Origin of the sequence: Enterobacter sp. ODB01 (assembly GCF_001623605.1) — a bacterium.
Lineage (GTDB): Bacteria > Pseudomonadota > Gammaproteobacteria > Enterobacterales > Enterobacteriaceae > Enterobacter > Enterobacter kobei.
The window spans coordinates 519,045-749,730 of sequence record NZ_CP015227.1; the positions used below are offsets into that span (position 1 = coordinate 519,045).

At 55.6% G+C, this 230,686-nt stretch carries 201 protein-coding genes, 5 tRNA genes, 1 other RNA gene and 3 pseudogenes (1 of these 210 running past the window's edge); 86 read left to right on the forward strand and 124 right to left on the reverse strand.

Going from position 1 to position 230,686, the window contains the following annotated elements; all coding sequences use genetic code 11:
• Positions 1-315 carry the 5' end (the start) of an N-acetylmannosamine-6-phosphate 2-epimerase gene (locus A4308_RS02510; RefSeq protein ID WP_023331196.1) on the reverse strand. The gene continues 393 nt to the left of window position 1, outside the view, so 315 of the gene's 708 nt are visible here — the first part of the coding sequence; it begins with the start codon at positions 313-315; its stop codon lies beyond the left edge, outside the window.
• Positions 315-1,874, reverse strand: coding sequence for a maltose/glucose-specific PTS transporter subunit IIC (locus A4308_RS02515; RefSeq protein WP_014885042.1), 1,560 nt, complete (start codon positions 1,872-1,874; stop codon positions 315-317). The genes A4308_RS02510 and A4308_RS02515 overlap by 1 nt, the downstream gene beginning before the upstream one ends.
• A gap of 165 nt (positions 1,875-2,039) precedes the next feature.
• On the opposite strand from A4308_RS02515, the gene A4308_RS02520 reads away from it, so the two are divergent.
• Positions 2,040-2,864 carry a MurR/RpiR family transcriptional regulator gene (locus A4308_RS02520; protein WP_045281980.1) on the forward strand — a complete coding sequence of 275 codons (825 nt, stop codon included), beginning with the start codon at positions 2,040-2,042 and terminating at the stop codon, positions 2,862-2,864.
• A gap of 358 nt (positions 2,865-3,222) precedes the next feature.
• Positions 3,223-4,332 (forward strand): SDR family oxidoreductase, encoded by a 1,110-nt coding sequence (locus A4308_RS02525; RefSeq protein ID WP_023331198.1) that lies wholly within the window; start codon positions 3,223-3,225, stop codon positions 4,330-4,332.
• Between the two features lie 52 nt (positions 4,333-4,384).
• On the opposite strand, the gene eno is transcribed toward A4308_RS02525, so the two are convergent.
• From eno to rlmD, 5 genes are all read right to left on the reverse strand, one after another.
• A complete protein-coding gene (gene eno / locus A4308_RS02530) occupies positions 4,385-5,683 on the reverse strand; it encodes a phosphopyruvate hydratase (protein WP_014885045.1) in 1,299 nt (432 codons plus the stop codon).
• An 82-nt stretch (positions 5,684-5,765) separates the two neighbouring features.
• The gene (pyrG, locus tag A4308_RS02535) at positions 5,766-7,403 is read right to left on the reverse strand and encodes a glutamine hydrolyzing CTP synthase (protein ID WP_014885046.1); all 1,638 of its coding nucleotides are present in this window, start codon (positions 7,401-7,403) and stop codon (positions 5,766-5,768) included.
• A gap of 223 nt (positions 7,404-7,626) precedes the next feature.
• Positions 7,627-8,418 carry a nucleoside triphosphate pyrophosphohydrolase gene (gene mazG, locus A4308_RS02540; protein ID WP_045281982.1) on the reverse strand — a complete coding sequence of 264 codons (792 nt, stop codon included), beginning with the start codon at positions 8,416-8,418 and terminating at the stop codon, positions 7,627-7,629.
• Positions 8,419-8,484: 66 nt separating this feature from the next.
• Entirely contained in the window at positions 8,485-10,716 is a 2,232-nt protein-coding gene (relA, locus tag A4308_RS02545; protein WP_014885048.1) for a GTP diphosphokinase, read from the reverse strand.
• A 51-nt stretch (positions 10,717-10,767) separates the two neighbouring features.
• Positions 10,768-12,066, reverse strand: a complete 1,299-nt coding sequence (gene rlmD / locus A4308_RS02550; RefSeq protein ID WP_063308466.1) for a 23S rRNA (uracil(1939)-C(5))-methyltransferase RlmD — start codon at positions 12,064-12,066, stop codon at positions 10,768-10,770.
• A 57-nt stretch (positions 12,067-12,123) separates the two neighbouring features.
• On the opposite strand from rlmD, the gene barA reads away from it, so the two are divergent.
• The gene (gene barA / locus A4308_RS02555; protein ID WP_045134132.1) at positions 12,124-14,883 is read left to right on the forward strand and encodes a two-component sensor histidine kinase BarA; all 2,760 of its coding nucleotides are present in this window, start codon (positions 12,124-12,126) and stop codon (positions 14,881-14,883) included.
• A 96-nt stretch (positions 14,884-14,979) separates the two neighbouring features.
• On the opposite strand, the gene A4308_RS02560 is transcribed toward barA, so the two are convergent.
• The 8 genes from A4308_RS02560 to syd all read right to left on the reverse strand — a co-directional run bounded on the left by A4308_RS02560 (position 14,980) and on the right by syd (position 23,291).
• Positions 14,980-16,119, reverse strand: coding sequence for a glycerate kinase (locus tag A4308_RS02560; protein WP_014885051.1), 1,140 nt, complete (start codon positions 16,117-16,119; stop codon positions 14,980-14,982).
• Between the two features lie 77 nt (positions 16,120-16,196).
• Positions 16,197-17,534: a glucarate dehydratase gene (gudD, locus tag A4308_RS02565; protein ID WP_045281984.1), complete on the reverse strand. Its 1,338-nt coding sequence runs from the start codon at positions 17,532-17,534 to the stop codon at positions 16,197-16,199.
• A 15-nt stretch (positions 17,535-17,549) separates the two neighbouring features.
• Positions 17,550-18,890 (reverse strand): enolase C-terminal domain-like protein, encoded by a 1,341-nt coding sequence (locus A4308_RS02570; protein WP_045281985.1) that lies wholly within the window; start codon positions 18,888-18,890, stop codon positions 17,550-17,552.
• The gene (locus A4308_RS02575; RefSeq protein ID WP_023331203.1) at positions 18,890-20,245 is read right to left on the reverse strand and encodes an MFS transporter; all 1,356 of its coding nucleotides are present in this window, start codon (positions 20,243-20,245) and stop codon (positions 18,890-18,892) included. The genes A4308_RS02570 and A4308_RS02575 overlap by 1 nt, the downstream gene beginning before the upstream one ends.
• 294 nt (positions 20,246-20,539) lie before the next feature.
• Positions 20,540-20,989: a flavodoxin gene (locus A4308_RS02580; RefSeq protein ID WP_023337703.1), complete on the reverse strand. Its 450-nt coding sequence runs from the start codon at positions 20,987-20,989 to the stop codon at positions 20,540-20,542.
• Positions 20,990-21,012: 23 nt separating this feature from the next.
• The gene (truC, locus tag A4308_RS02585; RefSeq protein WP_023331205.1) at positions 21,013-21,789 is read right to left on the reverse strand and encodes a tRNA pseudouridine(65) synthase TruC; all 777 of its coding nucleotides are present in this window, start codon (positions 21,787-21,789) and stop codon (positions 21,013-21,015) included.
• A complete protein-coding gene (locus tag A4308_RS02590) occupies positions 21,786-22,115 on the reverse strand; it encodes a YqcC family protein (RefSeq protein WP_014885057.1) in 330 nt (109 codons plus the stop codon). Before A4308_RS02590 ends, truC begins: the two co-directional genes overlap by 4 nt.
• A gap of 630 nt (positions 22,116-22,745) precedes the next feature.
• Complete coding sequence (gene syd, locus A4308_RS02595) at positions 22,746-23,291, reverse strand: SecY-interacting protein (RefSeq protein ID WP_063308467.1); 546 nt, start codon at positions 23,289-23,291, stop codon at positions 22,746-22,748.
• Between the two features lie 69 nt (positions 23,292-23,360).
• On the opposite strand from syd, the gene queF reads away from it, so the two are divergent.
• The 5 genes from queF (at position 23,361) to xni (ending at position 29,794) form a co-directional block, all read left to right on the forward strand.
• On the forward strand, positions 23,361-24,203 hold the full coding sequence (gene queF, locus A4308_RS02600; protein ID WP_014885059.1) for an NADPH-dependent 7-cyano-7-deazaguanine reductase QueF: 843 nt from the start codon (positions 23,361-23,363) through the stop codon (positions 24,201-24,203).
• A 115-nt stretch (positions 24,204-24,318) separates the two neighbouring features.
• Positions 24,319-25,683, forward strand: coding sequence for a nucleotide 5'-monophosphate nucleosidase PpnN (ppnN, locus tag A4308_RS02605; protein WP_014885060.1), 1,365 nt, complete (start codon positions 24,319-24,321; stop codon positions 25,681-25,683).
• Between the two features lie 514 nt (positions 25,684-26,197).
• Positions 26,198-27,493, forward strand: a complete 1,296-nt coding sequence (locus A4308_RS02610) for an HAAAP family serine/threonine permease (protein WP_014885061.1) — start codon at positions 26,198-26,200, stop codon at positions 27,491-27,493.
• Positions 27,494-27,558: 65 nt separating this feature from the next.
• Positions 27,559-28,926, forward strand: a complete 1,368-nt coding sequence (gene sdaB, locus A4308_RS02615; protein ID WP_014885062.1) for an L-serine ammonia-lyase II — start codon at positions 27,559-27,561, stop codon at positions 28,924-28,926.
• A gap of 112 nt (positions 28,927-29,038) precedes the next feature.
• Entirely contained in the window at positions 29,039-29,794 is a 756-nt protein-coding gene (gene xni, locus A4308_RS02620) for a flap endonuclease Xni (RefSeq protein WP_023337708.1), read from the forward strand.
• Positions 29,795-29,854: 60 nt separating this feature from the next.
• Here the strand turns inward: xni and rlmM are convergent, their stop codons facing one another.
• The 4 genes from rlmM to A4308_RS02640 form a co-directional block, all read right to left on the reverse strand.
• Positions 29,855-30,955 (reverse strand): 23S rRNA (cytidine(2498)-2'-O)-methyltransferase RlmM, encoded by a 1,101-nt coding sequence (gene rlmM / locus A4308_RS02625; protein WP_014885064.1) that lies wholly within the window; start codon positions 30,953-30,955, stop codon positions 29,855-29,857.
• Positions 30,948-31,343, reverse strand: a complete 396-nt coding sequence (locus A4308_RS02630) for a DUF423 domain-containing protein (protein ID WP_014885065.1) — start codon at positions 31,341-31,343, stop codon at positions 30,948-30,950. Before A4308_RS02630 ends, rlmM begins: the two co-directional genes overlap by 8 nt.
• Positions 31,344-31,382: 39 nt before the next feature.
• Complete coding sequence (gcvA, locus tag A4308_RS02635; RefSeq protein WP_014885066.1) at positions 31,383-32,300, reverse strand: glycine cleavage system transcriptional regulator GcvA; 918 nt, start codon at positions 32,298-32,300, stop codon at positions 31,383-31,385.
• Positions 32,301-32,649: 349 nt separating this feature from the next.
• Entirely contained in the window at positions 32,650-32,877 is a 228-nt protein-coding gene (locus tag A4308_RS02640; RefSeq protein ID WP_008499648.1) for a YgdI/YgdR family lipoprotein, read from the reverse strand.
• A 192-nt stretch (positions 32,878-33,069) separates the two neighbouring features.
• Here A4308_RS02640 and csdA point away from each other — a divergent pair, with 192 nt between their 5' ends.
• Positions 33,070-34,275, forward strand: a complete 1,206-nt coding sequence (gene csdA / locus A4308_RS02645; RefSeq protein WP_045281986.1) for a cysteine desulfurase CsdA — start codon at positions 33,070-33,072, stop codon at positions 34,273-34,275.
• On the forward strand, positions 34,275-34,721 hold the full coding sequence (csdE, locus tag A4308_RS02650) for a cysteine desulfurase sulfur acceptor subunit CsdE (RefSeq protein WP_014885068.1): 447 nt from the start codon (positions 34,275-34,277) through the stop codon (positions 34,719-34,721). The genes csdA and csdE overlap by 1 nt, the downstream gene beginning before the upstream one ends.
• Here csdE and tcdA read toward each other — a convergent pair.
• Both tcdA and mltA read right to left on the reverse strand, forming a co-directional pair.
• The gene (gene tcdA, locus A4308_RS02655; protein ID WP_006811804.1) at positions 34,712-35,518 is read right to left on the reverse strand and encodes a tRNA cyclic N6-threonylcarbamoyladenosine(37) synthase TcdA; all 807 of its coding nucleotides are present in this window, start codon (positions 35,516-35,518) and stop codon (positions 34,712-34,714) included. The two genes, csdE and tcdA, sit on opposite strands and share 10 nt — an antisense overlap.
• 77 nt (positions 35,519-35,595) lie before the next feature.
• Positions 35,596-36,693 carry a murein transglycosylase A gene (gene mltA, locus A4308_RS02660; protein ID WP_045269137.1) on the reverse strand — a complete coding sequence of 366 codons (1,098 nt, stop codon included), beginning with the start codon at positions 36,691-36,693 and terminating at the stop codon, positions 35,596-35,598.
• Positions 36,694-36,901: 208 nt separating this feature from the next.
• On the opposite strand from mltA, the gene A4308_RS02665 reads away from it, so the two are divergent.
• From A4308_RS02665 to A4308_RS02675, 3 genes are all read left to right on the forward strand, one after another.
• Positions 36,902-36,978, forward strand: a tRNA-Met gene (locus A4308_RS02665).
• 44 nt (positions 36,979-37,022) lie between these two features.
• Positions 37,023-37,099, forward strand: a tRNA-Met gene (locus A4308_RS02670).
• Positions 37,100-37,132: 33 nt separating this feature from the next.
• A tRNA-Met gene (locus A4308_RS02675) sits at positions 37,133-37,209 on the forward strand.
• A gap of 89 nt (positions 37,210-37,298) precedes the next feature.
• Here the strand turns inward: A4308_RS02675 and amiC are convergent.
• Entirely contained in the window at positions 37,299-38,552 is a 1,254-nt protein-coding gene (amiC, locus tag A4308_RS02680) for an N-acetylmuramoyl-L-alanine amidase AmiC (protein ID WP_014885071.1), read from the reverse strand.
• Between the two features lie 226 nt (positions 38,553-38,778).
• Here amiC and argA point away from each other — a divergent pair, with 226 nt between their 5' ends.
• Positions 38,779-40,110: an amino-acid N-acetyltransferase gene (gene argA, locus A4308_RS02685; RefSeq protein WP_014885072.1), complete on the forward strand. Its 1,332-nt coding sequence runs from the start codon at positions 38,779-38,781 to the stop codon at positions 40,108-40,110.
• A gap of 54 nt (positions 40,111-40,164) precedes the next feature.
• Here argA and recD read toward each other — a convergent pair whose 3' ends face one another.
• The 12 genes from recD to rppH form a co-directional block, all read right to left on the reverse strand.
• Entirely contained in the window at positions 40,165-41,985 is a 1,821-nt protein-coding gene (recD, locus tag A4308_RS02690; RefSeq protein WP_014885073.1) for an exodeoxyribonuclease V subunit alpha, read from the reverse strand.
• Entirely contained in the window at positions 41,982-45,524 is a 3,543-nt protein-coding gene (gene recB / locus A4308_RS02695; protein WP_045281953.1) for an exodeoxyribonuclease V subunit beta, read from the reverse strand. The genes recD and recB overlap by 4 nt, the downstream gene beginning before the upstream one ends.
• Positions 45,521-48,403 carry a pitrilysin gene (gene ptrA, locus A4308_RS02700; RefSeq protein WP_045281954.1) on the reverse strand — a complete coding sequence of 961 codons (2,883 nt, stop codon included), beginning with the start codon at positions 48,401-48,403 and terminating at the stop codon, positions 45,521-45,523. Before ptrA ends, recB begins: the two co-directional genes overlap by 4 nt.
• A 265-nt stretch (positions 48,404-48,668) precedes the next feature.
• Positions 48,669-52,043 (reverse strand): exodeoxyribonuclease V subunit gamma, encoded by a 3,375-nt coding sequence (gene recC / locus A4308_RS02705; RefSeq protein ID WP_045281955.1) that lies wholly within the window; start codon positions 52,041-52,043, stop codon positions 48,669-48,671.
• 12 nt (positions 52,044-52,055) lie between these two features.
• The gene (locus A4308_RS02710; protein ID WP_063308468.1) at positions 52,056-52,379 is read right to left on the reverse strand and encodes a prepilin-type N-terminal cleavage/methylation domain-containing protein; all 324 of its coding nucleotides are present in this window, start codon (positions 52,377-52,379) and stop codon (positions 52,056-52,058) included.
• Entirely contained in the window at positions 52,364-52,765 is a 402-nt protein-coding gene (locus A4308_RS02715; protein ID WP_032629471.1) for a DUF2509 family protein, read from the reverse strand. Before A4308_RS02715 ends, A4308_RS02710 begins: the two co-directional genes overlap by 16 nt.
• Positions 52,762-53,322 carry a prepilin peptidase-dependent protein gene (locus tag A4308_RS02720; protein ID WP_023331218.1) on the reverse strand — a complete coding sequence of 187 codons (561 nt, stop codon included), beginning with the start codon at positions 53,320-53,322 and terminating at the stop codon, positions 52,762-52,764. The genes A4308_RS02715 and A4308_RS02720 overlap by 4 nt, the downstream gene beginning before the upstream one ends.
• Entirely contained in the window at positions 53,316-53,777 is a 462-nt protein-coding gene (locus tag A4308_RS02725; RefSeq protein WP_023331219.1) for a prepilin peptidase-dependent protein, read from the reverse strand. Before A4308_RS02725 ends, A4308_RS02720 begins: the two co-directional genes overlap by 7 nt.
• A 184-nt stretch (positions 53,778-53,961) precedes the next feature.
• Positions 53,962-54,756: a thymidylate synthase gene (gene thyA, locus A4308_RS02730; protein WP_014885081.1), complete on the reverse strand. Its 795-nt coding sequence runs from the start codon at positions 54,754-54,756 to the stop codon at positions 53,962-53,964.
• A gap of 6 nt (positions 54,757-54,762) precedes the next feature.
• Positions 54,763-55,638, reverse strand: a complete 876-nt coding sequence (gene lgt, locus A4308_RS02735; RefSeq protein WP_014885082.1) for a prolipoprotein diacylglyceryl transferase — start codon at positions 55,636-55,638, stop codon at positions 54,763-54,765.
• A gap of 194 nt (positions 55,639-55,832) precedes the next feature.
• Positions 55,833-58,079, reverse strand: coding sequence for a phosphoenolpyruvate--protein phosphotransferase (gene ptsP / locus A4308_RS02740; protein ID WP_014885083.1), 2,247 nt, complete (start codon positions 58,077-58,079; stop codon positions 55,833-55,835).
• Positions 58,080-58,091: 12 nt separating this feature from the next.
• Complete coding sequence (gene rppH / locus A4308_RS02745) at positions 58,092-58,622, reverse strand: RNA pyrophosphohydrolase (RefSeq protein ID WP_013098553.1); 531 nt, start codon at positions 58,620-58,622, stop codon at positions 58,092-58,094.
• 463 nt (positions 58,623-59,085) lie between these two features.
• Between rppH and A4308_RS22695 the strand changes: the two are divergent.
• The 4 genes and pseudogenes from A4308_RS22695 to A4308_RS02760 form a co-directional block, all read left to right on the forward strand.
• Positions 59,086-59,151, forward strand: a pseudogene (locus A4308_RS22695) (hypothetical protein); the annotation flags it as partial.
• A gap of 154 nt (positions 59,152-59,305) precedes the next feature.
• Positions 59,306-59,998 carry a DNA mismatch repair endonuclease MutH gene (gene mutH, locus A4308_RS02750; protein ID WP_014885084.1) on the forward strand — a complete coding sequence of 231 codons (693 nt, stop codon included), beginning with the start codon at positions 59,306-59,308 and terminating at the stop codon, positions 59,996-59,998.
• A gap of 128 nt (positions 59,999-60,126) precedes the next feature.
• Positions 60,127-60,345, forward strand: a complete 219-nt coding sequence (locus tag A4308_RS02755) for a YgdI/YgdR family lipoprotein (RefSeq protein WP_014885085.1) — start codon at positions 60,127-60,129, stop codon at positions 60,343-60,345.
• Between the two features lie 131 nt (positions 60,346-60,476).
• On the forward strand, positions 60,477-61,517 hold the full coding sequence (locus tag A4308_RS02760) for an NADP(H)-dependent aldo-keto reductase (protein WP_045281956.1): 1,041 nt from the start codon (positions 60,477-60,479) through the stop codon (positions 61,515-61,517).
• Positions 61,518-61,609: 92 nt separating this feature from the next.
• Here A4308_RS02760 and lplT read toward each other — a convergent pair whose 3' ends face one another.
• Both lplT and aas read right to left on the reverse strand, forming a co-directional pair.
• The gene (gene lplT / locus A4308_RS02765) at positions 61,610-62,803 is read right to left on the reverse strand and encodes a lysophospholipid transporter LplT (RefSeq protein ID WP_023331222.1); all 1,194 of its coding nucleotides are present in this window, start codon (positions 62,801-62,803) and stop codon (positions 61,610-61,612) included.
• Positions 62,796-64,955 (reverse strand): bifunctional acyl-ACP--phospholipid O-acyltransferase/long-chain-fatty-acid--ACP ligase, encoded by a 2,160-nt coding sequence (gene aas, locus A4308_RS02770; protein WP_023331223.1) that lies wholly within the window; start codon positions 64,953-64,955, stop codon positions 62,796-62,798. The genes lplT and aas overlap by 8 nt, the downstream gene beginning before the upstream one ends.
• Positions 64,956-65,578: 623 nt before the next feature.
• Here aas and galR point away from each other — a divergent pair.
• Complete coding sequence (gene galR / locus A4308_RS02775; RefSeq protein ID WP_014885089.1) at positions 65,579-66,595, forward strand: HTH-type transcriptional regulator GalR; 1,017 nt, start codon at positions 65,579-65,581, stop codon at positions 66,593-66,595.
• On the opposite strand, the gene A4308_RS02780 is transcribed toward galR, so the two are convergent.
• A complete protein-coding gene (locus A4308_RS02780; protein ID WP_014885090.1) occupies positions 66,556-67,041 on the reverse strand; it encodes a GNAT family N-acetyltransferase in 486 nt (161 codons plus the stop codon). The genes galR and A4308_RS02780 overlap by 40 nt on opposite strands.
• Before the next feature lie 221 nt (positions 67,042-67,262).
• Here A4308_RS02780 and A4308_RS02785 point away from each other — a divergent pair, with 221 nt between their 5' ends.
• On the forward strand, positions 67,263-68,300 hold the full coding sequence (locus A4308_RS02785; RefSeq protein WP_014885091.1) for a LacI family DNA-binding transcriptional regulator: 1,038 nt from the start codon (positions 67,263-67,265) through the stop codon (positions 68,298-68,300).
• Here A4308_RS02785 and lysA read toward each other — a convergent pair.
• Positions 68,270-69,532: a diaminopimelate decarboxylase gene (lysA, locus tag A4308_RS02790; RefSeq protein ID WP_014885092.1), complete on the reverse strand. Its 1,263-nt coding sequence runs from the start codon at positions 69,530-69,532 to the stop codon at positions 68,270-68,272. The genes A4308_RS02785 and lysA overlap by 31 nt on opposite strands.
• Before the next feature lie 122 nt (positions 69,533-69,654).
• On the opposite strand from lysA, the gene A4308_RS02795 reads away from it, so the two are divergent.
• Complete coding sequence (locus A4308_RS02795; protein ID WP_023331224.1) at positions 69,655-70,581, forward strand: LysR family transcriptional regulator; 927 nt, start codon at positions 69,655-69,657, stop codon at positions 70,579-70,581.
• On the opposite strand, the gene A4308_RS02800 is transcribed toward A4308_RS02795, so the two are convergent.
• The 7 genes from A4308_RS02800 to A4308_RS02830 form a co-directional block, all read right to left on the reverse strand.
• Positions 70,576-71,268 (reverse strand): aspartate/glutamate racemase, encoded by a 693-nt coding sequence (locus tag A4308_RS02800; protein WP_023331225.1) that lies wholly within the window; start codon positions 71,266-71,268, stop codon positions 70,576-70,578. The genes A4308_RS02795 and A4308_RS02800 overlap by 6 nt on opposite strands.
• Positions 71,269-71,356: 88 nt before the next feature.
• A complete protein-coding gene (gene wzz(fepE), locus A4308_RS02805; RefSeq protein ID WP_023331226.1) occupies positions 71,357-72,481 on the reverse strand; it encodes an LPS O-antigen length regulator Wzz(fepE) in 1,125 nt (374 codons plus the stop codon).
• A 249-nt stretch (positions 72,482-72,730) separates the two neighbouring features.
• Complete coding sequence (araE, locus tag A4308_RS02810; protein ID WP_045281957.1) at positions 72,731-74,146, reverse strand: arabinose-proton symporter AraE; 1,416 nt, start codon at positions 74,144-74,146, stop codon at positions 72,731-72,733.
• Between the two features lie 312 nt (positions 74,147-74,458).
• Positions 74,459-75,220: a 2-dehydro-3-deoxy-D-gluconate 5-dehydrogenase KduD gene (gene kduD / locus A4308_RS02815; RefSeq protein WP_014885097.1), complete on the reverse strand. Its 762-nt coding sequence runs from the start codon at positions 75,218-75,220 to the stop codon at positions 74,459-74,461.
• A 62-nt stretch (positions 75,221-75,282) separates the two neighbouring features.
• The gene (kduI, locus tag A4308_RS02820; protein ID WP_014885098.1) at positions 75,283-76,119 is read right to left on the reverse strand and encodes a 5-dehydro-4-deoxy-D-glucuronate isomerase; all 837 of its coding nucleotides are present in this window, start codon (positions 76,117-76,119) and stop codon (positions 75,283-75,285) included.
• A gap of 235 nt (positions 76,120-76,354) precedes the next feature.
• Positions 76,355-77,533, reverse strand: coding sequence for an acetyl-CoA C-acetyltransferase (locus tag A4308_RS02825; RefSeq protein ID WP_014885099.1), 1,179 nt, complete (start codon positions 77,531-77,533; stop codon positions 76,355-76,357).
• Between the two features lie 93 nt (positions 77,534-77,626).
• Positions 77,627-78,493, reverse strand: coding sequence for a LysR family transcriptional regulator (locus A4308_RS02830; RefSeq protein WP_045281958.1), 867 nt, complete (start codon positions 78,491-78,493; stop codon positions 77,627-77,629).
• A 104-nt stretch (positions 78,494-78,597) separates the two neighbouring features.
• Between A4308_RS02830 and A4308_RS02835 the strand changes: the two genes are divergently transcribed.
• Together A4308_RS02835 and A4308_RS02840 are read left to right on the forward strand one after the other, a co-directional pair.
• Positions 78,598-79,059 (forward strand): multidrug/biocide efflux PACE transporter, encoded by a 462-nt coding sequence (locus tag A4308_RS02835; RefSeq protein ID WP_023331229.1) that lies wholly within the window; start codon positions 78,598-78,600, stop codon positions 79,057-79,059.
• 119 nt (positions 79,060-79,178) lie between these two features.
• Positions 79,179-80,408, forward strand: coding sequence for an amino acid permease (locus A4308_RS02840; RefSeq protein ID WP_045281959.1), 1,230 nt, complete (start codon positions 79,179-79,181; stop codon positions 80,406-80,408).
• Positions 80,409-80,471: 63 nt separating this feature from the next.
• Here A4308_RS02840 and A4308_RS02845 read toward each other — a convergent pair whose 3' ends face one another.
• Positions 80,472-80,744, reverse strand: coding sequence for a GNAT family N-acetyltransferase (locus tag A4308_RS02845; RefSeq protein ID WP_014071634.1), 273 nt, complete (start codon positions 80,742-80,744; stop codon positions 80,472-80,474).
• Positions 80,745-80,754: 10 nt separating this feature from the next.
• Positions 80,755-80,985 (reverse strand): 4Fe-4S mono-cluster protein YjdI, encoded by a 231-nt coding sequence (gene yjdI / locus A4308_RS02850; protein WP_008499689.1) that lies wholly within the window; start codon positions 80,983-80,985, stop codon positions 80,755-80,757.
• 177 nt (positions 80,986-81,162) lie between these two features.
• Between yjdI and A4308_RS02855 the strand changes: the two genes are divergently transcribed.
• The 5 genes from A4308_RS02855 (at position 81,163) to A4308_RS02875 (ending at position 87,658) form a co-directional block, all read left to right on the forward strand.
• Complete coding sequence (locus A4308_RS02855) at positions 81,163-82,803, forward strand: ATP-binding protein (protein ID WP_045281960.1); 1,641 nt, start codon at positions 81,163-81,165, stop codon at positions 82,801-82,803.
• Positions 82,787-83,482: a response regulator gene (locus tag A4308_RS02860; RefSeq protein WP_045281961.1), complete on the forward strand. Its 696-nt coding sequence runs from the start codon at positions 82,787-82,789 to the stop codon at positions 83,480-83,482. The genes A4308_RS02855 and A4308_RS02860 overlap by 17 nt, the downstream gene beginning before the upstream one ends.
• A 168-nt stretch (positions 83,483-83,650) precedes the next feature.
• Positions 83,651-84,739, forward strand: a complete 1,089-nt coding sequence (locus A4308_RS02865; RefSeq protein ID WP_063308469.1) for an ABC transporter substrate-binding protein — start codon at positions 83,651-83,653, stop codon at positions 84,737-84,739.
• A gap of 86 nt (positions 84,740-84,825) precedes the next feature.
• Positions 84,826-86,595 (forward strand): ABC transporter permease, encoded by a 1,770-nt coding sequence (locus tag A4308_RS02870; RefSeq protein ID WP_023331232.1) that lies wholly within the window; start codon positions 84,826-84,828, stop codon positions 86,593-86,595.
• Positions 86,588-87,658, forward strand: a complete 1,071-nt coding sequence (locus A4308_RS02875; protein WP_045134115.1) for an ABC transporter ATP-binding protein — start codon at positions 86,588-86,590, stop codon at positions 87,656-87,658. The genes A4308_RS02870 and A4308_RS02875 overlap by 8 nt, the downstream gene beginning before the upstream one ends.
• Before the next feature lie 75 nt (positions 87,659-87,733).
• On the opposite strand, the gene arsC is transcribed toward A4308_RS02875, so the two are convergent.
• The 7 genes and pseudogenes from arsC to actS all read right to left on the reverse strand — a co-directional run bounded on the left by arsC (position 87,734) and on the right by actS (position 93,671).
• Positions 87,734-88,159: a glutaredoxin-dependent arsenate reductase gene (arsC, locus tag A4308_RS02880; RefSeq protein WP_014885108.1), complete on the reverse strand. Its 426-nt coding sequence runs from the start codon at positions 88,157-88,159 to the stop codon at positions 87,734-87,736.
• Between the two features lie 12 nt (positions 88,160-88,171).
• A complete protein-coding gene (arsB, locus tag A4308_RS02885; protein WP_045134114.1) occupies positions 88,172-89,461 on the reverse strand; it encodes an arsenite efflux transporter membrane subunit ArsB in 1,290 nt (429 codons plus the stop codon).
• A 47-nt stretch (positions 89,462-89,508) separates the two neighbouring features.
• A complete protein-coding gene (gene arsA, locus A4308_RS02890; protein WP_045134113.1) occupies positions 89,509-91,260 on the reverse strand; it encodes an arsenite efflux transporter ATPase subunit ArsA in 1,752 nt (583 codons plus the stop codon).
• A gap of 17 nt (positions 91,261-91,277) precedes the next feature.
• Positions 91,278-91,640, reverse strand: a pseudogene (arsD, locus tag A4308_RS02895) (arsenite efflux transporter metallochaperone ArsD).
• A gap of 49 nt (positions 91,641-91,689) precedes the next feature.
• On the reverse strand, positions 91,690-92,040 hold the full coding sequence (gene arsR, locus A4308_RS02900) for an As(III)-sensing metalloregulatory transcriptional repressor ArsR (protein WP_014885112.1): 351 nt from the start codon (positions 92,038-92,040) through the stop codon (positions 91,690-91,692).
• Between the two features lie 733 nt (positions 92,041-92,773).
• Positions 92,774-92,847 (reverse strand) — tRNA-Gly (locus A4308_RS02905).
• Between the two features lie 80 nt (positions 92,848-92,927).
• Positions 92,928-93,671, reverse strand: a complete 744-nt coding sequence (gene actS, locus A4308_RS02910) for an amidase activator ActS (RefSeq protein WP_041163068.1) — start codon at positions 93,669-93,671, stop codon at positions 92,928-92,930.
• 164 nt (positions 93,672-93,835) lie between these two features.
• On the opposite strand from actS, the gene idi reads away from it, so the two are divergent.
• Entirely contained in the window at positions 93,836-94,378 is a 543-nt protein-coding gene (gene idi, locus A4308_RS02915; RefSeq protein WP_014885129.1) for an isopentenyl-diphosphate Delta-isomerase, read from the forward strand.
• 38 nt (positions 94,379-94,416) lie between these two features.
• Here the strand turns inward: idi and lysS are convergent, their stop codons facing one another.
• The 5 genes from lysS to xerD all read right to left on the reverse strand — a co-directional run bounded on the left by lysS (position 94,417) and on the right by xerD (position 100,510).
• Entirely contained in the window at positions 94,417-95,934 is a 1,518-nt protein-coding gene (gene lysS / locus A4308_RS02920; protein ID WP_014885130.1) for a lysine--tRNA ligase, read from the reverse strand.
• A gap of 9 nt (positions 95,935-95,943) precedes the next feature.
• Positions 95,944-97,042, reverse strand: a protein-coding gene (prfB, locus tag A4308_RS02925; protein ID WP_096059326.1) for a peptide chain release factor 2 whose coding sequence is annotated in 2 segments (ribosomal slippage) — positions 95,944-96,966 and positions 96,968-97,042 — 1,098 coding nt in all. Because the reading frame shifts where the segments join, the coding sequence is not laid out codon by codon here.
• 90 nt (positions 97,043-97,132) lie between these two features.
• Positions 97,133-98,866: a single-stranded-DNA-specific exonuclease RecJ gene (gene recJ, locus A4308_RS02930; protein ID WP_032635612.1), complete on the reverse strand. Its 1,734-nt coding sequence runs from the start codon at positions 98,864-98,866 to the stop codon at positions 97,133-97,135.
• 5 nt (positions 98,867-98,871) lie between these two features.
• Positions 98,872-99,585 (reverse strand): bifunctional protein-disulfide isomerase/oxidoreductase DsbC, encoded by a 714-nt coding sequence (gene dsbC, locus A4308_RS02935; RefSeq protein WP_045134112.1) that lies wholly within the window; start codon positions 99,583-99,585, stop codon positions 98,872-98,874.
• A gap of 28 nt (positions 99,586-99,613) precedes the next feature.
• Positions 99,614-100,510 carry a site-specific tyrosine recombinase XerD gene (xerD, locus tag A4308_RS02940; RefSeq protein WP_014885134.1) on the reverse strand — a complete coding sequence of 299 codons (897 nt, stop codon included), beginning with the start codon at positions 100,508-100,510 and terminating at the stop codon, positions 99,614-99,616.
• 101 nt (positions 100,511-100,611) lie between these two features.
• On the opposite strand from xerD, the gene fldB reads away from it, so the two are divergent.
• The gene (gene fldB, locus A4308_RS02945) at positions 100,612-101,133 is read left to right on the forward strand and encodes a flavodoxin FldB (protein WP_014885135.1); all 522 of its coding nucleotides are present in this window, start codon (positions 100,612-100,614) and stop codon (positions 101,131-101,133) included.
• Between the two features lie 5 nt (positions 101,134-101,138).
• Here fldB and A4308_RS02950 read toward each other — a convergent pair whose 3' ends face one another.
• Both A4308_RS02950 and sdhE read right to left on the reverse strand, forming a co-directional pair.
• Entirely contained in the window at positions 101,139-101,549 is a 411-nt protein-coding gene (locus A4308_RS02950; protein WP_014885136.1) for a protein YgfX, read from the reverse strand.
• Positions 101,530-101,796 carry an FAD assembly factor SdhE gene (gene sdhE, locus A4308_RS02955; RefSeq protein WP_010435322.1) on the reverse strand — a complete coding sequence of 89 codons (267 nt, stop codon included), beginning with the start codon at positions 101,794-101,796 and terminating at the stop codon, positions 101,530-101,532. The genes A4308_RS02950 and sdhE overlap by 20 nt, the downstream gene beginning before the upstream one ends.
• Before the next feature lie 294 nt (positions 101,797-102,090).
• On the opposite strand from sdhE, the gene ygfZ reads away from it, so the two are divergent.
• Entirely contained in the window at positions 102,091-103,071 is a 981-nt protein-coding gene (gene ygfZ / locus A4308_RS02960; protein WP_014885137.1) for a tRNA-modifying protein YgfZ, read from the forward strand.
• Between the two features lie 84 nt (positions 103,072-103,155).
• On the opposite strand, the gene trhA is transcribed toward ygfZ, so the two are convergent.
• Positions 103,156-103,815, reverse strand: a complete 660-nt coding sequence (gene trhA, locus A4308_RS02965) for a PAQR family membrane homeostasis protein TrhA (RefSeq protein ID WP_023331242.1) — start codon at positions 103,813-103,815, stop codon at positions 103,156-103,158.
• 265 nt (positions 103,816-104,080) lie between these two features.
• On the opposite strand from trhA, the gene A4308_RS02970 reads away from it, so the two are divergent.
• Both A4308_RS02970 and bglA read left to right on the forward strand, forming a co-directional pair.
• Positions 104,081-104,812, forward strand: coding sequence for a MurR/RpiR family transcriptional regulator (locus A4308_RS02970; RefSeq protein WP_014885139.1), 732 nt, complete (start codon positions 104,081-104,083; stop codon positions 104,810-104,812).
• Positions 104,813-104,928: 116 nt separating this feature from the next.
• Positions 104,929-106,362, forward strand: a complete 1,434-nt coding sequence (bglA, locus tag A4308_RS02975) for a 6-phospho-beta-glucosidase BglA (RefSeq protein ID WP_014885140.1) — start codon at positions 104,929-104,931, stop codon at positions 106,360-106,362.
• Positions 106,363-106,450: 88 nt separating this feature from the next.
• On the opposite strand, the gene A4308_RS02980 is transcribed toward bglA, so the two are convergent.
• The 8 genes from A4308_RS02980 to A4308_RS03015 all read right to left on the reverse strand — a co-directional run bounded on the left by A4308_RS02980 (position 106,451) and on the right by A4308_RS03015 (position 116,484).
• On the reverse strand, positions 106,451-107,194 hold the full coding sequence (locus tag A4308_RS02980) for an SDR family oxidoreductase (RefSeq protein ID WP_014885141.1): 744 nt from the start codon (positions 107,192-107,194) through the stop codon (positions 106,451-106,453).
• Between the two features lie 70 nt (positions 107,195-107,264).
• The gene (gene gcvP, locus A4308_RS02985) at positions 107,265-110,138 is read right to left on the reverse strand and encodes an aminomethyl-transferring glycine dehydrogenase (RefSeq protein ID WP_032635606.1); all 2,874 of its coding nucleotides are present in this window, start codon (positions 110,136-110,138) and stop codon (positions 107,265-107,267) included.
• A gap of 127 nt (positions 110,139-110,265) precedes the next feature.
• Complete coding sequence (gene gcvH, locus A4308_RS02990) at positions 110,266-110,655, reverse strand: glycine cleavage system protein GcvH (RefSeq protein WP_014885143.1); 390 nt, start codon at positions 110,653-110,655, stop codon at positions 110,266-110,268.
• Between the two features lie 23 nt (positions 110,656-110,678).
• Positions 110,679-111,773 (reverse strand): glycine cleavage system aminomethyltransferase GcvT, encoded by a 1,095-nt coding sequence (gcvT, locus tag A4308_RS02995; protein ID WP_045281995.1) that lies wholly within the window; start codon positions 111,771-111,773, stop codon positions 110,679-110,681.
• 397 nt (positions 111,774-112,170) lie between these two features.
• Positions 112,171-113,373 carry an FAD-dependent 2-octaprenylphenol hydroxylase gene (gene ubiI, locus A4308_RS03000; protein ID WP_045281994.1) on the reverse strand — a complete coding sequence of 401 codons (1,203 nt, stop codon included), beginning with the start codon at positions 113,371-113,373 and terminating at the stop codon, positions 112,171-112,173.
• A gap of 12 nt (positions 113,374-113,385) precedes the next feature.
• Positions 113,386-114,564, reverse strand: a complete 1,179-nt coding sequence (gene ubiH / locus A4308_RS03005; protein WP_045134107.1) for a 2-octaprenyl-6-methoxyphenyl hydroxylase — start codon at positions 114,562-114,564, stop codon at positions 113,386-113,388.
• A complete protein-coding gene (pepP, locus tag A4308_RS03010) occupies positions 114,561-115,874 on the reverse strand; it encodes a Xaa-Pro aminopeptidase (RefSeq protein WP_086527817.1) in 1,314 nt (437 codons plus the stop codon). Before pepP ends, ubiH begins: the two co-directional genes overlap by 4 nt.
• 31 nt (positions 115,875-115,905) lie before the next feature.
• A complete protein-coding gene (locus A4308_RS03015) occupies positions 115,906-116,484 on the reverse strand; it encodes a YecA/YgfB family protein (protein ID WP_014885148.1) in 579 nt (192 codons plus the stop codon).
• Positions 116,485-116,651: 167 nt separating this feature from the next.
• Between A4308_RS03015 and zapA the strand changes: the two genes are divergently transcribed.
• The 3 genes from zapA (at position 116,652) to A4308_RS03030 (ending at position 117,827) form a co-directional block, all read left to right on the forward strand.
• Positions 116,652-116,981, forward strand: coding sequence for a cell division protein ZapA (zapA, locus tag A4308_RS03020; protein WP_006811891.1), 330 nt, complete (start codon positions 116,652-116,654; stop codon positions 116,979-116,981).
• A gap of 41 nt (positions 116,982-117,022) precedes the next feature.
• Positions 117,023-117,206: non-coding RNA, 6S RNA (gene ssrS, locus A4308_RS03025), on the forward strand.
• Positions 117,207-117,230: 24 nt separating this feature from the next.
• Positions 117,231-117,827 (forward strand): 5-formyltetrahydrofolate cyclo-ligase, encoded by a 597-nt coding sequence (locus A4308_RS03030; protein WP_014885149.1) that lies wholly within the window; start codon positions 117,231-117,233, stop codon positions 117,825-117,827.
• 115 nt (positions 117,828-117,942) lie between these two features.
• On the opposite strand, the gene serA is transcribed toward A4308_RS03030, so the two are convergent.
• A complete protein-coding gene (gene serA, locus A4308_RS03035) occupies positions 117,943-119,175 on the reverse strand; it encodes a phosphoglycerate dehydrogenase (RefSeq protein WP_014885150.1) in 1,233 nt (410 codons plus the stop codon).
• Positions 119,176-119,442: 267 nt separating this feature from the next.
• Positions 119,443-120,102 carry a ribose-5-phosphate isomerase RpiA gene (gene rpiA, locus A4308_RS03040; RefSeq protein ID WP_014885151.1) on the reverse strand — a complete coding sequence of 220 codons (660 nt, stop codon included), beginning with the start codon at positions 120,100-120,102 and terminating at the stop codon, positions 119,443-119,445.
• 127 nt (positions 120,103-120,229) lie between these two features.
• Here rpiA and argP point away from each other — a divergent pair, with 127 nt between their 5' ends.
• Positions 120,230-121,123 (forward strand): DNA-binding transcriptional regulator ArgP, encoded by an 894-nt coding sequence (argP, locus tag A4308_RS03045; protein WP_008499727.1) that lies wholly within the window; start codon positions 120,230-120,232, stop codon positions 121,121-121,123.
• Between the two features lie 44 nt (positions 121,124-121,167).
• On the opposite strand, the gene A4308_RS03050 is transcribed toward argP, so the two are convergent.
• From A4308_RS03050 to tkt, 7 genes are all read right to left on the reverse strand, one after another.
• Positions 121,168-121,899, reverse strand: coding sequence for an oxidative stress defense protein (locus A4308_RS03050; protein WP_014885152.1), 732 nt, complete (start codon positions 121,897-121,899; stop codon positions 121,168-121,170).
• Positions 121,900-121,991: 92 nt separating this feature from the next.
• Positions 121,992-122,627: an arginine exporter ArgO gene (gene argO, locus A4308_RS03055; RefSeq protein ID WP_023338768.1), complete on the reverse strand. Its 636-nt coding sequence runs from the start codon at positions 122,625-122,627 to the stop codon at positions 121,992-121,994.
• A 145-nt stretch (positions 122,628-122,772) separates the two neighbouring features.
• Positions 122,773-123,627: a small-conductance mechanosensitive channel MscS gene (gene mscS / locus A4308_RS03060; protein WP_023331254.1), complete on the reverse strand. Its 855-nt coding sequence runs from the start codon at positions 123,625-123,627 to the stop codon at positions 122,773-122,775.
• A gap of 186 nt (positions 123,628-123,813) precedes the next feature.
• Positions 123,814-124,893, reverse strand: a complete 1,080-nt coding sequence (fbaA, locus tag A4308_RS03065; protein ID WP_014885155.1) for a class II fructose-bisphosphate aldolase — start codon at positions 124,891-124,893, stop codon at positions 123,814-123,816.
• Between the two features lie 92 nt (positions 124,894-124,985).
• Positions 124,986-126,149: a phosphoglycerate kinase gene (pgk, locus tag A4308_RS03070; RefSeq protein ID WP_014885156.1), complete on the reverse strand. Its 1,164-nt coding sequence runs from the start codon at positions 126,147-126,149 to the stop codon at positions 124,986-124,988.
• Positions 126,150-126,198: 49 nt separating this feature from the next.
• Positions 126,199-127,218 (reverse strand): erythrose-4-phosphate dehydrogenase, encoded by a 1,020-nt coding sequence (gene epd, locus A4308_RS03075; RefSeq protein ID WP_014885157.1) that lies wholly within the window; start codon positions 127,216-127,218, stop codon positions 126,199-126,201.
• A gap of 340 nt (positions 127,219-127,558) precedes the next feature.
• The gene (gene tkt, locus A4308_RS03080; RefSeq protein WP_014885158.1) at positions 127,559-129,550 is read right to left on the reverse strand and encodes a transketolase; all 1,992 of its coding nucleotides are present in this window, start codon (positions 129,548-129,550) and stop codon (positions 127,559-127,561) included.
• A 272-nt stretch (positions 129,551-129,822) separates the two neighbouring features.
• Between tkt and A4308_RS03085 the strand changes: the two genes are divergently transcribed.
• Together A4308_RS03085 and A4308_RS03090 are read left to right on the forward strand one after the other, a co-directional pair.
• Positions 129,823-130,581 carry a M48 family metallopeptidase gene (locus A4308_RS03085; protein WP_023331256.1) on the forward strand — a complete coding sequence of 253 codons (759 nt, stop codon included), beginning with the start codon at positions 129,823-129,825 and terminating at the stop codon, positions 130,579-130,581.
• 210 nt (positions 130,582-130,791) lie between these two features.
• A complete protein-coding gene (locus A4308_RS03090; RefSeq protein ID WP_014885160.1) occupies positions 130,792-132,060 on the forward strand; it encodes an OprD family outer membrane porin in 1,269 nt (422 codons plus the stop codon).
• A gap of 113 nt (positions 132,061-132,173) precedes the next feature.
• Here the strand turns inward: A4308_RS03090 and A4308_RS03095 are convergent, their stop codons facing one another.
• The 14 genes from A4308_RS03095 to A4308_RS03160 all read right to left on the reverse strand — a co-directional run bounded on the left by A4308_RS03095 (position 132,174) and on the right by A4308_RS03160 (position 144,868).
• On the reverse strand, positions 132,174-133,814 hold the full coding sequence (locus A4308_RS03095; RefSeq protein WP_045281992.1) for a thiamine pyrophosphate-binding protein: 1,641 nt from the start codon (positions 133,812-133,814) through the stop codon (positions 132,174-132,176).
• Between the two features lie 13 nt (positions 133,815-133,827).
• Positions 133,828-135,297 carry an aldehyde dehydrogenase gene (locus tag A4308_RS03100; RefSeq protein ID WP_045269623.1) on the reverse strand — a complete coding sequence of 490 codons (1,470 nt, stop codon included), beginning with the start codon at positions 135,295-135,297 and terminating at the stop codon, positions 133,828-133,830.
• 9 nt (positions 135,298-135,306) lie between these two features.
• Positions 135,307-136,077, reverse strand: coding sequence for an aspartate dehydrogenase (locus A4308_RS03105; RefSeq protein WP_023331260.1), 771 nt, complete (start codon positions 136,075-136,077; stop codon positions 135,307-135,309).
• A 9-nt stretch (positions 136,078-136,086) separates the two neighbouring features.
• On the reverse strand, positions 136,087-136,881 hold the full coding sequence (locus A4308_RS03110) for an SDR family oxidoreductase (protein WP_045134098.1): 795 nt from the start codon (positions 136,879-136,881) through the stop codon (positions 136,087-136,089).
• A complete protein-coding gene (locus A4308_RS03115; RefSeq protein WP_023337743.1) occupies positions 136,865-137,635 on the reverse strand; it encodes an alpha/beta fold hydrolase in 771 nt (256 codons plus the stop codon). The genes A4308_RS03110 and A4308_RS03115 overlap by 17 nt, the downstream gene beginning before the upstream one ends.
• Positions 137,636-137,644: 9 nt before the next feature.
• Positions 137,645-138,175 (reverse strand): cupin domain-containing protein, encoded by a 531-nt coding sequence (locus A4308_RS03120; RefSeq protein ID WP_014885166.1) that lies wholly within the window; start codon positions 138,173-138,175, stop codon positions 137,645-137,647.
• Between the two features lie 10 nt (positions 138,176-138,185).
• Positions 138,186-139,442, reverse strand: coding sequence for an MFS transporter (locus A4308_RS03125; RefSeq protein WP_023338769.1), 1,257 nt, complete (start codon positions 139,440-139,442; stop codon positions 138,186-138,188).
• 25 nt (positions 139,443-139,467) lie between these two features.
• On the reverse strand, positions 139,468-140,655 hold the full coding sequence (locus A4308_RS03130; RefSeq protein ID WP_045281990.1) for an NAD(P)/FAD-dependent oxidoreductase: 1,188 nt from the start codon (positions 140,653-140,655) through the stop codon (positions 139,468-139,470).
• Complete coding sequence (locus A4308_RS03135; protein WP_014885169.1) at positions 140,652-141,578, reverse strand: VOC family protein; 927 nt, start codon at positions 141,576-141,578, stop codon at positions 140,652-140,654. Before A4308_RS03135 ends, A4308_RS03130 begins: the two co-directional genes overlap by 4 nt.
• A 78-nt stretch (positions 141,579-141,656) precedes the next feature.
• Positions 141,657-142,445: an IclR family transcriptional regulator gene (locus A4308_RS03140; protein WP_014885170.1), complete on the reverse strand. Its 789-nt coding sequence runs from the start codon at positions 142,443-142,445 to the stop codon at positions 141,657-141,659.
• Positions 142,446-142,457: 12 nt separating this feature from the next.
• Positions 142,458-143,207 carry an SDR family oxidoreductase gene (locus tag A4308_RS03145; protein WP_045281989.1) on the reverse strand — a complete coding sequence of 250 codons (750 nt, stop codon included), beginning with the start codon at positions 143,205-143,207 and terminating at the stop codon, positions 142,458-142,460.
• Positions 143,207-144,229 (reverse strand): aromatic ring-hydroxylating oxygenase subunit alpha, encoded by a 1,023-nt coding sequence (locus tag A4308_RS03150; RefSeq protein WP_014885172.1) that lies wholly within the window; start codon positions 144,227-144,229, stop codon positions 143,207-143,209. Before A4308_RS03150 ends, A4308_RS03145 begins: the two co-directional genes overlap by 1 nt.
• 10 nt (positions 144,230-144,239) lie before the next feature.
• Positions 144,240-144,548 carry a recombinase-like helix-turn-helix domain-containing protein gene (locus tag A4308_RS03155; RefSeq protein WP_014885173.1) on the reverse strand — a complete coding sequence of 103 codons (309 nt, stop codon included), beginning with the start codon at positions 144,546-144,548 and terminating at the stop codon, positions 144,240-144,242.
• A complete protein-coding gene (locus A4308_RS03160) occupies positions 144,545-144,868 on the reverse strand; it encodes a Rieske (2Fe-2S) protein (protein ID WP_014885174.1) in 324 nt (107 codons plus the stop codon). Before A4308_RS03160 ends, A4308_RS03155 begins: the two co-directional genes overlap by 4 nt.
• A 415-nt stretch (positions 144,869-145,283) precedes the next feature.
• Between A4308_RS03160 and A4308_RS03165 the strand changes: the two genes are divergently transcribed.
• Positions 145,284-146,495, forward strand: coding sequence for an MFS transporter (locus A4308_RS03165; RefSeq protein ID WP_023337748.1), 1,212 nt, complete (start codon positions 145,284-145,286; stop codon positions 146,493-146,495).
• A 3-nt stretch (positions 146,496-146,498) separates the two neighbouring features.
• On the opposite strand, the gene speB is transcribed toward A4308_RS03165, so the two are convergent.
• A complete protein-coding gene (gene speB / locus A4308_RS03170) occupies positions 146,499-147,419 on the reverse strand; it encodes an agmatinase (protein WP_002434404.1) in 921 nt (306 codons plus the stop codon).
• A 412-nt stretch (positions 147,420-147,831) separates the two neighbouring features.
• Between speB and A4308_RS03175 the strand changes: the two genes are divergently transcribed.
• Genes A4308_RS03175 through A4308_RS22700 form a run of 7 tightly spaced genes read left to right on the forward strand, consistent with a single transcriptional unit; the run spans position 147,832 to position 163,449 of the window.
• Positions 147,832-148,398 (forward strand): fimbrial protein, encoded by a 567-nt coding sequence (locus A4308_RS03175; RefSeq protein WP_228371844.1) that lies wholly within the window; start codon positions 147,832-147,834, stop codon positions 148,396-148,398.
• 54 nt (positions 148,399-148,452) lie between these two features.
• Entirely contained in the window at positions 148,453-149,190 is a 738-nt protein-coding gene (locus A4308_RS03180; RefSeq protein WP_045281988.1) for a fimbrial biogenesis chaperone, read from the forward strand.
• Between the two features lie 29 nt (positions 149,191-149,219).
• The gene (locus A4308_RS03185; RefSeq protein WP_023337752.1) at positions 149,220-151,793 is read left to right on the forward strand and encodes a fimbria/pilus outer membrane usher protein; all 2,574 of its coding nucleotides are present in this window, start codon (positions 149,220-149,222) and stop codon (positions 151,791-151,793) included.
• The gene (locus tag A4308_RS03190; RefSeq protein WP_014885179.1) at positions 151,790-152,785 is read left to right on the forward strand and encodes a fimbrial protein; all 996 of its coding nucleotides are present in this window, start codon (positions 151,790-151,792) and stop codon (positions 152,783-152,785) included. Before A4308_RS03185 ends, A4308_RS03190 begins: the two co-directional genes overlap by 4 nt.
• A gap of 17 nt (positions 152,786-152,802) precedes the next feature.
• Positions 152,803-154,536: a ShlB/FhaC/HecB family hemolysin secretion/activation protein gene (locus A4308_RS03195; protein WP_023337753.1), complete on the forward strand. Its 1,734-nt coding sequence runs from the start codon at positions 152,803-152,805 to the stop codon at positions 154,534-154,536.
• Between the two features lie 14 nt (positions 154,537-154,550).
• On the forward strand, positions 154,551-162,101 hold the full coding sequence (locus A4308_RS03200) for a two-partner secretion domain-containing protein (RefSeq protein ID WP_231867150.1): 7,551 nt from the start codon (positions 154,551-154,553) through the stop codon (positions 162,099-162,101).
• The gene (locus A4308_RS22700; protein WP_231867151.1) at positions 162,064-163,449 is read left to right on the forward strand and encodes a hypothetical protein; all 1,386 of its coding nucleotides are present in this window, start codon (positions 162,064-162,066) and stop codon (positions 163,447-163,449) included. Before A4308_RS03200 ends, A4308_RS22700 begins: the two co-directional genes overlap by 38 nt.
• Before the next feature lie 98 nt (positions 163,450-163,547).
• Here A4308_RS22700 and speA read toward each other — a convergent pair whose 3' ends face one another.
• The 4 genes from speA to A4308_RS03210 form a co-directional block, all read right to left on the reverse strand.
• Complete coding sequence (gene speA / locus A4308_RS03205) at positions 163,548-165,524, reverse strand: biosynthetic arginine decarboxylase (RefSeq protein WP_014885182.1); 1,977 nt, start codon at positions 165,522-165,524, stop codon at positions 163,548-163,550.
• An 8-nt stretch (positions 165,525-165,532) separates the two neighbouring features.
• On the reverse strand, positions 165,533-165,664 hold the full coding sequence (yqgB, locus tag A4308_RS21580) for an acid stress response protein YqgB (RefSeq protein ID WP_127312443.1): 132 nt from the start codon (positions 165,662-165,664) through the stop codon (positions 165,533-165,535).
• Between the two features lie 94 nt (positions 165,665-165,758).
• Entirely contained in the window at positions 165,759-165,902 is a 144-nt protein-coding gene (locus A4308_RS22940) for a hypothetical protein (RefSeq protein ID WP_418251728.1), read from the reverse strand.
• A 68-nt stretch (positions 165,903-165,970) separates the two neighbouring features.
• Complete coding sequence (locus tag A4308_RS03210; RefSeq protein WP_014885183.1) at positions 165,971-166,189, reverse strand: hypothetical protein; 219 nt, start codon at positions 166,187-166,189, stop codon at positions 165,971-165,973.
• 138 nt (positions 166,190-166,327) lie between these two features.
• Here A4308_RS03210 and metK point away from each other — a divergent pair, with 138 nt between their 5' ends.
• The 8 genes from metK (at position 166,328) to ruvX (ending at position 173,457) form a co-directional block, all read left to right on the forward strand.
• Positions 166,328-167,482 (forward strand): methionine adenosyltransferase, encoded by a 1,155-nt coding sequence (gene metK / locus A4308_RS03215; protein WP_014885184.1) that lies wholly within the window; start codon positions 166,328-166,330, stop codon positions 167,480-167,482.
• A 418-nt stretch (positions 167,483-167,900) separates the two neighbouring features.
• Positions 167,901-169,298: a galactose/proton symporter gene (gene galP / locus A4308_RS03220; RefSeq protein WP_014885185.1), complete on the forward strand. Its 1,398-nt coding sequence runs from the start codon at positions 167,901-167,903 to the stop codon at positions 169,296-169,298.
• Between the two features lie 58 nt (positions 169,299-169,356).
• Complete coding sequence (locus tag A4308_RS03225; RefSeq protein WP_014885186.1) at positions 169,357-169,854, forward strand: SprT family zinc-dependent metalloprotease; 498 nt, start codon at positions 169,357-169,359, stop codon at positions 169,852-169,854.
• Between the two features lie 94 nt (positions 169,855-169,948).
• Positions 169,949-170,656, forward strand: a complete 708-nt coding sequence (gene endA, locus A4308_RS03230; protein ID WP_045134810.1) for a deoxyribonuclease I — start codon at positions 169,949-169,951, stop codon at positions 170,654-170,656.
• Between the two features lie 51 nt (positions 170,657-170,707).
• Positions 170,708-171,439 (forward strand): 16S rRNA (uracil(1498)-N(3))-methyltransferase, encoded by a 732-nt coding sequence (gene rsmE, locus A4308_RS03235; protein ID WP_023337758.1) that lies wholly within the window; start codon positions 170,708-170,710, stop codon positions 171,437-171,439.
• A gap of 19 nt (positions 171,440-171,458) precedes the next feature.
• Positions 171,459-172,406, forward strand: coding sequence for a glutathione synthase (gene gshB / locus A4308_RS03240; protein ID WP_023331278.1), 948 nt, complete (start codon positions 171,459-171,461; stop codon positions 172,404-172,406).
• A gap of 74 nt (positions 172,407-172,480) precedes the next feature.
• On the forward strand, positions 172,481-173,041 hold the full coding sequence (locus A4308_RS03245; RefSeq protein ID WP_008499752.1) for a YqgE/AlgH family protein: 561 nt from the start codon (positions 172,481-172,483) through the stop codon (positions 173,039-173,041).
• Complete coding sequence (gene ruvX / locus A4308_RS03250) at positions 173,041-173,457, forward strand: Holliday junction resolvase RuvX (protein ID WP_006811925.1); 417 nt, start codon at positions 173,041-173,043, stop codon at positions 173,455-173,457. Before A4308_RS03245 ends, ruvX begins: the two co-directional genes overlap by 1 nt.
• 10 nt (positions 173,458-173,467) lie before the next feature.
• Here the strand turns inward: ruvX and A4308_RS03255 are convergent, their stop codons facing one another.
• Positions 173,468-174,448, reverse strand: a complete 981-nt coding sequence (locus tag A4308_RS03255) for a type IV pilus twitching motility protein PilT (protein WP_045281449.1) — start codon at positions 174,446-174,448, stop codon at positions 173,468-173,470.
• 17 nt (positions 174,449-174,465) lie between these two features.
• Here A4308_RS03255 and A4308_RS03260 point away from each other — a divergent pair, with 17 nt between their 5' ends.
• The 6 genes from A4308_RS03260 (at position 174,466) to A4308_RS03285 (ending at position 178,182) form a co-directional block, all read left to right on the forward strand.
• Positions 174,466-175,167, forward strand: coding sequence for a YggS family pyridoxal phosphate-dependent enzyme (locus A4308_RS03260; protein WP_014885191.1), 702 nt, complete (start codon positions 174,466-174,468; stop codon positions 175,165-175,167).
• A 21-nt stretch (positions 175,168-175,188) separates the two neighbouring features.
• Complete coding sequence (locus A4308_RS03265) at positions 175,189-175,755, forward strand: YggT family protein (protein WP_014885192.1); 567 nt, start codon at positions 175,189-175,191, stop codon at positions 175,753-175,755.
• Complete coding sequence (gene yggU / locus A4308_RS03270; RefSeq protein WP_014885193.1) at positions 175,752-176,048, forward strand: DUF167 family protein YggU; 297 nt, start codon at positions 175,752-175,754, stop codon at positions 176,046-176,048. Before A4308_RS03265 ends, yggU begins: the two co-directional genes overlap by 4 nt.
• A gap of 3 nt (positions 176,049-176,051) precedes the next feature.
• A complete protein-coding gene (locus tag A4308_RS03275) occupies positions 176,052-176,645 on the forward strand; it encodes an XTP/dITP diphosphatase (protein ID WP_023331280.1) in 594 nt (197 codons plus the stop codon).
• The gene (hemW, locus tag A4308_RS03280) at positions 176,638-177,780 is read left to right on the forward strand and encodes a radical SAM family heme chaperone HemW (protein ID WP_045281448.1); all 1,143 of its coding nucleotides are present in this window, start codon (positions 176,638-176,640) and stop codon (positions 177,778-177,780) included. Before A4308_RS03275 ends, hemW begins: the two co-directional genes overlap by 8 nt.
• Before the next feature lie 63 nt (positions 177,781-177,843).
• Positions 177,844-178,182, forward strand: coding sequence for an endonuclease domain-containing protein (locus A4308_RS03285; RefSeq protein ID WP_023331282.1), 339 nt, complete (start codon positions 177,844-177,846; stop codon positions 178,180-178,182).
• A gap of 81 nt (positions 178,183-178,263) precedes the next feature.
• Here A4308_RS03285 and A4308_RS03290 read toward each other — a convergent pair whose 3' ends face one another.
• Genes A4308_RS03290 through trmB form a run of 3 tightly spaced genes read right to left on the reverse strand, consistent with a single transcriptional unit; the run spans position 178,264 to position 180,083 of the window.
• Positions 178,264-178,980 (reverse strand): DUF2884 domain-containing protein, encoded by a 717-nt coding sequence (locus tag A4308_RS03290; RefSeq protein WP_014885197.1) that lies wholly within the window; start codon positions 178,978-178,980, stop codon positions 178,264-178,266.
• 57 nt (positions 178,981-179,037) lie between these two features.
• Positions 179,038-179,364: a YggL family protein gene (locus tag A4308_RS03295; protein WP_014885198.1), complete on the reverse strand. Its 327-nt coding sequence runs from the start codon at positions 179,362-179,364 to the stop codon at positions 179,038-179,040.
• The gene (trmB, locus tag A4308_RS03300; protein WP_014885199.1) at positions 179,364-180,083 is read right to left on the reverse strand and encodes a tRNA (guanosine(46)-N7)-methyltransferase TrmB; all 720 of its coding nucleotides are present in this window, start codon (positions 180,081-180,083) and stop codon (positions 179,364-179,366) included. Before trmB ends, A4308_RS03295 begins: the two co-directional genes overlap by 1 nt.
• 144 nt (positions 180,084-180,227) lie before the next feature.
• On the opposite strand from trmB, the gene mutY reads away from it, so the two are divergent.
• The 4 genes from mutY to A4308_RS03320 all read left to right on the forward strand — a co-directional run bounded on the left by mutY (position 180,228) and on the right by A4308_RS03320 (position 184,307).
• Positions 180,228-181,280: an A/G-specific adenine glycosylase gene (gene mutY, locus A4308_RS03305; RefSeq protein WP_014885200.1), complete on the forward strand. Its 1,053-nt coding sequence runs from the start codon at positions 180,228-180,230 to the stop codon at positions 181,278-181,280.
• 26 nt (positions 181,281-181,306) lie between these two features.
• Positions 181,307-181,579 (forward strand): oxidative damage protection protein, encoded by a 273-nt coding sequence (locus tag A4308_RS03310; protein WP_003862425.1) that lies wholly within the window; start codon positions 181,307-181,309, stop codon positions 181,577-181,579.
• 124 nt (positions 181,580-181,703) lie between these two features.
• Positions 181,704-182,780 carry a membrane-bound lytic murein transglycosylase MltC gene (gene mltC, locus A4308_RS03315; protein WP_014885201.1) on the forward strand — a complete coding sequence of 359 codons (1,077 nt, stop codon included), beginning with the start codon at positions 181,704-181,706 and terminating at the stop codon, positions 182,778-182,780.
• A 270-nt stretch (positions 182,781-183,050) separates the two neighbouring features.
• Positions 183,051-184,307 (forward strand): nucleoside permease, encoded by a 1,257-nt coding sequence (locus A4308_RS03320; RefSeq protein WP_014885202.1) that lies wholly within the window; start codon positions 183,051-183,053, stop codon positions 184,305-184,307.
• Between the two features lie 88 nt (positions 184,308-184,395).
• Here the strand turns inward: A4308_RS03320 and citG are convergent, their stop codons facing one another.
• Genes citG through A4308_RS03360 form a run of 8 tightly spaced genes read right to left on the reverse strand, consistent with a single transcriptional unit; the run spans position 184,396 to position 191,704 of the window.
• Positions 184,396-185,199 carry a triphosphoribosyl-dephospho-CoA synthase CitG gene (gene citG, locus A4308_RS03325; protein ID WP_032635576.1) on the reverse strand — a complete coding sequence of 268 codons (804 nt, stop codon included), beginning with the start codon at positions 185,197-185,199 and terminating at the stop codon, positions 184,396-184,398.
• Entirely contained in the window at positions 185,177-185,716 is a 540-nt protein-coding gene (citX, locus tag A4308_RS03330; protein ID WP_032635574.1) for a citrate lyase holo-[acyl-carrier protein] synthase, read from the reverse strand. Before citX ends, citG begins: the two co-directional genes overlap by 23 nt.
• A 2-nt stretch (positions 185,717-185,718) precedes the next feature.
• The gene (gene citF / locus A4308_RS03335) at positions 185,719-187,236 is read right to left on the reverse strand and encodes a citrate lyase subunit alpha (RefSeq protein WP_023331286.1); all 1,518 of its coding nucleotides are present in this window, start codon (positions 187,234-187,236) and stop codon (positions 185,719-185,721) included.
• Between the two features lie 10 nt (positions 187,237-187,246).
• Positions 187,247-188,122, reverse strand: coding sequence for a citrate (pro-3S)-lyase subunit beta (gene citE / locus A4308_RS03340; RefSeq protein WP_014885206.1), 876 nt, complete (start codon positions 188,120-188,122; stop codon positions 187,247-187,249).
• The gene (citD, locus tag A4308_RS03345; protein ID WP_014885207.1) at positions 188,119-188,412 is read right to left on the reverse strand and encodes a citrate lyase acyl carrier protein; all 294 of its coding nucleotides are present in this window, start codon (positions 188,410-188,412) and stop codon (positions 188,119-188,121) included. The genes citE and citD overlap by 4 nt, the downstream gene beginning before the upstream one ends.
• Positions 188,413-188,428: 16 nt before the next feature.
• Positions 188,429-189,451 carry a [citrate (pro-3S)-lyase] ligase gene (gene citC, locus A4308_RS03350; protein ID WP_045281447.1) on the reverse strand — a complete coding sequence of 341 codons (1,023 nt, stop codon included), beginning with the start codon at positions 189,449-189,451 and terminating at the stop codon, positions 188,429-188,431.
• Positions 189,452-189,461: 10 nt separating this feature from the next.
• On the reverse strand, positions 189,462-190,325 hold the full coding sequence (locus tag A4308_RS03355) for a fumarylacetoacetate hydrolase family protein (RefSeq protein WP_014885209.1): 864 nt from the start codon (positions 190,323-190,325) through the stop codon (positions 189,462-189,464).
• 17 nt (positions 190,326-190,342) lie between these two features.
• Positions 190,343-191,704: a 2-hydroxycarboxylate transporter family protein gene (locus tag A4308_RS03360; protein ID WP_014885210.1), complete on the reverse strand. Its 1,362-nt coding sequence runs from the start codon at positions 191,702-191,704 to the stop codon at positions 190,343-190,345.
• 347 nt (positions 191,705-192,051) lie between these two features.
• Between A4308_RS03360 and A4308_RS03365 the strand changes: the two genes are divergently transcribed.
• Together A4308_RS03365 and A4308_RS03370 are read left to right on the forward strand one after the other, a co-directional pair.
• A complete protein-coding gene (locus A4308_RS03365; protein ID WP_014885211.1) occupies positions 192,052-193,677 on the forward strand; it encodes an ATP-binding protein in 1,626 nt (541 codons plus the stop codon).
• Positions 193,667-194,359, forward strand: coding sequence for a response regulator (locus A4308_RS03370; protein ID WP_014885212.1), 693 nt, complete (start codon positions 193,667-193,669; stop codon positions 194,357-194,359). Before A4308_RS03365 ends, A4308_RS03370 begins: the two co-directional genes overlap by 11 nt.
• 54 nt (positions 194,360-194,413) lie before the next feature.
• On the opposite strand, the gene A4308_RS03375 is transcribed toward A4308_RS03370, so the two are convergent.
• Positions 194,414-196,549, reverse strand: coding sequence for an ornithine decarboxylase (locus tag A4308_RS03375; RefSeq protein ID WP_045281446.1), 2,136 nt, complete (start codon positions 196,547-196,549; stop codon positions 194,414-194,416).
• 182 nt (positions 196,550-196,731) lie between these two features.
• Here A4308_RS03375 and A4308_RS03380 point away from each other — a divergent pair, with 182 nt between their 5' ends.
• Entirely contained in the window at positions 196,732-197,445 is a 714-nt protein-coding gene (locus A4308_RS03380; protein ID WP_023331294.1) for a DUF554 domain-containing protein, read from the forward strand.
• 95 nt (positions 197,446-197,540) lie between these two features.
• Positions 197,541-197,616 (forward strand) — tRNA-Phe (locus A4308_RS03385).
• A gap of 140 nt (positions 197,617-197,756) precedes the next feature.
• Here the strand turns inward: A4308_RS03385 and A4308_RS03390 are convergent.
• The gene (locus tag A4308_RS03390) at positions 197,757-198,179 is read right to left on the reverse strand and encodes a hypothetical protein (protein WP_230278702.1); all 423 of its coding nucleotides are present in this window, start codon (positions 198,177-198,179) and stop codon (positions 197,757-197,759) included.
• Positions 198,180-198,405: 226 nt separating this feature from the next.
• Here A4308_RS03390 and A4308_RS21585 point away from each other — a divergent pair, with 226 nt between their 5' ends.
• Positions 198,406-198,579: a DUF523 domain-containing protein gene (locus tag A4308_RS21585; RefSeq protein ID WP_157843661.1), complete on the forward strand. Its 174-nt coding sequence runs from the start codon at positions 198,406-198,408 to the stop codon at positions 198,577-198,579.
• Between the two features lie 112 nt (positions 198,580-198,691).
• On the opposite strand, the gene A4308_RS03400 is transcribed toward A4308_RS21585, so the two are convergent.
• Complete coding sequence (locus tag A4308_RS03400) at positions 198,692-199,219, reverse strand: helix-turn-helix domain-containing protein (protein ID WP_045134821.1); 528 nt, start codon at positions 199,217-199,219, stop codon at positions 198,692-198,694.
• 672 nt (positions 199,220-199,891) lie between these two features.
• Between A4308_RS03400 and pgaA the strand changes: the two genes are divergently transcribed.
• The 4 genes from pgaA to pgaD are packed head-to-tail and all read left to right on the forward strand — an operon-like array spanning position 199,892 to position 206,040.
• Positions 199,892-202,330: a poly-beta-1,6 N-acetyl-D-glucosamine export porin PgaA gene (pgaA, locus tag A4308_RS03405; RefSeq protein WP_063308470.1), complete on the forward strand. Its 2,439-nt coding sequence runs from the start codon at positions 199,892-199,894 to the stop codon at positions 202,328-202,330.
• A gap of 8 nt (positions 202,331-202,338) precedes the next feature.
• On the forward strand, positions 202,339-204,288 hold the full coding sequence (pgaB, locus tag A4308_RS03410) for a poly-beta-1,6-N-acetyl-D-glucosamine N-deacetylase PgaB (protein WP_045281444.1): 1,950 nt from the start codon (positions 202,339-202,341) through the stop codon (positions 204,286-204,288).
• Positions 204,281-205,612: a poly-beta-1,6-N-acetyl-D-glucosamine synthase gene (gene pgaC / locus A4308_RS03415; protein WP_023331300.1), complete on the forward strand. Its 1,332-nt coding sequence runs from the start codon at positions 204,281-204,283 to the stop codon at positions 205,610-205,612. The genes pgaB and pgaC overlap by 8 nt, the downstream gene beginning before the upstream one ends.
• On the forward strand, positions 205,609-206,040 hold the full coding sequence (gene pgaD / locus A4308_RS03420) for a poly-beta-1,6-N-acetyl-D-glucosamine biosynthesis protein PgaD (RefSeq protein WP_014885222.1): 432 nt from the start codon (positions 205,609-205,611) through the stop codon (positions 206,038-206,040). Before pgaC ends, pgaD begins: the two co-directional genes overlap by 4 nt.
• Positions 206,041-206,092: 52 nt before the next feature.
• Here pgaD and gss read toward each other — a convergent pair whose 3' ends face one another.
• Positions 206,093-207,955 carry a bifunctional glutathionylspermidine amidase/synthase gene (gene gss, locus A4308_RS03425; RefSeq protein WP_023331301.1) on the reverse strand — a complete coding sequence of 621 codons (1,863 nt, stop codon included), beginning with the start codon at positions 207,953-207,955 and terminating at the stop codon, positions 206,093-206,095.
• Positions 207,956-208,138: 183 nt separating this feature from the next.
• Here gss and yghU point away from each other — a divergent pair, with 183 nt between their 5' ends.
• The 4 genes and pseudogenes from yghU (at position 208,139) to A4308_RS03440 (ending at position 210,383) form a co-directional block, all read left to right on the forward strand.
• On the forward strand, positions 208,139-209,008 hold the full coding sequence (gene yghU / locus A4308_RS03430) for a glutathione-dependent disulfide-bond oxidoreductase (RefSeq protein WP_014885224.1): 870 nt from the start codon (positions 208,139-208,141) through the stop codon (positions 209,006-209,008).
• Positions 209,009-209,166: 158 nt separating this feature from the next.
• A complete protein-coding gene (locus A4308_RS03435; RefSeq protein ID WP_014885225.1) occupies positions 209,167-209,499 on the forward strand; it encodes a YMGG-like glycine zipper-containing protein in 333 nt (110 codons plus the stop codon).
• Between the two features lie 191 nt (positions 209,500-209,690).
• Positions 209,691-210,023 (forward strand): annotated as a pseudogene (locus tag A4308_RS22705) (type II toxin-antitoxin system RelE/ParE family toxin).
• Between the two features lie 12 nt (positions 210,024-210,035).
• Entirely contained in the window at positions 210,036-210,383 is a 348-nt protein-coding gene (locus A4308_RS03440; protein ID WP_014885227.1) for a helix-turn-helix domain-containing transcriptional regulator, read from the forward strand.
• 7 nt (positions 210,384-210,390) lie between these two features.
• Here A4308_RS03440 and A4308_RS03445 read toward each other — a convergent pair whose 3' ends face one another.
• Complete coding sequence (locus A4308_RS03445; protein ID WP_014885228.1) at positions 210,391-211,938, reverse strand: methyl-accepting chemotaxis protein; 1,548 nt, start codon at positions 211,936-211,938, stop codon at positions 210,391-210,393.
• Positions 211,939-212,195: 257 nt separating this feature from the next.
• On the opposite strand from A4308_RS03445, the gene A4308_RS03450 reads away from it, so the two are divergent.
• Positions 212,196-213,236, forward strand: a complete 1,041-nt coding sequence (locus tag A4308_RS03450; protein WP_045268659.1) for an aldo/keto reductase — start codon at positions 212,196-212,198, stop codon at positions 213,234-213,236.
• Positions 213,237-213,280: 44 nt separating this feature from the next.
• Here A4308_RS03450 and A4308_RS03455 read toward each other — a convergent pair whose 3' ends face one another.
• Both A4308_RS03455 and A4308_RS03460 read right to left on the reverse strand, forming a co-directional pair.
• On the reverse strand, positions 213,281-213,769 hold the full coding sequence (locus tag A4308_RS03455; RefSeq protein ID WP_014171606.1) for a TIGR00645 family protein: 489 nt from the start codon (positions 213,767-213,769) through the stop codon (positions 213,281-213,283).
• Between the two features lie 81 nt (positions 213,770-213,850).
• On the reverse strand, positions 213,851-214,354 hold the full coding sequence (locus A4308_RS03460; protein ID WP_008499806.1) for an ESA_00282 family adhesion-associated protein: 504 nt from the start codon (positions 214,352-214,354) through the stop codon (positions 213,851-213,853).
• 104 nt (positions 214,355-214,458) lie between these two features.
• Between A4308_RS03460 and A4308_RS03465 the strand changes: the two genes are divergently transcribed.
• On the forward strand, positions 214,459-214,863 hold the full coding sequence (locus A4308_RS03465; protein WP_014885230.1) for a hypothetical protein: 405 nt from the start codon (positions 214,459-214,461) through the stop codon (positions 214,861-214,863).
• Position 214,864: 1 nt separating this feature from the next.
• Positions 214,865-215,314 (forward strand): hypothetical protein, encoded by a 450-nt coding sequence (locus A4308_RS03470; protein WP_014885231.1) that lies wholly within the window; start codon positions 214,865-214,867, stop codon positions 215,312-215,314.
• 42 nt (positions 215,315-215,356) lie between these two features.
• On the opposite strand, the gene exbD is transcribed toward A4308_RS03470, so the two are convergent.
• Both exbD and exbB read right to left on the reverse strand, forming a co-directional pair.
• Positions 215,357-215,782, reverse strand: coding sequence for a TonB system transport protein ExbD (exbD, locus tag A4308_RS03475; protein ID WP_014885232.1), 426 nt, complete (start codon positions 215,780-215,782; stop codon positions 215,357-215,359).
• A gap of 4 nt (positions 215,783-215,786) precedes the next feature.
• A complete protein-coding gene (gene exbB / locus A4308_RS03480; protein ID WP_014885233.1) occupies positions 215,787-216,518 on the reverse strand; it encodes a tol-pal system-associated acyl-CoA thioesterase in 732 nt (243 codons plus the stop codon).
• A gap of 251 nt (positions 216,519-216,769) precedes the next feature.
• Here exbB and metC point away from each other — a divergent pair, with 251 nt between their 5' ends.
• Positions 216,770-217,957, forward strand: a complete 1,188-nt coding sequence (metC, locus tag A4308_RS03485) for a cystathionine beta-lyase (protein ID WP_014885234.1) — start codon at positions 216,770-216,772, stop codon at positions 217,955-217,957.
• Between the two features lie 143 nt (positions 217,958-218,100).
• On the forward strand, positions 218,101-218,760 hold the full coding sequence (gene yghB, locus A4308_RS03490; protein ID WP_023338787.1) for a DedA family general envelope maintenance protein YghB: 660 nt from the start codon (positions 218,101-218,103) through the stop codon (positions 218,758-218,760).
• 46 nt (positions 218,761-218,806) lie between these two features.
• Here yghB and A4308_RS03495 read toward each other — a convergent pair whose 3' ends face one another.
• Entirely contained in the window at positions 218,807-219,706 is a 900-nt protein-coding gene (locus A4308_RS03495) for an AraC family transcriptional regulator (protein WP_014885236.1), read from the reverse strand.
• 195 nt (positions 219,707-219,901) lie between these two features.
• On the opposite strand from A4308_RS03495, the gene yqhD reads away from it, so the two are divergent.
• Both yqhD and dkgA read left to right on the forward strand, forming a co-directional pair.
• A complete protein-coding gene (gene yqhD, locus A4308_RS03505; protein WP_045268657.1) occupies positions 219,902-221,065 on the forward strand; it encodes an alcohol dehydrogenase in 1,164 nt (387 codons plus the stop codon).
• Positions 221,066-221,170: 105 nt separating this feature from the next.
• Positions 221,171-221,998, forward strand: coding sequence for a 2,5-didehydrogluconate reductase DkgA (dkgA, locus tag A4308_RS03510; RefSeq protein WP_063308471.1), 828 nt, complete (start codon positions 221,171-221,173; stop codon positions 221,996-221,998).
• 77 nt (positions 221,999-222,075) lie between these two features.
• On the opposite strand, the gene A4308_RS03515 is transcribed toward dkgA, so the two are convergent.
• A complete protein-coding gene (locus A4308_RS03515) occupies positions 222,076-224,247 on the reverse strand; it encodes a YgiQ family radical SAM protein (protein ID WP_023338788.1) in 2,172 nt (723 codons plus the stop codon).
• 200 nt (positions 224,248-224,447) lie between these two features.
• On the opposite strand from A4308_RS03515, the gene A4308_RS03520 reads away from it, so the two are divergent.
• A complete protein-coding gene (locus A4308_RS03520; RefSeq protein ID WP_014885240.1) occupies positions 224,448-225,923 on the forward strand; it encodes a TrkH family potassium uptake protein in 1,476 nt (491 codons plus the stop codon).
• A gap of 32 nt (positions 225,924-225,955) precedes the next feature.
• Here A4308_RS03520 and ftsP read toward each other — a convergent pair whose 3' ends face one another.
• The 3 genes from ftsP to parC form a co-directional block, all read right to left on the reverse strand.
• Positions 225,956-227,368, reverse strand: a complete 1,413-nt coding sequence (ftsP, locus tag A4308_RS03525) for a cell division protein FtsP (protein WP_023331309.1) — start codon at positions 227,366-227,368, stop codon at positions 225,956-225,958.
• 58 nt (positions 227,369-227,426) lie between these two features.
• Positions 227,427-228,164 carry a 1-acylglycerol-3-phosphate O-acyltransferase gene (gene plsC / locus A4308_RS03530; protein WP_014885242.1) on the reverse strand — a complete coding sequence of 246 codons (738 nt, stop codon included), beginning with the start codon at positions 228,162-228,164 and terminating at the stop codon, positions 227,427-227,429.
• 163 nt (positions 228,165-228,327) lie between these two features.
• Complete coding sequence (gene parC / locus A4308_RS03535; protein ID WP_014885243.1) at positions 228,328-230,586, reverse strand: DNA topoisomerase IV subunit A; 2,259 nt, start codon at positions 230,584-230,586, stop codon at positions 228,328-228,330.
• Between the last annotated feature and the right edge of the window lie 100 nt (positions 230,587-230,686).

Consider the following 230,686-nt stretch of genomic DNA (forward strand, 5'->3'; position numbering starts at 1 on the left):
CTCCCTGGCCGTGGCATCAAGGGCTATGATTTCCGGAGAGACGGCCATGAGCTCATCCACCTCTTTCATCGTGGCGGTGATAAACACTTCGCTTTCCGGGTAATCCCGTTTGATGATGCCGATGACAGGCAAAGAGACCTGCTGCTTAATGGCCTCGATATCCACCACGCTGTTGGCACGAATGGCAGCGGCCCCGCCCTGCGCCGCCGCCAGCGCCATCCGCGACATAATAAACGGGCTATGCAGCGGTTCATTCTCCAGCGCCTGACAGGAGACGACCAGTTTTCCCTTCAGGTTATCCAGTACAGTTTTCATTACGATAAAATCTCTTCCACTTCGTTTTTGATAATGGTGACGTGCGGGCCATAAATGACCTGAACCCCGTTACCGCGCACGATAACGCCGCGCGCGCCGGTCGCTTTCAGCGCCGCGTCATCCACCTTGCTGCCGTCTTTGACCGTGACGCGAAGGCGCGTGGCGCAGCAGTCCACCTCGTCCAGATTGTCTTTTCCACCTAATCCGGCGATCACCGCCGCAGCACGCTCGCTTTGCGGCAGACTCACTTCATCAACCATCGCCGTCTTTTCACGGCCCGGCGTGGCGAAATCAAAACGGTTAATCAGGTAGCGGAAGGTGAAGTAGTAAAGGAAGAACCACGGCACGCCGACCAGCGGAACGAACATCCAGTTGGTTTTGGCCTCCCCCTGCAAAATACCGAACAGCACGAAGTCGATAAAACCGCCGGAGAAGGTTTGCCCGATGGTGATATGCAGCATGTGTGCAAGCATGAACGCCAGCCCGTCAAACAGCGCATGGATGACGTAAAGCACCGGCGCAATAAACAGGAAGGAGAACTCGATGGGCTCGGTAATGCCCGTCAGGAAAGAGGTTAACGCCGCAGAGAGCAGCAGCCCGGCAACGCGCTTTTTGTTCTCGGGTTTTGCCGTGTGGTACATCGCCAGACACGCGCCGAGCAGGCCAAACATCATCGTAATAAAGCGCCCAGACATGAAGCGCGACGTACCTTCATAAAACTGACGCGTCGTCGGGTCAGCCAGCTGGGCGAAAAAGATACGCTGCGTACCCTCCACCAGATGACCATTGACGATCTCGCTGCCGCCAAGGGCCGTGGTCCAGAACGGAAGATAGAAGATGTGGTGCAACCCGAACGGGCCCAGCATGCGTAAAATGAAGCCGTACAGCAGGGTGCCCAAATAACCTGTGGCGTCTACCAGCCCGCCCAGACCAAAGATCAGTTTCTGGAAATGCGGCCAGACCACGGTCATCAGCGCGCCGACGAGTATCGCCGCCAGCGAGCTGATAATCGGGACAAAGCGCGAGCCGCCAAAGAAGCCCAGGAACTGCGGAAGGGCAATTTTATTAAACCGGTGATGCAACGCGCAGGTCACGAGACCAATCACTACGCCGCCAAATACACCCGTTTCCAGCGTCTGAATCCCCAGCGTCATCCCCTGCCCCACGGCCCCCGGGTTTTCCTGCGCCAGTTTGCCGGTGAGGATCAGCAGCGCGTTGATGGTGGCGTTCATCACCAGAAACGCCAGTAACGCCGCCAGCCCTGCCGTGCCTTTATCACTTTTTGCCAGCCCAACGGCCACCCCAACCGCAAACAGCACAGAGAGGTTCGCAAATACGATGGAACCTGCACTGCTCATGATGGTGAAAACCGCCTGCAGCCAGCCCACATCTAAAAACGGATAGGCCGTCAGCGTATTGGGATTCGACAACGCGCCGCCTATCCCAAGCAGCAGACCCGCCGCAGGCAACACGGCGATGGGCAACATAAACGATTTGCCGAAGCGCTGCGCTTTTTCAAACCATCCCCCCGAAGAGGCTCCACTGAACATTTGCATCATTTTTTCATCCCCTCATTTATTGATGAAAATTTTTACCATATAAATATTTAATAGTGAAAATTATCATCAAAAACCAGGAGACCGATCATACTTTTTCAAAATGACTGGCATCTTTCCCCCGCTTTCCGTCACACTAGTCACAGAGAAACGCATTAAGGACCTGGCATGTCGGACCATGAAAATCTGCTGCTGAAGCTCCGCCAGGAGGCTTCCGGGTACAGCCCAACACAACAAAAACTCGGCGAGTTTGTCCTCAGCGATCCCGCCCGAGTGCTCTACCTGACGATCACGGAACTGGCGCGCGAGAGTCACACCAGCGAGGCCAGCGTGACGCGTCTTTGCCGGACGCTGGGCTGCAAGGGCTATAACGAATTCAAAATGGCGCTGGCGCTGGATATTCAGCAGGGTCAGCCCGCGCGAGAGGCCGGGGATGAAATTGATAACGTGGTGGATGAGTCAATCCTGGCTCTGCAGGATACCGCCAGGCTCCTGGACCGGGCGCTGCTTGAAAAAGCCGCACTGGCACTGCATCAGGCGCAATCCGTGCAGATCTATGGCGTCGCGGCCAGCGCAATCCTCGGTGAGTATCTGCATTACAAGTTATTAAGGCTGGGTAAACCCGCACAGTTATTTAGCGACATGCACCGCGCAGCCATGAATGCGGCAACGCTCTCGGCTGAAACGCTGGTCGTGGCTATCTCCAGTTCCGGTTCTACGCGGGATTTACTTCATGTGGTGAAACTGGCCCGCAAGCGCGGCGTAAAGGTTCTGGCGCTCAGCAACACGCCACGTAGCCCGCTGGCTTCCCTGAGTGATATGCAACTGGTAGCCGCCAAGCCAGAAGGCCCGCTTAGCGCTGGCGCGCTCAATGCAAAGGTGGGTGTCATGCTGCTGGTCGAATTGCTGACCACCACTCTTATTACGCTGGACAACCATTACGCGGATGTTAGCCAGCAAACAGCCAGCGCTACGCTTCCTTTGCTGCTCTGAAAATATTACGCAGGCTACATAAACTAGCCTGCTTTTTACGTTACTCAATTTCCCTTAAGCAAAATTTAATTTATTTTCCAGATAAATGTTTGGTGTAACAAAATATTTTATTTATTACATTTTCAATGCTGTAACCACCCTAATCCTGAATCATAAAAATACATACAAATCATAAAGTTGAAATATAATTATTTATAAATTGAATTTTTCACCTTTCCGCAATGTCCAATATCTCCACCTGATTTCCTTTCCTTAAAATAAGCTTAAGACGCTGCCTGTTTCGGCGATTTATTATTTAAATGCCGTTTACTTTTGCGCGCCTACAATTCGCCTCATCAATCATAATGAGACGGTATTAATGAAGATGTTATTGATTACAGGCGTGACCGGTTTCCTGGGCGGTGCAGTACTTGAAAAAATTCTGACGAGCGATCAATCCGTGAAACTCCTTTTGCTTGCCCGCGCCGGCGATCCGCAAAGCGGGCTGGAGCGCGTGCAGGAGAACATGCGTAAGTTCAACGTTTCTGAGGAGAAACTGGCTTCCCTGAGCGTGGAGAATATTCTCATTGGCGACCTCAGTCAGCCGGAGGCCTTTCTGAACGATCCGCGACTGAACCAGGTCACGCATGTGGTTAACTGCGCGGCTGTCGCCTCATTTGGAAACAACCCGCTTATCTGGAAGGTAAACGTCGACGGTACCCTTGCGCTGGCACGCCGCATGGAACAGGTCACTGGACTGCAGCGTTTCCTGCACGTAGGCACAGCAATGTCATGCACCCCGGAGCAGGATTCACTGGTCGCGGAAAGTGCTGAATTCAGAGAAAATGCTGAACATCTGGTGGAATACACTTATTCGAAGTCAACCATTGAAAAGCTGATGCGTCAGGAGTGCCCGGACCTGCCGCTGCTTATCGCCCGCCCCTCCATCGTCGTCGGCCATACCCGTCACGGCTGCACGCCGTCGAGCAGCATCTTCTGGGTCTTCAGTATGGGCCTGATGCTGCAAAAGTTTATGTGTTCAATGGAAGACCGGATCGACGTAGTGCCGGTGGATTATTGCGCCGACGCGCTGTTAATGCTGCTCGGCAGCAACGCGCGTCCGGGTGAGGTGGTGCATATTTCTGCCGGGGAAGAAAACAGCGTTCGCTTTGCAGACATCGATCAGGCTATGGCGCAGGCGCTGGAGAAAGCGCCCGTCGGTGATAAATATGCGCAGGTCAGCTACGAAACGCTGGTCAGAATGCGCCGCGAGCTGAAAACGATTTTTGGTCCATGCAACGAACGCCTGATGCTGAGAGCGATGCGCTTATACGGCGCCTTTGCCACGCTGAACGTGCGCTTCAGCAACGATAAGCTGCTCAGCATGGGAATGCCGAAACCCCCGCGTTTTACGGATTATATCGCCCGCTGCGTCCAGACCACCCGGGGATTGACCATCCCGGAGCAAATGGCGGTCGATTTTAAATAGCCAAAAAAAATGCCAGTCTTTCGACTGGCATTTTCATTTAAGGCTTAAGCAATTATGCCTGGCCTTTGATCTCTTTACGACCGTTGTATGGTGCTTTTTCGCCCAGTGCTTCTTCGATACGAATCAGCTGGTTGTATTTAGCAACACGGTCAGAACGGCTCATAGAACCGGTTTTGATCTGGCCTGCAGCGGTACCCACTGCCAGGTCAGCAATGGTTGCATCTTCAGTTTCACCAGAACGGTGAGAGATGACAGCGGTGTAGCCAGCGTCTTTCGCCATTTTGATCGCAGCCAGGGTTTCGGTCAGAGAACCGATCTGGTTGAATTTGATCAGGATGGAGTTAACGATGCCTTTCTCGATGCCTTCTTTCAGGATCTTGGTGTTGGTTACGAACAGATCGTCACCAACCAGCTGGATTTTGTCGCCCAGTACTTTGGTCTGGTATGCGAAACCATCCCAGTCAGACTCGTCCAGACCGTCTTCGATAGAGACGATTGGGTACTGTTTGGTCAGGTCTTCCAGGAAGTGAGTGAACTCTTCGGAGGTGAACGCTTTGTTGCCTTCGCCAGCCAGAACGTATTTACCGTCTTTGTAGAATTCAGATGCTGCACAGTCCATCGCCAGGGTGATGTCTTTGCCCAGCTCGTAGCCAGCAGCTTTTACTGCTTCTGCGATAACAGCCAGAGCTTCTGCGTTAGAACCCAGGTTTGGCGCATAGCCACCTTCGTCACCTACAGCCGTGTTCATACCTTTAGCTTTCAGAACTTTAGCCAGGTTGTGGAACACTTCAGAACCCATACGTACCGCTTCTTTCAGGGATTTCGCGCCAACTGGCTGAATCATGAATTCCTGAATATCAACGTTGTTGTCTGCGTGCTCACCACCGTTGATGATGTTCATCATTGGTACAGGCATGGAGTATTTGCCTGGGGTGCCGTTCAGTTCAGCGATGTGCTCGAACAGTGGCATACCTTTAGCAGCCGCTGCTGCTTTGGCGTTCGCCAGGGAAACCGCCAGGATTGCGTTCGCACCGAAGTTAGATTTGTTTTCAGTACCGTCCAGATCGATCATGATCTTGTCGATGCCAGCCTGGTCTTTAGCGTCTTTGCCAATGATGGCCTGAGCAATAGGACCGTTTACAGCGCCAACCGCTTTCAGTACGCCTTTGCCCATGAAACGGGATTTGTCGCCATCGCGCAGTTCCAGCGCTTCGCGGGAACCCGTAGAAGCACCTGATGGAGCAGCTGCCATACCGACGAAACCACCTTCCAGATGAACTTCAGCTTCAACGGTCGGGTTACCACGGGAGTCGATGATTTCACGACCGATGACTTTAACGATTTTGGACATTAGATTTTCCTCAGTACAAGTTAAACTAAAACTCCAGACAAACAACGCGTACCAAAGGTACGCGTTGCCGTTCTAACTTTTTTTACTTCGCCTGACGCTTCTGGTACTCGCTGGCGGCTTTCACGAAGCCTGCAAACAGCGGATGCCCGTCACGCGGCGTTGAAGTAAATTCCGGGTGGAACTGGCAGGCAACAAACCATGGATGGTTTGGCACTTCAATGATCTCGACTAACTGATCATCCCCGGAGCGGCCCGCAACGCGCAGGCCCGCAGCTTCAATTTGTTTCAACAGCATGTTGTTGACTTCATAGCGGTGACGATGGCGCTCGGTGATGACCGATTCGCCATACAGCTTGCGAACCACGCTATCGTCGGACAGCTGGCAGGCCTGTGCGCCAAGACGCATTGTGCCACCCAGATCGCTCTTCTCGGTACGGACTTCGACGTTACCGTCTTCGTCGCGCCATTCCGTAATCAGCGCCACTACAGGGTACTTACAGTCTGGCACAAATTCCGTAGAGTTCGCGTTTTCCATTCCCGCTACGTTGCGCGCAAATTCGATCAGCGCAACCTGCATACCCAGGCAGATGCCGAGGTAAGGAATATTGTTTTCACGCGCGTAGCGTGCAGTGGCGATCTTGCCTTCAACACCGCGGTAGCCAAAGCCGCCAGGGATGAGAATCGCATCCAGATCTTTCAGAATTTCCACGCCACGCGTTTCAACATCCTGCGAATCAATCAGCTTGATGTTCACGGAGACGCGGTTCTTCAGACCACCGTGTTTCAGCGCTTCGATAACTGACTTATAGGCATCCGGCAGTTCAATGTACTTGCCGACCATACCGATAGTCACTTCGCCCGCCGGATTGGCTTCTTCATAGATAACCTGTTCCCATTCAGACAGGTTAGCTTCCGGACAGTTCAAGCTGAATCGTTTACAAATATAATCGTCCAGGCCCTGCGATTTCAACAGGCCCGGGATTTTATAAATGGAATCGACATCTTTCATTGAAATAACGGCTTTTTCAGGCACGTTACAGAACAATGCAATTTTCGCACGTTCGTTCGCCGGGATAGCGCGATCGGAACGGCAAACCAGGATGTCAGGCTGAATACCGATGGAGAGCAGCTCTTTAACAGAGTGCTGAGTCGGTTTGGTTTTCACTTCACCTGCAGCCGCCATGTAAGGCACCAGCGTCAGGTGCATGAACAGCGCATGCTCACGACCAATATCTACCGCCAGCTGACGAATCGCTTCGAGGAACGGCAGGGATTCGATATCCCCTACGGTACCGCCGATTTCAACCAGCACTACGTCATGCCCTTCGCCACCGGCAAGGACACGCTCTTTGATGGCGTTAGTGATGTGTGGGATAACCTGAACGGTCGCGCCCAGGTAGTCACCGCGGCGCTCTTTACGCAGAACGTCGGAGTAGATGCGGCCAGTCGTAAAGTTGTTACGACGGGTCATTTTGGTACGAATGAAACGCTCGTAGTGGCCAAGATCCAGATCGGTTTCAGCGCCGTCTTCAGTAACGAACACTTCCCCGTGTTGGGTTGGGCTCATGGTGCCAGGATCGACGTTGATGTACGGATCCAGTTTCATCATGGTCACATTGAGGCCACGGGCTTCAAGAATGGCTGCGAGGGAGGCTGCGGCAATGCCTTTACCCAGAGAGGATACGACCCCGCCGGTCACAAAAATATAGTTCGTTGTCATGCTGAACCTGAGAAGTTAGGGTGAAACGATGGAATAACCAGGACGGGAAAGTAGTATACCCGAACACGGCGAGCGCCACAAACTTTCATTCTCCGTCTCCATTCCAGGCCATGACAAACATAAGGAGTGAGAAAATAGCCCCTTTTGGGTAAATGTTTTTGACGCAAATCAAGTGCTTGTCATTTAAAAAATCACACAAATTGCGCTTGATCGCAAAATTCCGTTAGAGATCAGATTCCTGGCGTTTTACTTCCTGCCAGACTTCTTCCATCGCCTGGAGGTCAACTCCGGTCATTTCCAGGCCGCGCGAGGCGACAATCCGCTCCACTTCACGAAAACGACGTTCGAATTTCAGATTGGCTTTTTGCAATGCGGTTTCCGCTTTTACACCTAAATGGCGCGAAAGGTTGACGGTCGCAAACAACAGATCGCCCATCTCTTCCTCAAGCTTTGCTTCATCCACCACCGCCTGCTGCGCTTCGTGCATAACCTCGTCGATCTCTTCATGCACTTTATCCAGCACCGGCCCCAGAGAGTCCCAGTCAAAACCGACGGCGGAACAACGCTTTTGAATTTTATGCGCGCGCATCAGCGCAGGCAGACTCAGAGGAATATCGTCCAGCGCCGAATGCTGGGATTTTTCAGCACGCTCGGCGCTTTTTATCTGCTCCCAGCGGGCCAGTACTTCCGCGCTGTTGCCTGCGGTGGCATCGCCAAAGATATGCGGGTGACGGCGCTCAAGCTTGTCGCTGATAGCGGCGCAGATATCATCAAAGTTAAAGCGCCCTTCTTCCTGCGCCATCTGGGCGTAGAACACCACCTGGAACAGCAGGTCGCCGAGTTCACCACGCAGGTCGTCAAAATCCTCGCGAGAAATGGCGTCCAGCACCTCGTAGGTCTCTTCAAGCGTGTACGGGGCGATGGTGGAGAAAGTCTGCTCTTTGTCCCACGGGCAGCCGTTTTCCGGATCGCGCAGGCGTTTCATGATGCCGAGCAGGCGGTCGATTTGAGTCATAGTGTTTTCCATTAAAAAACAAGCCGGGTGGCGGCAAAGCCTTACCCGGCCTACAGAAGAGTGTATTTACCCGCCGTGCAGACGACGCGCGTCAATCACATCCGGCACCTGGTTCAGTTTGCCGAGTACGCGACCCAGCACCTGCAGGTTGTAGATTTCGATGGTCATATCGATGGTGGCAAGCTGCTCGCGGGTATCGCTGCGGCTGGCAACACCCAGCACGTTGACCTTCTCGTTGGCGAGAATGGTGGTGATATCGCGCAGCAAGCCGCTGCGGTCATTGGCGGTAACACGCACCACCAGCGAGTAGCCGGCGGAGTAGCTCTCCCCCCAGACCGCTTCCACGATGCGCTCCGGCGCATGGGACTGCAGCTCGGCAAGCTGGTCACAGTCGGAACGGTGGATCGAGATCCCGCGCCCCTGGGTGATAAAGCCGACGATGTCGTCGCCCGGAATTGGCTGACAGCAGCGGGCAATGTGGTGCATCAGATTGCCCACTCCCTCGACCACTACCCGGCCATTGTCTTTACTGCGCTGCTGCGGGGCGTAGGTTTTCTGCTGCAGCTGCTTCAGCGCCGCCGCGTCCTGCTCTTCCGCGCTTGGCTTATTGAACTGCGCCTGCAGGAAGTTAACCATCTGATTGAGACGAATATCGCCGCCGCCAATTGCCGCTAACAGCTCGTCAAGCTCGTTGAAGTTGTAGCGCGGCAGCAGGAATTTCTCGGCCTCTTTCAGGCTGATCCCGATATGTTCCAGCTCGTCGTCAAGGATCTGACGACCGGCAAGGATATTTTTGTCACGATCCTGCTTGCGGAACCAGGCGTGAATTTTTGAGCGTCCGCGACTGGTGGTGACGTACCCCAGGTTCGGATTAAGCCAGTCCCGGCTCGGGTTAGGCTGCTTCTGGGTGATGATTTCAATCTGATCGCCCATCTGCAACTGGTAAGTGAACGGGACGATGCGCCCGCCGATTTTCGCCCCGATACAGCGGTGCCCCACGTCACTGTGGATGTGGTAGGCAAAATCAAGCGGCGTTGAACCGGCTGGCAGGTCGACCACATCCCCTTTCGGGGTAAAGACGTAGACCCGGTCGTCAAAGACCTGGCTGCGGACTTCGTCGAGCATTTCGCCCGAGTCGGCCATCTCTTCCTGCCACGCAATCAGCTTGCGCAGCCAGGCGATGCGATCCTCGTGACCAGAACGCGCCCCGCCCGACGTTCCCTCTTTGTATTTCCAGTGCGCGGCAACGCCCAGCTCGGCATCTTCGTGCATCTGTTTGGTGCGGATCTGAATTTCGACCGTTTTGCCGCCAGGGCCAAGCACCACGGTGTGAATGGACTGATAACCGTTAGGTTTAGGGTTAGCCACATAGTCATCAAACTCATCCGGCAGATGGCGGAAGTGAGTGTGGACGATCCCCAGCGCGGCGTAGCAGTCCTGCAGACGTTCCGCCACGATACGCACGGCACGCACGTCAAACAGCTCGTCAAAGGCGAGGTGTTTCTTCTGCATTTTGCGCCAGATGCTGTAGATGTGCTTAGGTCGCCCGTAGACTTCGGCGCGCACGTTCTCTTCTTTCATCGCCTGGCGCAAGCCGCCGACAAACTCCTCGATATAGTGCTCGCGGTCAATGCGGCGTTCATGCAGAAGTTTGGCAATGCGCTTATATTCCGCCGGGTGCAGATAACGGAAGCAGTAATCTTCCAGCTCCCATTTGAGCTGACCGATACCTAACCGGTTCGCCAGCGGCGCATAGATGTTTGTACACTCTTTGGCGGCCAGCACGCGCTCGTCTTCCGGCGCATCCTTCACCTCACGCAGGTGGGCAATACGCTCGGCCAGTTTGATGACCACACAGCGGAAATCATCCACCATGGCCAGCAGCATCCGGCGGACGTTATCGACCTGCTCAGAGGAGACGGAATCGGTGTGCGCGGCTTTAAGCTGGCGGATAGCCGCCATATCGCGCACGCCGTGGATCAGCGCGACGACGGATTTTCCGACGCTCTCACGCAGCACGTCTTCCGTCACGACGTTCGCATCGGCGAGAGGAAACAGCAACGCGGCCTGCAGCGTTTCAATATCCATGTTCAGCATGGATAAGATTTCAACCATCTCCACGCCGCGCCACAAAAGGAGATCGGCATCCGGATGACCCTGTGTGGTGCGAAGACAGTAGGCCCAGGTTTCGGTTAAGCGTTCACACGACTGCTGGCTGGAAATTCCCAGACTTGCGATCCATTTTTGTGGGTCAAACTCCCCAGCTTTATTGAGATGTGCACTTCTTACCGCAACCATTGTCCTCTCCTTTAGGGACCAGGGCCTGTCGAAGTCGACAAGCCAAACAAATTAGATGTGCTCGAACAACACCATCGATTCCAGATGCCCAGTGTGCGGGAACATGTCCAGCATTGCCAGACGCTGAATTTGGTAACCCGCGCTGATTAATACCTCACTGTCACGGGCAAGCGTTGCCGGGTTACAGGAAACATAGACCACACGCTTCGGGGCAAGTTTAATCACATGCGCCATGACGCCCGGGGCACCGGCGCGCGCCGGGTCGAGCAGGATTTTGTCAAATCCCTGCAGTGCCCACGGCTGTTGCGTCACATCTTCCTCAAGATTTTGATGAAAGAATGTCACATTTTGCAAGCCGTTCTGTTGTGCGTTCTCCTGCCCTTTAGCCACCAGCGCTTCAACGCCTTCCACGCCAACGACGCTTGCTGCTTTTCGCGCCAGCGGCAGCGTGAAGTTGCCCATGCCGCAGAACAGATCGAGCACCCGATCGGTGGGCTGTATATCAAGCCACGCCAGCGCTTTCTCAACCATCTGCTGGTTTACGCCATCATTTACCTGAATGAAATCCCGCGGGCTAAACGTTAAGCGTAGCCCGTTTGACGCATACCAGGGCGCATCACCGGTAACCTGTTCAAGTATCTCGCTTTGTGGAGCAAGGAAAAGCGCCAGGTCGTGGGAATGCGAAAAACGTTCCAGTTTTTCGCGATCTTTTTTCGATAATGGCGCGTTGTGGCGCAACACCATCAGCGGGCCATTATTGGCCATGACCAGTTCGACATGCCCAAGATGGCGAACGCCGTCCAGTCCTGAGAGGCAAGTGCGCACGTGCGGAAGCAATGCCTCAAGATGGGGCACCAAAACAGGGCACTGCTTCACATCAACAATATCGCTGGAGGCCGCTTTGCGAAAACCCATCTCCAGCCGCGCCGTTTTGGGCTGATAGCTCAGACTCAGACGCGCGCGGCGACGGTAGCCCCAGGGCTGATCAGCAATAACTTCATTCACGTCGTGCTTCAGCAGACGCGCCAGGGCGCGGCTTTTGCTTTTTTGCTGTAATTCTGTGCTCGCATGCTGTTGCTGGCAGCCTCCGCAAACGCCAAAATGCGGACAGCGTGGCGCAACGCGCGCCGGGCTATCGTTGAGGCGACGCTTCACCTGTCCGCGCGCGTACTGGCGTTTGTCTTCCGTCAGCGTAATTTCTGCTCGTTCTGTTGGCAGCAAACCTGTTATAAACAGAGTCTTACCATTGTGATGAGCCACCCCCTGACCAAACGGGTCAAGGTCTGTGGCTTCAACAGTAATGATTTGACGCGTCGTCACGCGTCGTTTTGCAGAGTAGAATTGCGCCATCGCCGAGATTTTTCTCACATAAACATAATTATCTTAATTGTCCCATAACGGAACGCCATGACCAACTACAGCCTGCGCGCGCGCATGATGATTTTGATCCTCGCCCCCACCGTTCTCATCGGTTTGCTGCTGAGTATCTTCTTTGTGGTGCACCGCTATAACGATTTGCAGCGACAGCTGGAGGATGCAGGCGCCAGCATCATCGAACCGCTCGCCGTCTCAAGCGAGTACGGGATGAACCTGCAAAACCGCGAATCCATTGGGCAGTTAATCAGCGTGCTTCACCGACGCCACTCGGACATCGTACGCGCCATTTCCGTTTACGACGAACATAACCGCCTGTTTGTCACCTCGAATTTTCATCTCGATCCGGCGGCCCTGAAAATCCCGGACGGTACACCTTTCCCGCGCCATCTCACCGTACTGCGGCGCGGCGATATCATGATCCTGCGCACGCCGATCGTGTCGGAAAGTTATTCCCCCGACGAGTCTGCGCAATCTGACGCCAAATCCAGCAATAACATGCTGGGATACGTGGCGCTGGAGCTGGATCTCAAATCAGTCCGGCTACAGCAGTACAAAGAGATTTTTATCTCTGGCGTGATGATGCTGTTCTGTATTGGTATTGCACTGATCTTCGGCTGGCGCCTGATGCGCGACGTAACGGGCCCCATCCGCAATATGGTCAATACTGTTGACCGCATCCGCCGGGGACAGCTCGACAGCCGCGTAGAAGGTTTTATGCTGGGCGAGCTGGATATGCTGAAAAACGGCATCAACTCGATGGCGATGTCGCTGGCGGCCTATCACGAAGAGATGCAGCATAACGTTGACCAGGCGACGTCTGACCTGCGCGAAACGCTGGAGCAGATGGAGATCCAGAACGTTGAGCTGGATCTGGCGAAAAAGCGCGCCCAGGAAGCGGCGCGGATTAAATCTGAATTCCTTGCCAATATGTCGCACGAGCTGCGTACGCCGCTCAATGGGGTGATCGGCTTTACCCGCCTGACGCTGAAAAGCGAGCTTAACCCGACGCAGCGCGATCATCTGCACACCATTGAACGTTCGGCCAACAACCTGCTGGCGATCATTAACGACGTGCTGGACTTCTCCAAGCTGGAGGCGGGCAAGCTTATTCTGGAGAGCATACCGTTCCCGCTGCGCGGTACGCTCGATGAAGTGGTCACGCTGCTCGCCCACTCGTCACACGACAAAGGCCTTGAACTGACGCTTAACATCAAAAACGACGTGCCGGATAACGTCATCGGCGATCCTCTGCGCCTTCAGCAGGTCATTACCAATCTTGTTGGCAACGCCATTAAATTCACCGAAAGCGGCAACATCGACATTCTGGTAGAAAAACGCGCGCTCAGTAACAACAAGGTACAGATTGAGGTTCAGATCCGCGATACCGGGATTGGTATTCCCGAGCGCGATCAGTCGCGTCTGTTCCAGGCGTTCCGCCAGGCGGATGCCAGTATCTCCCGTCGTCATGGCGGTACCGGTCTGGGGCTGGTGATTACGCAGAGGCTGGTAAACGAGATGGGCGGCGATATCTCTTTCCACAGCCAGCCAAACCGCGGTTCAACCTTCTGGTTCCACATTAACCTGGATCTCAATCCGAACGCGTTGACCGACGGTCCGGTGACAAGCTGCCTGAACGGTAAGCGTCTGGCCTACGTCGAGCCTAACGCGGCGGCCGCGCAGTGCACGCTGGATATTTTAAGCACCACACCTCTGGAGGTAGTCTACAGCCCTACCTTTTCGGCGCTTGCCGTTGAGCACTACGACATTCTGCTGATGGGTATTCCGGTGACGTTCACCGGCGAGCTGACCATGCAGCAGGAGCGGCTGGCGAAAGCCGCGTCGATGACCGACTATCTGCTGCTGGCGCTGCCCTGCCACGCTCAGATAAACGCGGAAGAGTTGAAAAACGACGGGGCAGCCGCGTGCCTGCTTAAACCCCTCACCGCCACCCGCCTGCTGCCCGCCCTCACGGAGTATTGCCGTCTTAGCCAGCATGCCCTTCCGCTGATTAACGATGAGCAAAAACTGCCGATGAGCGTGATGGCAGTTGATGACAACCCGGCAAACCTGAAGCTCATTGGCGTGTTGCTGGAAGATCAGGTTCAGCATGTGGAGCTGTGCACCAGCGGCACGCAGGCCGTTGAACAAGCCAAACAGATGCAGTTCGATTTAATTCTGATGGATATTCAGATGCCGGGCATGGATGGCATTCGGGCCTGTGAGTTGATCCACCAGCTGCCACATCAGCAGCAAACACCGGTGATTGCGGTCACCGCGCATGCGATGGCCGGTCAGAAAGAGAAGTTACTGAGCGCCGGGATGAATGATTATCTGGCGAAACCTATCGACGAAGAGAAGCTTCATAACCTGCTGTTACGCTATAAGCCGGGACATATTGGCGGAAGCTACACGGTTTCCAGCGAGCCGGTTGAGGTCACCGTCAATCAAAATGCAACCTTTGACTGGCAGCTTGCACTGCGTCAGGCGGCAGGTAAACCCGATTTAGCCCGCGAGATGCTGCAAATGCTGGTCGCGTTTCTGCCGGAGATTCGTAATAAAGTTGAAGAACAGCTTGTGGGGGAACACCCGGATGAACTGCTGGAAGCCATCCACAAGCTTCACGGCAGCTGCGGCTATAGCGGCGTACCGCGGCTTAAAAATCTCTGCCAGCTGCTGGAGCAGCAACTGCGCGCAGGTACGCCAGAATCGGAGCTGGAACCTGAGTTTCTGGAGCTGCTGGATGAAATGGATAACGTGACGCGTGAAGCGATGAAGGTATTGGGGAGCTGAGATAAAAGCCCGGTGGCGGCTTCGCCTTACCGGGCCTACGATTGCGGGTGCGGCCTGATGCCCTCACCCAACCCTCTCCCACGGGGAGCGGGAGAACTACATTCCCTGCCCCACTTTCAGCACCGCCGCGATATTTCTGGCGGTCATCTGTACATTCGCGCTGGCATTTTCCAGCGCATCTTCCAGCGAGCAGATGGTGTAAATCACGCTAAACACCGCATCAATGCCGTGATCGTGTACCACGCCAACATCCGCAGTCAGACTGCCCGCAATCCCGATAACGGGTTTGTTAAAGCGTTTCGCGACCTTCGCTACCCCCACCGGGACTTTGCCGTGGATCGTCTGGCTGTCGATGCGGCCTTCGCCGGTGATAACCAAATCTGCATCGGCCACCTGGTCGGCCAGGTGCAGCGCATCGGTTACAATCTCAATGCCCTGGCGCAACTGTGCGCCGCAAAAAGCGTACAGCGCCGCGCCCATTCCCCCCGCCGCACCACCGCCAGCAAGGTTTAGCACATCCATATCCAGATCCCGGGCAATAATCCGCGCATAATGAGCAAGCGCATTGTCCAGGGTGATGATCATCTCAGGCGTGGCCCCCTTTTGCGGGCCAAATACGGCTGACGCGCCATCCTTTCCAACCAGAGGATTGGTCACGTCGCAGGCGACCTCAATCCGGCACTCGGCCAGACGCGTGTCCAGGCCGCTCAGGTCGATACGCGCGAGTTTTCCCAGCTCGCCTCCGCCCTGCCCCAGCGGCTGTTCACTGGCGTCGAGCAGCTTCGCACCTAGCGCCTGCATCATCCCGGCCCCGCCGTCATTTGTGGCGCTACCGCCGATACCGATGATGATATGCTTAACGCCCGCATCCAGCGCGTGACGGATAAGTTCACCTGTGCCCCAGGAGGTCGTTTTCAGGGGATCGCGCTGCGAAGGCGCAACCAGTTCCAGACCGCTTGCCGCCGCCATTTCAATAAAGGCGCTCTGTTCGTCACCCGAAATCCCGTAAAATCCTTCCACCCGCTCGCCGAGGGGACCGGTCACCGGGACATGTACCCTTCGCCCCTGCGTTGCCGCGATCATCGCCTCAACGGTGCCTTCTCCCCCATCCGCGACCGGCAGTTTGACGTAAACCGCCTCGGGAAAGATCTCGCGAAAACCGCGCTCTATCGCTGTCGCAACCTCAAGCGCACTCAAACTTTCCTTATACGAGTCCGGTGCGATAACAATTTTCATAAGCCATCCTTACGCATAGTCGTTACGTTAAGCATACACCACGTAAAGAACCGCTCATGGGAGCGGTCCCAATGCGTTTATCGTACCATGCACGGACGTTTATTGTCGAATGTCCAGTCGGGGATCAGATACTGCATCGCCATCGCGTCGTCCCGCGCGCCCAGACCGTGTTTCTGGTAAAGCTCGTGCGCTTTCATCACCTGGTCCATATCGAGCTCAATGCCCAATCCCGGCGTTGAAGGCACCTGCACCATGCCACCTTTTATCTCAAACGGCGCTTTGGTCAGACGCTGATTCCCCTCCTGCCAGATCCAGTGGGTGTCGATAGCGGTAATGGTGCCCGGTGCGGCGGCGGCAACGTGGGTGAACATTGCCAGCGACACGTCGAAGTGGTTATTAGAATGCGATCCCCAGGTCAGGCCAAACTCATGGCACATCTGCGCCACGCGGACCGAGCCCTGCATCGTCCAGAAGTGCGGGTCAGCCAGTGGAATATCGACGGATTGTAATGACAGGGTATGCCCCATCTGACGCCAGTCGGTGGCAATCATATTGGTCGCGGTCGGCAGCCCCGTGGCGCGACGGAATTCCGCCATCACTTCGCGGCCCGAGAAACCTTGCTCGGCCCCGCAGGGATCCTCGGCATACGCCAGCACACCTTTGAGCTGTTTACCTATTTTGATCGCTTCATCAAGCGACCATGCACCGTTTGGATCAAGCGTCACGCGCGCCTGTGGGAAACGTTTTGCCAGCGCGGAAATGGCCTCTGCCTCTTCTTCACCCGCCAGCACGCCGCCTTTCAGTTTGAAATCATTGAAGCCATATTTTTCGTATGCCGCTTCCGCCAGCCTCACCACCGCATCCGGGGTCATCGCCTCTTCATGGCGCAGCCGGTACCAGTCGCATGCTTCCTTCGTCTGGCTTTGGTACGGCAGCGGCGTCAGTGTGCGATTGCCGACAAAGAACAGATAGCCAAGCATTTCTACTTCTGAACGCTGCTGCCCCTCACCCAGCAGCGAGGCAACGTTAACGCCCAGGTGCTGGCCCAGCAAATCCAGCATTGCGGCTTCAATCCCGGTCACCACGTGGATGGTGGTTCGCAGATCGAAGGTTTGCAGCCCCCTGCCACCCGCATCGCGGTCGGCAAAGGTGTTGCGCACGGTGTTGAGGACATTTTTGTACTCACCCAGCATTTTGCCCACCACCAGCGGAATGGCATCCTCCAGCGTTTTACGGATCTTCTCCCCGCCCGGAATTTCACCCACACCGGTATGGCCGGCATTGTCTTTGATAATGACAATATTGCGGGTAAAGAACGGTGCATGTGCCCCGCTCAGGTTCATCAGCATGCTGTCATGACCCGCGACCGGAATGATTTGCATGGAAGTGACGACAGGGGTCGTAAAAGTACTCATCGTGTAATCCTTTTATCAGTGACGTCCAAAAACAGGGCGCTTACGGTCAAATGTCCAGTCGGGAATAAGGTATTGCATCGGGCCTGCGTCATTACGCGCACCGCCCGGTAGCTTTTTATACGCCTCATGAGCTTTGTGGACACGATCCCAGTCAAGTTCCACGCCCAGGCCCGGCGAATCGGGAACGGCAATCTTGCCATTTTTGATTTCCAGCGGATTTTTCGTCAGGCGGGCTTCGCCTTCCTGCCAAATCCAGTGGGTGTCGATAGCGGTCGGGTTTCCCGGTGCCGCGGCGCCAACGTGGGTAAACATCGCCAGCGAAATGTCGAAGTGATTGTTGGAGTGGCAGCCCCAGGTCAGTCCCCAGTCATCGCACAGCTGCGCCACACGCACCGCGCCGGAGAGCGTCCAGAAGTGCGGGTCCGCCAGCGGAATATCGACAGCGTTCAGCATCACCGCATGCCCCATTTCGCGCCAGTTAGTGGCAATCATATTGGTGGCGACCGGTAAGCCGGTGGCACGGCGGAATTCGGCCATGACTTCACGGCCAGAGAAGCCCTGCTCCGCGCCACACGGGTCTTCTGCGTAGGTCAGCACGTCTCCCAGACCTTTGCACAGGCTGATGGCTTCCTCCAGCAGCCAGGCGCCGTTAGGGTCAACGGTGATACGCGCCTCCGGGAAACGTTTTTTCAACGCCCGGGCGGTTTCAATCTCCTGCTCACCGGGCAGCACGCCACCCTTGAGCTTGAAATCTTTGAAGCCGTAGCGATCCTGAGCCGCCTCGGCCAGGCGGACCACCGCGTCGCGGGTAAGGGCTTGCTGGTGGCGCAGCTGATACCAGTCGTGGTTACCCGGTGATTGCGCCAGATAGGGGAGATCGGTTTTCGTGCGATCGCCCACGTAGAACAGATAGCCCAGCACGGTGACCGCATCACGCTGTTTGCCCGGCCCCAGCAGCTCGCAGACCGGGACATTCAGCGCCTTACCCAGTAAATCAAGCAGGGCGGCCTCCAGCGCGGCCACCGCGTTGACGCGCAGCTCAAACGTCCAGGCTCCTTTACCGAAGGTATCAAAATCTGCCGACTGGTTGCCCTTATGCACCCGTTGAACCACCTTGTTCAGGCGGGCAACCTCCTGGCCCACCACCTGCGGAATTGCATCGACCAGGGTCTGGTAGATCACCTCCCCACCAGGTGCCTCACCCACGCCAGTATTACCTGCGCTATCAGTCAACACAACGATATTGCGGGTAAACCACGCATTGTGCGCGCCGCCAATATTGAGCAGCATGCTGTCCTGCCCGGCCACGGGAATAACGTTCATTTCAGTCACGATGGGGCTTGATTGCGTTGTCATCAGCCACGCTCCACTACGGGTTTGAGTTCAATACGTTTGATATCCCCCACCAGCACCAGGTAACTCAGGACTGCCACCAGCGCATGCACGCCGACGTAGATCAGTGCACCGTTGAATGACCCCGTCGTACCAACGATGTAGCCAATCGCGATTGGCGTAACAATCCCGGAAATGTTGCCGAACATGTTGAAAAGACCGCCGCTCAGGCCGCTGATCTCTTTTGGTGCGGTATCCGCCATCACCGCCCAGCCCAGCGCGCCAATGCCTTTGCCGAAGAAGGCCATCGCCATAAAGCCGATAACCATCCACTCGGCGCTGACGTAGTTGCAGAACACCATAGTCATGGAGAGCAGCATGCCGAGCACAATCGGCGTTTTACGCGCGATGTTCAGCGATCCGGTGCGTCGCATCAGCCAGTCGGATATCACCCCGCCGAGCACGCCACCGATAAAGCCGCAGATCGCCGGGACCGAAGCAACAAACCCCGCTTTCAGGATCGACATACCCCGCGCCTGCACCAGGTACACCGGGAACCAGGTGATGAAGAAGTAGGTTAGCGCGTTGATACAGTACTGGCCCAGATAGATGCCGATCATCATCCGCGTACCGACAAGCTGTTTGATCTGCGCCCATTTCTGGCTGAACGGGACTTTTACTTTCCCGGACTTCTGATCCATGTTGATCAGCGCACCACCTTCCGCAATGTACTCCAGCTCTTTCTTGTTTACGCCAGGATGCTGATTCGGTTCGTGGATCACTTTCAGCCAGACGAAGCTAATGATGATCCCTAGCCCGCCCATAAAGAAGAAGACGTGCGACCAGCCCACTTCGTGCGTCAGCCAGCCCATAATGGGTGCGAAGATCACCGTGGCGAAATATTGGGCGGAGTTAAAAATCGCCACCGCCGTTCCCCTCTCCTGCGCCGGGAACCAGGCCGCGACAATACGACTGTTCCCCGGGAAGGAAGGCGCTTCTGCCAGACCTACCAGGAAGCGCAGCGTAAAGAGCGCGACGATAATGCCAAAACCGTTGAAAACATCGACAAAGCCCTGCAAAAGGGTAAATGCAGACCAGATAAAGATGGACCAGAAATAGACACGTTTAGAGCCAAAACGGTCCAGAAGCCAGCCGCCTGGAATTTGCCCGATGACGTAGGCCCATGAGAATGCGGAGAAAACGTAACCCATGCCCACCGGATCAAGGCCGATATCTTTTGCCATTTCAGAGCCGGCAATCGACAGCGTGGCGCGGTCACCATAGTTAAAGGATGTGACGATAAACAGCATCACCACTATCCAGTAGCGGGCATTCGTGCGCTTCTCAGCGCTGCTCGCTGCGTGGCTTAATGTACTCATTGTTGCACTCCTGAAACATAGCTTTCGCCTGGTTCATTCTGTACAGCACCGGTAGGGTAATCAGAATGAGATGTGTTTTGTCGTTTTGGTACGGCCTGAAGCCGTTTTATAAGTGACCGGAAAAGTATATGAAGGAGTGACTCGTTCTCTCACCGTGCAAAAACACAGTATTAAAGGGTGTGCGAGCGGTTGTTTATGGCATAAGCCCAGGCAAGTGGAAGGTGGTTCACGGAATTGAGGTTTGGTGCGGAGTGTATTGCCGGGTGGCGGCTTCGCCTGACCCGGCCTGGAAAACTATTTCAGGAGCGTAGCCCACTGCTCGACCCACGGGTTCGATTCGCTTTCCGGTTCAGGATGCTCACCGGCATCAATCAGCAGCATCTCGCCGACGCGCTGGGCGCTCTGTTCCTGCAGGAGCGCATCAAACTGCTTGCCGCCGCCGCAGAAGTTTGCGTAAGAGCTATCGCCCAGGGCAATGATGCCGTAGTGAACGTCCGGCTGATAGCCAAGCTGGTCTTTAATGCCCTGGAAAAGTGGCACGATGCTGTCCGGCAGATCGCCCTGCCCGGTAGTGGACGTCACCACCAGAATGTATTTATCTTTATACTTTTCCCAGTCTGCCAGTTCCGGGTCTTCATAGACCGTGGCTTTATGGCCCTGGCTTGCCAGAATCGCCTCAGCCTCTTCCGCTACCAGCAGTGAGTTGCCGTACATAGTGCCGACAAAAATGCCTACTTCAGCCATGATATTTTTCCCTATGAATGCGTTTACTGTTCATCCTGAACGTTGCCAGATACAAACTCAACCCTTTCATTTTCGGGGAGTTGCCCCAGCCAGCCAAACTGTGACAGCGCCTGCATCCAGACATCATCCAGCCCTGCACGGATATTCAGCGGTTCGCCGGTAAACGGGTGGGTCAGGCTAAGCTCGCTGGCGTGTAACATCAGTCTGTTACAGCCAAAATGCTCGGCCGCGCTGCGATTCTGGCGCAGATCGCCGTGCTTGCTGTCGCCAATAATCGGGTGGCGCAGGTGCGCAAGATGGCGTCGCAGCTGGTGTTTACGCCCGGTTTTGGGCAAAAGCTCAACCAGGCTGTAGCGCGTAGTGGGGAATTTGCTGGTTGCCACCGGCATTTCCGTGGTCGCCATGCCGCGATAATCCGTCACGGCAGGCTGCGGGCCTTTGTCATCGCGGGCAAATTTATCGGCGATTTTATCCAGCTCCTCTACCAGCGGATAGTCGAGCGTGGCGGCGTCCGTCAGCCAGCCGCGCACGATCGCGTGGTAGCGTTTCTGGATCTGGTGCTGTTCGAACTGCTGAGACAGCAGACGTCCCGCCTCGCTGGAAAGCCCCATCAGCAGCACGCCGGAGGTCGGTCTGTCGAGACGATGGGCGGTAAAAACATGCTGACCAATCTGGTCGCGTACGGTCTGCATCACGACCACTTTCTCGTCGCGATCCAGCCAGCTGCGGTGCACCAGCCAGCCAGACGGTTTATTCACCGCCACCAGCCACTCGTCCTGATAGAGGATCTCAAGCGTCATGCATCTTCACCGGCAAACAGGGCATCCAGTTTTTCCAGCTCAACCAGCATGACCGCGCGCGCAGGGTGCGTCGCCTCAAGAGCCATTTCATAATAGGGAGAGACCGCAAACGCCTGCGGCAGCGGATGACCGCCTTCCAGCAGCGCGTGCATGCGCGGAATTAACACCCACTGGAGCCACTCGAACGGGGCCAGGGTATCCAGACAAAATGGCTGGGTGCTGGCGAACGCTTCCGGCTGCGGCGCGGTCTCTTGCCACAGCTGATGTTGGCGCAAAAGGGCTTCGATGGCGTGCAACTGAGCACGAATGCTATCGTGTTGCGTCATGGTAACCTCAACTGAAAAAGTGAACGGCGCGCAGCATAGCATTGCGGGAGGCAGAAATAAAAAAGGGAGCACTGTAAAAACAGTGCTCCCGGTTCGTTCCGCAGCATTCCAGCTACAATTCGTGCTCCCTGCTCATCCGTGACAACTTTTCCTGATGCCCGAAGGGCTGGTCATCCGTCTACCTTTCGCATCCTGCACACATCTTCCTGACGTGCTTGTTTCATCCTGAAACGTCCTGGCCTTCCTGACCCACCGACCGTCCTGTTCGGCTCTCGTTCTCCTTCCTGGAGGTGTCCCTTACGCGTCCTGCGTTATCCCTTTGCTTCATCCTGAAGCCTTCCTGCAGCGTCATCCTGACGTGTCCTGAGTAAGAAACGCCATCATCCTGATGTTCGTTTCTCGTGTCGGCGTCCTGTCGACAGAGATAGAATCCGCTATTCCGCTTCGTCTTACAACCCACCAGGGGAGCGTTGTAAGACGTAAGAAAGCCCTATAAAAGCTGGGATAAACAGCTAATCCATTGAAAAACAGCGTGATATTAATCTTAATTAAATGAGGTAATACTGAATGTTCCAGCGATCTCTCACAAACCTTGTAAGAGATCTCTCACACGCGCTGTAGCATTATGGATTACAGAAGAGGCTCAAGTCGGGTAAGGAAATCCGCAAGTGAAGGGGCGAGGGTCTCGCGATTGCGGGTGCCGATGGTCTCTTTAATCACTTCGCCAGACAGGTTACAGACGGAAATCACATCCAGGTCACTGTCGAGCGTAGCAATAAAGAGCGTCGGAGAAAGCTTAAGGCGTTTTTGCGTGACCAGATGACCAATCAGGTTTTCCTGAACACGCTGCAGATCGTCTTCGCTCCAGGTCTGCAACAGCGTCAGCGTCAAATCACCCAAGCGAGCGGGCATATCCCCTGCACATTGCGTGACGTAAAACGCGTGAACCGCTGGTTGTACCACAATCTCCATAGCCCGTTCAACCGCATTTACATTTTGCCCGGCGGTACTCGGCTTCGGCTGCCAGATAACATAATCATCCTGAGAAGAGATAATGCACGGTGACGGTACGCCATATAATTCAGCACTTTGCGGCCACGTTCCATGCTTTTCATGCCACGCATCGCAATAGCGGGTCGTGAAGGTAGTAAGGGCATTTGCAGTTTCGATGTCCACCGATTTCTCTCTTCTTGTAAGACAGGATAAACTCAGCCCATAAGTGTACCTGTAAAGTGGCTATGAAACATGTCTTACGAAAATCATCAGGCGTTAACCGGCTTAACGCTGGGTAAATCGACCGATTACCGCGATACCTACGATGCAAGCCTGCTGCAGGGTGTGCCGCGCAGTCTGAACCGCGATCCTCTGGGATTGCACGCGGACGCGCTGCCGTTCGTGGGCGGCGATATCTGGACGCTGTATGAAATCTCCTGGCTCAACGCGCGCGGCCTGCCGCAGGTGGCGGTCGGACACGTTGAGCTGGATTACGCCAGCCAGAATCTGGTGGAATCCAAGAGCTTTAAGCTCTATCTCAACAGTTTCAACCAGACCAAATTTAATCACTGGGATGAGGTTCAGCAGACGCTGGAACGCGATTTAACCGCCTGTGCTCAGGGTCAGGTCAGCGTTTCGCTGTACCGCCTGCACGAACTGGAAGGGCAGCCGATCGCCCACTTCAACGGAACCTGCATCGACGATCAGGATATCGAGGTGGAGAATTATGAATTCAGCGCCGATTACCTCGAAAACGCGGCGAGCGGCAAGGTGGTTGAAGAGACGCTGGTCAGCCATCTGCTGAAATCCAACTGTCTGATTACCCACCAGCCGGACTGGGGTTCGGTACAGATCCAGTATCGCGGCCCGAAAATCGATCGCGAAAAGCTGCTGCGCTATCTGGTGTCGTTCCGCCATCACAACGAATTCCACGAGCAGTGCGTGGAGCGTATTTTTAGTGATATCCAGCGTTTCTGCCAGCCAGAGAAGTTGAGCGTTTACGCGCGCTATACCCGACGTGGTGGGCTGGACATTAACCCGTGGCGCACCAACACTGATTTTGTGCCAGCGACGGGTCGCCTGGTACGTCAATAATATAAATTTTTTCACAATATGCGGGCGGTATTCCGCCCGAAGTGTTGTGAAACCTCACACGCCAGGGCTATTGTAATCAAAGGGAATGACGATAATCGTCCCATAAGGAGCTCACTTGATTACACATATTAGCCCGCTTGGCTCAATGGATATGTTGTCGCAGCTGGAAGTGGACATGCTTAAACGCACGGCCAGCAGCGATTTGTATCAATTGTTTCGTAACTGTTCACTTGCCGTACTGAACTCCGGAAGCCTGACAGATAACAGTAAAGAACTGCTGTCCCGCTTCGAAAGCTTTGATATCAACGTGCTGCGCCGCGAGCGCGGCGTGAAACTGGAAGTGATCAACCCGCCAGAAGAGGCCTTTGTTGACGGGCGTATCATTCGTTCCCTTCAGGCCAACCTGTTTGCCGTACTGCGTGACATCCTGTTTGTTAACGGGCAGATCCACAACGCAGGCCGTTTCCAGCATCTCGATCTGGAAAGCTCGGTCCATATTACCAACCTGGTATTCTCTATTCTGCGCAACGCACGTGCCCTGCACGTTGGCGAAGCCCCGAACATGGTGGTCTGCTGGGGCGGTCACTCGATTAACGAAACCGAATATCTCTATGCCCGCCGGGTAGGAACGCAGCTTGGCCTGCGTGAGCTAAATATCTGTACCGGCTGTGGTCCAGGGGCAATGGAAGCGCCAATGAAAGGTGCCGCGGTGGGTCATGCGCAGCAGCGTTACAAAGAGGGACGGTTTATCGGCATGACCGAGCCGTCAATCATTGCCGCTGAGCCGCCTAACCCACTGGTGAACGAGCTGATTATCATGCCGGATATCGAGAAACGCCTGGAGGCGTTTGTCCGTATCGCGCACGGTATTATCATCTTCCCGGGCGGCGTGGGCACGGCGGAAGAGCTGCTCTATCTGCTGGGTATTCTGATGAACCCGGCCAACAAAGATCAGGTTCTGCCGCTGATCCTGACCGGGCCAAAAGAGAGCGCAGACTACTTCCGCGTGCTGGACGAGTTTATCGTGCATACGCTGGGAGAAACCGCGCGTCGTCACTACCGCATCATCATCGATGACGCGGCGGAAGTGGCGCGTCAGATGAAAAAAGCGATGCCGCTGGTGAAAGAGAATCGTCGTGATACCGGCGATGCTTACAGCTTCAACTGGTCAATTCGTATTGCGCCCGATCTGCAGATCCCGTTTGAGCCTACCCATGAAAATATGGCGAACCTCAAACTCTACCCGGACCAGCCGGTGGAAGTGCTGGCTGCCGATCTGCGTCGCGCCTTCTCCGGGATTGTCGCGGGGAACGTGAAAGAGATGGGCATTCGCGCGATTGAGCAGTATGGTCCGTACAAGATCCACGGTGACCGGGAGATGATGCGTCGCATGGATGACATGCTTCAGGGCTTTGTGGCCCAACACCGCATGAAGTTGCCGGGCTCAGCCTATATTCCGTGCTACGAAATCTGCACTTAACGGTTGGTCTGTTGTCGTTAAAGCCGGGACGCCCTGTTGTGCGTCCCGGCTTTTTTATTACCGAATCAATTCATAGATATCACTTATGTCTTAAACAAACTCGCCGCAAACGCAAACGATTACCTCGCATTAGCAACCGCAAATTATCAGCCTTAATCTAAATTACCCGCCAGAAAATCCTAAAAAGCCATTTCTTTACAGCAAAAGACACCTATCTCGCGGGCCGCCCTTTTAGCTTACATGTCGTTGGTGATAGCCTGCGCGCGCGTAAATTCTCTTTGATGTTTTTTTAACAGATAAATGGTCTAAAGATGCCCACTTCATAAGTGGATTATTGCATTTGGGATCAGGATCACTGATAGATTCATAACGAGAATGTATCTTTCCGCCCGCCAATAGTTACGGGCGAAAATTATTAAAAAACCGTCACTGAACGAATTTCATATTACCGTCAGGCACTTTTTCATCGGATTTGACTAGAAACCTGACAATTTGCTTCCTCCAGGAGATATAGATGGAAACCACTCAAACCAGCACCGTTGCTTCGATTGAATCCCGAAGTGGTTGGCGCAAAACGGATACCATGTGGATGCTTGGCCTTTACGGCACAGCAATCGGCGCTGGTGTACTGTTTCTTCCTATCAACGCAGGCGTCGGCGGTCTGATTCCGCTGATCATCATGGCCATCATCGCCTTCCCGATGACCTACTTCGCACACCGCGGTCTGACCCGCTTCGTGCTGTCCGGTAAAAACCCGGGCGAAGACATCACTGAAGTTGTTGAAGAACACTTCGGCGTGGGTGCAGGTAAACTGATTACCCTGCTCTACTTCTTCGCGATTTATCCCATCCTGCTGGTTTACAGCGTGGCCATCACCAACACCGTTGAAAGCTTCATGTTGCACCAGCTGCACATGACGCCACCACCGCGTGCCATCCTGTCTCTGATCCTGATTGTCGGCATGATGACCATCGTGCGCTTCGGTGAGCAGATGATTGTGAAAGCCATGAGCGTGCTGGTATTCCCGTTTGTCGCAGCACTGATGCTGCTGGCCTGCTACCTGATCCCACAGTGGAACGGTGCCGCACTGGAAACGCTGTCCCTGAGCAGCGCGTCTGCAACCGGTAACGGCCTGCTGATGACCCTGTGGCTGGCAATCCCGGTCATGGTCTTCTCCTTCAACCACTCCCCGATCATCTCCTCTTTCGCGGTGGCGAAACGTGAAGAGTACGGTAATGGCGCTGAGAAGAAGTGCTCCAGCATCCTGGCTCGCGCTCACATCATGATGGTGCTGACCGTGATGTTCTTCGTCTTCAGCTGCGTACTGAGCCTCTCCCCGGCAGACCTGGCGGCAGCGAAAGATCAGAACATCTCTATTCTGTCTTACCTGGCGAACCACTTTAACGCACCGCTGATTGCGTGGATGGCACCGATCATCGCGATGATCGCCATCACCAAATCCTTCCTGGGCCACTACCTGGGCGCACGCGAAGGCTTCAACGGTATGGTGATTAAATCTCTGCGTGGTAAAGGCAAGAGCATTGAAATCAGCAAGCTGAATAAAATCACTGCGCTGTTCATGCTGCTCACCACCTGGGCGGTAGCGACCCTGAACCCAAGCATCCTGGGTATGATTGAAACGCTGGGTGGCCCGGTCATCGCGATGATTCTGTTCCTGATGCCGATGTATGCGATTCAGAAAGTGCCAGCCATGCGTAAGTACAGCGGCCATGTGAGTAATGTCTTCGTGGTTATCATGGGTCTTATCGCTATCTCTGCGATCTTCTACTCCCTGTACACCATGTTCTGATTGTCACCCGCGCCGTCTTCGGACGGCGCACTCCTCCCTCTCTGACTGAAAGCAATGGACGCATCATGATTAGCGTATTCGATATCTTCAAAATCGGTATTGGTCCTTCCAGCTCTCACACCGTCGGACCAATGAAAGCCGGTAAGCAGTTCACGGACGACTTGATTGCACGCGGCATCTTGCATGACGTTACCCGCGTGGTTGTCGATGTTTACGGTTCCCTTTCTCTGACCGGGAAAGGCCACCATACCGATATCGCCATTATCATGGGCCTGGCGGGGAACCTGCCGGATACCGTTGATATTGATGCGATCCCTGGCTTCATCCAGGATGTGAACACCCACGGTCGTTTGCTGCTGGCGAACGGTGAGCATGAGGTTGAATTCCCGGTTGACCATTGCATGAATTTCCATGCGGACAACCTGTCGCTGCACGAAAACGGCATGCGCATTACCGCGTTGGCCGGCGACAAAGCGGTTTACAGCCAGACGTATTACTCTATCGGCGGCGGTTTTATCGTCGACGAAGACCACTTTGGTCAAACCAGTACCTCTTCTGTTGAAGTGCCGTATCCGTACAAAACGGCGGCGGATCTTCAGCGTCACTGCCAGGAGACGGGGCTTTCCCTCTCTGGTCTGATGATGAAAAACGAGCTGGCCCTTCACAGCAAAGAGGAACTTGAACAGCACTTCACCAGCGTCTGGGAAGTGATGCGCGGCGGTATTGAGCGCGGGATCACTACCGAAGGCGTTCTGCCTGGCAAGCTTCGCGTACCGCGTCGTGCGGCGGCGCTGCGCCGTATGCTGGTGAGCACCGACAAAACGACTACCGACCCCATGGCCGTCGTGGACTGGATTAACATGTTCGCCCTGGCGGTGAATGAAGAGAACGCCGCAGGGGGCCGCGTGGTCACCGCGCCGACCAACGGCGCATGCGGTATCGTTCCGGCCGTGCTGGCGTACTACGACAAGTTTATCCGTGAGGTCAACGCCAACTCTCTGGCGCGCTACCTGCTGGTCGCCAGCGCGATTGGTTCTCTGTATAAGATGAACGCGTCGATTTCCGGTGCGGAAGTGGGCTGCCAGGGTGAAGTCGGCGTGGCCTGCTCCATGGCAGCGGCGGGTCTGGCTGAACTGTTGGGCGCGAGCCCGGCTCAGGTGTGCATTGCGGCGGAAATCGGCATGGAGCATAACCTGGGTCTGACCTGTGACCCAGTTGCCGGGCAGGTACAGGTACCGTGCATCGAGCGTAACGCGATCGCCTCCGTGAAGGCGGTGAACGCGGCACGTATGGCCCTGCGCCGCACCAGCGAACCGCGCGTCTGCCTCGATAAAGTTATCGAAACCATGTACGAAACAGGCAAAGATATGAACGCCAAATACCGCGAAACCTCTCGCGGCGGCCTGGCGATGAAGATCGTGACCTGCGATTAAGCCTCTCAGGAAGCCTCGTTTTGCGAGGCTTCTTCCTGTTTTCCCTCACGCTATTCGTTTCAACCCGCTGACAGTGATACCCTTTACCCATTAGCTTTAAGGGAGATTATCTGTGGCTGTTCATTTACTTATCGTCGACGCGCTCAACCTGATTCGCCGTATCCATGCGGTACAGGGCACGCCCTGTAAGGACACTTGCCTGCACGCGCTGGAGCAGCTTATTCGCCATAGCGAACCTACCCATGCAGTGGCGGTGTTTGATGACGAAGCGCGGAACAGCGGCTGGCGACACCAGCGTCTCCCTGACTACAAGGCCGGACGCGCGCCGATGCCGGACGACCTGCATGCCGAAATGCCCGTTATTCGCGCGGCCTTTGAACAACGCGGCGTTCCCTGCTGGGGCGCACACGGCAACGAAGCGGACGATCTGGCCGCGACGCTTGCGGTCAAGGTAGCGAGTGCCGGACATCAGGCCACTATCGTTTCAACGGATAAAGGCTACTGCCAGCTTCTCTCTCCCACCATCCGCATCCGCGATTACTTCCAGAAACGCTGGCTGGACGCGCCATTTATTGCCAGCGAGTTTGGCGTCTCACCAGATCAACTGCCTGACTACTGGGGACTGGCGGGGATTAGCAGCTCGAAGGTACCGGGGGTCGCGGGTATCGGGCCGAAGAGCGCCGCCCAGTTGCTGACAGATTTTCAGAGTCTGGAGGGGATATACGCCAGGCTGGATGACGTGCCGGAAAAATGGCGCAAAAAGCTGGAGGCGCACAAAGAGATGGCGTTTATATGTCGGGATGTGGCGACGTTACAGACGGATTTACAGCTGGACGGGAATTTGCAGCAGTTGCGGTTAGAGCGTTAAACGGTTCACGGTTTTGTTGGCCCGGCAAGCACAGCGCCACCGGGCAAAACAAAGCGCGCGCTATCGCTCGTCGCGACGCCCGCCTACGGCCGCCCACCAGCGACGAATATGTACCGTCACCTCTTCGCGATCGTGATACAGCTGACGCGCCTGGATCTCCACGTTAATACCGTGCTCATCCAGTTGCGCCTGGATGTAGGCCAGGTTCTGAGAGACCTCCTCGTAGCGCTTTTTCATCGGCAGCTTGAGGTTGAAAATGGTCTCGCGGCACCAGCCGTTCACCAGCCAGGAGGCCATCAGCGCGGCCACTTTTGCTGGCTTCTCAACCATGTCGCACACCATCCAGGAGATGTTGTTACGGGTCGGACGATAGCGGAAACCGTCTTCACGCAGCCAGGTTACCTGCCCGGTGTCCATCAGGCTTTGCGCCATTGGGCCGTTATCAACAGACGATACCCACATATTGCGTTTCACCAGCTGATAGGTCCAGCCGCCCGGGCACGCGCCAAGATCGACGGCATACATACCGTTAGCCAGACGCTCGTCCCACTCATCGGCCGGGATAAAGACGTGGAAGGCCTCTTCCAGCTTCAGGGTTGAGCGGCTCGGTGCATCCGACGGGAACTTCAGACGCGGGATCCCCATATAGAATGGCGAATTATTGTTGGTATACGAATAGCCGGCATAACAGCAGCCCGGAGCGATAAAGAAGATGTGTACTACCGGACGCTTCGGCGTTTCGTAGTTCGTCAGCACGCCCGCATCACGCAGCGCCGCGCGCAGCGGCACGGTAAATTTGCGGCAGAACTTCATCAGCTCTTTACTTTCGTTAGTATCCGCCACTTCCACGCGCAGATCGCCGCCCTTCTCCACTACGCCCTGCAGCATGCCGACAATTGGCGTGATGCGGTCTTCCGGGGGAAGGTCTTTCAACAGCTCACCCGCCACAAACATCTGACGAGCGAAGATCAACGAGCTAAACGGCAGTTCGCGCGCCAGCTTATCCGCATCTTCGGGCTGATAGCATTCAAAGACCACATAGCCCGCATTCTCTTTCACGCGGGCAAAGCCGAAGACGTCGCGCTTCGCCGCTTTATCGGTAATTTCCGCGGCGCACTCTTTCTCAAACCCCGGGCGACAATATAAAACAACTTTATTCATGAACAACGCCCTTGCGTTTCAGACGGATAGCTCCGATAAACATTAATACCCACCCCACCAGGAAGCTGACGCCGCCGACGGGTGTAACAAACGCCCAAAGGCGCAGATGTGAAAGTGCCAGACAGTAGAGGCTGCCGCTGAACAGCACAGTACCCAGCGCCAGAAAAACGCTGCTCCAGTAAAACCAGATGCTGATCCGACGCTGCATCGCCACCGCCAGTCCGAAAATAGCCAGCGTATGGAACGCCTGGTATTCAAGGCCGGTCTGGATCCAGCCCATCTCGACAGCACCCAACGACTTGCTCAATACATGTGCGCCAAAGGCGCCCAGTGCAACAAAAATAAAGCCACTCACCGCGGCAAAAATAAGCATGAATCGGCTGGTCATGTTTAAGTCCTGAATTAATGCGTGCCCGGCACACAAACGTTATTGTTCATACCTGAAGCGGAATTTCTCTTGCTCGCTTGCCGCCTTTGCCAGTATCCACTGCCGGAAGGCGGCTATTTTACCCAGTTCTGCCTGACTGTCATGACAAACCAGATAAAATGCATTTTTGCTGACCAGTACGTCATTAAATGGGCAAACCAGACGGCCTGCCTCAATTTCGGACTGCGCCATCACGTTGTTTGCCAACGCCACGCCCTGCCCGTGAATGGCAGCCTGTAGCACCATCGCACTGTGGCTAAAAATGGGCCCTTGCTGCACGTTTATATGACTTAGACCTAATTGACGGGTATACGTTTGCCAGTCGCGGCGAGAGGCATCATGTAAAAGCGTATGCTGCGCCAGGTCAGCGGGGGTCTTCAGCGCTTTGTCGCCCGTTAACAGCAGAGGCGAGCAGACCGGCAGCAGATATTCTGCGTATAATTTCTCGACACGCAAGCCCGGCCAGTTACCTCGACCGTAAAAAATGGCGACATCCACATCATCGGCCAGCTTGTCTTCCTGACGATCCACCGCCTGGATTCGAACGTCGATCCCCGGATAAGCTGAGTTAAAGCTTGAGAGTCTTGGCACCAGCCACTGAATGGCAAAACTGGGCAATAAACTGACAGTCAGGGCACCTTTTGCACTGCGGGCCTGCAGCTTGCGCGTGGCTTCCGTGAGCTGGGAAAAAATCTCTTTAATATCCTGAAAATAGCTCTGCCCCTCTTCAGTCAACAGCAATGAACGATTGCGTCGACGAAATAGCTTAAGGCCCAGGAAATCCTCCAGAGACTTGATTTGGTGACTTACTGCGGCCTGTGTCACAAAAAGCTCATCTGCCGCACGGGTGAAGCTGAGGTGACGTGCTGCTGCATCAAAAACGCGTAATGCATTAAGGGGTGGCAATCGCTTTGACATGGTTATCTGGCTTAGATGTTAACTGAATTTAACAAATAGGAAACAACGTTTAACCTATTAGTTTTTTTTATCTGAGCCATTATAATTTGTCCGTTGAGGAACTACCAGCAAATACCTATAGTGGCGGCACTTCCTGAGCCGGAACGAAGAGCTTTTTTCGGAATGCGTGTTCTGAAGGGCTTTTGGCTTACGGTTGTGATGTTGTGTTGTTGTGTTTGCAATTGGTCTGCGATTCAGACCACGGTAGCAACGCTACCAATTTTTCACTTCCTGTACATTTACCCTGTCTGTCCATAGTGATTAATGTAGCACCGCCAACTTGCGGTGCTTTTTTTTCGCCTGCGATCGGTTAATGCTCGATCTCTTTCATCTCTTTCACGTCCGTGCGGTTGATCTGCTGCTTGTTCCCGTTCGCATCTTTATACGAAATCATCCCGGTATCGTTATCGGTTGTCGGTTTCCCTTCCGAAACGATGGAACGACCATCGTTGGTATGCATCACGTAGTTGTTACCAGAACAGGCGCTCAGGGCAAAAGTAAACGCACAGGCAGAAATGATTGCAGCTGTCTTATTCATGATTATTCTCCTTTAGCAATTAATGCTATTCAAAACTCGATTTATAACAGGCTAAAACATCCGCCTAACACTATTTAGCATAACCTGCTTTTACGAGGTCGCCAGGATAAGCAGACGAATCTGATAGATATCAACCTCCTTGCCCTGCCGCTGAAATTGCGCGACGATCGCGTTATTGATATGAGGAGTCCCATGAACGCTTTCAGTCCTGCGCAGTTTCGCGCACAGTTCCCGGCGCTGGCCGATGCCGGTGTTTACCTTGATAGCGCCGCCACCGCTTTGAAGCCCCAGGCGGTGATTGACGCGACGCAGCAGTTCTACAGCCTGAGCGCCGGGAACGTGCATCGCAGTCAGTTTGCCGAAGCGCAGCGCTTAACCGCGCGCTACGAAGCCGCACGCGATCAGGTTGCACGCCTGATCAATGCTGAAAGCGGAAAAAGTATCGTCTGGACGCGCGGCACGACCGAAGCCATTAACATGGTGGCTCAGTGCTATGCCCGCCCACGGCTGCAGGCAGGAGATGAAATCATCGTCAGCGAGGCGGAACACCACGCTAACCTGGTGCCGTGGCTGATGGTGGCCGAGCAAACGGGGGCGCAGATTGTCAAACTTCCGTTGGGTGCAGACTTCCTGCCTGACGTGGCACGTTTGCCCGAGCTGATTACCCCACGCAGCCGCATCCTGGCGTTGGGGCAGATGTCCAACGTCACCGGTGGCTGCCCGGATCTGGCCCGCGCAATTGAGATTGCCCATGCCAGCGGTATGGTGGTGATGGTCGACGGGGCGCAGGGGGTAGTGCATTTCCCGGCTGATGTGCAGGCGCTTGATATCGACTTCTATGCCTTCTCCGGACATAAGCTCTACGGGCCAACCGGCATTGGCGCACTCTACGGCAAGCCGGAACGGCTGGCGCAAATGACGCCGTGGCTCGGGGGCGGCAAAATGATTACCGAGGTGACATTCGACGGCTTCAAAACGCAGGATGTACCTTATCGTCTGGAAGCCGGTACGCCAGACGTGGCGGGCGTGATTGGCTTAAGCGCTGCGCTGGAGTGGCTGACTGAAACAGACATTGTTCAGGCGGAGAGCTGGAGCCGCGGCCTGGCGACGCTGGCAGAAGAAGAACTTAAAAAACGCCCCGGTTTCAGCTCGTTCCGCGTACAAGACTCGAGCCTGCTCGCCTTTGATTTCGCAGGCGTTCATCATAGCGACATGGTGACGCTGCTGGCCGGGTACGGCATTGCCCTGCGGGCAGGACAGCACTGCGCCCAGCCGCTTCTGGCAGCGCTCGGCGTGAGCGGCACCCTGCGCGCCTCGTTTGCGCCGTATAATACTCAAAGCGATGTCGAGGCACTGATTAGCGCCGTTGACCGCGCCCTTGAAATACTGGTGGATTAATGACTCAAGCAGCGTTAGCCGGACATCCGTTCGGCACGGTCATCACAGAAGAGACCTTAAAACAGACCTTCGCTCCCCTCACGCAGTGGGAGGACAAATATCGTCAGCTGATCCTGCTGGGCAAGCAGCTCCCCACGCTTTCAGACGATCTTAAAGCGCAGGCGAAAGAGATCGCTGGCTGCGAGAACCGCGTCTGGCTCGGGTTTAGCGTATCCGGGGAGAAGCTTCACTTCTTCGGCGACAGCGAAGGCCGTATCGTGCGCGGACTGCTGGCGGTTCTGTTAACCGCAGTGGAAGGGAAAAGCGCGGCAGAATTGTTAGCACATTCGCCGCTAATGTTCTTCGATGAGCTCGGGCTGCGCGCGCAGCTCAGCGCCTCACGCGGTCAGGGTCTGATCGCGCTCAGCGACGCGGTACTGGACGCAGCACGTCAGGCTCAGGCCTGACGTTCCGCCTTCGCCATCATCTTTTTCAGGGCGTGAGAAACCGCCACAAAGCCAAAGGAAGCGGTTACCATGGTGGCCGCCCCAAACCCTGAGGCGCAATCCATACGTTTGGGTCCTTCCGCCGTACTTTTCATTGCGCAGACCGACCCGTCCGCCTGGGGATAGACCAGCGCTTCGGTCGAGAACACGCAGTCAACGCCCAGCTTGCCTTTGCTGTTCTTCACCACGTTAAAGTCGCTTTTCAGGCGTTCACGCAGCTTTGCCGCCAGCGGATCCTGAATGGTTTTCGCCAGGTCGGCGACCTGGATTTGCGTCGGATCGATTTGCCCGCCCGCGCCGCCCGTCGTGACCAGTGGCACCTTGTAGCGACGGCAGTAGGCGATCAGCGCCGCTTTGGGACGCACGCTGTCGATAGCGTCAATCACATAGCTGTATCCTTTACTCATGTACTCCGCGACGTTATCTGCCGTGACAAAGTCGTCGATCACCGTCACGCGACATTCCGGGTTAATGAGACGAATGCGTTCCGCCATCACTTCAGACTTTGCCAGGCCGACGTTATCACGAAGGGCATGGATTTGACGGTTGGTATTGGTGACGCAAACGTCATCCATATCAATCAGCGTGATTGCGCCAATGCCGGTTCTCGCCAGCGCCTCTGCCGCCCACGACCCCACACCACCAATGCCCACGACGCAGACATGCGCATCCGCAAACAGCTGCAGGGCTTTTTCACCATAGAGACGTGCCGTGCCGCCAAAACGCTGACGCCAGGCATCGCTGATTACCACAGACATAAAACCTCAGATGTAAAAAGGGTGAGGTTCTTCCTCACCCTGAACAAGTAATCCGTATTGCGCTCAGAATACCACAATCAACCGCTGAATACGTTTCCGGTACCCGGTGCGGCCTTCAGCACCCACACGCGTCCGTAGTGGTTATACCAGCCCGCACGGTGGCCAGCATCCGGGCCAATGCCCTGATAAATATCGAAGTGCTGGCCTTTAATCGCCCCGCCCACATCCAGCGCCACCATCAGACGCAGCTCATACTGACCGTTGAATTTACCCTTGTTGTCCAGCAGCGGGACTTCCGCCAGCAGCGTGGTACCCGCAGGAATAATAGAACGATCCGATGCCACCGACGCGCGGCCAATCAGCGGAACTGCACTCGCCCCCTTCACCGGCGCGAAGTTTTGCGGTTTAAAGAAGACGAACGACGGGTTCTGCTCCAGCAGTTCACGCACCTCGGCTTCACTGTGCTTTTCGCCCCACTCGCGGATCGCCTGCATCGACATATCTTCCTTCTTCACTTCACCGCGGTCGATCAGCACCTTACCAATACTGCGATAGGCGTGGCCGTTTTTACCGGAATAGCTGAAGAAGTTAAGCGGCGAACCGTCGCCAAAATCGATGTAGCCACTGCCCTGAACGTCCATGATGAAGTTATCCATCAGGGAGTTGCTGTAAGCCAGAACGTAGTTTTCGCTCAGCGCACCCGCGTAGATCTCTGCACGAGAAGGCAGACGACCGCGTTTTGGCGGCATACGGTAGATAGGATACTGGAACTCACCCTGGCGCGTGTGTCGCGCCTGAATCACGGGCGTGTAATACCCTGTGAACTGGACGTTGCCGTAGTTATCCGCCCCTTCCATCTGCCAGGCGTCAATACCAAACTGGCGCATGTTGCGCGTATCACCGCCTGCTTTCAGCCAGTCCTGGACCGCGTTGTACACGCTACTCTGAGTGCCATACAGACGCGGCGACGCATTGCGGATCTGGTAAACCTGCTCGGAGAAATCGCCGGCGTTGATCGGAGCACCGACAGCATCAGGCTGATTAACTAAAGAGAAAGGCTGGGATAACTTCCCGTCTTTATACTGTTGACCGCGATCGGTCGGTTTGGAAGAGCAGGCCGCAAGAATCGCTACCATTGCGCCTGCCATCAGATACTTCGCCCAACGTCCTTTCATTATATCTCGTCTTTAAGTTGCCCATTTCCGCGTGATGAAGATAACAAACCGCCAGGGCTAATGAAATGCGTTCGCATGCCCTTTGGCAAATTTTGCGCAAAAAATAGTCCATATAGCACCATGTCGTTCAATTTGCATACAAAATCATGATTTATGTAAAAAAGGGGTTGCATCACAAACCTATCCGAGTATAGTGCGCATCCACGGACGCGGGGTGGAGCAGCCTGGTAGCTCGTCGGGCTCATAACCCGAAGGTCGTCGGTTCAAATCCGGCCCCCGCAACCAATTAAAATTTGATGAAGTATCTTCTACGACAGTAGAAAGACGGACGCGGGGTGGAGCAGCCTGGTAGCTCGTCGGGCTCATAACCCGAAGGTCGTCGGTTCAAATCCGGCCCCCGCAACCAATCAAATTTTAGAAAAGATAAGAAGTACGGTGCCGCGGGGTGGAGCAGCCTGGTAGCTCGTCGGGCTCATAACCCGAAGGTCGTCGGTTCAAATCCGGCCCCCGCAACCAACACTTCTAAAAACAATAAACACCCTGAAGGGTGTTTTTTTGTATCTGTCGTTTGTGAATGTGCCGGGCGTTTCACCCGGCTGAATGCGCTATCCGCGTCGCGCCAGCGTCGCCCCGTCTGAGAAATACGCCCGAATCCCCGCCAGAATCGACTCCGCCACCTCCTGCTGGAATTTTGCCGTCTTGAGCTTACGCTCCTCTTCAACGTTACTGATAAACGCCGTTTCGACCAGTATGGAGGGAATATCCGGCGCTTTAAGCACCGCAAACCCGGCCTGCTCAACGCTGTTTTTATGCAGCTTATTGATGTTACCCAGCTTGCCCAGCACCGCTTTACCAAACTTCAGGCTGTCGTTAATGGTCAGGGACTGCACCATATCGAACATCGTGTGGTCGACGTAGCGGTCACCGCTTTTGCTCACGCCACCGATCAGATCCGAGGCGTTCTGAGTGTCGGCCAGGTAACGCGCCGCGGTACTGGTCGCGCCTTTGGTTGAGAGCGCAAACACTGACGATCCACTCGGCTGACGGCTGGTAAAGGCATCTGCGTGGATCGAGACGAAGAGATCCGCACGCTGCTTCTGCGCTTTCGCCACGCGAACTTTCAGGGGGATAAAGACATCTTCATTGCGCGTCATGTAGGCGCGCATATTGCCCTCTTTATCAATCAACGCCTTCAGACGACGGGCAATTTGCAGCACCACGTCTTTCTCCCGCGTATGATATTTCCCCACCGCACCGGAGTCTTCGCCGCCGTGGCCAGGATCGAGCATGATCACAATCGGGCGATCGCGCCCCGCTTTGCCCGGCTGCGGACCACTTTGCGCAGGCGGAACCTGACGTTGCAGATCGCCTTTGTTGTAATCCTCCAGCAGGGCCAGAAGCGGATCCTGAATATCCGTTGCATTGGCTGGGTAGAGATCCATCACCAGACGCTCTTTAAACGTCGCCACAGGGGCGAGAGCGAACAGCTGCGGCTTCACGTTCTGTTTAAGCTCAAACACCATACGCACGGTTTGCGGATCAAACTGCCCGACGCGCGCCGATTTAATAAACGGATCGTCACCGCGGATCTGCGCCGCCATCCCCTTAAGCACGGAGTTAAGGTTCACGCCTTCGAGATCCACTACCACACGTTCAGGATTGCTGAGGGCAAATTGCTTATATTTCAGCACACGATTGGATTCGACCGTCACGCGCGTGTACGTCGACGACGGCCAGACGCGCACCGCCACCACCTGACTCGTGGCGGCAAGGCCGACCTGGCTGACGCTAAGCAACCACATTGCCCCGGCCCCTTTTAACAAACGGCGGCGGCTTATTGCTGAATTGGATCCCGACATGCTTCTCCCGAGCAAGAAAACGAACTGATATACAAAAGTCCAGATTGACCGAAAACTTTAACGAATGACGCATAAACTGTCATCTATAAAAGGGTAAACAATTCGCTGCTAACGCACGGATTACTTATTCATTTCTGTGGGTCGCAGAAAATTTGCACTTGCACACGCGGCCACAATCGAATAAAAATACAGAAATTACGAATAAACATTCATTAAGGGTTGTGCCATGGTGAAGGAACGTAGAACCGAACTGGTCCAGGGATTCCGCCATTCTGTTCCCTATATCAACGCCCACCGGGGAAAAACGTTTGTCATCATGCTTGGTGGCGAAGCCATTGAACATGAAAACTTTTCAAGCATCGTCAATGACATAGGCCTGCTGCACAGTCTCGGGATCCGCCTGGTGGTGGTCTACGGCGCGCGCCCGCAGATCGATGCCAACCTGGCCGCTCACCACCACGAGCCGATTTATCACAAACATACCCGCGTCACAGATGCGAAAACCCTGGAACTGGTGAAACAGGCGGCAGGGCTGCTGCAGCTGGATATTACGGCTCGCCTGTCGATGAGTCTGAACAACACGCCGCTGCAGGGGGCGCATATCAACGTCGTGAGCGGCAACTTTATCATCGCCCAGCCCCTCGGCGTGGACGATGGCGTGGATTACTGCCACAGCGGCCGCATTCGTCGTATTGATGAAGAGGCCATTCACCGTCAGCTGGACAGCGGTGCCATCGTGCTCATGGGCCCGGTGGCGGTATCCGTGACCGGCGAAAGCTTCAACCTGACGTCAGAAGAGATTGCCACCCAGCTGGCTATCAAGCTGAAGGCGGAAAAAATGATTGGGTTTTGCTCCTCACAGGGCGTCGTTAACGATGAAGGGGTGATTGTGCCGGAACTCTTCCCGAATGAAGCCCAGGCGCGCGTGGAAGCGCTGGAGGCCGAAGGAGATTACCACTCCGGCACCGTGCGTTTTCTGCGTGGTGCGGTGAAGGCCTGCCGTAGCGGCGTGCGCCGTAGCCACCTGATCAGCTATCAGGAAGACGGGGCCTTACTGCAGGAGCTCTTCTCCCGGGATGGCATCGGCACCCAGATTGTCATGGAGAGTGCGGAGCAGATACGCCGCGCGACCATCAACGATATCGGCGGTATTCTGGAACTGATCCGTCCGCTGGAACAGCAGGGTATTCTGGTGCGTCGTTCCCGTGAACAGCTGGAGATGGAGATCGACAAATTCACCATTATTCAGCGCGATAACCTGACCATTGCCTGCGCTGCGCTCTATCCGTTCCCGGAAGAGAAGATCGGTGAAATGGCCTGTGTGGCTGTGCATCCTGACTACCGGAGCTCTTCTCGCGGAGAAATGCTGCTAGAGCGCGTGGCGGCGCAGGCGCGCCAGATGGGGTTGAGCAAGCTGTTCGTCCTGACCACGCGCAGCATTCACTGGTTCCAGGAACGCGGGTTCACGCCGGTGGATATCGATTCCCTGCCGGAAACGAAGAAAGAGATGTACAACTATCAGCGCCGTTCAAAAGTGCTGATGGCCGACCTGGGATAATACGCCACTTGCCGGGAAGCGCTGCGCTTACCCGGCCTGCATTTCGTCCCTCATTCAGAGAGACTCAAAGATTGCGCCCAGCCCGCTTCGGCGTTCCGTGCGGGTGGCGATGGCCTGCATCAGCACGCGTTCATCGGTATACAGCGACAGGCGCTGACGCGCACGCGTGATGGCGGTATAGATCAGCTCACGGGTAACGACAGGTGAAAGCTGCGTCGGCAGGATCAACGCCGCATGGTTAAACTCAGAGCCCTGCGATTTATGCACCGTCATCGCCCATGCAGTTTCATGCTCGGGCAAACGGCTGGGCTGGAAGGACTTCACGCTACCATCCGGCATCTGGAACCAGACGCGCAACCCCTGCCCGCGATCGAGTGCAATGCCGATATCGCCATTAAACAACCCCAGCGCACTGTCGTTGCGGGAAATCATCACCGGGCGCCCTTCATACCAGCGCGAGTGCAGGGTACGGTTGATTTTACGTTTCTGCGCCAGCAGCTGTTCCAGCCTGTCATTCAGGCCGCTGACGCCAAACGGTCCCTCCCTCAACGCGCAGAGCAACTGATATTCGCCAAACGCGGCAATCACCTGCTCCGGCGGACGTTGCTGTTGTACGCCGGTGAGAAAATGTTGATACCCCAGCAGGGCATCATCCAGCATCGCCTGATACTCTTCCCCACTTTGCAGCGATTTTTTCTCAATGTCGGTAAAGGTACCGTCAAACACCGCACAGGTCGTGTGCCGGTCTCCCCGGTTCACCGCCGACGCAAGCTGCCCGATGCCGGAGTCGCTGCCGAAACGGTAGCTTTTTTGCAGCAGGCACAAGCTGTCGCGCAGCGCGCCCGCGACCGAGTGCTGTTCCGCCGCAAGGGAACACCCTGTCAGGCGGGCCAACTCCTCCGCGCGTTCCGCGGTATAACCCAGACTGGCATAGGTGCAGATATCACCCAGCACGGCCCCGGCTTCCACGGACGCTAGCTGGTCACGGTCGCCGAGGAAAATGACCCGCGCATGAGGCGGCAAAGCATCGATCAGCCGCGACATCATCGTCAGGTCAATCATCGACGCTTCATCCACCACCAGCACATCCAGGTGTAGCGGGTTACCGGCATGGTAGCGCAGACGCTGGCTACCCGGCTGCGCGCCAAGTAACCGATGCAACGTGCTGGCTTCATTGGGAAAAAGCGCAAGCTGTTCCCCTGTGAGCGGCAATTTTTGCAGGGCACCGCCTAATGACTCCGTCAGACGTGCCGCGGCTTTACCGGTGGGAGCCGCCAGACGAATACGACACTTTTGCTCACCGGATAACTGAATCAGCGCGGCAAGCAGTTTTGCCACCGTCGTTGTTTTCCCGGTGCCCGGGCCGCCCGAAATCACCGAGATCCGCCGCGTTAACGCCACGGCGGCCGCCACTTTCTGCCAGTCAGTCGCGTCGTCAGAGGTAAACAGCGTATCCAGCACTTGCCGGAGCTGCGCTTCATCGCAGGGAAGCGGGGCGTTGGTCTCGCTGAAGAAGCGCGCCACCGTCAGTTCGTTACGCCAGAGTCGGTTCAGATACAAACGCTCGCCGGTCAAAATCAGTGGCGTCCCGGTATCGGTCGCGCTGACGGCAGGCGAGCGGAGTAATATCGCCTGCCAGTCCACGGCCTCACCGAGCAGCGCGAAACACGACTGCAGCGCCGGAGGCATTTTCTCATCCACGGCCAGACGCGACAGCGGAAGGCACACATGCCCCTCGCCTGCGTCCTTACTCAGAATGGCGGCAGCGAGCATAACGGCTGGCTCCTCGCCCGCCACCATCATGGCAAACTGCACGTCCAGGTGGCGCAATAATCGTTGTTCTACCGCCTCCAGCAATAGTGCCTGCATCGTCATGCCACCTCCTCTGTGCGTGCAGCAAACAGGTTATCCATTTTTTCAATCAGCTCCGCATCCGGACGGGTGCTGAAAACACCCGACTGCGGGTCGTTAGCATCTACACCGCGCAGGAACAGATAAATAACGCCGCCAAAATGGTCTTCGTAACGGTAATCGGCCAAGCGATGGCGCAGGTACCGGTGCAACGCCAGGGTATAGAGCTGATACTGCAGGTCGTAGCGATGCATTTGCATCGCTGAGGCCATCGCCTGTTGGGTATAGGCTTCGCTGTTCTCACCCAGCCAGTTCGATTTGTAATCCAGCAGGTAGTAGCGCCCTTCGTGGCGGAAAACCAGGTCGATGAATCCTTTTAGCATCCCCTGAACCTGGCGGAAGTTGAGCGGTGGGCAACCGGCGGATAACGGATCGTACTCACGGATCAATGCGTCAAGCGCGTCGGCCCTGAGCGGGCTGGCAATGGGGAGATAAAACTCCATTTCGACCTGTTTATCTTTGGCGGTCAGCTGGCTGAGGGAAATCCCCTGTGTCGTGAGCGGCGCGTGCAAAACAGCGCGGAGCCAGTCGGTGAGAACCGGCTGCCATTGGGCGTCGTAGCCGCCGCTCTGGAGCATCTTCAGCACCCATTCTTCAGAGACCGGCTGGGTAAAATCCAGCTCTTCAAACAGGCTGTGTAAAAACGTGCCCGGCGAGGCCCCACGCGGGAACTGATGCGGCGTGAGCACCGGTTCAGCGGGCACGCTTCCTGCGCCTGCGGCATCTACATCCAGTTTAGGCATCAAATCCTGAGCAACGCTTTGCCCGTGCTGCTGTAAACCGGAGTAACTGGTAACGCGCCAGTCGTCGGCAATCGTGCGGGCAACCTGGCGGGCATGCAGCTCTGACGCTCTCTGTTCCGGCGTCTGCCAGCGGCTGTTGTCGGGCTGAGACGGAATATGCAGGGCAACATGCTCTGAGCAAAGAGATTCGATGCACTGGCGCAGACCGGCAGCATCTTTGGGTTCGCCTCGCTGGATAAGCCTTCCCAGCGCACTCAGATGAAAATCACTCTCGCCGCTCTTATCGCCCCGGCGACGAAACAGCGGCGCAACGCCCAGGCTGCAGTGCCAGACCGAGCGGGTCAGCGCCACATAAAGCAGACGCAGATCTTCTGCCAGACGCTCGGCTTCGGCCAGCTCAACGCTTGACTCTGCGTTGCTGAGATCGAGTACCGCTTCAAACGACTCGCGATCGTGGTAAAAAGCCTGATCCTGCACGCGGTAATTGGCGATAAAGGGCAGCCAGACCAGCGGATATTCCAGGCCTTTAGATTTGTGAATGGTGACGATTTGCACCAGGTGTTTATCACTCTCAAGACGCATCTGCTGGCTGGCCGAATTACTGTTCGGGTCGGCAATCTGCTGCGCCAGCCAGCGCACGAGGGCATGCTCGCTCTCCAGCTGTGTCCCCGCTTCCTGCAGCAATTCGCTGATATGCAGAATATCGGTCAGACGGCGCTCACCGCCCGCGGTTGCGAGCATGTTCTCCGCAATGTGACGCTCTGCCATGAGCTCGCGCACCATCGCCATCACGCCGCGCTTTTGCCATTTTTCGCGGTAGCGAACAAACTCTTCTACCACGGCATCCCACGCGGCTTCGTCATTGTTGAGCACATCAATATCACGCGCATTCAGCCCGAGCATCGCACTCGCCAGTGCACTGCGCAGCGTACTTTCACGCTCTGGCGCCAGCACGGCCTGCAGCAGCCAAAGCATCTCCTGGGCTTCCAGCGTTTCAAAAACGCTGTCGCGGTTTGAAAGATAGACGGACGGAATATTCAGTAGCGTCAGGGCGTCGCGAATAAGCGCGGCCTCCTGGCGGCTTCGCACCAGCACCGTGATATCGGATGCTTTTACCGGCGCGGGTTTATCGCCCTTCCACAGCAGCGCATCTCCCCGCGCGCCTGCGCTGAGCCAGTCCCTAATCTGCGCCGCACAGTACTGGGCCATGGCATTTTGATAGTCGGCGACGCCACAGCCTTCGCCGTCCAGCAGCCAGAAGTGCATGGCGGGCTGCGTCTCACCGTTGAATTCGAAGCGCAACGAATCGTTTTTCGGGGCAAATTTGACCGGCAGAAACGGGATTTCCCGGAACATAAACGCCATATCCATGCGACTGAACAGCGCGTTAACGCTTTCCACCATGCCGGGAGAGGATCGCCAGTTGGTATCGAGCGTATAGTGCGCATCAACCTCACTGCGGGCTTTCATGTAGGTGAAAATATCCGCACCGCGGAAAGCGTAAATGGCCTGCTTCGGATCGCCGATTAACAGCAGTGCGGTGCCGGGCTGATGGCGCCAGATACGGCGGAAAATACGGTACTGCTGAGGGTCGGTATCCTGAAACTCGTCAATCATTGCGACCGGGAAGCGAGTACGAATCGCCTCTGCAAGCGCTTCGCCATTTTCGCTGCACAACGCCGCATCAAGGCGACTCAGCATGTCATCAAACCCCAGCTCGCCCCGCCGGCGCTTTTCGCGCGCCACGGCATCGCGAATTTCCGTCATCGCACGGGTGATCATCAGATCGTTAAGCGTCAGGGGCTCCGCCAGCAGAGTTTCAATTGCCACAAACAGGGGATGTTCAGGCACAATGCCGTCGGCTTTGGTCCGCTCAACCAGGAAACGCTGTGAGAATTTCTCCAGCGCGTCAGGAAGCTGATAACCGCGCGTCTCTTCCCTCGCCCATGCGCTGATCTTCTCGATCCATTTTCCCTGGTTGCCACGGTTGAACTTGCGTCTGTCGATCCCGGAACTCTCGATGATCGCCTCAATCTCGCCGACTGATTCATTCCATTTTTGCTTGATGTCTGCGATTCGCGCGATGATTTTTTCATGGCGTGAGGCCAGGGTTTCATTCGCTGGCGGCGGCGATTTGATGACCGGCGCTTCCCCCTGAAGATAACGATCGATGGCGCGCAGCAGTGCCTCTGGCCCTTTCCACAAGGCATGTACCGCTTCGGCGATATCGCGCGGTAACGGGTAGCAGTGCCGACGCCAGAAATCCGCACAGGCCTGATAGCGCAGCACGGATTCATCTTCAATGAGTTGTTGTTCAAACAGCATGCCGGATTCGAACGCATTCAGGCTCAGCATGCGCTGGCAAAACCCGTGAATGGTGAAGACGGACGCTTCGTCCATCTGTCGTTCCGCAAGGAGCAGCCACTGGGCGGCCTGCTGCTTATCAGCAATTTCTTCCAGAAGGCTAGCGTAGAGAGGGTTATCCGTAATCTGGCGCAGGCAGGCGATGCGCAGTTCGTGAATATTGGTACGAATACGGCCGCGCAACTCAGCGGTGGCGGCCTCGGTAAAGGTCACGACCAACAGCTCTTCAACGCTCAAAGGGCGCGGAAAAGCAGCGTTACCGCCAAGCCCTAACAGCAGGCGCAGATAGAGCGCGGCAATGGTAAACGTTTTTCCCGTTCCCGCTGAGGCTTCAATCAATCGTTCACCCTGTAGAGGTAAACGTAAGGGATCAAGGGACTCAGCGGTATCGGTCATTCTTTCTTACTCCAGGGCATTGATTGCTGCAGCGCGCTGACGCTCTTCCAGACTTTCCAGCCTTGCGGGTTCACATACTCCGTTTTCCCGTTCTGGCTACCGGAAACCTGAGACAGAATGGTGATGCCCTGCGGCTTAATCACGGCCTGATGGAAGAAGTCGGCAACCTTCTGCGGCGTCAGCTGTTTTATCTCGGCCACTACTTTATCACGCGAATCAAATTTCATATTACCGCGATCAAAATCTTTGCTCAGCTGCGACGCCTCTTCGCCCAGCGTCTGCGGCGGCTGCATCACCTGCGCAATGACGGCCTGCTGGATCTGGGCAAATTCTTCCGGCTTCATGGCCCGCAGCTTTGCTTCCACCTGAGGGAAGAAGGTCTGATAGCGCTGCCAGAGATAGGCCGGTTGTTTATCGCTGCTTTGCAGCAGGAAGCCCAGCCCCCACTGACGGCCAACGTTCATCGAGAAAGCAAATACCGCGTAGCCAAGCTGCTCTTCCGTGCGCAGTTGGTTATAGAACCACGGCTGAATAATCTGCCCCAACACCGCGCTCTGTGCGGACCCGGAGAATTCGTCATAGCCCGTGGGCACAAACACTGCAGCCAGCGCGGAATCGGTACTGCTCCCCGCTTTTTCAAAAATCACATTCTGTTTTTTCTCAACCAGCACGTCCTGGTTACGACACCACTCGTCGCCTTTCGAACCCAGCTGAGTGCGGACATTCTCTGCCAGCGTTTTAGCCTGTTCCTCACTCATGTTACCGATGATAAGGAACTCAGGACGCGTGTTAGTTTTCAGCGCATCACGGTAAGCCAGCACCTCTTTTAATGAGATAGATGGCAGCAATGCCCGGCGTTCTTCACGCTGGAAATACGGGATTTGCGACAGCATTTGCGCTGGCATCAGCGCCTGATCGTAGGCTTTGCCCTTTTCCGCGGAATCCATCATCTGCGCATACCAGGACTTGGCCTGCTCAAGCTGCTCTTCCGTCGGCGTATAGCTAAAATAGCCCTCCAGCAGTGCCTGGAACAGCTGAGGCAAACGCTGGGTATAGCCATTTGCATTCAGCATCAAACCATTGTTGGCATTGGTGGAGAAGCTGATCCCGCCAACGGCTGCCTGGTTGCTAAGCTGATCGAGCGCGATACCCGCGAGATAGTCATTAAGCGCGAACATCACCTGATTTTTGGCACTATTCATCGCTTTCGGATTACGCAGCACCACGCTGACATCCACCTTTGGCTCGCTCGCGAAATAACGGCTTGGGGTATACACCACGCGCAGCGTCGGCTCATCGACAATGAGCTGGGGGTGCGGATAATCCTTAGTGGTTTTGATAAGCGTAAAATCATCCGGAATGTAAGGGTTCAGTTCCGGCAACGTCAACGCAATCTCTCCGGCCTTCTTTTGCCAGGCAGCGAAGGTCTGGTCGCCGATCTTGTCTACCTGATAAGGTGCATCGACAAAGTAGGCGGTTTTGTTATGCGGTTCGTTCGGGCTGATGTACCAGATACGGGCATTCTGCGGGGTCATCATCGCCAGGCGCGCTTTTAACGCCGCCGCATCATAGCGATCGGCAATATTGACCGCATCGAGGGTGTGTTCCACCGGCACGCGGATCATGGTATCCGCCAGCCACTCCACATAATCCATGTCGCGGGTGATGGACGGGTAACGGAAATCGAGATCCAGCACATGAGCGAGTTCATCAAAATAGCGCTTATCGACGCCTTTCTCACGCAGCAAAGAGAGGTAGCTGAAGATAGCGGCAACCACTTCATCACGGTTGGCCTGCCCTTTGTCGGTCAGGGTGGCGGAAATTGCCAGCACGCCGCTGTTGCCGTTTACAACAGGATCCGAATCGGCGCGAATCCCTTCCACCAGCCCCTGTTTTTGCAGCCAGTCGGATAATGTTCCCGGACTGCGGTTACCAATCAGGTAGGTCACCAGCTCGTCGGTTTTGCTGCGAAACTGTGCGGTGTTGTTATCAATGCGGAACTCAACGCGCAGCACCTTGCGGGGCATGGCAGGAACGTAGTGGATGACGATCCCTTTTTGCGCGTCCGTGACAACCGGCACGTCAATCTTGGGCAGGTCGATATTTTTATTTGGCACCCGGCCAAACGTTTTTGCCGCCAAACCAGCCAGTTCAGGCAGCGGTTTGTTGCTGTAAATAACCGCCTTCATCAGGTTGGCTGAGTAGTATTTGTCGCGAAACGCATGCAGAGCATCAATGACCGGGCTGCCGGGTTTATCGCTGAGCGTCTCCAGATTGCCGCCCGAGAAGCGTGCACCTGGGTGCGCCGGGTTGATCGTCTCAGCGCTGACCTGCGCCATACGCATACCGTCTCGGGTACGGGCCATCGTCAGTTCGGCATTCACCGCATTGCGTTCGCGATCGGCGTATTTTTTATCCAGCAGCGGCGCGGCGATAGCATCCGCAAGACGATCAACCGCCCCGTCCAGCGCATCATTTTCGACTTCGAGATAAAAGGCCGTGCGGTAAGGTGCCGTGCTGGCATTGTGGCTGCCGCCATGCATTTTTAGAAATTCGGACAGGCTATCCGGCTGCGGATACTTCTTTGACCCCATTAACGTCATGTGTTCGAGGTAATGCGCCAGCCCCGGATGAGCCTCAGGATCTTCCAGCGATCCAATCGGCACGACCAATGCCGAGAGGGATTTCACCGCCTGCGGATCGGAAACCAGCAGCACGGTCATGCCGTTATCAAGCCGGATCGCCTGATACTGCCGGGTGTCTTTTTCGCTCTTACGGATAGTGTCCTGAACGGGTTGCCAACCGGAGTCTGCCTGAGTGAAGGGAGCCCAAAGGGCGATAAACAAAACAAACGCTTTGAACACGGTGCTGCCTGGCATTACGACCTCTTTATCACGGCTATCCCCGTCATACTTCAAGTTGCATGTGCGTTGGCTGCGTGCGTTCACCCCAGTCACTTACTTACGTAAGCTCCAGGGGATTCACACCCTTGCCGCCTTCCTGCAACTCGAATTATTTAGGGTAAACATCATTAACACACTGCGTGCTGGACACGCCAACATCTCTTTATTGGGGGTACATCAGTCCGTGATAAGAAGTGCATCATAAATGAACACCCCATGCTGCGCAATTTTCATACAGCGCTCAGGACTGATTAAATTTAAACAACGGTAACAGGTAGCGCTTTGCCTCTTCCGTGATAGCCTCAAAGTACTCTGGTTCGAGCGTGCGCCATAAGCGCTGGTACCAGACATCTTCCCCCTCGCCGCGCACCATCATGTTCCCTTCATAGGCCTGCATAAATTTACTGCGCGCTTTCTGCAGAGAAGCCTCATCCGTTAACATCGCATCATTCTGTGCGTCGTAACAGGCTTTTATCCACGCACCACCACTTTCAGGCAATAACAGCAGGGGTTTGTTCATTCCCTGGATATAGCCTTCAATGTACAAAGAGAGGTAGCGAAACGCCTGCTCTGCCTCCATTGGCGGAAAGCGCCACTCGCCCTCTTTGCGCACGAAAATCCGGCTTTCGCCTTTATGGCTCAACGCACTGTAGACAAGATGTTCCAGCCAGAGTTGCAATCCCTGTGAAACGCTGAGCAGTGAAGGCCGCCAGCGCAGCAGCCCATCAGGCTGAACCTGAGTGAGCCAGCCGGTGAGCTGGATGCCATTGCAGCTAAGATCGATTTCGAGACTTTGTCCGGGCTGACGGTGCTCCCTTACGCGCTCCGCCAGAGCGTTCATCTCCTGGCATTGCGCCTCCCAGACGATCTCCCCAAACGCGCCATAAGGCAGTTGTCCCGCCGCACGATAGCGGCGATAAAGCTTGTCAGCATCTTCCTCGTCAACCAGTGCATTCAGCAGTTGCAGATTTAACTGATAGCGCTCCAGCCCTTCCAGCGTAAAAGGCTCTGCATCCGGAATTTCGCTCTCTTCAGAACGGAAGTTGACCTGCAATCGCTGTTGGAAGAAGGCGCGAACAGGATGCGCCCAAAAGCGTTGAAGCTGTTCAAAAGTCAGGGTGTTAATGGGCAGCGGGTCAAGTGTCTGAATGAAATCCGTATGTGCTCTCCCCTCCTTTTTCGCCGCCGGTAGCCACTCGCGGGCATAGCTCTGCTGTTCGCTAACAACGTAGTTCATCGGGTCAAACGGCATACGGCTGTGGACACAGGTGATATGCGCCTTGACCCGCTGTTCGCTTTCATCACAGTTAAGGGCTTCATCACCCGCCAGATAGTAACTCTGGCCGATATAATCCACTAACTCCTGCACCAGAACGGAGGGGAAGCGCTCGCTGTTATCCTGAATGGAGCGGCCGATATAGCTGATATAGAGCTTACTCTGGGCAGAGATGAGCGCTTCGAGGAAAAGATAGCGGTCATCATCACGACGACTACGGTCACCCCGCTTTGGATTTGCGCTCATTAAATCGAACCCCAGCGGCGCCAGGGCGCGAGGATAAACGCCGTCATTCATGCCGAGCAAACAGACCACCTTAAAGGGGATTGAACGCATTGGCATCAGCGTGCAGATATTGATTGGGCCCGCCAGGAAACGCTGACTGATTCGCTCCTGGTCAAGACGCTGCGTCAATTCATCCCTCAGCAGCGACAATGGAATCGCCTCGTGATAGTGGGAATTCACGCCCTCGTCGACGATAGCCTGCCACTGCGTTTCAATGAGCGCCATCGCCGCTTCGGTGTCACTGTCTGGCAGGAAGAAATCATTGAGCAACGCCCTGCAAACCGGAAGCCACTCTTCAAGCGGACGCGGCTGCATTAACTCACGACGCCAGCGGTTAAGCTGCATCAGCAGAGACGCTAAATGCCCCACCAGTTCAGCAATCAAACCGCTGGACTCATCGTATGGCAGCACCTCATTCCACTCGCCCTGGCTGCTTTCCATGGCGTAGCCCAGCAGCATACGCGTCAGGCCAAACCGCCAGGTATGTTGCCCGGTCGGAGGAAGCTCGAACTCCTGGACGTTGTCGTCATCAATCCCCCAGCGCACGCCAGATTCATTCACCCACTGGCGAAGGTAGCGCAGCCCTTCCTCATTGATGTTGAAGCGTGCGGCCAGCACGGGAACATCCAGTAACGCCAGGACATCTTCCGAGATGAAGCGGCTATCCGGCAGTGAAAGCAAGGTAACAAAGGCCTGCAAGGCGGGATGCGACTGACGAGCGCGACGGTCAGAAATAGCGTAAGGCAAGTATCGCTCCCCTGTCGCACTGCCGAAAACAGCCTGAATAAAGGGGCTGTAGCTATCGATGTCTGCCACCATCACCACGATGTCACGCGGCGTGAGTTCGGGATCGTCCTGCAGTATCGCCAGCAACTGGTCGTGAAGCACTTCGACCTCACGCTGCGGGCTATGGCACACATGGATCGTGATACTACGATCGTCAGCGTCCAGCTGACGCTTGCTGTCGCTGCGTTCAAACTCTTTCGCCGTCACGCCCATAACGGCACGGTTTTCCAGATCAAGAATATCGAGCTGAATGTTATGCAGCAGGTTATCCGGGGCGATCTCGACAAAAGCATCCACATCGCCTTCACCCGATGAAGTGATATCAGAGAGCATGTGAATGTAATCACGTCCCAGCTTCCCCCATGAGGCAAGCAGCGGATTGGGCAGGTTCTGAATACCGTCTTCATCGAAAAGCTGCGCGGCGGTGGAGCCGTCTTTAAACAAAGGGACGGATCGCTCTTCAAAAAGGCGCTTTCTTTGGCGGGTTACCAGTCGTGAAAGCCAGCGTTCATCGAGGATATCCCCCCAATAGTGCCGGCAGGGGTTGGTAAACAAAATATGAATATCAATATGTTTACCCAGCGCATTCAGCGCCTTCAGATAGACAGGGGGTAATGCGGATATCCCACAGATAAAGACGCGTGACGGCAGACGGGCCGGGCGCTCCGACGCATTTTCGAGTATCGAGATAAACCGATCGTACAAATTGGCACGGTGCCACTTAGGCTGGCCCAGTTTCTCCGTATGCTCAACCAGCGCTTTCCACAGCGGCGCCTGCCAGATTTGCGCCTCCGGTAGCCCTTCAACCCGCTCACCCGCTTCCCAGCGAATTAACCAGTCAGCACGGTAAACCAGATATTGGTCGTAGAGATCGGCGGTACGGGACGCCAGCTGGAACAGCTTGCGCTTATCGGTATCGTCATTGAGATAGTGGCGCAGCATGGCGAATTCATCGTGCTGCAGCATTTCCGGCAGCAGCGCCATCAGCTTCCAGCTCATGCTCTGCTTGTTGAAGGCGCTCTGCTCGGGAATGTCTGGCAATACGCGAACAAACATTTCCCAGATAAAGCTCGCCGGCAGCGGAAAATCAATGTTCGCGGCAATGCCAAATTTACGGGAAAGCGACATTTGCAGCCACTGCGCCATACCGGTGCTTTGCACCAGCACCATTTCAGGCTCAAAAGGGTCGTCCAGCCGCTCGCGCTCAACGATAAATTCCATCAGCGCTTCCAGCACATCCAGACGATTTGAGTGGTAGACCCTTAACATAGACGCTCCCGACTACTGGCTAACAGGGCAATGCAGACGCGTTATCTCACCGCGCCGCCCCAGAGGCGAAAAAAGTGTAACCGTGATGCTGACACATCCTGAGTGCGTTGTCTGCACCCGACTCACCTGCCAGCCTGCGGGCAGCGCAGTCGTTAAGAGCTGAGCCTGGTTCCAGGCATAATGCCAGAGCTGGCGGTACTGGTTAAACAGGGTAAACCGCGCCGCCAGTGCCCTGTGATAACCGGCCAGTGCGGTTACGATCATCACCAGCAGCATCATCGCCAGCAGAACCTCAACCATGCTAAATCCTTTCTCTTTGTTTACGGTAGCTGGCATAACGCGCGCTCCTTAAGGGGACAAAAATCACTCCAGCCGTGGGGTGAAAAGTGAATTTTACCGTCGATTATCTCTCCTGAGCGCCAGAGCAGCAGGTCATTGCCTCCGGCAATCAGCAGCACACTCGTCTCACTCAGCCGCCGTAAACACACTCGCCACGCTGATGCCTGTTTGCACTGCGCCAGAGGCTCCGATGACCAACGCTGAACGCGTCCCCACTCAAGCGCAGATTGCACCGCGGCCTGCTGCTGAAATGAACGGCTTTCTCCGCCAACGAGCGCACTAAACGTAGTGAGTTGCTGGTTGAGACCGGTGAGGATCAGGGTACCAAGCACCAGTAAAAGCAGAACCAGCGCAAGGGAAGACATTCCACGTTGACGGTTCACAAGTTGTACCCCGTGACCGTATACACCGCCTGATAAGGCTTCCCCTGCTCGCCCTTGCGGATAGCGGCCAGTTCGATAGTGAACTCAGGCGCAAACCTGGCGTGTTCAACTTTTCTCACCATAAAGTGCGTGATCACCAGCCTGTCCGGATCCGTGAGCTTTTCCCATCCTTTGCCTTCACACGAGGTTGCACCACGCAGGGTTTCCAGTGCACCCGACTCCAGACGAAAACCGGTGCTGTCGTTTTCTGATGCACTGTTATCCCAGCTGCCGTTACTGTTGGCATCCCATCGCACAATGACACAGCTACCTTGCCTGCCCGTTAACAACCCTTGTCCCTGGCAGTTACCCGCACAGTAGCCTGCCCGCTGGAGCTGTTTGCCGAGGGAAAACAGTCTCTGCCAGACCTCCTCTTCCTGTTCTCGCTGGCCGGATTGCAGTAACACCGCTCGCTGCAAACCGGGTAAAAAGCGCGATGCGCCGATCAATAACAGGCTGCTGATGGCCGTAGCAATCAGAACTTCAGTAAGGGAAAATCCCTGCTGACGCTTCAACATTGCCCCCCCTGCGAGACCTGACACATCCTGATGCGCCCTCCATCTGAGACAATAATCAGCCATTCTCCTGCACGGCTTTGCACTCTTATCCGACCTGCCCATGCCGTATCCCTCAATCCATAGAACCCGAGTGACGGCGTTACCTCGCTGACCGCGACTTCTGGCCAGAGTGGAATCAGTGCAAAGGGGCTGCCCTGCTCACAGCCTTTTACGGCAGAACTCACCAGGCATGCCCTTTCCCCCACCTGCTGCAAGGTAATGCGGTGCTCGCGGTTGTACCGGTTGGCATGGTTGCGCAGAAACACCAGGTAGTCGCGCACCTGGCTGGCGGTTTGCCACAGCCGCTGCTGCCCCTGCCAACTGCTCCAGCCGTACAGGCCTGAGGCACTGAGAATGACGACCAGCGACACAGCCACCAGCGTTTCGATAAGCGTAAAACCGTTCTCTTTTTTCATACGGGGAGTGTGGCGATGCGCCGATAAAGTGGCGAGCAGCGAATTAACGTTTTACGAGGCGTTATCCAGGGGATTAAGCGAGTTGCAGCGCGTTGCACGCTTTCTGGATAACGCCTCGGGAAACGGGATAAAGACGAAAAAAAACCGGCGCTAAATAGCACCGGTTGTGTCACGCTTTACCGCATCAGATAGCGACGGGCGCTTTGATGCCAGGGTGCGGGTCGTAGCCCTCAATCTCAAAATCATCGAAGCGGTAGTCAAAGATTGACGCCGGTTTGCGCTTGATGATGAGCTTCGGCAGCGCGCGCGGTTCGCGGGTCAGCTGGAGATGGGTCTGCTCCATATGGTTGCTGTAGAGATGGGTGTCCCCACCGGTCCAGACAAAATCCCCCACTTCCAGGTCACACTGCTGCGCCATCATATGGACTAACAGCGCATAGCTGGCAATGTTAAACGGCAGGCCGAGGAACACGTCACAGGAACGCTGGTAGAGCTGGCAGGAGAGCTTTCCGTCAGCGACGTAGAACTGGAAGAACGCGTGGCACGGAGCCAGCGCCATTTTGTCCAGCTCGCCCACGTTCCAGGCGGAAACAATGATTCGGCGCGAGTCCGGATCGTTTTTCAGCTGGTTCATCACGGTGGTGATCTGGTCAATATGGCGGCCATCAGGCGTTGGCCATGCGCGCCACTGCTTGCCGTAAACCGGGCCCAGGTTGCCGTTTTCATCTGCCCATTCGTCCCAGATGGAGACGTTGTTTTCGTGCAGATACGCAACGTTGGTATCGCCTTGCAGGAACCAGAGCAGTTCATGAATGATCGAGCGCAGATGGCAGCGCTTGGTCGTCACCAGAGGGAAGCCTTCCTGTAAATTGAAGCGCATCTGGTGGCCAAAAATGGAGAGCGTACCGGTGCCGGTACGGTCGTTTTTCGGCGTGCCCTCATCGAGCACTTTTTTCATCAATTCAAGATACTGTTTCATGGTTCCTCAGGAAAGTTGTTGCTGTGGACGACGACGATACGCCCAAATCATCATAATGGCACCCGCGACAATCATCGGAATGGAGAGGATCTGCCCCATGCTGATGTACTGTACCCATTCACCGGTGAACTGTGCATCCGGCTGGCGGAAGAATTCAACAATGATGCGGAATGCGCCGTAGCCAATCAGGAACAGGCCGGAGACAGACCCCATCGGGCGCGGTTTGCGAATAAACAGGTTCAGGATGATGAACAGCACGACGCCTTCCAGCGCCAGCTCATAAAGCTGGGACATATGACGCGGCAGCACGCCGTAGGTATCGAAAATGGATTGCCACTCTGGATGCGACGGCAGCAACGCCATGTCTTCTGCACGCGAGCCGGGGAACAGCATGGTGAAAGAGACGCTCGGGTCAACACGCCCCCACAGCTCACCGTTGATAAAGTTGCCCAGACGGCCAGCCCCCAGCCCAAATGGGATCAGTGGTGCGATAAAATCTGATACCTGGAAGAAGTTGCGTTTGGTGCGTTTGGCAAAAATCACCATCACCAGGATCACCCCAATCAGGCCGCCGTGGAAGGACATGCCGCCGTCCCAGACGCGGAACAGGTAGAGGGGATCGTTCAGGAATACCGGGAGGTTATAGAACAGCACATACCCAATACGGCCACCGAGGAACACGCCGAGGAAGCCCGCGTACAGCAGGTTTTCCACTTCGTTTTTGGTCCAGCCGCTGCCAGGACGGCTGGCGCGACGACCAGCAAGCCACATGGCAAAAATGAAGCCCACCAGGTACATCAAACCGTACCAGTGAAGCGAAACAGGTCCTACTGAGAAAATGACCGGATCAAATTCCGGAAAATGCAGATAACCACTGTTCATCTGTCACCACAAGATGTTGTTATTCCGCTGAAAGTGGACAGCGGTAGAAATGCGATTCTGCCTTAAGCAGAGGCTCCAAAGTTGCGAATCATAGCATAAGGCGGGCGTGGAGGATGCGCCAGAGATGTAAAAGATGTGTATAGGGTTTTATCAGCACTGGTGCCCTCTCACCACAGGGAGAGGGAGTAAGAGGATTAGCGGCCGCCGCGAATCAGGCCACCCATACCGCGTCGTTCCATAAACGCCGCCACCTGGTGCCGTACCTCCGCGGACAGCTGCGCTTCAAGACTGCGCTCAGCCAGCTCGCGAGCATCATTGATGTCGATATGTCGCAACAAATACTTCACGCGTGCGACGGCACGGCCGTTCATCGACAGGTGGCGATACCCCAGACCAATCAGGATCGCGACGCACATTGAATCCCCGGCCATTTCGCCGCACAGGCGTAAATCAATGCCGTACTGCTCCGCCTCACGGGCAATCATCGCTAACGCGCGAATGATCGCCGGATGCAGACTGTCGTAGATACTGGCGACGCGGGTGTTGTTACGATCGACGGCCAGAATATATTGCGTCAGGTCGTTCGTACCGACAGAGATAAAATCAACGCGGTTAGCCAGCTGCGGCAACATAAAGACCATCGACGGCACTTCGAGCATGACACCGATCCGTGGTTTAGGGATCGCATAGCCAATCATCTCTTCCACTTCCCGGCCAGCACGTTCGATCAGGCGCCGCGCTTCGTCGATCTCATCAATACTGGTCACCATCGGCAGTAAGATGCTGAGATTCCCCGTCGCCGCGTTGGCGCGCAGCATGGCGCGCACCTGGATCAGAAAGATCTCCGGCTGATCGAGCGTAATACGGATCCCGCGCCAGCCCAGGCATGGGTTCTCTTCGCTGATCGGCATATACGGCAGCTGTTTATCCGCCCCGACATCCAGGGTACGCAGGGTGACGGGCTTGTCGTTAAACATCTGCAACATGCCCTGATACTGCGCCACCTGCTCCTCTTCGGAGGGGAAACCACTTTGCAACATAAACGGGATTTCAGTGCGGTATAAACCGATGCCGTCGATGCGGCTGCCAAGCTTCTCCTCGTGTTCCGGGCTTAAGCCCGCGTTGAGCATGACTTTGATCCGCTCTCCGCTTTTGAGTTGCGCAGGCAGGTTAACGTCATCTTCCGCCAGCTTGCTTAATTCATTCTCTTCGCTGATGAGACGCTGATATTCCTGAAGCAGAACCGGCTCAGGATCGACCAGCAGTTCACCGCGGTAACCATCAACCACCAGCGTGCGTCGGTGCAGTACCGACGGCTGGATATCCGCCCCCATAACGGTAGGAATACCCAGCGCACGTACCATAATGGCGGCATGTGAGTTGGCGGCACCATCGCGCACCACGACGCCGGCTAGCCGGTCCTGAGGCAGTTCAGCCAGCGTGGTTGCCGAGAGTTCATCGGCAACCAGGACAAACCGTTTTGGCCAGGCATTTGGCCCTTGAATGGTGTCATCCAGATGGAACAGCAGACGTTGGCCCAGCGCGCGTAAATCTCCGGCGCGCTCCTTCAGATAACCGTCAGTTAATACTGCAAACTGTTCAGCAAACTTTTCGATAACCTTTTTAACGGCCCATTCTGCTACCGAACCTTTATCCACCTCGGCAAAAAGCTCACGACGCAAACGCGCGTCTGAGAGCAGGTGCGAATAGAGGTCAAAGATAGCCGCCGTCTCTTTTTGCGCACCCGCCGCAAAGCGTTTGCTGTAGCGACGAAATTCATTCGCCGCCTCTTCCAGGGCGGCGGTAAGACGCTCGCGCTCCAGCGCTTCATCAAGCGTGGAGGCTTCGTACACCTGCTCCATTAACGGCAGCGTGGCGTCCATCCAGCCTTCAGCAATCGCCACGCCTGGCGAGGCCGGAAGAGCACGGATACGCGTATGACGATACTGACCAAAAAGCGCAGCAAGCTGAGACTGTGAGAGGATCGCCGCCATCTGTGTGGCAAGCGTAACGAGGAATGACTCTTCGCTTTCATCGTACTGACGCAGCTCACGCTGCTGGACGACCAGAACGCCGAGCAGCTGACGACGCTGGATAATTGGCACACCAAGGAAAGCGCGGAAGCGCTCTTCTTTTACGGAAGGAATGTATTTAAAACTGGGGTGTTTTTGCGCATCGGCAAGGTTGATGGGTTCCGCCAGCCGTCCAACCAGACCGACAATCCCTTCATCGAATGCGAGCGTTACGGTTCGTCCCCGTGGTTTTTTCAAACCACGGGTCGCCATCAGGTAATAGCAGCGCCGATCGTGGTCGGCCAGATACACCGAACAGACCTCGGTCTCCATCGCAAGACAGATGTCAGTAACCAGAATATTCAACGCCTCGTTCAGACGCGGAGCACTGGCCACCTTCTCGACTATTTCTCGCAAGCGGGTGAGCATGATTTGCGTAGCTTAACCTCTTTTACGTCGCCAGGCAGGTGCGCTTTGCGGCTTAGGCGGGATCTCCTGAAGCTGCATAACCACACTTGCAAACTCTTTCATCACCCTACGGTAAACATCGCGTTTAAATGACACGACCTGACGAACAGGATACCAATAGCTTACCCAGCGCCAGCCATCGAACTCCGGCGTACTGCTGGTTTGCATATTGATGTCTGAATCGTTGCCCACCAACTGCAGAAGAAACCACTTCTGTTTCTGGCCGATACAAACCGGCTTTGTGTCCCAACGCACCAAACGTTTCGGTAACTTGTAACGCAACCAGTTGCGGGTCGAGGCCAGGATGCGAACATCTTTACGGCTTAAACCGACCTCTTCAAAAAGCTCCCGGTACATCGCTTGTTCTGGGGACTCTCCCGGATTAATCCCACCTTGCGGGAACTGCCAGGAGTGCTGACCATATCGCCTTGCCCACATGACCTGGCCCTGACGATTACAAATTACTATTCCTACGTTCGGGCGGTAGCCATCGTCATCAATCACCGGACTACCCCAATCTAAACCTTATATATGAATGATTGTTTCACACTACAGGGAGGCGGTAAACCACTCTCTTACAGGCCTGCAACCTAATAACATTTGAATAACTCACAAATAAGGGCAGAGTTATAAACAGAAGTGCAGCTGCGAAGGGAATTTTATTCACCTTTTCTGTGGATATAGTTGTGAAGAAGTGTCTGATTACCCATGAACAACCTGAATCACCGTCAGGCTCCCTTTTTTAATGAAATTATATAAGATTATTATTTTCATATAGTTAAGCATGAAACCATCAACAAAAAAGAGAATAGCGTGACGATCATCACATCAGGGATCATCGTGCTGATGAAAGATCGAACAGCGTCGGTTTTATCCACAGATTGTGCCAATAAGTTAAACACAATTTGTCTGAAATTTGGATTTTCGTCGCACGTCAAGGCTGTAAATTGAAACAGTAGTCAGGGTTATGCCCAGTTATCCCACTTTTCTGTGGATAACATGGTGTAAGATCCTGTTTATTGTCAGTGACAAGATTTGAACAACCCATTTTACGTTTCAGATCTGGTGCTAAATTTTCGATAAAAAAACCTATAAATCATAGACATGGAATATTGGTACAGAAAAAGTTAAACTCTATCCACAAGGGACAAATTCTTCGTTTATTTTTTAATCAAAAGGTTACCTTCATGCATCCGCTTACCCCCTTGCTCACACCGCCGTCAAGCGAGCGTCAGTTGCTGCAGCAGGCTCAGCGTCTGGCGGGTTTCTCGCTGGGCGAACTGGCGGCGATGGCAGGGCTTCCGATCCCGAAGGATCTGAAACGAGATAAAGGCTGGATCGGCATGCTGCTGGAACTGTGGCTGGGTGCCAGCGCCGGGAGCAAACCAGAGCAAGATTTTGCCGCCCTTGGCGTAGAGTTAAAAACCATTCCCATCGACAGCCAGGGCAAGCCTCTGGAGACCACGTTTGTCTGCGTTGCGCCTTTGACCGGTAATACCGGCGTGACGTGGGAGACCAGCCACGTGCGCCATAAGCTGAAGCGCGTGCTGTGGGTTCCGGTTGAAGGTGAACGTCAGATCCCACTGGCTGAGCGTCGCGTTGGCGCGCCGCTGCTCTGGAGCCCGGATGAAGAGGAAGAGCATCAGCTGCGTCTGGACTGGGAAGAGCTGATGGACATGATCGTGCTCGGGCAGGTGGAGCGCATCACCGCCCGACACGGAGAAGTGTTACAGCTGCGCCCAAAGGCGGCTAACAGCAAAGCGCTGACCGAGGCGATCGGCGCAATGGGCGAGCCGATACTGACGTTGCCGCGCGGTTTTTATCTCAAAAAGAATTTCACCGGCGCACTGCTTGCTCGTCATTTCTTACTAAAAACATAGTTTTTTACTTATTTTGCGAGCTAACAAACATAATCGCCTGGTTTTTAAGATTTTACTGCTTCTCCCTGTTTTCATAACGGGTTAATACTACACTATGATTTGATACGAGCCAGATGAGGACGATAACGATGAAAAAATGGGCGGTGTTAATTTCAGCAGTCGGGTTGGCGTTTGCTGTATCGGGCTGTAGCAGCGATTACGTTATGGCGACAAAAGATGGCCGGATGATCCTGACCGACGGCAAACCCGAAGTCGACGACGATACCGGTCTGGTCAGCTACCACGACCAGGCAGGCAATAAAATGCAGATCAATCGCGACGAAGTTTCGCAAATTATTGAGCGATAACAGTCAGAGGTCAGTAGCGTACTGGCCTTTTTGATTTTTTTCTTCCCCTTTTGCTTCCCCTCTGCCATGTTTATATTCCTTTGTCGGGAGGTTCCTGACGCGGTCTACATGTCTATTGAAGGAAGCCGGCTATGCATTATCACCGTATCCCCCACAGCGCTCTGGAGATAAGTCAACTGGGGTTGGGCACGATGACATTTGGTGAACAAAACAGCGAAGCCGATGCCCATGCACAACTCGATTATGCCGTCAGCCAGGGCATTAACCTGATTGATGTCGCAGAGATGTACCCTGTGCCGCCACGCCCTGAAACCCAGGGACTTACCGAAACCTACGTCGGTAACTGGCTGGCAAAACGCGGCAACCGTGAAAAGCTGGTTATCGCCTCGAAAGTCAGCGGCCCCTCGCGCAATAACGATGCCGGGATCCGCCCAAACCAAATCCTCGATCGCAAAAATATCCGCACCGCGCTGGATGCCAGCCTGAAGCGCCTGCAAACCGACTATCTTGATCTGTACCAGGTCCACTGGCCACAGCGTCCAACCAACTGTTTCGGTAAGCTTGGCTACAGCTGGAATGAGAGCGCTCCCGCCGTTACGCTGCTGGAAACGCTGGAAGCGCTGACCGAATGCCAGCGCGCGGGGAAAATCCGCTACATTGGCGTGTCTAACGAAACGGCCTTTGGCGTGATGCGCTATCTGCACCTGGCGGATAAACACGATCTGCCGCGCATCGTCACCATTCAAAACCCCTACAGCATGCTTAACCGCAGCTACGAAGTTGGCCTGGCGGAAGTGACACAATATGAAGAGGTGGAACTGCTCGCCTATTCCTGCCTCGGTTTTGGCACGCTGACGGGGAAATACCTGAACGGCGCAAAACCGGCTGGGGCGCGTAATACCCTCTTTAGCCGCTTTACCCGCTACAGCGGCGAGCAGACACAGAAAGCCGTTGCGGCCTATGTGGATATCGCAAAGCGTCACGGTCTTGACCCCGCACAGATGGCGCTGGCCTTCGTGCGCCGTCAGCCGTTTGTGGCCAGTACTCTGCTGGGGGCTACCTCTCTGGAACAGCTGAAAACCAATATTGAGAGTTTCCATCTGGACCTGAGTGAAGAGGTATTAGCGGAGATTGAAGCGGTGCATCAGGTTTATACGTATCCTGCACCGTAATAAATGCAAAACGGCAACGCACGTTGCCGTTTTTAGTGTTCGCACCCTCTCCCGTGGGAGAGGGCCGGGGTGAGGGCATCAGACCGCATAAATCAACGGCGACGCTGCCAAAGCCATAATGCGGCAATCGCCAGCGCAAACAGCGCACCAAACCCGACGCCAATTCCCACCACTGGCACACCGACTTTCACCGCCAGCGAGTAGAGCCCCAGCATTAACAGCATCGCCAGGTTTTCACCCAGATTTTGCACCGCAATGGCATTTCCCGCCCCAACAGTCTGCTTGCCGCGCTCCTGCAGTAACGCGTTGAGCGGTACCACGAAGAAACCACCCAGAATACCAATCAGGATCAGTAGAGCATAAGCAGGCAATAACGCATGCTGTAGCGAGAAAAGGAGCACCGCGACGCCAATGAGGATCCCCGCAGGCATGCAGCGTGCCACCGTTTCGAGCGTCACCAGCTTCGCCGCCGCGCCCGCGCCAACAACAATGCCGATCGCCACCATCGCGTTAAGATAGGTCGGCGTCGCATTGTCGGTAATGCCCAGCGCCACCGGCACCCACAGCACCAGCAGGAAGCGCAGCGTGACGCCTGCGCCCCAGAACATACTAGTGCCCATCAGAGAGAAACGTGTTTCACCGTTACGCCAGAGCACGCGGCAGGCATTAAAGAAACTGCCGGTCATCGGTTTGAAGCGCCAGGATTGTCCCGGACGGGCTACCGGCAGCTTTGGAATGAACAGGTTAGCCACGACCGCACCGCCATACACCACCGCACAAACGCCCAGCGCCGCCAGGACATGCCAGTCGGCCAGTACACCGCCCGCGACGGAGCCGAGCAGGATAGCGGCGATAGTAGACGACTCCATCAGGCCGTTGGCTTTCACCAGCTTATCACCCGTGGTCAGCTCTCCGAGGATGCCATATTTCGCCGGTGAGTAGGCGGCAGCACCAATGCCCACCAGCGTGTAGCCAATAAACGGATTGAAACCAAAGCAAATGCTGGCAGCCCCCAGCAGCTTCAGACCGTTAGCAAACATCATCACCCGGCCTTTCGGGAAACTGTCCGCCACCTGCCCCACAAACGGCGCGAAGATAATGTAAGCGCCCACAAACACCATCTGCAGGATCGGCTGGCTCCAGTCAGGGTAAAACTCGGCCTTCAGCAGCGCCAGGGTGGCAAACAACAGCGCGTTATCGCCGAACGCAGAGAGAAACTGCGCAGCAATCACTGCCATCATGCCTTTTGACCTAAGCGATGTGTTAGTGTGCACTGACTCACGCATTTTGCTGTTCCGCCTCTTCAACCATGCCTTTCAGGGTCACAAAGTCAGGCTTACCGCTACCCAATACCGGAAGGTGTTTCAGGTAACGAATATCGCGCGGTACCGCCAGCTCGGGAATGCCATGCTCACGCGCATGGCTAAGTAACCTGTCGCGCTTCAGCTCACTGTCGGTGGTAAACAGGACCAGCGCCTCGCCTTTGCTGGCATCACTCTTCACCACCGTCGCGTGCATCTTATCCGCGGACACCGCCGTCGCCAGCTGTTCAACCATCTCCAGAGAGACCATTTCACCGGCGATTTTGGCGAAGCGTTTTGCACGCCCCTGAATCTGCACAAAGCCCTGCTCGTCGAAGCGAACGATATCACCGGTGTCGTACCAGCCGGTTTCAACCTCACCGTTCACGTTTTCCGCCGTTGGCGCTTCCAGCACGCCCGGGTTTTCCACGCGCAGGTAACCATTCATCACGTTTGGTCCTTTCAGCTGCAGGCGGCCACCGTCCTCAATGCCCGGTACCGCCAGCAGACGCGCATCCATTCCCGGCAGAATTCGGCCAACCGTACCCGGCTTCGCCGCCATCGGCACGTTGATGGAGACGACGGGTGCGCACTCCGTAACGCCATAGCCTTCAAGAATGCGCAGGCCAAACTTGTCCTGCCAGATCTGACGCGTGCTCTCCTGCAGTTTTTCCGCCCCCGCCACCACATAACGCACACGATAGAAATCATATGGATTAGCGAAACGCGCATAGTTACCCAGGAAGGTTGAGGTCCCAAACAGGACGGTGCAGTTACGGTCATACACCAGCTCCGGCACAATGCGGTAATGCAGCGGGCTGGGATAGAGGAACACTTCTGCGCCGGTCAGCAGCGGCGTAAACAGCCCCACCGTCAGACCAAAGGAGTGGAACAGCGGCAGCGCAGACATAAAACGGTCACTGGCGGTAAAGTCAGCAATGCTTTTGATCTGTTCAACGTTCGCGAGAATACTCTTGTGGCTGTGGACGACGCCTTTCGGGTTGCCTTCCGAACCGGAGGTAAAGAGGATAATCGCGTCATCTTCCGGCTGCTGTTTAACCTGTGCCAGATGGGGCATCAGCAGGTGAGCGAAAATCCACAGCTTGTCGCCCGTCGTCACGTCCGCCTTCAGATCTTCCAGGAAGACCCAGCGAACCTGAGTCAGCTGCTCCGGCAGATGCCACAGCTTGCCTTTATCCAGGAACTGGCGAGAGGTAAAAACGGTGTTGATTTGGGCCGCAGTGATGGCACTGGTCAGCCCTTTTACACCCGCCGTGTAGTTCATCATTGCCGGAATACGGCCGCGGGACACCGCACCAAAAATCACCGCTGCGCTGATGCCCGCGTTAGGCAGCATCAGGCCAATCTTTTCACCCTTCTTACTGTATTTTTCAAGAATGCGGCCCACAAACAGGGTCTTGGTCAGCAGTTTGCGATATGTGTCAGGCGTGAAATTGATGTCTTCAATACAGTTTTTCCTGGCACCATAGCGATACTGTGCCGAAAGCAGAGATTCATACAGCGTTTCGCGCGGACGAACGGCCATTCGCGCTTCCATCATAATCTGGTGCAGCATTTCTCCGGCAATTTTACGGCGATCGCGGGCACGCGGTGCATCGGGCATCGGTAACGACGTTGGCGGCAGAATATGCAGGGTAATTTTTGGGAACAGACGCTGCTTCACCAGCCCTTTCAGGCGGCTGAAGTGGCTCAGCTCTGCGCCTTCGATACGCAGTGGCACCACGGTCGCTTTTGACTTCGCCGCGACAAATCCCGCGCCGTCATAGATTTTCATTAGCGAGCCGGTCACTGAAATGCGCCCTTCCGGGAAAATGACCACCGGACGCCCCTGCTCAACCAGACGTACCAGATGTTTAATCATCATCGGTTTGGTGGGGTCGAGCGGCACGAAGTCAATCAGCGGCGTGAGCCAGCGCATATACCACTGCTGGCTGATGGAGGTATACACCGCAAACACCGGACGCACGGGCAAAAACAGCGCCAGCAGGATGCCATCGATAAAGGAAACATGATTTGGTGTGATGAGAACGCGTTCGCCGCGAAGCGCCTGGGCATCGCCAGTGACGCGGATGCGAAAAAGAATACGGAAAAGTGTACGGAAGAACCCAAATAGCATCTCAACTCCCTTTGCCAGACAGTGTGGAGGGTTGACAGTAAATGGTGGCAGATTACACGAGAAGTGGTATGGGAGCGACAGCAAAAGTGGGGGCAAAAAAAAACCTGCGCATCCGCGCAGGTTGGTGCAAGAGATGAGTACGAAAACGTACTAAGAATTCTCACCAATCAATACCTCTGGGATCTTGATTGTGGCCGTTGCCCCTGCGCTTCGCCAGCAGGAAAACGCAAGGGAATGAGCCGAAGTGCAACCAGGTGTGAATATTCTCTTTTGCTGTTACAGGTTGAACTATCAGGCAAAAAAAAACCTGCGTAAAAACGCAGGCTGGTGTAAGTCGTGTTAATCAACCGGAGTTGATTCCACCTATCAATACCTCTGGGATCTCGACTCTATCAACCTCTTTAACGTCATCGCCACCGGACAATCGCAACAGCCTGAGGCAAAGTGTAACCAAAGGTTCAGATTCACCGTCTTCAGACATGACTGCGCGTGTAACGATTACACGATCAGGGGTGTTCTGCGTCACGTTTGTAGTGAGGGTAATCGGTGCCCCTTGAATGCACGCCACTTTTCCGCAACACTATTTGGTGTGTAAACGCTTACCCCTAATAAGAAGGTTATAAATGGCGACAATAAAGGATGTGGCTCGTCTGGCCGGTGTTTCGGTTGCCACCGTCTCCCGCGTGATTAATGATTCCCCCAAAGCCAGCGACGCATCACGCCAGGCGGTACAAAGCGCCATGGAAACCCTGAACTACCACCCCAACGCCAATGCTCGCGCGCTCGCCCAGCAGTCCACTGAAACCATTGGTCTGGTGGTGGGTGATGTATCCGACCCCTTTTTCGGCGCCATGGTGAAGGCGGTTGAACAGGTCTCTTATCAGACGGGTAACTTTTTACTGATCGGCAATGGCTATCATAATGAGCAAAAAGAGCGCCAGGCGATCGAACAGTTGATCCGCCACCGCTGCGCAGCTCTGGTGGTTCACGCCAAAATGATCCCGGATGCCGAACTGATTCACCTGATGAAGCAGATGCCCGGCATGGTCATCATCAACCGCATTATTCCTGGATTTGAAAAACGCTGCGTGGCTCTCGACGACCGCTACGGCGCCTGGCTTGCGACCCGTCATCTGATTCAACAGGGACATACGCGGATTGGCTATCTCTGTTCCAACCACCCTATTTCTGACGCAGAAGATCGTCTTCAGGGCTACTACGATGCCCTGCGCGAAAACGGTCTACCCTGTAATGACCGTCTGGTGGCCTATGGTGAACCGGATGAGAGCGGTGGCGAACAGGCTATGACGGAACTGCTGGGCCGCGGACGGAACTTCACGGCAGTGGCAAGCTATAACGACTCGATGGCCGCTGGCGCAATGGGGGTATTGAATGATAACGGAATTGAGGTCCCGGCAGAAATCTCGCTGATTGGCTTTGATGATGTGCTGGTCTCTCGCTATGTGCGCCCGCGCCTGACCACCGTGCGTTACCCTATCATCACGATGGCCACACAGGCTGCCGAGCTGGCGTTAGCGCTGGCCGAGCAACGCCAGCCACCGGAAATTACCCATCTCTTCAGCCCAACCTTAGTGCGCCGTCACTCCGTTGCGTCGCCTGCTGAAGCGCAAAGCGAATAACGGTACAGATGTACCGTTTTATCGGGATACTCCAGCCCATCGCCAATGTACTGCCAGCCGTAACGTTCATAGAAGTCACGGCAGGCAGACCAGAGATGGAGTTCGTCGTATCCGGCCTGTGCGGCAAAGGCGATAACGTGTTGCTGTAACTTACCTGCCAGTCCCTTACCGCGCGCCGCCTCATCAACGTAGAGCGCCGCCAGCCACGGACAGAGATCCTGTCGGGTAATCAAATCGCAGCGCCAGAGGCCCACCGTGCCGAGAAGCTGTTGGTCTTCTAAAGCGATAAACGTCAACGGCAGTGCCCCCGGCGCCTGGCTGTGCTCAACGATGCTGTGGAAAAATGCCCGTGGGAGCCCCTCGCCAAACGCCTGCCATATCCAGTCGGTAACCTGCTCCGCATACTGCGGGGCTTCATAAAGCGGGAGGATGACACTCTTTTTCACGTTTCACCTGGGTGTTCTTATTAATGGGCTAGCCTGACGCCTCCAGCCCGGTTTGTCGATTATTTTACCAGAGTCAGACTATTACGTTTTACTTCTGAGGGGCCAGGCGAATCGTTACCAAAAAGCGTGATCGTGGCAGAAGTTTTGCCCTTCCCGCATCGCTTATACGCCGTCAGGTCTGTGTTAAACTGCAGGGCATTACGTGGAAGCAGGAATGTAGAATGGCAACAATGCTGGATGTCTCACTGCGTGCGGGCGTGTCGAAGGCTACCGTCTCGCGCGTGCTGAACGGCACGGGTCAGGTTAAAGAGAGTACGCGTCAGCAGGTCTTTGCTGCGATGGAAGAGCTGGGCTACCGCCCCAACTTTCTCGCGCGCTCACTGGCTAACCAGACCAGCAACAGCATTGGTCTGGTCGTCTCCACCTTCGACGGCTTTTATTTTGGGCGCCTTCTGCAGCAGGCGTCGCGGCAGACCGAAACCCACGGCAAACAGTTGATCGTCACCGACGGTCACGACGCGCCGGAACAGGAAGAACAGGCAGTGCAAATGCTGGCCGATCGTCAGTGTGATGCCATTGTGCTTTACACGCGCTATATGAGCGAAAAGGCGATCATCAAACTGATGAATACCGTGCAAACGCCGCTGGTGGTCATCAACCGTGAAGTCAGTCAGGCTCCGGATCGCTGCGTGTTCTTCGAACAGCAGGATGCCGCATTTAAGGCGGTGGATTACCTGATCAATCAGGGCCATCGGGAGATCGCCTGTATTACCGTCCCTATCCACACGCCCACGGGTAAAGCGCGGCTGATGGGCTATCGCAAAGCGCTGGAAAAGCACGGTATTCGCCTGGACGAGCGTCGAATTAAGTACGGTGATGCCGGAATGACGAGAGGCTATGAGCTGTGCAAGGAGCTGATTGCCGACGGCGTGCCGTTTAGCGCCCTGTTTGCCTGTAACGATGATATGGCACTGGGTGCGTCCAAAGCGTTGCACCAGGCAGGACTCAAGATCCCGCAGGATATCTCCCTGTTCGGTTTTGACGATGCCCCAAGCGCGAAGTGGCTGGAGCCTGCGCTTTCATCGGTTTATCTGCCAATAGATAACATGATTATTACGGCCATCGATCAGGCGATCCGGCTGGCAAAAAACCAGCCGGTCGATGCGATCCCGCCGTTTACCGGCACGCTGGTATTACGCGATTCGGTCACTACCGGGCCGTACTTTACTCAGATGAGTTCTAAAGCCAGCAGTTCCTGAATGGTCTGACGACGACGGATCAACTGCGCTTTGCCGTTATCAAACAGTACTTCCGGCAGCAGCGGGCGGCTGTTGTAGTTCGAGGACATCGACGCCCCGTACGCCCCGGTGTCGTGCAGCACCAGGTAATCGCCCGGCTTCACCTCTGGCAGCGCGCGGGTTTCCACTTTTCCACCTTCCTGCTGAGTGAAGACGTCCCCCGATTCACACAGCGGGCCTGCGACAACCGTCTCGCGGCGCGGCGCATGCGTTAAATCGCGGCCATCAGCGGCCAGCGCGGTAATGTGATGATAGCTGCCGTACATCGATGGACGCATCAGGTCGTTAAAGCCCGCGTCAATCAATACGAAGTGGCGGGAGCCCATCTCTTTGACGCTGCGTACCTGCGCCACCAGCACACCGGCTTCGGCCACCAGGAAACGACCCGGCTCAATTTCCAGCTTCACGGCATGACCGAGATGGGCGGCGATTTGGTCACGCGCGGCGCTCCACAGGCCGTAATAGTGATCGGTGTCGATCGCCTCCTCTCCTTCGCGGTAAGGAATGGAAAGCCCGCCCCCGGCGGAGATCGCCTCAAGATCCTGGCCAAAATCGACAACCTGGCGCACCATCGCTCCGCAAACCTGCTCCAGATGGCCGTAATCCACGCCAGAGCCAATGTGCATGTGAATACCCACCAGCTTCAGGTTGTAACGCTGCAACACGTCAAGCGCGGCTGGCATGTCGGCATACCAGATGCCGTGCTTGCTGTTTTCGCCGCCGGTGTTCGTTTTTTGGCTATGACCGTGACCGAAACCCGGATTCACACGCAGCCAGACGCGATGACCTGGTGAAACCTGACCCAGCTGCTCCAGCATATCCACCGAACCGGCATTTACCGGCACCTGCAGTTCATGCACGCGCGCCAGCGTGGCGTCGTCAATCAGATCCGCAGTAAAGACAATCGCGTCTGGATCGGTTTTCGGATCAAATCCGGCCGCCAGCGCACGTTCGATTTCACCCAGCGAGACAGAGTCAACCTTGACCCCCTGCTCACGCATCAGGCGCAGGATGTGAATATTGGAGCAGGCCTTCTGGGCAAAACGCACCACGTCAAACTGATGCAGGGCCGCGATCTTCTCGCGAACGATCTGCGCGTCGTAGACCCATACCGGGCAACCAAACTCGGCGGGCAGGCGCAGCAGATTTTCGGCATTTAAATCGGTATCAGTTTGATTGAGCGGGCGTGGCATGGTCTTCTCCGGATAAATTCATTTTTCATGATTACGCCACAGCGGAAGGAGAATAAAAAATATCGTTTTATCGTGAGTCTATGCAAAAATGATATGGACAGTTCTCTGCTTTCAGGTGCCCTATGCCCGCTGTGAATTTACGCCATATAGAGATTTTTCACGCTGTGATGACCACCGGCAATCTCACCGAAGCCGCGCAGATGCTGCATACGTCGCAGCCGACGGTCAGCCGCGAGCTGGCGCGCTTCGAAAAGGTACTGGAACTGAAACTGTTCGAGCGCACCCGGGGCAGACTTCACCCGACGGTGCAGGGGTTGCGCCTGTTTGAGGAAGTCCAGCGCTCCTGGTACGGGCTGGACAGAATTGTCAGTGCGGCGGAAAGTCTGCGCGAGTTTCGTCAGGGCGAGCTGTCGATTGTCTGTCTTCCGGTTTTCTCTCAGTCTTTTTTACCGACCCTGCTTCAGCCTTTTCTGGCCCGCTATCCGGAGGTCAATCTCACCATCGTGCCGCAGGAGTCCCCCCTGCTTGAAGAGTGGCTTTCAGCACAGCGTCATGATTTGGGCCTGACCGAAACGCTCTCCACGCCTGCGGGAACGGCACGCACGGAGTTACTTTCTTTAGATGAAGTGTGCGTTTTGCCCGCCGGGCACCGGCTCGCCGGTAAGACAGTGATTGCACCAGAGGATTTCCACGGGGAGAACTACATTAGCCTGTCGCAAACCGACAGCTACCGGCAGCTGCTGGATACGCTTTTTGCTGAGCATCAGGTGAAACGGCGGATGGTAGTGGAAACGCACAGCGCGGCGTCAATATGTGCAATGGTGCGGGCGGGCGTCGGCGTCGCGGTCGTTAACCCGCTCACGGCGCTGGATTACGCCGGGAGCGATATCGTGATTCGCCCGTTTAGCCTATCCGTTCCGTTCACCGTGAGCCTGATCCGCCCGCTACACCGTCCGGCCTCCGCGCTGGTGGACGCATTCACCGAACACTTAATGGAGCACGCCCGCCAGGTGGCGCTTCGCTTACCTGAACGGCAAAACCCATTATGAGAGCATAAACTCCACGGCATCGGCAGCGTGAATGGCGGCGGTATCAAAGACCGGGACCGGGCTTCGCTCTGCAGGCACCAGCAGGCCGATCTCCGTGCAGCCGAAGATCACCCCTTCAGCCCCCTGCTGCGCCAGCTTTTCAATCACGCTGACGTAATACGCCCGGGAAGGCTCGCTGAAGGTACCCAGGCACAGTTCTTCGAAGATAATCTGATTGAGGCGTGCCCGGTCTTTCTCATCCGGTATCAGGCTTTCGATGCCGAACTCGCTGTGCACACGCCCGCGATAGAAATCCTGCTCCATGGTGTAGCGCGTGCCGAGCAATGCCACGCGCGACATCCCCGACGAGCGAATCGCACGTCCTGTGGCATCGGCGATGTGCAGGAATGGCAGCGAACAGCGTGCTTCAATGTGCGATGCAACTTTGTGCATCGTATTGGTACACAGCAGAATGCCCTGCGCCCCCGCACGCTCCAGCCCCAGCGCGGCATCCGCCAGTATTTCACCGGCTTTATCCCACTCTCCGCTCGACTGACAGGCTTCAATTTCATGGAAATCAACGCTGTGCAGCAGCAGACTCGCAGAATGCAGTCCGCCCAGACGCTGCTTTACCCCTTCGTTAATCAGGCGGTAATAAGGGATTGTCGATTCCCAGCTCATCCCACCTATCAGGCCGATCGTTTTCATTATCTCTCCTTATCTCTGGTATCTCTTTTAACACAACCGACGCCCATAAAAAAAGGCGCTGTATTCAGCGCCTTTTTAAACCCTGCGTTTATTGTGTCAACGGCTCTGACAGCGGATGACGGGAGAGCATCGCTTCACGCAGCAACACGCTACCGCAGGCAAAGAGCCCGCCCAGGAGTGCCGCCAGAATTACAATCAGAGGTTTGCCCGGACCGTCTTTTTTCACCGGCAAAGACGGAGAAAGCTGATACCTGAAGGGTTCAAGCTTAACGTCTGCAAAGGAGAGATTTTTCAGCTGCGCCAGATAGTATTCCCGGTTCTGGAAGTCCGCGTTCAGCTCCGTCACATCTTTGAGATTTTTTTCAATCTGCAGCTTTTGCGCGATTCCGTCAGCACCGAGCGCAACGGAGTAATCCGGGTCATCTTTTACCGCCTGCCCGCTGCTGTAGACTGGCTTCTTAATGCCCGCAGCATTTGCCACTTCCAGCGAATAATTCAGCCGCTGCAGGTTAGTATTGTGAATATTGGTCAGACGCACACGGTCGAGCTTAAGCTGCTGCTCTACCTCATTCGTCCTGAGGGCGATCTGGTTACGGATATTTTGCACCGTCTCTTTTTCAACAACCGCCGCGATATAATTGATATACCCCTCCAGTACGGTTTGCGCATCACTGGCTTTCGGTGCCGTGAAGCTCAGAGTCCAGGAGACATAAGGCACTTTATCCGCATCTTTTACCTGTGCGTCATTCACCGCTTTCATTCTTTCCGCAATATTGACGACCGCACGGTGCAGTTCAAGCGCGTCAACCTCAACCTCTTCAAGCTGTGACATGACGTAAGGGGAAGAGGTCAAATACTCTTTGAGCAATGACTGCGACTGGAATTTTTTGATAAACAGGTCAAAGATTTCCGAACGTGTCACCTGCGCCTTCACGTCAAGAACCTGCAGCGCAACCATCATCTGGCGCAGCGGGTTCCACTGCGTCTGCTCTGCCGGGGTGATCACCGCTTTACTGGTCCATTTTTGCGGCAACAGAAACGCAATAGCCAGGCCTGCCAGCGCAAAGATAAAGACGATGGTGACGATGCGTTTTTTCGCGGCCAGCAGAACATCTAACAGACCCAGAAGGTCGATCTCTTTTGGAGAGATTGCGGGGGTAGCATATGAAGGAAAATCGAGATCCGTATTTTTTTTGAAATCCATTGCTGACATAGCCGTTCTTCTATTGCGATTGCAGTAAAGTTCTGCCTGGTGAGTTCAGTTTTCAGATAATACTAGGAAATGAGAATAATCTGAACGCAAGAATCGGCTATGTGTGCGCTTGCTATCAAAGTTGGTAGTTATTTACAACATGGCTCTTGTTAAACATCGATCTAGAAAAAAGCCGGGTGGCGCTAGCGCTTACCCGGCGTACATTTTGCCCACGCAGGCCCAGTAAACGTAGGGCCCCCGGTATTCACATTACACGCCGATATTACGCAGTTTTTCCCCGGCCATCAGTTTGCGTTCAATATGTTCCAGCGTCACACCTTTGGTTTCCGGAATCAGCCAGAAGGTCACGCCAATAAACGCCACGTTCAGCACCGTGTAGAGCCAGAAGGTTCCCGCAGCGCCAATGGCATCCAGCAGCGTCAGGAAGGTCGCACCAATGATCATGTTCGACACCCAGTTGGTGGTGGTGGAACAGGTGATCCCAAAGTCACGGCATTTGAGCGGCTGAATTTCGGAGCACAGGATCCACACCACTGGTGCGGCGCTCATCGCGTAACCGGCAATACACATCATGGTCATCCCGACAGAAAGCCAGGAAAGACCGCTTGAGGCCGTGCCGTTATCAAACTGCATCAGGCAGTAGCCTAGGATCAGCGTACCGAGAGCCATCACGCTAAAGCCAATTTTCAGCGCCGGTTTACGCCCGGCTTTATCGACGGTGAATACCGCAATAAAGGTGGCGAACATAAAGGTGAGCCCCACCACCAGCGTGGCAATCATCTGCTGCTCAGTGGTGGTAAAACCGGCCATTTTGAAGATGCGTGGCGCGTAGTACATGATGATGTTCATCCCGGTGAACTGCTGCATCGCCTGCAGCAACATGCCGAGGAACACCGCGCGGCGCACGTTGCGGTTGATCTTAAACAGCGCCCAGCCCCCCTGTTTCAGCTTCAGGCTTTCGCGGATTTCGTTCAGCTCTTCACGCGCTTTTTCAGAAGTATCGCGCAGCATCCGCAGCACCTCTTCCGCCTCGACGTGACGCCCTTTTTGCGCCAGCCAGCGCGGGCTATTGGGCAGGAAGATCACTAGTACAATCAGCACCACCGCAGGCAGCGCCAGCACGCCGAGCATGGCGCGCCAGTTGCCGCTGTAGCTGAAGTACGTATCGGACAGGAACGCCAGCACGATGCCCAGCGTCACCATCAGCTGATACATACTGATCATCTTGCCGCGCACATTCTCACTTGCCATCTCAGAGAGATAAAGCGGTGCCGTGTAGGAGGCGATCCCCACTGCCACGCCGAGCAGCACGCGGGAAAGCAGCAGCACCTCTACGTTGGTCGCAAATGCAGAGCCAATCGACCCCGCAACAAACAGGACGGCGCCGGCCATCAGGCTGTATTTACGCCCGAGGCGGAACGAAAGCCAGCCGTTAAACAGCGCACCGATAGCCGCACCAAGCATCATGCTGCTCACCACCCACTCCTGCAGGCGATTACTCAACGTAAAATGATCGGTAATGAACGGCAGCGCCCCGGCGATGACGCCGATATCCAGGCCAAACAGCAAACCTGCTACAGCAGCCGCAATGGAGACAAACTGGTTCATGCGTCGGGTATCGCGCAGCGCAGCGGGCATCAGGGTAGAGTCATTGATAGATGTCATATTTTTCCTGCCTCAACAGCAAAATTTGTTAAGTGAAATTACGAGAAAGCGCGGAAAAGTGTCAGGCTGGAATTCGCGAAGATATGGATGATTTCGCTATGGCATAGCGATCTGTGATGGACATTACAATTTCAACTAATCCTGAATAATCACAATATTTTACTAATCCGTTAATTTTTAAGGAATAAAAGTGTGATAGCGGTCATTTATCATTTTTCGGTATGGATTTTTCGTGTTTATCGATATGGATTTTGACAATTTTTAAGCAAAAAAAACCTCCGCTGAAGCGCAGAGGTTTTGTCAGAAGCGACGTTATCGTGCCAGCCAGCCGCCATCCACCGCAATGGTATAACCATTGATGTAGTCCGAGGCTGAGGAGGCCAGAAACACAACCGGCCCCATCAGGTCACTCGGCAGACCCCAGCGCCCGGCCGGGATACGCTCCAGAATGGCCGCACTGCGTTCTTCGTCCGCCCGCAGCTGCTGGGTGTTATTGGTGGCCATGTAGCCCGGGGCAATCGCGTTGACGTTGATATTGTGCTGCGCCCACTCGTTCGCCAGCAGACGGGTCACGCCCATCACCGCGCTTTTTGACGCCGTATAAGACGGCACGCGGATGCCGCCCTGGAAGGAGAGCATCGAGGCGATGTTAATGATCTTGCCGCCTTTTCCCTGCGCGATGAAGTGCTTTGCCGCCGCCTGAGACATAAAGAATACGCTCTTAATATTCAGGTTCATGACGTCGTCCCAGTCAGTCTCGCTGAAATTAATCGCGTCTTCACGACGGATCAGACCCGCGTTGTTGACCAGAATATCAATATGGCCCCATTCCGCCACCGCGCGCTCAAGCAGTTGCGGAATGCCGTCAATTTTACGCAGGTCGGCGGTCAGGCTAAGAAAACGACGCCCCAGCGCAGTCACGCGCTCAATCGTTTCTGTGGGTTCAACGATATTAATCCCGACGATGTCACAACCCGCTTCCGCCAGACCTAACGCCATCCCCTGACCCAGGCCGGTGTCGCAACCGGAAACCACCGCCACTTTGCCCTGCAGAGAAAATGCATCCAGAATCATGTTAGTTCCTTACTCTTCAGCGCCTGTCACCAACAGGCAGATAGATACTTAACTGCCCGCGACTAGCGCAGATCCTTAACAGCAACGTGGTCCATGTCATCGAAGACCTGGTTTTCGCCGACCATACCCCAGATGAAGGTATAGGCTTTGGTCCCTACGCCAGAGTGAATAGACCAGCTTGGTGAAATCACCGCCTGCTCGTTATGCATGACGATATGGCGCGTCTCCTGCGGCTGCCCCATCATGTGGAACACGCAGGCATCGTCGTCCATGTTGAAGTAGAAGTAGACTTCCATGCGGCGTTCATGGGTATGGCACGGCATGGTATTCCACAGGTTGCCCGGAGCCAGTTCAGTCAGCCCCATGCTGAGCTGGCAGGTTTCCAGCACATCCGGAACGAAATATTTATTGATGGTGCGACGGTTACTGGTGAGGTTATCGCCCAGCGTTACGGGCGCTGCGTCCTCAGGCGTCACTTTTTTGGTCGGATATGAGGTATGCGCAGGGGCGCAGTTGTAGTAAAACTTCGCGGGCTTACCGCCGTCGATGCTGGCAAAGACCACCTCTTTCGCCCCTTTACCGACGTACAGCGCATCGCGGTGACCAATCTCGAAGCACTGGCCGTCCACGGTAATCGTGCCCGGCCCGCCGATATTAATCACCCCCAGCTCACGACGCTCCAGAAAATAGCTCACGCCCAGCTGTTTACCCACTTCCCCGCCCACGGAGACGGTTTTTGCCACCGGCATAATGCCGCCGACAATAATGCGGTCGATATGGCTGTAGACCATGGTGTACTTGTCGGCCTCGAACACCTGCTCAACTAAAAACTCACTGCGCAGCCCCTGCGTGTCCAGCGTTTTGGCGTGCGCACTGTGAATGCTTTGTCTGACGTCCACGGTAACCTCCAGATGTGGTCATGCCCAAAAGAAGAAAATAAACGAAACAACGTTCCGTTTTCATGATGAACACATACTATCGGCATAAAATAGGCTTTTCAATTAAATTCAAAACAACGTTTCATTTTTTATTTTGTTTATAACGAAAATGACACCCGGATCACGGTTAAGAGGTATGGGAATGAAGGGAGGATAAAAAAAACCTCCCGGAGGAGGTTTCATTAATCAGGAAAGATTAGCGTTCGATGGCCAGCGCCACCCCTTGCCCGCCGCCTATACAGAGCGTTGCTATCCCTTTGCGGGCATTGCGTTTTTTCATTTCGTGGACCAGTGAAACCAGTATCCGGCAACCGGACGCCCCGATAGGGTGACCCAGCGCAATGGCTCCACCGTTTACGTTGACCCGCAGCGGATCCCACTCCAGCATTTTGCCGACCGAGATCGCCTGCGCGGCAAACGCTTCGTTCACTTCAATCAGATCCACATCGGAGAGTTGCCACCCTGCGCGATCCAGACAGCGACGGGTAGCGTAGACGGGTGCGATCCCCATCAGTGCCGGATCAACACCCACGCTGGCAAACGCCTTGATACGGGCCAGGACAGGGAGATCCAGCTCCAGGGCTTTGCTTTCACTCATCATCATAACGGCTGCGGCGCCGTCGTTAATGGAAGAGGCATTGCCCGCCGTGACCGAGCCCTGGGTTTCAAACGCAGGATTGAGTCTTGCCAGGCCTTCAGCACTGGCGTCAGTGCGCGGCTGTTCGTCAGTATCCACGACAACCACCTCGCCGTTCTGACGCTGCGTGCTGACCGGGACAATCTCGTCGCGAAAACGACCAGAATCAATCGCAGCACGCGCCTTTTGCTGGGAACTGAGCGCGTAAGCATCCTGCAATTCACGGCTGATACCGTACTCGCGCGCCAGGTTTTCCGCCGTCACGCCCATATGATAGTCATTGAACGCATCCCACAGCCCGTCATGCACCAGGCTGTCGAGCAACTGACTGTTACCTAACTGCGCGCCGGTACGACTGTCGGTGAGAACGTGCGGCGCACGGCTCATATTCTCTTGTCCGCCAGCAATAACCACATCCGCTTCACCGCATTGAATGGCTTGCGTAGCGAGATGAAGCGCTTTGAGTCCTGAACCACAGACGTCGTTGATGGTGATGGCGGATACGGTGTTGGGCAGACCGCCTTTCAGGGCCGCCTGGCGCGCAGGGTTTTGCCCGGCTCCGGCAGTGAGAACCTGCCCCAGGATCACCTCATCAATTTCGTGTGCGGCGACCCCGCTACGTTCCACCAGCGCTTTGACCACCACGCTGCCCAGGTCAACCGCCGAGTGACGCGCGAGCGCTCCCTGAAAACAGCCGATAGCTGTACGCAACGCACCCACTATGACGACATCTTTCATCACGACCTCTGTGTTAAATGACATGACGATAGTAGAGGATTGTTACTGGCAATTATCTTAATTGTTTAAAAATAGTGAGTTTAATCACAAGGATTAACGGACATCCTGCAGATACTGCCGCAGCCAGCTTCCGGCAACGCCGGGAGGGGATCGTTTATTCCACAGCAGATCGATGCCGATCGCCCTTGGCCAGCCAGGCACATTGAGCTGAACAAGGGATTTCGCGGCGGCAAATTCATCCACCAGCGCGCACGGCAACACGCACCAGCCGAATCCCTGCACTGCCATACTCAAGAGTAACAGGTAATTCGGTGCTGACCAGACGGGTCCTCGCGCAATTTCAGCCTCGCGTTCCAGATAGGTGCTAAGCCGCAGTTCGCGCCAGCCGTGCAGCTCGTCACTCTGCACTTCGGCTTGGCCCGCCAGGGGATGCGTGGTCGCAACATAAATTGCCATACGGGTCTGCATCGGCAGGCGGGTAACGCCAATGTCGGTGGGGTAACTGTCCCGCGCTTCCGTCAGCCCCACCTGCGCTCGCGCCTTTTGCAGCAGATCGATCACATCCTCTTCCTCGCCAATCAGACATTCGAACGCCGTATGGGGAAAGCGAGCGTCAAACTGCTTCATCATCTCTTCCAGCACGTCCGGGTTCAGGGTATCGGAAAGGACAAATGTCAGACGCGCCTCCGTTTGTGCCGTTAGCGACACCGCCAGTTCATCCAGCCGCGTGCTGGCGGCAAGGATGGCCTGCACATAACCCAACACCTGTTCACCCTGAGCCGTTAACACCGGCTGACGCGCCGAGCGGTCAAACAGCTCAAAACCGAGATCGGCTTCAAGATGGGCAATGGAGGTGCTGATCGTCGACTGACTTTTACGCAGCCGGCGTGCGGCGGCAGAGAAAGAGCCAGCCGCAACGGCCTCAACAAACGCGGTAAGGGCTTCAGGTGAATAGCGCATAACCTATCTACTTTATCGATGGATACCATCTTTAATATATCAGCTTTAACGATAAAAATAGGCCGCATCACCGCCCATACCGGCGAATTAATGAGGTCTACACTATGCAACATCAGGATGCACTCCACCGTAAACTGCCGGAGCGGATCTTCCATGCAGTCTGTTTCGAAGGGATTGCCACGGCGATCCTCGCCCCTACGGCCGCGTGGCTCATGCAGCGCTCCGTAGTGGAAATGGGGGGATTGACCGTTATTCTGGCCACTACCGCCATGCTCTGGAACATTATTTATAACTTCGGTTTCGACCGTTTCTGGCCAGTCCAGCGGGTAACACGCACGGCAAAAGTGCGTGCGCTGCACGCCCTGGGGTTCGAATGTGGATTTATTGTGATTGGCGTGTCGATTGTCGCTGCCGTGCTGGGCGTCACCTTGCTTCAGGCATTCACACTGGAAATAGGTTTCTTCCTGTTCTTCCTGCCCTACACCATGTTCTATAACTGGGCATACGATAACCTGCGTGAGAAATTCCTTAAGCGTCGCCAGCAACGACGCGCCCTGGCAGGCTAAATGCTCTCTGGCCGGACGCCTGTTCCGGCCAAACGCCAACGAAGCAACTGCGCTCTACGAGCATAACTATGGTAAATTGCACGCCATTCTGATGGTTTGATAGTTGAAACGTTGCTCTAATGTCGAAAATTTGGTCAAAAGATGAGACTCTCTGGAGTTTCGCTCTCTATGGCACGGCCGTGGGCGCAGGAACGCTGTTCTTGCCCATTCAGCTGGGCTCTGCAGGCGCTATTGTTCTGTTTATTACCGCCCTTGTGGCCTACCCGTTAACCTACTGGCCGCATCGCGCGCTGGCGCAATTTATTCTCTCTTCAAAAACAAAAGGCAATGAAGGGATCACCGGCGCCGTCTCGCACTATTACGGCAAGAAGATTGGCAATCTGATCACCACACTCTATTTCATCGCCTTCTTTGTGGTGGTGCAGATTTACGCGGTGGCCATCACCAACTCGTTAACCGAGCAACTGGCAAAACACCTGACGGTGGATACCGCCGTGCGCGTGCTGGTCAGTTTAGGTGTGGTGCTGGTGCTGAATCTGATCTTCCTGATGGGACGGCATATCACGATAAAGGTGATGGGCTTCCTGGTATTCCCGCTGATTGCCTATTTCCTCTTTGTCTCGATCTACCTGACCGGGAACTGGCAACCCTCGCTACTTACCAGCCAGATGGCCGTTGATCGCCATACGCTGCATCAGGTATGGATTTCCATTCCGGTGATGGTGTTTGCCTTCAGCCATACCCCGATTATCTCGACATTTGCCGTGGATCGTCGCGAGAAGTTTGCTGACGCCGCCATGGATAAATGCAAGAAGATCATGAAGGTGGCGTACCTGATTATCTGCCTGAGCGTGCTGTTCTTTGTCTTCAGTTGCCTGCTCTCGATTCCGCCGTCCTACATTGTGGCCGCCAAAGAGCAAGGGGTAACCATCCTGTCAGCACTGTCGATGATGCCCTCTTCTCCCGCATGGCTCGGCATTTCCGGGATAATCGTGGCGATTGTTGCGATGTCGAAATCGTTCCTCGGCACCTATTTTGGGGTCATTGAGGGGGCGACGGAGATCGTGAAGTCGTCGCTCAATCAGGTTGGTGTGAAAAAGAGCCGCGCCTTTAACCGCGCGATTTCCATTATGGGTGTGTCGTTAATTACCTTCGCGGTCTGCTGCATAAACCCGAACGCGATTTCGATGATTTACGCTATCAGCGGCCCGCTTATCGCCATGATTTTGTTTATCATGCCGACGCTGTCGACGTACCTGATCCCTTCTCTGAAGCCTTACCGCTCCCCTGGCAGCCTGCTGACGCTGATCGTCGGCGTGCTGTGCGTGTCGGTGATGTTTGTTGGCTAATGTTCCCGCCATACATTGTGCCGGGTAGCGCTGCGCTTACCCGGCCTACATTCCTACAGAGAATCACGCCCGGATATCGTCATATTCCCGCGTATTATCAAACTCATGTTTCGCAAACGGACACAGCGGAATAATTTTACGGTTCTCACCGCGCATCTTCTCGACCACTTTCGCCACCAGCTGTTTGCCAACGCCCTGCCCTTTCAGGCTCGGATCGACATCAGTATGCTCAATAATGCTCAGGTGCTCGCCGGTCGGCACGAAGACAATCTCCGCCACCTGATTTCCGTCTGCATCATTCACGTAAAACTTGTTATGGCCTTCCAGAATATCCATGGTTCCTCGCTTATTTTTGGCGATACTTCAGCGCACCGCTCGGGCAGGTATCAATTACGCGTACAACCGTTTCGACGTCCACTTCATCAGGAATAATCCACGGTTTACGTTTCAGATTAAACAGCTTTGCGCTCCCACGCACGCAGTTACCTGAGTGTTTGCAGATCCCGGTGTTGAAGTACACGTCAATTTTCTCGCCGGTATAGGCCCGGTAACCCGCATCCAGTAGTTCTTTATCCATGACATTGCCTCTGTAATTATTCTCGTGCTGAATGAAGCATAGCCTTACGGGATCCCGATGGCTATCACGCTGAAAACGAAAAGCCAGCTCACAACTCTTTTCTTACCGGATTGCGTCCACTATTTGCACATGTCAGGCTCCATAAATATCCCCTTTTCCAAGGCTAGCGCGGGTTGAATGAAACGCAGACTCTCTTTTCAGGTAAAGCTGTTTTTAGCGCTGGTGTGCTTCTCCTGCCTGCTGTTAGTGCTGCTGGGTACGATCCTGTTTCATTTTATTGACCGGCAGCTCCATCACGATCTCGGCCAGCGCGCCCGGGTTCAGGCCAGTGAGATTGCGCTGATGCCGGGTCTGGCGGAAAAGGTGGCGGCCAGAGATATCCCCGGCATCGCCCGGTTAATTCAGCCGCTGCGTGCCGAAAGTGACGCCAGCTATATTGTGATTGGCGATACCCACGAGCAGCATCTTTATCATTCGGAATCCCCGGAGCGCATTAATTTACCGATGATCGGCGGTGATAATGCCGAAGTACTCAAGGGCAAAACCATTATTTCCGTGCGTCAGGGCGGGATTGGGGTTTCGCTGCGCAGCAAAGCGCCCATCTTCAATGCACAGCATCAGGTGATTGGCATTGTCTCGGTCGGCTATCTGACTTCGTATATCGCCAACATTAACGCCCGCATTCTCTGGCAGGCCGGTTTATACGGGATTGCCCTTCTGCTGCTGCTGTTTATTTTCTCCTGGCTGTTTACCCGCAACCTTAAAAAACAGATGTTCAGACTTGAGCCGAAAGATATTGCCCAGCTGGTTTTGCAGCAAAGGGCGCTGTTAGAAGCCATGTATGAAGGGGTATTTGCCGTCAATGAAGAGAAGCAACTGATTTTAATTAACCGCGCGGCACGAGAAATGCTGGATATTCATCGGAGTGAAAAAGATCTTATCGGCAAGCCGCTGGACGAGGTTCTGCAAACCTCGCCGGGGTTTTTAACACAGCGCTACGCCTCGGTGAGCAGCGGCCGCCACGACCAGATTGCGGTACTTAACCAGCGCGAGGTCATCGTCAACCGCGTGGCGATTGAGGTCGAGCCTGGCGTTGAAAGCGGCTGGGTATACAGCTTTCGCGACAAAAACGACATTAATACCCTCAGCAGCCAGCTCAGCCAGATCAAACGCTATGCCGACAACCTGCGCATTATGCGCCACGAACAGCTGAACTGGACCGCGACGCTGGTGGGGTTGTTGCAGATGAAACACTATGACGAAGCGATCCGCTATATCCAGGTGCAGTCGGAAGGCGCACAGCGCGTGCTGGACTTCGTGTCGGCCCATTTTGCCTCTCCGGCCTTATGCGGGCTGCTGCTCGGGAAATATGTCAGCGCACGGGAAAAAGGGGTTGAGCTACAGTTTGATCCCGCATGCCAGCTCACCCGCATGCCGTCCCGCCTCAGTGAAACGGAGCTGATGTCCATTATTGGTAATTTGCTGGATAACGCCGTGGATGCGACCCTCACCGCACCGGTCCCCGCGCCGGTAGAACTCTATATTTCCGATCGCAACCTGGAGCTGCTGATTGAGGTGGCCGACCGGGGCTGCGGGGTGGATGATGCGCTGAAGCCGCATATCTTTCGACAGGGATTCAGCAGCAAGCCGGACAGTGAAAACGACATTGTGGGTACCGAGCACGGTATCGGCCTGTTTCTGGTGGCAGGCTATATCAACAAAGCGGGCGGCAGCATTGAGATTGCCGACAATACGCCGCAGGGCACGATTTTCTCTGTATTTATTCCGAATGGGCTAAAGCATGACCCATGCACTTGATGTTGTGATCGTTGAGGATGAGCCGCACCTGGCGGAGCTGCATCGCGAGTATATTGAGCAGAACTTTCATCTGCACGTGGTGGGCATCGCCGCGTCGATTGAGCAGGCATGCAGCCTGATTCGCCAGCATCAGCCGCGGCTTATTCTGCTGGATAACTATCTTCCGGACGGCAAAGGCGTGGAGTTAATCGACACTCCCCTGCTGAAAAGCTATGAGTGCTCGGTGATCTTCATCACCGCCGCCAGCGATATGCAGACCTGCAGCCATGCCATGCGCAGCGGCGCGTTTGATTACCTGATTAAACCGGTCTTTTTCCAGCGCCTGCACGCCTCGCTGGAGCGTTTTATGCGCTTCATCCACACCGTGCAGCAGGTAAAAGTCGTTGATCAGCATGCGCTGGATCGCCTGTTTAACCTGCCTGCTGCTGAATCCCCGCACACGCCGTCGACGAAGGGCATTGAGCCTCAGACCCTGGAGCGGATCAAACGGCTGTTTGCCGATCGTCCCGACAGCGCAATGTCGGTGGAGGAGGTCGTGGAAAACGTCGGGGTCAGCAAAACCACGGGGCGTCGCTATCTTGAATACTGCGTGGAGAGTGGGTTAATCAGCGTCGAAATGCTGTACGGCAATATCGGTCATCCCAGAAGGCTATACCGTAAAGCCCCCGATAAAACGTAATCCGCGAACATTAGCCAGCAAACGTTCGCGGATTCTATGGTGTTAATTGCTGAAACGACGGTGACAATCACACTTCGGAATCATCGCCCGCTTCCCCCTATTGTGGGTGGAGGCCGATAGGCTATGTTGACAATTAGTTCCTCAAATGTAACTAAAAGGTTAACTATAATGTCGAACACATTCCGAATTTCTCTGATTACCGCTACCGTCCTGTTCTCCGCTTCTGCGCTGTCTGCCCTGCCGCAGGGCTATCCGGCTGAGTATCAAAAGGTTGTCGATGCCGCCACGAAAGAGGGCAAAGTTGTCATCTACTCCACCACCGACACCAAAGCCGCCGGGCCGCTGATCGAAGGCTTCGAAAAAACGTATCCAGGCATCAAAGTTGAATATAACGACATGAACAGCACGGAACTGTACAACCGTTTTATCAGCGAACAGGCCTCCGGTGGCGGTAGCGGTGATGTGGTCTGGAGCTCGTCCATGGACACCGGACTGAAGCTCGCCGCTGACTACGCTATGGAGTATAAATCGCCGGAGCAGAGCCAGCTGCCGAAATGGGCGGTCTGGAAAGATAAGGCGTACGGCACCACCTATGAGCCGGTGGTCTTTATCTACAATAAACGCATGATCCCGGCCGGTGACGTGCCGGATTCACACGCCGCGCTGGCGAAGCTGATTGCCAGCCAGACGGATAAATTCAAGAGTAAAGTCACCACCTATGACATTGAGAAATCAGGTCTTGGTTTTATGCTCTCAGTGCAGGATCACAAGGCCGATCCAAATTACTTTAAAACCCTGGCCGACGTTGCCAAAGGTGGCTTAGCGGTGCAGTCGTCTACCGGCACCATGATGGAGAGGGTCTCCTCCGGTGAAAACCTGATCGGCTTCAATATCCTTGGTTCTTACGCTGAAGCGCGTGCGAAGAACGACCCGTCGCTCTGCATATCCTATCCAAAAGATTACACCCTGGTGCTGTCGCGCGTGTCGTTCATCAGCCAGCAGGCGCAAAACAGCAATGCGGCAAAACTGTGGCTGGACTATGTGCTGTCTGAAAAAGGCCAAAGCATCCTGGCAAATCAGGCGGACATTCCATCCATTCGTAACGATATCGAAGGCAAAAACGATATCGACGGCCTGACCAAAATCCTCGGCAATGCGCTGAAGCCGATCCCGGTTGATGAATCGCTGCTGGAGTATCTGCAGCCGAAGAAACGCCTGGAGTACATCAAAGAGTGGCGTGCAGCCGCCGCCAAATAAGCGTCCTGGCGCGGCGGCGTGCGCCGTCGCGCGTCTGTTCATCTGACTGAGTTCATTTTTCCGGGCTGCAACACCAGGGATACCCCATGAATACATTACGCAGAAAGTGGCAAAGCCTGCCGCGCGGTATTGTCGTGTTGATAACCGCCCTGGTTATCTATACGCCACTGTCGTTTATCGTGATACAGAGCTTCCTGTCCGCCCCGTTCTTTTCCCCGGCAAAAGAGTGGAGCCTTGAATCATTTGGTTTTATCTTCACCGACCCTGATTTCTACAAGGCCCTGAGAAGCGGCTTTCTTCTCGCGTTCGGGCTGGTCATCATTGCCATTCCGCTGGGTGGCGTGCTGGCGTTTCTGATGGTGCGTACCGATCTGCCAGGCCGACGCCTGATCGAACCGCTGATCCTGGTCCCGATTTTCGTTTCACCGATGGTGCTGGGTTTTGGCTATGTGGTGGCTGCCGGTCCGGTGGGCTTCCTGTCCCTGTGGGCACAGGCGCTGATCGGCTTTGTGCCGTGGAACATCTATGACATGTCGAGCATCGTGGTCATTGCCGGCCTGACGCATGTTCCGCATGCCTATCTCTATATTTCCTCCGCGCTGCGTAGCGTAGGCTCCGATGTGGAAGAAGCCGCGCGCACCGCGGGCGCCTCTCCACTGCAGGTGATGACCTCCGTCAGCCTGCCGATGGTGCGGCCATCCATCCTGTACGCCATCGTGCTGCTGTTCTTCCTCGGGCTGGAAGTGTTTGGTCTGATGCTGGTACTTGGCGATCCGGAAGGCAACATGGTGCTGGCGACCTATCTGTACCAGCTGACGAACAAGCTCGGAACGCCTTCCTATCATCTGATGGCGGCGGTCGCCGTGGTGCTGATTTGCATCACTATCCCGCTGGTCATGCTCCAGCGTCGCCTGATGCGCACCGCCAACCGCTTTGTTACCATGAAAGGGAAAGCCTCTCAGGCTCGCGCGTTACCACTGGGTAAATGGCGCTGGGTGGCCGGGGCGGTGGTCGCCTTCTGGCTGACTGTCACCATCGGCGTTCCCCTGCTCGGCGTAGTGCTGCGCGCGTTCATCTCCAACTGGGGGGTGGGCGTTTCGCTGTGGGATGAGCTTTCGCTGAGTACCTTCCGCACCATCTGGGCGCAGCCTAACCTGCTGCGCGCCATCGTCAACTCGATGTCGATTGGCGTGATTGGCGGCGCACTGGCCGTCGCGTGCTACCTGTTTGTTGGTATTGCCATGCACCGTAAACCGGACAACACCACGCGGTTCCTGGATTACAGCGTGCTGGTGCCGCGCGCCGTGCCGGGATTGCTGGCGGGTCTGGCCTTTTTGTGGGTGTTTCTCTTCCTGCCGATGTGGCTGGATAACGCCCTGAAATCCGGCTGGCTTTCCGGATTCGTCTGGACCGACTGGATGCGCGAAAACGTCATCGTCTGGCTGCGCTCGCTGCGCAGCACCATTTTCAGCGTCTGGCTGGCTTATACCGTGGTGTGGATGGCTTACGGACTGAGGCTCATCTCTTCCACGCTGTTGCAGGTGGGGCCGGAGCTTGAAGAGGCGGCACGCAGCACCGGCGCGACGCGCGGGCAGATCACCCGCCATGTCACCATTCCGCTCTCCCGCTACGGGCTTATCGGCTCATGGCTGCTGATGTTCCTGATCTTTGAGCGCGAATATTCAACCGGTGTGTACCTGCTCTCCCCCGGCACGGAAACCATCGGCTCGATGCTGGTTTCCCTGTGGGCCGCGGGTGCAATTGATATCGTGGCGGCGCTCTCTTTCATTAATATCCTGCTGGTCGTGGTAGGTCTGGGCATTGCCCTTCGTTTCGGAGTGAAATTACATGATTGAATTAGCGGTTGACGATCTGCACTTAACCTACGGCGACAATCCTGTTTTAAAAGGGGTCTCCATGAACCTGAAACGCGGCGAAGTGGTCTCCCTGCTGGGCCCTTCCGGCAGCGGCAAAACCACCCTGCTGCGCGCCGTCGCGGGTCTGGAAAAACCGACCCAGGGGTCGATTGTCATTGGCCAAAATAAAGTTTATGACGGTACGCCGCGCAGCGAGGTTCCGGCGGAGGAGCGTAACCTGGGGCTGGTGTTCCAGTCCTACGCCTTGTGGCCGCACAAAACCGTATTTGAAAACGTGGCCTATCCGCTCAAGTTGCGTAAAGTCCCGGCTAAAGAGATCCAGCAGCGCGTACAGGATGTACTGGACCAGCTGGGTCTCGGCCATCTTGGTAAACGTCATCCGCACCAGCTCTCCGGCGGGCAGCAGCAGCGCGTGGCGATTGGCCGGGCGCTGGTCTATAACCCGCCGGTGATTTTGCTGGACGAGCCGCTGTCCAACCTCGACGCCAAACTGCGCGAAGAGGCCCGCGTATTTCTGCGCGAGCTGATCATTAAGCTCGGGTTATCTGCGCTGATGGTAACGCACGACCAGAACGAAGCGATGTCGATTTCCGACCGCATCCTGCTGCTCAACAACGGTAAAATCGAGCAACAGGGTACACCGCAGGAGATGTACGGTTCGCCGAAAACGCTTTTTACGGCCGAGTTTATGGGCAGTAATAACCGCCTGCATGGCAAAATCACCGAAGTACGCGACGGCAAAGCACGCATTGAAGGAAAAGACTGGGTGCTCTGGGGCCAGGCGGGTGAAGGGGTACAGAGCGGTAATGAGGCTACGGCGGTGATCCGCGTCGAGCGCGTGGCGGTGGTCGAGGGGCCGGGGGAAAATCAGCTTGCGCTGCCGCTCCTCACCAGCATGTATCTTGGCGACCGCTGGGAGTACCTGTTCCGCACGGCGGGGGATGATTATGTGATCCGCGCTTACGGGAATGAGCTTCGCGACCCGCAGCATTGTCATCTATCGCTGCCAGAGAAGCATGTCTGGATATTCCCGAAAAACTAGAGAAATCGGCCTGCCATTCAGTGGCTAAACGGGATGGCAGGCCGACACTCAAAGCGCGAATGCGCTCCGCCATACTTATTTCAATCGTTTACCTGTTTCATCAACGACCTTCTCGCCGTCTTCCTTCGCGAAAGCCGCTTTCTGCGCATCCGGAAGAATATCCAGAACCACTTCTGAAGGACGGCACAGTTTGGTTCCCAGCGGTGTCACGACAATAGGCCGGTTAATCAGGATCGGATGCTGCAGCATAAAGTCGATTAACCGATCGTCAGTAAACTTATCTTCCGCCAGCCCCAGTTCTTCATAAGGCTCGACATTTTTACGCAGCAGCGCACGTACCGTGATCCCCATATCTGCAATAAGTTTGACCAGTTCATCGCGAGACGGCGGATTCTCCAGGTAATGAATGACGGTCGGTTCATTTCCGCTGTTGCGGATCATCTCCAGCGTATTACGCGACGTACCGCAGGCCGGGTTGTGATAAATAGTGATGTTGCTCATAACAGTATCTCATTACAAAGTGAAAGAGAGACGTAGCGCCAGCGCGGCCAGCGTTACAAACAGCACAGGCAGAGTCATAACGATCCCGGTGCGGAAATAATATCCCCAGGTAATCGTCATGTTCTTCTGTGAAAGGACATGCAGCCAGAGCAGCGTTGCCAGGCTCCCAATAGGGGTGATTTTTGGCCCCAGGTCGCAGCCAATCACGTTGGCGTAGATCATCGCCTCTTTGATAACACCGGTTGCGGTGCTGCCATCAATAGAGAGCGCACCAACCAGCACGGTCGGCATGTTATTCATGATGGAAGACAGGAAAGCCGTCAGGAAGCCGGTACCCAGCGTCGCGGCCCAGAGTCCTTTATCCGCCAGCACGTTCAGCACACCTGAAAGGTATTCGGTAAGCCCGGCGTTGCGCAGGCCGTAGACCACCAGGTACATCCCCAGCGAGAAGATGACGATCTGCCAGGGTGCGCCATGCAGCACTTTGCCCGTGTTAATGGCATGGCCGCGTTTCGCCACAGCAAACAGGATGACGGCCCCCACCGCCGCAATCGCGCTCACCGGAATACCGAGCGGCTCAAGGACGAAAAAACCTACCAGCAACAGAATTAAAACGACCCAGCCGGTACGAAACGTCGCCGGATCTTTAATCGCTTTTGCCGGTGTCTTAAGAAGAGACAGCTCGTAAGTCGGCGGGATATCTTTGCGAAAGAACAGATGCAGCATCACAAGCGTGGTGACAATGGCTGCAATATCGACCGGAACCATCACCGACGCGTATTCGGTGAACCCCAGACCGAAGAAGTCTGCCGAAACAATATTCACCAGGTTTGACACAATAAGCGGCAGACTGGCGGTATCGGCAATAAACCCGGCGGCCATCACGAATGCCAGCGTGGTGCCTTTGCTGAACCCTAATGCCAGCAGCATGGCAATCACGATCGGTGTCAGAATAAGAGCAGCACCGTCGTTGGCAAACAGTGCCGCTACCGCTGCGCCGAGCAGAACGATATAGGTAAAGAGCAAACGGCCCCGACCATTCCCCCAACGCGATACATGCAGCGCTGCCCATTCGAAAAAGCCGGATTCATCAAGCAGCAGGCTGATAATAATGACGGCAATAAACGTTGCCGTCGCGTTCCAGACGATATTCCACACCACCGGAATATCGCCTAAATGCACAACGCCTGAAATCAAAGCCAGGGCTGCGCCCAGCGTCGCGCTCCAGCCGATCCCCAACCCCTTCGGCTGCCAGATAACCAAAACAAGGGTCAGGACAAAAATAGCGCCTGCCAGTAACATAAAACCTCCTGACAGAGCGGCTCTGCCGCCCTGTATTAACCAAAAAATTAACGCATCAACGCTCTGAGCTTTTCGATACCGGCAGGCTCTGACGCCAGTAGCGGAACAAGCGCTATACGGTCAGCATGCTGATGCTTAACCGCCTCAATCTGCGGCAATTCCTGCCGGGCGCGCTGGCAAAGCAATGGAGAATGCGTATCCGCAATAGAAAGGCTGTTATTGATAATCCAGCCCCACGGATGAATCCCCGCGCGTTCAAGATCGGCCTGCAAATTCGCTGCCTCCAGCACAGGAGTGGTTTCCGGAAGCGTAACCAGCAGCACTTTGGTTCGCTCCGGGTCCTGAAGCTGCATCATCGGGGTAGTAAAATGGCCTTTGTCGCCCATTTTTTTGGCAATTTCGCGGTGATAAGCCCCGGTTGCATCCAGCAGCAACAGCGTATGCCCCGTGGGAGCCGTATCCATCACCACAAACCGCTTACCTGCTTCGCGGATCACGCGGGAAAATGCCTGGAAGACGGCGATCTCTTCAGTACAGGGGGAACGTAAATCTTCTTCCAGTAGCCGTTTCCCTGCTTCGTCCAGATCTTTTCCCTTCGTCTCAAGGACATGCCGGCGATAGCGTTCGGTTTCCTCGTGTGGGTTGATCCGGCTGACCTGCAGGTTATTCAGGCTGCCATTTAGCGTTGTGCTGAGATGTGCGGCGGGATCGGAGGTGGTGAGATGGACATCAAACCCCATGTCTGCCAGCCTGACGGCGACGGCAGCCGCCATCGTGGTTTTACCCACGCCACCTTTGCCCATCAGCATAATCAGGCCGTGTTCGTTACGGGCGATATCCTCGACCAGGCCAGAGAGCGATGCGTTTTCAGGCGTATCCAGGGCGTTCGTTGCCGGGAGCGGTAATGCCTCAGAACGGCTTTCCAGCAGGCCCTTTAATGCCGACACGCCAACCATGTTGACGGGTTGCAGTAATAAGGTATCTGTCGGCAGCCCGGATAAACCGGCAGGAAGATTTGCCAGGGCCTCTTGCTCCCGTTGCCATATCGCAGCAGCCAGTGCGTCATGTTCCGCTTCGGCTGCCGGCAAAACGCCATTAATCACCAGATACTGGTTTTTCAGGCCGATCGCCGCCAGTTCTTCATGGGTGCGGGCGACTTCCTGCAAAGTGGATTTCTGCAGTCGTGCAACCAGAACCAGACGGGTACGCGCAGGATCGGATAACGCCTCTACCGCGTGTGCGTACTGCTCACGCTGTTTTTCCAGCCCGGCCATTGGGCCGAGACAGGAAGCACCGTCCGGGTTACTTTCAATGAAGCTACTCCAGGCGCCGGGAAGCTGGAGCAGGCGAATAGTGTGGCCCGTCGGCGCTGTATCAAAAATGATGTGATCGAAGCGGGTCAGCAGGGAAGCGTCTGTCAATAAACCGGTGAACTCATCGAACGCCGCAATCTCAGTCGTACAGGCGCCGGAAAGCTGCTCGCTGATGCTGTTAACGACGTCATCAGGCAAAAGCCCCTTAACAGGATCAACGATTCTGGCGCGATACTGCTGTGCAGCTTCCTGTGGGTCAATCTCCAGAGCGGAAAGCCCGGGAACGGCATTAACAGAGTGGATCGTGTTACCGATAGTTTGATCAAAGACCTGGCCGACATTGGAAGCGGGATCGGTACTCACCAGCAATACCCGCTTACCCCGTCCCGCCAGGCGGATAGCCGTCGCGCAGGAAATGGAGGTTTTGCCCACTCCGCCCTTTCCGGTAAAAAACAGGTAAGGCGGGATATTCTGTAAGAATTTCATATGTCCTCCCGACATACTTAGCAACAGGAAGTCTTCCCACCACAGCAGCCGGTGGGCGCCAGGCCCACTTTTTCCAGCGGGATCCCAAACCAGCGAGCCAGCTCAGCGCGTTTTGGATATCGCCCGGCCATTACCGTTTCACCGTCCAGCAACAGTAGCGGAAGCCCTTCTGCTCCCGAGGCTTCAAGGAAGGCTTTCGCTTTTTCGTTCTGAACGAAGCTCATGGGCTGCTGCGCCAGGTTGTAACGTTCCACCTATACGCCGCGTCCTTTCAACCACTGCACATCCGCAGAAAAATCAACCAGAACCTGATCGACATCTGAACCACATACGCCGGTACTGCAGCACAATGCCGGGTCAAACACCGTTAACGTTTTCATTCTGAACACCTCACATTTGAAAAATCATATATGTTCAGGCAAATTTTTTTTAGAGACAAATAGCCTTACCGCTACCAGAGCAATTTGCCGTTGCCAGCTTACGGGCGATGGCCTGTACGTCGTCCTGCTGGCTTAACCAGGCTTGCTCAATCACCTGAGCAGCCCATGACGGAATATGCGGGGAAAGACGATAGTGAACCCACTTGCCCTGCTTACGATCCTGCAATAGCCCACTTTCCCGTAGCATTGCCAGATGACGGGAGATCTTGGGCTGCGACTGATCCAGCGCCGTGCAGAGATCGCATACGCACAACTCTCCCATCTCTCTGAGCAGCAGTACGATGCCCAGACGGGTTTCATCGGAGAGGTATTTGAAGAGTTGTAAGGATGTTAGTGACATCAAACCTCCTGAGTATTTACCAACAGGATACTCGGCATGAACGAAAACTCAATACACATTCGGAAAAACACATATGTTTTTAATGATGGGTTTGAATCGCGACGGATGCTTTATGCCTTATAAGAAGAATGAGACTATTAGCACTACTAATACCCGATTAAAATTAGTGACTTGCCCCATCCGATCTCACCAGTAATAATACCGCCCAGAAACGTTACCAGGATAATAATCACTCACCAAAACAAAATGAAAATCTTTTTAGAAATAGTGGCGCTGTCAGTGCTATGGCTCGTCATCGGCTGGATCTTCTGTCGTGCATGGATGCGAGGCTGCAACGGGGAAGATAAATGATCAGATTGTCGCTTGAGGAAGTATTAGAAGGACTTGAACGTCATAGCTTTATCTTTGAAGACGAACAACAGCATTCTCTGATCGTATTTATACTGACCTGCATTTACGCCCAGGCGTCACAGGGTACAGGAGGCCAGCCAGATCACTGGAATGGCTAATTACCGCACCAGGGAGTACAGTCCTTTATTTTCCGGGATAAGAAATATCAGCAGTGACTAAATGCGTCTCTGATTTATCAGTTTGGATGTGATACGCAAAATTATACCGCTCCCCAGATGTAAACTTATTACTGATCCCATAAACCAGCAAAAAAAAATAATCAGCTAAAACAGAAGCTTGTTGTTCAAGGTAAAGGGAAGAGGTTACAAGGCTTTTAAAGGAGTGGAGCGGGCGAAGGGAATCGAACCCTCGTATAGAGCTTGGGAAGCTCTCGTTCTACCATTGAACTACGCCCGCTTTGAGGTGCGTAAGGCATTATAGACCTTACGCCTCTTCATACAAGCCTCTTCACCACTAAGTGGCGATAAAATAATCACTTAGCACTTCGGTTTGCTGCCGGGTGCCGGAAGATAACGCTGCGGATCGATGGCCGTCGCCTTATAACGAATCTGGAAGTGCAGCTTCACCGAATCCGTTCCCGTGCTGCCCATGGTGGCAATCTTCTGCCCTGCTTTGACGTTTTGCCCGTTATTGACCAGCATCGTGTCGTTGTGCGCATAGGCCGTGATGTAGTCTTCGCCATGCTTAATCATGATCAGGTTACCGTAGCCGCGTAGCTGGTTACCGACATAAACCACCTTACCTGCGCCTGAGGCATAAACCGGCGTACCGCGTGCAGCGGCGATATCAATGCCTTTGTTACCCCCTTCAGACAGGGAGTACGGCAGCACCACTTTACCGCTGGCTGGCCAAATCCAGCAGCGTTGACCGACCGGTGGCCAGGAGGACTGCGGCACCGCATAGGATGGCGTCACTTTGGCGGTTTTGCCTTTCGCAGAAGATTTTTTACCCGAGGTCGAACTGCCGCTAACCTTCAGCTTCTGCCCCACTTCGATGGTATACGGTGGAGAGATGTTATTCAGACGCGCCAGATCCTTCACGCTGGTCCCCGTCGCACGCGAAATCCGATACAGCGTGTCACCGCGCTTAACGGTGTAGACCGAACCGGAATAGCTGCCCATATCCGAAGATTTACTCCCCGAACAGCCGGCCAGTAATAATGTCAGCGTCAGGCAAAAAATGGCGATGATGGGGTTTCTCGTCAGGCTTCCTGCAAACAAAACAGATCCTCGGTCAGCGTGAATGGCGCCCTATGATACCAGCCCTGGCAGAAATGGGTCAGCCCTTTTCCGCTCTGTGGGTCAAACCGTTCGTATAAGAATGCCGTATAATACTGCTCTGCTGATGGTGCAGAACCATCCGCATCGTTGGCACTGGAGCACGAATGAGTATTCAAGAACACGTTATTTTGGTAAACGACCAGGGAATGGTGATTGGCACTCAGGAAAAGTACGCCGCACACACCACCCAAACCCCTCTGCATCTGGCCTTCTCCTCCTGGCTGTTTAACGCCGAAGGGGAGTGTCTGGTCACCCGACGCGCGCTAAGCAAAAAAGCCTGGCCGGGTGTCTGGACGAATTCCGTCTGCGGGCACCCTCAAACCGGTGAAAAGACGGAAGAGGCGATTATCCGCCGCTGCCGCTATGAGGTTGGCGCTGAAATCACGGCGATTACCCCCGTGGCCGCCGAGTTTCGCTACCGCGAAACCGATCCTTCCGGGATTGTGGAAAATGAGATTTGCCCGGTATTCGCGGCACGCATTACCAGCGAACTGCGTATTAATCACGAAGAAGTGATGGAATTTGAATGGGTTAAGCTGGAATCGTTGTTCCACGCCCTAAACGCCGCGCCCTGGGGTTTCAGCCCGTGGATGGTGCTGGAAGCAACGGTCGCACGAGACGCTTTGAGAGCGTTTGCCGCGCAATAAAAAAGCCCCTTTCGGGGCTTTTTTTACATCTTAACGCCTTATTTCACCGGACGCATCGCCGGGAACAGGATCACGTCACGGATGGTGTGGCTGTTGGTGAACAGCATGACCATACGGTCGATACCAATACCCAGACCCGCCGTTGGTGGCAGGCCGTGCTCCAGCGCGGTCACGTAGTCTTCGTCGAAGAACATCGCTTCGTCATCGCCCGCTGCTTTCGCATCAACCTGATCCTGGAAGCGCTGCGCCTGATCTTCCGCATCGTTCAGCTCGCTAAAGCCGTTGCCGATTTCACGGCCGCCGATGAAGAATTCGAAACGGTCAGTGATTTCCGGGTTCTCGTCATTACGACGCGCCAGCGGAGACACTTCAGCAGGGTATTCGGTGATGAAGGTCGGCTGAATCAGGTGCGCTTCGGCCACTTCTTCGAAGATCTCGGTCACGATACGGCCCAGACCCCAGCTCTTCTCTACCTTGATACCGATGCTTTCCGCGATCGCTTTCGCAGAGTCGAAGTTATCCAGATCCGCCATGTTGGTTTCAGGACGGTATTTCTTGATTGCTTCGCGCATGGTCAGTTTTTCGAACGGCTTGCCGAAGTCGAACACTTCTTCACCGTAAGGGACCTGGGTGGTGCCCAGAATGTCCTGCGCCAGGGTACGGAACAGGGATTCGGTCAGCTCGATCAGATCTTTATAATCTGCATACGCCATATAGAGTTCCATCATGGTGAACTCTGGGTTATGACGAACGGAGATACCTTCGTTACGGAAGTTACGGTTGATCTCGAATACGCGATCAAAGCCACCTACCACCAGACGCTTCAGGTACAGTTCCGGCGCGATACGCAGGTACATGTCCAGGTCCAGGGCGTTATGATGGGTGATGAATGGACGGGCAGACGCACCGCCTGGAATCACCTGCATCATCGGGGTTTCCACTTCCATAAAGTCGCGGTTCACCATGAACTGGCGAATACCGGCCATGATCTGGGAGCGAATTTTGAAGGTCTTGCGGGATTCATCGTTAGAGATGAGATCCAGATAACGCTGACGATAGCGCGCTTCCTGATCCTGCAGGCCGTGGAATTTGTCCGGCAGCGGACGCAGCGCTTTGGTCAGCAGACGCAGCTCGGTACAGTGGATAGACAGTTCACCGGTTTTGGTTTTGAACAGTTTACCTTTCGCGCCAAGGATATCGCCCAGATCCCACTTCTTGAACTGCTCGTTGTAGATGCCTTCCGGCAGATCGTCACGGGAAACATACAGCTGAATACGGCCACCCACGTCCTGCAAAGTCACGAAGGAGGCTTTACCCATAATACGACGGGTCATCATACGGCCAGCAACGGCCACTTCGATGTTCAGCGCTTCCAGCTCTTCGTTCTCTTTACCGTCGAAGTCAGCGTGCAGTTGGTCTGAGGTGTGGTCACGACGAAAATCGTTCGGGAACGGCACGCCCTGCTCACGCAGCGCTGCCAGCTTCTCGCGGCGGGTTTTCAGTTCGTTGTTAAGATCGACTACCGCGTCAGCGCCCTGTGCTTGTTGTTCAGACATGTTGGTTCCTCATAACCCTGCTTTCAAACTTGCTTCGATAAATTGGTCCAGGCTGCCGTCCAGCACCGCCTGCGTGTTACGGGTTTCAACCCCGGTACGCAGGTCTTTGATGCGGGAGTCATCAAGGACGTAAGAACGGATCTGGCTGCCCCAACCGATGTCGGACTTGTTATCTTCCATCGCCTGTTTCTCAGCATTTTTCTTCTGCATCTCCAGCTCATAAAGCTTCGCTTTCATCTGCTTCATGGCCTGGTCTTTGTTCTTATGCTGGGAACGGTCGTTCTGGCATTGTGTTACCAGCCCGGTTGGAATGTGGGTAATACGCACCGCCGATTCCGTACGGTTAACGTGCTGACCACCCGCACCGGAGGCGCGATAAACGTCAATACGCAGGTCCGCCGGGTTAATTTCGATATCAATATCTTCGTCAACTTCCGGGTAAACAAACGCCGAGCTGAAGGAGGTATGGCGACGGCCACCGGAGTCGAACGGGCTCTTACGCACCAGACGGTGAACGCCGGTCTCGGTACGCAGCCAGCCGTAGGCGTAGTCGCCAATGATCTTGATGGTGACGGATTTAATACCGGCCACTTCACCTTCAGACTCTTCGATGATTTCGGTTTTGAAGCCGCGCGCTTCTGCCCAACGCAGGTACATACGCGTCAGCATGCTGGCCCAGTCCTGCGCTTCGGTACCGCCAGAACCTGCCTGAATATCGAGGTAACAGTCAGCGCTGTCGTATTCGCCGGAGAACATACGACGGAATTCCAGCTGCGCCAGCTTCTCTTCCAGCACGTCGAGTTCTGCCACGGCTTCGTTAAAGGTTTCTTCGTCGTCGGCTTCGACGGCCAGCTCGAGCAAACCGGAAACATCTTCCAGCCCCTGAGCCATTTGATCCAGCGTATCTACGATAGCTTCGAGAGAGGAACGCTCTTTACCCAGCGCCTGTGCGCGTTCAGGTTCGTTCCAGACGTCCGGCTGTTCCAGCTCGGCGTTTACTTCTTCAAGACGCTCTTTCTTGGCATCGTAGTCAAAGATACCCCCTAAGAACGTCAGAGCGCTCCGTGAGGTCCTGAATACGGTTTTTTACCGGATTAATTTCAAACATGGTCTGTTTTCTTTTATGGACTTGTCAAAATGCGGTGATAAGAGCGGGATTGTACCGAATCCACGCCCTTTTTTATAGAGATTACTGCCGCTAAATTGGCCAGATATTGTCGATGATGATCTGAAGGGTGCGGTTTCCGCGAAACTCGTTGATATCCAGTTTGTATGCCAGTTCGACCTCGCGCACGCCGTTGTCCGGCCAGATGGCCGTATCGACGTTGAAGGCGATGCCGTCCAGCAGCGGTCCGCCGCCAACGGGCTCAACCATGACTTTCAGATGACGCTCGCCGACGATACGTTGCTGAAGCAGGCGGAAACGGCCGTCGAACAGCGGTTCAGGGAACATCTGTCCCCACGGACCGGCATCGCGCAGCATCTGCGCCACGTCCATTGTCATCTCATGCGGTGAGAGCTCGCCGTCGGACACCACTTCTCCCTGCAACAAGGCAGGGTCAATCCAGTCGGTGACCAGTTCACCAAATAGCCGCTGAAATTCGTCAAATTTCGCCTCTTCCAGCGACAGACCCGCCGCCATCGCATGGCCGCCAAATTTGATCATCAGGCCCGGGTACAGCGTATCCAGACGCTCCAGTGCATCACGCATGTGAAGACCCTGAATCGAACGGCCAGAGCCTTTCAGCGTGCCGTCACCAGCCGGGGCAAACGCGATCACCGGGCGGTGGAAGCGCTCTTTAATGCGCGAGGCCAGAATGCCAACCACACCCTGATGCCACTCAGGATGATACATCGCCAGCCCGCCCGGCAGCGTTTCACCGCTGCGTTCGAGTTTTTCGCAAAGGGTCAGCGCTTCGGCCTGCATTCCCTGCTCTATCTCTTTACGGGTCTGGTTCAACGCGTCGAGCTCATTGGCCAGGACGCGCGCTTCGCCGATGTTATCGCACAGCAGCAGCGCCACACCGACGGACATATCGTCCAGCCTTCCGGCAGCGTTCAGACGCGGCCCGAGGGCAAAACCCAAATCACTTGCCGCCAGCTTGAGCGGATCGCGGTTGGCAATTTCCAGCAGCGCCTTAATCCCCGGACGGCACTTGCCCGCGCGAATGCGGCTTAAGCCCTGCCAGGTCAAAATACGGTTATTGGTATCGAGCGGCACGACATCCGCGACGGTACCCAGCGCCACCAGGTCGAGATATTCGGCCAGGTTTGGTATGGCGATACCGCGTGATTCGAACCAGCCCTTATCACGAAGCAGGGTCCGCAGCGCCAGCATCAGATAAAACGCTACCCCCACACCGGCGAGAGATTTTGACGGGAAATCGCAGTCGCGCAGGTTGGGATTGATGATCGCTTCAGCGTCCGGCAATGTTTCACCCGGCAAGTGGTGATCGGTGACCAACACCGGGATCCCCAGCGCGTGCGCATGATCGACACCTGCATGGGAAGAGATCCCGTTATCAACGGTCATGATCATCTGTGCCCCGCGGGCGTGAGCCTGATCGACCACTTCCGGGCTGAGGCCGTAACCGTCTTCAAAGCGGTTCGGCACAAGGTAAGTGACGTTATCGCAGCCCAGCGCGCGCAGACTCAATACGCTCAAGGCCGTACTGGTTGCGCCATCTGCATCGAAATCCCCTACCACCACAATACGCGTTCCCTCACGGAGCGCGTTGTAGAGCATTTCGATGGCTTTTTCGATGCCGTTGAGCTGCTGCCAGGGCAGCATCCCTTTGACGCTGCGTTCAAGATCCTCAGCACTGCGCACGCCGCGGCTGGCGTAGAGACGCTTCAGCAGGGGCGGGAGATCGTCTGGCAAATCAACCGGTTCAACCGCCTCGCGGCGGCGCAATTTTATCGGGGCTTTCACGCGGATTATTTACCACCAAACTGTTTCTGGTGCGCGTCGAGGAACTCTTTCATCTCTTTTGGTCCCTGGTAACCCGGCACAACATAGCCATTGCTCAGGACAATCGCTGGCGTACCGCTTACGCCGAACTGCACGCCCAGCGCGTAGTGGTTAGCAATATCGATATCGCAGGACGCAGACTTAACCTCTTTACCGCTCATCGCATCGTCAAACGCTTTGTTGCGATCTTTCGCACACCAAATCGCTTTCATGTCTTGCTCTGGCTGGCTCTGCACGCCTGCACGCGGGAAGGCCAGGTAACGCACGGTAATGCCCAGCGCGTTATAGTCTTTCATCTGCTCATGGAGCTTGTGGCAGTAGCCACAGGTGATGTCGGTGAAGACGGTAATCACATGTTTTTCCTGCGCCGCTTTATAGACGATCATCTCTTTTTCGAGCGCATTCAGGTTTTTCATCAGCAGCTGGTTGGTGACATTGACCGGCTGCGCGCCGCTCACGTCATACATTGGCCCCTGAATAATATGTTTGCCGTCTTCGGTGACATACAGCACGCCGCTGTTAGTCAGTACCGTTTTCATCCCGGCAACCGGTGCAGACTGGATGTCGCTGCTGGTAACGCCCAGTTTAGCCAGTGACTGTTTAATAGCGGCGTCATCCGCATGGGCGAACCCGGTAAAAGAGGCTGCCAGCAGGGTGAACAGCGCGAAAGACTTTTTCATAGTTGATCCCGTTACAATTTGTCGGCACTCACGCACGAGGGTGGTGCTGTTGGTGTAGCTGCCGCAGGCGTTCCGTCGCGACATGGGTGTAAATTTGCGTCGTAGAAAGATCGCTGTGTCCCAGTAGCATCTGCACCACGCGTAAATCTGCGCCGTGGTTTAACAGATGCGTCGCGAAAGCGTGACGCAATACGTGCGGCGAAAGCTTTTCACTGTCGATACCCGCCAGTGTGGCGTAATGCTTGATGCGATGCCAGAACGTTTGTCGTGTCATCTGCTGTGCGCGCTGGCTCGGAAACAGGACGTCGATAGACACGCCATTGAGCAACCATGGACGGCCATGCTCAAGATACGTTTCCAGCCAGTAAACCGCTTCTTCTCCCAGCGGCACCAGCCTTTCCTTATTTCCTTTACCGATGACGCGCACCACGCCCTGACGCAGGCTGATGTCGCTCATCGTCAGGCCAACCAGTTCAGAGACACGCAAACCGGTAGCATACAATAGCTCAAGCATGGCTTTATCGCGTAACTCCAGCGGCAGGTCAACAGCAGGTGACTGTAATAATCTCTCAACTTGTGCTTCGCTGAGATCTTTCGGCAGCCGCTGCGGGAGTTTAGGGGACGCCAGAAGCGCACTCGGATCGTCTTCCCGAATCTTCTCACGGTAGAGATGCTGGAACAGCCGACGCATCGCGCTGAGCAAGCGTGCAGAACTGGTGGCCTTATAGCCCCCTTCAACCCGTTCCGCGAGCAGCGCCTGAAGGTCGTCGCTTTGCGCACTCGCCAGCGATAATTCGCGACGCGCCAGCCACTCCACCAGCATGGTGAGATCGCGCCGATAGGCACTGAGCGTGTTCTCGGCCAGATTTTTCTCCAGCCACAGCGCATCGAGAAACTGTTCAACGAGTGCGAGATCCTTTTCCACATCGGCCCCTTTGATTCTGCAGTCAGGCCATTATGCCTGATTGCGACCGGTTTCTGGTACACTACGCACAAAGTCAAAGCATGAATTGAGATAGTTACGCGATGAATATTGGTCTTTTCTATGGTTCCAGCACCTGCTACACCGAAATGGCGGCAGAGAAAATTCGCGACATCATTGGCCCCGAACTGGTGACGTTGCATAACCTGAAAGATGACGCGGTCGCGCTGATGGAACAGTACGATGTACTGATCCTCGGTATCCCAACCTGGGATTTTGGTGAGATACAGGAAGACTGGGAAGCCATCTGGGATCAGCTCGATTCAGTCAATCTCGACGGCAAAATTATTGCGATGTACGGCATGGGCGATCAGTTGGGCTACGGCGAATGGTTTCTTGATGCACTTGGCATGCTGCATGACAAACTGGTACCGAAAGGGGCGACGTTTATCGGCTACTGGCCAACCGAAGGATACGAGTTCACCAGTCAAAAACCGATCATTGCCGACGGCCAGCTGTTTGTCGGACTCGCGCTGGATGAAACCAATCAGTACGATCTCAGCGACGAGCGCCTGCAGGCCTGGTGCGAACAGATACTTGGCGAAATGGCAGAAAAATTTAGCTAAGTGGATTACTCCTGCGTCGGCTGTTGCAACAACATCCGGCGCAGATCTCGCCATTCTGAAGCATCCATACTGTCAGCCGCCAGCCACAGGTGCTGGCAACGCCCGCCGTCCACATTGCGTAACCGTAACATCATGCCGGAGTTGAGCATCCATGGCATACCCAGAATATCCCACTCTTTTCCCTGCCAGCGCAGGCGGGAATCCATCAGTAACTTGATCTCACCCTGACGAGCATTAATGCGACGCTGGCTGCGTACGCTGTCAAAAACGACAAACGAAAGTAATAGCAGCCACAGCGGTGTATAGCTCAGGGGCCATGGCATGAGTAACACGATGGCCGCAACCAGGCCGTGGAGCATTAACGACATCCACTGCGAGCGCCACGAGACGCGAAGATCAGATTGCCACAGGACCACGTTCCCGATTCCGTGTTTGAATTAATTGCACCATCCGTTGCAACTCGGTGTCGGCGGGTTTGCCGTGGTTCATCAGCCAGTTGAATAAATCTGGATCGTCAGACTCAAGCAGGCGAACAAACAGCCGCTTATCATCATCGCTTAAGCTGTCATACTCATATTCGAAGAAAGGCATGATGGAAATATCAAGTTCACGCATGCCGCGACGGCATGCCCAGTGAATACGGGCCTTGTTGTTAATATCCATGTTCAGTTTCCTGCATTACGTTTGGCACAGTCGGGCCCCCGTTCAGTGTTCTTTATTTCTCTACGGGGACACCAGCTAGTGTAACGTGTTTTTGACCGTTTCATTACTGGAATATTGCGATCAACGAGCAGGCTTCCAGAATAACCCCTACAAAGACAGCGGATTACACTATTTTGCGTAGCGCTACGCATAACCGGTTTATGGCACAAATGGTCTGCTGAAAGCGCTTGCATTGCCAGCAGGCTCTTTTACCATTAGGCATTATCAAAGCGTTAAGCAATTCAGGATATCGTTATGGCATTTACACCATTTTCTCCTCGCCAGCCCGCCGCCTCTGCGCGTCTGCCGCTGACGCTTATTTCTCTTGATGACTGGGCGCTGGCGACGCTCGCCGGCGCCGACGCCGAAAAATACCTCCAGGGCCAGGTCACCGCCGACGTCAGCCAGATGACCGAACACCAGCACCTGCTGGCGGCGCATTGTGACCCCAAAGGCAAAATGTGGAGCAATCTGCGTCTTTTCCGCCGTCAGGACGGTTTTGCCTTTATTGAACGCCGCAGCCTGCGAGATGCGCAGCTCAAAGAGCTGAAAAAGTATGCAGTCTTTTCCAAAGTCACTATCGTCCCGGACGACGAACATGTTCTGCTGGGCGTGGCGGGCTTCCAGGCACGTGCCGCGCTGAAAAATCTGTTTGCTGAGCTGCCGGATGCAGAAAAACAGGTCGTCAGCGAGGGGGCCACCTCCATCCTGTGGTTTGAACATCCGGCGGAGCGCTTCCTGCTTGTCACGGATGCCGCAACCGCCGAACGCGTCACCGAAGCACTGCGCGGCGAAGCGCAGCTCAACAACAGCCAGCAGTGGCTGGCGCTGAATATTGAAGCCGGTCTGCCGATCATTGACGCCGCCAACAGCGCGCAGTTTATTCCACAGGCCACTAACCTGCAGGCGCTGGGCGGCATCAGCTTTAAAAAAGGCTGTTACACCGGCCAGGAGATGGTGGCGCGTGCAAAATTCCGTGGGGCAAATAAACGTGCACTGTGGACACTGGCAGGTCATGCCAGCCGCGTACCGGAAGCGGGTGAAGATTTAGAGCTGAAAATGGGCGATAACTGGCGCCGTACCGGCACCGTGTTAGCCGCCGTACAGCTGGATGATGGTCGTCTTTTAGTCCAGGCCGTCATGAACAACGACATGGAAGCCGACAGCGTGTTCCGCGTGCGTGATGATGCGAATACGTTGAGTATTGAGCCGTTACCGTATTCGCTGGAAGAGTGATGCTGTATCGCCCGGTGGCGCTGCGCTTACCGGGCCTACCGATCCCGTCGGTCGGGTAAGGCGAAGCCGCCACCCGACAACAAACTACACCTGCCCCACATACAAATAAATTGCCAAAAAATGGCACACGCTGCCGCCCAGTACAAAACCATGCCAGATGGCATGATTGTATGGAATGCGCTTGCAGACGTAGAAAATGACGCCCAGCGAGTACACTACGCCTCCCACTGCCAGCAACGTAACCCCGCCAACCGCCAGCTTAATCGCCAGTTGATACACCACAATCAGCGACAACCACCCCATGGTCAGATAGGTCACCAGTGACAACACTTTAAACCGGTGTGCAATGGTTAGCTTGAAGAGGATCCCCAGCAGCGCCAGACTCCAGATGACAATCATCAGTCCGCGCGACAGCGGCGAGTTGAGCCCCACCAGCAGAAAAGGCGTATAGGTTCCTGCAATAAGCAGATAGATAGCACAGTGGTCAAATTTCTTGAGCCATATCTTGGCCCGTTGATGCGGAATCGCGTGATAGAGCGTCGACGCCAGGAATAACAGGATCATGCTTCCGCCATACAGGCTATAGCTGGTAATCGCCATCGCGCTGGCATTGGTATCAACCGCCTGTACCAGCAATAACACTAAACCGACTATCCCAAACACCAGGCCAATGCCATGGCTGATGCTGTTGGCTACTTCCTCCGCCAGTGAATATCCCTGTGCGATTAATGGTCTGCTCGCCATACAAAACTCCGGGAAACTAAAGATGATTATTCATCGCATGACTATGCTAACTGAGAATGATTCCAGTGAACACCTGTTAGCTAAAATATTTTCCATGTAATTTTTTTACAATAAAAATCAAAAGCATAGATATATTTTTCACCTGACATTTGTTCACATTAAAATTTATGCGTTATGAATCAATAGCATAAAATTAGATCCTGCCGTCTGGCTGCATGTTATGATGGTTAAACGAGGTCTGAATGAGAGTTTTGCCACTGTGAGTATGTTCACCCACTCCGCCATTGCCAGTCTCAATAACCTGGAGATGATGGTCTACAACTATGTCATTAAAAACCGTGACAAAGTGATGTACATGACCATCCGCGAACTGGCGGATGCGGCGGGCGTCTCAACCACCACCATCCTGCGCTTTTGCCGTAAGCTCAACTGTGAAGGGTATTCTGAGTTTCGCGTGCGCTTTAAGCTCTATCTTGAACAGAACGAACCTCAGCAGGCGAATTTCGGCGCCAGCGAAATTATCAGTTTCTTTAAAAGCGTGAATAATGAAGAGTTCGACGCTTTACTGGATGACGCGGTAAATATCATTCTCTCTTCGGAGCGAATTATATTTGTCGGCGCAGGGACATCAGGATCGCTGGCAAAATACGGTGCCCGTTTCTTTTCGAATATCGGAAAATTCAGCAACCATATTGATGACCCTTATTTCCCGGTCACCAATGATATGGCGAAAAATGCACTGGCAATTGTGCTCTCTGTGTCGGGCGAGACCGAGGAGATCCTGCGCTTCGCCAGCCAGTTCAGCCTGCATCACTGCAAGGTTCTCTCCATTACCAGCCATGAACACTCGCGCCTGGCAAAACTGGCGGACTTTAATCTCTCCTGGCACGTTCCCCAGACGCGTATTGCAGGCGTCTACGACATCACCACACAAATCCCCGTTATCTATATTCTGGAATCTCTCGGACGCAAACTGGCGAAGAAACTGGCGGAATAAAACATCCTGTTTTTTTGATGTGACAAATCACAATTTCCGCGAATTGTTATATCGTGACATTCAATTTCGCTTTGCTAGACTCAAAACCAATACGTCATTTATTGAGAATAGCAGCGATGAAAAAATTGACCTTACCGAAAGATTTTCTATGGGGCGGTGCCGTTGCGGCGCATCAGGTTGAAGGCGGCTGGGACAAAGGCGGCAAGGGGCCGAGCATCTGCGACGTACTGACCGGCGGGGCGCACGGCGTGCCGCGCGAAATCACGCAGGACGTAGTGCCGGGTAAATACTACCCAAATCACGAGGCCATCGATTTCCACGGCCACTACAAAGAAGATATCAAGCTGTTTGCCGAGATGGGCTTCAAATGTTTCCGCACCTCGATTGCCTGGACGCGCATCTTCCCGAAAGGTGACGAAACGCAGCCAAACGAGGAAGGGCTGAAGTTCTATGACGACATGTTCGATGAGCTGCTGAAATACAACATCGAGCCGGTGATCACCCTCTCCCACTTCGAAATGCCGCTGCACCTGGTGCAGGAGTACGGCAGCTGGACCAACCGTAAAGTGGTCGATTTCTTTGTACGCTTCGCGGAAGTGGTTTTTGAGCGCTACAAGCACAAGGTCAAATACTGGATGACCTTCAATGAAATCAACAACCAGCGTAACTGGCGTGCGCCGCTCTTTGGTTATTGCTGCTCAGGCGTGGTCTATACCGAACATGAAAATCCGGAAGAGACCATGTACCAGGTGCTGCACCACCAGTTTGTGGCGAGTGCCCTGGCGGTGAAAGCCGCGCGCCGTATCAATCCGGAGATGAAAGTCGGCTGCATGCTGGCCATGGTGGCGCTCTATCCGTTCTCCTGCAAACCGGAAGACGTGATGTTCGCCCAGGAATCCATGCGCGAGCGCTATGTCTTTACCGATGTTCAGCTGCGTGGCTACTATCCGTCTTACGTACTGAATGAATGGGAGCGCCGCGGTTTCTCCATCAAAATGGACGCAGGCGATGAGCAGATCCTCCGCGAAGGTACCTGCGACTATCTGGGCTTCAGCTACTACATGACCAATGCGGTGAAAGCGGAAGGTGGCACCGGTGACGCGATTTCTGGCTTCGAGGGCAGCGTACCTAATCCGCACGTCAAGGCGTCCGACTGGGGCTGGCAGATTGACCCGGTGGGCCTGCGTTATTCCCTGTGCGAACTATACGAACGCTATCAGAAGCCGCTGTTTATCGTGGAAAACGGCTTCGGTGCTTACGATAAGGTGGAAGAGGATGGCAGCATCAACGATGACTATCGTATCGACTACCTGCGCGCCCACGTTGAAGAGATGATCAAAGCCGTCACCCACGATGGCGTGGATCTGATGGGCTATACGCCATGGGGCTGCATTGACTGCGTGTCATTCACTACAGGCCAGTACAGCAAGCGCTACGGTTTTATCTACGTCAATAAACACGACGACGGCACCGGCGACATGTCGCGTTCCCGTAAGAAAAGCTTCGAATGGTATAAAGGCGTGATTGCCAGCAACGGCGAGCAACTTTAACGCCGTAACGCCGGGCGGCGCTACGCTTGCACCGGCCTACAAAACCTGCGAATCGTAGGCCGGGTAAGGCGAAGCCGCCACCCGGCGTTTATTTCCCGCCCGCCAGTTCAATAAAACTGCCCGTCACGTATGACGCCTTCTCGCTCAGCAGCCAGACTATCGCCTGCGCGACCTCTTCCGGCTGGCCGCCGCGCTGCATCGGCAGTAACGATTTCACGCGATCCACCCGCCCCGGCTCCCCACCAGACGCGTGAATATCGGTATAAATCAGCCCGGGCCGCACGCAGTTTACGCGGATACCCTGCGCCGCTACCTCCAGCGATAATCCGGTAGTCAGGGAATCTACCGCGCCTTTGGAGGCCGCGTAATCGACATACTCCCCCGGCGCGCCCAGACGAGACGCGGCAGAGGAGACATTGACAATCGCGCCACCCTTGCCGCCATGTTTGTGCGACATGCGCTTTACCGCCTCACGGCAGCAGAGAAAATAGCCCGTGACATTGGTGCTCAGCACGCGGTTAATGCGTTCAGCGGACAGATTCTCAATAGTGGATTGCTCAAACAGGATGCCTGCATTATTGACCAGCGCGGTAAGGGGCTCACCTTCGCGATCGAGGCTGTCAAACATGGCCATGACCTGCGCTTCATCGCTAATGTCTGCACGCAGGGCAAATGCTTTTCCACCCGCCTCAACGATCTGATTGATGACGTCCTTTGCGGCTTTGATATTGTGGTGATAGTTCACCGCCACGGTATAACCTTCGCGAGCCAGTTGCAGCGCGGTGGCTTTGCCAATGCCGCGGCTGGCGCCGGTGACCAGTGCAATTGCCATTGTCTTCTCCCAATAAAAAAGCCGGGTGGCGGCTTCGCCTTACCCGGCTTACGTTACTACAGCAAAAAAATTACTGGTATTCGCTCATCGGCACACAGGAGCAGAACAGGTTACGGTCGCCGTATACGTCATCAAGACGCTTCACGGTCGGCCAGTATTTATTCGCCACGCCTGCCGGGAAGACAGCCAGTTCACGGGAATAACCGTGATTCCACTCGGCCACCATCTCGTGCTGGGTGTGCGGAGCGTTAACCAACGGGTTATCTTCCAGCGTCCATTCGCCGTCCTGCACGCGGTCTATCTCCATGCGGATGGCCAGCATCGCGTCAATAAAGCGGTCCAGCTCGGCTTTGCTTTCAGACTCCGTTGGCTCCACCATCAGCGTACCCGCAACCGGGAACGACATGGTTGGTGCGTGGAAGCCGTAGTCGATCAGACGCTTGGCGATATCCAGTTCGCTGATACCCGTCGCTTCTTTCAGCGGACGAATATCGAGGATGCACTCGTGTGCCACACGCCCATCGCGACCGGTGTAAAGCACCGGGAAGGCCGACTTCAGGCGAGTCGCAATATAGTTAGCATTCAGGATCGCGACCTGGCTTGCCTGTTTCAGCCCTTCCGCGCCCATCATGCGGATGTACATCCAGCTGATTGGCAGGATTGAAGCGCTACCGAACGGTGCAGCAGAGACCGCGCCCTGACGGGTCAGCATACCTTCAATCTGCACGACGCTGTGACCCGGCACGAACGGCGCCAGATGCGCTTTCACGCCGATAGGCCCCATGCCCGGACCGCCACCACCGTGTGGGATGCAGAAGGTTTTGTGCAGGTTCAGGTGCGACACGTCCGCGCCGATGAAGCCCGGAGAGGTAATGCCCACCTGAGCATTCATGTTCGCGCCGTCGAGGTACACCTGACCACCGAACTGATGCACCACTTCGCACACTTCGCGGATGGTTTCTTCGTACACGCCGTGAGTCGACGGGTAGGTCACCATGATGCAGGAGAGCTTATCGCCCGCCTGCTCGGCTTTCGCGCGCAGGTCGGCCAGGTCGATGTTACCGTTCTTATCACACGCCACGACCACCACTTCCATGCCCGCCATCTGGGCAGACGCCGGGTTGGTGCCGTGGGCAGAGCTCGGGATCAGGCAGATATCACGGTGGCCTTCGTTACGGCTTTCGTGATAGTGACGGATTGCCAGCAGCCCCGCATATTCACCCTGCGCGCCGGAGTTCGGCTGCATGCAGAGCGCGTCATAACCGGTCAGTTTCACCAGCCAGTCGGAAAGCTGGTTGATCATGACATGATACCCTTCCGCCTGCTCTGGCGGGCAGAACGGGTGCAGCTCGGAGAACTCAGGCCAGGTGATAGGGATCATTTCTGCCGCGGCGTTCAGCTTCATGGTGCACGAGCCCAGCGGGATCATCGCCTGGTTCAGCGCCAGATCTTTGCGCTCCAGAGAGTGCATATAACGCATCATCTCGGTTTCGCTGTGATAACGGTTGAACACAGGATGCGTCAGGATAGCGTCATTGCGCAGCATGCTCTCCTGAATAGAGCGGCTGTCATGCGCGACCTCTTTGTCCAGCGCATCAATATCCAGACCGTGCGCGTCACCCAGCACGACATTAAACAGGTTGACGATATCGTCGCGCGTGGTGGATTCATCAAGGGTGATGCCCACGGCGTGATGAATGTCGCTGCGCAGGTTAATTTGTGCGGCATCCGCACGTGCCAGCACCGCCGCTTTATCTGCGACGTCAACGCACAGCGTGTCGAAGTAGTGCTCATGACGCAGCTTCAGGCCTTTCTGCTGCAGGCCACAGGCCAGAATATCCGCCAGACGGTGGATGCGGCTGGCAATGCGTTTCAGCCCAACCGGGCCGTGGAAGACGGCGTACAGGCTGGCGATGTTTGCCAGCAGAACCTGAGAAGTACAGATATTAGAGTTCGCTTTCTCGCGGCGGATATGCTGCTCGCGAGTCTGCATCGCCATGCGCAGCGCGGTGTTACCGGCGGCATCTTTCGATACGCCAATAATGCGGCCTGGCATGGAACGTTTAAATTCATCTTTCGCGCCAAAGAATGCCGCGTGCGGTCCGCCGTAGCCCATCGGCACGCCGAAACGCTGGGCCGAGCCGAATACAATATCCGCACCCTGTTTGCCCGGAGCCGTCAGCAGCACCAGCGCCATAAAATCAGCGGCAACGCTGACCACCACTTTGCGGGATTTCAGCTCGGCAATCAGTGCGCTGTAATCATGCACTTCGCCGGTGGTACCCACCTGCTGTAACAGCACACCAAAGACGTCCTGGTGATCCAGCACTTTGTCAGCGTCGTCGACAATCACGTCAAAACCAAAGGTTTCCGCACGGGTACGCACCACGTCCAGCGTCTGCGGATGCACGTCCGCCGCCACGAAGAAGCGGTTGGCATTTTTCAGCTTGCTGACGCGTTTTGCCATCGCCATGGCTTCAGCTGCCGCGGTCGCTTCATCCAGCAACGAGGCGGAAGCGATATCCATCCCGGTCAGGTCGAGCGTCACCTGCTGGAAGTTCAGCAGCGCTTCCAGACGGCCCTGGGACACTTCCGGCTGATACGGGGTATAGGCGGTGTACCAGCCCGGGTTTTCCAGCATATTACGCAGGATAACCGGCGGTAACTGCACGTTGGTGTAGCCCATGCCAATGTAAGACTTATAGCGCTTGTTAAGGCCAGCGATGGCCTTCAGCTCCGCCAGTGCGGCGAATTCCGTGGTGGCTTCTCCCACCTGAGGCGGCGTGGCAAGCTGGATGTCTTTTGGCACGATCTGGCCGATCAGTGCGTTTAATGAATCCGCGCCAACCGTTTTCAGCATCTCCTGCTGTTGCTGAGCATCCGGCCCAATGTGACGTTCAATGAAAGCGCCACGGTTTTCAAGCTGGCTTAAAGTCTGTGTCATGAGCGATGGTTCCTGAAACGTGCAGTGAATCGTAGTTATCTGTAACGCTGTTGCCCGGTGGCGCTAACGCTTACCGGGCCTACGTTGATCTGTAGGCCGGATAAGCGCAGCGCCATCCGGCAAAACGTTATTCGTCTTCCAGTAATGCTTCGTACGCGGTCGCATCCAGCAGCGCGGCAACCTGAGATTCGTCACTGGCTTTGATCTTGAAGATCCAGCCACCTTCATAAGGCTCGCTGTTCACCAGCTCCGGCGAATCGCTCAGCGCGTCGTTCACGGCCACAATTTCACCGCTTACCGGTGCGTAGATATCGGATGCTGCTTTAACGGACTCCGCCACGGCGCAGTCATCGCCCGCGCTCACGGTTGCGCCCACTTCCGGCAGGTCAACAAACACCATGTCGCCCAGCAGCTCCTGCGCATGCTCGGTGATCCCTACGGTGTAAGTGCCGTCCGCCTCTTTGCGCAGCCACTCGTGTTCTTTGCTGTATTTCAGTTCTGCTGGCACATTGCTCATTGAAGTTCTCCTGATAAAAATAGTTAGGCGACCGGCTTACCGGCGCGAACAAAAATCGGTTTGGTCACGTTGACCGGCATTTCGCGGTTGCGGATTTGCACCACCGCCGTCTCGCCAATGCCTGCCGGCACGCGAGCCAGTGCAATACTGTAGCCCAGCGTCGGGGAGAAGGACCCGCTGGTGATCACGCCTTCGCGCGGATTGCCGTCGGCATCGGTAAAACGCACCGGCAGTTCTCCGCGCAGCACGCCTTTTTCCTTCATCACCAGACCAACCAGCTGTTCAGTGCCCTTCTCGCGCTGCATTTCCAGCGCTTCACGGCCAATAAACTCACGGTCAGCGGGTTCCCATGCAATGGTCCAGCCCATGTTGGCCGCCAGCGGAGAGACGCCTTCGTCCATCTCCTGACCGTAGAGGTTCATCCCCGCTTCAAGGCGCAGCGTATCGCGCGCGCCCAGGCCAGCCGGCTTCACGCCCGCTTCCACCAGCGCACGCCAGAAATCAGCTGCTTTCTCGTTTGGCATGGCAATTTCATAGCCCGCTTCACCGGTATAGCCGGTCGTGGCAATAAACAGATCGCCCGCCTGCACGCCAAAGAAGGGCCTCATCCCTTCGGTGGCTTTACGCTGCTCGTCGCTGAACAGAGGCGCGGCTTTCGCCTGCGCGTTCGGCCCCTGCACGGCAATCAGCGACAGATCGTCACGGACGGTGATGTCGATGGCATAAGGTTCGGCGTGTTGGGTGATCCAGGAGAGGTCTTTTTCGCGGGTGGCGGAGTTTACAACGAGGCGGAAGAAGTCTTCGGTGAAGTAGTAGACGATAAGGTCATCAATCACGCCACCCGAGGCGTTCAGCATACCGGTATAGAGCGCTTTCCCCGGTGTCTTCAGCTTCGCGACATCGTTCGCCAGCAGATAACGTAGAAACTCCCGGGTGCGGCTACCGCGCAGATCGACAATTGTCATATGGGACACGTCGAACATACCGGCATCGGTGCGCACCGCGTGGTGCTCATCAATTTGCGAGCCGTAGTGCAGCGGCATCATCCAGCCATGGAAATCCACCATGCGGGCGCCGCATAACACGTGCTGTTCGTACAAAGGAGTCTGTTGAGCCATCTTGTCCTCGTTGAAAAATTCACCGTGAAACCCGGTATCGGCCTCGTTTCCGAATGCCGACGCAAACGTTCTCTTTTACCTGAACTTACCACCGAAACCGGCGGTTAACCATAAGGTAAAACGGGTCATCACATTAGCTTATGACCAAAAAACGCTGAAAAGCCTACAGAGTTATTCACTGGAAAAATGCGATTAACCCCGCACAAAATTAACAATGATCTAACAGGATTTAGCACATGGTGATATTTCATGCGGAAAAACGGGCCGAATTTCCGTCACATAAAAATCATGACATTAGATTATCTAATGCGAAAAATGACGTGGAATTAGAATATTTCAAACGAGGGAATTTTCCCGGCACAGAGGCCGGGAAAAGAAAGTGTGACGGGGGTCTATTTTATTTCAGCCAGTCCGGCAGGTCGTTAAGACCCATCGCCTGACGCAGGAATTGAGGTTTGACGCCAGGGAGGGTATCGGCGAGCTTGAGCCCAATATCACGCAGCAGTTTTTTCGCCGGATTTGCCCCGGCAAACAGCTCGCGGAAGCCCTGCATGCCTGCAAGCATCATCGCCGCACTGTGCTTGCGGCTGCGCTCGTAGCGACGCAGATACACATGCTGCCCAATATCTTTACCCTCTCGCTGCAGACGACGCAGCTCTTCTACCAGCTCCGCCGCATCCATAAAGCCGAGATTAACGCCCTGCCCGGCCAGCGGATGAATGGTATGGGCCGCGTCGCCCACCAGCGCCAGACGGTGCGCGGCAAACTGACGCGCATAGCGTCCGGTTAAGGGGAAGACCTGACGCTCGCTCTCAAGAGTACAAAGCCCCAGACGGTTATCAAACGCCACGCACAGTGCCTGGTTAAAGGCCTCTGGCGTCGCCTCATGCATCTGCTGCGCTTTTTCCGGCACCAGAGACCAGACAATTGAGCAGAGATGAGGATCGCTTAACGGCAGGAATGCCAGAATGCCGTCGTTGTGGAAAATCTGGCGCGCCACGCCGCCGTGAGGCTCTTGGGTACGGATCGTCGCCACCATGGCATGATGGCGGTAATCCCAGTAGGTCAGCGGAATATCCGCTTTATTGCGCAGCCAGGAGTTAGCGCCATCAGCACCGACCACCAGACGCGCGGTGAGCATATCGCCACTTTGCAGGGTGATAAACGCCTCGTTTTCGCCCCACGCAACCTGCTGGATTTGCGCAGGCGCAACCAGCGTTACGTCGCTGCACTGCTGAGCTTTCTGCCACAGCGCGTGGTGGATCACCGCATTCTCAATGATGTGACCCAGATGGCTATAGCCCATGCTTTCATCATCAAAAGCAATATGACCAAAGCTGTCTTTGTCCCATACCTCCATGCCGTGATAGCAGCTCGCACGCTGGGCTACGATATCTGACCAGACGCCAAGGCGCGTCAGCAGCTTTTCGCTGGCCGCATTTATTGCCGACACGCGGAGTTCCGGCGGGGCATCAGGTGCGACGGGCTGAGGCTGCTTTTGCTCCAGCACGGCCACACGCAGGCCGCTGCCTTGTAATCCGCAGGCCAGGGCCAGTCCAACCATTCCGCCGCCAACGATGGCAACATCAACATTTTGCACAGTGATAACTCCTTAACGCGCGACCCAACCCAGGGTCCGCTGCGCCAGCACGTCGCGTGCCGGAATGAACAGTTCCATCGCCATCAGCCCGAGGTTGCGACCGGCAACCAGCGGCGCCCAGCGATTGGCAAAGAGATGGACTAAACCATCGGTAACGCCGATTGTCGCCTCTTTATCGGCCTGACGTCGCTTCTGGTAATGGCTGAGTACCGGGTATGCGCCGCAATCTTTCTGTTCGCTCCACGCTTGCGAAAGCGCTTCGGCCAGGCTCATCACATCCCGCAGACCCAGATTAAAACCCTGACCCGCGATGGGGTGAAGCGTTTGCGCGGCGTTGCCGACCAGCGCCACGCGGTGCGAAACAGACTGTGATGCGGTAGTTAACGACAGCGGGTATACCGCACGTTTTCCCGCATGGGTAATGCGACCCAGCCGCCAACCAAACGCTTTCTGCAGTTCACTGCAAAAACGTTCGTCGGACCAGGCCTTAACGTCTTCCGCCTTTTCCTGCGGATGGCACCAGACCAGCGAGCAACGACCATCCGACATCGGCAGCATCGCCAGCGGACCGTGCTGCGTGAAGCGCTCAAACGCCCGGCCGTTGTGTTCTGCGGCAGTAGAGACGTTCGCAATGACCGCAACCTGCCCGTAAGGCTGCTGCTGCCACTCAACGCCGCACTGGGTTGCGAGCGCCGAGCGCGACCCGTCCGCCGCCACAAGAAGCTGGCCGTCGAGAACGGTGCCATTATCCAGCGTCACGCTGACCGTTTCTTCACTGCGGGTAAAGCTCGCAACGCGTGACGGACAATGCAGGATCACGCCTGGCGCGTCCTGCAACAGACGAAACAGGCGCAGGCCAACATCATGGAGTTCAACGACCTGACCCAGGGCGTCAATACGATAATCATGGGCATCCAGCGTCACAAACCCGGCATGGCCGCGATCGCTCACATGCACGGTATGAATGGCGGTGGCGCAGTCGGCAATCGCCTGCCAGATGCCAATTCGGGAAAGCTGTTGGCAGGTTCCCTGCGCCAGGGCAATGGCGCGAGAATCAAAGCCGGGGTGATTCTTCGTTTGTGGTGCAACCGCCTCAACGAGATGCACCGGAAGCTGCCCCTTCGTCAAATGCGAGATCGCCAGTGCCAGGGTGGCGCCGGTCATGCCGCCGCCAACGATAATCACGCTCATACGCGTGCCGCTGCCATCAGCGCCTCGATATCGTCTGCGTGTTTCACCACGCTCGCGGTCAGGTTTTCGTTACCGGTTTCGGTGATGACGATGTCATCTTCAATACGAATGCCAATTCCGCGGTACGCTTCGGGCACATCGGCATCCGGCGCGATATACAGCCCCGGCTCGACGGTCAGCACCATGCCCGGTTCCAGCACGCGTGAACGGTCGGTACCGTACGCCCCCACATCATGCACATCCAGCCCCAGCCAGTGGCTCAGGCCGTGCATAAAGTACGGACGATGCGCATTTTCGGCGATCAGGGTGTCCACGTCGCCTTTCAGGATGCCAAGCTTCACCAGTCCGGTAATCATGATGCGCACAACTTCGCCGGTCACCTCCTGAATGGACGTGCCCGGGCGATACAGCGTGAGCGCCGTTTCAAGTGATTCGAGAACGATGTCATAAATTGCTCGTTGCGCGGGCGAGAACTTACCGTTCACCGGGAAAGTACGGGTGATGTCACCCGCGTAGCCCTGATATTCGCAACCGGCGTCAATCAGCACCAGATCGCCATCGCGCAGCGCACTTTCGTTTTCGGTGTAATGCAGAATGCAGCCGTTCTCCCCGCCGCCGACAATGGTGTTGTATGACGGGAAGCGCGCGCCGTGACGGTTAAATTCGTGGTGAATTTCGCCTTCCAGCTGGTATTCGAACAGACCAGGACGGCATTTTTCCATGGCGCGGGTGTGTGCCAGGGCGCTGATTTCGCCAGCGCGGCGCATCACGTTCAGCTCTTCTTCAGATTTGAACAGGCGCATCTCATGCACCACCGGACGCCAGTCCGTCAGCGTGGCCGGCGCGGACAGATTCTGACGCGAGCCTTTGCGCAGCTTATCCAGAGCGGTGAAAACAATCTCATCGGCGTACGCATATTCGCCCTGTGCGTGATAAAGCACGTCGAGGCCGTTGAGCAACTGATAGAGCTGCTGATTGATTTCGCTAAACGCCAGCGCGCGGTCGACGCCCAGCTTCTCCGGTGCGGCCTCTTGCCCTAAGCGGCGGCCAAACCAGATTTCAGCGGTTAAATCGCGTACGCGGTTAAAAATCACGCTGTGGTTGTGGGTGTCATTACTCTTAATCAGCACCAGGACCGCTTCCGGCTCGTTAAAGCCGGTGAAGTACCAGAAATCGCTATTCTGGCGATAGGGGTATTCGCTGTCGGCACTGCGCGTCACTTCCGGCGCGGCAAAAATCAGCGCCGCACTGCCGGGCTGCATTTTTGCCAGCAGCGCCTGACGACGGCGCAAATACTCTTGTTGCGAGATAACCATGACACCCTCCTGTGCGTTATTTTTCTCAATGTAAGGTTGGCTTACGAACTTCCGGCGCGGTCGGCTGTGAGCGCGTAAAGTTGTCGTGGCACAGCAGCGCCGCCACGCGCACGTACTCAATAATCTCTTCGAGGGACATTTCCAGCTCTTCCTGGTCTTCCTCTTCATCGTAGCCGAGCTGGGCGATGTTACGCAGATCGTCGATCGCTTCACCCGCTTCGCCGGTCACTTTATCAAGCTTAGGCTGGGTTACGCCCAGGCCAAGCAGATAGTGGTTTACCCAACCCGCGAGCGCATCGGCACGATCGAAGACGCTGACGTCATCACCTTCAGGCAGATAAAGCTGAAAAAGGAAGCCATCGTCTTCCAGCGAATCACTGGTTGCCGCATGCATTTTACGCAGCGATTCTGCCAGCTCGTGGCCAAACGCCAGCCCTTCGTTCGTGAGGTCGTGGATCAGCGGCTGCCATGAGCTGTCGCTGTTTCCGCCGCACAGTATGCCGCTGATCAGACCGTGCATTTCGGCAGGGGTAAGTCCGACTCCCTGCTGGTTCAGTAACTGGTTTAAATCCTTGTAACCAGGCATTTCGTTCTGTATAGACATACGCATTCGTCATCAAAGGGAGGATATTCATGATATGCTACCACTTTGGACCCTGGTGATACCAGAAAAGGGCTTGTATCTTCACATCAGGGTAGCTATAGTGTCGCCCCTTCGCAGCCCCCGGGGCAGTAAGCGAAGGCAGCGCAGTCAATCAGCAGGAAGGTGGCATGTCTGCACAACCCGTCGATCTCCAGATTTTTGGCCGTTCACTGCGAGTGAATTGTCCGCCTGAACAAAGGGATGCTTTGAATCAGGCTGCGGACGATTTGAATCAGCGGTTGCAAGATCTAAAAGAACGCACTAGAGTCACAAATACTGAGCAGCTGGTTTTCATCGCCGCGTTGAACATCAGCTATGAACTGACTCAGGAAAAAGCGAAGACCCGCGACTACGCGGCTAGCATGGAGCAGCGCATTAAAATGCTCCAGCAGACCATAGAACAGGCATTGCTTGATCAAGGTCGCAATCCCGAAAGACCGGGACCAAAGTTTGAATAACACTTCTCAGTTGACTATGGTAGAGTAACTGTGAAGACAAAATTTCTCTGAGATGTTCGCAAGCGGGCCAGTCCCCTGAGCCGATATTTCATACCACAAGAATGTGGCGCTCCATGGTTGGTGAGCATGCTCGGTCCGTCCGAGAAGCCTTAAAACTATGACGACACATTCACCTTGAACCAAGGGTTCAAGGGTTACAGCCTGCGGCGGCATCTCGGAGATTCCCTCTTTCTTCTTCTACCTACTACCATGACTCAATTCCCTGAAGTTTCTGCCTCACGCCAGGATATCCGTCAACTTATTCGCCAGCGTCGTCGTGCACTTACGGCTGAACAACAGTCGCATTTTGCCCAGCAGGCCGCCGCCCGCATGATGGCGTGGCCCCCGGTGGTTATGGCTAACACGGTCGCTCTGTTCCTGTCGTTTGATGGCGAGCTCGATACCCAACCACTTATCGACCAGCTCTGGCGCGCCGGGAAGAAGGTTTATCTGCCGGTGCTGCATCCTTTTAGCAAAGGCAATCTTCTGTTTCTGCACTACCATCCGCACAGCGAGCTGGTGGTGAATCGTCTGAAAATTACCGAGCCCAAACTCGACGTGCGCGACGTGCTCCCGCTGTCACAGCTGGACGTGCTGATTACGCCGCTGGTGGCGTTTGATGAACAGGGTCAGCGCCTGGGCATGGGCGGCGGTTTTTATGACAGAACGCTGCAAAACTGGCAGCAGTACGGATTACAGCCGGTGGGGTATGCGCATGATTGCCAGGCTGTAGAAGCGTTGCCCGTCGAGAAATGGGATGTGCCGTTGCCAGCGGTGGTGACGCCATCGACGTTGTGGGAGTGGTGAAACAGGCGTGCAGCCTGATGCCCTCACCCCAGCCCTCTCCCACAGGGAGAGGGTGAAAACATAAAAAACGGTAACGATAGTTACCGTTTTGCATTTACCTCGCCACCCGACACCATCAGTAAAGCAGACGCGCGCGAATCGTCCCCGGAATAGCTTTCATGCTCTGCAGCGCTTTCTCGGCAACATCTTCATCCGCTTCGATATCAATTACCACGTAACCCATCTGCGAGTTAGTTTGCAGGTACTGGGCGGCAATGTTGACGCTCTGCTCGGCAAAGATTTGGTTGATAGCCGTCAGCACGCCAGGACGGTTTTCGTGGATGTGCAGCAGACGGCGACCACCGTGCAGCGGCAGAGACACTTCCGGGAAGTTCACCGCAGAGAGCGTGGAACCGTTGTCGGAGTATTTGCTCAGCTTACCCGCCACTTCAAGGCCGATATTCTCCTGCGCTTCCTGAGTAGACCCGCCGATGTGTGGCGTCAGGATCACGTTGTCGAATTCGCAGAGCGGAGAGTTAAACGGATCGCTGTTGGTGGCTGGCTCCGTCGGGAACACGTCAATGGCCGCCCCCGCCAGATGCTTACGCTTCAGAGCATCGCACAGCGCAGGGATGTCGACCACCGTACCGCGCGCGGCGTTGATCAGCAGTGAGCCTGGTTTCATCAGCGCCAGCTCTTCTGCACCCATCATGTTTTTGGTGGACGCATTTTCCGGCACATGCAGGCTTACCACGTCGCTCATGTTCAGCAGGTCAGAGAGATGCTGCACCTGCGTCGCATTCCCTAGCGGCAGCTTGCTTTCGATATCGTAAAAGTAGACGTGCATCCCCAGAGATTCCGCCAGAATCCCCAGCTGAGTACCGATGTGGCCATAGCCGATGATACCCAGTTTTTTACCGCGCGCTTCGTATGAGCCCGCAGCCAGTTTGTTCCACACGCCGCGGTGCGCTTTGGCGTTAGCCTCCGGAATACCGCGCAGCAGCAGCAGTAATTCGCCAATCACCAGCTCCGCCACGGAACGGGTGTTGGAGAACGGGGCGTTAAATACCGGGATACCGCGTTTGGCGGCAGCATTCAGATCAACCTGGTTGGTACCGATGCAGAAACAGCCAATCGCAACCAGCTTCTCCGCCGCAGCAATAACGTCTTCCGTCAGTTGAGTACGGGATCGCAGGCCAATGAAATGGGCATCACGGATGGACGCTTTCAGCTCTTCGGTATCGAGCGCGCCCTTGTGAAATTCGATGTTGGTGTAACCCGCCGCACGAAGGCTATCAAGCGCTTTCTGATGCACGCCCTCGACCAGCAGGAATTTAATCTTGTCTTTCTCCAGTGATACCTTTGCCATTTCCCCGACCCTGTTTTTTATCTGAACTGATGTTGTGCTGGATTGAAATCCGCTGTAGCCAACATATCAAAAAAAACTATTGCAGCAATATGAACGTTTGCGTCGGCACTCTGAAGAAAAGTCATACAGGGCAAAATGACAGAGCAAAATGCTAAGGAAATTTACAAACGTGGCAGGATCGGCAAAAGAGGTGGAAAAACGTGACACAAGTCACCGAATTTAGCTTTTAAAAAATTTTTTAGCGGGGGGAGCGCTCCCCCCGTCAGATCATTTTACGATGGTTTTCACACCGTCAGCGGTGCCGATCAGCGCCACATCCGCGCCACGGTTGGCGAACAGCCCTACGGTGACAACGCCTGGAATAGCGTTAATCGCATTTTCCAGGGCAATCGCGTCGAGAATTTCCAGGCCGTGCACGTCGAGGATCACGTTACCGTTATCAGTGACCACACCCTGACGGTATTCCGGACGACCACCCAGCTTCACCAGCTGACGGGCAACCGCACTACGCGCCATCGGGATCACTTCGACCGGCAGCGGGAAATTACCCAGAATATCGACCTGCTTGGAGGCGTCAGCGATGCAGATAAATTTGTCTGCAACGGAAGCGATGATCTTTTCACGGGTCAGCGCTGCGCCACCGCCTTTGATCATCTGCATGTGGCCGTTGATTTCGTCTGCGCCATCAACGTAAATCCCAAGACGATCCACTTCGTTGAGATCGAAAACGGTAATGCCGAGGCTTTTCAGCTTTTCCGTGGACGCATCAGAGCTCGAAACCGCGCCCTCGATCTGCCCCTTCATCGTGCCCAGCGCATCGATAAAGTGTGCCGCCGTTGACCCCGTACCAACACCGACAATGGTACCTGGCTGTACGTACTGGAGAGCGGCCCATCCTACTGCTTTTTTCAGTTCATCCTGCGTCATGATCGTTTTGCCTGTGGTGTGAAAACTCAGGGCGCATTATAGAACACGTCGAATGGATTTCGTCTGCCACAAAGGGAAAATTGTGTCATAGTGCAGATTAAGCAAAATTTAGGAGCCAGCCAGAGCAATGAAACGTCCGGACTACAGAACACTACAGGCACTTGATGCAGTTATTCGTGAACGCGGTTTTGAGCGCGCAGCGCAAAAGCTGTGTATCACCCAGTCCGCCGTATCACAGCGTATCAAACAGCTTGAAAACATGTTCGGGCAGCCGCTGCTGGTGCGTACCGTGCCGCCTCGCCCAACGGAGCAAGGTCAAAAGCTCCTCGCCCTGCTGCGCCAGGTTGAGCTGCTGGAAGACGAGTGGCTGGGTGACGAACAAACGGGCTCCACGCCGCTGCTCCTCTCTCTGGCGGTCAACGCCGACAGTCTGGCAACCTGGTTACTGCCCGCCCTTGCCCCGGTTCTGGCCGACTCCCCTATTCGCCTGAATCTACAGGTTGAAGATGAAACCCGTACCCAGGAACGTCTGCGTCGCGGTGAAGTTGTTGGGGCGGTCAGTATTCAGCCTCAGGCGCTGCCAAGCTGCCTGGTGGATCAACTGGGGGCGCTGGACTACCTGTTTGTGGGTTCAAAAGCCTTTGCGGAGCGCTACTTCCCTAACGGCGTCACCCGCGCCGCGCTGCTGAAGGCGCCTGCCGTGGCGTTTGACCATCTGGACGATATGCATCAGGCGTTCCTGCAGCAGAACTTTGACCTGCCGCCGGGCAGCGTGCCGTGCCATATCGTCAACTCGTCTGAAGCTTTTGTGCAGCTTGCGCGTCAGGGCACTACCTGCTGTATGATCCCGCATCTGCAGATTGAGAAAGAGTTGAAAAGCGGTGAGTTGATTGATTTAACGCCGGGGCTGTATCAGCGCCGGATGCTCTACTGGCATCGTTTTGCGCCGGAAAGCCGCATGATGCGCAACGTCACCGATGCACTGCTGGCGTATGGGCATAAGGTGTTGAGACAGGATTAAAAAGAAAAAGCCGGGTGGCGGCTACGCCTTACCCGGCCTACAGGTTACTGAGCCGGTTTCGGCTGTGCTGCAACGGGCTCCAGCTGGAACACCACATCCACCTGATCGTCGAACTGAATGGTTGGCTGCTCGTAAGTTTCCTGCGCAGAAACCGGTGCCGCGTCAGCCTTCATCATCCGTACCATCGGGCTTGGCTGATAGTTAGAGACGTGGTAACGCACGCTGTATACCGGGCCAAGCTTGCTCTTGAAGCCGGACGCCAGTTGTTCAGCCTGGTGAATGGCATCATCAATCGCCGCTTTACGCGCTTCGTCTTTGTATTTCTCCGGTTGCGCAACGCCCAGCGACACGGAACGGATTTCGTTCAGACCGGCCTTCAGCGCACCATCCAGCAGTGAATTCAGCTTGTCCAGCTGACGCACGGTCACTTCAACCGTACGCACGGCACGGTAGCCTTTCAGGATGCTTTTGCCGTTCTGGTAGTCGTAATCCGGTTGGGTACGCAGGTTAGCAGAGCTGATGTCTTTCTTGGCGACACCGTTCTGTTCCAGGAAGGAGAGATATTGCGCAACGCGGTCGTCCGCCTGTTTTTTGGCAGAGGCGGCATCTTTCGCAGCCACGTTGACTTCAATTGCCAGGGTTGCAACATCCGGTACCGCGTCCACGCTTGCGGTGCCTGACGTGACAATGTGCGGGCCATCCGGCAGTTCACTCGCCTGCGCCGACACCGCACCTAAACTCACTAATGCCGCCAGGGCCATCACTTTAAACTTCACTGTCATTCCTCCATGTTGCGAAGAGTGCCCCAGAAACAGGGCGCATGCCAGCAAGCTTAGCGGGTCTGGCTCAGTTGTCCATAAGACAACGCTTAGTTGAGCAAACCCTGAACATGATGAACGCCCTCTTTCGCCAGCTGGAAAGCGATAAACCACATCACCAGACCGACCAGCGTATTAATGATGCGCTGGGCTTTGGCGGTCCGCAGTCGTGGCGCCAGCCACGCCGCCAGAATCGCAAGACCGAAGAACCACAGGAACGACGCGCTGACGGTTCCCAGCGCAAACCAGCGTTTAGGCTCAACGTCTAACTGTCCGCCGAGGCTACCCAGCACCACGAAGGTATCCAGATAGACATGCGGGTTAAGCCAGGTCACCGCCAGCATGGTGACGATAATCTTCCAGCGCCCCTGCTTCATCACTTCAGCGCTTGCCAGTTCGAGGTTACTGCTCATCGCCGTTTTCAACGCACCGAATCCGTACCACAGCAGGAAGGCCACACCGCCCCAGGTCACCAGCGCCAGCAGCCACGGCGACTGCATCAGAAGCGCACTCCCGCCAAAAATCCCGGCGCAGATCAGCAGCAAATCGCTCACCGCGCACAGCAGGGCAATCATCAGATGATACTGGCGGCGAATACCCTGGTTCATCACGAACGCATTCTGGGGGCCGAGGGGAAGGATCATGGCCGCACCTAAAGCAAGCCCTTGAAAGTAATAGGATAACATGACGAAATTCTCACAGTAATGTTCTGGATGCAGACTATACTGCGCGAATCACATTAGAGGAAATGGATAATATTAATTGGGGATTAGCGGGGCTTATAAAAGTAAAGCCCGGTGGCGCTGACGCTTACCGGGCCTGGGTGTGACGTTACTCTGCTTCTTTGACTTTTTTGACGTTTACGTCCATCTGCGGATACGGGAAGCTGATGCCGTTGGCGTCAAACTCACGCTTAATACGTTCCAGCACGTCCCAGTATACGTTTTGCAGATCGCTGCTTTTGCTCCAGATACGCACCACGAAGTTGATAGAGGACGCGCCCAGTTCGTTCAGGCGTATAGTCTGCTCTTTATCCTTCAGAATACGATCGTCGGAGGCAATGATGTTGCTAATCAGTGACTTCACCTGATCGATATCAGAGTCGTACGCTACGCTGATAATCAACTCATTACGACGTACCGGCTCACGGGAGAAGTTGGTGATGTTCCCGTCGATGACCTTCTTGTTCGGCACTATCACGATTTTACCGTCTATCGAACGCAGCGTGGTGGAGAAAATCTGCACATTCAGCACGGTACCCGCCGTGCCGCCAAGATCGACATATTCACCGGCGCGGAACGGACGGAAGGTGACCAGCAGAACGCCAGCCGCCAGGTTAGCGAGCGAGCCCTGAAGTGCCAGACCAACGGCCAGACCGGCGGCACCCAGCACGGCAATGACGGAGGCGGTCTGAACACCAACACGGCCTAATGCCGCAATGAGGGTAAACGCGATAATGCCATAGCGCACCAGCGCTGACAGGAAATCAGCAACCGTGGCGTCAATGTGGCGAGTGAGCATGACGCGATTGATGGCTCGGGAAACGGTACGGGCAACAATCATCCCCACGACAATAATGGCAATTGCCGCCGCAATATTCACGGCGTAGCTGATGAGCAGCGCCTGATTGCGCACCAGCCAGGAGCCAGCGTTATTGATGCTATCTACAACACCGAGATCTTCCATTTATCTTTCCTTATGCTCTTATAAACAACAAAAACCATCCCATAGCGAGACAGGCAGGTCAGTAAAGGGTAAACAAAAAGTACGCGTATTGCCAAGCAGATCACAAAAACAGGTATTGCAGGATATTGAAAAAGCATAAAAAAAGGCCCGCTATTGCGGGCCTTTTAACGCTTTCAGCAGCTCAAATTACAGAACGTCAACCGCGTTCAGTTCTTTGAATGCCTGCTCCAGACGAGTAATCATTGAAGTCTGTGCAGCGCGCAGCCATACGCGTGGATCGTAGTATTTCTTGTTCGGCTGGTCTTCGCCTTTCGGGTTGCCCAGCTGACCCTGCAGGTAAGCTTCGTTAGCTTTGTAGTACTGCAGGATACCGTCCCAGGTAGCCCACTGGGTGTCGGTATCGATGTTCATTTTCACCACACCGTAGCTGACGGAGTCTTTGATTTCCTGAGCAGAAGAACCGGAACCGCCGTGGAAGACGAAGTTCAGGCTGTTGTGAGGCAGGTTGTGTTTCTTAGAAACGTATTCCTGAGAATCACGCAGGATGGTTGGAGTCAGAACCACGTTACCTGGTTTGTAAACGCCGTGTACGTTACCGAAGGACGCTGCAATGGTGAAGCGTGGGCTGATTTTGCTCAGCTCGGTGTACGCGTAATCAACGTCTTCTGGCTGGGTGTACAGGGCAGAAGCGTCCATGTGGCTGTTGTCCACGCCGTCTTCTTCACCACCGGTGCAACCCAGTTCGATTTCCAGAGTCATGCCCATTTTGGCCATGCGCGCCAGGTACTTAGAGCAGATTTCGATGTTTTCGTGCAGTGACTCTTCAGACAGGTCGATCATGTGAGAAGAGAACAGTGGTTTACCGGTGGCTGCGAAGTGTTTTTCACCCGCGTCCAGCAGACCGTCGATCCACGGCAGCAGTTTCTTCGCGCAGTGGTCGGTGTGCAGGATAACAGGAACACCGTAGTGCTCAGCCATCTGGTGTACGTGGTGCGCACCAGAGATAGCGCCCAGGATAGCAGCACCCTGAGGAATGTCAGTTTTCACGCCTTTGCCCGCGATGAACGCAGCACCACCGTTAGAGAACTGAACGATAACCGGTGCTTTAACTTTGGCAGCGGTTTCCAGTACGGCGTTGATGGAGTCGGTACCTACGCAGTTAACTGCTGGCAGAGCGAAGTTGTTTTCTTTAGCTACCTGGAACACTTTCTGTACGTCATCACCAGTGATAACGCCAGGTTTTACGAAATCAAAAATTTTAGACATGTTGCTTAGTCCTGTATCTTCGGCCGTTAGAAAAGGTGCGAGCTCTGATAAGCGCGCTGAAAATTGGGCAGGTTTCCCTGCCCTTGAATGGCTTACTTCTTAGCGCGCTCTTCGAGCATTGCTACTGCTGGCAGAACTTTGCCTTCCACGAATTCGAGGAATGCACCGCCACCAGTGGAGATGTAGGAGATCTTGTCAGCGATACCGAACAGATCGATAGCTGCCAGGGTGTCACCACCGCCTGCGATAGAGAACGCTTCGCTGTCTGCAATAGCGTTAGCCACGATTTCAGTCCCTTTGCGGAAGTTCGGGAATTCGAACACGCCAACAGGACCGTTCCACAGGATAGTTTTTGCGTTTTTCAGGATATCAGCCAGTTTTTGTGCAGAAACGTCGCCCAGGTCCAGAATCTGCTCTTCATCTTTGATGTCGTTAACAGATTTCAGGGTCGCGGTTGCGGTTTCGGAGAACTCGGTCGCCACGCGAACGTCAGTTGGAACCGGGATGTCACAGGTGCCCAGCAGGCGTTTCGCTTCGTCAACCAGGTCCGCTTCATACAGGGATTTACCCACGTTGTGGCCTTGAGCAGCAACGAAGGTGTTCGCGATACCACCGCCAACGATCAGCTGGTCAGCGATTTTTGACAGAGAATCCAGCACGGTCAGTTTGGTAGACACTTTAGAACCACCAACGATAGCGACCATTGGACGAGCAGGTTCTTTCAGCGCTTTGCCCAGTGCTTCCAGTTCGTCAGCCAGCAGAGGACCCGCACATGCTACGTCTGCAAATTTACCGATACCGTGGGTAGAGGCCTGAGCACGGTGCGCCGTACCAAATGCATCCATCACGAAGACGTCGCACAGTGCAGCGTATTTCTTAGACAGGGTTTCGTCGTCTTTCTTTTCGCCTTTGTTGAAGCGAACGTTTTCCAGAACAACCAGCTCACCAGCAGCCACTTCAACGCCGTCCAGGTAATCTTTTACCAGGCGAACCGGGTTGGACAGTTTGTCTTTCAGGTAATTAACCACTGGCAGCAGAGAGAACTCTTCGTTGTACTCGCCTTCGGTAGGACGACCCAGGTGGGAGGTGACCATCACTTTCGCGCCCTGCTTCAGAGCCAGTTCGATGGTTGGCAGGGATGCACGGATACGCGCGTCGCTGGTCACTTTACCCTCTTTAACCGGTACGTTCAGATCAGCACGGATGAAAACGCGTTTACCAGCCAGATCCAGATCGGTCATCTTAATTACAGACATGGTGAATCCTCTCGTTGATTCTTAAAGTTTTGCAGACGCACGATGCGTCTTACCTGAAACCTTGTGCGGCCATTGCTAACGTGGTGTCGAGCATCCGGTTAGCAAAGCCCCATTCGTTATCACACCAGACCAGCGTCTTGATAAGGTGTGCGCCACTGACCCTCGTTTGCGTGCCATCAACAATAGCGCTGTGTGGGTCGTGGTTAAAATCTACTGAGACCAACGGTAATTCCGTATAGTCAACTATACCATGAAATGCTCCCTGTGCCGCTTTTTGCAGCAACAGGTTGACTTCGCAGGCTTTTACCGGTTTTTTCACCGTCACGCTCAGGTCGATTGCGGTGACGTTAATCGTCGGGACACGCACGGCAATCGCTTCAAAACGGTCATTAAACTGCGGGAAAATTCGGGTGATCCCTGCCGCCAGTTTCGTATCTACCGGGATGATTGACTGGCTCGCCGCGCGAGTGCGTCGTAAATCCGGATGGTAGGCATCAATAACCTGCTGGTCGTGCATGGCGGAGTGAATCGTGGTCACGGTGCCGGACTCAATGCCATACGCATCGTCTAACAGTTTGATGACCGGAATAATGCAGTTGGTGGTACAGGAGGCGTTGGAAACGATGAGGTGTTCAGCCTGCAGCTCATGCTGGTTGACGCCAAACACGACGGTCGCGTCGAGGTCGTTACTGCCGGGATGAGAAAACAGGACTTTTTTCGCACCGGCTGCCAGGTGAGCTTCGCCATGTTCGCGATTGCCGTAAACCCCGGTACAGTCGAGCACCACATCCACGCCCAGCTCACGCCACGGTAGCCCTGCGATACTGCTTTCATGCAGCACGCGGATGGCATCGTCACCGACAAACAGCTGCTCTCTTTCCTGGCGAACATCCCAGGCAAAGCGGCCGTGGCTGGTGTCATATTTCAACAAATGCGCCATGCCCGCAGCATCCGCCAGTTCGTTGATTGCCACCACGGTTATTTCCGCACGACGCCCGGATTCATATAAAGCACGAACCACGTTGCGCCCGATGCGACCGAAGCCATTAATCGCTACGCGTACGGTCATAGATCTCCTGCAAAGCTATCCCTGAGTTTGAGGTGGCTGAAAGAGTAATCCAGCTACGCCCGAAGGGGAATCTTTGCTATCACAAACTGCGATTGATTGGTCAATTGTCGAACATTTAATCGACTGAAACGCTTCAGCAAGAATAAGCGAATCGAGGAATAAAAGGAATGGCTGTCCAGATGAATAAGCGTGCTATATGACATGCGTCACATTTTCGGTGGAATAATGCCGGGGAGGTAAAAGCAAAACGGTAACCCAAAGGTTACCGTTTTTAGTGTTTGCACCCTCTCCCTGTGGGAGAGGGCTGGGGTGAGGGCGTCAGCCCGCACCGTACAAGCAATTACAGCAGTTCTTTCGCCTTAGCGACAACGTTATCAACGGTGAAGCCGAACTCTTCGAACAGCAATTCTGCCGGCGCAGACTCACCGAAAGTGGTCATACCGACGATAGCGCCGTTCAGGCCCACGTATTTGAACCAGTAGTCAGCGATACCCGCTTCCACTGCCACACGCGCAGAAACCGCTTTAGGCAGAACAGATTCACGGTAAGCCGCATCCTGTTTGTCGAACGCATCGGTAGACGGCATGGAGACCACGCGCGCCTTCACGCCTTCGGCAGTCAGTTTTTCCCATGCTGCAACCGCCAGTTCAACTTCAGAACCGGTCGCGATGAAGATCAGCTCAGGCTGGCCTGCACAGTCTTTCAGCACGTAACCACCGCGAGCGATGTTCGCCAGCTGCTCTGGCGTACGCTCCTGCTGTGCCAGGTTCTGACGGGAGAGGATCAGCGCAGTTGGGCCGTCCTGACGCTCAACGCCGTATTTCCACGCTACCGCAGATTCAACCTGGTCACATGGACGCCAGGTGCTCATGTTCGGAGTCACGCGCAGGGAAGCCACCTGCTCTACCGGCTGGTGAGTTGGGCCATCTTCGCCCAGACCGATGGAGTCGTGGGTGTAGACCATCACCTGACGCTGTTTCATCAGCGCAGCCATACGCACGGCGTTACGCGCATACTCTACGAACATCAGGAAGGTAGAGGTGTACGGCAGGAAACCGCCGTGCAGGGAGATACCGTTGGCAATCGCGGTCATACCGAATTCACGTACACCGTAATGGATGTAGTTACCGGCAGTGTCTTCGTTAATTGGCTTAGAACCTGACCACAGAGTCAGGTTAGATGGCGCCAGGTCAGCGGAACCGCCGAGGAATTCAGGCAGCAATGGACCAAATGCTTCGATCGCATTCTGGGACGCTTTACGGCTGGCGATTTTAGATGGGTTCGCCTGCAGCTTAGCGATGAATTCGTTCGCTTTCGCGTCGAAGTCAGACGGCATTTCGCCTTTCATACGACGGGTAAACTCAGCCGCTTCCTGAGGGAAGGCTTTCGCATAGGCGGCGAATTTCTCGTTCCAGGCAGCTTCTTTCGCCTGGCCCACTTCTTTTGCATCCCACTGAGCATAGATCTCAGATGGAATTTCGAATGCAGGGTGTTTCCAGCCCAATGCTTCACGGGTCAATGCGATTTCCGCGTCGCCCAGCGGTGCGCCGTGGGAGTCATGCGTACCCGCTTTGTTCGGAGAACCGAAGCCGATGATAGTTTTGCACATCAGCAGGGACGGTTTATCGGTGACCGCGCGCGCTTCTTCTACTGCACGTTTAATCGAGTCAGCATCGTGGCCATCAACGCCGCGCACAACGTGCCAGCCGTAGGCTTCGAAACGTGCTGCGGTGTCGTCAGTGAACCAGCCCTCAACGTGACCGTCGATGGAGATGCCGTTGTCATCATAGAACGCAACCAGTTTGCCCAGCTTCAGGGTACCTGCCAGGGAGCACACTTCATGAGAAATGCCTTCCATCATGCAGCCGTCGCCCATGAACGCGTAGGTGAAGTGGTCAACAATGTCATGACCAGGACGGTTGAACTGCGCCGCCAGCGTCTTCTCAGCAATCGCCATACCCACTGCGTTAGCAATACCCTGACCCAGTGGGCCGGTGGTGGTTTCTACGCCAGCGGTGTAACCCACTTCCGGGTGACCTGGAGTTTTGGAGTGCAGTTGGCGGAAGTTTTTCAGCTCTTCAATAGGCAGATCGTAGCCAGTGAGGTGCAGCAGGCTGTAGATCAGCATAGAGCCGTGGCCGTTAGACAGCACGAAACGGTCGCGGTCAGCCCATGCCGGGTTCTGCGGGTTGTGGTTAAGGAAATCACGCCACAGGACTTCGGCGATATCTGCCATACCCATAGGGGCACCCGGGTGGCCGGATTTGGCTTTCTGTACTGCATCCATGCTCAGCGCACGAATAGCATTAGCAAGCTCTTTACGTGAGGACATTTTAACTCCAGATCGGACTGTTAAAGGCCATGCCCTTGACGACAGCGCGTTTTGGGCTACGCCGGAAAAAAGTGCCAACAATGTAACCCAAGCCGCAGGGCATGTACATGGACCATTCTTTTGCAGCTTAAGAAATCTCTGGATCATGCTCGCATGTTGCGCAATCTGCTCGCCCGCGCCTGTAGATATTCCTTATACTTATCCCGGCCCCGGCTTCGTTGCGGGTGCACTTTTCGGATTTTATTGAGATTAACAAGTACGGAAGCAACTTCATGAAAATGCGTGCAATAGTGCTGGCCCTGGGTACAACGCTCATGCTGAGCGGCTGTCAGAATATGGATTCTAACGGTCTGATGACGTCAGGCGCAGAAGCCTTTCAGGCCTACTCCCTGAGCGATGCGCAGGTTAAAGCGCTGAGCGATCAGGCCTGTAAAGATATGGACGGAAAAGCCACGATTGCGCCGGCTAACAGTACCTACACACAGCGTCTGAATAAGATTGCTTCCGCGCTCGGCGATAACATCAACGGTCAGCCGGTGAACTATAAGGTTTACATGGCTAAAGACGTCAACGCCTTCGCGATGGCAAACGGCTGCATCCGCGTCTATAGCGGGCTGATGGATATGATGACCGACAACGAAGTGGAAGCGGTTATCGGCCATGAAATGGGTCACGTTGCGCTCGGTCACGTGAAAAAAGGGATGCAGGTCGCCTTAGGCACCAACGCCATCCGTGCGGCGGCTGCCTCTGCGGGCGGTATCGTGGGCAGCCTGTCTCAGTCACAGCTCGGCGATGTCGGAGAAAAGCTGGTCAATTCCCAGTTCTCCCAGCGCCAGGAGTCCGAAGCGGATGACTACTCTTACGATCTGTTGCGCAAACGCGGAATTAATCCGTCAGGTTTAGCCACCAGCTTCGAAAAACTGGCGAAGCTGGAAGCGGGACGCCAGAGCTCCATGTTTGACGATCACCCGGCCTCAGAAGAACGTGCACAACATATTCGCGACCGTATGGCCGCAGATGGAATTAAATAATTCTGGAAGGAGGCAAATTTGCCTCCTTTTTATTTCGCATGAATTGCCAACTTAATCGCACGTATCGGTAACTCCCGCAAAACCCTCTCCATATCCGGCTCTTAGCGCTGAAACGTCTGGACACATAATTATTGCAATCATTAACCATTCGGGTAATTATCCGACCTGCAGTAATTCATTTTAATATATTAAGACAGAGACGTTCCCTCCGTGAAAAAAGAATTATCGTTAATTGCTTTAGGTTTATTCGCCGCATTACCCGCCGCTGCAAGCCAGCAATCCGACAGTCAGGGTTTTATTGACGACAGCCATCTGGACCTGTTTTTACGCAATGCGTATATCAGTCGCGACTATCATCAGGGCCAGCAGGATAAAGCCGAATGGGGCCAGGGTATTATTGCCACCTTCACATCCGGTTATACCGAAGGGCTGGTAGGCTTTGGTGTAGACGGCATTGCACAGTATGGCGTTCGTCTGGACGGTGGCCGTGGAAAAAGCGGTGCGGGCGGTATCGACTTCTTTAAACAGGAAGACGATGGCCGGGCAAAATCCGATTTAGCGAAATTTGGCGCAACCGCCAAAATGCGTATCTCAAATACCGTGCTGAGCTACGGTAGTCAGCGTCCTGAGCTGCCGATCGTGAATGCCGACAACTCCCGCCTGCTGTTTGAAAGCTACACCGGCACCCTGCTGACCTCAAAAGAGATCGACGGTCTGGAAGTCAACGCCGGTTACTTCACCGACGAGCAGCGCAAAAGTGATGACCGCCACGACAGCGGCCTGAAGAGCCTGACCTTCGGTGGCGCGAGCTACCAGTTTAACGAGCAGTTCAGCGGTGCGGTGTATGCCTCGCATAATGAAGAGGTAATGAACAAGCAGTACCTGGGCCTGAATTTCAAACAACCGTTCAGCACCGGGCAGCAGCTGGTACTCGACTTTAACGGCTATAACTCGCGTCTGGAGCAGGGTTACGCCGACAGCCTCGACACGGGCCGCAGCAACACCATCTGGAGCCTGGCAGCGAGCTATATCTGGGACATTCACACGTTCAAAGTGGCATACCAGCAGAGCAGCGGCAGCACCGGCTACAACTACGGTGGCTACCGCAACCAGGGCGGTGTGGGTGACGGCGGCAACACCATCTGGCTGGCTAACTCCTACTGGTCTGATTTCAACGGCGAAGACGAACGCTCATGGCAGGCATCGTACGGCCTGGACTTTGGCGGACTCGGCCTGCCGGGCCTGAGCTGGACCACCGCCTACGTGCGTGGCGATAACATCAAAACCTCTGAAACCAGCAACGGCAAAGAGCATGAGTGGTTCAACCAGATCCAGTACCAGGTGCAGGATGGTCCGGCGAAAGATCTGAAGCTGAAGCTGCGCTATTCCGTGCTGCGTGTCTCCAGCAACGCCAGCGATTACAACGTGGGTGGGGATGAGATCCGTGCTTACGTGGAATACCCGTTTAACGTGTTCTGATGAAAAAAGCCGGGTGGCGGCTTCGCCTTACCCGGCCTACGGTTTTTTCGCTGTTATTGAGTGAGAAACCGTAGGCCCGGTAAGCGCAGCGCCACCGGGCGATATCCACGATATCAATACAGCGTCTTCTGCGGCGGCCCGGCAAACTTCAGGGCGCCAATCTGCCCCATCCGCACTTCCACTACCGACGGGCCCGGCATCGCCAGCGCTTCTGTCATAACGGCATCAAAATCCTCGGCACGCTCAACGCTCCATGCCTGCAGGCCAATTGCCTGCGCCAGCAGCGTGAAGTCCGGCGTATGCAGCTCGTTGTAATACTGACGCCCGCCGAAATACTTATCCTGAATACCACGCATTACGCCGTACCCCCCGTCGTTCATGATCAGCAGCGTCACGTTGGCTTTCTCCTGGGCCAGCGTCGCCAGTTCGCCGAGGTTCAGACTCAGACCGCCATCACCCACCAGCCCCACAACCTTGCGCTGCGGGTTAGCTATCGCGGTGCCAATGGCCATCGGCAGCCCCATACCAATGGCTCCGGCCAGCGAGTGAATGTTCATCAGCGGGCCGTTGGCGCGGAACAGGCGGCTGCCCCACAGGCTGCCGGACACGGTGATATCGCGCACCAGCAGGCCGTCCTGCGGAAGCGCTTTCTCGATGGCATCGTTAAGTCTCGCATAGGGGCCGCACTGATCGCGCAGGCCCTGCCCGGCTTGCTCAACCGCCTGTTGAACCAGCGCGTCCCACTGCGCGTTGCCCCACTCACGCCCCTGTACGTTGTCGGCCAGCGCGCTAAGCAACGCGGAACAATCGGCTATCAGCGTGTTATCCATCAGATAATTACGGCTCGCCGCCGCCGGATCGATATCTACCTGTACCCGTGGAGACGGCAGCGCCAGCGTCCATGAGCGGGTTTCGTTGCTGCGCAGGCGTGAACCGGCGACCAGCGTAAAGTCACATTGCGCGATGAGCGCTTCAACGGATGGCGAGTTGTGAAACGCCCGCAGACTACCGCGATGGCTGTCCGGCAGCACGCCGCGCGCGTGGGTGCTGGAGATGACGGTGATGCCTGCATCCGCCAGTTTTTTCACCGCATCAGCGCTTCTCAGCGCTCCGCCGCCCAGCCACAGCAACGGCTGTTTTGCCTGCTTCAGCTGCGCCCAGAGTGCGTCAACTATCGCGGGGTCCACGGTGGCGACCGACGTCGGTTTCATCGGTGCGGTCACCAGCGAAAGCGGAATATTGGCACTCTGAATATCAATCGGGATCTCAACAGAGACCGGCCCGCACGGCGGCGTCTGCGCGTCCTGAATCGCTTTGTGCAGGATAGCTATCGCCTGGTTGGCGTTGCTGATGCGGTACGCCCGTTTGGAGCTGGCCTTCAGGAAGCTCAGCTGGTCGCGGGTTTCATGGATAAATCCGGTATCGGCATCCAGCCAGGCTTTTTCGACCTGTCCGGTTAAATGCAGCAGCGGCGTGCAGGCGTTCATCGCTTCTACCAGCGCGCCTACCGCGTTACCCGCACCCGCACCGGTGCTGGTCAGCGCCACGCCGAGACCGGAAAAACGTCCGTGGGCGTCGGCCATGGTCACGGATCCCGCTTCACCGCGCGCGGGCACGAAGCGAATGTTGCCGCGCTGCCCGACTGCATCCGCGATTGGCAGGTTGTGAATGGAGATGACGCCGTAGATGGCCTCAACCTGATACTGCTCCAGCGTTCTGGCGATGGCGTCGCCGACGGTTATCATTTCGCTCATTGCTCACCCTTTCTCAGTCGCACCAGTGGTTGACGCTGTTACCCGTCGCCAGATAAATGCTCTTTTGCTGCATCCAGGCTTTCAGCCCCTGAATGCCCTTTTCGCGGCCCAGACCGCTCTCTTTAAAGCCCCCGAACGGGGTTGAAATCGCAAAGACTTTGTAGGTGTTGATCCACACCGTGCCCGCCTCAAGCTGTTCGCTCAGGCGCAGCGCGCGCCCGGCATCGCGCGTCCAGATCCCCGCCGCCAGGCCGTACACCGAGTCGTTGGCCTCGCGGATAAGCGTGGCCTCGTCGCGAAACGGCATCGCCACCAGTACCGGGCCGAAGATCTCCTCCTGACACGTGCGGGCGCTGTTGCTCAGCCCTTCGATGAGGGTGGGCAGGAAGAAACTGCCGTTTGCCAGCTCAGGATCGGCCGGGATCTCCCCGCCGCACAGCACGCGGCCCCCTTCGCGCTTCGCCAGCTCGACGTAATCCTGCACGCTCTGACGATGTTTAGGGTTAATCAGCGGCCCGACATGGGTACCGTCAGTAAACGGATGTCCGACGCGCAGCCCGCGCGTGAGCTCAAGCAGCCGCGACATCAGCGGCGCGTAAATGCTCTCGTGGATAAACAGCCGTGAACCGGCGATGCACGCCTGCCCTGCCGAGCTAAAAATGCCGTAGCAGATGCCGCGCGCGGCCTGCTCGATGTCTGCGTCTTCCAGCACGATGGTCGGTGATTTTCCGCCCAGCTCCAGCGATGCCGGGATCAGCTTTTCCGCCGCCACGTGTGCAAGATGGCGGCCCGTAGTGGTGCCACCGGTAAAGGAGATTTTGCGCACCTTAGGGTGACGCGCCAGCGCATCGCCAATCACCGAGCCTTTACCGGGTAGCACGCTCAGCAGCCCGGCGGGCAGCCCGGCCTGTTCAAAAATACGCGCCAGCTCCAGCGCCATCAGTGGCGTGGCCTCGGCAGGTTTGAGGATCACCGCATTTCCGGCGGCAATCGCCGGGGCAACCTTTTGCATTTCGCTGGCAATCGGCGAGTTCCATGGCGTGATGGCAGCCACCACGCCGAGCGGTTCATAGCGGCTCAGGGTCAGCAGATCCGGCTGGCGTGGCGTCGGGAGTTCCCCTTCCAGCAGCTCGCAGGCAGAGGCAAAGTAGCGCGCTGTCCCTGCCGCACTCATCACCAGCCCACGCGCCTCCGCGAGCGGCTTGCCGTTATCGCGGCTCTGCATTTTCGCCAGTTCCTCGACGCGGGATTCAATCAGATCCGCGACCTTATGCAGGATCCTCGCGCGCATGTGCGGCAGGCTGCTGCGCCACGCGGGATCGCGCCACGCCCGCTCGCCGGCCTCGATTGCGTCATTCAGATCGTCGAGACTTGCCGCATTCAGCGTCGCATTGATCGACCCGTCTGCCGGGAAATGGCTCTGCATCGGGTTGCCTCCACCATGTCGCCAGTGGCCGCCGATAAAAATCTTCAGATCGTCCATCGTCGCTCCTCAGCTCAGGGCCAGCTCGCGGCAGGCGCGTACCGCGCTCAGTGCTGCAAGAGTGGAGGTTTTAGGGTTAGACGCCAGCGGCAATCCACTCAGCTCAAGATGGAACTCGCCGAACACGCCTTCGACATGCAGCGTGTGGGTATTGCGCTTCGTTGCCGGGTCGACCATCAGCTGCACGCGCGTCTCGTCCATCCCGACGCCACCGAGCGCCACCGTCGCCGCCACGTTGGCGTTCGCCGGGAACAGGCGCGCCGCCTCGCGGGCGCTGCCTTCAAAGAAAACGCTCGCCTCAGACACCGCGTTAAGGTCGATAAGCTGCTCAGCATAACTGCCGCGCCAGCTGGCCGGGCTTTTGCGCGACTGATAGGTCACGCGTTCCAGCCCGCCCTCTTTCGCCGCCGCAAGCCCGTCGATACCGGCAACCGCGCCGGAGAGCAACGTCAGCTTGCCCCCAGCACTGAGCAAACGCTGCTCCAGCGCGCTGTCCGCCAGCGCGCCGGTGGAGATCACCGCGAGATGCCAGCCGCGACGCAATATGTCCTCGCCGTACTGCGCCACCGCCTGCTGGCTGGCGCACTCCAGCACCAGATCGGGCGTGTCAGCGCATGCCACCGGCGTACCGAGCGCCATCACTGCATCACCAAACTGTGTGTGAATCGCCGCATGATGAGATTCACGCGCCACGATCCAGCCAATAGCCACGCCCGCGGGTAAACGCTCAATCACCGCCTGCGCCATGGCGCCAAAACCAATTAACATGATCTTTTTCATAATGTGTCCTTACAGGTGGCGGCAGAAGCCGCCGGAAACGTCCAGCGAGGCGCCGGTGGTGAATGACGCCAGCGGCGAGGCGAGGAACAGCAGCGCCTGCGCGGGCTCCTGCGGTTTGCCGAGACGCGCCATCGGGATGCCACGTTTACGCGCGATATCCGCCGTCCACTCCGGCCAGCTCTGACTTTTGTCCGTCCGGCTCTCAAAGCGGCGCTGCCACTGCCCGGACTCCACCATGCCGAGCAAAATGGAATTCACGCGGATACCTTTACCCACCAGCTCTTTTGAGAGCGTCAGCGTCATATTCAGCAGCGCAGCACGGGCGGCAGAAGTGGCGATCATGTGCTCCTCCGGCTGCAGCGCCAGCAGGGAGTTCACGCAGGTAATGGAGGCGATATCGGACCGCTCCAGCAGAGGCTGAAACGCCTGCACCGGGTTGATCACCCCGAACAATTTCAGTTCGGCTTCGTGCAGCCACGCTTCGCGCGGGGTATCGCTGAAATGCGCCACGTAGCCCTGCCCGGCGTTGTTGATCAGCATGTCCGCCGCGCCAAAGCGGGCCTGAACGGCATCCGCAAAGCCCTGGACTTCGGCAGCGTTTAGCACGTCGCAGCGGTAGGAGAAAATCTCGCCGTCGGGGTATTCGTTTTGCAGCGTCGCGTGGGCGCTGGCGAGCCGGTCCGGGTCTCGGCCGCAGAAAGCCACTTTTGTCCCCTCGCCCAGCAGCAGGCGCAGCGTTTCAAAGCCAATGCCAGAAGAACCGCCGGTGACTACCGCTACGCGCCCGTCAATTTGTGCATTCATCGCGCACCTCTTCGTTAATGCGTAAAAGCTGTTGGTTAAAAAACGCCGCGTTATCGAGATAGCTGGCGTGCCCGGCCTGGGGAATGGCGGTAAACGGCATGCCGTAGCGCAGTGCCAGCCCCTGCACCAGCTCGGGCTGCGTGATCGCATCCTGCTCGCCGCACCAGACCTCAAACGTGCCGGAGTAACGTTTAAGCCAGCCGTGAATATCGTCGTGTGCCAGCATCCACGCGGCGGCAAGGTAGCCTTCAGGACGCAGCTTGCGCATGCCCGACGCGACGGTGGCGATATCTTCCCCGCGGGCGCCGGGGCGCAACAGCTTCGCCGCGCGGGTCTGGGCAAGGATTTCACCGCCCAGCGCCATCTGCTGCTCGCGGCTGCGCCAGACCTGCTCGCGTTGCTCCGGTGCGGCCTGACCGTAGCCCTGCGCGGCATCTGCCAGCACCAGATGCCGCACCCGGTCGGGAAACTTCGCCGCAAAGGCGCTGGCGACCAGCGCCCCGAGAGAATGGCCGACCAGTACCGCCTGCCAGACGCCCGCGCGGTCAAGCATTGCCGCCAGTGCATCGGCGTAATCTCCCGCACTCGCCCGTTCTACGGTCAGCATCGGGCTTTCGCCATAACCGGGCATGTCCCACGCCAGCACGCGAAAACCCTTCAGTGCCATCTGCTTATGCCAGGAGGCAGCACCCGAGCTGATCCCATGCAGCAGCATCAGCGGAATGCCGCTTCCCTGTTCACGAAAACCCGTCATCATGCCCCCTTAGTTCCGCTTCACTTTTGAAAGCGGATGATCGGCGGGATAGGTCGGGATTTCCGGCTTATTGGTCCCCAGCATGACGCACATCAGCGCCTCTTCTTCCCCGTGGTTAAACAGGCCGCGATAGATACCCGGCGGGACGGAGATCAGGTCACGCTCGCGCAGCACGGTTTCGGTGTAGTGTTCGCCGTCCTGGATCATCAGCGTGATTTGCCCTTTAAGCATGAAGAACACCTCTTCCACGTCGTCATGCAGGTGCAGCGGCCCTTCACACTTCGACGGCAGCACCATGGTGGAGAAGGTGAAATGGTCCGCCTGCACGGTGTTGGTGTCGTTCGCCACGCCCGTTGCGCCGGTGCCGATGTAGCGCATCTGCGCCCGGCGATATTTCGGGTCATAGTCGGCCTGGAACTTCAGCGCGTTCCAGTCGTACTTACGGCCTTCAAAGCGCGCGATGCGCGACTCGACCCACTCTTCCATCGTCAGGTGCTCAGGTTTGATGCCTGATTTATGGGTTACGGTTGAATCAGTCATGACACTCTCCTCAGTAACGTCTCAGCAGCGGCAGTAACAGGACGCAGCCCACCGCCGCCATCACCGCCAGAAAAATCAGCCCGGAATCCATGCTGTGGGTGAAGGCGATAAGCGCCCCCATCACCGCTGGCGACAGTGCGCCCGCGAAGTTTCCCAGCCCGTTGAAAATGCCGCCCGCCGTCGCGCTCACCCGTGGATGAGTGGCCTTCGCCAGCAGGGCAAAAATGTTGGGTGCGCCAGTGCCCCACATAAAGGTGCTGAAGCTCATCGCGGCGATGATGGTCAGCGGGGTGTCGAGGTGCATGACCGCCGCCAGCCCGACAGCCGCGCCCGCCATGGAAATAAAGCAGGCTGCCGCACGCTTATCGACCCGGTCAGAGAGCCACGCGCCAATCACTTCGCCCGCCAGCATGGCGATGAACGGCATCGACGACAGCCAGCCCGCATGCTCCAGGTGAATGCCTTTGCCTTTGATCAGGTAGCCCGGCAGCCAGCCATTGATGCCCCACAGGTAGGTCAGGAAGGCGATGTTAAAGATGCAGATGATCCAGAAGTGCGGGCTGACGAACAGCTCGCGCCGCGCGGCACGCCGCTCATCCTGAGACGCCTGCGTGGTGCCAGGTTTCGCCTCCAGGCGGATACCACGCAGACCGACGCGCACGAAAATCAATACCGGCACGGTAAGCATCGCCATCACGAAGAAGGTGCTCTGCCAGCCGAAGGTGTTCAGCAGCCAGAGGGAGAGCGGAAAACCAATCGCCGCGCCCACCGGCGTGCCAAGCAGCCACAGCATGGTGGCACGCGCCTGCAGATGCTGCGGGAAGTTGTGACGCACAATGGCGAAGGCCAGCGGGAACAGCGGCCCCTCCGCCACCCCCAGCAGAATGCGCAGCACGATCATCAGCGTATAGTTGTGGGTAAAGCCCATCGCCACCATCAGCACGCACCAGATCGCCATCATCCCGGTCAGCAGGCGCAGCGGCGCGATTTTATCCCCCAGCCCGCTGAGAAAGACTGACGAAAAACCGTAGCTCAGCAGAAAGGCGCTCATCAGAATGCCGAGGCGCGTGGTGTCGAAATCGATCCCCATCGCCTGCTGGAAATGGCTGTCAGAAAACAGCGCCGCAATACTGATTTTGTCGAAAAACGCCAGCAGCACGCAGGCCAGCAGCGACAGCGGGATAGCCCAGCGCACTGCTTTTTCAGGCGTGCGGGTTCCCTCACCGCCTGCCTCAACGGGCGCGGTGTTGGTCTCTAATGTGGTCATCTCTCCCCCTACGGGTGCGGGTTAGCTATCGCAATGACATCAGTGAAAAAGTCGGGTCGGCGAGCGGTACGTCCGATAAATCCCGCCCTGCCGCCATCCAGCGTTTCGCCAGCTTGACGGTGCGCGCATCGTTAAACGCCACCAGCTGCGTCAGTCGTCCGTTTTCATCCAGCGAGAAAAAGAGCGAATCTTCACGCGCTATCGTGTTGCTGCCCGGATGCGGAATGCCGAGGATCTGAATATTGTGCTGGTATTGATCCGACCACAGCCACGGCGCGTCGTCGTAGCCTGGCGCATCGGGGTTGAGCATCGCTTTCGCCGTCGCCACCGCCTGATTCTGGGCAAATGCCCACGACTGAATGCACAAGCCGTAGTGGTGATGCTGAGCCACATCGCCAGCCGCAAAGATGAACGGATCCGAGGTACGCCCATGAGCGTCCACCACGATCCCGCGCCCGGTATGAAGCCCCGCATCGTGCGCCAGTTCCAGATTGAGATCGACGCCGATCCCGACCACCACCGCATTAAAGGTTTCGCGCTGGCCATCACAGTGAATAACCGGCAGGCCATTGTCGTCCTCCAGCTCCAGCGCGCCGCAGCCGGTACGGATGTCGACGCCCTGTTCGCGATGGATGGCCGCTAAGCGTTGCGATACTTCTCCGCTCACCGACCGCATGCACAGCGCGGGCTGCTGCTCGAACAGCGTGACCGCCACGCCGTTTTTGCGCGCGGAGGCGGCAATCTCAAGGCCGATCCAGCCGCCGCCCACAATCGCCAGGGTTTTACTCTGCGCCAGACGCCCCTTCAGACGCTGCGCGTCCTGCCAGTGGCGCAGGGTATAGACCTGCGGATGCGCCGCCCACGCCTCGCCCGGCAGACGCGCCCGCCCTCCGGTGGCAATCAAAAGAATGTTGTAACTAAGATGCGTACCGTTGCTTAAACACACCGTTTTTGTCTGACGGTCGATCTGCTCCGCACGCAGTGGGCGGTACCAGGTCAGATCCAGCGCCTGCTGTGCCTCTTCGGAAAACAGCCGCGGGAGCGCCGCGTCAGGCTCCAGCAGAGACGCCTTCGACAGCGGCGGACGTTCGTAGAAATCCCACGCTTCTTCCGCCACCACGCAAATCTCGCCCTCGAAGCCCTCGTCGCGGAGGGTTTTTGCCGCCCAGCCGCCCGCCTGACCGCCGCCGATAATGACAATGCGCGACGTCATACCGCCTCCGGCTTTTTCTGCTGACGGCGCGTGTCGTGGTCGATGCCGCCTTCCACCGCCCATTCGGTGAAGGAGACCAGCGAATGCTCCAGCTCGCGCGGCTGCCAGTTTTCGGTCAGGTAATCGTCGTTGGTGTAATACTCAAACGCGCCGCCGGTCGGGCTGTTGACGTACCAGAAATAGGCCGACGACACCGGATGACGGCCCGGCCCAATAAACGTGCTCCAGGCGTTTTTATTCATCGCGATACCGCCGCCGATCACCTCGTGGATATCGCGCACCGTAAACGCAACGTGGTTTAGCCCGCGCTTGCGGTTCGGTAATTGCAGCAGGAACAGGTTGTGATGGCCGCCGCGCACGCCGCAGCGCAGGAATACGGCGCGATTGATGTAGCGGTCAGAGACCTGGAAGCCGAGCACTTCGCGATAGAATGTCTCCACCGCGGCCAGCTCCTCAACGAAAAACACCACGTGCCCGACGTTAATCGGCTGGGCGCGATCGTAGACCGGGCTGGGGGTGTCGATTCGGCGAGCGTCTCCCCACTGGTTAATCGGCTCAACGTTCAGCTCCACGTCGGTCTGCTGGCTGACCTGCACGCGCAGCGTCATGCCGTTCGGATCGCGGCACTCCAGGGCGTCGCCCACTTCACGAAAGCCAGGCTGCCCGGCAAGCTTCGGGCGCAGCGCATCGAGGTCTGCCGGGGTGGCCACCGCCCAGGTCATACGGCGCAGGGTGTTGCCCGCTTCAAAGGCTGGCGGCAGGTCGGGGCTGTCGATCGGATTAAGCTCCACGCGCGCGCCGCTCAGGGTGGTAAAACGCTGGCCGCTGGCATCGCCCGTCAGGCCAAAATCACGCATAAATTTGGCGCAGTGCGTCAGGTCTTCCACGCCAAATTCCAGCTTTTCAATTCCGGTTACACTCATCGTTCGTTGCCTCATCTGGCCCAAATTGGGCGTAAAACATGCCCGACGCACTGAAGCGCCTGACGTTAACTCACTGATTTAACTGGCCTGTGACAGGTACCCTAAGAAGCCAGAAATTTTATCTGCCGCGAGGCGAACCTCGTTCTGGAGCCGCTCGCGGTCGGTCTGCGGGATCTCCTCCGACGGCACCAGAATGCTGACCACCGCCGCCACGCGCTGGCTTCGGTCATACACCGGATAGACGATGGAAGAGATGCCGTGGCGGAAGAAAGACTCGCCAATCACATATCCGCGGGCTTTGTCCTGCTGCACCATCTGCCACAGGGCTTCGCGGTCGTGAAGCTGCCCCGGCGTGTTGCCCGGCAGCCGCTCGTGCGGGAACAGCTGTTCAAAATCGGCGCGGGAAATATCGGTCAATAACATGCGGCCAAGCGAGGTACAGTGCACCGGCAGACGGGTGCCAATGCTGACCTGATTGATACGCGACCCGGCGGCGCTGACGCGGGCAATGTAAATAATGTCGCGTCCGTCGCGGATCGCCAGATGGCTGCTGCACTGGCTGACATCGCGAAGCTGCTCGATCACCGGCTGGCCTACCTGCGCCACGTCCAGCGAGGCGATGTACTCAAAGCCCAGGCGCAGCACGTTCATGCCCAGCGAGAAGGTATTGGTGCGCGCATTGCGCTCCAGAAAACCCATATACTCCAGCGTCTGCACCACGCGGTAGGCAGTGGCCTTCGGCATATCCACCAGCCGGTGTAGCTCGGCAAAGGTCAGCTCGCGATGCTGCTCGCCGAAGGCCAACAGCAGCTGCAAACCGCGTTCAAGCCCCGGCACCAGATACTTCACTTCCTGATCGTTTGCCATAATCGCCATACCTTAGTTAAAGACAAAACCGCCGTTGACCGGGATCAGCTGCCCGGTGATAAACCGCGACAGATCGCTTAAGAGCCAGACCACGCTGCCGGTGACATCCTCCGGCTGCTGCGCGCCCGTTAACGCGCGGCCATTTTCGTAGAGCTGATGGCGTTCGGCGGGCACATATTCGGTGGCCTCGACGCGGGTCAGCCCCGGCGCGATAGCGTTGATTCGAATGCGTTTTTCCCCCAGCTCGCGCGCCATTGAGCGGGTCATCGCAATCACCGCCCCCTTACTGGCCACGTAGGCCATCAGGCGCGGCGCGCCCCACAGCGCGGTATCGGACGCCACGTTCACAATCCCTGCCCCTTCGCGCAGCAGCGGCACGGCGGCACGCGTCACCAGCCAGGTGCCCTTGACGTTCACGCTCATCACCCGATCCCAGAGATCCGGATCGTAATCCAGCATGTTTTTACCGCCCACGCCGGTCGCCATTGCCGCGTTGTTCACCAGACCGTCAATCTGCCCCAGTTTGCCAATGGCGCTGAATACCTGCTCGATGGACTGCGGATCGGCCAGATCGATAACGTGCGATTCGGTTACATACCCTTGCTCGCTCAGACGGTGGGCGCTTTCGGCCAGCTCGCCTTTGAGGATGTCGCACATCACCACGCAGGCACCTTGCGCAGCGCAGGCGCTGGCAAAGTGGTAACCCAGCCCGCGCGCGGCGCCGGTCACGACGATGCGCTTCCCGCTCAGCAGTCTGTTCATCAGGCGGCTCCCTGCTGCGCTTCGCGCATCGCCAGCTGTTCTTTCGCGGCCTTTTGCATCATGCGGCGCAGGCGCGAGAGCCCGACGTCGTGCTGGTAGAGGTATTCATGGTCACGGGCATTTGGCGCCAGGCTTTCCAGCACCACGCGGTCCTGCTCCAGCACTTCCCAGTGCAGTTTTTCCAGACGATTGCGGTACATAAAGCGCCACATATCGCGCTGCCAGCCCTGCACGCGGCGGATGCGCCAGAAGAAGACGCGGCAGTTGTCGTTATCTTCCGGCACCACCATGCCGACGATAAAGAAGTGGCCGCCCGGTCCGAAACGCTTCTTATACGGAATGGAGAGACGCATCCAGCAGGTGCCGCTGTTGCCCAATTCCACCCAGTCGAAATTGACGCCGCTCTGCCCCTTTTTCTCGAAGATGAAGCCGGTTTTGGTCGGCTGAAGCACCATGTCGGCCTTGCGATCCCCTTCTGCCATCGAATGTGACGACGAATGCAGATAGGTGCCGTGCATCGGGTCCATGACGTTTTCCAGCGCGTACTGGTAATTGCATTTCCACGCGGCGGTGCAGAGGAAGTTGCTGAAACTGTCCGTGTCGGCGAGCTCATCCGGGAAAGTCAGCTCGTCCGGCTGCTGGTCAGCAGTGACGCCGAACCACAGGAAAATGGCGCCGTGCGCCTCCTGCACGTTATAGCTGCGCACGCACTGCTGGCCGACCAGCGGGCATTTGTCCACGGCGGGCACATCTTTCACTTCGCCATTGCCCGCCACTTCCACGCCGTGGTACCAGCAGGCAATACGGTCCCCAAGGTTCCAGCCCATCGACAGGCGTGCGCCGCGGTGCGGACAGCGGTCTTCCAGCGCCTGCACCTGGCCGTCTTTATTGCGCCAGACCACAATCTGCTCGCCCAGGCGGGTAATCCCCACCGGCGCGGACTGCACTTCCCAGCTCGCCAGTACCGGATACCAGAGGCCGCGCAGACCTTTATCCAGATAGTTTTGTACGGTAGTCGTCATCGCGTTGTCCTCAGTAGCCGTTAACCTGTAAGAATGCCTGGAAGCTGGCGTCGCTCCAGGGCTCGCCCTGCTGGTCGTGCATGCGCACCGCGTTCAGCCCGTTCACCAGCTCCGGCAAGGTTTCAACGCCCTGCTCGAAGAGATCTTCCAGCGTCGCGATCAGGTTCATCTCCCAGTTTTCCGGCTCACGGCTGCGGGTTTGCCAGATCAGGTTCTGGTAATCGCCTGGCTTATGAATGGCACCGTTACCGCCTTCTGCAGGCGGAGTAAACTGGCGGCTTTCCGGCAGCGCCGGGTTGTAGTTCAGGGTGTCGCTCATGCCACGCTCTCCTCGACGAAGGTAATCTGGATTTGGTTTTCAAAGACCCGAACCGGGTAGCGGTTAAGGTTGCGACCACCGGGGCCATGCAGGCACTGGCCGGTTTTGACGTCGAACACCGCCTCGTGTAGCGGGCATTCCACCTTGCCATCTTCGACGAAGCCCTGGCTCAGCAGGGCATATGCGTGCGGGCATACGTCTTCCAGCGCGTAATATTCACCGTCAATCAAATAAACGCCGATCTCTTTACCGTCGACGTTGCCGCTAAAAGGGAAATCTTCCTGTACTTGTTCTGCGTCACATACGCCTATCCAGCTCATCACGATCCTCCAGGCTTTTGTTTCATATATGAAACTCTGTTTCTTATTTAATACGGTCAATATAAAAGCGATGAATGTTTCGTCAAGCGCGAATGTGACGAATTTGTTAACCAGGAGGTAATTAATTAACTAAGTGTGCAAAGGATCACGAAAAAATGCAGCGATATGAAATTTTCATTATTGCCGCGTGAAAGAATACGATTTTTCGATAGTCTAAAATTTCAAAAAACAGATATTGACTTCTTTTCTTTTTGCTCATTAAAAATAAAAAGGTGGCACGTCATCGTGTTTCACCTGTGAAACTTATTTTTACTTTATTCTTAATAAACAATGAGTTTCACAGGTGAACCATTTTACACCCGTGACAATCACTCTGATAAAAAATATTCACACGCGCAGACATAAGGCAGGCATCATGACGGCAAGATGGCAAGGTACAATTGCACTGTTATTACTCATAATTATTTCCTACATCGACCGTGTGAATATCTCGGTAATGATTTTACACCCGGAATTTGCCACACATTTTCAGTTAAATGAAAACAGAATGTTACAAGGAATGCTCATGACCTGCTTTCTGCTGGGTTATGGTTTTTCGGCTTTATTATTAACGCCAGTTATTGAAAGCAAACTTCATTATCGGCAGGGATTATTAAGCAGCATTGCGATTTGGGCCGCGGTCTGTGCGATTTCGCCCTTGCTCGGCTCGCTGATGGGGATGCTCATTGCGCGCGTGATTCTGGGGATTGCGGAGGGGCCGCTCTTTTCATTAAAAACGCGCTTTATCAGCGAGCGCTTTGACGCAGAAGAGATCGGCAAACCCAACGCGGTGACCGCGCTGGGCGTCTCGCTCGGGCTGGCGGTGGGCTTTCCACTGATCACCTGGCTGATGGCGCATCTGGGCTGGGCGGGATCGTTCTACGCGTTGGCCGTCATGAATCTTGTGCTGGGTGGCGGGTTAATCTGGCGCTTTCTGCCTGCGCCCCAGAGCCGGGGGAAGATGAAAAAGCCGGGATGGGTGCAGACCTTCACCCTTGCCTGGCAAACGCCGCTGCTGGGCTGGATCCTGTTGGTTGAAATCGCCACGCTGAGCTATCTCTGGGGGAGCAGCGCCTGGCTGCCCGCATGGCTGCGCGATGAACATCACTTCTCACTGCATGCTACGGGCCTGCTTGCAGCCATTCCCTTCCTGCTGAGCCTGGGATCGAAATTTTTGGGCGGCGTGCTGCTCGACAAAATGCGCCCGGAACAGGCACCGCTGCTGTTTGTGGTGGGAGGCGCGTTAACGGCGCTGTCCGTGGTCGCGCTGATGCTCAGCCATCAGCCTGTCTGGCTGGGGATGTTTATGTTGTCCGCCAATGCGTTCTGGGGACTTCAGGGAGCTGCGATCCCTGCGGTGATCCAACATCATGCCGCGCGGGAAGCGGTGGGTAGCGCGTATGGGATCATTAATGGCATAGGGAATATCTGTGCGGCGTTTATTCCGCTGCTGATGGGGGTGGTGATGAAATCGGTCGGGTCGGTCAGCTCTGGCTTTTCGGTCCTGGTCGTGTCGCAGGCGATCACCCTTCTGGCCGGAGGAATGTTGCTGCTGCGCATGCGTCGCGCAGCAGCAATCAGCGCCTAAGGCTTATTCGCCTTTTTTCGCCGCCTGAATGTAGAGCATTTCCAGTGCCAGGGTCGCTGCCGCCAGGGCCGTGATTTCGGACTGGTCATAGGCTGGCGCCACTTCCACCACGTCCATCCCGACGATGTTCAGATCCTTCAGGCCGCGCACCAGCTTGATGGCGCGGTCGGACGTCAGGCCACCGATCACCGGCGTACCGGTGCCTGGCGCAAAGGCAGGATCCAGGCAGTCGATGTCGAAGGTCAGGTAGACTGGCATATCGCCGACAATCTGCTTCACCTGCGCGATGATGTCGTCCACGCCGCGATCGTTCACCTGGCAGGCATCCAGCACGGTGAAGCCGTTGTCTTTGTCGAACTCAGTACGAATACCGATCTGCACGGAGTGGTTCGGATCGATCAGGCCTTCGTTCGGTGCAGTGTAGAACATAGTTCCGTGGTCAAACTCGCAGCCGTTCGCGTAGGTGTCGGTATGCGCATCAAAATGGACCAGCGCCATTTTGCCAAAGTGTTTCGCGTGGGCGCGCAGCAGTGGCAGAGTCACAAAGTGGTCGCCACCGAAGGAGAGCATACGCTTACCGGCAGCCAACAGTTTCTCGGCGTGGGCCTGCAGCTTTTCGCTCATCTCACGCGCGTCGCCGAAGGCATACACGAGGTCACCGCAGTCAACCACGTTCAGGCGCTCGCGCATGTCGAAGTTCCACGGGAAGCGGTTATGCTCCCAGGCCAGGTTGGTGGAAACCTGACGGATCGCCGCCGGGCCATGACGTCCACCGGCACGACCCGAGGTTGCCATATCGAACGGCACACCGGTGATCACCCAGTCAGCATCGCTGTCGTAGGGCTGGAAGTTCATCGGAAGGCGTAAAAAACCAAACGCGTTAGATACCAGAGAGTTGTCGTACTGATGACCTAAAGTGCTCATGTCCTGACCTCTTAAAAGTCGTTGCATTAGATACAGATGAAAAAAAATCCCCTCCGCGTCGTTAAACCCGACGAGGAAGGGATTGATGTCCTTACTGCTTTTGCCTAATGCTAGCCTCTGGAACGTGAAGATTCAAGCTCACTTTTCAAAACATAAATCAATTGTGTTGCCAGACTTTTACGGTTCCTAATTATTCACCATACCGATAAAATTCATTTTTAGAATTGATATTATCTTAACCCCCCCATTTCTTCGCATTATTTGCGTTTAAAAGTTTGAAGCAAAACTTAATTCATAAATTTAATAAATATACCATTTTAAAACTAGGAATATATTTAGGCTGGGACGATAGCGGTGGAGGAGATGACCTCTATACAATAGCCCCCCCCAATGAAATGATATGGATATTTTTATGAATAAGTTATCTAAGCTGGCAATCCTGGCCGTTCTTTCAACCATCGGTACCGCCGCGGCAGCAGAAGATGGCACGATTACTTTTGAAGGTACTATTAGCGACGCAACCTGTACTATTACCGGCGGTGACGCACAGGGCGAATCTGAAAGCCCAGACTTTACCGTTCATTTACCTTCTATTAGTACAACCGCGCTTGCAACGGATGGACAGCGTGCGGGCGATACCCCATTCCACATTACGTTAAGCGGCGCAAACTGCACCAATGGCAAAGTTGCCAGCGTATTCTTCGAACTGGCGCAAAGCACCAATATCGATGCCACCACCGGTAACCTGAAAAATACCGTGGCTAAAGCGTCAGGCGGAGCGGAGAAAGTTCAGGTTGGTTTACTGGATTCTTCAAAAGCAAAACTGAACCTGAATACTGCAAACGATAGCGCTAAAACTGTTACGGTTGCCGGTAATACGGCTCGCTTTGATTACTGGGCACAATATGTGGCGACGGGTGGTGCATCTACTGCCGGTCAAGTCTCAACCGACGTTGTGTACTCCATTAAATATCAGTAATCGCGCGCACCGCGGGTTTATCCGCTAAAAGTATCACCTAAAGGATTAGGCCAGATGTTAAAAAAACTTGTTATATCTTCTGTATTCATGATGGCGCTGGCCTTTTCCTTTGCGGCCAGTGCAACGATTCAAATTATGACGACCCGCGTGGCATTCAACGCCGGGGAGAAAGAACAAACGATTCGTATTAATAACGTCAGCAAAGCGCCTGAACTGGTTCAGGTGTGGCTTTCCAGCACCGATAAGAGTGACGGCATCGCCAAAGAAGATTTGCCTTTCTTTATCACCCCACCGGCGGCCAGAATTAACGGCCAAAAGGGGAAAGTTTTCCGCATATTCCAGACGGAAGGCGCCGCCGCGAAATATCCAAAAGATCGTGAAACGGTTCTGTGGCTCAATGTCCTGGATATTCCGCCTGAAATGGCGGAAGACGTAGATAAAAATCAGCTAAAGATGGCGTTCAGAACGCTGATTAAATTTTTCTATCGCCCGGTTGGTCTGAAAGGTAATCCGATGAAAGCGGCGGATGAATTAACCTGGCAATTGAAAAAAGCAGCCAACGGTTATGACGTCGTTGGAACAAATAATTCGCCTTTCCATGTAAGCATGACAAATGTCTGGCTCAGAGATGCTCAGGGTAAAGATGTCATGATTGATGGCGAGATGATCGCGCCATATAGCACGCTGGTATATCACTTCCCGCAGGTTAACGCCGTGCAGGGGAAAGGGACATTCCAATACAATTATATTACCGATCTGGGTGCCTATATTAAGCGCACGTATAACTTCTGATTAGTAATCATATTGACCAGGACGGTGATATGTCGATGTTTTACAAGAAAACTAACATTCTGCGGGTGATTAGTGGCTTTGTCATTTCGGTGACCATTGCGCCACTCGCAGTATATGCCAGTGATACCAGTAAGCCGATGACATTTTCTCGTGGGTTTATGAAGTATTACGATAGCGGAATCGATCTGACACAATTTGACGGCGTTGAAAAAATACTGCCGGGGAAATATACGCTTGAGGTTTACAGCAACCTCAAGCCGGTTAATACCTGGACCGTTACCTTTGTGGCTGCAAATAATGAGCAGGGATTCAACGCCTGCATGACGCCCGAAATGGTCGTCCGCTTTGACGTCGACACATCAAAACTTCCCCCCGACTGGAAGCAGAATACCTGCATTATTCTCCCTGAGCTGATTAAAGGCGCGACGGTTAATTATAATGCGGTAGAAGAACAGCTGGATGTCACGATTCCTCAGGCAATGCTGCTGAATACGCCTGCGGGTTACGTAAGCCCGGAGTTATGGGATAACGGCGTACCGGCGCTGATGTCCTCCTATACCCTTAGCGCCACCAGTTCACGTTATCGCCCCGCTCAGGACAACGCGACCTATCTCTACAGCAATTTGCACAACACCCTCGCACTGGGGGCATGGCGTTTTACGACCTACGACAGCCTGAGCTCCGGCAGCGACACGGAAAATACCGGCGTACAGCATATCCAGGCCTATGCAGAGCGGGCCATTGCGCCGCTGCAATCGCAGATAGTGCTGGGCGATCTGAACACCACCGGTGATTTTTTTGACACTACCGCCCTGCGTGGCGTTCGTCTCGCCACGGACGATCGCATGCTTCCCGACTCGGTACGCAACTATGCCCCGGTGGTGCGCGGCATCGCCAACAGCAACGCCACGGTGACCATCAAGCAGGCTGGCAACACCCTGTATGAAAAAGTGGTGCCGCCTGGGGAGTTCGCCATCAGCGATCTCTATGCGACCGGCTATAACGGCGATCTTGAGGTCACCGTAAAAGAGACAAACGGCAAAGAGTCCTACTTCGTGGTCCCCTACTCCAGCGTGCCGCAGCTGCTGCGCGAAGGTTACTCCCGCTACTCTGTGGCTGCGGGTGAAATCCGCGATACCTGGCTGAAAGAGGATCCGAAAGCGGTTGAGGGCACGTTTCAGTACGGCTTATTCAATAACTTTACCGGCTACGTTGGCGGACAGAGCGCGTTCGAAGGTGATTATGCGGCGCTGATGACCGGTTTTGCGATTAACACCCGTCTGGGCGCATTAGGCGTAGACGTGACGCGCTCTTTCACCCGCTTCGAGGGGCAGCCGGACACCGCAGGCTGCGGCACGTTCTGCAATATGAGCCTGCGCATTAGCCTGGCGAAGACCCTCCCGACAACCGGGACGAACTTCAGCCTGATTGGCTATCGCTACTCCAGCGCGAATTTCTACTCCCTGAGCGACGCGGTCAGCCTGAAGCGCTCGATTGAAGCCGATGAAGAAGACTTTCTCCCGGAACGCTATCGCGAGCGACTGGAAGCCAACATCAACCAGACGCTTCCCGCCGGTTGGGGAAGCTTCTACGTCAGCGGGTTTGTGGGCAACGTCTGGAATAACGAGCAGGGCCGGAATGAAAAGTCGAACTTCGTGCTGGGCTACAACAACCAGTTTGGCATCACGACCTGGGGGATCTCCCTTGGCCGCACCAATAACGACGATGGCGACCACGAAGATACGCTCTACCTGAACGTGAGCATGCCGCTTGGCCACCACTACGAGAAGCAGGCTCGCCTGGGGGCCAACTTTAGCTATAACAGCGAAGAAGCCAACTTCCGTACCTCGCTGAACGGCTCCGCCGGGGAACGCTCACAGTTTGGCTTTGGCGGCTATTTCAGCCAGTCCAACACACCGGAAACTAACTTCGGCATGAACCTCTCCTACACGGGCGAGAGCGCCTCGGGCGGGATGACCTACAGCCAGTCCCGGGACTCCTTTATGGGAGGGGTCAACCTGAACGGCGGCGTGGTGGTGCATGAAGGCGGCATCAACTTTGTGCCGACCCTCGCAGACACCATTGGCATCGTGGAAGCAAAAGGCGCAGAAGGCTCCCGCATCTACCCGGATTCCCAGGCCGTCATCAAAGACAACGGCTACGGCATTGTCGGGTATCTGGTGCCTTACAAGTACAACGAGGTGTACGCCGACCCGAAAGGCACCGCGTATACCGTCGAGGTCGACGACACCCGCCGAACCATCGTGCCAACCTCCGGCGCGGCAGTGCTGATCAAAATGGACACCCAGGCCAATCGCCAGAGCTTTGTGCGCTTTATGCAGCCTTCCGGCGAAGTGATCCCATTTGGTGCGTCGGTACTGGACGAATCGCACAACGCGATCGGCATGGTCGGTCAAAACGGCGTGGCGATGGTGGCGCTTAAGGAAGGCCAAAACGTCTTTACCCTCCAGTGGAAGAAAAATAAAAAGCCCGCGCAGTGCGGTGCGCGTTATGTGAAGCAAGGCACTGAGGACCGACCAACCGAGGAAGAAGCGTTTAAGGCTATTGAAATTACCTGCATCAATAACGGGGCAACACCATGAAACGGATTTTTACGGCTGCGCTGATTCTTTTATCCACGGCGTTTATCTCTTTAACGTGCAACAACGCCTATGCGGCGTTGTGCACCCTCACGTCCCCGTTGGCGACGCTGAATATCATGGACGACATCACGCTTAACGTCATAAAGCAGCGTGAAGTCGGCAAGGTTTTATGGAGCAAAACCTATCAGGTGCCGGACGTCAGCTACACCTGCGACGCGTCCACCCAATCTTCATGGCATTCAAGCTATTCGCGAAGCTATATCCGGTCGCAGATTGATCATGTCTATAACACCGAAATCCCGGGGATAGGCATTCGCATGCGATGGCCCACGCAGACCGAATCTTCATGGCTGCCGGGTAACTCGGGTTCGCCGACCACGTGCTCCACCGGTTGTGGAGTGAAAAACAGTACGGTTCTGGTGGAAATGGTCCAGACCGGCTCGATGCCTGAAGGGGAATACTTTATTCCAGCGGGTAAGGTGGCGGAGGCACTGGTGATCCCGTCCGCCGATGAAAGCGAAAAACTGCCGATTATGGCCATCAACTTTGGTGTTGCCATTAAGGTGGTTACCGCCTCGTGCTCCATTTACCCCTCGGCAACAAACGTCGATTTAGGCACCTATAACATCGCCGATTTTCAAAACGACGATACTTTTCAGGGTGTTAAAAAAGACTTCAGCATCACCGTGGGCTGCCCTTCTACGGAACAAATTGGCATCACTTTCAACTCCTTAATTAACACCCCTTTAGGCGCGTTGACCGGTGTGATCGGCGTTGAAAGCGGCGATGGCTATGCAAGCAATTTCAGTATTCGCCTTTTTGAGAAGAACTCAACCGCGATCACGCTGGGTAAGGAGAAGGTCTATACCGCCTCCACGCTCACCAAAAACTATCAGGCACAAATCTATGTTGGCGGCGGGGTCGATCGTAAGACGGCCCTCACCCCCGGCAAAGTTGTCGGCGCCGTTCAATACACCGTTGTCATTAAATAACGCTCAGGGAGAGAGTGATGCGTTGTCATTTTAAAATCAAAAACGTCCTGTTTTTACTGCCTTTATTACAGGTGGCCCATGCCGCCATACTGCCCTCAGTTCAGAACAAGCAGGAACTTGACCGCCTGGAGCGGCAGAGTAACCAGTATCTGATTGAAGAGGCGAAAAGAACGGAAGCGTTGCTGCAACAGCAGCGCGCAATTCGCGGCGAAGACGCGGAGACCGGCCTGCCGGCAAATTCATCGTGGAAGTTCAACGTAACCCGGATCGAGATCCTCGACGATCATCTGTTCGACGGATCGCCGCAGCGCGAGGAGATCGTCCAGCGCTATCTGGGTAAGGATCTTGGTAAATCTGACATTTTCACCTTAGTGAAAGAGTTAACGGATTTTTATATTTCCCGTGGCTATGCCACCACTCTTATCAGTATCGACCCCGGCAACATCAAGAGCGGTACGCTTAAGCTTCGCGTGCTGTGGGGAAAGATTAACGATTTTAAGGTGAACGGCCAGACACCGGGCCTGCGTGATAGCACGCGTCTTTTTACCGCCTACCCGTTTGCCAAAGACAAGATCCTCAATATGCAGGATGTCGACCAGATGGTTGAGAACCTGATGCGGGTCTCGGAGAGGGATAATATTAGCGTTGAACCCTCAATCATTAATGGCTATTCCGATCTTAACCTGATTCATCAGCCCTCATTTCCGATTGACGCGGCGGCGGGGTTAAATAACTCCGGGAGCAAATCAGAAGGCTGGCAGCAATATTACGGCAGCCTGACGGCAAAAAATATTGCCGGATTAAACGACATTTTTAATGCGTATTACTCGTGGAACGATCTGAAAAATAATAATGATAAACAGGACTCCTGGTCATTTAGCTACAGCGTGCCGCTGGGCTATTGGGGGTTTGATACCAGCTATTACAAATCCGAATACGAAAAAGGCATCGACGGCGGCTTCGGCATTTACGATTCCGATGGCACGTCAGAGCGTGCATCCCTGCGTATCAGCCGCATGCTGATGCGTGGCGCAACGGGCAAAACCAGCGCCTGGATGAAAGTCGAACGCCGGGATAACTACAACGGCATCGAAAACGCGCGCATTGACGTTAGCTCAAAAACCTACACCTCGCTGGCGTCGGGCCTGACCTACGTTGGCGCCATGGGCGGTGGCTGGTTCTATGGCGATCTGAGCGTCACCGCGGCGGTGCCGTGGTTTGGTTCAGCCCGCGACGGCGATAAAGACCTTGAGGGTTTCGACGTCGATTATCTGAAATACAACGGCATTGCCTCCTGGACGCGCCCGCTCGCTAAGTTTGGCCGACTCGGCATGACCTACGAGCTGAACAGCGGTTTTCAGTACACGCCGGATGTGCTGGTGAGTGATGCCAAAGTGACTATCGGCGATGAATACACCGTTCGTGGTTTCAAAGACGATAACGTGATGAGCGACAGCGGCGCGTGGATTGCCAATAGCCTGCAGTTTCCTTTCGATATTGGACTGGCCGGTATTTACCAGCTGACGCCCTATATTGGCTACGACGTTGGCTTCACAAAAGATAATTGCCCGAAAGGCGTCAATGTCTGCGACAGCCAATTCATGATGGGCGCATCAGTGGGCGTTAAAGCCACTGGCAGCCATTTCTCTTCCTACGTTATGGCAGGGTGGCCCGTTAAAAAACCAGACTCAATGGAAGAAGAAACCGTCGATAACACGGTGGTTTATTACAAAACGGAAATTAACTTCTAACAAAGGGAAGAATAATGAAAAACAAAAACACACGCAGCGGAAAAATAACCACGCGCAATTTGCATAAGCGGCTCTGCCCATTATATCTGTCTTTGGCCGGCATTTTCTCGGCCCCGGTCGATGCGGCAACCACGCCTGATAATCGTCAGTCGAAAGGCCCTACCATGGGCCAGGCGGCCAACGGCACGCCCGTGGTGAATATTGCCGATCCTAATGCGAAAGGCATCTCCATGAATAAATTCAACGAATTTAACGTTGAAAAACAGGGGATGATCTTTAACAACAGCATGCAGGACGGCGTAACGAAAATTGGCGGCTATGCGGTAAAAAACGCCCAACTGCAGCACGAAGCCAGCGCCATTATCAGCGAAGTAACGGGTGCGAAAGCGTCCTACATTAACGGCACGATGGAAGTTTTCGGTAAAAAGGCCGACATCATCATTGCCAACGAAAACGGCATTAGCGTGAACGGCGCAACCACCATCAATGCCAACAGCCTGACCCTCAGCACCGGTAAAGTGCAGGCAAATAACGACGGTTCCTATAAGCTGGCGGTCGAAAAAGGGGCGGTATCCGTCACCGGTCAGGGCATTAATACCGACGGGCTGGGCTACTTTGACATCGTTAGCCGCAGCGCGCAGCTGGAAGGCGAAATTGCCGGTAAAGCAGACATCAAAGTGCTGGCGGGCCAGAACGACTACGACCTTGCGACCCGTAGCCACACCGTGCGTAACAAAGGCGACGGACGGGGTCCGGCCGTGGCTATCGACGGTAGCGCGCTTGGCTCCATGTACGGCGGAAAGATCCAGCTAATCAGCACCGAATCCGGGGCGGGCGTCCGTCATGCCGGCGGCATTATCGCCAGCAGCGATCTCGAGATCAGTGCGGATGGCGACATTACGCTCGCCAGCCTGTCGAGCGAGAAAAATATGTCGCTCTCCGGCAAGAATATCACCCTGAACAAATCCACTTCCGGCGTTCAGGCAAAAAACGACATTATCATGAACGCCCTGGCGGGCATCACGCTGAATAACGACGTGATCGCCTCAACCGGCAAAATCCGCATTGATGCCAGCTCGCTGGTGCAAAATGCCGCCTCGCTGGTAACCAACAGCACCACCACCACCGTTCCGGCGATTCAGATTAACGTCGCGGGCCAGTATACCCTGAACGGCAAACTGCAGGCGCTGGACGCCAACGGCAAGGTCATTGCAGACGGCGTCGTGACGCTGAAAAACGGCGATTTCGTTGTGAAGGTCAACGGCGTTGAAGTGCCGTTTGCCTCGCTGATCTCGGATACCCAGGTGATCAGCCACAGCGGTGACGTACAGATTACCGCAGGCAGCATGAATAACGGCGGCGGCAGCGTCCTGGCGAAAAAAGGCACCCTGCAGTTCACCCTGAAAGAGGCCTTTGTGAACAGCGGCTCCGTCAGCGCCACGGGGGACCTGACGATTGCGTCCGGCTCACTGAAGAACGACGGCGTGCTGTACGCATCCAATAACCAGACGCTCCGCGTCGGCAACCTGGACAACAACGGCCGCATCTTCGCGGAAAAACGGCTGGTGATGAACGCCAGCGCGCTGAACAACCGTGGAAACATCGGTGCGACCACTGACGCACTGCAGGTCACCACGACCGGCAATTTGACCAACAGCGGCACCCTCGTGGGTGATGCGGCAGCCGTCAGCCTGAACGTCGGCGGCGACGTCGACAACAGCGGTAACATCATCAGCAACGAAAAAGATGTCTCCCTGACTGCCAGCGGTAAATCCATCAAGAACCAGGGCAAAATCGAGGGGAAAAACGTTACCCTGACAGCGTCCAACGCCGACGCGACGCTTGAAAACAGCGGTACGCTGAACGCCAGACAAAAAGCGCAGGTGAAAGCGGCGAAGCTGAATAACAACGGCGGAACCCTGAGCGCAGCGGGCGATGTTGCGCTGAACGTCAGTAAGCAATTAAATAACACCCACGGCGGCGAGATCCTGGCGGGAGAAAACCTTACGCTGGACGGCGCGCAGACGACTGCACTGACCAACGACAATAGCCGGATCCAGGGGAAAAACGTCACCCTGACCAACATGTCCACTCTCACCAACACGGGCGACGCCGTTCTGCTCGCGAGTGGGGCGATGGATCTGTCCGGCACAACAACGCTGACCAACTCGGCCTCCGGCATTCAGGCAACGTCCATCCTGCTGGACCACATCGGCACGCTGAATAACATCAGCGATGCTACCCTCTACAGCAGCGGCAATCTCACTCTGTCCAACATCGGTACCCTCACCAACGATGCGTCTCAGCTGGTTGCAGACGGTGCGCTGGCGATGCTGAACATCACAAACGTATCCAACACCAACAGCGCCGCGATCGTCGGTAGCGGCAGCTTAACAATCAGCAATGTGGATACGCTCCACAACAGCAACAGTGCGGTGATCCAGTCTGAGCATGCCCTCAGCATGAACAACGTGGGTACGCTGAACAACAGCACTGACGCGGCGCTCCTCGCCTCGGGCAACATGACCCTGGACGGTGTGAATACGCTGAACAATGCCTCGGTGATCCTCAGCGATGGCAGCATTACGATGCAGAACGGCGACACGCTGCACAATAACGGCGTCGTGCAGGCGGGCACCGATCTGATTATCCGCAATATCCGAAGCCTGATGAACGACGGGAGCGACCATGTGCTCATGGCCCTGCGGAACCTGACGATCGAGGATGTGGATTCCCTGACCAACTCCAGCCAGGCGGTGATCACGGCCAGCATGAACACGGTGCTGAACGCCGTTGGCGTACTGACTAACCTCTCCGGTGGGGTGATTCAGGCCGTTGATGGGGCGTTAACCGTCGCGGCAAATTCGCTCCTCAACAGCGGCAGTGAAAATGGTTCGAATTCGACTCTGGTGGCGGGCGGCGATGTGATCGTGACGTCAGAGAATGTGACCAACGAGAGTGGCGCGGCCATTGTCTCGACGGATAACAACCTGACGCTGAACGTGAAGAACACCCTTAACAACAGCGATGAAGCCGTGCTCGCAGGGGCAAAAACGACCTCGCTGAATGTTCAGACAGGCAACATCAAAAACACCACTGAAGCAGTCATTGCGGGCACAAATATTGCAGTTGCGACCAAAAACCTGCAAAACGATGCCAACGCCTCCATCACCGCCGACCGGGATCTGCAGCTGACTCTCGCCAGCCTGAACAACACGGCCGGTATTCTTGAGGCCGGACGCGATCTCACGCTTAGCGTTGACAACAGCCTGACCCTCGACGCCAATAACCAGAATATCTACGCCGGACGCGCGATGGCGATCGCCACGCACGGCGACTTTACCAATAGCACCCAGATGGAAGCGATTGGCGATTTGACCGTGAATGCAGACGGTAATTTCACCAACGCCGTCTCTATCGTGACCGGAGGCGATCTCAACGTCACCGCGGGCAATATCACCAACAATGCCGGTAGCCTGCTGTGGACGATGGGCGATATGAGTCTGGAAGCCCGTAACGGTACTTTCTTCAACGGCGTGTCGGGTAACGTGCTCAGCATGGGCGATATGTCGATTATCGCGAAGGAGATCCATAACCAGGCCGGGATCATTCGCGCAGAGAAGGACGTGAATTTAGACGCGGAATCCATCAGAAACGAAAGTAGCTATACCGGCGACGAAATCTCCATGACGGGTTATCAGAACGCCAGTGCGGTATATAGCACCGTTGAGCATCTCGCGACGAAATCTAACACCATGATTAACTTCTCAATGCCGGTTGTGACCTCGGGATTGAGACTGGATCATCAGGCCGAGATCAGCGCGGGCGGCAACATTAATATTAACCAGCGCAATATCTACGACAGAAAACAGATTACAAACAAAGGTGGTCTGATTCAGGCGGCGAAAGATATTACGGTTACCGGTGATATCTACAACTCACCGGAATACGGTGAAATGTCCATTTATGATTATCTGCAGCTGCCGTTAGAGATGCAGGGCGGGCTCACCTATCAGTGGCATTTAGGCGCCTATCATACGTCAACGTGGAACTTTGATACTCTTTACCAGTTCCTCGACTTCGAGTTTGGCAATGGCGCAGCGGCCGGTAAGACAGGCAGTGATGACCCTGAAAAAGCGCTCTGGTACAACGCCGTCGTGATGACCGGCAACGAGTCCACGCTTTTCAACAAAATGATGTCCGACATCTTCGGTGAAACCTGGCAAACCACCGACTACGGTACAATGTGCGGTATCTGGGCGAGCGTAACAGCCTCCAATAATGAGGCATTAAAAAACAATAAAACCTACTTCGTTCCTTCTGAAAAAGGCGAGATCACCGCGGGCGGTAACTTTACGCATAACGGCGGCACGCTGGATAACGGTATTGCGGACGCTGGGGTGATTAACAGCCACAGCGACGTAAGCGATATCGACGTGGGTGAATACACCGTGGATACGGTCATTGCCGGTTACGATGTCCAGGTAAATACCAAGAAAATTGACGAGCTGGCGATGGGCATTAGCCCGATGCCAACCATCAAGGATATGGTCTCCATTCCGGGCATGTTTGAAGTCTCAACCGACTTTAAGAAAACCGCCGAAGCGGAAAAAAATGGCACGGCTTATCCGGGGCCAGCCAACAATATCGTTCCGATCTTTGAAACGCGTCCGTCAATGATCGATCAGAGCGCTTACACAGGATCGGATTACTTCTTCGATAAGGTGGGCTATGACCCGCAGAAGCCGGTTAACGTTATTGGTGATAACTACTTCACCTCAGAATTGATCCGCCGTGAGATCAACAGCTCGGTGGGCAGTTTCTTTTCGATCCGTGATGGTCTGGAAGGCGACGCGCTGGTGCAGGCCCTGATGGATAATGCAGGCTTGGCAGCACAGGACAGCGAGCTGGGGCTGGTTGTTGGTCAATCCCTGACCGAGGAGCAGCGCAACGGACTGGACGCCGATATCGTCTGGTTCGTCAATCAGACGGTGAACGGCGTGGACGTGATGGTCCCGGTCGTGTACCTGTGCCCTGAAACGCTTCGTCAGATGGAGAGCGGAGACGTTAACGGCGGCACCGCGACCGTTCATGCCGGTGGCGATATGAACGTCGACGCGAACAGCATCAATAACGCCAACGGTACAATCTCATCCAAAGGCGACATGACGCTGGTCTCTGATGGGGATATCAACAACGTTAGCAACGGCATGAGCGCGGGTATCTCTGCGGGCGGCGACATCAATATGTCCAGCACCAGCGGCAATATCAATAACAACGGCGCGGCGATTAACGCTGAGGGCGACGTGAACATGTCCGCAGCTCAGGGTGACATCACCATGACGGCCAGCGTAGGGCGCGATGAGAGCGGCAAGCAGGTGATCCACGCCTTTGAGGACGGCGTTACCGCAGGCGGCAGCATTAACATGGAGGCTAAATCAATCACCTCCAACGCGTCGGATATTACGGCGGGTCAGGATGTAAGCATGAAGGCCACCGACGGCGACGTCACCTTCAATGACCTGCATGAAATTGACGCCACGCGTATCATTGATAACGACGTCAGAAGCGCGCTCAACTACACGATGTCTGATACCTCAACCACCACGGGCAAAGCCATTGGCGCGAATGTTTCCGCTGGCGGCAACATGAGTATCGAGGCCAAAAACGACGTGGTGATGGAAGGGGGGACCTACAACGCCCAGACCGGCAGCATCACCGCTGAAAATGACGTGACGATCAAAACGTCCCAGGACGTTGCTCACGAAGAACAGCACAGCTCGTCACGCGAGTTTGTCATCAGCGCGGGCGTCAGCGGCGGCGGCCAGTCGGTTAACACCAGCTACGGCACCATGGACGGCGGCAGCACCGAAACGACCTCCGGCGACTATGTCAGCGCAGGATCAGAATCCGACACCTCCGCTATCGGCAAGAAGCCTGGCCGTGCGCCGGTGAATGATACGGCTGGCTTCACGTTTGGCATGAGCACCTCCAGTGACTCGTCCGTCACCGACAGCAAAAAGAACACCAATGCCGCAATCAACTTTGGCCAGTCCGGGACGATTGAAGCCGGTAAGACCGCTGACATTGGTGGGGCGGATCTCAGCGCGGGCAATGCCCTGACCATCAACGCCGAGGACGTCGCGACCACGAAATATGAAGATGAGATGAAAAACACCTCATCCCATAAAGCGACGTCGTTTGGTATCACGGGTGAAGCCCACAGCACCCTTGTAGATACCTTTGATAAAGCCGGTAACCTGATTGAAAAAGGCACCGAAGGCCAGTCTGCCAACGCCGGAACAACGGCTGCGGAAGTGCTGGGCGAGGCCTCTAACCTGCTGCTCAACGATCTGGCTGGCGGTTCCGTTACCATTGGCGGCAGTTCGTCTAAATCGCACTCGACCTCCACCTCCACGGCGGAAAACATTAACCACATCAGCGCCAATAACGTTTCGATCAACACCAAAAAAGACACCACGTTGAACGGAACAGACATTAGCGGCCAGAACGTTGAAATTAACGCAGGCGGCGATGTGAACATGAATGCGGCGAAATCCACATCCAGCTACAGCAACACCACCGAGGAGCACTCGGCGGGCATCTCGGCTGGCGTGGGCGTGGATCTCTCCGGCGTGAGCGGCGGCGCGTCTGTCGACTACAGCGGCAGCAAAGAGACCGGAACAGGCAACAGCACCAGCTACACCAACAGCACCATTACGGCAGGCGACGTCAAAATTAAGTCCGGCGGCGACATGACCATGAGCGGTGCCAACATTGACGCCAATACCGCGGACGTGGATGTTGCAGGGGATATGACCGTGAACTCCCTTCAGGATACGGTTCACACGGACAACGAGCGTGCCAACTGGGGTGCATCCGTCGGTGTAGCCGTGTCGACGAAAGGCGTGATGCCTACCGGGGCCGTTAACGGCGGCGGCGGCTCAGAGGCTTATGACTCGGCAACCACCGCGAAGCAGTCCGGCATTCACACCACGGGGGACGTGCAGGTGAAAACCGGCGGCGACCTCAACATGGCGGGGGCCAATATCGTCTCTGATAATGGCACCGGTAACGTCAACGTTGCGGGCAATATCAACGCCAAAGACCTGCAAGATACCGTTGAGCAGGACGGCCTGTACGGCGGTGGCGGCGTAGGTATCGGTGGTTTGCCGGGTAAAAAAGGCGGCATTCCATCGGCTAACATCTACGTGGATACGGTCGATGAGATCCACCGTAACGAAACGCAGAAATCCACCATTTCCGTGGGGGCACCACCAGCAAAGGTACGACTGGCGAGATCAACACCAACAAGGATGAGATGTCCGTTGTCACCCGTGACGAAAAAGAAGCGGGTAACAATATCTCCTATACCCTTGCGGATCCTGGTATCGGTAAGAAGAAAAAGGCAGTTACGACGTCGATACGCCGAGCGACCACCGCAATGGCGGCGGCTCGTCGAAGCATTCAGGCGATGGCACGAAGAAGAAAGAGGATACGCCAGCGAAACCTGCGCACAGCGAAGCGGTGCCTGCCGTTACGCCGTCGAAAGCGGACAATCTTAAGCCTGCGCCAAAACCGGCTGACAGCACGACGAAGACGGATACCACCCCGTCTGGAACCGCGCACAGCGAAGCGGTGCCTGCCGTTAAGCCGTCGAAAGCGGACGATCTGAAGCCTGCGCCGAAACCGGCTGACAGCACGACGAAGACGGATACCACCCCGTCTGAAACCGCTCACAGCGAAGCGGTGCCTGCCGTTACGCCGTCGAAAGCGGATGACCTGAAGCCTGCACCGAAACCGGCTGACAGCACGACGAAGACGGATACCACCCCGTCTGAAACCGCGCACAGCGAAGCGGTGCCTGCCGTTACGCCGTCGAAAGCGGATGACCTGAAGCCTGCACCGAAACCGGCTGACAGCACGACGAAGACGGATACCACCCCGTCTGAAACCGCGCACAGCGAAGCGGTGCCTGCCGTTACGCCGTCGAAAGCGGACGATCTGAAGCCTGCGCCGAAACCGGCTGACAGCACAACGCCGAAGAAAAAATGGGACGTTCCAAATACGAATTACCCAACGCTTTCTCCGGGTTCTGCAACCGGTAAAACCGGCAAAGATATGCCGAAAACGCCAGAGCACAGAAAGTGGAACGGCGACATGACCAACGGCGTGGCGCCGTCGAGCAACCCGAAAGGCACCGACGTCAAGCTCTCGCCAGGTTCGTCCACCGGTCAGACCGGCATGGACATGCCGAAAACGCCTGAGCACAAGCAGTGGAACGGCGACATGACCAACGGTGTCACGCCGTCGAGCAACCCGAAAGGCACCGACGTCAAGCTCTCGCCGGGTTCGTCCACCGGTCAGACCGGCATGGACATGCCGAAAACGCCTGAGCACAAGCAGTGGAACGGCGACATGACCAACGGCGTGGCGCCGTCGAGCAACCCGAAAGGCACCGACGTGAAGCTCTCGCCGGGTTCGTCCACCGGTCAGACCGGCATGGACATGCCGAAAACGCCTGAGCACAAGCAGTGGAACGGCGATATGACCAACGGCGTGGCGCCGTCGAGCAATCCGAAAGGCACTGACGTCAAGCTCTCGCCAGGTTCGTCCACCGGTCAGACCGGCATGGACATGCCGAAAACGCCTGAGCACAAGCAGTGGAACGGCGATATGACCAACGGCGTGGCGCCGTCGAGCAATCCGAAAGGCACTGACGTCAAGCTCTCGCCAGGTTCGTCCACCGGTCAGACCGGCATGGACATGCCGAAAACGCCTGAGCACAAGCAGTGGAACGGCGATATGAGCGCAACAGCACAGCCGAAGCAGTGGCTGCCGCTAATGGCGGAAACGCCAATTAATATCTATGCGAAGGTGACCATTACGTTCCAGGACGAACAGCTGAGTTAACCCCCCTCTCCCCGTCGTTCACCGGCGGGGTTTTCATGTAGCCATAAAAAAGGGTCTGACCACGGTCAGACCCTTTTCATATTTAACTGGCGGAATAATTATTCGTCTTCGAGATAAGTATACCCGTACAGCCCCGCCTCAAACTCTTCCAGGAACTGCTGCTGCAATGCATCGTCGAGACCGGTGTTTTTCACCTGGTCGCGGAACTGGGTCAGCAGCGTTTTCGGATCGAGCTGAACGTATTCCAGCATGTCTGCCACGGTATCCCCCTCGTCAGACAGCTCAACTTCCACGCTGCCGTCAGGGAAGACAAACACGTCAACCGCTTCGGTATCACCGAACAGGTTGTGCATGTTGCCGAGGATCTCCTGGTACGCCCCAACCATAAAGAAGCCCAGCATCGGCGGGTTCTCCGGGTCGTACTCCGGCATTGGCATGGTGGTGGCGATACCGTCGCCGTCAACGTAGTGGTCGATAGCACCGTCGGAGTCACAGGTGATGTCCAGCAGCACCGCGCGACGTTCCGGGGCGTGGTTCAGCCCTTCCAGCGGCAGAACCGGGAACAGCTGGTCGATACCCCATGCATCCGGCATCGACTGGAACAGCGAGAAGTTGACGTAAATCTTATCCGCCATACGTTCCTGCAGCTCGTCGATAATCGGACGGTGCGCGCGGTTGCTCGGGTCGAGCTGCTTCTGCACTTCATGGCACATGTTCAGATAAAGCTGCTCCGCCCACGCACGCTCCTGCAGGCTGAAGGTGCCTGACGAGTAGCCGACGTGAATATCGTGCAGATCCATCTGGCTGTCGTGCAGCCATTCGCGCAGGGAGCGACGCGTGCCCGGCTCGTGCATCTCCTGCCAGGTTTCCCACATGCTTTGCAGGGAACGCGGTGCATCATCCTGCGGCGGCGTCGCTTCGGAAATTTCGCTACGCTCAACGCCGATGATATTAGAGACCAGCACCGTATGGTGCGCGGTCACCGCGCGACCGGATTCGGTGATCACCGTCGGGTGCGGCAGGCCGTGCTCTTCACAGGCATCACCGATCGCCCAGATGATGTTATTGGCGTATTCATTCAGACCGTAGTTCACCGAGCAGTCAGACTGCGAGCGGGTCCCTTCGTAGTCCACGCCCAGGCCACCGCCCACGTCGAAGCACTGAATATTCACGCCAAGCTTGTGCAGCTCAACGTAAAAACGGGCTGATTCACGCACGCCGGTGGCGATATCGCGAATATTGGCCATCTGCGAACCGAGGTGGAAGTGCAGGAGCTGAATGCTGTCCAGACGACCGCGCTCGCGCAGAATCTCCACCAGTTGCAGTACCTGGTTCGCCGCGAGGCCGAATTTGGATTTTTCACCGCCGGAGGACTGCCATTTACCGGAACCCTGAGACGCCAGACGCGCACGCACGCCGAGGCGTGGCACCACGTTAAGACGTTCAGCCTCTTCCAGCACGATCGCGATTTCAGTCATCTTCTCGATAACCAGATAGACCTTGTGGCCCATCTTCTCGCCAATCAGCGCCAGACGAATGTACTCACGGTCTTTGTAGCCGTTACAGACAATGACCGAACGGGTCATGCCCGCATGCGCCAGAACCGCCATCAGCTCCGCTTTGGAGCCGGCTTCGAGGCCCAGCGGCTCGCCGGAGTGGATAAGGGACTCAATCACGCGGCGGTGCTGGTTCACCTTAATCGGGTAAACCAGGAAGTAGTCGCCTTTATAGCCGTAGGATTCACGCGCGCGCTTGAAGGCGGCGTTAATAGAACGCAGGCGATGTTGCAGGATCTGCGGGAAGCAGAACAGTGCAGGCAAACGCTGGCCCTGTGCTTCACGGGCTTTCACCAGTTTGGCGAGGTCCACGCGCGCTTCAGGGACGTCCGGATCCGGGCAAACGCTGATGTGGCCCAGTTCGTTGACGTCGTAGTAGTTATTGCCCCACCAGGCAATATTGTATGTGCGCAGCATCTTGCTGGCTTCCTGGGAGCTCATCGCAACCTCCTGCATAGAACGTAGTACACCCTGTTCGCCCGCTGACGAAGGCGAAAAAGAAGACATGTCGTCAGACATAGCGAACCTCAACTCTTTGTATTAAGTGTAAAACAGTTGACTACTATCGCAGCGTTATACGGCGATAACAACCCATAAACGGCTCCGTTTCCCAGCAGAGTATGCTGAAATCCAGACCGTGCGACCGGTTTCTTATTCATATCATTGTAAAACACGTATCCGAACTCTGTATGACAAGGTTCGGCGAAACCACGAGAAAACTCTTGTATTAACAAGAGCGCCCTTGTTCAGTTTTCACACAGCCTGACCGGCCCTGGAATCCTGAGAAGCGCCGAGATGGGTATAACATCGGCAGGTTTGCAGACTAGAAATGCGGGTTGCGGGAATCAAATGCGCGCCAGAACGGCTGCGCTGAATTAGCGGAAAACGATGGTTCATTATCTCGTATCACCTCCACGGCCGCCTCTGCTGAAACGGACCCCAAGCCAAAGCTAAAAGTTCACTGCTTAACCCGGCTGGAAGTGGCGACTCGATGAGTTCATCGAGCGCTTATTTTGTATGAGCCGCGCGCCGCGTTTTATACCGAGAAGGGGGCTAAAAAGCAAAACAAAAATGCGTGGGTTGCCAGCGCCGTCAGGAAAAATTTCCAGCAGACATTTCAACGCCGTGAGAGATGAATCAAAAAAAACTGGAAATCGGGCGAAGAAGTGACCTAAAATAGCCATCCAGATGTTAATCCATCTATACTGATTAACACTCATACTGCCAGTGTCAAAAACCTGCAGGCCTTGGTAGAATTATCTCCTTTGGCTATTCCACACAGCAGCTTGAGCTAACCAAATTCCTCTTAGGTGAAATAAAACATGGCAAAACACCTGTTTACGTCCGAGTCCGTATCAGAAGGACATCCTGATAAAATTGCTGACCAAATCTCCGATGCGGTGCTGGATGCGATCCTGGCGCAGGATCCTAAAGCGCGCGTCGCGTGCGAAACCTACGTCAAAACTGGCATGGTTCTGGTTGGCGGTGAGATCACCACCAGCGCATGGGTTGATATCGAAGAGATCACCCGTAACACGGTGCGTGAAATCGGTTATGTGCATTCTGATATGGGCTTTGATGCCAACTCTTGCGCGGTGCTGAGCGCCATTGGCAAACAGTCTCCAGACATCAACCAGGGCGTTGACCGTGCCGATCCACTGGAACAGGGCGCGGGCGACCAGGGCCTGATGTTTGGCTACGCGACCAACGAAACCGACGTGCTGATGCCAGCCCCGGTCACCTACGCGCACCGTCTGGTACAGCGTCAGGCTGAAGTACGCAAAAACGGCACCCTGCCGTGGCTGCGCCCGGATGCAAAAAGCCAGGTCACCTTCCAGTACGATGACGGCAAAATCGTTGGCATCGATGCAGTGGTACTGTCTACCCAGCATTCCGAAGAGATTGACCAGAAATCCCTGCAAGAAGCCGTGATGGAAGAGATCATCAAGCCGGTTCTGCCGACCGAATGGCTGAGCTCTGCGACCAAATTCTTCATCAACCCAACCGGACGCTTTGTTATCGGCGGCCCAATGGGTGACTGCGGTCTGACCGGACGTAAAATCATCGTTGATACCTACGGCGGCATGGCACGTCACGGCGGCGGTGCGTTCTCTGGTAAAGATCCGTCTAAAGTTGACCGCTCTGCGGCATACGCGGCACGTTATGTTGCGAAAAACATCGTTGCTGCCGGCCTGGCAGACCGCTGTGAGATTCAGGTTTCTTACGCCATCGGCGTGGCTGAGCCAACCTCCATCATGGTTGAAACCTTCGGTACCGAGAAAGTGCCTTCAGAACAGCTGACCCTGCTGGTACGCGAGTTCTTCGACCTGCGTCCATACGGACTGATTCAGATGCTGGATCTGCTGCACCCAATCTACAAAGAAACCGCGGCATACGGTCACTTTGGTCGTGAACATTTCCCATGGGAAAAAACCGACAAAGCCGCCCTGCTGCGTGAAGCTGCCGGTCTGAAATAATCGACTGACAAGAGCGTTAAAAAAGCCAGCCTTTGTGCTGGCTTTTTTTGTGTCGGGTGGCGGCTGCGCCTTACCCGACCTACGGGGTATGGAGCTTTTGTAGGCCGGGTAAGGCGCAGCCGCCACCCGGCAATGTTTGGAACCGCTTACACGCCAGTCCATGTGCCTCGCTTTCGGAATAATCTCTTTGCGTGATGGCATTTCTTGTGCTGTTACATTTCCTTTCAGTTAAGTCTGAAATGTATTCTTTCGCGATGCATATCACCTCATTTACCTCTATATTTTCAAAGCTTTAATAATTTTTACGGTTACACACCAGTGTAACCGATTACACCAATGTGATTAATCTCACATATTTTTACGGGTCACTCACCTACCCTTAACATCAATAAAACTGATAACCCAACTGGAGGGCATAATGCCTGACAATAAAAAACAGGGGCGTACGTCCAACAAGGCGATGACATTCTTCGTCTGCTTCCTCGCCGCCCTGGCAGGTTTACTTTTTGGCCTGGATATCGGCGTGATTGCTGGCGCCCTTCCCTTCATCGCAGACGAATTCCAGATTAACGCGCATACCCAGGAATGGGTGGTCAGCTCGATGATGTTTGGCGCAGCGGTTGGTGCTGTCGGCAGCGGCTGGCTCTCCTTCAAGCTCGGACGTAAAAAGAGCCTAATGATTGGTGCCATTCTCTTCGTCGCCGGTTCACTCTTCTCTGCTGCCGCCCCTAACGTTGAAGTGCTTATTCTTTCCCGCGTACTGCTGGGGCTGGCCGTCGGCGTCGCGTCCTACACCGCCCCGCTCTATCTCTCTGAAATTGCGCCAGAGAAAATTCGCGGCAGTATGATTTCGATGTACCAGCTGATGATTACCATCGGTATTCTCGGGGCTTATCTTTCCGATACCGCGTTCAGCTACAGCGGCGCATGGCGCTGGATGCTTGGCGTGATCATCATCCCGGCCATTTTGCTGCTGATTGGCGTCTTCTTCCTGCCGGACAGCCCACGCTGGTTTGCCGCAAAGCGCCGCTTCCACGATGCCGAACGGGTGCTGCTGCGCCTGCGCGACACCAGTGCGGAGGCGAAAAACGAGCTGGAAGAGATCCGCGAAAGCCTGAAGGTGAAGCAGTCTGGCTGGGCGCTGTTTAAAGAGAACAGCAACTTCCGTCGCGCAGTATTCCTCGGCGTGCTGCTGCAGGTGATGCAACAGTTCACCGGGATGAACGTCATCATGTATTACGCGCCAAAAATCTTTGAGCTGGCGGGTTATACCAACACCACCGAGCAGATGTGGGGCACCGTCATCGTCGGCCTGACCAACGTGCTGGCGACCTTTATCGCGATCGGCCTGGTGGACCGCTGGGGACGTAAACCTACCCTGACGCTGGGCTTCCTGGTCATGGCGATCGGTATGGGCGTGCTGGGCACCATGATGCACGTCGGCATCCACTCCCCAACCGCACAGTATTTTGCGGTAGGCATGCTGCTGATGTTTATCGTCGGGTTCGCGATGAGCGCCGGTCCGCTGATTTGGGTACTGTGTTCTGAGATCCAGCCGCTGAAAGGGCGTGATTTTGGTATCACCTGCTCAACTGCAACCAACTGGATTGCCAACATGATCGTCGGCGCGACGTTCCTGACCATGCTCAATACCCTGGGCAATGCCAACACCTTCTGGGTCTACGCCGGTCTGAACATCTTCTTTATTGTGTTGACCATCTGGCTGGTTCCAGAAACCAAACATGTTTCACTGGAACATATTGAACGTAACCTGATGAAAGGTCGTCCACTGCGCGAAATCGGCGCACACGACTAATCCTCTTGCGGGAGGCGCCTCTTGCGCCTCCCCGCTTCGCGCTTTATGCTCTGCCCCTATGAAAGCTCCCCGTCTCCCCATCGCCCTTCAGCAAGCCGTTATGCGCAGCCTGCGGGAAAAACTCGCCCAGGCGAACCTGAAGCTCGGTCGGAATTACCCTGAACCGAAGCTCGTCTATCAGCAGCGTGGCACCGCGGCGGGTACTGCCTGGCTGGAATCGTATGAGATCCGCCTGAACCCGGTGTTGATGATGGAAAACCAGCAGGCGTTTATTGAGGAAGTGGTGCCGCATGAGCTGGCTCACCTCCTGGTGTGGAAACATTTTGGTCGCGTCGCGCCGCACGGAAAAGAGTGGAAGTGGATGATGGAGGCAGTACTGGGCGTTCCGGCGCGCAGAACTCATCAGTTCGAGCTGGAATCTGTACGTCGCAATACGTTCCCCTACCGCTGCCAGTGTCAGCAGCATCAGCTTACCGTCCGCCGCCATAATCGCGTGGTCCGCGGCGAGGCGACCTACCGCTGCGTCAAATGCGGCGAACCGCTTATTGCGGAGTAATCATTTGAACATTCAGGAACTTTCCTGATCTGACTGATTGCATACAGGAAAAACATTCGTTACGTTGCGGGCTCGTTTTGACACGGAGTGTAAGATGTCCCGTAATTTTTCTCTCGCGGTCGCCTTTCTGACGACAGCGTTCTCAGGCCATGCTCTGGCCGATGGTATCAACAGTTTTTCCCAGGCCAAGGCAGCAGGCGTGAAGGTGAACGCCGATGTGCCGGGCGATTTCTACTGCGGCTGTAAAATTAACTGGCATGGTAAAAAAGGGGTCGTGGACCTGGAGTCCTGCGGCTATAAGGTGCGTAAAAACGAAAACCGCGCCAGCCGCATCGAATGGGAACATGTCGTTCCGGCATGGCAGTTTGGCCACCAGCGCCAGTGCTGGCAGGATGGCGGTCGTAAAAACTGTTCTAAAGATCCTGTCTACCGCCAGATGGAAAGCGATATGCATAACCTGCAGCCCGCCGTGGGTGAAGTGAACGGTGACCGCGGCAACTTTATGTACAGCCAGTGGAACGGTGGCGAAGGCCAATATGGCCAGTGCGGCATGAAGGTGGATTTTAAAGAAAAAGTCGCCGAGCCGCCTGCCCGCGCGCGCGGCAGCATCGCCCGCACCTACTTCTACATGCGTGACCGCTACGACCTCAACCTCTCCCGTCAACAGACGCAGTTGTTCAATGCGTGGGATAAGCAATATCCGGTGACGGAGTGGGAATGTCAGCGCGACGAACGCATCGCCAGAGTCCAGGGGAATCATAACCCGTACGTCCAGCGGGCTTGCCAGGCGCAAAAGAGCTAACCTACACTACGGCAATTCGCTTATCTCGCATGACATATGGAATTTCTGACTATGCGCATTCCTCGCATTTACCACCCTGAACTGATTACCGCAGGTCGCGAAATCGCCCTGTCTGACGACGCGGCCAACCACGTTGGCCGCGTGCTGCGCATGGGGGCTGGCCAGGCAATACAGCTTTTCGACGGCTCTAATCAGATTTTCGAGGCGGAAATCACCCGGGCGGATAAAAAAAGCGTACATGTGAATGTGTTGCGCGGTGAAGTGGACGATCGTGAATCGCCGCTGCACATCCACCTGGGCCAGGTGATGTCGCGCGGGGAAAAGATGGAATTCACCATTCAAAAATCCATTGAGCTGGGTGTAAGCCTCATTACGCCACTTTTTTCCGAGCGCTGTGGCGTTAAACTGGATGCGGAACGTCTGAACAAAAAGATCCAGCAGTGGCAGAAAATTGCCATTGCGGCGTGTGAACAGAGCGGCCGCAACCGCATACCGGAGATCCGCCCGGCAATGGACCTGGAGGACTGGTGTGCCGAAGAGGAGAGCGGGCTGAAGCTCAATCTTCATCCGCGCGCCAGCGCCAGCATTAATACGCTGCCGCTGCCCGTTGAACGTGTACGCCTGCTGATTGGCCCCGAAGGCGGCCTGTCGGCGGAAGAAATTGCGATGACGGCGCGTTACCAGTTTACTGATATTCTGTTGGGACCTCGCGTTCTGCGCACTGAGACAACGGCACTCACGGCCATTACCGCGCTACAGGTACGGTTTGGCGATCTGGGTTGAAGTATAAACGGAGAAGAACATGATTAAGCTCGGCATCGTGATGGACCCCATCGCAAACATTAACATCAAGAAAGATTCCAGCTTCGCTATGTTGCTGGAAGCGCAGCGTCGCGGCTATGAGCTCCACTATATGGAGATGAACGATCTTTACCTGATCAACGGTGAAGCCCGCGCGCGTACCCGCATCGTTAACGTCGAGCAGAACTACGACAAATGGTACGAGTTTGGCACCGAGCAGGATATTGCCCTGGCCGATCTCAACGTTATTCTGATGCGTAAAGATCCGCCGTTCGACACCGAATACATCTACTCCACCTATATCCTTGAGCGTGCCGAAGAGAAAGGGACGCTGATCGTCAATAAGCCGCAGAGCCTGCGCGACTGCAACGAGAAGCTTTATACCGCCTGGTTCTCAGACCTGACGCCTGAAACGCTGGTGACCCGCAGCAAAGCTCAGTTGAAGGAGTTCTGGCAAAAACACGGCGATATCATCATGAAGCCGCTGGACGGCATGGGCGGCGCGTCTATTTTCCGCGTGAAGGAAGGCGACCCGAACATTGGCGTGATTGCCGAAACCCTGACCGAACTGGGTACCCGCTACTGCATGGCCCAGAACTATCTGCCCGCCATTAAAGATGGCGACAAACGCGTTCTGGTCGTGGATGGCGAACCCGTACCTTACTGCCTGGCACGTATCCCACAAGGTGGCGAAACGCGCGGTAACCTGGCGGCCGGTGGACGCGGTGAGCCGCGCCCGTTGACAGAAAGCGACTGGGAAATTGCCCGCCGCGTTGGCCCAACGCTTAAAGCCAAAGGCCTGATCTTTGTTGGCCTGGACATCATTGGCGATCGCCTGACGGAAGTGAACGTCACCAGCCCAACCTGCATTCGCGAAATCGAAGCGGAGTTCCCGATCTCGATCACCGGAATGCTGATGGACGCTATCGAAAAACGTTTACAGAAATAATCTGTGACAGCGCCCGGCTTTATCCCCATACTGGGCGCTGTCGCTTTTTAAACCAGGAAACAGTACCTCTGACAATGAATTTACAGCATCACTTTCTTATTGCCATGCCTGCTCTCCAGGATCCGATTTTTCGCCGCGCCGTGGTTTATATTTGTGAATACAATGAAGACGGCGCGATGGGCATTATCATCAATAAGCCGCTGGAAAACCTGCAGGTTGAAGGGATTCTGGACAAGCTGAAAATCCCGGCTGAAGCGCGACTGCCGGAGATCCGGCTTGATAAACCGGTGATGCTGGGTGGACCACTTGCAGAAGATCGCGGCTTTATCCTGCATACCCCGCCGGTATTCTCTTCCAGTATCCGCATCTCCGATAACACCGTGATCACCACCTCGCGCGACGTGCTCGAAACGCTGGGTACCGCAGAACAGCCTTCCGAAGTGCTGGTGGCGCTGGGGTACTCGTCGTGGGAGAAAGGCCAGCTTGAGCAGGAAATCCTCGATAACGCCTGGCTTACCGCACCAGCGGACATGAATATTCTGTTTAAAACCCCGATAGCCGATCGCTGGCGCGATGCGGCAAAACTGATTGGCATTGATATTCTGACCATGCCTGGTGTCGCGGGGCACGCCTGATGAGCGGAACACTTTTGGCCTTTGATTTTGGTACCAAAAGCATTGGCGTCGCTGTGGGTCAGCGCATCACCGGTACCGCGCGTCCGCTCACGGCCCTGAAGGCCAACGACGGCACGCCTGACTGGAATCTTATCGAACGTCTGCTGAAAGAGTGGCAACCGGATGATGTTATCGTTGGGCTGCCGCTGAATATGGACGGCACCGAACAACCCCTTACCGCCCGCGCGCGTAAGTTCGCCAATAAAATCCATGGCCGCTTTGGCGTCTCCGTGAAGCTTCACGACGAGCGTCTTAGCACCGTCGAAGCGCGTGCTGGCCTGTTTGAGCATGGTGGCTTCCGGGCGCTCAACAAAGGCAGCGTAGACTCCGCCTCTGCCGTCATCATCCTCGAAAGCTATTTCGAACAGGGCTATTAATCTCAGGGGCCTATAGCCGCCCCTGCGCCCGTCTCTCCGCCACGCTCTGATCAAAGTTCTGCATTCCCGCCTGCTGGCCTGTTTGAATGATACCGGGCAGTTGCCACGTTTTTCCTTCACGAATCAGATTTGCCGCCGCCGGGGTATTCACCAGCAGTTCATACAGCGCGACACGCCCACCCTGCAGGTCGGGAAGCAGCCTCTGTGCCAGCACCGCACGCAGGCTACCGGCCAGCTGGTTACGTACCGGGTCTTTCTCCTGCGCCGGGAAGGTGTCCACCAGCCGCTCAATGGCCTGCGAGGCACCCCGCGTATGCAGTGTCGCCAGCACCAGATGCCCGGTCTCCGCCGCCGTCAACGCGAGACGGATCGTCTCTGCATCACGCAGCTCCCCCAGCAAAATCACATCTGGATCCTCGCGTAACGCTCCGCGCAGCGCCTCGACAAAAGACGGGCAGTGCTGACCTATTTCCCGCTGCTGAATCAGGCAGCGTTCGCTCCGGTACAGATACTCCACCGGATCTTCAAGCGTGAGGATATGCCCGTCAGTATGGTGGTTGAGAAAATCGACCATCGCCGCCAGAGTGGTGGATTTACCGCTGCCGGTCGCCCCCGTCACCAGAATCAACCCGTTGTCACTGGATAACAGTTCCGGAATGGCACGCGGCACGCCCAGCGAAGAGAGTGGCGAACAGGTGCGTGGCAGCAACCGCAGGGCGATGGACACCCCGTTAATCTGCTTAAACGCACTCCCGCGCAGACGCTGGCCTTCTGCCACCGTCACGGCAAAATCGACCTGACCGTGAGCCCACCAGCTTCCCTGCTGCTCATCATTGAGCCACGCTTTTAATAACGTCCCGACATCAGGCGGCGGAAACGGCGCGGGTTCAAGGCGTCCTGACCGGCGCCAGCGGGGTGGCGAATCACTGCACAGGTGTAGATCGGAGACGTTATGCTTTACACTAAGGGCCACCATTTCTTCCACATCCATAGACTACTCCTCGGAAAATGAACGACATTGCGCATAACCTGGCACAGGTCCGGGACAAAATCTCAGCTGCCGCAACGCGTTGCGGCCGTGCTTCAGAAGAAATTACGCTCCTTGCAGTCAGCAAAACCAAGCCTGCGAGCGCCATCGCAGAAGCGATTGATGCAGGCCAGCGCGCATTTGGTGAGAACTACGTGCAGGAAGGCGTGGATAAAATTCGCGACTTCCGGGAAAAGGGGAATACGGATCTTCAGTGGCACTTTATTGGTCCACTGCAGTCGAACAAAAGCCGTCTGGTGGCTGAGCACTTCGACTGGTGCCATACGATTGACCGTCTGCGCATTGCCACACGCCTGAACGAACAACGCCCGGCAGAGATGCCAGCGCTTAACGTGCTGATACAAATCAACATCAGCGACGAAAACAGCAAGTCTGGCATTGCGCTAAGCGAGCTGGATGCGCTGGCCGCAGACGTGGCCGCCCTGCCACGCTTAACCCTGCGTGGGCTGATGGCTATTCCGGCGCCAGAGTCAAGTTATGAAAGGCAGTTTGCCGTGGCACAGCAAATGGCTGTAGCATTTGAGGCGCTTAAAGCGCGCTACAACACGGTAGACACGCTTTCTCTGGGCATGTCGGATGATATGGAAGCCGCCATCGCGGCAGGCAGCACTATGGTGCGCATCGGTACCGCCATTTTCGGTGCGCGCGACTACTCCAAATAATAAGGAAACCTGAGGAACGCCATGAAGACGTTGACTTTCCTGCTCTCAACGGTCATTGAGCTGTATACGATGGCGCTTTTGCTGCGCGTCTGGATGCAGTGGGCCCGTTGTGATTTTTACAATCCGTTCTCCCAGTTTGTCGTGAAAATCACGCAACCTATTGTCGGGCCCCTGCGCCGTATTATCCCGGCCATGGGTCCCATCGACAGCGCTTCGCTGCTGGTAGCGTTTATTCTTAGCGTTATCAAAGCCATCGTGCTGTTTATGGTCATCACCTTCCAGCCGATTATCTGGATTGCCGCCGTGCTGATTCTGATCAAAACCGTCGGTCTGCTGATTTTCTGGGTGCTGCTGGTGATGGCCATCATGAGCTGGGTGAGCCAGGGGCGTAGCCCGGTAGAGTATGCCCTGATTCAGCTGGCCGAGCCGCTGCTGCGTCCGATCCGTAACTTACTTCCCTCTATGGGCGGCATCGACTTCTCCCCGATGATTCTGGTTCTGCTGCTCTATGTGATCAACATGGGGATCGCTGAACTGCTGCAGTCTACGGGCGACATGCTGTTGCCGGGGCTGTGGATGGCGCTATGAGTGCCGTAAGCACCTGCGCTGACGGGCTGGTTTTGCGGTTGTATATTCAGCCGAAAGCCAGCCGTGACAGTATTGTTGGACTGCATGGCGACGAGTTAAAAGTCGCCATCACCGCCCCGCCGGTTGACGGTCAGGCAAACGCGCATCTGACCAAATATCTGGCAAAACAGTTTCGCGTGGCCAAAAGCCAGGTCATCATTGAAAAAGGCGAACTGGGGCGGCATAAACAGGTAAAAATCCTCAACCCGCAATCCATCCCGACGGAAGTCGCGGCTTTGACAGAACAGGACTAAACCATGCAGAAAGTTGTTCTCGCGACCGGCAACGCCGGTAAAGTGCGCGAGCTGGCCTCGCTATTAAATGATTTTGGGCTGGATGTGGTCGCTCAGACCGATCTTGGCGTAGATTCTGCCGAAGAGACGGGGCTGACGTTTATTGAAAACGCGATCCTGAAAGCACGCCATGCCGCGCAGATTACCGGTCTGCCCGCCATTGCCGATGACTCCGGTCTGGCCGTCGATTTTCTTGGCGGCGCGCCGGGGATTTACTCTGCTCGTTATTCCGGTGTTGATGCAACCGACCAGCAGAATCTGGAAAAGCTGCTTGTTGCCCTGAAAGACGTACCGGACGAACAGCGGACCGCACAGTTCCACTGCGTGCTGGTCTATCTGCGTCACGCAGAGGACCCGACGCCGATCGTCTGCCACGGTAGCTGGCCGGGCGTGATTACCCGTGAAGCTGCGGGCAACGGCGGTTTTGGCTACGACCCGATTTTCTTTGTCCCGTCCGAGGGCAAAACCGCAGCGGAACTGACCCGCGAAGAGAAAAGCGCGATTTCCCACCGTGGGCGCGCACTGAAACTGTTACTGGAAGCACTGCGTAATGGCTAATTTGCCACCTCTGAGTCTTTATATTCACATCCCGTGGTGCGTGCAGAAATGCCCGTACTGCGATTTCAACTCGCACGCGCTGAAAGGTGAAGTGCCGCACGATGACTACGTTGCGCATCTGCTGGCTGACCTGGACGCCGATGTACCTTACGCACAGGGACGTGAAGTTAAGACCATTTTCATTGGTGGCGGTACGCCGAGCCTGCTGTCAGGCCCGGCGATGCAGACGCTGCTGGACGGCGTGCGTGCGCGCCTGAACCTGGCCGCGGATGCTGAAATTACGATGGAAGCCAACCCCGGTACCGTTGAGGCCGATCGTTTTGTCGAGTATCAGCGTGCAGGCGTGAACCGTATTTCCATCGGCGTGCAGAGCTTTAGCGAGCCAAAACTGAAGCGCCTGGGGCGCATTCACGGTCCTGAGGAAGCAAAGCGTGCGGCAAACCTGGCGACAGGACTGGGTCTGCGCAGCTTTAACCTCGATTTGATGCACGGCCTGCCGGACCAGTCGCTCGACGAAGCGCTGGACGATCTGCGCCAGGCGATTGAACTTAACCCGCCGCATCTGTCCTGGTATCAGCTCACCATTGAGCCCAACACGCTGTTTGGTTCCCGTCCTCCGGTTCTGCCGGATGACGACGCGCTGTGGGATATTTTCGAGCAGGGCCACCAGTTGTTAACCGCTGCGGGATATCAGCAGTACGAGACGTCTGCGTATGCGAAACCGGGGTATCAGTGTCAGCACAACCTGAACTACTGGCGTTTTGGCGACTACCTGGGAATTGGCTGCGGCGCGCACGGTAAGGTGACTTTCCCGGACGGTCGTATTCTGCGTACCGCCAAAACCCGCCACCCGCGAGGGTATATGGAAGGCCGTTATCTCGAGCGCCAGCACGACGTTGAGACGGCGGATAAACCGTTTGAGTTCTTTATGAACCGCTTCCGCCTGCTGGAAGCCGCGCCGCGCGCGGAATTTGCGCGTTACACCGGTCTGCCGGAGTCAGTGATTCGTCCTCAGATTGACGAGGCGCTGGCGCAGGGGTATCTGACTGAGTGTGAAGATTACTGGCAGATCACCGAGCACGGCAAACTGTTCTTAAATTCCCTTCTTGAGCTGTTCCTCGCCGACGATTCCTGAAGGCTAATTCAGGTTTTTGCATCCCGTTCTGCCAGCTGAGGGAAAGGCTGGCAGAGTGTGGGGATGGAAAACTCAAAACAACTTCGCAAACAAATGACGCCCGAAGAATTTCGCCTCTGGTATTTGCTCAGAGGTCGTCGGTTCTTTGGCTATAAGTTTCGCCGCCAGATGCCGATTGGGCCGTATGTTGCAGATTTTGCCTGTTTTAAGGCGAAATTGATTATTGAGCTCGACGGAGGGCAACATCAAAGCAAAGAGAAATACGATTCACGTCGTACAGAGTTTTTGCATACAAATGGCTGGGAAGTCGTGCGATTCTGGAACAATGAATTTACTTCTCAGGAAGAGGAAGTGCTGACGGTTATTCTTCAAAAATTGCAGAGCCTGATGCCCTCACCCTAACCCTCTCCCACAGGGAGAGGGAACGTTTACACCCTCTCCCCTGGGGAGAGGGCCGGGGTGAGGGGCCCAGCGCGCAGAGGATTACTTCAACGTCCCCACCAGCGCCTTCCGGCTATCTTCCAGCGACACCACGCGTTTACACACGTCTTTGCCGAACTGCTGGAAATCATCTTCCTGGTTCTTCCACTCGTTCTGAATTGAGGTCTGCAAGCCGCCCAGACTGCCCAGCACGCCCTGCAGCGGGTTACCGCCGCCCTTCAGGACCGCTTTAGCCCCCATCTCGTTGATGCTGTCCTGCAGAATGCCGCCCATCGCCTGGTTCACCAGCTGCTGTCCGTCAGCACGGACCTGATCAATCGCCTTGTAGTGGAACGTCAGGCCATCAGAGCGCGTCTCGATAATCCGGTTCATCTGCTCTTTGAGCTGCTTATCGAGCTTCGTCAGGCGGGAGCGCATATTGCTGCTCTCCCCCACCTCTTTGGTAATGATCTTATCCAGTGCAACACGGCTTTTTTCAACGCGCGTCAGGGCACCTTCATTAATCCATGGCAGCGCGGTACGCAAATCGGCCTGATAGTCTTTCGCCTGCTCACGCTGTGCGGCTGTCAGATTGTACTCTTTGCCGTTAAAGGTGACGTTCCCTTGCGGCGTAATCACCAGATTGCCGTTCTCGCCTTTGACCTGCACGGTTTGCGGGCTTAACACCACGTCATCACGCGGGGTGACGCTACATTTATACTCCGCATGGGCGGTGAATCCGGTTGCCATCAAAGCAACAGCCAGCAACGTTTTGCGCATCTTAAACACTCCCTCAGACAAAATGGGCCAGCTAATGCTGGCCCCGTACTTGCTTTATTAGTCCCACCAAACGTCGAAAAGTTCGCTGACGCGGACATCTTCCAGCTTGTGGTCTTCAAGCCATTTACGAACCAGCGCCTGATGTTCTTCGGTGCATTTACCCACTTCCTGGGTGCAGATCAGACCTTCCCACGCCAGGTAACCGCTACCGTCGAAGGCCAGCTTGTTGGGCTCAATCACGTCGTTGATGAAGGCATCCACGTCCTGATCGATCTGTTCTACACTGGTGCCTTCCGGGAAACGCCACGCAACGGAGAAACCCACTTCCTGGAATTCTTCGATGTGCATTTTTTTACGCAGACGACGGCTACGATTCTTTGCCATTATTTCACCCTCTCGAACATTAAGTCCCATACACCGTGACCAAGACGATGGCCACGCTGTTCAAATTTCGTTACCGGACGTGAATCCGGACGCGGAACATAGTCGTTGCTTTCAGACTGGTTTTTATACCCGTCCAGAGACGACATCACTTCCAGCATATGTTCCGCATAAGGTTCCCAGTCGGTCGCCATATGGAAGACGCCGCCCAGTTTCAGCTTGCTTTTCACCAGCTCGGCAAACGGTGCCTGAACGATACGGCGTTTATTATGACGTGCTTTGTGCCACGGGTCAGGGAAAAAGAGCTGAACCATGGTTAAAGAATTGTCAGGAATCATTTTGTGCAGCACTTCCACCGCGTCATGACACATGACGCGCAGGTTCTCTACACCCTCTTCATGGGCAGTTGCGAGACACGCGCCGACGCCCGGGGAGTGCACTTCAATACCGAGGAAGTTCTGCTCCGGGCGAGCTTGCGCCATGGTCACCAGAGAGGTGCCCATACCAAAACCAATCTCCAGCGTGACTGGCGCTTCGCGGCCAAACAGCCCGGCAAAGTCCAGCGGCTGCTCGCTGAACTCAACGCCCATCACCGGCCAGTAGTTGTCCAGCGCATGTTGCTGCCCTTTTGTCAGGCGGCCCTGACGACGGACAAAGCTGCGAATACGGCGCAGCGGGCGACCGTTTTCATCAAATTCCGGTGAAATGACGTCGTTTTTCATAAAAGAGTTGTCTGCTTGTGAGAATGTTCGGGAAACGGGCATTATCCAAAGTTAAGGCGTCTATGCAAGCATGGGAAAGATCCGGTTTACAGCAGATTGACGCTGTGCTGCAATCTGCGTCCCTGATTATGTGAATCGATGACCATGCAAGCCTCTCAATTTTCAGCCCAGGTGCTGGACTGGTACGACAAATACGGGCGTAAAACCCTGCCCTGGCAAATTGAAAAAACGCCTTACAAAGTATGGCTCTCCGAAGTGATGTTGCAACAAACGCAGGTCGCCACGGTGATCCCATACTTTGAGCGTTTTATGGCACGCTTCCCGACGGTAACAGACCTGGCGAATGCCCCGCTGGACGAGGTATTGCACCTTTGGACAGGCCTGGGCTATTACGCCCGCGCGCGTAATCTGCACAAGGCCGCGCAGCAGGTCGCCACGCGCCACAACGGTAAATTCCCGGAAACTTTCGATGAAGTGGCAGATTTACCCGGCGTCGGGCGTTCAACGGCGGGAGCCATTCTCTCTCTCTCTTTGGGTAAGCATTTCCCGATCCTCGACGGCAACGTGAAGCGCGTGCTGGCACGTTGCTATGCCGTGGACGGCTGGCCCGGTAAAAAAGAGGTTGAGAAACGTCTGTGGGAGATCAGTGAAGCGGTTACCCCGGCCAACGGCGTCGAACGTTTTAACCAGGCGATGATGGATCTGGGTGCGATGGTCTGCACGCGCTCAAAACCCAAGTGCGAACTCTGCCCGCTCAATACTCTCTGCGTGGCCTACGCTAACCATTCGTGGTCGCAATACCCGGGGAAAAAACCGAAGCAGACGCTACCGGAGCGCACCGGTTACATGCTGCTGATGCAGCACGGCGACGAGGTGTTCCTGGCCCAGCGTCCACCGAGCGGCCTGTGGGGCGGTCTATACTGCTTCCCACAGTTTGAAGATGAAGATTTGCTGCGTGAATGGCTTAAACAGCGCGGTATTGCTGCCGATAACCTGACGCAGCTGACCGCGTTTCGCCATACCTTCAGCCATTTCCACCTGGATATTGTGCCGATGTGGCTTCCCGTGTCCTCATTTGCCTCGTGCATGGATGAAGGCACCGCTCTCTGGTATAACTTAGCGCAACCGCCATCAGTCGGGCTGGCGGCTCCCGTGGAGCGCCTGTTACAGCAATTACGTGCCGGTGCAATGGTTTAGCATCGACAAGAAAAAGAGGAATGAGTATGGCCAGAACGATTTTTTGTACTTTCCTGCAGCGTGACGCTGAAGGCCAGGATTTCCAGCTTTATCCGGGTGATCTGGGTAAACGCATTTATAACGAGATCTCCAAAGAAGCCTGGGGACAGTGGCAGAAAAAGCAGACCATGCTGATTAACGAGAAAAAGCTCAGCATGATGAACCCGGAACACCGCAAGCTGTTGGAACAGGAGATGGTGAACTTCCTGTTTGAAGGCAAAGACGTGCATATCGAAGGCTATACGCCTCCAGAAAAATAATATTGAGCGGCTGTTGCCGGGTGGCGCTGCGCTTACCCGGCCTACAAAACCGTAGGCCCGTGCAAGCGAAGCGCCGCCGGGCAATAGCAACGACTAAGCAAACACAACACGCACGCCCGGAATGATGAAAAAACTTTTAGCGCTAGCCCTTGTTGCGCCGTTGCTGGTCTCCTGTTCGTCAAAAAAAGGCGATGATTACAACGAAGCCTGGATCAAGGACACCAACGGTTTTGACATTTTGATGGGGCAGTTTGCCCACAACATCGAGAACATATGGGGATTTAACGAAGTTCTTATTGCCGGACCGAAGGACTACGTTAAGTACACCGACGCCTATCTGACCCGTAGCCACATCAACTTTGATGAGGGTACGATCACCATTGAAACCATCGCGGGTACTGACCCTGCGGCACGACTGCGTCAGGCGATTATCAAAACCCTGCTGATGGGCGACGACCCGGGATCTATCGATCTCTACTCCGATGCCGACGATATCACCATCTCGAAAGAGCCGTTCCTGTACGGTCAGGTTGTCGATCAAACCGGCCAGCCAATCCGCTGGGAAGGTCGCGCCACGAAATTTGCCGACTATCTGCTGCAGACGCGACTGAAGAGCCGCTCTAACGGCCTGAAGATAATTTATAGCGTCACCATCAACCTCGTGCCGAACCACCTCGACAAGCGTGCGCATAAGTATCTTGGCATGGTGCGTCAGGCATCACGTAAGTACGGCGTGGATGAGTCGCTGATCCTGGCGATTATGCAGACCGAATCGTCGTTCAACCCTTACGCAGTTAGCCGTTCCGACGCCCTGGGGCTGATGCAGGTAGTCCAGCACAGCGCCGGTAAAGACGTCTTCCGCGCGCAGGGCAAATCCGGCACGCCGAGCCGTAGCTATCTGTTCGATCCCCAGAGCAACATTGATACCGGCACGGCCTATCTGGCGATGCTGAACAATGTTTATCTCGGCGGCATCGATAACCCGACCTCACGCCGCTATGCCGTAATCACCGCCTATAACGGCGGCGCGGGCAGCGTGCTACGCGTCTTCTCGAACGACAAAGTGCAGGCCGCAAACATCATCAACAGCATGGCGCCGGGGGATGTTTACTCAACCCTCACCACCCGCCACCCATCAGCGGAGTCCCGCCGCTATCTGTATAAGGTCAATACGGCGCAGAAGAACTATCGTCGTCGATAATCAACACACCTTCTCCTGCAAGGAGAAGGTGTTCTGCTTTCCCTCTCCCCGTGGGAGAGGGTCAGGGTGAGGGTATCAGGCCGCACTCACTCACCCCACCCATACGAAAATGTTATTTGCATCACAATCCAAACTGCAAATTAATGTGGATTGCATTTTTTTGCGGGAGGTAACAAAACATATCGTTGCCAACTGATAGAATTGCATCAAATAACAACCCTGAATGTTCCAAAAACAACATATCTCCCGCTCACTTGTGAGGAAAGTAACATGAACCTTAAGCTGCAGCTTAAAATATTGTCGTTTCTGCAGTTCTGCCTGTGGGGTAGCTGGCTGACTACACTCGGCTCCTATATGTTTGTGACGCTCAAGTTCGATGGTGCGTCAATCGGTGCCGTCTACAGCTCGCTGGGTATCGCGGCGGTCTTCATGCCAACACTGCTCGGTATCGTGGCGGATAAATGGTTAAGTGCGAAATGGCTGTACATGCTTTGCCATCTGGTGGGCGCGGGGACGCTGTTTATGGCGGCCGAAGTGACCACGCCAGGGGCAATGTTTATGGTGATCCTGCTTAACTCGCTGGCCTATATGCCAACGCTTGGGCTGATCAACACCATCTCTTACTACCGCCTGAAATCTGCCGGGATGGATATCGTGACCGATTTCCCGCCAATCCGTATCTGGGGCACCATCGGCTTTATCATGGCAATGTGGGGCGTGAGCTTCGCAGGCTTTGAACTGAGCCATATGCAGCTCTACATCGGTGCCGCGCTCTCCGTGCTGCTGGCGATCTTCACCCTGACGCTGCCAACCATTCCGGTTTCAAACCAGCAGAAAAACCAGAGCTGGAGCACCATGCTCGGTCTGGACGCGTTCGCGCTGTTTAAAAACAAACGGATGGCGATCTTCTTTATCTTCTCCATGCTGCTGGGCGCAGAGCTGCAGATCACCAACATGTTCGGCAACACCTTCCTGCACAGCTTCGATAACAATCCGCTGTTTGCCGGAAGCTTTATCGTTGAGCATGCGTCGGTGATGATGTCCATCTCTCAGATCTCTGAGACGCTGTTCATCCTGACCATCCCGTTCTTCCTGAGCCGCTACGGCATCAAGAACGTCATGCTGATCAGTATCGCGGCATGGATGTTGCGCTTTGGTCTGTTCGCCTACGGCGACCCGAGCGCATTCGGCACCGTACTGCTGGTGCTGTCGATGATTGTTTACGGCTGTGCCTTCGACTTCTTCAACATTTCCGGTTCCGTATTCGTGGAAAAAGAAGTGAAGCCTGAAATCCGCGCCAGCGCACAGGGCATGTTCCTGATGATGACCAACGGCTTCGGCTGTATTCTGGGCGGCGTGGTGAGCGGTAAAGTGGTAGAGATGTACACCACCAACGGCATCACCAACTGGCAGCCGGTGTGGCTGATCTTCGCCGCATACTCGCTGGTGCTGTTCTTCGCGTTCATCGCGCTGTTCAAGTACAAGCACGTGCGTGTGCCGAACGGTGCGCAGCCGATCGCGCACTAATCTTTGGTGTGTTGTGCCCGGTGGCGCTAACGCTTACCGGGCCTACAAAACCCAACCGTAGGCCGGGTAAGGCGAAGCCGCCACCCGGCTATTTTATTGCAGAAAGCACCCACCCCACCGACAGCAAATCCGCGCTGCCCCCCGGACTCAGATTGCGTTCTATCAATGCGATATCCATTTTAAGCAACGCTTCGCGGTCCCAGCCGTTAGCCAGCAATTCCCGCGCGTAGTCCTGAACGTAGCGCAGCCCTTCCATGCCACCGCGCGACACCAGATTGCTGTCCTGATTGACTGACATCAGGCGTAACAGCAGGCTGTGAAGCGACCGTCCGTTCCACTGTGCCAACGCCTTACGCACCGTGGCAAAGCCGCTTTCCGCCTCACCGCGCGCGCCGGTTAAGCCGTGCTGCTGAAACTGCCGCTCGCCCGCCGTCGCCTGCCCGCTGCGCGCGGCCAGCTCTCGCGACACCAGCCCGCGGCAGATGTTACCTACCTCACAACAGAGGCTGTCCGCAGAGAGATTGTTCACACGTCCGGCGGCGAAGCACAGTAAACCCAGGGCAAAAATCCCGCCTTTGTGCGTATTCACGCCGTTCGTCGCGGCGTACATCGCCTGCTCGCAGGCCATCCCCATTGGGCGGATAATCCGTAGCTGTGCGTCAGCGGGCTTATCCGCATGCGCGTTACCAAGTTCAGCAAAGCGCGCAAACCACGGCGTAATCGCCGCAATGCTGCGGGCAAACAGCGCGTGGTCCATATCGCGGTGGGAACCGTTATTGAGCTTGTCCACCAGCCCCGGTTTGGGCGTCAGCTCCAGCTCCTGCCACAGTGCCGCTTCGGCAAGCGCGGGCACGTCCGCAATGCGGGGTTTAGTCGCGAGCAAACCAGTCATCAATCATCTTCTCCACCCGGGAAACCACCTGCTCAACGGGATGGTTCCGCGAGCGGGAACAGGCATGCGCAGGTTCGTCGCAGATCAGGCAGCGTCTGAGATTTGCCCCCAGCGACTGACGCCCGACGTGGCCATGCTGAGGGCAAATAACATCCAGATCCCACAGCCTGCCGAGCGGGTGCGTCTGCTCCAGTTCCGCGCAGTGCGCTTTAATTTCCGCTGCCGGATGAGCCACGCACCACAGAGCCTCGGGCCCGGTCGGAAGCCACAGCACCTGACGGTCCAGCACCTGCCAGCGGTTCTCCCATAGCAGCTGGTCGCACGTCTGGAGCGCTACGCCCATGGTGTTGCGATAGCGCAGGCTGTCTTTAATTTCCCCTGGCGTGACCAGCGTGAGGGAAATCACCGGTTGTTGATAGTGCTCAAGCATGTCAGCCTGACGCGCTGCGCGGCGCTCTTTCGCCGCCAGCAGTTCGTCCAGGCTGACACCCGTCCGCACGGGTGTCGCTACTGTCATAATCACTCCTTCACCTGTCGCACGGTGTCGATCACGCTGCCGTCGCGGTAGCGGATCACCCCGACGATTTTGTCGGTAAACTCAATCGGCTTCGGTACGCCCGTCAGCGATATCGCCCGTTCATAGAGCGCGTTGATATCCACAATCTTCAGCCCGGCAGCCATCAGCCGCTCACGCACCTCCGGGCGCGCCGGGTTAACCGCAATGCCGTGATCGGTGACCAGCACGTCGATGCTCTCACCCGGCGTGAGGCGCGTGGTGACGCGCTTCACGACCGTCGGAATGCGGCTGCGCAGCAGCGGCGCAACGACGATGGTGAGGTTCGCCGCAGCGGCCACGTCGCAGTGTCCGCCGGACGCGCCGCGCATCACGCCGTCGGAGCCGGTGATGACGTTGACGTTGAAATCAACGTCGATTTCGAGGGCGCTGAGGATCACCACGTCGAGCTGGTCGCAGCTTGCCGCCTTGCTGCCGGGGTTGGCGTAAACATTGGTGGAGATCTCCACGTGGTTCGGGTTGCGCGCCAGAGACGCCGCCGCCTGGCCGTCAAAGCACTGGGTGTCGAGCAGCTTTTCGATGAGCCCCTTCTCGTGCAAATCCACCAGGCTGCCGGTGATGCCGCCAAGCGCGAAGCGCGCCTTCACGCCGCTGCGCTCCATTTTCTCTTCCATAAAACGCGTGCAGGCGGTCGCCGCCGCGCCGGAGCCGGTCTGCATTGAGAAGCCCGGGTTAAAGTAGCCGGAATGTTCAATCACGTCCGCCGCATAGCGGGCGATCATCAGCTCGCGCGGGTTGCTGGTGACGCGCGCCGCGCCAACGCTGATTTTCGCCGGGTCACCGACGCTCTCAACCTGCACGATGTAGTCCACCTGGTCCTGCACCAGGCTGGCGGGCATATTGGGGAACGGCACCAGTTCTTCGGTCAGCAGCACCACCTTGCGGGCAAAGTGCGCATCCACCATGGCGTAGCCCAGCGAGCCGCAGCAGGATTTACCGTGGGTGCCGTTGGCGTTGCCAAACTCATCGCTGCACGGCACGCCGAGAAACGCCACGTCGATATTCAGCTCGCCGTCCTGCAAGAGCTTCACGCGCCCGCCGTGGGAGTGAATTTGCACCGGCTCGTCCATCAGCCCGTGGGAGATGGCATCCGCCAGCCTGCCGCGCATTCCGGAGGTGTAAATGCGGGTGATGACGCCGCTTTCAATATGCTCGATCAGCGCGTCATTGCAGGTCATCAGCGAGCTGGAGGCCAGCGTCAGGTTTTTGAAACCCATTCGCGCCAGCAGCGCCACGACGGTGTTGATCACCCGGTCGCCTTCGCGAAACGCGTGGTGGAAAGAGATGGTCATCCCGTCCTGCAGGCCGCAGCGCTTCACCGCCTCTTCAACGGAGGCGCAGAGTTTGCGGCTGTGCTTCGCGTCAGCATCCGCCAGCCACGGCGTCGCGCTGTGGGCGGTATCAAACGGTTTTAAGCCCCGCAGATGGGGGAAATTCATATGGAGAAGTTCAGTCTGGTTCATTCTGTCATCCTTACCGACGCACGCCGGAGGCCGCCGCGCGCTCCAGCACCACCTGCGCGTGGTTAATAATCGGTGCATCCACCATTTTGCCGTTGAGCGACACCACGCCCAGGCCGTTACGCTCGCCCTCTTCTGCCGCCTCAATCACTCGCTTCGCGTGTTCCACCTCTTCCTGCGTCGGGGCGTAAGCGTTATGCAGCAGGTCAATCTGGCGCGGGTTAATCAGCGATTTGCCGTTAAAGCCCATCTTGCGGATCAGATCGACCTCGCGCAGGAACCCGGCCTCGTCGTTAACGTCTGACCACACCACGTCGAAGGCGTCGATGCCCGCCGCACGGGCGGCGTGCAATACGGCGCAGCGGGCGTAGAACAGCTCGGTGCCGTCGCCGCGCTCGGTCTGCATATCCATCACATAATCAAAGGCGGCCAGCGCGATGCCGATGAGGCGCGGGGAGCTGCGGGCAATCGCCACGGCATTTATCACGCCAATGGCCGATTCAATCGCCGCCATGACGCGGGTAGAGCCGACTTCGCGGCCGCACTCGCGTTCAATACGCGCCAGGTGACCCTCCAGCTCGTAGATATCGTCCGGGGTATCGGTTTTCGGCAGGCGAATTACGTCCACGCCCGCCCGCACGGCGGCTTCCAGATCCAGCAGGCCAAACGGCGTGCTCAGCGGGTTAATGCGCACCACGGTTTCGATATCCTGATACATCGGGTGCTGTAGCGCGTGGAACACCAGCATGCGCGCGGTGTCTTTCTCGCGCAGGGCAACGGCGTCTTCCAGGTCAAACATGATGGAATCAGGCCGATAGATAAAGGCGGTGGAAAGCATGGCGGCGTTGGCGCCCGGCAGGAACAGCATACTGCGGCGGAGTTTGCTCATTTCAGCGCCCCCCAGTTGATGGTTTGATCATCGGCGGCACGCATCAGCGCGCTTTGCAGGCGGGCGCGAATAACACAGTCCAGCGCCCCTTTATCTTCAATAATGATGAGTCCCTGGTGCACGTTCATGGCGCGCAATGTGTCGTTGACCACCTGGCGAATCTGCTCGCCAAACTGCTTAATCACTTCACTGTGGATGACTATCTCCAGCTCGCCGTGAGCGGGAGCGATTTTCACCATCAGGTCGCTGGACTCCTGCGTGCCGGCCAGCGCCTCCCTTACAATATTCATGATAAATTCCTGGTAGTTATGCGACTTCGGCACTCGCACGGTAATGCGTTTCGAGATGCGCGAAGGTGGAGTCCGGGACAATCTCCCGGATCCGGGAAAACAGCTGTGTCTTGAGTAAACGGCGCACTTCGGACGCGGAAATGGCGTTGCCGGTGGCCTTGATGCGCGGCATTTCCACCACCTCAATATGCGAGGCCAGCAGGTCGTGCAGCGTCTGGTTGTACTGCCGGGTGATATCGCAAAAGGGCTCCGAGCCGATGAAGCGGTGGGTGATGCCCAGCGCCGGGGCAATAAAGTCCCGGAAAATCAGCACGTCGATTTCACTCCACGCCTGCTGCACTTTGCCGGTCTCCTTCAGGAAGTAGGCCGGGAAAGTGGCGCGGGAGATGATGTACTGCGAGCCTTCATGCACCACCACGTTCGGCAGATGCGCCACGCCCGCCCGCACCATCTCAATGCGCGCGCTAAACGGGAAGAACGACGCATCTTCACGCACCACGAAGAGATGCAGCGCATCGCACTGCTGCGCCGCCTGCTCCACCAGATGGCGATGGCCGAGGGTGAAGGGATTGGCGTTCATCACTATCGCGCCAATGTTCTCCCCGCTTTTGCGCTTCGCGCGCAGGGAACGGCAGTAGCGTTCGATCCCCTGCGGGGTGTTCTCCATCAGCACCGCGTTGTTTCCGCTCTGGGCAATCGGCCAGAAGCCACTGCGGGCAAAGCGCTCCCGGTTGCACGGACGGGTGCAGAGGAAGAGGTGAAAATGGCCGCGCTCCAGCGCCGCATTTTCCACCTCAGCCAGCAGCCGCGCGCTGAGGTTCTCGCCGCGAAGCTGCTCGTTGACCGCCACGCATTTGATGACGTTGGCGGCAAGCCCTGCGCAACCCACCAGCTGCGAGCCGGACCAGGCTTCGACAAACAGCGTGATGTCGTTGTCCAGGCCAAGGCCGCTGTCTGCCAGCAGGTAGCGGATCTGGCTTAAGCGTTCCGGATGCTTCGCCACCAGAGTGTGGCGAAAATCGATGGGTTGACTGTTCATGCCGTTTTACTCAGTGTGCTGCCGCAAGCCCGACGGCGGGCGCTTCCACGATCACGTTGCTCAGATGACCGATATGCTCGATCTCCACCTCAATGCGATCGCCCTCTTTCATAAACAGAGGCGGGTTACGCTTTTTCCCCACCCCGCCTGGGGATCCGGTGATGATCACATCTCCCGGGCTGAGGCGGGTGAAGGTGCTGATGTACTCGATCAGCTCCGCAACCTTGTGGATCATGCTGCTGGTGTTGTCTTCCTGCACCATGCGGCCGTTCAGCCAGGTGCGGATTGCCAGCTGGTGCGGATCCGGGATCTCATCCGCCGTCGCCATCCAGGGGCCAAACGCGCCGGTCTGACGCCAGTTTTTTCCGGCTGTAAACCAGGTGTGCTGCCAGTCACGGGCGGAGCCGTCCATGTAGCAGCTGTAGCCCGCCACGTGGCGCAGCGCGTCGTCGCGGCTGATGTTCTCCCCACCTTTGCCGATGATCACCGCCAGCTCGCCTTCGTAGTCGAATTCACTGGAGTGGCGCGGCTTCAGCACCGGTTCGTTATGGCCGGTCTGTGAATCCGGGAAGCGGACAAACAGCGTCGGGGCCGGGTTATGCTGGTCAAACTCCTTGCGCTTGTCGGCGTAGTTCATGCCCACGCAGAGAATTTTTTCCGGCTGCTCAATCACCGGTAAGAAGGTGATAGCGCTCATCGGCACGTCCACCGCGTCGTTCAGGTAGCGGGTGGCCTGCGCCAGCCCGTTGCCCTGCAGCAGCGCCTTGAGGTCGTTGTAGCGGTCGCCGAGACGGCGGCCTAAATCAATCACGCCGTCGGCCTGGACGATGCCGTAGCTGCGTTTTCCCTGGTATAAAAAGCTTGCGAGTTTCATTGTTCTTTCCTGAAAACTTAAACGAGGAAGTTGCCCAGAATCAGCAGAGAGATAGAGACGTTAATCGCTCCGCCGATACGGGTAGCAATCTGGGCGAACGGCATCAGGCTCATGCGGTTGCCTGCGGTCAGGATCGCCACGTCGCCGGTACCGCCCTGCCCGCTCTGGCAGCAGGAGACGATGGCGACATCAATCGGATGCATACCGATCTTTTTGCCGACGAAGAAGCCGGTCGCCACCAGCGCAGAAACGGTGCTGACAATCACCAGCAGGTTGCTGACGGTGAACGCCGCCACCAGTTCGTGCCACGGGGTGATAGCCACGCCGACGGCGAAGAGGATGGGGTAGGTCACGGAAGTCTGGAAGAATTTGTAGACGACCTGCGAACCTTCCAGCAGGCGCGGAGAGGCGCCGTTGCAGAGCTTCACCAGCACCGCCATAAACAGCATGCCGACCGGGGCTGGCAGGCCAATGAGCTTGTGGCCGAGCATGCCCAGCATGTAGAGCAGCACCGCCAGCAGGGCGCCAGAGGCGATTGTGGTCACGTCCGCTTTACCAGAGAACGCAGGCTGAGAGACGGTGGTATCGGCATTGGCGCGGTTAGGCATCAGCTGGCCTTCACCGGTCAGGTGCGGGTAGCGCTTACCAAGCTGGTTCAGGCAACCGGAGATAATGATCGCGGTCAGACCGCCGAGCATCACCATCGGCAGCACGCGGCCGAGCGCTACGCCCTGGTCCATGTGCAGCAGGGTGGCATAACCGATGGAAAGCGGAATTGCGCCTTCCCCGACACCGCCCGCCATAATGGGCAGAATGATAAAGAAGAAGATCTGGAACGGCTCCAGGCCCAGCGCGAGACCAACGCCCATCCCCACCAGCATGCCGACAATTTCACCGCACAGCATCGGGAAGAAGATGCGCAGGAAGCCCTGAATCAGCACCGTGCGGTTCATGCTCATGATGCTGCCGACGATAATGCAGCAGATGTAGAGATAGAGAATATTGGTGGATTTATAGAACTTCGTGGTGGACTCGACCACCACATCCGGCAGCAGGCCGTAATAGACCAGCGCGGAAGGGATAAAGGTGGCGCAAATCGCCGCCGCACCGAGCTTGCCGACAATCGGCAGGCGCTTGCCAAACTCACCGCAGGCAAAGCCGAAGAAGGCCAGGGTCGCTACCATCACCACGATGTCGCTCGGCAGCTTTCCGCCCAGACAATCAATCGCAATCAGTGCGCCCGCCAGAACAAACAGCGGCAGAGGGATAATCCCGATTTTCCAGGTATCCATAATATGCCACCAACGCTCTTTGAGCGAGGGTCGCTGAATTTCAATCGGGTCGTGGGTAACAGAGAAAGAATCGTCAGTTGTGCTCATAATAAGCCCCTTGGTTATTTTGTGCGTTCAGCTTAGAGTCACAAAGGCTTACTTTATGTGAGGGATGACATATTAAAAGCGAAGTTTTAATGGCCACTATGGTTTTAATGGTTTCTTTTATTTAATGTGATTTATGCCTTATTTATCATCGTGGTTTTTATGGTTTCTTTTCTGAATTGAACAAACAAATAACATTTATTCATATAGCCTGAACGAGGTAAGCCCTCAGGATAAATCTTTTACAGCGCCCGCTGTGCAAGGGATCACAAGTTTTCGGCAAAGCGCAGGCAACCACAGAAAAAAAGATGATATATTGGCGTTCTTTGTCGCTACCTTGCGTGATAGTTATGAAAGTCTCTTTCCAGATTAAGTTGTTTATTTCGCTGGTTGCCTTTTTCTCAGTGCTTTTTGCGTTGCTGGGCGGATATTATTATGCCGATGTCGGTAAGCAGCTTTATCAGGAAATGAGTGCGCGCGCAAAAATACAGGCGGAGGAGATTGCGCTTATTCCGTCATTACGCAATGAAGTTGAACAAAAAGATATCACCGCGATCCATGATTTTATGCAGAAAATGGCTGCCCATAGCGATGCCAGCTTTATTGTCATTGGAGATAACACGGGAAAGCACCTTTTTCATTCCGTCTTTGCCGACAGAGTGGGCACGACGCTGGTTGGTGGCGACAATGAGGCCGTCCTGCAGGGGAAAAGCACGACAACCATCCGTAAAGGCGGACTGGGTATTTCGCTGCGCAGTAAAGCCCCTATCTTCAACGATGCCGGGCAGGTGGTTGGCATTGTTTCCGTGGGCTATCTCACCAGCTACCTGGATACCATTACCGTCAGTAAAGTGGTCAATATCCTGATTGCCGCCGTGCTGCTGCTTTTGGCCCTCTTTATCTTCTCCTGGTTCTTTACCCGCAGTATAAAGAAGCAGATCTTCTCCCTCGAACCGCGAGAAATCGGCCTGCTGGTACGTCAGCAAAAGGCGATGATGGAATCTATCTACGAAGGGGTGATTGCCATTGATAACGAACGGCGCATAGAAGTTATCAACCAGGCGGCGCGCAAACTGCTGGGGCTGAGCCAGCCGGCGCGTGAACTGCGCGGGCAGTTGATAAGCCAGGTGATCGACCCGGTCCCGTTCTTCGACACGCAGACGATGCTGGCTAAAGATACCCACGATGAGATTTGCCGTTTTAACGATCTCACGGTGATTGCCAGCCGGGTTCACATCATGCTTGAGGGCTCGCTGCAGGGCTGGGTGATCACCTTCCGCGATCGCAACGAAATCGACTCTCTGAGCGCCCAGCTCAGCCAGGTAAAACGCTATGTCGATAACCTGCGCATTATGCGCCACGAGCAGTTAAACCGGATGACCACCCTCTCCGGCCTGCTGCATATGGGCCGCTATGAGGAGGCGATTGGCTACATACAGGCGCAGTCGGAACATGCCCAGGAGCTGCTGGACTTTATCTCGTCGCGCTTCAGTTCTCCCACCCTGTGCGGCCTGCTGCTCGGGAAAGCCGCCCGAGCGCGGGAAAAAGGCGTCGAGCTGAGTTTCGACCCGGCCTGTCGGCTGGATAAGCCGTTCCTGCCGCTTGGGGAGCAAGAGTTGATTTCGATTATTGGTAACCTGCTGGATAACGCCATCGAAGCAACACAGCGCTCGCCGCTTCCCCATGCGCCGGTGGAAGTGCTGATAAAACTCAGCGAGCAGGAGCTGATTATTGAAGTCGCCGACCAGGGCGTAGGCATTAAACCGGAGATCCGTGAGCGGATCTTTGAACGCGGCATCACCACCAAAACACGCGGCGATCATGGGATTGGTCTGTATCTGATCGAAAGCTACGTTACGCAGGCTGGCGGCGCGATAGAAGTTGCCGATAATACCCCACGCGGCGCCATTTTCTCATTGTTTATCCCGGCCTCGGGAACCGTCCGGCAACTGGAAGACACCGACTATGCATCATGAACTTATCGACGTACTGATTGTTGAAGACGAGAACGAACTGGCACAGCTGCACGCGGAGCTCATCAGCAAACACCCGCGTCTGAGACTGGTGGGGATTGCCTCGTCACTGGCCGACGCGCAGGTTCAGCTTGAGCGTAAACAGCCTCAGCTGATGCTGCTGGATAACTATCTGCCGGACGGCAAAGGCATCACCCTTATCAGTAACCCGATGCTGACCCGCGCCAACTGCTCGGTGATTTTCATCACCGCCGCCAGCGATATGGACACCTGCAGCCAGGCCATCCGCAACGGCGCGTTTGACTATATCCTTAAGCCGGTTTCCTGGAAGCGCCTCAGCCAGTCGCTGGAGCGCTTTGTGCAATTTGCCGAACAGCAGCGCGTCTGGAAGATTGTCGATCAGCAAAACGTCGATTCACTGTATCAACTCCAGGCGAAGAACTACCGCCAGGACAACGGCAGCAAAGGGATTGAGGAGAATACGCTGGCCAGGGTGCAGGCGCTGTTCAACGACAAGGCGACGCACTGCTTTACCGTGGATGAGGTGGTGAGCGAAACGGGGTTGAGTAAAACCACTACCCGGCGCTATCTGGAGCACTGCGTGGAGGCGGGGTTTCTGAGCGTGGAGATGCTGTACGGGAAGATTGGGCATCCAAGGAGGATGTACAAGCGTAGTGCGGTTTGATGAAACGTTCCCTCTCCCTGTGGGAGAGGGTTAGGGTGAGGGCAGCAGCCCGCACTACCTCAACACATATCCATACAGCCGTTTAATCCCGTCCGCATCCTTCTCGCTGTATACCCCCTGCAGCTCCGGCGAGAAGCCCGGCAGCAGGTTGATGCCCTCTTCCAGCGCCAGGAAGTAACGCTGTACCGCCCCGCCCCAGACCTCACCCGGCACCACGCACAGCACGCCAGGCGGATAGGGCAGCGCCCCTTCGGCAGCAATCCGCCCTTCGGCATCCCGTATGCGCACCAGCTCCACGTTACCGCGAATGTAGGCCTGGTTCGCATCCTGTGGATTCATCACCACCTCAGGCAGGCTTTCTTTGCGGAACATCGCCTTCTGCAGATCTTTTACGTCAAAGCTGACATAAAGATCGTGCATCTCCTGACACAACTGGCGGAGGGTGTAATCCCGGTAGCGCACCGGATATTTCTGGTAGATGGTCGGCAGTACGTCCGACAGCGGCGTATCGTCTTCAATATGCTGCTCGAACTGTCCCAGCATTGCCACCAGCTGCGCCAGCTTCTCGCTGCTTTCAGCTGGCGTCAGCAGGAACAGGATTGAGTTGAGATCGCATTTCTCCGGCACGATGCCGTTTTCGCGCAGGTAGTGCGCAAGAATGGTCGCCGGAATACCGAACCCGGTATATTCCCCGGTTTCGGCATCAATACCCGGCGTGGTCAGCAGCAGCTTGCACGGGTCGACAAAGTACTGCTCGCGGGCATAACCCGCAAACCCGTGCCATTTCGCCCCCGGCTCGAAGCTGAAGAAGCGGCGCTCGCTGGCAATGGCGTGCGTCGGATGATCCTGCCACGGCCGCCCCGCCACCACCGGCGGGATAAACGGCTTAATCATATGGCAGTTGGCAATGATCGCCTTGCGCGCCTCAATGCCCAGCTCAACACACTCCGCCCACAGCCTGCGCCCACTCTCGCCTTCATGAATTTTGGCATTCACATCCAGCGCTGCAAACAGCGGATAAAACGGGCTGGTGGAGGCGTGCAGCATAAATGCATTGTTCAGCCGCTTATGGGGGCAAAACCGCGCCTGGCCACGAATGTGGTTATCCTTTTTATGGATCTGCGACGTTTGCGAGAACCCGGCCTGCTGCTTATGCACCGACTGGGTCACAAAAATGCCAGGATCGTTCTCGTTCAGCTCCAGCAACAGCGGAGACGTTTCCGCCATCATCGGAATAAATTGCTCGTAGCCCACCCAGGCAGAGTCAAACAGGATGTAATCACACAGATGGCCGATCTTGTCGATCACCTGACGGGCGTTGTAGATCGTGCCGTCGTAGGTGCCAAGCTGGATGATCGCCAGGCGGAACGGACGCGCCTCGTCGGCTTTCTCCGGCGCAGCCTCGCGGATAAGATCGCGCAGGTACGCGTCATCAAAACAGTGCTCGTCAATCCCGCCAATAAAGCCAAATGGATTACGCGCAGCCTCAAGATACACCGGCGTGGCGCCTGCCTGAATCAGCGCCCCGTGGTGGTTAGATTTATGGTTGTTGCGGTCGAACAGCACCAGATCGCCACGCGTCAGCAGCGCGTTGGTCACCACCTTGTTGGCCGCCGACGTGCCGTTCAGCACGAAGTAGGTTTTATCCGCATTGAACACTTTCGCCGCGAACTTTTGCGCATGCTTGGCGGACCCTTCGTGGATCAGTAAATCCCCGAGTTTCACGTCAGCATTGCACATGTCGGCACGAAACACGTTCTCACCGAAGAAATCAAAAAACTGTCGTCCCGCCGGATGCTTTTTGAAAAACGCCCCGTGCTGGTGACCAGGACAGGCGAAGGTGCTGTTACCCATCTCCACGTACTGGCTCAGGGTGTCGAAAAACGGCGGCAGCAGATTTTCTTCGTAACGGCTGGCAGCAGTCTCCAGTTCCAGAAACTCCTGCGCTTTCCCCGAGATGACCGCGGTAGCACCGTCAGGCACGTCCGTTTGCTCCTGCGAGAAAATAAACACCGGTAACTGAAAGCCCGTGCGTTTCAGCAACGCGAGAATACCGCTGCGACTTTCAGCAGTTGTCATGACGACTGCCGCCACATCGGTAAAATCCGTGTTATCCAGCGTCACCTTTTCACGGTGGGTTGAGACAGTGGAGAGCAGCTCGCGGCTGACGGCAATTTTCATGGTTTTCATAGGCGCTAATTACCCTCACCGAACGGTGAGACAGGGAGGAGAAAATTCGCGCAATAATGTCACCTTTTATTTTGAGGTGCAAGAAGGAATCAATATGCACAAAACCTTCCAAAGCTAAGCGTAATGCCCGCTTTGCGTGTCATAATCATGCAATACCAATGATTAAGTAACAGGAGTTAGCGGTGGTAATTGGACCCTTTATCAACGCCGGCGCAGTGCTGCTGGGCGGCATACTTGGCGGCGTGTTAAGCCAGCGGCTACCGGAGCGTATTCGTACCTCCATGCCGTCTATTTTTGGCCTGGCCTCGCTGGGCATCGGCATCCTTTTAGTCATCAAATGCGCCAACCTGCCCGTCATGGTGCTGGCAACGCTGCTCGGCGCACTGATTGGCGAATTTTGCTATCTGGAAAAAGGCATCAATAACGCGGTAGGCAAAGCCAAAAACCTGATTGCCCGACCCGGTAAGGCGAAAAACGGTTCGCACGAGTCGTTTATTCAGAACTACGTTGCGATCATTATTCTGTTTTGTGCCAGCGGCACCGGGATATTCGGTTCGATGCAGGAAGGGATGACGGGCGATCCGAGCATATTAATTGCGAAAGCGTTTCTCGATTTCTTCACCGCCACCATTTTTGCCACCACGCTCGGTATCGCCGTCGCGGCAATTTGCGTTCCGATGCTGCTGATTCAGCTGGCTCTCGCCACCTGCGCCGCGCTGATACTCCCGCTCACCACGCCGGCGATGATGGCAGACTTTACCGCCGTCGGCGGCCTGCTGTTGCTGGCGACCGGGTTACGCATCTGCGGGATTAAGATGTTTGCCGTGGTGAATATGCTGCCCGCGCTGCTGATCGCCATGCCGCTCTCAGCGCTCTGGACGCGCTTTTTCGCTTAAGAGTGCGGCGAAATGGCGAGAGATTGCGCAGTCCGTAACGAAAACAACATTTTTCGTTGACGGCAGGAAGCAGATCAGGTTTAATGCGCCCCGTTGCCCGGATAGCTCAGTCGGTAGAGCAGGGGATTGAAAATCCCCGTGTCCTTGGTTCGATTCCGAGTCCGGGCACCACTATTTAGAAAACCCAGCCTATGGCTGGGTTTTTGCTTTATGGCTACGGCCGATTTCTGTGCGCTGATAAGCGTGGCTTTAATGCAGGCACGCTTACGCTAATAGCCCGATAAGTTAATACTGGCGGTGGCTCTTTTTTATCACTTAATTTTGCCGGATAAATTGCTGACCTGATTTGAAAGGTTGTCGTTGCTCCGCTTCATGTCATCAAGGCTTCTTTGCAAACGCTCGATCTTACTCTCCTGCTCAGAATTCTTTCTCTCAAGCTGCAAAACCTTCTGAGTTAGCTCATCGACTTTGCGGTTGTCGGACTTCATCTTCCTCAGGCTATCCTGCATCTCCCTTAGGTCCGACTCCCTGAAATCAGAAGACTCGATTTCATCTGCATTAGAAATTACCGGGATATATCCTCTATTAGCGCTGCTGGGTTTGATACTAACCTGAACTTTATTTAGCCCCGCAGAGTGCGCGTAACCTATTGAAGAAAAATAAAAAAAAGAAACAACACACAGACCAGACAGATATTTATTCATTTCTAACGTCCTTTTAAATTTTTCAATCACTTCCAGGAGTCTCCTTCTGGTATCACCCGCTCAGGATAAAACACATGGCTTAGCCTCTGGCAGTTCATAAACGGGGTTAAAGAGCAGAAGATACTGTTCGTTTTTCATTATAATACGCGTTTCCTCTCCCCCAAAATCCAACCGCCACCCGCTCATTTTCTGCCACCTTATATCCGCCGGTATCGAGATAAGCGCGTTACTACGCACCTTATCAAAGGTATCTCCCATGCCCATCAAAGATATAATCCTGCTTAGCGCCTGCCTGTCAGGGCACCTTGTCCGCTACAACGGTACCGATAAATCCTGTTCCTCAGATCTGCTGCAATACCGGCGCGAAGAAGGCCGTCTGGTCACCCACTGCCCGGAACTGGCGGCATGGCTGGCGTTGAAAACTGCGTAGAGTCAGGGCGGGATTGAAAATCCCCGTGTCCTTGGTTCGATTCCGAGTCCGGGCACCACTATTTAAAGAACCCGCCCAAAAGGCGGGTTTTTGCTTTTGGTCTCTTTTCAATCTAGGGATCGTTCCCAATCACATCCAGCAGTTTATTTTTAAAGATAAACAAACACGCCTCATTGAAGTTCTCCGCCCCCAGTCGTTCCGAAAGCGCCGTTCGTTTGCGGTAGAGGCTTTTCACCGACGTATTCAGCTCATCGGCAACGGCTTCCATCGACATCCCTGCCCTCAGCAACCGCAGCATGATCGCCTCGTGCGTGCTAAGCCGTAAGTTAAGCAGCCATTTGGTTGTCAGACGCCTGCCCTTCATGTTGAGCACCAGATTAAACAGCGACGCCATATCCGGCGCGGTGAGCGACGTGTTCATAAACAACTTCATACTGAGTAGATTCTCTTCGCGATGTCGCATATCCAGCATAACGCAGCAGATCGTTTTCCTTGTTCTGGCCGGATGACGTATCAGGTAATCATATAAACGGAGCGGAGAACGACTATCAATCAATACAGAGTATTCGTCGGCACCATTATCAAATATGTTTCTGTCAATCGAGTCGAGCAGGATAATATCTGGAAAAAAAAGCCTCATGCCCCTGACAAGATAGCGATCCTGAGTCACTAACACTATTGAAGTTGCCACTAACCATCCCTTTTAGATTAAAGCAAGAACGCTCCTTCCGAGAGAAGGCCGCCTTCGTTTTATAGCGCTGTTATATTAACGACAAATGTATTCTGGCTTTGAACATCCCTCAATACACACATTGATGAGTAAGACTTCCTGTAGACCATCATTCAATGTCTGACATTAATTATAAATAAAAAACAATCTCAGAAAAGACACTTCGCTAAACATTAAGAATTTTTGTCATGAAACTTCCCAAACATGCACAAGAAAGTACTTTAATTGATGCTTCCAGGCCTCATTAAAAATATAAACAAATTTGTCACAATAAAAATAAAACACTTAAATATCATAATGTTATAAATACAAAACCCCTTCAATATAATCATAAAAAACCGCTCACTACAGAATTATCTCAAAACCACCCAGCCTCTATTCACCATATTTATCCGGCAACATATCAGGTGTACATTACCGTTTACCCAATCTACCGAGATAAGGATCCATAATTACCTTTTAGTAAGTACCCCATAACGTTACTGCATTCAGATTTAATGTTCTCATTTATCGCCTTTAACGCACAGTTAAAAGGCAGCCGTGTTATGCAATGGATTCATGATAAACAAATGGCAAATAGATATGGAAAGATCGCTTCGCTTCAATACGTTATTCTTTTATCGCACCCCAGGATTATTGTTACTGTTATTACTCTTTCCTGTTCTGGTTCAGGCAACGGAATCCGTTTATGAACAACAGATTCAACAGGCGCGTAACGGTAATTACACGCCGTTTCTTGATTATCTGCAGCATTATCAGCAACAGCACGCCCTGACGCCTGAACAGGTCGCAGACTGGTTACAGGTGGCATCCTGGGCAGGTCATGATGATGAGGTGATTGAGGTCTGGCAGCGTTATGGCATTTATATGCCGCTGCCCGCTCGCGGCGTTGCTGCCGTTGCACAGGCCAGGAGAAATCAAAAAGCGTGGCAGCCAGCCTTATCGCTCTGGAAAGAGGCGTGCAGCCTTGCGCCGAATAACGATGATTATCGTATCGGCTATATCAAAACCCTGGCCGATGCCCGCATGGATGCACTCGCGCTGCAGGAAGCCCGGCAGCTGGTCACCCAAAACCCCACTCAGGCGCATCTTCAGACGCTCTCGTATGTCTGGTTACGCCAGGGAAAAAGCTGGGATCGGCTTCTGGCGGACACGCGCGCACTGGCTACCGCGCCAGAGAATAATGTCCTGCTCAGCGAGCTTGTCGACGCCCTGACGGATAACCGCGTGAATACCCCCGCGCTCGTACTTTCACAGCGGGTGCCGCTGTCCCCGGCGGAGCGTCGCCGTCTTGAGCGTAACGCCGCCGCCGAAAGGGTTCGCCTTGCCGATGTGCCAGGCAGAACAGAAAAGGAGCGCCTGCAGCTTGCGCAATCTGCGCTGAATCGTTACGACGTTCTGCTTTCTCGCTGGAAAAGCGAGCCGCAGGCGGCGGAAGATGTCATCCTTGCGCGTATAGACCGGCTCGGCGCGCTGTACGCCCATGCTGATTATCCGCAGGTCATCAGCGAGTATCAGGATCTTACGGCAGCGCAGCACCCGGTGCCGGACTGGGCAATCGGCTGGGTTATCTCCGCGTATCTGCAGGAGAAAAACGCCGATGCCGCCTTCTCGCTTCTGCAACACTATCCGCAATACGCCGCCGATCCGCAGGACGAAGAGCACGCACTTTTCTACGCCTGGCTGGATACCGGGCAGTATCGGGCCGCCCGCCAGTATGTAGAGCGCCAGACCCGTAACGTCCCCTGGACCCGCTACGATTTCGGTTCCCCTACCCCTCAGCCGAACGATCGATGGCTCACCGGGCAGTCTCTCCGTTTTAACTATCTGCTGGCGACCCACGCCCTGCCTGAAGCCGAAAAGCTATCTCAGCGTCTGGCGACAACGGCGCCGGGCAACCAGGGATTGCAGATTGACTACGCCACTTTGCTACAGGCGCGGGGCCTGCCGCGTGCGGCCGAGCAGAAGCTGAAAATGGCGGAGGCACTGGAGCCATCAAATCTGGAGCTTGAGCAGCAGCAGGCTTACGTCGCCATGGATCTACAGGAGTGGCATGAGATGGATTTACTGGCCGACGACGTGCTTGCTCGCGCGCCGGTCGATCGCAGTGCCCGTCGTCTGGACAGGCTCAGAACGGTTCATCATATGTCCGAGCTGCGCCTCAATGCGAGCAAGGGTTTGCACTCCGATAACCCCGTCAGCGGTACGCACGACCTGAACTGGGACGCCACGCTCTATGGCCCGCCAGTTGCGGATAACTGGCGGCTGTTTGCCGGCACCCGCTATGCAGAGGGTAATTTCGATGAAGGCAAAGGCACCAGCCGCCACCTCCTGGGCGGCGTGGAATGGCGGCCTCGTGACCTCCAGCTCGAAGCCGAGCTCTCCAGCAACCGCTATCACGGCGCGAACAAGCCGGGGGCTCGCCTTTCCACAACTTACTTTCTCACCGATAACTGGCAGCTCAGCGGCAGCCTTGAACGCGTATCTCGCACCACGCCCTTACGGGCATTACGCAACGGGATTAGCGCCAACCGGGGGGAAGGCGGCGTGCGCTGGTATCAAAACGAGCGACGTGAGTATCAGTTTAGCGCCGCCGTCAGCCGCTTCTCAGACCACAACCACCGTCAGGAATACACCCTTACGGGTAAGGGGCGTCTCTGGCAAACCCCGTCCCTGACGCTGGATCTCGAACCGGGGATCGCCGCCAGTAAAAACAGCCTGCGGGACACGCTCTATTACAACCCGGCGCGGGATCTGTCCGTAACGGCCGCTCTGTCCGTCGATCATGAGATGTATCGCCATTACGACACCCTCTGGAGCCAGCAGTTCGTGGCAGGCGGCGGCAGCTACTGGCAGAAAAACCAGTCCGCCGGGGCCATCACCCTGCTGGGCTACGGACAACGCATCCAGTGGAACAACGTCATCGATACCGGCGTGATGCTGAACTGGGATAAACGCCCTTACGACGGCAAGCGCGAGAGCAATCTCTCCGTCACGTTTGATGCGACTTTACGCTTTTAAGGATGAATATGCTGAACATACGTTTTTCCGTGAGTGTGATACTCATTGGCTGGTTCTGCCTCAGCGCGAGCATTTGCGCCCAGGCACTCCCGTTTATTGCCCCCAAAGAGAGACCCCAGCTGGAGGCGAGCAAGCCCTGGCCAACGAATCGATTTCTGGTGCTGGCCTACCACGACGTCGAAGATGATGCCGCCGATCAGCGCTACCTCTCCGTTCGCACCAGCGCGTTAAACGAGCAAATAAGCTGGCTTTTGCATAACGGCTATCACGCCATCAGCGTGCAGGACATTCTGGATGCCCATGACGGAAAAAAAACGCTGCCGCCGAAAGCCGTTTTGCTCAGTTTTGACGACGGCTACAGCAGCTTTTATACCCGCGTCTGGCCACTGCTTCAGGCCTGGAACGTCCCTGCCCTGTGGGCACCGGTAGGCAGTTGGGTGGACACGCCAGCAAATCAAAAGGTCAATTTTGGTGGTCTGATGACGCCCCGCGATCGCTTCGCAACGTGGGACATGGTGCGCGAGCTCAGCCAGTCTCCGCTGATTGAGATCGGCTCACATACCTGGGCCTCCCATTACGGTATCGTGGCTAACCCTCAGGGAAGCCGCGAGCCTGCCATCGCCAATCGCTTTTACGATAAGGCGACGGGCCGCTATGAAACCGATCGGCAGTTCAGCCAGCGGATCGGCGACGACGTGCATAAAGTGACCGAGAAAATCACGCAGGTGACGGGCAAAGCACCGCGCGCCTGGGTCTGGCCTTACGGTGCCGCCAACGGTACGTCGCTCGCCATCGCCAGACAACAGGGTTACCAGCTGGCCTTTACGCTGGAAGACGGTCTGGGGGACGTAAATGACCCTGGCAACATTCCCCGTCTGCTGATCGCCGGTAATCCTTCGCTAAAAACCTTTGCCAGTTCGGTCAGCCAGATCCAGGAACACGATCCCGTTCGCGTCATGCACGTCGACCTCGACTACGTTTACGATCCCGATCCGGCCCAGCAAACCCAAAATATCAACAGGCTGATCCAGCGAGTTTACGACATGAAAATCAGCCATGTTTTCCTGCAGGCGTTTGCCGACCCGCAGGGCGATGGCCGGATCAACGCGCTCTATTTTCCCAACCGTCGGCTTCCGGTCCGCGCCGATCTGTTCAATTTTGTCTCCTGGCAGCTCCAGACCCGTGCGGGGGTGAAAGTCTTCGCGTGGATGCCGGTGCTCTCGTTCGATCTCGATCCCTCCCTGCCGCGCGTGCAGCGTCGGGATCGTCAAACGGGCCAGCTGCACGAGGCCACTGAACCTTATATCCGGCTCTCCCCGTGGAACCCGCAGGTTCGCCAGCAGGTGACGGACATCTATGAAGATCTGGCCCGCTATAGCACCTTCAATGGGATTTTGTTCCATGACGATGCGGTGCTGACGGACGTTGACGATGCCGGACAAGACGCCGCTCAGGACACAACGCGTCAGAAAAGCCGTCTGCTGATGGGCTTTACCCGTGCGCTGGGCCAGGCGGTGAAGCACATCCGGGGACCGCAGATCAAAACCGCACGCAATATGTTCGTCTTACCCATCCTTGAGCCTGAAAGCGAAGCCTGGTTTGCACAGAATTTTGATGATTTTCTGGCGGCCTATGACTGGACGGTGCCGATGGCCATGCCGCTGATGGAGTCCGTTCCGGCGAACGAAAGCGACGCCTGGCTGACGCGTCTGGTTAACGTGGTCGCCGCACGGCCCGGCGCGCTCGATAAAACCATTTTCGAACTGCAGGCCAGAGACTGGGAGCAAAAAACGCAGCGTGCCGTTTCCGATAAACAGCTTGTCCAGTGGATGCGCGTTCTCCAGCTGAACGGCGTCAAAAACTACGGCTACTACCCCGACGATTTCATCAACAACCAGCCTGATATCTCCCGCATCAGGCCTGAATTTTCTTCCTACTGGTACCCTGACAATGACTGATCGCATCATCGCTTTTTCTATTTTGTGTCTGGTATTCGGGTTGCCTTTAGGCGTGGCCGCCCTTTTTACCGGCGAACTGATTCTGGATTTTGTGTTCTTCTGGCCGCTGTTCATGTCCGTGCTCTGGGTCACCGGCGGACTCTATTTCTGGTTTCAGCTTGAACGCCACTGGTCGTGGGATAAAGAGACCCCACCACCCTCGCTCGCTGGCGAGCCGCTTATTTCCATTCTGATCCCCTGTTTCAATGAGGAAAGGAACGCCAGAGAGACCATCAGCGCCGCGCTGGATCAGCGGTATAAGAATATAGAGGTTATCGCCATTAACGATGGCTCTTCTGATAACACGGCGGACGTGCTGCAGCAGCTGGCGCAGGAGCAGCCGCGCCTGCGGGTAATTAACCTCGCGGAGAACCAGGGAAAAGCCGTCGCGCTAAAAGCGGGTGCCGCGGCAGCCCGGGGCGATCTGCTGGTCTGCATTGATGGCGACGCCCTGCTCGACCGCGACACTGCGGTTTATCTGGTAGCCCCGCTGATTCAGTATCCTCACGTCGGCGCGGTCACCGGCAATCCGCGCATTCGCACGCGATCCTCGCTGATTGGGCGCATTCAGGTGGGCGAGTTCTCGTCCATTATTGGCCTTATCAAACGCACGCAGCGGATCTATGGCCGGGTCTTTACCGTGTCCGGCGTCATCGCCGCCTTTCGCCGCCAGGCGCTGGCGGACGTCGGGTACTGGAGCCCGGATATGATCACGGAAGACATCGACATAAGCTGGAAGCTTCAGCTGCGCCACTGGGATATCTTTTTCGAGCCGCGGGCGCTGTGCTGGATCCTGATGCCGGAGACGCTCAAAGGCCTGTGGAAACAGCGCCTGCGCTGGGCTCAGGGCGGCGCGGAGGTGTTTCTGGTCAACCTTCGCAAGGTTGTGCGCTGGGAGCATCATCGCATGTGGCCCCTGTTTCTGGAGTACGCGCTGTCCACGCTGTGGGCGTTCGCTTACGCGATGACGGTACTGCTGTTCATTATCAGCCAGGTCGCGCCGATTCCCGCCAGGCTGACCGTTGAGACCCTGTTCCCACCCGCGTTCACCGGTCTGCTGTTGGGCGTCATGTGCCTGCTGCAGTTCCTGGTCAGTTTGTTCATCGAGCGGCGATACGAGCGGAAGGTGGCAAGCTCGCTTTTCTGGGTGATTTGGTTCCCGATGGTGTACTGGATGATTGGCCTGTTCACTACCCTCGTCGCGTTTCCGAAAGTCATGCTTAAACGTCAGCGTGCCCGCGCGCGCTGGATCAGTCCGGACCGGGGAAAAGGAAGCATTCAATGAACGAAAATACCTTAATTTTGACTGAACATCGGCTGTTACCACGTCTTTTCGATGCCGCGTTAACTCTGGTGGCGTGGGGAGGATTTCTGTTTTTCCTGTATGCCAGGCTGTGGATGCAGTTAACCGAAGAGAGTGAACACCGGTGGAGCGTCATTATTGCCTCCTTTAATACGGTGTTGATCTATTTGCTGTTCGCCGCGCTTAACGGATGGCTGCTAATTTTGTGGTATCAGTACAACCGCCGCCGCACGCATGTAAGACGGCGTCAGCCGGGCTATTTTCACCAGGAGGAGCTGGCCCGCAGCTTTAATGTCTCACCACAGATCATCTCCGAGATGAGCCAGTACAACCTGCTGACGGTCTATCACGATCGGATTGGCCGTATTATTGATTTAAAGATCAGTCAGCAGGACGAGGAAGAAGAGTGAAGAAACGTCCCCGCAGAATGGTCTGCGGGGAGCTATTTCGAGCGGTTCTGAGTTACTTATCCTTCACCACAATCAGCGGTTCAATATCGCTCTCTTTCTTCACCACCAGCGAGTCATCTCCGCGCAGACAGGTGCCGCCGTAGTTCCCGCCGACGGTAAAGGTGCAGACCTGAATGTATTTGCCGTCGACGTTTGGCAGGCACCACAGCTGCTGGTAAATGTTTTTGCGATCGATAAACTTACCGCTGGATTTATCCAGCAGTTCGTCCTGGGCACTAATGAGATCGATATTGCTGCCGCAGCGTCCGGCAATCGGCTTGACGGCATAACCGGTCTGTTTCAGCAGGTCGTTAACCTCAAAATCGGTGTCGAGCAGGTAACGGTGGTTCGGGAAAAGCTGCCACAGTACCGGCAGAATGGCTTTGTTACCCGGTATCACCGTCCACAGCGGCTCAAAGACCAGCACTTCCGGACGCAGCAGGACGTCGATCAGGCGCACTTCACCCTCGGGATGTCCGGTCCGAATCGGCACGGCAGCATATTCGGTTTCGCTGACCTCGCGGATTTGCTCTATCGCCGTTTCCCACGCCCAGGTTTTCCACACGCAGTTGACGTGGCGACCTTCGTCGTCAATCAGCTGCCCGGCAGCATCCCAGCTTAGCGCCCCCAGCCCGTGCAAAATTTTGGTTTCAAACCCGGCCTGCAGCAGTGAACGCTGAATAAAGAGCGCGTGATAATCCTCTTCGACATCGTTGTCCTGCATGATGTGCACGAACGGACGCGCGTGGCTGTGTTTCCACGCGCCGGTCAGCTCTTCCAGCAACCCTTCTGCCGGGTTATGACCGTGGCCGCGATAACCGTTTTTCACCCACTCTTCGAGAATCAACCCGCCCTCGGTATGGCAGGACGCGGAGTCGGCATTGTACTCGTAGACCTTAATCCCGCGCTCATCCATGCAAAAATCCATACGGCCGGTGATCATATGGTGACGACGCCACTGCCAGGAGAGGCGCAGGCGCGGCCAGAGGATTTTTGGAATGTCGAAAAGCGCCAGCAAATTGTCATCTTTCAGCACCTTGTCCGTCGCGTGCAGGTACATCAGGTGCAGTTCGTTGGTGGCCTTGATCAGCTCCTGCTCGGCGCTTTCGGTGATGGTGAAGTACTGGCAGGGATCTTTATTGATCACATGACCGTTCGCGCGGATATACGCCTGCTGCAGCGCGTCATTTTCGTTGAGCCATTTTCCGTCGAACTGACGTTTGTTTTTCAGCCGCGCACCGCGGATTTTCAGCAGTTCACCGTCGATTTCCGGCTGGGGAATGCTGTGTTCCGTGTCGTCGGTCTGGATCATCCAGCCGAGAATTTCCGTGTCGCTGAAGGTGTCATGGATTGTGTAACATCCGTTCTCCACGCTCAGCCGCAGCTCGCGCGTCCACTGCTGCCCGAGCGGCAGCGGGGAGTGCAGGACGTTCTGCTCTGCAATGCGCACCTTGTCGTCCAGAAGCTGGGTGATCACCGCCACGTGGCCGGTCTCATGAAACTCTCCACCCTTTTGCCAGATCAGCAGCGCCCCGGCGCGCGGCGCGCGCTTCGAGCCGTTGGCAAACGCCTGAAGGGGCAAAATGTTATCGTTCACCACCTGACGCAAAAAGCGCAGGGAGAAGATCTCCCACGCCATGCCGACGTCGGTAAACACGAAACCATAGTTGAGGAACAGGAAACGGCGGGCAAACTCAACACACTGCCATTTGTGGCCCATGTATTCGTTGCCGATATAACTGCGAAAATCCGCATCTTCCGGGTATTTTCGCGGGTCCAGACTGCCGTAATTTGAGGAGTAAATCGCCACACCACCCGGCGCATAGCCTAACAACGTCCCGAATGGCGCATCACTGCTTAACTTTCCTTTACGCATGTATCCAACCTAAAACAGGCAGGCGGCAATTTTTTGAAGGGTTGTCGTCGTCTGCACGTTGTAATTAACCTGACAGAGGTGGAATTATCATACACCTGCCCTGTCCATTACGCTCGCATCGTTAAACGGTTCCCCTGCCACCTGCTAAACTGCCTCAACACAACACCAAAGAGGCAGGCCAACATGTCAGACGAAAACACCTATCAGCCACCGAAAGTGTGGGAATGGAAAAAGAACGGCGGCGGCGCGTTCGCCAATATTAACCGCCCGATTTCGGGCGCGACGCATGAGAAAGATCTCCCCGTGGGCTCCCATCCGCTGCAACTTTATTCGCTGGGAACACCTAACGGCCAGAAAGTGACCATCATGCTTGAAGAGCTGCTGGCGCTGGGCGTGACGGGCGCGGAGTATGACGCCTGGTTGATCCGCATCGGCGAGGGCGATCAGTTCTCCAGCGGGTTCGTTGAAGTGAACCCGAACTCGAAAATACCGGCGCTGCGGGATCACTCCACGACCCCACCAACGCGCGTCTTTGAATCCGGCAATATCCTGCTCTATCTGGCAGAGAAGTTTGGTCACTTCCTGCCGAAAGATCCGGCGGGACGCACCGAAACGCTGAACTGGCTGTTCTGGCTGCAGGGCGCGGCGCCATTCCTGGGCGGCGGTTTTGGTCACTTCTACAACTACGCGCCAGTGAAAATTGAGTACGCGATCGATCGCTTTACCATGGAAGCCAAACGCCTGTTCGACGTGCTGGATAAACAACTGGCGCGCGGCCGTTACGTGGCGGGCGAGGAGTACACCATCGCGGATATGGCGATCTGGCCATGGTTTGGCTGCGTGGCCCTGGGTAGCGTCTATAACGCCGCCGAGTTCCTGGATGCCGAAAAGTACACCAACGTCCAGCGTTGGGCGAAAGACGTGGCGAACCGCCATGCCGTGAAGCGTGGACGCATCGTTAACCGCACCAGCGGCGAGCTGAACGAGCAACTGCACGAACGCCACGCGGCGAGCGACTTCGATACCAACACGGAAGACAAGCGTCAGGCGTAATGCTTTGCCGGGCGGGCCACCGCCCGGCAGATGAGATCCTTGCCAGGGGCATGATTAGCCTAAAGGTTGAGCCGCAATTGCTGGCACTATCTGGCCGTTTTTCTCGCGCAGATGTGAGAAACGACGTATCAACCGACAGCAGTCACAAAGGATCTGTTATGAAACTTATTAAAACAACGCTGGTCATCAGCGCTCTCCTTTTTTCCACCTCGGGAATGGCCATCGACAAAACCGCCGCTGGCGCGGTAGCGGGCGCCGCCATTGGCGCGGCCACAGGCAAAGATCTGAAATCCACCGTCGGCGGTGCCGTTGTTGGCGCAGGTACAGGTGCCATGTTCAAAAACGGCGAAAAAGGTAAAGACGCACGTAAGGGGGGTGCCGTGGGTGCCGTCGTTGGCGCAGGAGCAGCTGCCGTGACGGGCAAAAGTGTGCTGAAAGGAGCGGCCGTGGGTGCGGGCACGGGTGCACTGATTGGCGAAGCGACCCACTGATAAGTATTGCCGGGCAGCGCTGCGTTTGCCCGGCCACAGCGTTGTTCAATAATCCCCCCTGCCAAATCTCTCGTTTTTGCGATCCGCTTTCTGAAAATTATCTTCCCACTCAGTTATTACGATGCAAACAATTGCCTGTCGTAGCCTGAAGATTACAATGCTTTGCTTATCGTAAACTACAGGCTACAATAATGGCTAACGTTAAACACTACATTACAGCTGATGGATATGATCCTTTTGATGCATATCTGCGAAGTTTGAAAGATCCCATAGCAAAAGCCATGATTGCCACGCGTGTCGCCAGAATGTCGACGGGTAACTATGGCGATTGCAAACCATGCTGAGAGAGTGTGTCAGAGCTCAGAATTGACCGGGGACCCGGCTATCGTGTCTATTTTAGTGAAGTCTCCGATCCGGCAGATGGCGCAGTAAGTCTGGTGCTATTGACTGGAACGAAAAAAAAGCAAAATGCAGACATTGAAAGGGCCGTTGAGTACCTCAACGACTACAAGCGCAGAATATAAGAGGAAATCGCAATGGCTAAATCAGTACTTCATGATGACGCAATGGTACAACTCCTGAAAGATTCTCCGGATTTCGCGCCCGTCTATCTTCACCAGGCTTTCATTGAAATTGACGAGCCAGGAGGCTATGAGGCGTTCATGCTCGCCTTACGGCATGTGATCGAAGCCTCTGGCGGGATGACTGTTATTGCAAAACGTGCTGGCATTTCTCGCGAATCACTTTATAAATCACTCTCACCAAACGGTAACCCCTCATTTAAGCGTATCGCAGAAGTGGCATCTGCAACGGGATATCCGATTTCCCGAATTGCAACAGCAGGGTTAAACGATAATACAAGGCCGCATCAGGCGGCCTTGTAACGTTGTGTTATGCCGTCAGGCGGAACTTCTGCACCGAACGCTGAAGCTCTTCGGTCTGACGTTCCAGCGCGGCGGCTGCCGCGGAAACCTCTTCCACCAGCGAGGCGTTTTGCTGGGTGACGCCGTCCATCTGCGTAATGGCAATCCCGACCTGCGAAATGCCCTTGCTTTGCTCTTCAGAAGCGGAAGCGATTTGCTTCATAATGGTCGTCACTTCCGTCACGTCGCGTAAGATGGCATCCATGGTCGTGCCCGTGTCGCCCACCAGCTGTGCCCCCTGTTCTACGCGATTAACCGAATCAGCAATCAGCCCCTCAATTTCCTTGGCCGCGTTGGCGCTGCGGCTTGCCAGATTACGGACTTCCCCCGCGACGACGGCGAAACCGCGGCCCTGCTCGCCCGCGCGTGCCGCTTCAACGGCTGCGTTGAGCGCCAGGATATTGGTCTGGAAGGCAATACTGTTGATGACGTTGGTGATTTCAGCAATTTTCTTCGAGCTTTCGGAAATACCGCTCATGGTGGTAACCACCTCTTCCACCAGCGAACCGCCGCGGCTGGCAGTGGTTGAAGCCACATCGGCAAGCTGGCTGGCCTGACGCGCGCTTTCCGCGTTCAGTTTCACGGTGGCGGTCAGCTGTTCCATGCTGGCCGCCGTCTCTTCCAGTGCGGCAGCCTGCTCTTCGGTACGCGAAGAGAGATCGTTATTGCCGCTGGAGATTTCCGTCGCCCCGCGCCAGATATTTTCACTGCCCGAGCGAATCGTACTGACGGCTTCACGCAGGCTGTCCTGCATGGCACTCAGCAGGGGAACCAGTTGTCCCACACAGTTGCGGCCGAACGGTGCAATGGGCTGGCTGAGATCGCCCTGGGCAATCTGGCGGAACTGCTGGCGGATACGCTCCAGCGGTTTTACCAGCATCGCCACCAGGTAACGGTCGGTAAAAAGCAGAATCAGCAGACCGATAATCGTGGCGACGATAATCACCGTGCGGGTCATACTGGTCAGGCCGTCCACCACCACGCGGGTACTGTCGAGCGTGTTCGCAGCGGCAGTGTTGAACGCCTCGGCAGCCGCACCGAACGCACGGCTCAACGGTGGCGTGACGTTGTTGGCCTGCTGGCGGTAGCCTTCCAGAGCCCCCTGCTTCGCCTGCGCCATTTGCGGCGTCACGCCCTGGTCGAGCAGCGCCTGCCAGGAGCCGATCACCCGGGATGCGATCGCCTCATCCATCGGGCCGGGTGACATCGCTTTCATCTCGGCCAGTTTCTTGCCCATGTTATCCAGCGCCTGTTGGGCGGAGGACAAATCGGGCGTGCCGCCAGCGGCTTTGACTTCCATTGCGCGGCTCAGGCGGGTCACGAAGCGGAAATACTGATCGTTGCCCTGGCTCAGTACCGTCATCTGTTTCACCAGATGGCGATCAACTTCATTGCCTTCTGAAACGCGTGACAAAGACCAGGTGCTGTACAGCCCAACGCCCGCCCACATTAAACAAAAGATCCCGAGAATCGTCAGCATGACGAAGCGGATCGTGAAATTACGTAGCATATTCATAAGATTTCCTTGCCGTGAGGGTGAATTCGCCCAGAGGCGAGTACTCCTCTCTTTATCGGCAGGCAGCGCGGAAATTATAACCTTTTGTGATTATTTTTAATTAGCGCGGCTTCACAGGTCGCACAGCCAGGGTTAATTATTACCTTTCAATATGAAGGGGTTAAACCCTGTCATCGCTTCTGTGAACAATTTATGATTTGATAAACGCAGAATAAAAACGCTGTTTCGAAAATTCATTAAATAAGAAAGGAGACATCATGTTCTGGCACCCTTCCCCTGACCGCTACGAGAACATGCAGTACCGCTATTGTGGAAAGAGCGGCCTGCGCCTGCCAGCGCTGTCGCTGGGTCTGTGGCATAGCTTTGGCCACGTCCAGCCTCTCGATGCCCAGCGCGCACTGCTACGTAAAGCCTTCGATCTCGGCATTACCCATTTCGATCTTGCCAACAACTACGGCCCACCGGCAGGGAGCGCAGAGGAGAACTTTGGCCGCCTGCTGCGAGAGGACTTTGCCGCGTACCGCGATGAGCTCATCATCTCCACTAAAGCCGGTTACGACATGTGGCCGGGGCCGTACGGTTCAGGCGGTTCACGCAAATACCTGCTCGCCAGCCTCGATCAAAGCCTGAAACGCATGGGGGTCGAGTACGTTGATATTTTCTACTCCCACCGCGTGGATGAAAATACGCCGATGGAAGAGACGGCCTCAGCGCTGGCTCACGCCGTGCAGAGCGGCAAAGCGCTGTACGTCGGGATCTCGTCCTACTCAACGGAGCGCACTCAAAAAATGGCCGGGTTACTGCGCGAGTGGAAGATCCCACTGCTCATCCACCAGCCGTCCTATAACCTGCTTAACCGCTGGGTCGATAAGACCGGATTGCTGGATGCGCTGGAAGCAAACGGTACGGGGTGTATTGCCTTTACCCCGCTGGCGCAGGGTCTGCTGACCGGGAAATACCTGAACGGCATTCCGGAAGGTTCACGCATGCAGCGAGAAGGGCATAAGGTGCGCGGGCTGACAGAGAAGATGCTGACCGACGCCAACCTGAGCAGTCTTCGTCTGCTCAATGAGATGGCACAGGCGCGTGGCCAGACCATGGCGCAAATGGCGTTGAGCTGGTTACTGAAAGATGCGCGCGTGACGTCAGTGCTGATTGGTGCCAGCCGTCCGGAACAGCTTGAGGAAAACGTCCGGGCGCTGGATAACCTGCGCTTTACAGAGGACGAACTCACGCGGATTGACCAGCATGTTGCGGATGGGGAGTTGAATCTGTGGCAGGCGTCGTCGGATAAATAGTGCAGATTGATGCCCTCTCCCCTCTGGGGAGAGGGATATGCACTTTACTTCTTACTGATCTTATCCAGATACCCCATCACAAACGCCGACAGCACAAACGTCAGGTGGATAATCACGTACCACATCAGTTTATTATCTGGGACATTCTTCGCGTCCATAAACACGCGCAACAGGTGGATAGAGGAGATCGCCACAATCGACGCTGCCACTTTATTCTTCAGCGACGAGGCATCCATTTTGCCCAGCCAGTTGAGCTTCTCCTTGCGCTCGTCGATATCAAGCTGGGAGACAAAATTCTCGTAGCCGGAAAACATCACCATCACCAGCAATCCCCCCACCAGGGTCATATCCACCAGCGACAGCAGAACCAGAATCAGGTCCGCTTCGGCAATGGAAAAAATGTTCGGCAGAACATGCAGGATTTCCTGAAAAAACTTAATCGTCAGCGCGATAAGTGCCAGCGAAAGGCCAAAATAGACGGGAGCCAGTATCCAGCGGGAGGCGTACATGGCATTTTCAAAGAAGCGTTCCATAAAGTCCTGTTTGCAAAAGAAACCAGCGCCCAGTATATCTCAACGGCGCTGGCTATTTGCAAGAACTCAACTGTTCATGACTTAGACGTTGTCTGGATTAACCTCCGGACGCGCATACTCCGGCCAGACCAGCACCACAAGTTCGGGGTAGGCTTCCAGACTGAACTCACGAAAACACTGGCGAAGGTTTAATACGTCCAGGTCTGAATACGAGACCTTCTCTCCGTTAAGACAGCGCTTTTTGATATTGTCGTAATATTTATAAACCGCTGAATTCAGGTCGCTGCAACGACGCTGCGCCTCAAACAGACCGGGCGTGTCATTAATTTCGGACATTTTCATACGCTTAATTGTCGCGTGTAAAAAGTCGATATATTCGTGATTCACCCGCCAGTACCAGACAGGCGTAACAGAGTTCATCAAAACAGAGAAATGGTCTTCACCTTCCTCTTTTGTCATCAGTTCAGGCTGTGGAGGTTCACTGGTGTCTTTCGACACTTTCGTTTTATTGAACTCCTGCATCAATAAAAGCACACCAGCGGTCAGTAATAGTAATGTGATGACCGTAAAAAAGATGCTGTTCATGGGTTGGCTCCATTTTTTTTGATTTTAAAATTGCCTCATGATATTGTCAACGAATCTCACGCCTTTACCAACCCCACCCTGTTGAAAATAAAGGAAATTAAAAAATGCTGCCCGACTATCTCGTCCCGGCTAAGTACCACATTACGCCTGTGGAACAGCAACCGACGGAAGAAGAAAAAAAGGCCAGTTTCACTCAGGGGAAAAGAAAGCTCTCCGATTTCGAGCCTGATATATTAATTGGTGTTTCCCGCACTGGCAAATCCCGTAATATGTTGCTGGAGGAGCACGATCGCCATATAAAAGACCGCTTATTTCGCGCTATAAAAATTGAGGCCTTCGTCCACCTGCTGAATGACCTCCAGGCTGAAGGCGAAATAGATGCCCAGAAACTAAGTCAAATAATGGCTGAAAAAACAAAAGAAATAAATGAAGCGGGCAATGAAATTTGGCTTAATCTAATTACGCGTGAAAAAAACAACCCTATTTTTTATACCCTTGGGGAAGATTAACGTGAAAGAAGTTAAAGACAACGACGTTTATTTGACTTTAGATGATAAAAAAAGTGATGAATTTATCTTAAAGCAAAATCTCGACGCCCTGAGAAACACAAAAAATATCGAGATGACGCGTATTACGCAAGACCTGGTATCGATTCCGGCGACGCTGGTGCGGCTGAAATGGCAGAATCGCCGCGAGATTTACCCGCTACAGGTCAAAGAAGAGATTTACGGTGCGGTGATAAATAGCCTCATCGAGCAGCAACCCGAGCTGAAAGAGAAGCTGCTGGGCCGGCTAGAGGCCAACTATCAGTATCTGCTTGCCAGAGAAGTCGCCACCCTGCGCCTGACGCGCAAGCTGTCAGCCGGTGAGTACCGTACCTCAAACGTCACCTGCGTTGCGCTCGACGAAGACACGCTGGCAACCTCCTCTGCCGCGCAGACGGATAATAAAAACGCATAAACCGACAGACATAAAAAAAGCCGGCTTTCGCCAGCTTCTTTACTATTTTTTGGCCGCTTTCTCTTCGCCGACCAGCCCAATCTTCAGATAACCCGCCTGATGCAGCGTGTCCATCACCTTCATCATGGTTTCGTAGTCGACGGTTTTGTCCGCACGGAAGAAGACGGTGGTGTCTTTCTTGCCGCCGGTTAGCTGATCCAGCGCCGGAATAACCGAAGCATCCGTTACCGGGTCGTTACCCAGGAACATCGATTTATCCGCTTTCACAGAAAGATAGATGGGCTTTTCCGGACGCGGCTGCGGCTGGCTGGACGAGGCCGGCAGATTCACCTTCACGTCCACCGTCGCCAGCGGCGCAGCGACCATAAAGATAATCAGCAGAACCAGCATGACGTCAATAAACGGCGTCACGTTGATCTCATGCATTTCACCGTTATCGTCCAGATTTTCGTTTAGACGCATCGCCATAATATCAACCTACGCGCAGTTTAGACGCCGCATGCACCGGTTTCACGGCGCTGGCATTCAGGTCGAGATCGCGGCTTTGTAGCAGCAGAACCTGAGCGGCAACGTCACCGAGCGTGGCTTTGTAGCTGCCAATCATACGCGCGAAAATGTTATAGATAACGACTGCCGGAATCGCCGCGACCAGACCAATCGCCGTCGCCAGCAGCGCTTCTGCGATACCGGGCGCAACAACCGCCAGGTTGGTGGTTTGAGTCTGAGCGATACCGATAAAGCTGTTCATGATGCCCCAGACCGTACCGAAAAGACCGACGAACGGCGAAATTGCGCCGATGGTAGCCAGATAACCATTACCACGTCCCATGTGTCGGCCAACGGCCGCAACGCGACGCTCCAGACGGAAACCGGTACGCTCTTTAATGCCTTCGTTATCTTCACTGCCAGCGGAGAGTTCCAGCTCGTTCTGCGCTTCGTTCACTAACAGGGTGGTCAGGCTTTTTGCGTGGAAGGATGAGGTCATATCAGACGCCTGATCCAGAGAGCGGGCTTCTGCCAGCTGCTGCTGTTCCCGCTTGAGGCGACGCTTCTGCGAAAGCAGCTCGGCGCTTTTGCTGAAGAAGATAGCCCAGGTGACAACGGACGCCAGAATCAGGCCGATCATCACAATCTTAACCACGATGTCAGCATGTTGATACATGCCCCAAACGGAGAGATCCGTCTGCATCAAATTATTACCCACTCTGTATCTCCAGGACGCAAATCACAAAATCTGAACGTAATAATATCAAAACGTCGTCGAATTGATAGTAGTTCTCATTAGTATTTGCATGGTGCCGTAATTTTCGCTCACTTTCCTTGCGCTTACGCAGTAAAAATTTCTTATGCGGTTTTTTGCTAATATTTTCTGCTTATTCGATAAGCATGCGGGTGCAGTTTTTCACAATCGTGGTAGTCTGGACGTCCAGACGTATAAAAACAGGGTTAGCGAACATGACTAAGAAGCATCTTGATACCACGCTGGTACAGGCCGGACGCAGCAAAAAATATACGCAGGGTTCGGTTAACAGCGTGATTCAACGCGCCTCCTCCCTGGTGTTTGACACCGTTGAGGAGAAAAAAATCGCCACGCGTAACCGCGCAAAAGGCGGGCTGTTTTATGGCCGTCGCGGCACGCTAACCCATTTTTCTCTGCAGGAAGCGATGTGCGAGCTGGAAGGCGGTGCGGGCTGCGCGCTGTTCCCGTGCGGTGCGGCTGCGGTCGCCAATACCATTCTGGCGTTTGTGGAACAGGGCGACCATATCCTGATGACCAACACCGCCTATGAACCCAGCCAGGACTTCTGCACCAAAATACTCAGTAAACTCGGCGTCACTACCGGGTGGTTCGATCCGCTGATTGGCGCAGGCATTGCCGAACTTATTCAGCCAAACACGCGCATCGTGTTCCTGGAGTCTCCCGGTTCAATCACCATGGAAGTGCACGACGTACCGGCTATCGTGAAGGCCGTGCGCAGCAAAGCGCCGGAGGCGATCATCATGATCGACAACACCTGGGCGGCGGGCGTGTTGTTTAAAGCGCTGGAATTCGACATTGATATCTCGATTCAGGCGGCGACGAAATACCTGATTGGCCATTCAGACGGGATGATTGGCACAGCAGTATCTAACGCACGCTGCTGGGATCAGCTGCGTGAAAATGCCTACCTGATGGGCCAGATGGTCGATGCAGATACGGCCTACATGACCAGCCGCGGTATCCGCACGCTGGGGGTTCGCCTGCGTCAACACCATGAAAGCAGCCTGAAAGTGGCAGAGTGGCTGGCTCAGCATCCACAGGTTGAGCGCGTTAATCATCCTGCGCTTGCGGGCAGTAAAGGCCATGAATTCTGGCAACGTGACTTTACGGGCAGCAGCGGGTTGTTCTCGTTTGTGCTTAAAAAACGGCTAGATAATGACGAACTGGCAAACTATCTGGATCACTTTACCCTCTTCAGCATGGCCTACTCCTGGGGCGGTTTTGAGTCCCTGATCCTGCCTAATCAGCCGGAGCAAATCGCGGCTCTGCGCCCTGGCGGCGAAGTGGACTTCAGCGGCACCCTGATTCGCCTGCACATCGGTTTAGAAAATGTGGACGATTTAATTGCGGATTTATCAGCAGGGTTTGAACGTATCGTGTAGAGTGCTCGCTGAAAATGTACTCCCCGGACGCTTTTCTTAACACTGCAAGCAGAAAAGTCTGCATGAGTTGCGCCTGCGATCAATCCCGGCAGGTATAATTGGGAGTACAATAGCGTTATCTCTGCTGTTCCACAGGAAAGTCCATGGCTGTTATTCAAGATATTATCGCGGCGCTCTGGCAACATGATTTTGCCGCACTGGCGGATCCGCACGTTATAGGCGTCGTCTATTTCGTGATGTTCGCAACGCTGTTTCTGGAAAATGGATTACTGCCAGCCTCGTTTTTACCCGGTGACAGTTTGCTTTTGCTTGCCGGGGCATTGATCGGTAAAGGCGTTATGGACTTTACGCCAACGATGGTTATCCTCACCTCTGCCGCGAGCCTGGGCTGCTGGCTGAGCTATCTGCAGGGCCGCTGGCTGGGGAACACGCGCGTCGTAAAAGGCTGGCTGGCGCAGTTACCGCATAAATACCATCAGCGGGCGACCTGTATGTTTGACCGACACGGCCTGCTGGCGCTGCTGGCCGGACGTTTTCTGGCTTTTATTCGCACCCTGCTGCCCACCATGGCGGGTATTTCCGGCCTGTCGAACCGCCGTTTTCAGTTCTTCAACTGGCTGAGCGGCCTGCTGTGGGTGGGGGTCGTGACCACGTTAGGCTACGCGCTGAATATGATCCCCTTTGTGAAACACCATGAAGATCAGGTGATGACTTTCCTGATGGTTCTGCCAATGGTCCTGCTGGTTGCAGGCCTGGTGGGAACCATTGCGGTGGTGATTAAGAAAAAGTACTGCAGCGCATAAACAAAAGCCGGGTGGCGGCTACGCCTTACCCGGCCTACGTTTCTCGTCAGGCGCCCTGCATCGTTCGTATACGCGACGCATCTTCTCCCGGCGTGACGCCGAAATAGCGCTTAAACTCCCGACTAAACTGCGACGCACTCTCATAGCCCACCCGCATTGCCGCCGCGCTGGCCTTCATGCCGTCGTGGATCATCAGCATCCGCGCCTTATGCAGCCGGTAGGTCTTGAGGTATTGCAGCGGCGAGGTGCTGGTCACCGATTTAAAGTTATGGTGAAACGCCGAGACACTCATGTTCGCTTCCGCGGCGAGCTGATCGACGCTGAGGTTTTCCGTGTACTGGCTCTCAATACGCTTGAGCACGCGGCTTATCAGACTGAAGTGGGTCTGTCGGCTCACCAGCGCCAGCAGCGCTCCCCCGCCGGGGCCCAGCAGCACATGATAGAGAATTTCGCGAATGATCTGCTTGCCCAGGATACGCGCGTCCAGCGGCCGCTCCATGACGTCCAGCAGACGCTCGATGGCGCACAGGATCTCTTCAGACAGCGTGGCCGAGTTAATCCCGCTTGAAGCCATCGACGGCTGGAAGAGTTCATCTTCGCCTATCTCCATCAGCAGTTCCTGCAACTGAAGGATATCGACATTAACGCGAATACCCGCCAGCGGGACCTCCTCTGTCGCGAAAGTTTCACATTCAAAGGGTAAAGGTACTGTCAGAAGCAGATATTCATTGGTGTCGTAGCGGAACACGCGGTCATTGATATAACCAATTTTATGGCCCGAAAAGAGAAAAACGATGCCCGGCTGGTACATCACTGGCGTGCGCGTCCCGGGCTGCGTGCCATAGAGCAGACGAATATCAGGCAACTGATCGCTGACACTATTTTCATTATCTATCAGTCTCTTAATCTGCGCGGTAAGCTGATGGCAGATCGCTTCACGGTTCATTTTTCGTTACTCCAGGTACGTTTTCCGACTTTCACAGTTTGCGCACTTTCCCGACGTTTCTCCAGCGCTCTGTAGAAATGGGCAAGACATTGGCAGGAATGTGCATTGAGAGCATAGCCCCGGACCGCCACAATGTGCAGCATCAGGCAGGCATCAGTGCCGCCACGGTTTTTCACCCACTAAAGGGAACGAGCAATGAACAATTTTAATCTCCATACCCCAACCCGCATTCTGTTTGGCAAAGACGCAATCGCTGACCTGCGTGCGCAGATCCCCGCTGATGCGCGTGTCCTGATCACCTACGGTGGCGGCAGCGTGAAAAAAACCGGCGTGCTGGATCAGGTTTACAGCGCCCTGGACGGTCTGGACGTGCGTGAGTTCGGCGGCATCGAGCCAAACCCGTCTTACGAAACGCTGATGAATGCGGTGAAAATCGCCCGTGAAGAAAGCATTACTTTCCTGCTGGCGGTCGGTGGCGGTTCCGTTCTGGATGGCACGAAGTTCATCGCGGCGGCAGCGCACTACGCTGACGGCGTTGACCCGTGGCACATCCTGGAAACCCGCGGCAGCGACATTAAAAGCGCAATCCCGATGGGCTCCGTGCTGACCCTGCCAGCCACCGGTTCCGAATCCAACAAAGGCGCAGTGATCTCCCGTAAAACCACCGGTGACAAACAGGCCTTTATGAACGAGCACGTGCAACCTGTCTTCGCTATCCTCGACCCGGTTTACACCTATACCCTGCCTGCACGTCAGGTAGCGAACGGTGTGGTTGATGCCTTTGTTCACACCGTTGAGCAGTACGTGACCTACCCGGTGAATGCCAAAATTCAGGATCGTTTCGCGGAAGGCATTCTGCTGACGCTGGTTGAAGAAGGTCCGAAAGCGCTGAAAGAGCCGGAAAACTATGACGTTCGTGCCAACGTCATGTGGGCGGCAACGCAGGCGCTGAACGGTCTGATCGGCGCAGGTGTGCCGCAGGACTGGGCGACCCACATGCTGGGTCACGAACTGACGGCGATGCACGGTCTCGATCACGCTCAGACGCTGGCGGTGGTTCTGCCTGCGCTGTGGAACGAAAAACGGGATACCAAACGCGCCAAACTGCTGCAGTACGCAGAGCGCGTGTGGAACATCACCGAGGGTTCTGACGATGCGCGTATTGACGCGGCCATCGAAGCGACACGCAACTTCTTCGAAAGCCTGGGCGTACCAACGCGCCTGTCTGGCTACGGCCTGGATGGCAGTTCTATCCCTGCTCTGCTGGAGAAACTCGACGCGCACGGCATGACCCAACTGGGCGAGCACGGTGACATTACGCTGGACGTTAGCCGCCGTATCTACGAAGCGGCACGCTAAGCGTTTTTGTCCTCCCGACTTTCGTTTTTTGACATTTCGTCCAGACTTAATGCACACCCCATCGCCGGAGCCCCCCTCCGGCGATGCGCACCTGAAGGAGGAAAAATGGCAAACCAAACCGTAATCAAGCTGCAGGATGGCAACGTGATGCCCCAGTTGGGGCTAGGTGTATGGAAAGCCGGTAACGACGAGGTCGTCTCCGCCATTCATAAAGCCCTGGAAGTCGGCTATCGGTCAATTGATACCGCCGCCGCCTACAAAAACGAGGACGGCGTAGGCACTGCACTGGCCAGCGCCGGCGTCCCCCGCGATGAATTATTCATTACCACGAAACTGTGGAATGACGATCAAAAACGCCCTCGCGAAGCCCTGCAGGAGAGTCTGGAGAAACTTCAGCTCGATTTCGTCGATCTGTATCTGATGCACTGGCCGGTTCCCGCCATCGACCATTATGTTGATGCCTGGAAAGGGATGATTGAACTGCAAAAAGAGGGTCTGGTGAAAAGCATCGGCGTCTGTAACTTCCAGGTTCATCACCTGCAGCGCCTGATTGATGAGACAGGCATCGCACCGGTGATTAACCAGATCGAGCTGCACCCGCTGATGCAGCAGCGCCAGCTTCACGCCTGGAATGCGACCCACAAGATCCAGACCGAATCCTGGAGCCCCCTGGCGCAGGGTGGCGAGGGGGTCTTCGATCAGAAAATCATCCGCGACCTGGCGGATAAATACGGCAAAACGCCCGCACAGATCGTCATTCGCTGGCATCTGGACAACAGCCTGGTCGTTATTCCGAAATCAGTCACGCCATCACGTATTGCCGAGAACTTCGACGTCTGGGATTTCCGCCTGGACAAAGATGAGCTGGGTGAGATTGCGAAGCTGGAGAAGGGCAAACGCTTAGGGCCGGACCCGGATCAGTTTGGCGGTTAAAAAAAGCCGGGTGGCGGCTTCGCCTTACCCGGCCTACGTGTCTACATAAAAAACCCCGGCTTGCCGGGGTTTTTTATTTACGCTTTGCGCTTCACGGGCTTCTTCGCATTCGAATTACCGTTCGAACGCTGATGCACAATCGGCGTGTGCTTGGTCAGCGCCGGACGCGTATTGCGGTTCTGGCGACGCGCTTCGCGCATCTCATCCAGCGTCGGAGCCGGTACCAGACAGTCGCGGCGTGAACCGATCAGGTGTTTTTTACCCATCTCTTCCAGCGCCTGGCGGATCAGCGGCCAGTTTTTCGGGTCATGATAACGCAGCAGCGCTTTATGCAGACGACGCTGTTTATCCCCTTTTGGCACCACCACCTCTTCACTCTTGTAGCCAATCTTACTCAGCGGGTTCTTGCCGGTGTAATACATGGTCGTCGAGTTGGCGAGCGGTGACGGGTAGAAGTTCTGCACCTGATCCAGACGGAAGCGACGCTGCTTCAGCCACAGTGCCAGGTTCACCATATCCTCATCACGCGTGCCGGGGTGCGCGGAGATAAAGTACGGGATCAGGTACTGCTCTTTGCCCGCCTGCTTTGAATACGTGTCGAACAGCTCTTTAAAGCGGTCATAGCTGCCCATACCCGGCTTCATCATCTTCGACAGCGGACCTTCTTCGGTGTGCTCCGGCGCAATCTTCAGGTAGCCGCCCACATGGTGGGTCGCCAGCTCTTTGATGTAGCGCGGATCTTCCACGGCGATGTCGTAACGCACCCCCGAGGCAATCAGGATCTTCTTGATGCCCTTCAGGTCGCGGGCACGACGATAGAGATTGATCGTCGGCTCGTGGTTGGTATCCATATGCTCGCAGATGCTCGGATAGACGCAGGAGAGACGACGGCAGGTTTGCTCCGCGCGCGGCGACTTACAGCGCAGCATATACATGTTCGCGGTTGGACCGCCAAGGTCGGAGATCACACCGGTAAAGCCTGGCACCGTGTCGCGAATCGCTTCGATCTCATTGATGATCGAATCTTCAGAGCGGCTCTGAATAATACGGCCTTCGTGCTCGGTAATAGAGCAGAATGAGCACCCGCCGAAGCAGCCGCGCATGATGTTGATCGAGAAACGGATCATCTCATACGCCGGGATGCGGGCGTTGCCGTACGCCGGATGCGGTACGCGCTTGTACGGCAGCGCAAAGACGCTGTCCATCTCTTCGGTGGAGAGCGGGATCGCTGGCGGGTTGATCCAGATAAAGCGCTCGCCGTGCTTCTGCATTAACGCGCGGGCACAGCCCGGGTTGGTTTCGTGGTGCAAAATACGGGACGCATGGGCGTAGAGGACTTTGTCAGCCTTCACCTTCTCGTAAGACGGCAGCAGCACGTAGGTTTTTTCCCACGGTTTCGGGCGCGGCGGCTGCACGACAATCGCCTTTGCTTCCGCTTTCTTTGGCTCAACCGGTTTATTATCCGCACACGGCAAATCTTCGCCGTACGGGTGTGGGATAGGATCGATTTTGCCCGGCATATCAATGATGCGGGAATCCACCCCGCTCCAGCCCGGCAGCGCCTCTTTCACCATGATGGCGGTATTGCGCACGTCGCGGATGCTGCTCACCGGTTCACCCTGCGAGAGACGATGCGCCACTTCCACCAGCGGACGTTCACCGTTGCCGTAAATCAGCATATCGGCTTTGGAATCCACCAGCACCGAGCGGCGAACGGTATCTGACCAGTAGTCGTAATGCGCAGTGCGGCGCAGACTCGCCTCAATGCCACCCAGGATCACCGGCACGTCTTTCCAGGCTTCTTTACAGCGCTGGGTGTAGACGAGGGTAGCGCGGTCCGGACGTTTGCCCGCCACGTTATCCGGCGTATAGGCATCGTCATGGCGCAGCTTACGGTCGGCGGTATAGCGGTTGATCATCGAATCCATGTTGCCCGCGGTCACGCCGAAGAACAGGTTCGGTTTACCCAGACGCATAAAGTCGTCTTTGCTGTTCCAGTCAGGCTGGGAGATGATCCCCACACGGAAGCCCTGCGCTTCGAGCATACGGCCGCAGATGGCCATGCCGAAACTCGGATGGTCAACATAGGCATCGCCTGTGACCAGAATGATATCGCAGCTGTCCCAGCCAAGTTGGTCCATCTCTTCCCGGGACATCGGCAGGAACGGCGCCGGTCCAAAGCAGGCCGCCCAGTACTGGGGCCAGGAGAAGAGGTCACGATCCGGCTGGATCAGGGAAATAGCGCTCATAATGCTTCCGAAGAAAAAATAGACAAAAGGAGCGGGATTATACGCTGTTCATCCATCCAATTTGAAGAAAAGGATGCAGGAAGCAGACATAAAATCGCGGAAGTCGTTAAAATACAGCGCACTGTTAATTTTGCATCATAATTACCCCTGACGCCTCCGGTTCTCTGCCGCCGGGAGGCATTCTGGCGTGGAGTTTCCGTGTGAAGTTCAACGATTCGTTACATGTGTCTCAACTGCGGGTTGTGCTCCACCTCTGCGGTTTCCTGGTTCTGCTGTACAGCCTTTCAATGCTGCCGCCGATGGTCATTGCCCTGCTGCACAAAGAGCGGACCTACTTTGCGTTTTTAACCACGTTTCTGACCTTTTTCAGCCTCGGGGGGTTAACCTGGCGGGCGACCCGTCACGCCGGCATACAGCTGCGCACCCGTGACGGTTTCGTGATCATTGTGCTGTTCTGGCTGCTGTTTTCAGTGATCAGCGCCATGCCGCTATGGATGGATGATGGTCTGCATCTCTCTTTTGCGGATGCGCTCTTCGAAGGGGTGTCCGGGATCACCACCACCGGGGCAACGGTGATCGGGGACGTCAGCGCCCTGCCTAAGTCGTACCTTTATTATCGCGCCCAGCTCAACTTCATTGGCGGGTTAGGCGTCATCGTGCTGGCCGTCGCAGTACTGCCGCTGCTGGGCATCGGGGGCATGAAGCTGTATCAGTCAGAAATGCCCGGGCCGTTCAAAGAGGAGCGCCTGACGCCCCGGCTTGCCGATACTGCGCGTACCCTGTGGCTGACCTATTTCGCGCTGGGCGTGACCTGCACGCTGGCCTACTGGCTGGCGGGGATGCCCGTTTTTGACGCCATCTGTCACGGGCTTTCAACTGTGTCACTGGGCGGGTTTTCTACCCGCAGCGAGAGCATTGGCTTTTATGACAGCCACGCAATTGAACTGGTTGCCGGGGCCTTTTCGCTGCTTTCTGCCTTTAACTTTACCCTCTGGTACGTCGCCATTGTCAGACGCACCCTGAAACCGATCCGCCGCAGCCCGGAGGTCAAATTCTTTCTCAGTGCCGCCGCGGTGATTATCCTCATTACCGCCTGGCAGGTCTGGCATGCGGGAATGTACAACCCCACGGATAGCCTGGTACACGCTTTCTTCCTTGCCAGCTCGATGATGACCGATAACGGTCTCGCGACGGCCGACTATGCCCAATGGCCTGCCCACACCATCTTTTTACTGTTGAGCGCCAGCTTCTTTGGTGGCTGCGTCGGCTCGACCTGCGGCGGGATCAAAGCGCTGCGTTTTCTCATTATGTTTAAGCAGAGTATTCAGGAGATGAATCAGCTGGCTCATCCGCGCGCGCTGCTGAGTATTAAGGTGGGCAAAAGCGTGGTGAATGAACGCGTTCTGCGTTCGGTATGGAGCTTCTTTTTTCTCTACGTGATGATTACCGGATTTTTTGTCTGGGCGCTTAATCTGATGGGCTATGACCTGTTTACGTCATTCGCCACGGTTGCCGCCTGTATCAACAATATGGGGCTGGGTTTTGGCGAGACAGCATCAACGTTTGGCACCTTAACCGAAGGGGCAAAACTGCTGATGTGCGCGGCGATGATCTTAGGGCGTCTGGAAATCTACCCGGTGCTGATTCTGTTCTCGCGCTTTTTCTGGCGGGCATAACACATTCCCGGCGAACCGGGAATGTCAGGGGGTTATGGCGCGGGGTTGATCAACATCTGCCCCACGGAGCCCCTGTCCATCATCTCCAGCGTCTGGCTATGGAACAGGAACGGGAAGTGCGGCCACGAAGGCTGGCCATAGTAGACAAGCAGTTCGACCTGACCATCCACCCAGACGGTATCTTTCCAGCCGCGATCTTCCGGGAACGGCATCGCACCGTTGACGTTACGGATCAGGAATGACACCCCTTCAATATGGAACGACTGCGGCATATCTGAACGGACCGTCCAGCGCTCCCAGGTGCCCTGCTGGGCGGTGATGTCGATACGGTTGACGTCCCACAGCGCGCCGTTGATGCCCGGATCGTCGCCCAGGCTGATATCACGGCTGCGCACCGGCGAACCGCCCATGATCTCCTGCGGCAGCAAACGCATCGGCAGGCTATCGGTGACCAGCGGCAGCAGGCCGGTTGGACGCAGGGTTAACACCAGCGTGGAGACCAGAATGCTCGACGGCTCGAAGAACCCGCGAATACGGTCAACAATGCTCGCGGCTTCGCCACAGGTGACAGAGACTTCATCCCCGTTGGTCATATCCACCAGAATTTCCCGACGTTCCCCCGGCGCCAGCGCCAGTTGCTTAACGGAGACCGGCGCAGGTAAAAAACCCTGGTCGCCGGAGATCACGTGGAGCGGGCGGCCATCGCTCATCTGCAGCTGATAACGACGGGAGTTAGAGGCATTAAGCAAACGCAGACGCACCCAACCGCGGGAAACTTCGACATACGGGCTTTGCGCACCGTTTACCAGCAGCGTATCGCCAACAAAGCCACCGCTCCCCGGCTCGCTGTACTCCGGCGTGCCAAAGTTATCCAGGCGCTTATCCTGAATAATGATCGGGAAATCATCCACGCCGTAGTGGTTCGGGATCGGCAGCGACTTGCTGACCTCATCTTCCACCAGCCACATCCCGGCCAGACCGTTATAGACCTGCTGCGCCGTGCGGTTAGGCGTGTTGGCGTGATACCACAGCGTTGCCGCGCTCTGGCGGATCGGCAGGACGGGTGCCCAGTCGGCGTTGGGAGACATCATGCGCGCCGCGCCACCGATCAGCGGGCCTGGAACCTGTAAACCGCTGATGGTCATGGCAACATTTTCAGTGGTGCGGTTGCTGTAAATTAGCTTAACGTCATCGCCGTTCCACACGCGAACGGTTGGCCCGAGGTAGCGCCCATTAATGCCCCATACCTGCGCGCGCGTGCCCTGGGTAAAGGACCAGTGGCTGCGCTGTAGCGTCAGAAATAGCGGCTGGCCGCGACGGGATTCAATCAACGGCGGAATGGGTAGCGGCTGTTGCTGCCCGGCGGCGCTGGCTGTCAGCGGCATCGCACCCGCACAGAGGGCAATCCCCGAAGCCTGAATAAACTGACGCCGACTGAGTGACATATAAGCTCCATCTGAAACGACTAACAACGCGGGAATTCGTTTTCCCTTTAACGCCGGATTAAATCTTACCGGCGGCTTCTCTTTCTGCGACTTCTTTGTCCAGCTGCGCAATACGCTGAGCCATCAGCTCGCGGCAATGTGCTGCCAGCTCGCGTACCTGGTCTTTACCGTATTTGCTGGTATCGACAGGCGGCAACATTTCGACAATCACCAGACCATTATTCAGGCGGTTAAGATTAATCTTATTCGAAGTATTGGAAACGCACACAGGAATAATTGGAACACCCGCCGCAATTGCGGCATGAAAAGCGCCCGTTTTAAACGGCAGCAGGCCACGCCCACGGCTACGCGTTCCTTCCGGGAACATCCAGATGGATATTTTGCGCTTTTTAAAATGATTCACCACTTCCGCAATGGTGCTGTGTGCTTTTGCGCGGTTATTACGGTCGATCAGCAGGTTACCGGTCAGCCAGTACAACTGGCCAAAAAACGGGATCCACAGCAGGCTCTTTTTCCCCACCGTCACGGTCGGCGGCAGAACGATATTGGAGGCCGTCACCATATCGTAGTTGTTTTGATGGTTGGCGATATAGATGGCATTACCGAAGTTCTCTGCCCCTTCAGGCAGGCGCTTTTCAACCTTCAGACCAAACAACGGTGCAAGGCGGCCGAACATATGGCCGAAGGTGGCAACGTGCTTAGGATTGCGCGGGCTGAACAGGCAATAAATTGAGCCGAAAACACAGACCAGAATACAGTAGATAACGGTAAGAATAAGACGAACAATATATAGCATAGCGACCTCTGAAGCCCCAACAGCTGACAATTATACTTCACCTGTGGCCAGGTAAGGACTTTATTACGAGCGCGTATTGTTAATCGCAACGCACGAATTAACAACGATTTTACGGGAAATTTTATTGAACTTCCCCCTCCGGACGGAGGGGGATATCACGAGACTACTCTTCGCTGTCACCCGCGCTGCTGCGCGCCGGTGAATCTATCTCCACACGGTCGATACGCTGCAGGCCGCGCATCAGCGAACCGCGACGACCGCGTTCACCCACCACTTTCTGCAGCTCTTCCGGACGCAGTTTGATCTTACGCTTGCCAACATGAATGGTCAGCGTGCTCTGCGGCGGCAGCAGGAAGAGGTGCGCCAGACCATCTTCACCTTTCGCGGCTTCCGCCGACGGGATGTTGATGATCTTGTTGCCCTTCCCTTTCGACAGCTCCGGCAGGTCGCTGACCGGGAACATCAGCATGCGTCCGGCGGAGGTGATCGCCAGCAGCATATCGCTTTCGTTCTCGATCACCAGCGGCGTCATCACGCGAGCGTTGTCCGGCAGGCTAATCAGCGCTTTACCGGCACGGTTACGCGACACAAGATCGTTAAAGGTACAGATAAAGCCATAACCCGCGTCAGACGCCATCAGCAGCTTCTGGTCATCGGCCTCCATCAACATATGATCAACCGTCGCCCCCGGCGGCAGCGTCAGCTTACCGGTAAGCGGTTCGCCCTGGCCGCGCGCGGAAGGCAGCGTGATAGGGTCGATGGCGTAGCTGCGACCAGTGGAGTCGATAAACGCCACCGGCTGGTTACTCTTGCCTTTCACCGCCGCTTTAAAGCTGTCTCCGGCTTTGTAGCTGAGACCCGGCGCGTCGATATCATGGCCTTTGGCGCTGCGCACCCAGCCGCTTTGCGACAGCACAATGGTCACCGGCTCGGAAGGCTGCATGTCATGCTCGTTCATTGCCTTCGCTTCTTCGCGCTCGTGCAGCGGAGAACGACGATCGTCGCCGAAGGCATCAGCATCCGCCTGCAGCTCTTTCTTCAGCAGGTTATTCATCTTGCGCTCGGACGCGAGGATCGCCTGCAGCTGATCGCGCTCTTTTTCCAGCTCGTTCTGTTCACCGCGGATCTTCATCTCTTCCAGTTTGGCGAGATGGCGCAGTTTCAGTTCGAGGATCGCTTCCGCCTGCGTCTCGCTGATGCCAAAGCGCGACATCAGGGCCGGCTTCGGCTCGTCCTCGGTACGGATGATCTCAATGACTTCGTCGATATTGAGGAACGCCACCAGCAAACCTTCGAGGATATGCAGGCGCTTCAGCACTTTCTCCAGGCGATGGTTAAGACGACGGCGGACCGTATCGCGACGGAACGTTAGCCATTCGGAGAGGATCTCCAGCAGGTTTTTCACCGCCGGGCGTCCGTCAAGACCGATCATGTTCAGGTTGATGCGGTAGCTTTTTTCCAGATCGGTGGTGGCAAACAGGTGGTTCATCACCTGCTCCATGTCCACGCGGTTGGAGCGCGGCACGATCACCAGACGGGTCGGGTTCTCGTGGTCAGATTCGTCGCGCAGGTCGTCCACCATCGGCAGCTTTTTATTGCGCATCTGGGAGGCGATCTGCTCCAGCACTTTCGCGCCGGAAACCTGGTGCGGCAGCGCGGTGATCACCACAGCGCCGTCTTCTTTATTCCACACCGCGCGCATGCGCACGGAGCCGCGACCGTTCTGGTAAATTTTGCGGATTTCCGCACGCGAGGTGATGATTTCCGCTTCAGTCGGATAATCCGGCCCCTGAACGATATCCAGCAGCTCGTCGAGCGACGTTTTAGGCTGCTCAATCAGGGTGATAGCGGCTTTCGCCACTTCACGCAGGTTGTGGGGCGGAATATCTGTCGCCATACCGACCGCAATACCGGTGGTACCGTTCAGCAGGATGTTTGGCAGACGCGCAGGCAGCATCTTCGGCTCCTGCATCGTACCGTCGAAGTTTGGCACCCAGTCAACGGTTCCCTGACCCAGCTCGCCCAGCAGCACTTCGGCATATTTAGAGAGACGAGATTCGGTATAACGCATCGCCGCGAAGGATTTCGGATCGTCCGGTGCCCCCCAGTTCCCCTGACCATCCACCAGCGGATAGCGGTAAGAGAACGGCTGCGCCATCAGGACCATCGCTTCATAACAGGCGCTGTCGCCGTGCGGATGGTATTTACCCAGCACGTCACCGACGGTACGGGCGGATTTCTTGAACTTGGCGGTGGCGTTCAGCCCCAGTTCGGACATCGCATAGACGATGCGGCGCTGAACCGGCTTCAGGCCATCCCCGATAAACGGCAACGCCCTGTCCATGATGACGTACATGGAGTAGTTCAGGTAGGCGTTTTCCGTGAATTCATGTAGCGCGAGGCGCTCTGCCATATCGCTCATTACGTGTGATTCCTCAACTCAGAAACCGATGGGTTTCAGGCAATATTGCCGCAGATACTACCCTATCTGACGAGTTGAGTCACAAAGAAAAAGGGCCGGG

Excerpts from the sequence above, each read along its gene's own strand:
- A4308_RS02515 (WP_014885042.1), bottom strand. The coding sequence starts at position 1,874 with ATGATGCAAATGTTCAGTGGAGCCTCTTCGGGGGGATGGTTTGAAAAA.
- A4308_RS02520 (WP_045281980.1), top strand. The coding sequence starts at position 2,040 with ATGTCGGACCATGAAAATCTGCTGCTGAAGCTCCGCCAGGAGGCTTCC.
- A4308_RS02525 (WP_023331198.1), top strand. The coding sequence starts at position 3,223 with ATGAAGATGTTATTGATTACAGGCGTGACCGGTTTCCTGGGCGGTGCA.
- eno (WP_014885045.1), bottom strand. The coding sequence starts at position 5,683 with ATGTCCAAAATCGTTAAAGTCATCGGTCGTGAAATCATCGACTCCCGT.
- pyrG (WP_014885046.1), bottom strand. The coding sequence starts at position 7,403 with ATGACAACGAACTATATTTTTGTGACCGGCGGGGTCGTATCCTCTCTG.
- mazG (WP_045281982.1), bottom strand. The coding sequence starts at position 8,418 with ATGACTCAAATCGACCGCCTGCTCGGCATCATGAAACGCCTGCGCGAT.
- relA (WP_014885048.1), bottom strand. The coding sequence starts at position 10,716 with ATGGTTGCGGTAAGAAGTGCACATCTCAATAAAGCTGGGGAGTTTGAC.
- rlmD (WP_063308466.1), bottom strand. The coding sequence starts at position 12,066 with ATGGCGCAATTCTACTCTGCAAAACGACGCGTGACGACGCGTCAAATC.
- barA (WP_045134132.1), top strand. The coding sequence starts at position 12,124 with ATGACCAACTACAGCCTGCGCGCGCGCATGATGATTTTGATCCTCGCC.
- A4308_RS02560 (WP_014885051.1), bottom strand. The coding sequence starts at position 16,119 with ATGAAAATTGTTATCGCACCGGACTCGTATAAGGAAAGTTTGAGTGCG.
- gudD (WP_045281984.1), bottom strand. The coding sequence starts at position 17,534 with ATGAGTACTTTTACGACCCCTGTCGTCACTTCCATGCAAATCATTCCG.
- A4308_RS02570 (WP_045281985.1), bottom strand. The coding sequence starts at position 18,890 with ATGACAACGCAATCAAGCCCCATCGTGACTGAAATGAACGTTATTCCC.
- A4308_RS02575 (WP_023331203.1), bottom strand. The coding sequence starts at position 20,245 with ATGAGTACATTAAGCCACGCAGCGAGCAGCGCTGAGAAGCGCACGAAT.
- A4308_RS02580 (WP_023337703.1), bottom strand. The coding sequence starts at position 20,989 with ATGGCTGAAGTAGGCATTTTTGTCGGCACTATGTACGGCAACTCACTG.
- truC (WP_023331205.1), bottom strand. The coding sequence starts at position 21,789 with ATGACGCTTGAGATCCTCTATCAGGACGAGTGGCTGGTGGCGGTGAAT.
- A4308_RS02590 (WP_014885057.1), bottom strand. The coding sequence starts at position 22,115 with ATGACGCAACACGATAGCATTCGTGCTCAGTTGCACGCCATCGAAGCC.
- queF (WP_014885059.1), top strand. The coding sequence starts at position 23,361 with ATGTCTTACGAAAATCATCAGGCGTTAACCGGCTTAACGCTGGGTAAA.
- A4308_RS02610 (WP_014885061.1), top strand. The coding sequence starts at position 26,198 with ATGGAAACCACTCAAACCAGCACCGTTGCTTCGATTGAATCCCGAAGT.
- sdaB (WP_014885062.1), top strand. The coding sequence starts at position 27,559 with ATGATTAGCGTATTCGATATCTTCAAAATCGGTATTGGTCCTTCCAGC.
- rlmM (WP_014885064.1), bottom strand. The coding sequence starts at position 30,955 with ATGAATAAAGTTGTTTTATATTGTCGCCCGGGGTTTGAGAAAGAGTGC.
- A4308_RS02630 (WP_014885065.1), bottom strand. The coding sequence starts at position 31,343 with ATGACCAGCCGATTCATGCTTATTTTTGCCGCGGTGAGTGGCTTTATT.
- gcvA (WP_014885066.1), bottom strand. The coding sequence starts at position 32,300 with ATGTCAAAGCGATTGCCACCCCTTAATGCATTACGCGTTTTTGATGCA.
- A4308_RS02640 (WP_008499648.1), bottom strand. The coding sequence starts at position 32,877 with ATGAATAAGACAGCTGCAATCATTTCTGCCTGTGCGTTTACTTTTGCC.
- csdA (WP_045281986.1), top strand. The coding sequence starts at position 33,070 with ATGAACGCTTTCAGTCCTGCGCAGTTTCGCGCACAGTTCCCGGCGCTG.
- csdE (WP_014885068.1), top strand. The coding sequence starts at position 34,275 with ATGACTCAAGCAGCGTTAGCCGGACATCCGTTCGGCACGGTCATCACA.
- tcdA (WP_006811804.1), bottom strand. The coding sequence starts at position 35,518 with ATGTCTGTGGTAATCAGCGATGCCTGGCGTCAGCGTTTTGGCGGCACG.
- mltA (WP_045269137.1), bottom strand. The coding sequence starts at position 36,693 with ATGAAAGGACGTTGGGCGAAGTATCTGATGGCAGGCGCAATGGTAGCG.
- amiC (WP_014885071.1), bottom strand. The coding sequence starts at position 38,552 with ATGTCGGGATCCAATTCAGCAATAAGCCGCCGCCGTTTGTTAAAAGGG.
- argA (WP_014885072.1), top strand. The coding sequence starts at position 38,779 with ATGGTGAAGGAACGTAGAACCGAACTGGTCCAGGGATTCCGCCATTCT.
- recD (WP_014885073.1), bottom strand. The coding sequence starts at position 41,985 with ATGACGATGCAGGCACTATTGCTGGAGGCGGTAGAACAACGATTATTG.
- recB (WP_045281953.1), bottom strand. The coding sequence starts at position 45,524 with ATGACCGATACCGCTGAGTCCCTTGATCCCTTACGTTTACCTCTACAG.
- ptrA (WP_045281954.1), bottom strand. The coding sequence starts at position 48,403 with ATGCCAGGCAGCACCGTGTTCAAAGCGTTTGTTTTGTTTATCGCCCTT.
- recC (WP_045281955.1), bottom strand. The coding sequence starts at position 52,043 with ATGTTAAGGGTCTACCACTCAAATCGTCTGGATGTGCTGGAAGCGCTG.
- A4308_RS02710 (WP_063308468.1), bottom strand. The coding sequence starts at position 52,379 with ATGCCAGCTACCGTAAACAAAGAGAAAGGATTTAGCATGGTTGAGGTT.
- A4308_RS02720 (WP_023331218.1), bottom strand. The coding sequence starts at position 53,322 with ATGTTGAAGCGTCAGCAGGGATTTTCCCTTACTGAAGTTCTGATTGCT.
- A4308_RS02725 (WP_023331219.1), bottom strand. The coding sequence starts at position 53,777 with ATGAAAAAAGAGAACGGTTTTACGCTTATCGAAACGCTGGTGGCTGTG.
- thyA (WP_014885081.1), bottom strand. The coding sequence starts at position 54,756 with ATGAAACAGTATCTTGAATTGATGAAAAAAGTGCTCGATGAGGGCACG.
- lgt (WP_014885082.1), bottom strand. The coding sequence starts at position 55,638 with ATGAACAGTGGTTATCTGCATTTTCCGGAATTTGATCCGGTCATTTTC.
- ptsP (WP_014885083.1), bottom strand. The coding sequence starts at position 58,079 with ATGCTCACCCGCTTGCGAGAAATAGTCGAGAAGGTGGCCAGTGCTCCG.
- mutH (WP_014885084.1), top strand. The coding sequence starts at position 59,306 with ATGCATCCGCTTACCCCCTTGCTCACACCGCCGTCAAGCGAGCGTCAG.
- A4308_RS02755 (WP_014885085.1), top strand. The coding sequence starts at position 60,127 with ATGAAAAAATGGGCGGTGTTAATTTCAGCAGTCGGGTTGGCGTTTGCT.
- A4308_RS02760 (WP_045281956.1), top strand. The coding sequence starts at position 60,477 with ATGCATTATCACCGTATCCCCCACAGCGCTCTGGAGATAAGTCAACTG.
- lplT (WP_023331222.1), bottom strand. The coding sequence starts at position 62,803 with ATGCGTGAGTCAGTGCACACTAACACATCGCTTAGGTCAAAAGGCATG.
- aas (WP_023331223.1), bottom strand. The coding sequence starts at position 64,955 with ATGCTATTTGGGTTCTTCCGTACACTTTTCCGTATTCTTTTTCGCATC.
- galR (WP_014885089.1), top strand. The coding sequence starts at position 65,579 with ATGGCGACAATAAAGGATGTGGCTCGTCTGGCCGGTGTTTCGGTTGCC.
- A4308_RS02785 (WP_014885091.1), top strand. The coding sequence starts at position 67,263 with ATGGCAACAATGCTGGATGTCTCACTGCGTGCGGGCGTGTCGAAGGCT.
- lysA (WP_014885092.1), bottom strand. The coding sequence starts at position 69,532 with ATGCCACGCCCGCTCAATCAAACTGATACCGATTTAAATGCCGAAAAT.
- A4308_RS02795 (WP_023331224.1), top strand. The coding sequence starts at position 69,655 with ATGCCCGCTGTGAATTTACGCCATATAGAGATTTTTCACGCTGTGATG.
- A4308_RS02800 (WP_023331225.1), bottom strand. The coding sequence starts at position 71,268 with ATGAAAACGATCGGCCTGATAGGTGGGATGAGCTGGGAATCGACAATC.
- araE (WP_045281957.1), bottom strand. The coding sequence starts at position 74,146 with ATGACATCTATCAATGACTCTACCCTGATGCCCGCTGCGCTGCGCGAT.
- kduD (WP_014885097.1), bottom strand. The coding sequence starts at position 75,220 with ATGATTCTGGATGCATTTTCTCTGCAGGGCAAAGTGGCGGTGGTTTCC.
- A4308_RS02825 (WP_014885099.1), bottom strand. The coding sequence starts at position 77,533 with ATGAAAGATGTCGTCATAGTGGGTGCGTTGCGTACAGCTATCGGCTGT.
- A4308_RS02830 (WP_045281958.1), bottom strand. The coding sequence starts at position 78,493 with ATGCGCTATTCACCTGAAGCCCTTACCGCGTTTGTTGAGGCCGTTGCG.
- A4308_RS02835 (WP_023331229.1), top strand. The coding sequence starts at position 78,598 with ATGCAACATCAGGATGCACTCCACCGTAAACTGCCGGAGCGGATCTTC.
- A4308_RS02840 (WP_045281959.1), top strand. The coding sequence starts at position 79,179 with ATGTCGAAAATTTGGTCAAAAGATGAGACTCTCTGGAGTTTCGCTCTC.
- A4308_RS02845 (WP_014071634.1), bottom strand. The coding sequence starts at position 80,744 with ATGGATATTCTGGAAGGCCATAACAAGTTTTACGTGAATGATGCAGAC.
- yjdI (WP_008499689.1), bottom strand. The coding sequence starts at position 80,985 with ATGGATAAAGAACTACTGGATGCGGGTTACCGGGCCTATACCGGCGAG.
- A4308_RS02855 (WP_045281960.1), top strand. The coding sequence starts at position 81,163 with ATGAAACGCAGACTCTCTTTTCAGGTAAAGCTGTTTTTAGCGCTGGTG.
- A4308_RS02860 (WP_045281961.1), top strand. The coding sequence starts at position 82,787 with ATGACCCATGCACTTGATGTTGTGATCGTTGAGGATGAGCCGCACCTG.
- A4308_RS02865 (WP_063308469.1), top strand. The coding sequence starts at position 83,651 with ATGTCGAACACATTCCGAATTTCTCTGATTACCGCTACCGTCCTGTTC.
- A4308_RS02870 (WP_023331232.1), top strand. The coding sequence starts at position 84,826 with ATGAATACATTACGCAGAAAGTGGCAAAGCCTGCCGCGCGGTATTGTC.
- A4308_RS02875 (WP_045134115.1), top strand. The coding sequence starts at position 86,588 with ATGATTGAATTAGCGGTTGACGATCTGCACTTAACCTACGGCGACAAT.
- arsC (WP_014885108.1), bottom strand. The coding sequence starts at position 88,159 with ATGAGCAACATCACTATTTATCACAACCCGGCCTGCGGTACGTCGCGT.
- arsB (WP_045134114.1), bottom strand. The coding sequence starts at position 89,461 with ATGTTACTGGCAGGCGCTATTTTTGTCCTGACCCTTGTTTTGGTTATC.
- arsA (WP_045134113.1), bottom strand. The coding sequence starts at position 91,260 with ATGAAATTCTTACAGAATATCCCGCCTTACCTGTTTTTTACCGGAAAG.
- arsR (WP_014885112.1), bottom strand. The coding sequence starts at position 92,040 with ATGTCACTAACATCCTTACAACTCTTCAAATACCTCTCCGATGAAACC.
- idi (WP_014885129.1), top strand. The coding sequence starts at position 93,836 with ATGAGTATTCAAGAACACGTTATTTTGGTAAACGACCAGGGAATGGTG.
- lysS (WP_014885130.1), bottom strand. The coding sequence starts at position 95,934 with ATGTCTGAACAACAAGCACAGGGCGCTGACGCGGTAGTCGATCTTAAC.
- dsbC (WP_045134112.1), bottom strand. The coding sequence starts at position 99,585 with ATGAAAAAGTCTTTCGCGCTGTTCACCCTGCTGGCAGCCTCTTTTACC.
- fldB (WP_014885135.1), top strand. The coding sequence starts at position 100,612 with ATGAATATTGGTCTTTTCTATGGTTCCAGCACCTGCTACACCGAAATG.
- sdhE (WP_010435322.1), bottom strand. The coding sequence starts at position 101,796 with ATGGATATTAACAACAAGGCCCGTATTCACTGGGCATGCCGTCGCGGC.
- ygfZ (WP_014885137.1), top strand. The coding sequence starts at position 102,091 with ATGGCATTTACACCATTTTCTCCTCGCCAGCCCGCCGCCTCTGCGCGT.
- trhA (WP_023331242.1), bottom strand. The coding sequence starts at position 103,815 with ATGGCGAGCAGACCATTAATCGCACAGGGATATTCACTGGCGGAGGAA.
- A4308_RS02970 (WP_014885139.1), top strand. The coding sequence starts at position 104,081 with ATGTTCACCCACTCCGCCATTGCCAGTCTCAATAACCTGGAGATGATG.
- bglA (WP_014885140.1), top strand. The coding sequence starts at position 104,929 with ATGAAAAAATTGACCTTACCGAAAGATTTTCTATGGGGCGGTGCCGTT.
- A4308_RS02980 (WP_014885141.1), bottom strand. The coding sequence starts at position 107,194 with ATGGCAATTGCACTGGTCACCGGCGCCAGCCGCGGCATTGGCAAAGCC.
- gcvP (WP_032635606.1), bottom strand. The coding sequence starts at position 110,138 with ATGACACAGACTTTAAGCCAGCTTGAAAACCGTGGCGCTTTCATTGAA.
- gcvH (WP_014885143.1), bottom strand. The coding sequence starts at position 110,655 with ATGAGCAATGTGCCAGCAGAACTGAAATACAGCAAAGAACACGAGTGG.
- gcvT (WP_045281995.1), bottom strand. The coding sequence starts at position 111,773 with ATGGCTCAACAGACTCCTTTGTACGAACAGCACGTGTTATGCGGCGCC.
- ubiH (WP_045134107.1), bottom strand. The coding sequence starts at position 114,564 with ATGAGCGTGATTATCGTTGGCGGCGGCATGACCGGCGCCACCCTGGCA.
- A4308_RS03015 (WP_014885148.1), bottom strand. The coding sequence starts at position 116,484 with ATGTCTATACAGAACGAAATGCCTGGTTACAAGGATTTAAACCAGTTA.
- zapA (WP_006811891.1), top strand. The coding sequence starts at position 116,652 with ATGTCTGCACAACCCGTCGATCTCCAGATTTTTGGCCGTTCACTGCGA.
- A4308_RS03030 (WP_014885149.1), top strand. The coding sequence starts at position 117,231 with ATGACTCAATTCCCTGAAGTTTCTGCCTCACGCCAGGATATCCGTCAA.
- serA (WP_014885150.1), bottom strand. The coding sequence starts at position 119,175 with ATGGCAAAGGTATCACTGGAGAAAGACAAGATTAAATTCCTGCTGGTC.
- rpiA (WP_014885151.1), bottom strand. The coding sequence starts at position 120,102 with ATGACGCAGGATGAACTGAAAAAAGCAGTAGGATGGGCCGCTCTCCAG.
- argP (WP_008499727.1), top strand. The coding sequence starts at position 120,230 with ATGAAACGTCCGGACTACAGAACACTACAGGCACTTGATGCAGTTATT.
- argO (WP_023338768.1), bottom strand. The coding sequence starts at position 122,627 with ATGTTATCCTATTACTTTCAAGGGCTTGCTTTAGGTGCGGCCATGATC.
- mscS (WP_023331254.1), bottom strand. The coding sequence starts at position 123,627 with ATGGAAGATCTCGGTGTTGTAGATAGCATCAATAACGCTGGCTCCTGG.
- fbaA (WP_014885155.1), bottom strand. The coding sequence starts at position 124,893 with ATGTCTAAAATTTTTGATTTCGTAAAACCTGGCGTTATCACTGGTGAT.
- pgk (WP_014885156.1), bottom strand. The coding sequence starts at position 126,149 with ATGTCTGTAATTAAGATGACCGATCTGGATCTGGCTGGTAAACGCGTT.
- epd (WP_014885157.1), bottom strand. The coding sequence starts at position 127,218 with ATGACCGTACGCGTAGCGATTAATGGCTTCGGTCGCATCGGGCGCAAC.
- tkt (WP_014885158.1), bottom strand. The coding sequence starts at position 129,550 with ATGTCCTCACGTAAAGAGCTTGCTAATGCTATTCGTGCGCTGAGCATG.
- A4308_RS03085 (WP_023331256.1), top strand. The coding sequence starts at position 129,823 with ATGAAAATGCGTGCAATAGTGCTGGCCCTGGGTACAACGCTCATGCTG.
- A4308_RS03095 (WP_045281992.1), bottom strand. The coding sequence starts at position 133,814 with ATGAGCGAAATGATAACCGTCGGCGACGCCATCGCCAGAACGCTGGAG.
- A4308_RS03100 (WP_045269623.1), bottom strand. The coding sequence starts at position 135,297 with ATGGACGATCTGAAGATTTTTATCGGCGGCCACTGGCGACATGGTGGA.
- A4308_RS03105 (WP_023331260.1), bottom strand. The coding sequence starts at position 136,077 with ATGAAAAAGATCATGTTAATTGGTTTTGGCGCCATGGCGCAGGCGGTG.
- A4308_RS03110 (WP_045134098.1), bottom strand. The coding sequence starts at position 136,881 with ATGAATGCACAAATTGACGGGCGCGTAGCGGTAGTCACCGGCGGTTCT.
- A4308_RS03115 (WP_023337743.1), bottom strand. The coding sequence starts at position 137,635 with ATGACGGGTTTTCGTGAACAGGGAAGCGGCATTCCGCTGATGCTGCTG.
- A4308_RS03120 (WP_014885166.1), bottom strand. The coding sequence starts at position 138,175 with ATGACTGATTCAACCGTAACCCATAAATCAGGCATCAAACCTGAGCAC.
- A4308_RS03125 (WP_023338769.1), bottom strand. The coding sequence starts at position 139,442 with ATGACCACATTAGAGACCAACACCGCGCCCGTTGAGGCAGGCGGTGAG.
- A4308_RS03130 (WP_045281990.1), bottom strand. The coding sequence starts at position 140,655 with ATGACGTCGCGCATTGTCATTATCGGCGGCGGTCAGGCGGGCGGCTGG.
- A4308_RS03135 (WP_014885169.1), bottom strand. The coding sequence starts at position 141,578 with ATGAGTGTAACCGGAATTGAAAAGCTGGAATTTGGCGTGGAAGACCTG.
- A4308_RS03140 (WP_014885170.1), bottom strand. The coding sequence starts at position 142,445 with ATGGCAAACGATCAGGAAGTGAAGTATCTGGTGCCGGGGCTTGAACGC.
- A4308_RS03145 (WP_045281989.1), bottom strand. The coding sequence starts at position 143,207 with ATGAACAGACTGCTGAGCGGGAAGCGCATCGTCGTGACCGGCGCCGCG.
- A4308_RS03150 (WP_014885172.1), bottom strand. The coding sequence starts at position 144,229 with ATGACGACTACCGTACAAAACTATCTGGATAAAGGTCTGCGCGGCCTC.
- A4308_RS03155 (WP_014885173.1), bottom strand. The coding sequence starts at position 144,548 with ATGAGCGACACCCTGAACTACAACCCGGCGCTGCCGGAAAGCCGCCAG.
- A4308_RS03160 (WP_014885174.1), bottom strand. The coding sequence starts at position 144,868 with ATGAGCTGGATAGGCGTATGTGACGCAGAACAAGTACAGGAAGATTTC.
- A4308_RS03165 (WP_023337748.1), top strand. The coding sequence starts at position 145,284 with ATGACGGCAAGATGGCAAGGTACAATTGCACTGTTATTACTCATAATT.
- speB (WP_002434404.1), bottom strand. The coding sequence starts at position 147,419 with ATGAGCACTTTAGGTCATCAGTACGACAACTCTCTGGTATCTAACGCG.
- A4308_RS03175 (WP_228371844.1), top strand. The coding sequence starts at position 147,832 with ATGAATAAGTTATCTAAGCTGGCAATCCTGGCCGTTCTTTCAACCATC.
- A4308_RS03180 (WP_045281988.1), top strand. The coding sequence starts at position 148,453 with ATGTTAAAAAAACTTGTTATATCTTCTGTATTCATGATGGCGCTGGCC.
- A4308_RS03185 (WP_023337752.1), top strand. The coding sequence starts at position 149,220 with ATGTCGATGTTTTACAAGAAAACTAACATTCTGCGGGTGATTAGTGGC.
- A4308_RS03190 (WP_014885179.1), top strand. The coding sequence starts at position 151,790 with ATGAAACGGATTTTTACGGCTGCGCTGATTCTTTTATCCACGGCGTTT.
- A4308_RS03195 (WP_023337753.1), top strand. The coding sequence starts at position 152,803 with ATGCGTTGTCATTTTAAAATCAAAAACGTCCTGTTTTTACTGCCTTTA.
- A4308_RS03200 (WP_231867150.1), top strand. The coding sequence starts at position 154,551 with ATGAAAAACAAAAACACACGCAGCGGAAAAATAACCACGCGCAATTTG.
- speA (WP_014885182.1), bottom strand. The coding sequence starts at position 165,524 with ATGTCTGACGACATGTCTTCTTTTTCGCCTTCGTCAGCGGGCGAACAG.
- yqgB (WP_127312443.1), bottom strand. The coding sequence starts at position 165,664 with ATGAATAAGAAACCGGTCGCACGGTCTGGATTTCAGCATACTCTGCTG.
- A4308_RS22940 (WP_418251728.1), bottom strand. The coding sequence starts at position 165,902 with ATGAACCATCGTTTTCCGCTAATTCAGCGCAGCCGTTCTGGCGCGCAT.
- A4308_RS03210 (WP_014885183.1), bottom strand. The coding sequence starts at position 166,189 with ATGGCTATTTTAGGTCACTTCTTCGCCCGATTTCCAGTTTTTTTTGAT.
- metK (WP_014885184.1), top strand. The coding sequence starts at position 166,328 with ATGGCAAAACACCTGTTTACGTCCGAGTCCGTATCAGAAGGACATCCT.
- galP (WP_014885185.1), top strand. The coding sequence starts at position 167,901 with ATGCCTGACAATAAAAAACAGGGGCGTACGTCCAACAAGGCGATGACA.
- A4308_RS03225 (WP_014885186.1), top strand. The coding sequence starts at position 169,357 with ATGAAAGCTCCCCGTCTCCCCATCGCCCTTCAGCAAGCCGTTATGCGC.
- endA (WP_045134810.1), top strand. The coding sequence starts at position 169,949 with ATGTCCCGTAATTTTTCTCTCGCGGTCGCCTTTCTGACGACAGCGTTC.
- rsmE (WP_023337758.1), top strand. The coding sequence starts at position 170,708 with ATGCGCATTCCTCGCATTTACCACCCTGAACTGATTACCGCAGGTCGC.
- gshB (WP_023331278.1), top strand. The coding sequence starts at position 171,459 with ATGATTAAGCTCGGCATCGTGATGGACCCCATCGCAAACATTAACATC.
- A4308_RS03245 (WP_008499752.1), top strand. The coding sequence starts at position 172,481 with ATGAATTTACAGCATCACTTTCTTATTGCCATGCCTGCTCTCCAGGAT.
- ruvX (WP_006811925.1), top strand. The coding sequence starts at position 173,041 with ATGAGCGGAACACTTTTGGCCTTTGATTTTGGTACCAAAAGCATTGGC.
- A4308_RS03255 (WP_045281449.1), bottom strand. The coding sequence starts at position 174,448 with ATGGATGTGGAAGAAATGGTGGCCCTTAGTGTAAAGCATAACGTCTCC.
- A4308_RS03260 (WP_014885191.1), top strand. The coding sequence starts at position 174,466 with ATGAACGACATTGCGCATAACCTGGCACAGGTCCGGGACAAAATCTCA.
- A4308_RS03265 (WP_014885192.1), top strand. The coding sequence starts at position 175,189 with ATGAAGACGTTGACTTTCCTGCTCTCAACGGTCATTGAGCTGTATACG.
- yggU (WP_014885193.1), top strand. The coding sequence starts at position 175,752 with ATGAGTGCCGTAAGCACCTGCGCTGACGGGCTGGTTTTGCGGTTGTAT.
- A4308_RS03275 (WP_023331280.1), top strand. The coding sequence starts at position 176,052 with ATGCAGAAAGTTGTTCTCGCGACCGGCAACGCCGGTAAAGTGCGCGAG.
- hemW (WP_045281448.1), top strand. The coding sequence starts at position 176,638 with ATGGCTAATTTGCCACCTCTGAGTCTTTATATTCACATCCCGTGGTGC.
- A4308_RS03285 (WP_023331282.1), top strand. The coding sequence starts at position 177,844 with ATGGAAAACTCAAAACAACTTCGCAAACAAATGACGCCCGAAGAATTT.
- A4308_RS03290 (WP_014885197.1), bottom strand. The coding sequence starts at position 178,980 with ATGCGCAAAACGTTGCTGGCTGTTGCTTTGATGGCAACCGGATTCACC.
- A4308_RS03295 (WP_014885198.1), bottom strand. The coding sequence starts at position 179,364 with ATGGCAAAGAATCGTAGCCGTCGTCTGCGTAAAAAAATGCACATCGAA.
- trmB (WP_014885199.1), bottom strand. The coding sequence starts at position 180,083 with ATGAAAAACGACGTCATTTCACCGGAATTTGATGAAAACGGTCGCCCG.
- mutY (WP_014885200.1), top strand. The coding sequence starts at position 180,228 with ATGCAAGCCTCTCAATTTTCAGCCCAGGTGCTGGACTGGTACGACAAA.
- A4308_RS03310 (WP_003862425.1), top strand. The coding sequence starts at position 181,307 with ATGGCCAGAACGATTTTTTGTACTTTCCTGCAGCGTGACGCTGAAGGC.
- mltC (WP_014885201.1), top strand. The coding sequence starts at position 181,704 with ATGAAAAAACTTTTAGCGCTAGCCCTTGTTGCGCCGTTGCTGGTCTCC.
- A4308_RS03320 (WP_014885202.1), top strand. The coding sequence starts at position 183,051 with ATGAACCTTAAGCTGCAGCTTAAAATATTGTCGTTTCTGCAGTTCTGC.
- citG (WP_032635576.1), bottom strand. The coding sequence starts at position 185,199 with ATGACTGGTTTGCTCGCGACTAAACCCCGCATTGCGGACGTGCCCGCG.
- citX (WP_032635574.1), bottom strand. The coding sequence starts at position 185,716 with ATGACAGTAGCGACACCCGTGCGGACGGGTGTCAGCCTGGACGAACTG.
- citF (WP_023331286.1), bottom strand. The coding sequence starts at position 187,236 with ATGAACCAGACTGAACTTCTCCATATGAATTTCCCCCATCTGCGGGGC.
- citE (WP_014885206.1), bottom strand. The coding sequence starts at position 188,122 with ATGAGCAAACTCCGCCGCAGTATGCTGTTCCTGCCGGGCGCCAACGCC.
- citD (WP_014885207.1), bottom strand. The coding sequence starts at position 188,412 with ATGAATATTGTAAGGGAGGCGCTGGCCGGCACGCAGGAGTCCAGCGAC.
- citC (WP_045281447.1), bottom strand. The coding sequence starts at position 189,451 with ATGAACAGTCAACCCATCGATTTTCGCCACACTCTGGTGGCGAAGCAT.
- A4308_RS03355 (WP_014885209.1), bottom strand. The coding sequence starts at position 190,325 with ATGAAACTCGCAAGCTTTTTATACCAGGGAAAACGCAGCTACGGCATC.
- A4308_RS03360 (WP_014885210.1), bottom strand. The coding sequence starts at position 191,704 with ATGAGCACAACTGACGATTCTTTCTCTGTTACCCACGACCCGATTGAA.
- A4308_RS03365 (WP_014885211.1), top strand. The coding sequence starts at position 192,052 with ATGAAAGTCTCTTTCCAGATTAAGTTGTTTATTTCGCTGGTTGCCTTT.
- A4308_RS03370 (WP_014885212.1), top strand. The coding sequence starts at position 193,667 with ATGCATCATGAACTTATCGACGTACTGATTGTTGAAGACGAGAACGAA.
- A4308_RS03375 (WP_045281446.1), bottom strand. The coding sequence starts at position 196,549 with ATGAAAACCATGAAAATTGCCGTCAGCCGCGAGCTGCTCTCCACTGTC.
- A4308_RS21585 (WP_157843661.1), top strand. The coding sequence starts at position 198,406 with ATGCCCATCAAAGATATAATCCTGCTTAGCGCCTGCCTGTCAGGGCAC.
- A4308_RS03400 (WP_045134821.1), bottom strand. The coding sequence starts at position 199,219 with ATGAGGCTTTTTTTTCCAGATATTATCCTGCTCGACTCGATTGACAGA.
- pgaA (WP_063308470.1), top strand. The coding sequence starts at position 199,892 with ATGGAAAGATCGCTTCGCTTCAATACGTTATTCTTTTATCGCACCCCA.
- pgaB (WP_045281444.1), top strand. The coding sequence starts at position 202,339 with ATGCTGAACATACGTTTTTCCGTGAGTGTGATACTCATTGGCTGGTTC.
- pgaC (WP_023331300.1), top strand. The coding sequence starts at position 204,281 with ATGACTGATCGCATCATCGCTTTTTCTATTTTGTGTCTGGTATTCGGG.
- pgaD (WP_014885222.1), top strand. The coding sequence starts at position 205,609 with ATGAACGAAAATACCTTAATTTTGACTGAACATCGGCTGTTACCACGT.
- gss (WP_023331301.1), bottom strand. The coding sequence starts at position 207,955 with ATGCGTAAAGGAAAGTTAAGCAGTGATGCGCCATTCGGGACGTTGTTA.
- yghU (WP_014885224.1), top strand. The coding sequence starts at position 208,139 with ATGTCAGACGAAAACACCTATCAGCCACCGAAAGTGTGGGAATGGAAA.
- A4308_RS03435 (WP_014885225.1), top strand. The coding sequence starts at position 209,167 with ATGAAACTTATTAAAACAACGCTGGTCATCAGCGCTCTCCTTTTTTCC.
- A4308_RS03440 (WP_014885227.1), top strand. The coding sequence starts at position 210,036 with ATGGCTAAATCAGTACTTCATGATGACGCAATGGTACAACTCCTGAAA.
- A4308_RS03445 (WP_014885228.1), bottom strand. The coding sequence starts at position 211,938 with ATGAATATGCTACGTAATTTCACGATCCGCTTCGTCATGCTGACGATT.
- A4308_RS03450 (WP_045268659.1), top strand. The coding sequence starts at position 212,196 with ATGTTCTGGCACCCTTCCCCTGACCGCTACGAGAACATGCAGTACCGC.
- A4308_RS03455 (WP_014171606.1), bottom strand. The coding sequence starts at position 213,769 with ATGGAACGCTTCTTTGAAAATGCCATGTACGCCTCCCGCTGGATACTG.
- A4308_RS03460 (WP_008499806.1), bottom strand. The coding sequence starts at position 214,354 with ATGAACAGCATCTTTTTTACGGTCATCACATTACTATTACTGACCGCT.
- A4308_RS03465 (WP_014885230.1), top strand. The coding sequence starts at position 214,459 with ATGCTGCCCGACTATCTCGTCCCGGCTAAGTACCACATTACGCCTGTG.
- exbD (WP_014885232.1), bottom strand. The coding sequence starts at position 215,782 with ATGGCGATGCGTCTAAACGAAAATCTGGACGATAACGGTGAAATGCAT.
- metC (WP_014885234.1), top strand. The coding sequence starts at position 216,770 with ATGACTAAGAAGCATCTTGATACCACGCTGGTACAGGCCGGACGCAGC.
- yghB (WP_023338787.1), top strand. The coding sequence starts at position 218,101 with ATGGCTGTTATTCAAGATATTATCGCGGCGCTCTGGCAACATGATTTT.
- A4308_RS03495 (WP_014885236.1), bottom strand. The coding sequence starts at position 219,706 with ATGAACCGTGAAGCGATCTGCCATCAGCTTACCGCGCAGATTAAGAGA.
- yqhD (WP_045268657.1), top strand. The coding sequence starts at position 219,902 with ATGAACAATTTTAATCTCCATACCCCAACCCGCATTCTGTTTGGCAAA.
- dkgA (WP_063308471.1), top strand. The coding sequence starts at position 221,171 with ATGGCAAACCAAACCGTAATCAAGCTGCAGGATGGCAACGTGATGCCC.
- A4308_RS03515 (WP_023338788.1), bottom strand. The coding sequence starts at position 224,247 with ATGAGCGCTATTTCCCTGATCCAGCCGGATCGTGACCTCTTCTCCTGG.
- ftsP (WP_023331309.1), bottom strand. The coding sequence starts at position 227,368 with ATGTCACTCAGTCGGCGTCAGTTTATTCAGGCTTCGGGGATTGCCCTC.
- plsC (WP_014885242.1), bottom strand. The coding sequence starts at position 228,164 with ATGCTATATATTGTTCGTCTTATTCTTACCGTTATCTACTGTATTCTG.
- parC (WP_014885243.1), bottom strand. The coding sequence starts at position 230,586 with ATGAGCGATATGGCAGAGCGCCTCGCGCTACATGAATTCACGGAAAAC.